This is a genomic window from Rhodococcus sp. NS-SX18, from assembly GCF_057367935.1.
The window spans coordinates 913,139-1,141,179 of record NZ_CM170633.1; the positions used below are offsets into that span (position 1 = coordinate 913,139).

Below are 228,041 nucleotides of genomic sequence, written 5' to 3' on the forward strand. Positions count from 1 at the left end.
GTACGGTTCGCCGTCGGCGGCGGCTGCGCGGTGTACGCCCGTGGTGGCCCGGCGTCCGACCACGACGTGGACCTGTTCGTCCGCCCGCACGATGTGGACGCCGCGCGGGAGGCGCTCGTCGCCGCCGGCATGCGTCCCGTCGACCCGCCCGAGAACTGGCTGAGCAAGGTCTACGAGGGTGATCACCTCGTGGACCTGATCTTCCGGCCCAACGACCGGGACGTCGACGATTCGATGCTCGCCCGCGCACAGTGGATGCGCATCGGTCCGACCGCGGCGCCGGTGATCAGCGGCACCGACCTGATGAGCGACAAGCTCAACGTGCTCGACGCCCACCGCTGCGACTTCGCGCCGTTGCTGCGTATCGCCCGCGCCCTGCGCGAGCAGGTGGACTGGGGGCAGGTGGCCACCGCGACGGCCGCATCGCCGTACGCCCGCGCCTTCCTCGGCCTGCTCGCCGATCTGGGCATCATCGAACCCGACCCGGAGGCCCGACGATGAGTCACGAACACCCGGAGCACCCGCAGTACGTGGTGGCGCACCTGCACCGCGCCCTGGCCGAGGACCCCCGTACCGCCGAACAGGGCGTGCGCGTCACGATCCGCGGCACCGACGTCCGCCTGACCGGCGAGGTCGCCAGCGCCGCGCGTCGTGACGCGCTGACCGTGGTGGTGCAGGAACAGTTGCCGGGCGTCACCGTCCACAACGACGTGCACGTGGTCGACTCGCGCGACCCCGGAACTTCGGTGGAGGAACTGCGATGAGGATTGCTGCCGTCGGAGACGTACACCTGGCCGAGGACGCCCGCGGGCATCTGCGGCCCGCTCTCGAACACCTGCACGAGCACGCCGATGTGCTGCTGCTCGCCGGCGACCTCACTCGGCACGGCACCGTCGACGAGGCGCGCGTCGTCGCCGACGAGTTCGGCGATCTTGCGGTGCCCGTCGTCGGTGTGCTCGGCAACCACGACTACCACAGCGACGCCGAGGACGAGATCACCGAGCTGCTCCGCGACCGGGGCATCGTCGTGCTCGAGGGGGAGTCGGTCGTCCTCGACGTCGACGGGGCCCGGCTCGGCGTGGCGGGAACCAAGGGGTTCGGCGGGGGTTTCGCGGGCAAGTGCGCGAGCGCGTTCGGTGAGCCGGAGATGAAGCAGTTCGCCGGGCACACCGTGGAACTGGCCGACAGGTTCCGTGGCGCCGTCGCCGAGCTCGACGGTGCCGACGTCCGCGTGGCGCTGCTGCACTATTCGCCGATCAGCGACACCCTGCGCGGCGAGCCCGCCGAGATCTATCCGTTCCTCGGGTCGTATCTGCTGGGCGAGCCGATCGACGAGTTCCACCTCGATCTCGCGGTGCACGGGCACGCACACGCGGGGTGCGAGCGCGGCACGACCCCGGGCGGTGTGCGGGTCCGCAACGTCGCACAGCCGGTCATCCGCACCGCGTACGCGGTGTATCGGTTCGAGAACTGATCGCGCCCGGCCGCGCCGCGGGGCGACCCGGCCGGGCGCGGGGTTCTCAGGAGTCGGCCGTGGTCTTCAGGACGAGTTTGCCGGTGTTGGCACCGTCGAACAGCATGTTGAGTGTGCGTCCGAATGCCTCGACGCCGCCGGTCTCGACCTGTTCACGGGTCACCAGTTCGCCGCGGCGGATCCATTCCGACACGGCAGCCATGCCCTCGGGGAAGCGGTCGAGGTAGTCGAAGACGATGAACCCGGTCATGGATGCCCGGTTCACGAGCAGGGACAGGTAGCGGGACGGGCCCGGCTGCGGGTCGGTCGCGTTGTAGCCGGAGATGGCCCCGCACAACACGACTCGCGCGTGCTTGCGCAGCACGGCCAGCGCCGAGTCGAGCGTCTCCCCGCCGACGTTGTCGAAGTAGATGTCGATCCCGTCCGGTGCGGCGGCGTGCAGCGCCCGGCCCACGGATCCGGCCTTGTAGTCGATGGCGGCGTCGAATCCCAGCTCGTCGGTGAGCCACGCGCACTTCTCGGGTCCGCCGGCGATGCCGATGACGCGGCATCCGCTCAGTTTCGCGATCTGCCCGGCGATGCTGCCGACGGCCCCGGCGGCGCCCGACACGAGCACGGTGTCGCCGGGCTTCATCCGCCCCACGTCGACGAGCCCGAAATATGCCGTCATGCCGGGGAATCCGAGTGCACCCAGCCACACCGGCGGCGGCGCGAGGGACTCGTCGACCGCGACGACGCCGCTGCCGTCGGAGACGGCGTAGTCGCACACGCCGAAGTGCCCGGAGACGAGCTGTCCTTCCTTGTAGCCGTCGTGGCGGGATTCGTGTACCCGCCCGACGGCGTGGGCGCGCATGACCTCACCGATCCCGACCGGCGGGACGTACGACCGGACGTCGTTCAGCCATCCGCGCATGGCGGGGTCGAGGGAGACGTACTCGACGCGGACGGTGAACTCGCCGTCGGCCGGCTGCGGGACCGGGGCGCTGGTGACCTCCCATGTGGAGTCGTCGGGGCGGCCGACCGGTCGTCGTGCCAGTCGGACCTGCCTGTTCACGGACGCCATACGTCTTCCTTTCGATTGCAGAAAAGCCCTGCTGCGGTGCGGTGATTCGGATGTGCGGCGGTCGTCCCGGTCAGTTGAATTCGACGCCGGATTCAACTATACACGGTGGGTGACCGGGATCACCCCGTCGCCGCCGGATGCCCCGAGAACGGAAGGTCGACTTAACGCCTCTCCTTCCCTGAAGGCAGGAGATTCCCGGCTCAGACCGCAACCGCACCACCACCCGGAGGGAGGTGATCCGCTTGACTCACGTCGTCGACACCGGTGTGGCCACGCTCCGCCACAGCCAGAATCACTCTGGCAGCGTTCCGGTCCCGGCACGCGGTATGCCCGCACGCCCAGCACCGGAAGACACGTTCCCCGAGTCCGAGGCGTTGCTTGGCTCTCGCGAAACACCTCGAACACGTCATGGTCGTGTACGCGGGCCGCACCGACACCACCTTCCGGCCGGCCCGCCTGCCCTGCTCGAGCAACTCCCGTTTCACCGTCGCGATCGCGGCATCGGCGGCCGTGCGCGCCATCGTCGACCTCGACAGGAACCGGGGTCGGAAATCCTCCACCGCGACCAGATGATGCGCCTCGACCACGGCCCTGGCCCAGATCCGGCCGTCGTGCCGGTTCTGCCGGGCCGCCTTCTTCTGCACCTTCGCGGCCCGGGTACGGGCCCGGCGATAGCCCCTCGAGGGTGGGTGCCCCTTCCCCCGGCGGCGCCGCGCCATCGTCCGCTGCGCTCTCGCCACCTCCGCCGCACACCGTTTCCGGTGCCCGTGCTGCGGCAGATCGAAACGCTCCTCGGTGGCCGTCGCGGTGCGGGCCACGCCCCAGTCGATCCCGACCGCGCTGCCCGGGTCGGCGGCCGGGATCGGCTCGGCCTCGCAGGTCACCACGAACGAGGCATACCAGTGCCCCAGGCAATCGCGGGTGATGCGCACACTCGACGGCTCCGACGGCAACGCCCGCGACCACACCACCGGGATACTCACACCTTTGGGCAGCACCAACCGGCCGTCCCGGAGCCGGAACCCGCGGCGGGTGTACTCGAGCGACGGCAGGGTCTTCCTCCGCGCCTTGAACCGCGGCCGGCCCCGGCCCGGGGCCGTGCACGACGCGTCGAGCGCCTGCGCGTAGGTGCGCAGCATCTGCTGCTGGGCGACCTGGGAGCCGTCCCGCAACCACGACGAGCGGGCCCGCGCCTCGGTCAACTGCTTGGCCAGCTTCCCGAACGTCGGCCGGCGACCGGCCTTGTGTTGGTGCACCGCCTCGTTCCACAGGAACCGGCAGCGATGCCACTCCTGCATCAGTGCATGTTCGGCGGTGGTGCCCGGCCGCAACCGGTAGTTGTAGCGCACCACCTCGATCCCCATGCCCGGCACGCTAACCGACCCCACCGACAGGTGTGCCCGACCCCACCACTCCCCCCGAAAGGAGGACGGCGCTTCCTCTCCCTCGTGAACGAGGCAGTATCCGCGCCGCACATCAGATGACACGCGAGTTCGACACGGTCCCCACCGACTCCGACGCCCTCGAGGCCGCGCTCACCGGGATCCGGCGGGTGCAGGAAGCGCACTGGCCGCCGGAGGTGCCGCAGACGGTGGAGTACCCGATCGACGAGCGCGCGCTCGTGGACTACCTGCGGCACTGGGCGCACGTGCGCCCGCATGCCCCCGCGATCGAGTTCTACGGTCGCACGGTCGGTTACGCCGAGTACGACGACCTCTCCGACCGGTTCGCCGGCTGGCTGCTCGCCCGAGGCGCCCGGGCCGGCGACCGGGTCGGTGTCCACCTCGGCAACTGTCCGCAGTTCCACGTCGCGATGCTCGGCATCCTCAAGATCGGCGCCGTCCACGTACCCGTGAACCCGATGCTGCGCGAACACGAACTCGCCCACGAGCTCGCCGACGCCGGCGTCACGATCCTGCTCACGCAGCCCGAACTGCTCCCGCTGGTGGAGGTGGTCCGACCGCGCACGCCGGTGCGCCACGTCGCCGTCACTGCCCTCGGCGACATGCTCACCGGTACGAGGCCGGGGGAGGTGCCGCCACCCTTCCCGGTCACCGATTCCGCCGCCGGCGACTGGGCGAGCATCCTCGACAGTCCCCGCGCACCCGCCGTCGCGACGGACCCGGACGCGCTCGCCGCGCTGAACTACACCGGCGGCACCACCGGCATGCCGAAGGGCTGCGAGCACACCCAGTGGCACATGGTCTACACCGCGGCTGCGGCCACCGTCGGCGGCGGCCGGCGGGTGGGGGAGACCACCGTGGTGCTCAACTACCTGCCCATGTTCTGGATCGCCGGTGAGGTCTTCGGCATCCTCAACCCTCTCGTCAACGGCGGCTCCGTGGTGCTGATGACCCGATGGGACGCGGACGCCGCGCTGGCTCTCGTCGAGCGGCACGGCGTCACCAGCACGGTCGGCACCGTCGACAACTATGTCGAACTCATGGACGCGCCCGGCTTCGACGGGAACCGCGCCGCCACGCTCGACAACGCCATGGCGGTGTCGTTCGTGCTGAAGCTCGACCCGGCGATCCGCCGGCGATGGCGCGACGCGACCGGTCACACCCTGCGGGAGGCGAGCTACGGCATGACCGAGACGAACACCGCCGACACCTTCACTCTCGGTTTCCAGGACGGCGACTTCGACCTCGCGAGCGAGCCGGTGTTCTGTGGCCTGCCCGTGCCGGGCACCGACATCCTGATTGTCGACGAGGCGGGTGCCCCGGTGCCGCTCGGTGAGACCGGGCAGATCGTCGTGCGCAGCCCCTCGGTGACCACCGGGTACTACCGCAACGCCGAGGCTACCGCGGACGCGTTCCAGGGCGACTGGCTGCGCACCGGCGACGTCGGCCGGTTCGACGAGCGCGGTGCGCTGCACTATCTCGCCCGCAACAAGGAGATGATCAAGACCAACGGGATGAGCGTCTTCCCCGCCGAGGTCGAGGCGCTGCTGCGCATGCACCCGGGGGTCGCGACGGTCGCGGTGGTCCCCAGGTCCGATCCGGACAGAGGGCAGGTCGCGTTCGCGTTCGTCCAGCCGGTCCCCGGCGCGACCGTCACGGCCGGCGAACTCACGGCGTGGGCGCGCGAGAACATGGCGGGTTACAAGGTGCCGATCGTCGAACTCGTCGAGGCGATGCCCATGACGGCCACCGGCAAGATCCGCAAAGGCGATCTGTTTGCGCGGGCGGAGGGGAGTCACTAGGGAGCGGGGTTCCGGGCCGGCGGGTGACGCACCCCAACCGGCTGCAATGATTGGTAGGCTAACCAAACCAAGGGTAGCCTGAGCTATCTTCTTGTGCGATCGATCCCATCCGCGGCTGCGGCCCCCGAGCACGGAAGAGCGACCATGACCGACCGCTCCTGCAACGACAGCGGTGACTCGCCGTCGCCGGACGGCGAACCACCGGAACTCCTCGACCTCGTCGGGATCGGATTCGGACCCGCCAATCTCGCATTGGCGATCGCCGTCGAAGAGCACAATGCCGAAGCCCCGCACGACCCCGTGCGGGCCCGGTTCTTCGACCGGCAGCCCGCGTTCGCCTGGCATCCCGGAATGCTCCTCGAGGGCTCGACCATGCAGATCGCCTTCCCGAAGGACCTGGTCACCTTCCGCAACCCCACGAGCCCCTACACCTTCTTCGCCTACCTGCACGACCGGGGCCGGCTCGTCGACTTCGTCAACCACCAGACGTTCTTCCCCACCCGGCACGAGTTCCAGGACTACCTGCAGTGGGCGGCCGCCCGCGTCGACGCCGACGTGCGGTACGGCACCGAGGTCGTCGCCGTCGAGGCCGTACGCGACCCGGCGGGCATCGCCGACCGCCTCGCCGTCCACGCCGCCGACGGCACCGTCGTACACGCCCGCAACATCGTCGTCGGCGTGGGGTTGCGGCCCCGCATCCCCCCGTGGGCCACCGAGAGCGTGCGGTGCTTCCACAACCACCGGTTCCTGTTCCATCTGGCCGAGATGCCCGCGCCCGTGCACCAGCGGTTCGTCGTCGTCGGTGCCGGCCAGAGCGCTGCCGAGGTGGTGCAGTACCTGCACGACCACTATCCGCAGGCCGAGGTGCACAACGTGTTCGCCCGCTTCGGCTACAGCCCCGCCGACGACAGCCCGTTCGCCAACCGCATCTTCGATCCGGCCACGGTCGACGAACTGCACGCCGCACCCGAGGCGGAGCGGGAGCGACTGCTGGCCCTGCACCGCAGCACCAACTACTCCGTCGTCGACCCCGACCTCATCGCGGCGCTGTACGCGGCCGAGTACCGCGAGCGCGTCGGCGGCCGGCGTCGGCTGTTCATGCGGCGCGCGTCCGAGGTCGGCGCCGTCACCGAGACGGCCACCGGAATCGAGGTGGACGTGCGCAGCACACTCGACGGGCTCACCGACACCCTGACGTGCGACGCCGTGGTCCTCGCCACCGGATTCGACGCCGCCCCGCTGCCACCGCTGCTCGGCGCTCTCGCTCCCGAGTCGTCGCCGCTGCGCACGGTCGACCGGGACTACCGCCTGCCCACCGCGGGCGACGTCCGGGCGGGGATCTATCTCCAGGGCGGCACCGAGAAGACCCACGGGCTGACGGCCTCGCTGCTGTCGAACGTGGCGATCCGGTCCGGGGAGATCCTCGGATCCGTCCTCGAGCAGCGCGACGGAAAACTACCAGCGGGTCATGACCGGGCCCCGGACCTTGCTAGGGTACGGGAGCAGCACACCTATGCGACAAGTGAGGCGAGATGAGCACGAATCCTTTTGACGACGAAGACGGCCGCTTCTACGTCCTCATGAACGACGAGGAGCAGTACTCGCTGTGGCCGACTTTCTCCGAGGTGCCGCAGGGGTGGCGCGTGGTGTTCGGGGAGGAGTCGCGTGCAGCGTGCGTCGAGTACGTGGAGAAGAACTGGACCGACATGCGGCCGAAGAGCCTGCGTGACGCCATGGAAGCCGACGAGAAGGCGCGCAACGCCGGCGCCTGACCGTCCGAGGTAACGCGTGGACGAGAGTCACGCCGCGGGTGCGCCACCCGCGGGGTGACTCTCGTGGCGTTTCGACGCCCGGTACGGACGGACCAACCGGACGCGCCGCAACTGCGGCCGGCGCAGCGATCCCGCCCGCAGCACGCTGCGCGGATGCCGGACCGTGCGGGCCAGCCATTCGCCGAGCGTCACCCCCGCCGCCAGCGCACACCCGATGCCGAACGCCGAGAACAGCGCGGTCAGTCCGAGCAGCAGTTCGCTGCCGATCACCGCATACAGGCCCCGGTACAACGACAGGCCCGGCAGCAGCGGGGTGATACCGGCGACCGCCACCACCAACGGTGGGGTCAGCGCCCGTCGCGCCATCAGGCCACCGGCGAAACCGACCACCGTCGCGGCCGTCGCCGACGAGATGATCGGGCCCACCGCGAACTCCATCGACATCAGGAACACGAGGCTGCCTGCCGCACCGCCGAGCGCGGCAGCCGTCAGCGCCCGCCGCTCGGCGTAGCACGCCAGCGCATAGAACAGCGCCGACGCCGCACCGGCGAGAACCTTCACCGGCAGAGCGGTCGCCGTGGGCAGCGCATCGTTGCTGATCACCGGTAACTCCGCGCCCAGCGCCTCCATCACCTTCAGCGCCGTCGCCACGCCGGCGATGATCCCGCCCGTCATCATCACCAGTTCGAAGAACCGCGCCGACGCGGTGATCGGCGCTCCGGTGATCGCGTCCTGCACCGAACCGACCAGCGACAAGCCCGACAGCAGCACCGTCACGCCGGCCGCGATGATCAGGCCCGGCGGCACGTCGACACCCAACGGCTCGCGCAGGTTGAACAACAGGATCGCGGGCGTCGCGGCGATGATGCCGCCGACGACGTGCTGGAAGAAGAACGGCAGGCCCATGCCGTTGAGGACACGGTTCGTCCGGTCGATGACCGCTGTCGACGCGAACGCCATCGCCGCCACGAGCACGCCACCACCGAGCAGCACCGAGATCGACGCGGCCATTGCCGCCCACGCGAACGTCGCCATCCAGCGGTGGTACGGGTGCGGCGCCGTCGTGATCGCCAGCAGATCCTCGCGGGCCTGCGCCGGCGAGATCGCCTCCCGCCGGATGCGCCGGGTCAACCGGTCCACCGCGGCCAGCCGCGTGAAGTCCATCGACCGGTACTGCACGACGCGCATCGTGCTCGCCGGCGGCATCGTCGGCCCCCGGTACGCCGAGAGGACGATCGAGTTGTAGGTCACGTCGACGTCGCACTGGGCCAGGCCGTACGTCGCGGCGACGAAACGCACCTGCTCGGAGGTGTCGATCGCACCGGTGCCCGCGGCCAGCATCACCTCGCCGACGCGGACGGCGACGTCGAGCGCCTCGGCGACCGTCGCGTCATCGGTCAGGTCGATCGGCTGCAGCGGCGCCGGCGCCTCGGTGATGGTGTCCAGTGTCGCCCGGCGGTCGAGGACGAGCTTTCCGAAGGCGGTTGCCATCGTTCCCACCGCTGTGCGCTCCCAACTCTGTCGTCGTCGATGTCGGCCGTCCCGGCCACCAATCCACCGTAACGAACCGGGGGGTGGCATGCCCGGCCCGGTGTCTCGGTATGATTGGCGCGCTCGACTGCCTCCTTAGCTCAGTGGTAGAGCACTCGCCTTGTAAGCGAGCGGTCGTCAGTTCAATCCTGACAGGGGGCTCCACCAGCGGCGCCGGGGCATCCGCGCCGTTCCCGGTCGGACGCGACAGCAATTGCATCCGCATCCGACTGCGGGGCGCGCGGATCCGCTCAGGTCTCGCTGTCCGGGTGGATCGGTGAGGCGCGCAACCCGGTCTCGTCGCTCTCGTCCGCGGCGACCTCGAACACCTGCAACGGCGTGTTCGGGGGAGGGGCGTCCTCGGTTCGATCGGGCACCGCTGTCGCAGAGACGGCAGGCGACGACTCGATCCGGCGGCGGATCTCCGCGAGCAGGGCGTCGGTCGGCACCCGGGTCAGATCGGGTCCGGCACCGGATTCCGGCATCTCCGTCACGGTGATCACCCCCGGAGCTCGTGACGACGTGTCGACCGATTCTCTCAGAGCGCCCGACGGTGGATCACCGGTTTGCGGAGGCGTTGCGCATCGCGCGCCGGGCCTGCTCCTCGGTGAAGTTCGGCGTCACGCGCAGTTCCTCGAGGGGGACCTCGCGTGCGGCGCTGCGGACCTCGACGCGCACGGGATCGCCGGTCGTGTCGTCGGTGAGGCCGAGAGGAGCGCCGCGCTCGCCCTGGAGGTACTTGTCGCCCCACTGCTTCAGCGCGAGAACCACGGGGAGCAGGTCGCGGCCCTTCTCGGTGAGTACGTACTCGTACCGCGTCCGCTGCCCGGGTTCCTTGTAAGGCCGACGCTCGAACAGGCCCTCGGCGGTCAGTTCGCGCAGCCGGGCAGCCGCGACAGCCTCGGTGATCCCGACGCGGCGGGTGAAGTCGTCGAACCGCCTGGTGCCGTAGTAGGCCTCGCGCAGGATCAGCATCGCCGAGCGGGTTCCCACCATGTCCATCGCCTTGGCGATCGAGCACTGGGTGGTCTGCCAGGCATCGCGATCGGCGAGAAAACCGTCCAACCGGGCCGCATCCATACGCCCATCCTAAGTGACTTGCTCGCGGCATAGTCAGGCCCGGCGGCCTGTCGTCGGCACTGAGGCCGTCGGCTACCTGCGCGACGGACGTCAGTGAGGCACCTCACAGGGTGCAACCGTGGAACTGTGGGTAACACCTACCATGTACCGCTCGATGATCTTGGTGACGCCCTCGTCGTGCACCCTGCGGCACTGGGCGTCGTTCGTCTCCGTCCCCCGCGGAGACGAAGGATCGTCACACGACACATTGGAGGTAGGAATGGTTCTCGGTTCCCTCGCTGCAACGCTGTTCACTCTGCTCGCCGGTCTCGGCATTCTGCTCTGATCCATCACGCCTCGGGCGCTCCCACCTCGGGGTGGGAGCGCCCGAGGCGTTCCTGGGGTCCGAAGCCGAAGACAGGTGATGCGGCACCGACCGGTATTCCGGCTCGCCCCTCACCTACCGTTGTTGCCGTTGCCGTTGCCGTTGCCGTTGCCGTTGCCGTTGCCGTTGCCGCCACCGCCGTTGCCGTTGTTGCGACCCGGGTTGCCGTTGCTGTTACCTGGATCCTCGTTGCTGCTCCCGCTGCCGGACTTCGGCGCGACCGACGGCACGAGCGGAGCCGGCGCGGGGACGGTGGTGAAGGCGGGGGCCGGGTTCGCATCGGTGGTGACAGGTGAACTGGGGTCGCCGACCGGCATCGGGGAGGTGACGGGAACGCTGCTCGTCCCCGGCGTGGCGATCGACGGTGTATCACTGCCCCGGCCCCAGGCCAGCAGGAGCAGAGCGGCGACAGCGACGGCCACGACACCGAGAGTGAGCAGGATCCGGCGGCGACCGGAGTCGGGAGTGGGGACCGTGTCGAGCATTGCACGAGTCGTGACAGGCGAGGGCGGACCGGCAACGGGGAAAGCCGAGGTCGGCGCGTGGATCACCTCGGTCACCGGATCGCCGGGACGGCGGTCGAGCAGTGCGGCGAGCATGTCCCGGGCACTGGTGAAGCGTTGTCCGGGATCGCGTGCCATCGCCCGCTCGATCACGGCCACGAGTCCGGGGTCGGCATCCGGTCGCACCGCGGCCAGCGGGGGCGGCGGCCCTTGGGTGATCGCGCGCGCCAGCGCCAGCAGGTTGTCGTAGTCGTAGGGCTTGCGCCCAGTCAGCGCCTCGTACCCCACGGCCCCGACGGCATACAGATCGTCGTGCGGGCTCGCCGGTGCGCCGGCGAGCCGATCGGGACTCAGGTAGGCGACGGTTCCGACGAGTTCGCCGGTGCGGGTGTAGTCCTCGCCGGCGCTCTTGGCGATGCCGAAATCGGTCACCTTCACCGCTCCGGCCTCGGTGAAGAGGATATTGGCCGGCTTGATGTCACGGTGGAGGATCCCGGCCTCGTGCGCTGCGGCGACGGCGGCTGTCACGTCGCTCAGGATGGTCCGCACTCGGTCCTGTGGCATCGGGCCGAGAGCGATCTCGTCGGCGAGGGTGTTGCCCGGCAAGCGTTCCATCACGATGTAGGGCACGCCGGCGTCCTCACCGCTGTCGTGTACCGCGACGATGCGCGGATCGGTGAGCGTTGCCGCCGCCCGTGCCTCGGCCTCGAAGCGTCGGCGCACGTCGGGCCGGCCGAACTCGCTGCGCAGCACCTTCACCGCGACGGGTCGCCGAAGCCGGGTGTCCCATCCGTCTCTGATCTCGCCCATCCCGCCGCAGCCCAGGATGCCGCGCAACTCGTAGCGGCCGGCGAGCAGTTCGGGGACGGTCATGCCTCCGACGTTAGTGCGGTGCCGGCGGTGGTACCGGGTGAGCGACAGCCGTCCGGGCCGCGTGACGTCGCGGGCGTCCGCAACCGATCAGCTGGCGGCGGCACACCCAGCCGCTGCCGCGTCCCGCAACTCGTCGACGGATACGCCCGCAACCGCCGCCGCGGCGGCCGTCCCACCGAACAGGGTGCCGACCAGCCCGTGCGACGGCCGAACACCCGCACCGGCGTGGAACAAGCCCTCGACCGGCCCCGTCGCGCCGAGCCGGGTGAACGTCTGGGTCGGGGTGAACGCCGGGCCGTACGACACGCCGCCGGTGCAGTGCATGAAGCGTTCGGCGGTGACGGGTGTCCCCGTCTCCTCGTGGACTATGGAATCGGCCAGGCCGGGGACCGTGCGCTCGGCAGAGTGCACCAGCCGGTCGCGAAGCTGACGTCGTCTCGCGTCGTAGCGCGGGGTCGAACCGCTTCCCGGCGCGATACCCCACCAGGAGTGCTGTGCGGGTGCCGGGCCGATCAGCTGGACATTGGTCTGTCCGGGTGCGCACAGCCGGGGGTTGTCCGGATCGGCGAGGCTCGCGATCCACAGCCCGGAGGACGTGGCCGGGGGAAGCTCGCCCGCCCGGAGCGCGGCGTACTCGGCATCGAAGTCGTCCGTGTCGGTGACGAGACGGGTCGCGTTCGGATAGCCCTCGGCGGCGAGGTCCCGGTCCAGGATCAGGTAGACGACGGCGAGCGGCAGGGCCAGCTCGTAGCTCCGCACCCGCCGGAGGAGCCGAGGTGGCACACGATCAGGCGGCAGCAGCGACAGGTAGGTCTGCTGGATGTCCACCGCCGACACGACTGCGGGAGCGAGAATCTCGCGTCCGGGCCCCGGTACGGTGTCGAGCGAGGCGTCCTGTACGCGTACGCCACGAACCTTGTTGCCGCCGAGAAGGATACGGCTCACCTCCGTGCCGAGCAGCACGTCGCCACCGTGGCGGCGCACCACCTCTGCGAGACCCTCCGAGACGACCCGCGATCCGCCTTGCGGGTACGACAGGCCCTCGAGGTAGGAGTGGATCATCCGGGCTGCCACCGGCAGCGACAGCCGCGACGGCGCCACGGCCAGACTGCCGATCGTCCAACCGAGCAGTGCGGTGGTGAGTTGCGGAGAGGCGTGCAGATGACGCAGGTAGCCGCCGGCGGTCGTGCGGCCGTGACGGAGCAGACCGCGCAGCCGCCACGGCAGCTGCGGCAGCTCCCGCAGGTGCGGCCGCTCCGCGATCCGTTCCAGCTCCTCGGTGAGCAGTTCGACGGTGGTGAGGAATTCGTCGATCGTTCGTCGCTCGGCCGGAAATGCTTCGTACAGAGTGTTTTGGAAAGCCTCCATACCCTTCGGGACCGCCAGTTCGCGATCCCCGTTCAGCAGCCGGAACATCCCCGCGGGATCGAACTCCCGGAAGCTCACGTCCACACCCAGCGGTCCCAGTGCATGCCGCACCGGCGCCTCGGAGGTGTAGTGCAGTCCGATGTCGAATTCGTAGCCGCCGTGGGTGAATGCGGACATGTGACCGCCCGGCTGCGTGCGGGCATCGGCCACCAGCGCCCGGCGTCCCGTCGCCGCCAGATACGCTGCAGTCGTGAGCCCGCCGGGGCCGGCCCCGACGACGACCACGTCGTAGTCGTTACGTTCTTCCATGCTGACCTCCGATGTGCGGACATCGCCGGCTCGGGGTGTTGTTCAGTGAGACCGGATCTCCCGGGTGGACGGGTGACCCACCCGGACGAAGGTGACGAACGCGGCGACGATCCCGATGACGCTGCCCACGATTCCCAGCCCCAGGACGATGCGCGTCACGAGCGGCCAGTCGAACGAGGCCTCGCCGAAGTCGAACGGGAACACCTGCCAGATCTTCAGCAGCGCCAGCAGGGCGACCGTCGTGGTGACCGCGTCTCCCAGCGCCTTGAACCACACGGGATCCCACATCAGGTACAGGAGATTGGCGACCAGGCTGACCAGGATCGAGGCGTTGACCAAGCCGATGACGGAGCGGGTGTCCTCGGTGAGGAACGGCACGGCCTCCCAGCCCGGCCACACGTTCGCGGCATACAGCACCACCGCGTTGAGGAGCACCGCGACGAGATACCCGAATCGCCGGGCGGCGACCGGGGAGCGCGGGCGGGCCGGTGTCATGGCGACCTCCCCTCGGTCGGAACCGTCTTCCACGCTAATCCCGGCGTCGGGGTCCGCATCAGGGGAGAAAGTCACCGTTCGGCCGATGAGTTTGCCGCCGCTCGGTGGTCGGAACAGGTACGGCATCGTTCGCAGTGAGGAGTCAGCACCATGTTGGACCGTTCCTTTTCCAGTTTCGCCGTCGACGACGTGGCGGCGGCCGCGAAGTTCTACGGCGACGTACTCGGCATCTCCGTGTCGGAGGAGCACGGGATGCTGCACCTGCACCTCGACGGCGGACGCGACACGTTGATCTATCCGAAGGAGGACCACACTCCGGCCACCTACACGATCCTCGACTTTCCCGTTCGCGACCTCGAGAAGGTGGTGGACGAACTCGCCGCTCGCGGTGTCCGGTTCGAGCGCTACGAGGGGGTCGACGACAGGGGCATCTTCCGTCGGGTCGGCCCGCCGATCGCGTGGTTCCGGGACCCGGCGGGCAACATCCTCGCCGTCCTCGAGACGGACGAGTCTCCGGACGAGGAACGGGTTCGTGCGCTGATCGAGGAGCACACCGCGGCTCGTAACGCCAAGGACGTCGATCGGCTCGCCGCGTGCTACGTCCCCGGTGCGACGGTGTTCGACCTGGCACCGCCGCTGCGCAAGACCGCTCCCGCTCCGCAGGTCTGGGCATCGTGGTTCGCGGGGTTCGACGGCCCTCTCGACTGTGAGGTGAAGGACCTGCACGTCGAGACGGCCGGCGACGTCGCGTTCTGTCACGCACTGTCGCGGCTGGGAGCGACCCAGCACGGAGGGCCGCGCTTCGATCTGTGGTTCCGCGTCACGTTCGGTCTACGCCGCGTCGAGGGGTCGTGGCGGATTGCCCACGAGCACGAGTCCACTCCGTTCCATATGGACGGCACGTTCCGGGCCGTCACGGATCTGCAGGAGTGAGGGGATCAGTCCGGCGCGCGCAGTTCGTGCCTGCCGCTGTTGGCCGAGCCACCCGAGCCGCTGCGCAGCCACCGGCCGGGCAGCTTGCCCGCGAGATCGCCCAGCGGGCCCACCGCCTCGCGGAGGAGTTCGGCGGTCTCCTGCAGCACGTCGATGCTGGTGCTCATCCGATGGATCGTGGGGGTCAGTTGCACCAGCGTCTCGGACAGCGACACGATCTGATCGAGCGGACCGCCCTTGGCGAGCAGGCGTTCGAGGGCGCCCTGTTCGGCGAGGAGGGTGTCGAGCACCCCGCCCTGCTCGAGGGCCCGCTCGACCAGGCCACCGGGCTGGAGGGCGACGTCGACGATCCCTCCGGGAGCCGTGAGCCGTTCGACGGGTCCGCTCTCGGCGAGCAGACGCTCGAGTGGGCCGCTGGGGGCGGTGAGCCGATCGAGGAGGCCGCCGCTCGACAGCAGGCGGTCCAGGGCTCCGTCCTCGGCGAGGACCTTCTCGAGCGGACCACCGGGCGCGGTCACCCGGTCGAGGGCACCGCCGGGTTCGAGGAGCCGGTCGAGGGGGCCGCCGGGGGCGGTGAGCCGGTCTACCGGTCCGCCGGGAGCGAGGAGGCGGTCCAGCGGTCCGCCGGGACGCAGCGCCTGGCCGAGCGGACGGTCGTCGGCGGCCAGCACGGAGACCTGTTGCAGCAGGCCGAGCGGTCCCCGTGGGCTCGCGACGCCGACCGCGTTCAGCCCCGCGTACGTCTGGGGGGAGACCGCCAGCCGGACGGTCCCGATGACGCCTTCGGCGACGCCGAGGGCCGAGTCCGCCGCAGCGAAGCCGAGACGGACGGGGAACGCGAGCGCGGACGCCAGACTCATGCCTGTCACTGTAACCGGCGCAACAGTGCGGCTCGGCGGGACGAGCCGCCGCGGGTCCTCAGGAAACGCGGCGCGCGCCCACCCGGGCGTACACCTCGGTGCAGTCGCAGCGCTGAGCGAGTTCGGAGCAGTCGATCACCAGCACGTGCCGCACCCGGGAGGTGTCGAAGCAGTCGGGATCGGTGCAGTCCACGGTAGTCGTCGCGTGCACGACGAGGGTGCCGTGACAGTGGTCGAGATCGGATCGGCACGCCCGGCACGTCATGGGCGGGACCTCCTTCGCGGTGGCTGTCTTCGTCCCGTCATAGCATCACGCGCCGACAACATGGTGGACGTGCGGGGCGTGTCCGGCCGGATCAGCGCCTCCGACGGCGGGCGAGGACGGCGACGGCCAGCACCCCGGCGACCACTCCGACCCCGGCCGCGATCCACCAGCCGCGTGCGTTCCCGGACCCGGGCACCGTCACCGCGACGGGTTCGGAGGTCGCGCCCGCCGCGCCGGGCGCGCCGGAGTAGACCGCGGTGATCGTGTGGCTTCCGGCGCCGGAGAGGCGATGCTCGACGGTGGCGCGGCCGTCGACGACCGCCACCGGCGGACCCAGGTCGGTGCCGCCGTCCCGGAACAGCACCGTGCCGCCCTCGACGTCCGGCGTCACCGTCGCCGTGAGGGTGACGACCGTGCCGTCGTCGACCACCTCCGGGGCATCGACGGTGACCGTCGCGGGTACCTCGGCGACGTCGGAGATCGTGATGACCGCGAGCGGACCGGCGCCGGCGTTGAGGGGCCCGGTCATCGTGTCCCGCGGCGAGCAGCGTGTCGGTCCCCACTGGGTGGAGCCGAGGAACGTGGCCTGGGTGAGCGAGGTGTTGTAGTTGGCGTCGTCGTCGACCAGGCCCGCGGCGCCTGCGGTGCGGAGCATCGGCGTGATCACGCCCGCGTCGCCCGCGATCATGGTCACCTCCACCGCGGGGAGCCGGAACCAGCTGTCGCCGACGGGGCTGGGGGTGCCGTTGAGCTGCAATTGCGTCTTGGGCGCCCGGATCCCGGCCTCGCCCTCGGTGCCGGATGTGGGGCTGTTGCCGATGACCTCGTTGTTCCCGGACAGGCGCAGGATCGTGCCCGCAGGGTCGGGGACGCCGTCCTCGTTCACCCGCAGCACGCCGGGCGGCACGTTGTCCAGGTTGAAGGCGGTTCCGGGCACGACCGTCGCGTCGACGAACGTCGCGTTGGCGGGGATCGCGAAGTCGTTCTTCAGTCGGGAGACGCTGCGGGTGGTGGCGCCGCGGCTCGAGTCCGGATACGCGACGGGGGCCGTCTGGATGCGGTAGCTGAACCGCTCACCCGGACGGACCCGGGCGGGCGCGTCCACCGTCGCGGACGATCCGAGCAGCTCGTCGACGTCGATCACCGACCGCACCCGGCACGCGATCCCGAACGAGACCTCGACCTCCTCCGCGGCCGCGGGCGGGCAGGCCACGGCCAGGGACACGGCGACGGCGGCGGCCGACGCCGCCCCGCGGTGCACCCACCTCGGCGACACGGACGGCTCCTCACGATGCGGACACGTCCATGATCCCTGATCGCCGCACCCCGACGGTCCGGATTCGGCAGGGCCGGCCGTACAGGAAGTTCCCAGGTTTCTCGCAGCGACATGCCAGGGGTCTCCGGGAGAATCGGCGCCGTGACCGACAAGACCCCCGAGGCCCGGATCCTGATCGTCGACGACGAGCCGAACATCGTCGAACTGCTCGCGGTGAGCCTGAAATTCCAGGGTTTCGAGGTCGAGACGGCGAGCAACGGCGCCGAGGGGCTCGACCGGGCCCGGGCGTTCCGGCCGGACGCGGTGATCCTGGACGTCATGATGCCCGGGATGGACGGGTTCGGGATGCTGCGCCGGCTCCGGGCCGACGGTTCGGCCGCGCCGGTGTTGTTCCTGACGGCGAAGACCGCCGTGGAGGACAAGGTGTCCGGCCTGACCCTGGGCGCGGACGACTACGTCACCAAGCCGTTCAGCCTCGAGGAGGTCATCGCCCGGCTGCGGGTGATCCTGCGACGGGCCGGAAAGGTCTCCGCGGACGAACGCTCGGCCCGCATCACCTTCGCCGACATCGAACTCGACGACGACACCCACGAGGTGTGGAAGGCCGGCCGGCCGGTGTCGCTCTCACCCACCGAGTTCACCCTGCTGCGGTATTTCATGGTCAATGCGGGCACGGTTCTCAGCAAGCCGCGGATCCTCGACCACGTGTGGAGCTACGACTTCGGCGGGGAGGTCGGCGTCGTGGAGTCGTACGTCTCCTATCTGCGGCGCAAGGTCGACACCGGCGACACCCCGTTGATCCACACCCTGCGCGGGGTCGGATACGTCATGCGGGAACACCGGGAGTGAGCCGCATACGGCCGCTGCCGCTGCGGCTGACGCTGGTCGCGGCGCTGGTGGCGTTGTCGGGGCTGGGACTGCTGGCGTCCGGGGTGGCGGTGACGTCCGCCTTGCAGAGTTCGCTGCTCGCCCGGACCGATCAGGACCTGCACACCGCGGCTCGGACGTGGGCCAAGCCGCCCGGCGCCGGCCGCGACCTACCGCCGCCGGATGCCCCGAGTTCGAACCGGCCGCCGAGCCCGTTCTATGTGCGGGTCGTCGGCCCCGACGGGTCGGAGCGGTTCGTCGTCAACGACGAGTCCACGTCGCCGGCGCTGCCCGGTGAGCCGGTGTGGGAGCCGCAGACCGTGGGTTCCGCCGACGGGTCCGACGTGCGCTGGCGGGTGGTGTCGACCCAGAGCGCCGGGGGCATCGTGACCACCGTCGGTGTCACCCTGGTCTCGATCGAGGACACCGTCGATCGGCTCGTCGTGCTGCAGATCGGTATCGGCGCCGCGGTGCTGTTCGTGCTCGGGGTGGCCGGGTACTTCGTGGTGCGGCGCAGTCTGCGTCCGCTGAAGGAGGTCGAACACACCGCGGCGGCGATCGCGGGCGGGGATCTGCACCGGCGGGTTCCCGAGCGGGACCCGCGCACCGAGGTCGGGCGGCTGTCGGTGGCGCTGAACGGCATGCTCGGCCAGATCCAGGAAGCCTTCGCGGCGACGGCGGCGTCGGAGGAATCCGCCCGCAGATCCGAGGAGAAGATGCGCCGGTTCGTCGCCGACGCCGGCCACGAGTTGCGCACCCCGCTCACCACGATCCGCGGGTTCGCCGAGCTCTACCGTCAGGGCGCGAGCAGTGACACCGCAATGCTGATGGGCCGCATCGAGAGCGAGTCCCGGCGGATGGGCCTGCTGGTGGAGGATCTGCTCGTGCTGGCCCGCCTCGACGCCCAGCGGCCGCTCGAGCAGAACCCGGTCGACCTGCTCGCGCTGGCCGCCGATGCTGTGCACGATGCGCGGGCCGTCGCGCCGGAGCGGACTGTGGAGCTCGAGGTGTTCGACGGTCCCGGAACCCCGGAGGTGCTCGGCGACGACGCGCGGCTGCGGCAGGTGCTGGGGAATCTCGTCACCAATGCCCTCACCCACACCCCGGCCGGCGCGCACGTCACCGTCCGGGTCGGCACCGCCGGACCCGACGCGGTGCTCGAGGTCGTCGACACCGGCCCCGGCCTGAACGAGGCGGACCGCGCCCGGGTCTTCGAGCGCTTCTACCGCGCCGACGCGTCGCGTGCCCGTTCGTCGGGCGGCAGCGGTCTCGGGTTGTCGATCGTCGCGGCGCTGGTGACGGCCCACGGCGGCCGGGTGGAGGTGGATTCCGCGCCGGGCGCCGGGTCGACGTTCCGGGTGCTGATCCCGCGGATCCCGGTGGAGTGACGGTCCGTCCCTGAGCTACGGTGACGTAACTGACTTTCGAGTAAGGAGACGTCGTGGGACTGTCGGGGACGGCGCAGCGCGCCTTGCGCAACGCCTGGGCGCTGTTCGTCGGCGACGGAATCGAACCGCGGCACGCCACCGCGTCCGTCGTCGTCGCCGACGGACCGCACCGTACCCTGCGCCGCTACGGTGAGTCCGACGCGGGTGCCCCCGTCCTGCTCGTGCCGCCGCTCGCCGCGCCCGCGCGCTGCTACGACCTGCGGCCCGGGCAGAGTCTCGTGCAGCATCTCGTCGAGGCCGGCCGCAACGTCCACGTCCTCGACTTCGGCACCATGGACCGCTCCGACCGGCATCTCGGTTTCGAACACTGGGTCGACGACATCGTGCCCGAGGCGATCGCGCGGGTCGCCGAACTGTGCGGCGGTCGCGACGTCGACCTGGCCGCCTGGAGCCTCGGCGGAACCCTGTGCCTGCTCACCGCGGCCGCCCATCCCGGGCTGCCGATTCGCTCGATCACCGCGTTCGGCACGCCGATCGACTACGAGCGCATCCCCTTCCTCGGGCCGGCCCGGCACCTCGGCCGCATCGTGGGCGAGCCCGCCCTCACGGCCGTGACCCATCTGCTCGGGGGCGTGCCCGCCCCGCTGGTGCAGCTCGGTTACCGGGCCACCGCCCTCGAACGCGAACTGACCCGGCCGTGGTTCGTCGCCCGCAACCTCGCCGACGCCGGCACCCTCGCCCGGATGGAGGCGATCGACCGGTTCCAGGCCGACATGCCCGGCTACCCGGGCCGGCTGTTCCATCAGATGGCGATGCGCCTCACGGTCGCGAACGAACTCGCGACGGGCCGGGTCCGGTTCGAGGACCGGACGATCGACCTCGCCGACGTCACCGTGCCCGTGCTCGCACTCGCCGGCAGCGACGACGTGCTCGCACCCGTCCCGGCCGTCGAGGCGATCGGCCGGGTGCTGCCCGGATCGCCCCACGTGCGATTCGAGGTCGTGCCCGGCAGCCACCTCGGACTGCTCGCCGGCCTTGCCGCCCGCGGCACGTCGTGGGCGCATTTCACCGAGTTCCTCGACGACCCGGCGGCACCGGTGCCGCCGGGGACCGCAGGGTCAGGCGGGGACGTGGTCCGCGTGCCCGAGTTCCCGTAGCGCGGCCTTCAGCTTCGCCTGGGCCTCGTCGAGCGACTCCGGCGACGGGTCCTTCTCGGCCTTGCTGATGTCGAAGTCACCGAGGTCGTACGCGGGGAAGACGTGCAGGTGCAGGTGCGGCACCTCGAGACCGGCGACGAGCAGTCCCGCGCGCGGCGCGCCGAACGCCGAGCACACCGCCCGGCCCATGATGCGGGCGACGTTGTGGACCTTGTCCCACAGCTCGTCGTCGACGTTCTGCCAGTGATCCACCTCCTGCCGCGGCACCACGAGCACGTGGCCCTGGTTCACGGGGTTGATGGTCAGGAAGACGACGACGTCGTCGTCCTGCCACACGAACCGGCCCGGCAGGTCGCCGGCGATGATCATGCTGAACACGGAAGCCATACCGGGGAGAATAGGCGGACCGCCGCAGCCGGCGCCTCTCGTATCCTCGTCGCATGCCGTCGCCGCCGCCATCCCGGACGGGACCGCTGCGCGCGCTCGTCACCGACCTGATCGACCGGCACCTGCGCACCGTCGCGGCGGGGGAGCGCCGCGTGGTCGGGCTCTGCGGCCCACCTGGCGCCGGCAAGAGCACCGCCGCCGACCTGCTCGTCGACCTCCTGCGCGACGCCGGCATCGCCGCCGCCGCCGCTCCGATGGACGGCTTCCACCTGTCCGGCCACCGGCTCGACGCCCACGGCACCCGATCCCGCAAAGGCGCGCCCGAGACGTTCGACGTCGGCGGATTCGCGGCCCTGCTGCGCCGGATCCGCGACGACCGCACGGAGACCGTTCACGCACCCGAGTACTCGCGCCGCCTCCACGAACCGATCGCCGCGTTCCACGAGATCACCCCCGAGACCCGCGTCGTCGTCACCGAGGGCAACTACCTGCTCCTCGCGGACGGCGGATGGGAGCGCATCCGCCCGCTGCTCGACCTCGTCGTCTACCTCGACGCACCCGACGACGAGCTCGAGTCCCGCCTCGCCCGGCGCCACCGGGCCACCGGATCGACCGCCGCCGAGGCCGCCGAGTGGGTACGCACGGTCGACCTGCCCAACGCGCGCACCGTCGCGCAGACCCGTGATCGCGCCGACCTGGTGTGGTGCCCGGTCGAGGGAACGGGACGGGACGCGGGAGCAGCCCGGTAGCACCGGGCGGTCCCGTCGTCCGTCCCGGCCGTGGGGCGCCGATGCGTCGGTCCGTGGCCCCGGACCGGTCCCGTAACCTGTCCTGCGTGCGCGTACTCGTTATCGGCTCCGGTGCCCGTGAACATGCCCTCGTCCTGGCCCTGACCCGCGATCCCGGCGTGACGGCCGTGCTGGCAGCGCCCGGCAATGCCGGCATCGGCCGGATCGCCGAACAGCTTCCGGTCGACGCCGCGTCCGCCGAGGACGTCGTCGCGCTCGCGAAGGCACAGGACGTCGACCTCGTGGTGATCGGCCCGGAGGTGCCGCTGGTCCTCGGTGTCGCCGACGCCGTGCGCGCCGCGGGCATCGCCTGCTTCGGTCCGTCCGCGGCGGCCGCCCGCATCGAGGGCTCGAAGGCGTTCGCCAAGGACGTCATGAAGACCGCCGGGGTCCGCACCGCGCACAGCGAGGTCGTCGACAATCCCGCCGATCTCGACGAGAAGCTCGACCGCTTCGGCCCCACCTGGGTGGTCAAGGACGACGGGCTCGCCGCCGGCAAGGGCGTCGTCGTCACCACCGACCGGGCCGCCGCCCGCGACCACGCCGCGGAGATCCTCGAGAACGGGCACCCCGTGCTGCTCGAATCGTTCCTCGACGGCCCGGAGGTCTCGCTGTTCTGTCTCGTCGACGGCGAGACCGTCGTGCCGCTGCTGCCTGCACAGGACCACAAGCGCGTCGGCGACGGCGACACCGGCCCCAACACCGGCGGCATGGGGGCCTACACGCCGCTGCCGTGGCTGCCGCAGGGCATGGTCGACACGATCGTCGCGGACGTCGTGGAGCCCGTCGCTGCCGAGATGGTCCGCCGCGGATGCGGTTTCACGGGCTTGCTGTACGCCGGCCTGGCCATCGGCAAGGACGGCCCGGCCGTCGTCGAATTCAACTGCCGCTTCGGTGATCCCGAGACCCAGGCCGTGCTCGCCCTGCTCGAGTCGCCGCTCGGCGAGGTGCTGAACGCGGTCGCGACCGGCACCCTGGCCGAGCTGCCCCCGCTGCGCTGGCGCGACGGCGCCGCCGTCACCGTGGTGCTGGCGGCCGAGTACTACCCGGCCAGCCCCCGCACCGGCGACGTGGTCACCGGCGCCGACGCGCAGGGAGTGCTGCACGCCGGCACCAGGATCGCCGACGGCGCGGTCGTCTCGGCCGGCGGGCGTGTCCTCAGCGTCGTCGGCACGGGCGCCGACCTGTCCGCCGCCCGCGACGAGGCGTATGCCACGCTCGCCGGCATCAAGCTGCCGGGTGGGCACTTCCGCAAGGACATCGGTCTCGCCGCCGTCGAGGGACGCATCGCGATCCCGTCCTAGGGACGCATCCGCGCGGTGCCCGGACACGGGCGCGCTCTGTTCGGCGCGCGGGTGTCCGTCGAACGAGCTGACGTCGCGACGGTGGGTCGGTGCACGCCCACCGGCGGACATCCGGCGAGCGCGAGCGGCTAACGTCTGAGGTCGTGCGCTTCGAATCCCGACGATCCCGGATCCAGACCTTCCACGTCATGGACGTGTGGAAGGCGGCCACCGAGCGGCAGCGCAGCCACGGCGACGTGCTGAGCCTGGCGGCAGGTCAGCCGTCCACGCCGGCACCCGCCCCGGTGCTGCGCGCCACCCGTCGTGCCCTCGACGACGAGCTGCTCGGCTACACCGAGACGTTCGGGATCCTGCCGCTGCGCGAGGCGATCGCCGGCTACCACCGCGACCGCTACAGCGTCGACGTCGGCGCCGACGACGTGGTCGTCACGACCGGATCCTCCGGGGCGTTCACCCTGCTGTTCCTGGCTGCCTTCGACGTCGGCGACACGGTCGTCGTCGCCCGGCCCGGCTACCCCGCCTACCGCAACACCCTCGCCGCCCTCGGTTGCCGGGTGGTCGAGCTGGACTGCGGACCGCACACCCGTTACCAGCCGACCGTCGAGATGCTCGAGGCCCTCGACGGTCCGATCGCCGGACTCGTCGTCGCCAGCCCCGCCAACCCCACCGGCACCATGATCGAGCCGGCCGAGCTGGCCGCGCTCGCTCGCTGGTGCGACGACCACGACGCGCTGCTCATCTCCGACGAGATCTACCACGGCATCGAGTTCGGAACGCACGGTGCACCCGCCACGAGCTGCGCGTGGGAGACCTCCCGCGACGCCGTGGTGATCGGCTCCGTGTCGAAGTACTTCTCGATGACCGGGTGGCGGCTCGGCTGGATGCTCGTACCGGAGGGACTGCGCCCGCCGTTGCAGCGCCTGGCCTCCAACATGACAGTGTGCCCGCCGGCGATCTCCCAGTACGCGGCCGTCGATGCGTTCGGTGCGGAGGCCCGGGCCGAGCTCGACGGACACGTCACGCGGTACGCGGCCAACCGCGAGCTGCTGCTCCGGGGCCTACCGGAGCTGGATGTCACCGAGCTCGCACCCGCCGACGGTGCCTTCTACGTCTACGCCGACATCGACCACCTGCTCCCGGACGGCGAGAACTCCACCCGCTGGTGTGCTCGGCTGCTGCAGGAGACCGGGGTGGCGCTCGCGCCGGGCGTCGACTTCGACACAGTGCACGGCGATCGGACCGTCCGGCTGTCCTTCGCCGGGGCCACCGCGGACGTGCAGGAGGCGCTGGAACGGCTGCGCACCTGGCTACCCGGATCGTGACGAAACCCGACAGATTGGTCCTACCTGCGAGTATTCGGGCCGTTTCCCTCAGGCGTGACCACGGGGACTGGCACCATGACAAGGGTGTCGATCGCAGCCACCCCCAAGGGCGAACGGCGCCGCCAGGCGCTCGTCGCGGCGGCGGCCGACCTGATCCTCGAGGGCGGGATCGATGCCGTCAGGCACCGCGCCGTCGCGCACCGGGCCGGACTTCCGCTCGCCTCCACCACGTACTACTTCCATTCCCTCGACGACCTCGTCGCGAGCGCGGTCCAGCACAACGGCCGGCGTGAACTCGACGTCATGCGCTCGCGCGTGCAGTGCGTCCCCCCGAGCGACCGCGGACCCGAGTCCACCGCGGACCTGATCGTCGACCTGCTTGTCGGGCCCGGCGGGGTGGGCGAGATCGAACGCGAGCGTCTCATCGCCCGCTACGAGCGGTGCGTCGCCACCGCCCGCCACCCCGAGCTGCGCGACGTCCAGCAGGAGCTGCGCGCGCAGATCGAGCAGCTGCTCACAGACCTGCTGCAACGGTGCGGACGGTCGGTGCACGAGCCGCAGCTGCGGCGGCTCGTCGCGGTCGTCGACGGTGCCGTGCTCGGCGCGCTCGGCGATCTCGACCCCGATCCGCGGGCCCTCGCGCGGTGCATCCTGCCCGGCGTCCTGGAGGGGGTGGCACCGCCTGCCGAACAGGAGGCGTGACGGGGCGCCGTAAACTGACGTCCTGTGAGTCGCATCCCGAACGTCCTTGCCACCCGTTACGCCAGCCCGGACCTGACAGCGCTGTGGTCGCCGGAGCACAAGATCGTGCTCGAGCGCCAGCTGTGGCTGGCGGTCCTGCGGGCGCAGGCGGAGCTCGGTATCGACGTTCCGCAGGAGGCGCTCGCCGACTACGAGCGCGTGCTCGAGCAGGTCGACCTCGAGTCCATCGCGGCGCGTGAGCGCGTCACCCGCCACGACGTGAAGGCCCGTATCGAGGAGTTCAACGCACTCGCCGGCCACGAACACGTGCACAAGGGCATGACCAGCCGCGACCTCACCGAGAACGTCGAGCAGCTGCAGATCCTGCGCTCGCTCGAGCACGTGCACGCCCACGGTGTCGCGATCGCCGCGCGGCTGGCCGAACGCGCCGCCGAGTACTCGCCGCTGGTGATGGCGGGCCGGTCGCACAACGTCGCGGCGCAGGCCACCACGCTCGGCAAGCGGTTCGCGTCCGCCGCCGACGAGCTGCTCATCGCGCTCACCCGGTTGCGCGAGCTGATCGCCCGGTATCCGCTGCGCGGCATCAAGGGCCCCATGGGCACCGCGCAGGACATGCTCGACCTGCTCGGCGGGGACGCCGACAAGCTCGCGCGCCTCGAGACGAAGGTCGCCGAGCACCTCGGCTTCGCGAACGTGCTCACCAGCGTCGGCCAGGTCTATCCGCGCTCGCTGGACCACGACGTGCTCTCCGCGCTCGTGCAGGTCGCGGCCGGGCCGTCGTCGTTCGCCCACACCATCCGCCTGATGGCCGGGCACGAACTCGTCACCGAAGGCTTCCAGCCGGGCCAGGTCGGCTCGTCCGCGATGCCGCACAAGATGAACACCCGTTCCTGCGAGCGGGTCAACGGCCTGCAGGTGGTGCTGCGCGGGTACGCGTCGATGGCCGCCGAGCTCGCCGGCGCGCAGTGGAACGAGGGCGACGTGTTCTGCTCGGTCGTGCGGCGCGTCGCACTGCCCGACGCGTTCTTCGCCCTCGACGGCCTGATGGAGACGTTCCTGACCGTCCTCGCCGAGTTCGGTGCCTACCCGGCGGTGATCGAGAAGGAACTCAACCGCTACCTGCCGTTCCTGGCGACCACGAAGGTGCTGATGGCGTCGGTGCGCGCGGGCGTGGGCCGCGAGACGGCGCACGAGGTCATCAAGGAGCATGCGGTCGCCGTGGCACTGGCGATGCGCGAGCAGGGCCGCGAGCCGGACCTGCTGGACCGGCTGGCCGCCGACGAGCGGCTGCCACTGGATCGAGCGGCTCTCGACGCCGCGCTGGCCGACCGGTCGGCGTTCGTCGGTGCCGCACAGGCGCAGGTCGCCACCGTCGTTGCGGCGGTGCAGGACCTCGTCGAGCAGTACCCGGACGCCGCGAAGTACGCGCCGGCGCCGATCCTGTAGGGATCGTCCGGGAAAGGGCTGCCGGGGGGATTTGTCAGATGGGGGTAGCCGAAATGCAGGGGAGAAGATGTTGGCCGGGAAGCCGGGTAATGCCGTACGGATCCGAGATGCGGTGCGGACGCGAGCCGCGCTGCTCGACGCCGCGACGGAGGTGTTCCTCCGCGACGGGTACGCCGCGGCGGCGACCGAGGAGATCGTCGCCGTCGCGGGCGTGACCCGCGGGGCGCTCTACCATCACTTCGCGAACAAGCGGGATCTGTTCCGCGGTGTCGTGGAGCGGATGCAGGTGGAGACCGAGGAGACGCTCGCGGCGATCGAGGGCAGCGATCCGTGGGAATCGTTCACCGCCGCGGTGCTGGCCTCGCTCGACGTCGTGTACGACCCGGCGATCCGGCGACTGCTGCTCATCGAGGCTCCCGCGGTGCTGGGCTGGGCGGAGGTCCGGGAGGGGCACCGCAAGAACACCATCATGATCACCGAGCGCGCGCTGCGGGCCATCGCGCGGCGCAGCGGCGAGCCGGCCCCGCAGTCGTCGGCGCTGGCGCACATGATCGTCGCGGCCGTCGAGGAGGCCATGCTCTACCTCGCCCACAGCGACGACCCGGTCCGGGAACGACCGGAGGTGCAGGCGCAGTTGCTGCAGCTCCTCGAAGGCGTCCGGCGGCCGGCCCCCGTTCAGGAGAGTGCGTGAGCGACTGCGTGTTCTGCGCGATCGTCGCCGGCGCCGCGCCGGCGAGCATCGTGTTGGACGAGCCGGATGTGCTGGCGTTCATGGATATTCGTCCGTTCACGCCGGGGCACCTGCTGGTGATCCCCAAGCGCCATGCATCCGGCCTCGCGCACCTCGCTCCGCAGGACGGCGCGCAGGTGTTCGACGCGGGCCGGCGCATCGCGACCGCGCTGCGGGCGAGTTCGCTTCCCATCGACGGGGTCAACCTCTTCCTGGCCGACGGCGTCGCCGCCGGCCAGGAAGTGTTCCACGTGCACCTGCACGTCGTTCCGCGTCGTCGCGGCGACGGCTTCGGTCTGCGGGCCGTGCCACGCACCCCGAACCGCACCGTGCTCGACGGCACCGCCGAGACCGTGCGGGCAGCGCTGGCCGAGGCCGGGGGCAGCGCCGGCTGAGACCGGATCCTCCGGACTCACCCGGCCAGATCGTCCGGGCCCACTTCGTCGTCACGCCATGCCGATGCGCTGATCCCCTGGCTCGACCGCAGCCACAGGATGCCGACGGCGAGGGCCAGGACGAGCGAGCCGACGAGGACGAGCGCGCGGGCGGACGAACGCCCGCGCGCGCCGAGCAGGATCTCCGGAGAAGGGGAGGAATCGGTCACCGCACCATCCTGCCTCATCCCTGATGCGGCGGACATGTGCGCGACGGGCGACCCGGCACGCAACTGCATTGCCCTCGTCCCCCGGGCGCGGGAGACTGTCCGGGGACGGTGACCCGGGGAGTCGCTCGTCGGCCTGCCGCACACGATCGGCTACGCGCGCGGTCCGGTGCCGCATCGCCGGTAACCAGCCGCACCACCCGAGAGGAGACGACCGTGTCCGCTCGAATGTCCCTGCACCCGGGGATTCACGGATATGCGCGCGGCGACTTCACGGCCGTGCGGCAGGCGTTCGCCGAGAACTTCTCCCGCCGTAGGGAGTTGGGTGCCGCCTGCTGCGTCTACTACCGCGGCGAGAAGGTGGTCGATCTGTGGGGCGGAGTACGGGACAAGGCGACCGGCGCACCGTGGGAGCGGGACACCATGGCACTGGTCTTCTCCGCTACGAAGGGGATGGCCGCCGTGACCGTCGCGCTGGCCCATTCCCGCGGCTGGCTCGATTTCGACGAGCGCGTCTGCACCTACTGGCCCGAGTTCGCGCAGAACGGCAAGGAACGGATCACCGTCCGCCAACTGCTGGCCCACCAGGCGGGACTGTTCGGCTTCGACGAACCGGTGGATGCCGGGGTCATCGCCGATCCGGACCGGCTGGCCGCGATCATGGCCCGCCAGAGGCCGGAGTGGGAGCCGGGGGAGCGGCAGGCCTACCACGCGATCAGCCTCGGCTTCTATCAGGGGGAACTCGTTCGCCGGGTCGACCCGCAGCATCGCACGCTGGGGCAGGTCTTCCAGGACGAGATCGCGACGCCGCTGGGTCTGGAGTTCTACATCCGCCTCCCGGCATCCGTTCCCGACACCCGACTGGCCCCGCTCGTGATGCGGAATCCCTTCCTGAACATCGCCGAGTTGTCGCCGCGACTGTTTCCGGCGTTCCTGAACAAGCGGTCGGTGTTCTACCGCTCGTTGGTCGCCAATCCGGGAACGCTCGTGGCACTGGACCCGGACACGATCTACGCGCGCGATCTGGAGGCGCCGTCCGGCGGAGGCGTGGGCACGGCACGCGCCCTGGCGCACACCTACGGTGTCCTGGCCACCGGCGGTGCCGAACTCGGGATGCGCCCGGACACGCTGCACGAACTGACGGCCCCGCCGGTGCCGCCCCGACACGGATTCCACGACGCGTGCGTGCTCGGGGACATCCGGTTCTCCCTCGGTTTCATGCGCCCGAGTCCGGACTGGTCTTTCGGTGGGCCCCGGTCGTTCGGCGCGCCCGGTGCCGGCGGCTCCTTCGGCTACGCCGATCCGGACGCCGGGATCGGCTACGGGTACGTCTGCAACCGTATGGGCAAGTCTCGAAACGATCCGCGCGACGTCGCCTTACGTGCCGCGATGACCAGCGCCGTCGGGTCGACCTGATCCGGACGGTTGCGTACCAGGCGCCTCGGTCGAAAGAGCCTTCCGGAAAGGGGTTTCGGAGTCAGGCCTTCGCCATCGCGGTGGGATGCGGTTCGGTGTCGACACCGGGTATCCCGCGCCCGCGCAGGGACGCGCCGGCCGTCTCGGCCACGAAGTACAACGCGACGAGACCGACGACGCACGCGCCCATCATGTAGAAGGCGGGGACGAGGTCGTTCCCGGTCCGCTCCACCAGCCACTCGTTGACCGCCGGGGCGGTCCCGCCGAACAGCGACGTCGAGACGTTGTAGGCGATCGCGAAGCCGGCGAAGCGCACGTGGGTCGGGAACATGGCCGGGAAGGTCGCCGAGATGGTCGACAGCTGCAGCACGTACAGCAGGCCGAGGACCGTGAAGGCGACGATCGCCCAGGCGAAGCTCACGGCCATGAGCATGTACATCGGGATCGCGAGCAACAGCAGCCCGCCCATCGAGATCAGCCACATCGGCTTGCGGCCGATCCGGTCGGACAGCGAGCCCGCGAACGGGATGACCGCCATCATGGCGAGCTGCCCGATGACGACGAGGGACAGCGAGGCGGTGCTCGACAGACCGATGCGGTTCTCGAGGTAGGTCGGCATGTAGCTCAGCAGGGTGTAGTTGCAGACGTTGAGCGCGACGACCAGACCCATGAGCGTCACGATCGGCTTCCAGTACTGCGAGAGCAGGCTCCTGAACTGCGTGCCGGTGTCCTGCTCGACCTCCCCCTCGGCCTCGAGTTCGCGGAACACCGGGGTGTCCTCGAGCTTCGACCGCAGGTACAGCCCGACGAGGGCGAGGGGTCCGGCGACGAAGAACGGCAGGCGCCAGCCCCATGTGCTCATGAACGCGTCGGTGGAGACCAGATCGATGGACAGCACGATGAGCGCGCCGAACGAGAAGCCGGCGAGGGTGCCGAACTCGAGGAAGCTGCCGAAGAACCCGCGCTTACGGTCGGGGGAGTACTCGGCCATGAAGGTCGCCGCGCCGCCGTACTCGCCGCCGGTGGAGAAGCCCTGGATCATGCGGAGCAGCACCAGCAGCAGCGGTGCCCAGAAGCCGATGGAGGCGTACGAGGGAATGGCGCCGAGCAGGACGGTCGCAGTGCCCATCAGGATGATCGTCAGCGCGAGCACCTGGCGGCGTCCGAGCCGGTCGCCGAGGGGGCCCCACACCAGCCCGCCGAGCGGACGTACGAGGAAGGACACGGCGAAGACACCCAGGGTGAGCAGCGTGGCCGATTCCAGGTCGCCGGGGAAGAACGAGTCGGCGATGTAGGTGGCGGTGTAGGCGTAGACGCCGTAGTCGAACCACTCGGTGAAGTTGCCCATGGCCGAGGCGCTGATCGCGCGCCGCAGATGACCGGGTCGGACCTCGGATTGCACGTCGGTATCGCCGGTGGGTCTCAAGACACATCCCTTCGTTCGGACAACCGTTCCGGCGTACCCAATGGGCGGCCGTCCGATTCGTTCGATGTGCACTGAGAGGTAGTTCGTTACCCTTCCGTAATTTTTCTCCTGCGGGTTCCCGCATGGTGGGAGCGTGGATCCGTCGATCGGCGCCCAGGGCTCGCGTGCCTAGTGTTGATCGAGGGCGCCGGCGCGCAGCGCGGCGGCATTGATGCGGGTCAGCACGTCGTGCAATTCCTCGAGCTCGGCGAGGCTCACCCCGAGCCGGCGCACCACCGTTTCGGGCACCGCTTCCGCCCGATTCCGCAGTGCACGTCCCGCGTCGGTGAGGTCGACGACCAGTTGACGCTCGTCCTGGGGGCTTCGGGTGCGGGTGATCAGACCGAGCGACTCGAGCCGCTTGAGAAGCGGGGACAGGGTGGGCGAGTCCAGTTGGAGGGCCCGGCCGATCTCCTTCACCGACATCGGCGCGTCCCCCCACAGTGCCAGCATCACCAGGTACTGCGGGTGGGTCAGGCCGAGCGGCTCGAGCACCGGCCGGTACACCGAGAGCACCGCGCGGTTGGTGACGGACAGGGCGAAGCAGACCTGACGGTCGAGGGCGAGGGGGTCGGCCGTTGCCCTCGACGACCCGGCTTCGGTCCCGGCCGAGGGGGGGCGGGCCTCCGTGCTCATGGCCTCGATGCTACCCAACCGGGCACCTGCCGACGACGGTCGCCGGGCGGGCCGGAAAGCGCCGCCGCACCGTGTCGTATGCCGCTGCCCGATGCCGGGCCGGGATGGAGTCCCCGCGAGGTGGCATCGCCCCATGGGTGATGCCTCCGAAACGACTGTCGGGCAGTCGATTACCGGACGAACGGGTATCAGTTTCCTCGGTGTGTGAATCAGATTGCATCACAATGTAATTCGACCTCTGCGGAGGCGTGCCGTGGGGGGCGTCCGGGCCGACGGGCACCGCTTCGGCGGATACGCGGCGCAGAAGGCGCACCGTCGCTCATCCGGCTCGGTTCGCCTTCCATGTCCGGTAGCGATCCGGCAGGCACACCGCGCACGGGCGGTAGCCGGCTGCGACGGCGTCGCATTCGCCGGCGAAGAAGACCCGGTCCTGGACGTAGCCGCCGCGCGCGATTGCCCGCCGTGCCGCGCGGCAGTCGAGTCGTCCGTAGATCCGGCCGCGGCGGTGTCCGCCCAGGGTGCCGGGGGCTGCGCTGAGGTAGGGATGTCCGTCGCTCCCGACGAGCGTGTAGTAGGTCACCGTGCGTCGTGCAGGACGAGGCCGAGGGTGTGACGGACGCCGGCGCGCACGGTGCTGACCCCGTGCCGGACGGGGGAGCGGGTCCAGCCGCGCGTGGATCGGGTGGGCCGGTCGCGGGTGGTGAAGATCAAGGCGTGACCCTGCTGCAGCACCGTGACCGTGCCCCGGGACTGGGCCCGGGCGCGTTGTTCGACGAGCAGGAACTCGCCGCCGAGGTGGTCGTGGCCGGGTCGGTCGAGGCCGATCACCACCTGCAGCGGGAACACCAGGTCGCCGTAGAGATCGCGGTGCAGGGCGTTCCAGTCGCCGGCGGTGTAGCGGAGCAGGATCGGCGTCGGCCGGGTCTGGCCCGCGGCGTGGCAGGCGTCGAGCCAGTCGCCGAACTCGTCGGGCCACGGCGCCGGATCGCCGAGCCGCTGCGCCCAGTCCCGTGCGACGGGCAGCAGCCGGTGGTAGAACGCCGCGCGCAGCCGGGTGATGCCCTCGGGTACGGGATCGCCGAAGTAGCGGTAGGTGCCCTTGCCGAAGCGGTGCCGCTCCATGTCGATCGTGCTGCGGAAGCGGCGTTCGTCGTCCCACATCGCGGCGATACGTCCGCACTCGTCCGCGGTGAGCAGCGGCCCGGTCTGCGCGCACCCCGTCGCGTCGAGCTCGGCGACGAGCGCCGGCCAGTCCTGAGCCTCGACCCGCGCGGTGAGCGAGTCGGTCCGAGCGGTCATGGTTTCTCCTCCCGCGGGGCAGTCCCATCCCGTAGACGCCTGCCGGGCGGAGAACGTGAGATCCGAGCGGGAGGTTCTCGCGGCGAACGGGAGGATGTCGGCGACGCCACTCGCGCGATGCCGCAACAAGCTCCCGCTCGTCGCGGCAGTCACCCGTCGGCGAGCTTCGTGAGCAGGCGGGCGAGTTCGGTGCGTTCGGGGCCGTCGAGGTGGGCGAAGAACTCGGTGGCCTCGGCGTCGCGCGCGGCATCGAGTTCGGCGGTGACGCGGCGGCCCTCGTCGGTGAGGTGGACGCACACGGCGCGACGGTCGGCGGGGTCGGCTACGCGGCGGGTCAGTCCGCGGGTCTCGAGCCGGTCGATCACCTCGGTCGCCGAGCGCGGCGCGATGCGCAGGGCCTTGGCGACGTCGCCGAGGCGCAGCGGCTCGGGAGAATGTCCGACGACGTGCAGCGCGCGGTGCTCGTGCGGGGACAGGTCCCACGGACCGAGGGTGGCGTGCCAGCGGCGGCGCAGCGTGCGGGTGGCGGTCATCAGCAGGTCGCGCAGCGCCGGGTCGGTGGGGACGTCGGACATGATGCGGATCATACCTCACTTGACGGTTGCCTCTTAGTGAGGCAACCTCAATAAGTACGTTTCCTGCCTCACGAAGGAGGTGATGGGCATGATGCAGCCTCCGCCGGGCGGCGGGCCGGGGCCGATGCGCCCCGCCAAGCCCGACCCCCGCGACCGCGCCCAGCTCGAGGAGTCGCCCGTGAGCGTGCGCCGCATCGGCGCGCTCTTCGCGCCCTACCGCTGGCAGGTCGCGCTCGTCGTCGCGCTCATCGTGGTGTCGTCGGTGATCACGCTCGCCAACCCGTTCCTCGTCCGCACCCTCATCGATCACGCGATCCCCGACCAGGACGTGCCGCTGCTGTTCGGTGCGGTCGGCGCGATGCTCGCCGTCACCGTCGTCGCCTCGATTCTCGGCGTGGTGCAGACATGGATCTCCACCACGGTGGGCCAGCACGTCATGCACGACCTGCGCACCCGCGTGTTCGACCATCTGCAGCGGCAGTCCCTCGGCTTCTTCACCCGTACCCGCGGCGGGGAGATCCAGTCCCGGCTGACCAACGACATCGGCGGCATGCAGAACGTCGTCACCTCCACGGCGACCTCGATCGCCTCCAATGTCACCACCGTCGTCGGCACGGCCGTCGCGATGGCGGTGCTCAGCTGGCGGCTGTCGCTGCTGTCCCTGCTGGTGCTGCCGCCGGCGATCTGGCTCACCCGCAAGGTCGCCCTGATGCGCCGCGAGATCACCACCGTGCGCCAGCGCCGGCTCGCCGACATGCAGACCCAGATCGAGGAGAGCCTCTCGCTCAGCGGCGTCCTGCTCGGCAAGACCCTCGGCACCGGGCCGGCCATGTCGGAGCGCTTCGCCCGCACCTCCACCGAACTCGCCGACCTCGAGGTGCGCTCCCAGTTGTCCGGGCGCTGGCGCATGGCCACGATGAACATCGTCTTCGCCGCCATCCCCGCCCTGCTCTACCTCGTCGCCGGCCTGCCCGCGACGTCGGGCGGGATGACCATAGGCACCCTCGTCGCGTTCACCGGTCTGCAGGCCACCCTGTTCCGGCCGCTGATGAGCCTGCTCGACGTGGGTGTCTCCGTCACCGGGTCGCTGGCGCTGTTCAGCCGCATCTTCGAGTACCTCGACCTCTCCGTCGAGATCGGCGAACCCACGAAACCGGTGCACCTGGACCTCGAACGCGTCGCCGGTGCCGTGCGGTTCGACGACGTCCGCTTCCGGTACGACGGCGCCGACCGGGACGCGCTCGCCGGCGTCACCCTCGACGTGCCTGCGGGTTCACACGTCGCGCTCGTCGGCGAGACCGGTTCGGGGAAGACAACTCTCGGGTCGCTCGTCGCACGACTGTACGACCCCACGTCGGGGCGGGTGACGATCGACGGCGTCGACGTACGCGACCTGCCGCTCGCCGACATCGCGAGCCTGGTCGGTGTCGTCTCCCAGGAGACGTACCTGCTGCACGCCACGGTCCGGGAGAACCTGCGGCATGCCAAGCCCGACGCGACCGACGCCGAGATCGAGCAGGCCGCGCGCGCCGCGCACATCCACGACCTGCTGTGCTCGCTGCCGGACGGCTACGACACCGTCGTCGGGGCGCGCGGGCACCGCTTCTCCGGCGGCGAGAAGCAGCGCCTCGCCATCGCCCGCACCCTGCTGCGCGACCCGCGCATCCTGGTGCTGGACGAGGCGACCAGCGCCCTCGACAACGAGACCGAACGCGCGGTGCAGGCCGCCCTGGACGCGGCCCGCCGCGATCGCACGACCCTCACCGTCGCACACCGCCTCTCGACCGTCCGCGACGCCGACACCATCGTCGTCCTCGACCACGGACGCATCGTGGAACAAGGCAGCCACGACGAACTGCTCGCCCGCGACGGCAGATACGCCGCGCTCGCGGCCCGCACCCGACCGCTGGAAGTCGGCGTGTGACCGCCGCTCACCCGGACACGGAGAGGGCGCCGGTCCGCAGGCGCCGCACCGCATCCGCCGTCGGCACCACAGCAGCGCATCGCGCCGCAAGGTACTGCAGCGCCTCGGTGTGCTCCCGCCGGGAGAAGTCCGCGACCCCGTCCGCGACAACGAAGACCTGCACGTCCTGCATGAAGCCGTCCAGCGCGGTGCTCAGGCACCCGATGTGGGCGTAGACGCCGGTCACGACGAGCTGGTCCCGGCCCCACACGCGCATCCGCTCCCGCAGGTCGGTGCGGATGAACGCGCTGTAGCGCCACTTGGTGAGCTGCACGTCGTCCTCGCGCGGCGCCAGTTCGGCGACGACGGACGTCAGAGCCGGGTCGTCGGCCAGGCCAGGGCCCCAGAAGTCGGTGAGCAGTGCGCGCTCGGCCGGATCCTGATCGCCCGGCTGGGCGGTGTAGACGACGGGAATGCCCGCCTCGTACGCCGACCGCCGGATCGCATCGATGTTCGGCACCACCGTTGCCAGCGGATCCGCCGTGCGGTCGAACGCGCGGACGAAGTACTCCTGCATGTCGTGCACGAGCAGCACCGCCCGCCGCGGGTCGATCGTCCAGTCGACGGTGTTCTCCGGCAGGTCCGTGGGCAGCGGATAGGAGACGGACTTCGGCAGGGCCATCACAGGATTCGCTTTCTGTCGGGGGGATCAGTGCTGCAGGGTCGCGGCGAGCGCGCGGCGCAGCTCGGCGCGGCTGGTCTTGCCCACCCCGGTGACGGGGAAGGCGTCGACGAGGACCACCTTGTCGGGGATCTTGTACGCGGCCAGTCCCCGTTCCCGCAGGAACGCCTTCAGCGCCGGGGTCTTCGGCGCTGTCCCGTCCGCGACGACGAACACGCACGTGCGCTCCCCGAGGTAGGCGTCGGGCACGGCCACCACCGCGGCGTCCAGGACACCCGGGTGGGCGAGCAGGTGGTTCTCCACCTCTTCGGCGGCGATCTTCTCGCCACCCCGATTGATCTGGTCCTTCGCGCGGCCCTCGACGACGACGTAGCCGTCCTCGGTCAGGCGCACGAGGTCGCCGGTGCGGTAGAACCCGTCGGGGGTGAACGCCGTCGCATTGTGCTCGGGTGCGGCGTAGTAGCCGCGGATCGTGTACGGGCCGCGGGTGAGCAGATGGCCCGTCGCACCGGGGGCGACGGGCCGATCCTCGTCGTCGACGATCCGGATCTCGTCGTGCGGGCTGACGGGACGGCCCTGCGTACCGACGACGGTGGCGTCGGGGTCGTCGAGCCGGGTGTAGTTGACCAGGCCCTCCGCCATCCCGAACACCTGCTGCAGGGTGCAGCCGAGTTCGGGCCGCACCCGCGCGGCCGCTTCGGCGCCGAACTTCGCGCCGCCGACCTGCAGGACCTGCAGCGACGACAAGTCCCGCCCGGTGCGGGCCCGCGCCGACAGCCACGCCAGTGCGAGCGGGGGCACGAGCGACGCCATGGTGATCCGCTCTTGCTCGATCAGCTCGAAGGCGGTGTCGGGGCTCGGGTCCGGCGCCAGCACGATCGTGCCGCCGGCGTGCAGGACCCCGAGGATCCCGGGTGAGCTCATCGGAAAGTTGTGTGCCGCCGGCAGAACCACGAGCATCCGGGTGCCGGCGTCGACGCCGCAGATGCGGGCCGACTCGCGCACGGAGTACAGGTAGTCGGTGTGGGTGCGCGGGATCAGCTTCGGGGTTCCGGTCGTCCCACCCGAGAGCTGCAGGAACGCGACGGATTCCGGGTCGACGTCGGCGCGCGCGTCCGGCTCGTGCCCGCGCAGCGCATCGAGCGGAGTGAACTCCTGCGCGTCGCCGGCGACGACCACGACGGGTGGCCGGTCGAGATCCGCGCACACCTGCCGGGCCAGACCCCGGTAGTCGAATCCGCCGTGCTCGCCGGCGATCACGTATGCGGCGGCGTCGGTGAACCGGCAGAAGTACCCGATCTCGGCGCTGCGGTGCGCGGGCAATGCGAACACCGGCAGCGCACCGAGACGGAACACCGCGAAGACCACCTCGGTGTACTCGACGATGTTGGGCAGCTGCACCAGGACCCGGTCGCCGCGCTGCACCCCGGTCGCCGCGAGGCCCGCGGCGATCCGGTCCGCCGTATCGGACAACTCGCGGTAGGTGATCCGTCGTTCGGAGCCGTGGGTGTCGCGGCCGACGATCGCGATGCGCCCGCCGTGGCGGTCGGCCCGTGCGGACAGGAACCGGACGAACGTCTCGTCCGTCCAGTAGCCTGCGGCGCGATAGAGTTCCGCGAACTCCCGCGGGTAACCGGCGGTGGCGGCCAGGGGAGTCCGGGTGGCGGCGATCGTCACGGGGGTCCTTTCGGGTCAGGCGCGCAGCGTGGCGCCGCCGTCGACGTACAGGGTCTGCATGGTGATGTGGCGGGCGCGGTCGGAGAGCAGGAACTCGACGGCGTCGGCGATGTCGGCGGGCTCGGCGATGCGGCCCAGGGGAATACCCACCTTGAACGAGGCGGCGTCCCCGTCGATCGCGGTGCGGGCACCCGCGTCGTCGGCCGGATCCGGCCACAGGGACCGCTGCATCGCAGTGTCCGTGGAACCGGGCGCGACGACGTTGGCGCGCACCCCGAACCGGGCCAGCTCGAGACCGAGCACCCGGACGATCATGTGGGCGGCGGACTTCGACGCCCCGTAGGCGCCCATCCCGAGGCGGGGCACGCCCGCCGAGTTCGAACCGACCGTGACGATCGCGCCGTGCCGGCGTTCGCGCATCCCGCGGCCGACGACGCGCAGCACGTTGACCAGGCCGGTGACGTTGACGTCGAACATCTTCCGCCATTCGGCGGGTTCGCAGTCGAGCACCGATCCGGTGGTGAACACACCCGCGACGTGGGCCAGCGCGTCGACCGGTCCGTGCTCGGCTTCGATGTGCGCGACCGTCTCGGCGACGGCGACCGCATCGCACACGTCGAGACCGTGCACGGGGGCGCGCACGTCGAGCAGCGCGGCGGTCTCGGCCAGGCCGTCGAGATCCCGGTCGGCGAGGACGACGCGGTGCCCGGCCTTGGCGAGGGTGCGGGCGGTGGCGCGGCCGATGCCGTGGGCGGCGCCGACGACGAGGGTGACGGGCCGGCTCATCGCCGTACCCCGAGCGCGTCGAGCACCGTGCCGAACTTCGTTGTGGTCTCGGCGAGTTCGTCGGCCGGATCCGACCCGGCGACGATGCCGCCGCCGGCATGGGTGGTGAGCGTGGTGCCGTCGGCGTCGAGGACGGCGCAGCGGATCGTCACCATCCATTCGCCGTCACCGTCCCGGTCGGCCCAGCCCACGGCACCGGCGTAGAAGCCGCGGTCGCCCTCCAGCTCGCGGATCAGTGCCCGGGCCGCAGCGGTCGGCGTGCCGCAGATCGCGGGGGTCGGATGCACGGCCAGAGCCAGGTCGAGCGCGGTGACCGACCGGTCCCGCAACCGGCCCGAGATCGGGGTGCCCAGGTGCCAGAGCTGCCGGGTGCTCGTCAGCGTCGGCGTACGGGGGATGTCGAGGTCGCTGCACAGCGGGTCGAGACTCGCGCGCAGAGCCTCGACGACATGGGCGTGCTCGGCGAGGTTCTTCTCCGATGCGGCGAGACGTTGCGCGGTGCGCCCGTCCACCTCGGGGTCCGGATGCCGGGGTGCGGACCCGGCCAGCGGATGACAGGTGACGAGATCGCCGCGGCGGCGGACGAGTACCTCGGGACTGGCGCCGACGAGATGCCGGCCGGTCCACGCGCCGCCGGCGGCGGTGAGGTCGACGGCGAAACCGTTGCCGGCGGGATCGTTTCCGGCCAGCCGGGCGAGCAGCGACATCGGTGCCACGGGTGCGTCCGCCCGCAGGAGCAGTGCCCGGGCCAGCACCACCTTCGCCAGGTCGTCGGCCGGATCGCGCAGCTGCCGCAACGCCGTCGCCACCCGGTCGAGGTGTTCGTCCTCGGCGGGCATCGTCGCGGCGATCCGCACCGGCGCGAGCGGGACGGCGCCGTCCCCGAGGGGGTCGGGCTCGTGCCGCAGCGTGACGGGTGCCGTGAGCGCGGCGCGGTGATCGGGGGCGAACGGCAGGGCGCCCACGACGGCCGCCACCGAGCCGGCGCGCAGCGCGGCTGCGGCCTCGTCGGCCGAGTCGAACCGGACGTCGACGCCGTCCGCTACGACGGTGCCGTGCGGACGCGACAGCACGAACGGGGCGGCGGCCGTGACCTGCCGCGAGGCGGCGGTATCGACCTGCCGCGAGGCGGCGGTGCCGCGGGCGGCGACCGGTGCTTGCATGTGCACAGACCTCTCGTAGCGGTGACAGGGACGGTCGTGGTGCCGCGCACCCGACCCAGCAGAACATATACGGTTAGCCTAACCTTTGGTATCGTCACGTTTCGCGCCGGACCGACCTCACGGCTCGTGATGCGATACGGCACAGTCGAATTCGACCGTAGAAAGGGGATCGATCGTGCCCACGTCCGGCCTGTCGACCTCGGAGTTTCCGCTGACGCGGGCCCAGTCCGGCGTGTGGTTCGCCCAGCAGCTCGACCCCGCGAACCCCGTCTTCAACACCGCGGAATGCGTCGAACTCCGCGGCGAGGTCGACGTGGCTGCCGTGACGCGCGCGGTCCGGGAGACCGTCGCCGAGGCCGAGGTGCTGACCGCGGCCTTCGTCGCGCAGGCCGACGGGTCGGTCGTCATCCGTCCCGGCGCGCACGAGCCGCCGGACCCCGCCGTGGTCGATCTGCGCGGCGAACCCGACCCGGAAGCGGCCGCGCGGCGCTGGATGCGCGAGGACCACACGCGCGTACTCGACCCCGCGCGGGAACTCTGCCTGCGGGCCGCCGTGCTCCGGCTCGACGACCGGCACGCGATTCTCTACCTGTGCATCCACCACCTGGTGATCGATGCCTACGGCTTCGGACTGCTCACCCGGCGCATCGCCGAGCGCTACACCGCCGACGTGCTCGGACGCCCGGTGCCGCCGGCGAGGTTCGCCCCGCTCGCCCCCGTCGTCGCCGAGGAGGCCGCCTACCGCGCGTCCGCGGACTTCGCCGCCGACCGGGACTTCTGGGCCGGGTACCTCGACGGCGCCGAGGACGCCGTGGCCCTCGCCGACGGTCCCGGCGGGATCGCCGTCCGCTGCCGGGGTCTGCGTCTGACCCTGACCGTCGAACAGCAGCAGGGACTCTCGCGGCTCGGCAAGGCCATCGGGGCGAGCTGGGGCGACGTCGTCACCGCCGCTGTCGCCGCGTACCTGCGGGCCGCGACCGGACGCGGCGACGTGATCGTGGGATTTCCGGTGATGAACCGGCTGGGCAGCGCCGCGGCGACCGTACCGATGTCCGCAGTCAACGTCGTACCGCTGCGCCTGCGTCCCGACCCCGCCCGCACCCTCGCCGACCTCGTCGGCGATGTGCGCACCGCGGTGGCGGACTGCCGCCCGCACCACCGCTACCGCGGGGAGGACATCCAGAACGACCTCCGGCTGCCCGCCGGCTCCCGGGGCGTCGTCGGGCCCTCCGTCAACGTCAAACCGTTCGGCGACAGGCTGCGTTTCGCGGACCTGCACGCCGCGGTGCACTCCGTGGCCCGGGGCCCGCTGCAGGACTTCATGGTCACCGTGCGGCCGCTCGACCACACCGGTGGCCTCGAGATCTGGGTGGACGCGGACGCCGACGCCTACACCGCCAGCGACCTCGAGCGGCACGCCCGCCGGCTCGAACTGCTCCTCACGCAGGTCGCCGCGCTCACCGACCCGCACCGGCCGCTGGCCCGGCTGCAGATCCTCGACCCCGGCGAGCGCCGCCGCCTCCTCGTCGAGCGCAGCGGCGACGACCTGCCGGTGCCTGCGGGCCTCACCCTGCCGGACCTGCTGGCCGCCCAGGTGACCCGCGACCCGGACGCACCCGCGGTGCGCGATGCGGCCACCGCCCTGACCTTCGGTGAACTGGCCGCGCGCTCGCGCCGCCTCGCCCGTCATCTCCTGAGCCTCGGGCTCGGCCCGCGGCGGCGCGTCGCCGTCGCGCTGCCGCGCCGCGCCGACACGCTGGTTGCGCTGTTCGCCGTCCTCGAGGCAGGTGCGACGGGTGTCCCGCTGGACCCCGACCATCCGGCCGAGCGGCTCGCGCACGTGCTCGCCGAGACCGCACCCGGTGTCGTGCTCACCGGCGGCGACGGCGCCGCACGGATCGCCGAGATCGCCTGCACCGCGGGCCTGTCCGACCTGGTGGACCTCGACGGGCTGGACCTGTCCGGCTACGACGCCGAGCCGCTGACCCGTGCCGACCGCGGCCACCGGCTGCACGAGCTCGACGTCGCCTACATCATCTACACCTCCGGTTCGACCGGCCGGCCCAAGGGCGTGGAGGTCCCGCACCGCGGCGCCGTCAACCTTTTCCACAGCCACCGCGAACGCGTCTTCTCCCGGGCCCGCGCCGAGGCCGGCCGCGACCGCCTGCGGGTCGGGCACGCCTGGTCGTTCGCGTTCGACGCCTCGTGGGGCCCGCACCTGTGGCTGCTCGACGGGCACGAGCTGAGCATCGTCGACGAGGTCACCCAGCGTGACCCGCACCGGCTCGCCGAACGCGCCCGCAGCGAGGGGTGGCACTTCGTCGAACTGTCGCCCGCGCAACTCGAGCAGATCGTGGAGGCCGACCTGCTGCCCGACGTGCCGACCCTCGGGTTCGGCGGCGACGCCGTCACCGACACCCTGTGGCGACGCCTGCGCGACCGCGACCGCGCCGCGTTCAACTTCTACGGCCCCACGGAGGGCACCGTCGACGTCCTCGTCGCCGAGGTGGGGGACGCGGCGGAACCCGTGATCGGCCGGCCGGTGGCGAACCTGCGGGCCTACGTGCTCGACGCCGCGCTCGAGCCCGTCCCGGAGGGGGTGGACGGCGAACTGTACGTCGCCGGCCCCGGCGTGGTGCGCGGCTACCTCGGCGCGCCCGGCGCGACCGCGGCACGGTTCGTGGCGAACCCGTTCGGCGACAACGAAAGCCGCATGTACCGCACCGGCGACGTGGTGCGGTGGACCGCGGACGGCCACCTCGTCTACCGCGGCCGCCGGGACGACCAGGTCAAGATCCGCGGCTTCCGCGTCGAACTCGGCGAGGTCGAGGCGGCTCTGCAGGAACTGCCCGGCGTCGCGCGGGCCGTCGCCGTGGCGCGTCCCGACCCCACCGGCACCGCGCGGCTCGTCGCCTACCTGGTGGGCGGTGACGGTGACGCGGCGGCGGCCCGCGAGCGCGTGGCGCGGCGGCTGCCGGCGCACACGGTGCCGTCGGCGTTCGTGTTCCTCGACGCGTTGCCGCTCACCTCCAACGGGAAGGTGGACCGCACGTCGTTGCCGGAACCGGACTTCGGGGCCCTCGTCGGCGGCCGCGCGGCCGCCACCGAACGCGAACGCGTGCTGTGCGCCGTGTTCGCGGACGTCCTGGGCCTCGACACCGTCGGCGTCGACGACGACTTCTTCCTCCTCGGCGGTCACTCCCTCGCGGCGGCCAAGCTGATCGCGAAGGTCCGCGACGCGCTCGGCGTGGAACTGCCGATCCGCACCGTCTTCGACCACCCGACCGTCGAGGCCCTCGCCGCGCAGTGCCCGGACGGTGCTGCGGCCCTGCGGATCCCGCTACGTCCGGTCGAACGCGGCGAGCACGCGCCGCTGTCGGCGGGGCAGCAGCGGCTGTGGTTCCAGTTCCGGCTCGAGGGTCCGAGCCCGACCTACAACGTGCCGCTGACGCTGCGCCTGCGCGGCGTCCCCGATCCGGTGGCGCTGCGCGACGCGGTGCGCGCGGTACTCGACCGGCACGAGGTCCTGCGCACCGTGCTCGAGGACCACGACGGCGTCGGCCGGCAGCGCGTGCTCACCGCACCCGGCGTGCCGTTCACCGCCCGCACCGTCGCGGCGGCCGACCTGGACGCGGCGGTGGTGGCCGAGGCGCGGCACGCGTTCGACCTCGAACGCGAGATCCCGATCAGGGTAGCGCTTTTCGACGGCGGATCCGCGGAGGCTGTGCTGCTGGTGCTCGTGCACCACGTCGCCGCCGACGAGTTGTCCGCCCCCATCCTGCTGCGCGAGCTCAACGCCGCCTACGCCGCCGCGGCCGCCGGAAGCACCTGGACGCCGTCGCCGCTGCCGGTGCAGTATGCCGACTTCGCCGTGTGGCATCGCGAGATCCTCGGCGGAGCAGACGGACTCGCGGATCGACAGCTGGACTACTGGCGCGCCCGGCTGGACGGGATGCCCGAGGAACTCGCCCTGCCCACCGACCGGCCGCGCGGCACGACGGCCACGTTCGCGGGCGGCACGGTCGAACGGACGGTCCCGTCGCACGTGGCCGATGCGCTGCGGGCCGTCGCGCGCGGTGCGGGCGCAACGATGTTCATGCTCGTGCACACCGCGGTCGCTGTCGCCCTCGCGCGCAGCGGCGCGGGGGAGGACCTCCCGATCGGCTCGCCCACCGCGGGCCGCCCCGCCGCCGAACTGGACGGCCTCGTCGGGTTCTTCGTCAACATGGTGGTGCTGCGGACGGACCTGTCCGGCGATCCCACGCTCGCCGAACTGCTCGCCCGGGTCCGCAGCACCGACCTCGACGCCTACGCGAATCAGGACGTGCCGTTCGACCGGCTTGTCGAGGCCCTGAACCCGGCCCGCAGCGTCGGCCGGCACCCGCTGTTCCAGGTGCTCGTGCAGCACCGCACCCCGCCGGTCGTCGACGCCTTCGCAGACCTGGAACCGCGGGTGTCCACCGTCGACACCGGCGCCGCCCTGTTCGACCTGACCTTCGACGTTGTCGAGGACGCGGGCGACGGCCTGCGGGTTCGGGTGGAGTACGCGCGGGACCTGTTCGACGCGGCCACCGCCGACGCGCTCGCGGGGCGCGTGGTGCGTGCCTTCGAGGCGCTCGCGACGGATCCGCGGACCCGGCTGTCCGCGCTCGACCTGCTCGCCGACGACGAACGCGACCGTCTTCGCTCCGGCAGCCCGTACGTATGTATGGACGAGATCGAAGACGTCGGCGCGGACACCCTGGGTGAGCTGTTCACCCGCCAGGCGCGGCGCACCCCGACCGCGACCGCGCTGGTCACCGCCACCGGGACGCTCACCTTCGGGGAACTGCACGCCCGTACCAGTCGGCTCGCGCGGCACCTGATCCGCCGCGGTGTGGGACCCGAGACGGTGGTCGGGCTGATGCTGCCGCGCGGCACCGACGCGATAGTTGCAGCCCTCGCGGTGTGGCAGGCCGGCGGCGCCTACGTGCCGGTCGATCCCGGGTACCCGGCCGAACGCATCGAGCACATGCTCGCCGACTCCCGGCCCGTCCTCGTCCTCGACGAGGCCGCGCTCGCCGCGGTGGACCCGACGCTCCCGGACACCTCGCTCGAGCCGGGCGAGCGTCCCGGCGCCGTCTCCGGCGACGGAGCCGCCTACGTCGTCTACACCTCCGGTTCGACCGGCCTCCCCAAGGGCGTCGTGGTGCCGCACCGCGGCGTCGTGAACCTGGTCGCGACCCAGCGGCGCCGGACCGTCGGCCGTGCGGAGGACCGGCCGCTGCGGGTGCTGCTGACCTACGCGCTGTCGTTCGACTCCTCGATCGATCCGTTGCTGTCCATGCTGGCCGGGCACGCGCTGTACCTGCCGGACGCCGACCTGCTCGCCGACGCCGCCGCCACCGTGGACTACGTGCGAGCCCACCGCATCGACGCCGTCGACTGCGTACCGCTGCTCATGACCGAACTGCTCGCCGCCGGCCTGTGCGATCCCGCGGCACCGCACCGGCCGGGCCTGCTCGCCGTCGGCGGGGAGGCCGTGTCCGCGGACCTGTGGTCGACGCTCGGGTCGATCGACGGGGTGCGGGCGCTGAACATGTACGGCCCCACCGAATGCACGGTCGACGCCACCGTCGCCGAGATCGGCGGAGCGCGCCCGCACCTCGGGGCGCCGATCGACGGCGCCCGGGTGTACGTGCTCGACGAGCGCCTGCGCCTCGTGCCGACGGGTGTGGCCGGGGAGTTGTACGTCGGCGGGCCCGGTGTGACCCGCGGCTACCTGAACCGCCCCGGGCCGAGTGCGGCCCGCTACGTGGCCGATCCGTTCGGTGCCTCCGGAATCCGCCTCTACCGCACCGGCGATCGGGTGCGGTGGCTCGACGTCGGTGGCGACCGCCCGGTCCTCGAATACCTCGGCCGCAGCGACGATCAGGTCAAGATCCGCGGGTTCCGCATCGAGCTCGGCGAGATCGAGACCGTGCTGTCGACGCACCCGTCGGTCGCGGGCTGCGTGGTCGTGGCCCGGGAGGACGAGCCGGGCCGGCGCCGGCTCGTCGGCTATGTCGTCGGCGGCGTACCCGACCCGGAGGCGTTGCGGCAGCACGCGTCCCGCCGCCTGCCCGAGCACATGGTGCCGGCCGCGATCGTGGTGCTCGACGCGTTCCCGATCACCCCGAACGGCAAGGTCGATCGGCGGGCGCTGCCCGCTCCGGTCTTCGCACCCGCCGGTGCATCCCGCGCCCCGGCGAACGACCTCGAGCGGCGCCTGTGCGCGGTGGTGGCCGAGGTGCTGCACCTGGACGCCGTCGGTCTGGACGACGACTTCTTCTCCCTCGGTGGCGATTCCATCGTCTCGATCCAGCTCGTGTCGCGTGCTCGCGCGGCGGGACTGCGGTTCGCCGCGCGCGACGTGTTCGAACACCGCACCCCGGCGGGCCTGGCCCGGGTCGTTCAGGTCGACCCGGTGGCGGAGGCGACGGATCGAACCGCGGCCCTGGGTCTCGTGCCCGCGACCCCGATCGTGCACGACCTACTCGACCGCGGGGGCCCCTACCGGAGATTCGCCCAGTCCCGGCTGCTGATCGCGCCCGCCGGGCTCGAACTCGCCACCCTGGTCGGCGCGGTGGGCCGGATGCTCGCGGCACACGACGCGCTGCGTGCCGTCTTCGATCCGGCCGCACGGGCCTTCGACATCCCTCCGGTGGAGGCGGTCGATCCCGCCACGCTCGTCGCCCGGGTGGACGTCCGTGGCCTCGACGAGCGGGCGCGCTCGTCGGTGCTGTCCGAGAAAACCGACGTCGCCTGCGCCGCCCTCGATCCCGAGACCGGCGCGATGCTGCGGGTGGTCTTCTTCGACGCCGGACCGGACCGTCCGGGCCGGATCCTGGTGGTGATACACCACCTGGTGGTCGACGGGGTTTCGTGGCGCATCCTGGTCCCGGACCTGGCCGCCGCCTGCGAGGGCACCGGACCGGACGGCGGGGGAACGCCGCTGCGGGTGTGGGCGCGGGGGCTGCTGGAGCAGGTTCCGGCGCGACGCGGCGAACTGGCATTGTGGCGCCGCGCCCTCGAACCGGCCGGATGCGTGCGAATCGCCGGACGGGGTGTGGATCCGGCGCGTGACACGCTGGCGACGGTCTCGCGGGTACAGGTGCAGGTTCCGGCGTCGGTGACCGAGGCGCTGCTGACGACGGTGCCGGAGCGTTTCCGCGCCGGGGTCGACGACGTGCTGCTCACCGCCCTGGCGCTGACGGTGGGCCGGGCGTGCGGCGGTGGGGCGGTCCCGGTGGACCGGGAGGGGCACGGACGCGAGGAGCAGGTGGTGCCCGGCGTCGATCTGTCCCGCACCGTCGGCTGGTTCACCACTCTGTATCCGGTCCGTCTCGACGTGTCGGGGGTGGACCTCGCCGAGGCATTCGCCGGTGGGGACGCCGCCGGCGCGGCGCTCAAACTGGTCAAGGAGCAACTGCGGGATATCCCGGACAGCGGAATCGGATTCGGCATGCTCCGGCACCTCGATCCCGAGTCCCGGACCGAACTCGGGGCCGCGCCGGCACCGGAGATCGGGTTCAACTATCTCGGCCGGCTGACCCTCGGTGAGGGGGCCGGCGCGCCGTGGATGGCCGCTCCGGAGGCCGACGTGCTCGGTGGCTCCACCGACGACGCGATACCGGTGAGCCACGCGATCGAGGTCGGTGCCGTCACCGAGGAGACGCCGGCCGGACCGGTGCTCCGCGCGACGTGGGGCTACGCCACCGGCGTCGTGCCGGCGTCCGTCGTCGCCGAGTTGGCGCATGGCTGGGTCGCGGCACTGTGTGCGCTCGCCGACCACGCCGCGCGCGACGACGCGGGCGGCTTCACGCCCTCCGATCTGACGCTGAGCGACCTCGACCAGTCCGAGATCGACGAGTTCGCCCTGGAGTGCGGATGAGTTTCACCGCCCTGGGCAATGAAGCACGCGGCATCACTGATTCGGGCCGTCCACCGCCGGGTGACGACGTGCTCTTCGATCGCCCGCCGGTGGACAGCAGATGCGCTGGAGCGCGAGTTCTGTATCCGAGTCCCGACTCGGCAGCGTGGCCGGTCTCTCGGCGTCGAATCCTGCCCGCGGATCGGTCCACGCCACGGCCGAGATGTGGAACGCACGACGGGGACCCTCCCGGCGGAGTGCCGCTGCGCGGCCGGATCGGCGGTGCTGGGGCGGCGGGGCAAGGGATCGACTCGCATCTTGCCGCCCCAGCACAGGCGCCACTCGAAGGGTCTATGCAAGGAACCCGCTCATGGGGCAGTGATCACTTCGCCGAGGGCTGGGCTTCGTAGGTGACCCAGTTCGTTCGTGTGGCGAGGGTGTTGTAGCGCGCCTGGGCTCGGTGGTTGTCCTCGGCGGTCACCCACTGCACCACGGCGCGGCCCTCGGCTGCGGCCATCTCGGTGAGACACTCGATCAGTGCACGTCCGACACCCCGGCCCCGGGCCGCGGGGTCGGTGAACAGGTCGTCGAGGAAGAGACCGGTGGTGCCGGTGTAGGGCGAGGAGAAACGACGGTGGTGTGCGAACCCGAGGATCTCGCCGTGCGCCTCCGCGACGAGCGCCTTGCATTCGTGTCGGGGATCCATGAACCATCCCCATGCGCGGGAGACGACGTCCTCTGACTCGGGCAGCTTGTAGAACGTGCGGTATTCACGGAAGAGGACGCGCCAGCGAGTCTCGTCGGCGGGGGCGAGCGGTCGGACCGTCGTAGGGGTGGTCGTTGCCAATTCGGTTGCTCCTGTATGTGTTCGAAGATCTCGGGTCGAGCGGTACCAGTGCGTAGTGTCCGCGGGCCCTGCGCCTGCGAAGTTCGATGCGGGATGCGCTGCGCCCAGCGAGCGGCAGCGTTCGAGCAGTGCTGCGCGGAAATACGAGCGGTGGTGGCCCGTCACCGGCAGGCGGCGATGAGCTCCTCGAGTCGGGTGGTTTCGGGTTCATCGAGGGGAAGCAGGGGCCGGCGCGGCGTTCCCGCCTCGACGCCGACGCTGCGCAGGCCCGCCTTGATCGTGGCCGGAAGCCCGCGGCTGACGATCATGTCGAGGAGCGGACGGAGCCTGTCGAAGAGTTCGGCCGCCTCGTCCTCCCGGCCCGTGGTGATCGCGCGGTGGAACTCGATGATCCGGTGCGGGATCAGGCACGGTGCCGCCGTGCACCAGCCTGCGGCCCCCGCCTGAAAGGCCCTCTGCGCCAGCGGGTTGCTGCCGTTGAAGAACGCAAGTGTGTTGCCGCTGAGTTCGTTCAGGCGGTGCATGCGCGCAATGTCGCCGGTGGACTCCTTGACCATCGTGATGTTCTCGACGGTGGTGACGAGGTCGAACAGGAACTCGGCGGTCATGTCGATGCCGGTGGTAGCTGGGTTGTTGTAGACCATCACCGGGATTCCGATCGATTCGGCGAGGGTGGTGAAGTGCAGCCGGACCTCTTCCTCGGTGAGGCGCCAGTACGAGGTGGGCAGCGCCATCACGGCCGTGGCGCCGAGGCGTTCGGCGATCTGCGCGCGACGGATCGTGCCGGCAGTGGTCAGGTCCGAGACTCCGACGACCGTCGGCACCCGGCCGTCGGTGTGCTGGATGGTTTCGGTTGCGACGGTGATCCACTCGTTGTGGTCGAGGTAGGCGCTCTCTCCGGTGCTCCCGAGAGGCGCGATCGCGTCGACGCCTGCATCGATCATGCGGTCCAGCAGCAGGTGCAGGATGTCCACGTTGATCGTGTCGGGGTCTCGGTTGTCGAACGGTGTGACGGGGTATGCAACGATTCCGCTGATTGTGGTCAAGGTGCACTCCAAGAGGGATTCGGATGGTGGGTGGCCGGGTCAGTGGCAGTCGATCGCGTCCGGGTGGGAGCGCAGGGCCTTGCGTGCGTAGTAGCCGAAGTTGGCGTCGCTGCGGCGTGGGGTGAGGGTCCAGTCATGGGCCTCCCGCGCCAGCCGTGGAGGAAGAGGCTTGATCTCGCCGGCCGCCATCGCGAGCAGTTGCAAGCGAGCCGCCCGTTCGATCAGGTGCGCCAGCGAGCACGCCTCTTCGATGGTTGATCCGACGACGAGTTGGCCGTGGTGGGCGAGCAGGATCGCGCGCTTGTCCCCGAGCGCGGCAGAGATGATTTCGCCCTCCTCGTTGCCGACGGGAACTCCCGGCCAGTCCGGCAGGAACGCACAGTCGTCGTAGAGCGGGGCGACGTCCATCTGCGAGACCTGCAGGGGGATCTCGAGCATGGACAATGCCGCCGCGTGCAGCGGATGCGTGTGGACGATGCAGTTCACATCCGGCCGTGCCCGGTAGATCCAGCTGTGGAACCGGTTGGCCGGGTTCGCCATGCCGCTGCCTTCGAGCACCTGAAGGTCCTCGTCGACGAGGAGCAGGTTGCTTTCGGTGATCTCGTCGAAGCCGAGACCGAGCCGCTGTGTGAGGAAGGTCCCCGGTGCCTCGCCGCGCGCGGAGATCTGGCCCGCCAGACCGGAGTCGTGTCCGGCATCGAACAGAGCCCGGCAGGTCAGGGCGATCTTCTGTCGGTCCGTCCACTCAGCCGCCGCGACCTCGGTGCGCATGGTCTTCTTGGCGGTCTCCATCAACTCGGCTTTGCCGAGATTCATCGTTGTCGCCATCCTCGGGGCTCCTTTCAACAGGGACAAGTAGATGACACATAGAGCACTATAAGACACAAAGTGTCCTATAGTGCAACCTGGTGATGTGGTCGGTAGGGTGGGCGTGTGCGGGGACGCCTGTCTTCGCGGGCGCAACCGAGAGGGAGGTGTGGACACGATGGCGGCGCTACTGCGGTCGCATCGACGCCGGGCGGGGTTGACCTTGGAGGCCCTCGCCGAGGGCACCGGGCTGACCAAGAGCTACCTGTCGAAGGTCGAGCGAGGGATCAGTACACCGTCGATCGCGGTGGCGCTGAAGATCGCGCGGGCCCTGGACGCCGATGTCAGTCAGCTGTTCTCCGACAGCCCCGACAACAGCATGATGACGGTCGAACGGCGAGGTGAGCGCGCGCAGGTCGACGAGCGCGACGGGAGTGCGGTCTACGACGCCGTCGCCACCCGCATGATCGGTAAATCTATGCAGCCGTTCATTGTTCACCCGACGACGCAACCCGGATCCGACTACATGGAGCACCCGGGTGAAGAGTTCATCTTCGTCAAAGAGGGGGCTGTCGAGGTGAGCATCCCCGATCAGGTGATCACCCTGGACGAGGGGGACAGCCTCTACTTCGACGCGAATACCCCCCATCGCGTCCGATCGGTGTCGCCGTCACGCGCCGTGCTGATTGTGGTCGTCCACGACCGGGACGGCGAAAGTGCCGACGCCGCGCCGGCGTCGAAGTCCGCGCAGCGTTGCGCGCCCACAACGTCGACGTCCGGCAACTGAACGCCGCCTCTCCCGACGGTGTCCCGGGTCGAACGGCCGGCACGCCGGCCCTGAGCTGCTCGACGACCTCGACGGCACAGTCCACGACGTGCACGACTGTTGCCGTCGGGAAATGCGTCACCGGCGCTCTCGTCGGAGTGTGTCAGGTCGATCTCGGACAGTTGCCGAAGTGGCACCGGCATGACTGTGGACAACGCGATTTCCGGGCGAGGATCGCTCTCCTGTTGCGGCACTTCATCATTCGCCTACCTGCTCGGCGGATTCCGCCGATGTCCCCCGTTCGGGGCGGTGAGCCCGTCCAGCAGGCCGGAGAACCCGCACGCAGCAGGATCGTTCAGGTGGTCGAGGGGTGACGTGATCCTCTCGGCCTCGTCGAAATGAGGGGTCTCGGGAATCTGGGGATACGAGCCCTTCGGTGAGCCCGTCGCGCAGATGTAGTCCGGAGGGAGGCGACCCGGCCGGTCAGGCTCCCATCAGGGCCAGACAGCTACCGATGCTCATCGCGCCGTCGTGCCAGGATCGGGCGGTGCCGCCCTGCCGTCGGGTGCCGCACGGCGTTCACCTCCGACCGCGCCCCATGAATGCTTCCGGGAACCTCACCCGGCCAGCCCGGGATCGGCAGAACGACTCCGTGATCTGTTCTCGGGCCGGACTCGCAGCATCAGTTGATCGTGAGGTTTCTCGAAGTACGGAAGTGCCCGGCAGCCCGCACGGTCATGATCAGTCCTATCAGGGCCAGTCCTGCTGCTCGACTACCGCGATCGTGGAGCCTGTTCGAACACACCCGCTCGAGCTCACTCTGCGGAATCGGACGAGACTGCCCTGCGAGCTCGTCCGATCCGGCAACCGTGACTCTCAGTTCGTCGGCGGGCACCGGATTGATGACGGATCCGCAGACAACCCTTCGCGGCCCGACGCTGTCGACCGGGACCGAGAAGGTCGCAAGCAGCGCCCATCCGATCATGGCTAGCGCCATGACGACCAGCACTGCGCAGCTCGAGCCGAACAAGATCGCGTATCGACCGCGTCGACGCCGCTTCCACCAGAGATAGGAAACCGCCGATCCTGCGCCGAGATACATCAGCCATGCCCACCAGCCGAAGAGGACGAGCAATGCGTATGCGAACAAGAGCGTGATGATCCAGAAGGCCGCAGTCAGCCACTTGGTACGCGATCTCGCGCGTTGCCGGTTCCTGAGCGCCACCGAATCATTCTCCCGGGCGTGTGCTGACAACCAGCGGAGATTCGGTACCCGGCGAGTCTGTACCCCGGGGACGCCCCTTGGAGATTGCGTCATCGAACCTTGGCACCTGACTCCCGGTTCGTAACGCAGCAGTTCGGAAACCGAAAAGACAGACTGAGCCCACAGACTGAGCCCTGGGAACGTGTGAGTCAGAGAACAGGGAGTCACGCCTGCCGGCCTGGGGGCGCACCGATGCTGTGCCGGCCGGAGCGGTGGTATGAGGCGGGGCGCCGTCGCGGAGGGGCGGTGCGTGTGCGGCTGAGGTGGTGGCGATGTGGTGGCGACGCGGTGGGCGGGGGAGCCGGCGGCTCGGACCGACGCGACGTGTGTAGAGGGGCGCCGTGGTCCGGGGACGTAGCGCTTGGCGCGCAGAGTAGGTTCGGTTAGCCTAACCAACTGAGCCCGGGCGGATGCCCGGCGAACAGACATGTGGGAGTGAGCGATGCGGGTTGAGGGACTGGGCCGGGTGCGCCACGCCGCGGCGATCGGCGCGGCGGCGATGCTGGCGATCGGCCTCGCGGGATGCGGCAGCGACACCGACACCGGTGAGGAGTCCAGCGCGAGCACCACGCGCACGTTCGAGGCGCAAAACGGGTCGGTCGAGATCCCGGCCGATCCGCAGCGCATCGTCGCCTGCGGGTACGCGGTCCTACCGCTGCTCCAGGCCGAGGCGAACCTGGCTGCGGCCTGCGAATGGACCCGCGAGCTCGACAACATGGACGCCGAGACCGCGGCCGCGTACGAGGCCCTGCCCAAGGTGGCGCCGGACGGCGCCGTGAGCGAACTCGACTACGAGGCCGTGGCCGCCGCCGCGCCCGACCTGATCATCATGGGCGTGCCCGCGCGGGTGCAGTCGCAGCTCGACACGGCCAAACTCGAGGCCCTCGCTCCGGTGGTCTTCCTCGGCCTGACCGATCCCGGTGACTGGCGCGTGCTCGGCGAGCAGTACGCCGACGCCGCCGGCGTCTCCGAGGAGTACGGCGAGTACAAGGAGCAGTACGAGGCGCGTGCCGCCGAGATCGCCGGCAAGTACCGCGGCACCCTCGGGAACCTGACCTTCGCCGGGGTCTGCAACGTGTGCGGTACCGAGCCGGGTGAGTTCTACCGCGAGTACGCCTCCTCGTACACCACCAACCTCTTCCAGGACCTCGACCTGCAGTTCCCCGGTCAGCCCGCCGACCCCGAGGCCGTGCACGGCGAGTACCTCTCCGTCGAGGAGATCGGCCGGAACCTCGGGGACGTCGACGTTATCGTCTACGGCGTCGAAGCCGACGGTTCCGTCTCGCCCGAGCTGCAGGAGCTGATGGCCTCCCCGCTGTGGCAGGCCCTGCCCGCCGTGCAGGCCGGTAACCTGGTCCCGGTCCGGCACTCCCACGCCGCGACCTACGAGACCGCGCTGCTCGCACTCGATTCCATCGATCAGGCACTCGCCGCGTTGCCCGCGAACCAGCAGCAGTAGCCCTCCCGGCACCCACGGCCCCCGCGTCCGGCGACCCGGGGGCCGTGCTCGTCGCACACCCGCTCCGTTAGGCAGACATGACCCGCACCTCCGCGCTCGAAGACATCGTTCCCCTCTCGCCGCTGCAGCAGGGCCTGCTCTACCTCAGCACCGTCGCCGCGCCCGACGACGCCGCCCTTGCCGCCGGAGCCGTCGAACCGGACGCCTACACCGTGCAGTCCGTGCTGCACCTGACCGGGCGGGTGGACGAGGACGGACTGCGTGCCTCCGCGCAGGCGCTGCTGGAACGGCATCCCGCGCTGCGCACGTGTTTCCGTCCCCGCAAGGACGGCCGCACCGCCGGACTCGTCGTACGTGGCATCGAAGCCCCCTGGCGCAGCGTCGATCTCACCGGACTTCCGGTCGACGAGTCCGAGCGGCGTCTCGCGGCTCTGCTCACCGAGGACTTGCGGGACTGGTTCGACCTCACCCGGCCGCCGCTGATCCGCTGGCTGTTCGTGCGGTTCGGGTCCGATGACGTGCGGCTGGTGCTCACCGCCCACCACATCGTCGTCGACGGCTGGTCCACCCCGATCCTGGTGCGCGAACTCCTCGAGATCTACGCCGCCGGCGGCACCGCCGCCGGGCTGGCCCCGGTACGGCCCTACCGCGACTACCTCGCCTGGCTCGACCGGCAGGACCACGACGCCGCCCGCGCGCTGTGGCGCGAATCCCTCGACGGGCTCACCGAACCGAGCCTCGTCGCCCCACCCGGCGCCACCCGCGCCACCACACCCTCCGCCGCGCTCGCCGTCGACGTGCCGGCCGGGCTGCACGACCGGCTCACCGGCCTCGCCCGCGACGCCGGGGTGACCCTCAACACCGTCCTGCAGACCGGCTGGGCGCTGCTCCTGTCCGGACTTCTCGGCCGCGACGACATCGTCTTCGGCGCCACCGTCTCCGGACGACCGCCGGAACTGACCGGCGTCGAATCCATGGTCGGCCTGTTCATCAACACCGTGCCCGTGCGGGTACGGCTCGATCCCCGCGCCACCGTCACCGAGCTGCTGCGACAGGTGCAGCTCGCACAGTCCCGCACCGTCGACCACCAGTACCTCGGCCTCGCCGAGGTCCAGCGCGAGACCGGCCTCGGGGAGTTGTTCGACACCCTCACCGTCTTCGAGAGCTACCCCGTCGACCGGGACGCACTCGACCGGGCCCAGCGCGCGGGCGGGGTCACGATCGCCGCCGTCGAGGGCCGCGACGCCACCAACTATCCGCTCGTGCTCACCGCGGGCGTCGCCGAGACCCTCGTCATGACCCTCGACTATCGGCCCGGTGTGTTCACCGCGGACGACGCCGCCGCCCTCGCCGGCCGTCTCGTCCACATCCTCGGCGCCCTCGCTGCTGGACCGGACCGCCCGGCCGCCGGGCTGGACGTGCTCACCGGCGCCGAGCGCGGCCGCGTCCTCGGGACGTGGTCCGTCGCACCGGCCGCGCCCTCGGACGGCACCGTCGCGGGACTGCCCGACTCCGCGGAGCCCGACACCCCCGCGGTGGTGTGCGGTGCCGACCGGCGCACCTTCGCGGAACTCGAAGCGAACTCGGCGCGGCTCGCGCGGCTGCTGATCGAGCTCGGTGTCGGACCCGATGTGCTCGTGGGCCTCGCGCTGCCGCGCTCTGCCGTGACCGTCGAGGCCCTCCTCGCGGTGCTCGCCGCAGGCGGTGCGTATCTGCCGCTCGACCCGTCGTACCCTGCGGAGCGGCTCGCCCACATGGTCGTCGACGCCCGTCCGAGCGTCGTGCTCACCACCGGCGCCGTCGCCGCAGAGCTCGGAGCGTGCCTCACCGGTGCGCACGTCGTTGTGCTGGATGATCCGGACGTGCAGGCCCGGCTCGCCGCGCTGCCCGCCGCCGCGGTCACCGACGCCGACCGTCGCCGGCCGATCCGCCCCGGTCACACCGCGTACGTCGTCTACACCTCCGGCTCCACCGGCCTCCCCAAGGGCGTCGCAGTCACCCACGCCAATCTCGCCGATCTCGTTGCCGCGCAACGGGAGACGATCATGCGGTCGGCGTCCGGCACATGGCGGGTGCTGCTCACCTACCCGTTCGCGTTCGACTCGGCCGTCGCCGCCCTGACCTGGCTGCTGTCCGGGCACACCCTGCACGTGCTGCCCGACGAGCACCGCACCGACACCGCATTCGTCGTCGACTACGTGCGCACCCACCGCATCGACCACGTCGACTGCGTGCCCGTGCTGATGAGCGGACTGCTCGATGCCGGACTGCTCGACGGCGACGACCACCGGCCCGCCAAGGTGACCGTCGGCGGCGAGGCCGTCGGGTCGGCGCTGTGGCAGCGGCTCGGTGCCGCGGACGGCGTCGAGGCCTACAACTGCTACGGCCCCACCGAATGCACCGTCGACGCCGCATACACCCGCATCGGCGGCGACACCGTCACCATCGGCGGCCCGACCCCCGGCACCCGGCTGTACGTGCTGGACCGGTGGCTGCGACCGGCACCGCCCGGTGTGGCCGGGGAACTGTACGTCGCCGGCGGCGGTCTCGCCCGCGGCTACCTGGGACAGCCCGGCCGGACGGGGGAGCGGTTCGTCGCCGATCCGTTCACCGGGGAGCGGATGTACCGCACCGGTGACATAGTTCGGTGGCTGCCGGACCCGGTCGACCCGGACTCGGTCGACCCGGACCCGGTCGACACTGTTCGGTGGCTACCGGACCCGGTCGACGCCGAGCGGGGCGCCCTCGAATACGTGGGCCGCGCCGACGACCAGGTCAAGATCCGCGGTTTCCGGGTCGAACTCGGCGAGGTCGAGGCCGCGCTGGGTGCCGTGCCGGGGGTGCATGCCGCCGTCGTCGTCGCCCATACCGACGCTCGCGACGTGCGCCGCCTGGTCGGCTACGTCACCGGCACGGCGGACCCCGGGGCCGTGCGCGCTGCCGTCGCCGCCCGGCTGCCCGACTACCTGGTGCCCGCCGCGATCCTGCCGCTGCCGGTACTGCCGACCACCGCGAACGGAAAGGTCGATCGAAAGGCCCTGCCGGAGCCGGACTTCGGCGCCCTCGCCGGATCCGGTGCGCCCCGCACCGATACGGAGGCGACGCTGTGCTCCGCGTTCGCGGAGGTCCTCGGCCTCGACCGCGTCGGCGTCGACGACGACTTCTTCACCCTCGGCGGAGATTCCATCGTCTCGATCCAGTTGGTGTCCCGCGCACGTGCCGCCGACGTGCGGATCACCGCCCGTCAGGTGTTCGAACTGCGCACCGTCGCCGCGCTCGCCGCCGCCTGCGAGTCCGACACGGTCGCCGCACAGCCGTCGCGGCCCGTCGTCGCAGCCACCGGCCCGGTCCCGCTCACCCCGATCGTGCGCGAAACTCTCGACCACGGAGGGGATCTGCGGCGCCTCGCGCAATCCCGCCTGCTCGTCGCTCCGGTCGGACTCACCGAAGCGCACCTCGTTGCCGCCGTCGGCGCGCTGCTGCACACCCACCCCATACTGCGCTCCCGTCTCACCACTGCCGGGGAGGATGCGGAATGGGTTGTCCCCGAGCATGTTCCGGATCCCGAGACCGCGGTGCGCCGCATCGACGCGACAGGCCTCGGCGGCCCACGGTGGCATGCGCTGTTCGAGGCGGAGCGTGACCGCGCCCTGGCGGAACTCGACCCCGCGGACGGACGGATGATCCGGGTGCTGTTCCTCGACGCCGGCCCCGGCGCCGCGGGACGGGTGTTCGTCGTCGTGCACCACCTCGTCGTCGACGGCGTGTCGTGGCGGATCCTCGTCCCCGACCTCGCGGCCGCCGTTGATCAGGCGCGGCGCGGCATCGCACCGGAACTCGATGCGGCCGGCACCTCCTTCCGGGACTGGGCGCTCGGGCTCACGGCGGCCGCCACGTCCGACGGTGTCGCACGGTCCCTGCCGCGCTGGCAGCAGATCGCCGGCAGCGCCGAGCCGCGACTCGGTGCCCGCCCGCTGGATCCGGCACGCGACACCGTCGCCACCGCCCGGTCGCGTGAGGTGCGGGTCCCCGCGGCGGTCACCGAGAAGGTGCTCACCACCGTGCCTGCCGCGTACCGGGCGGGCGTCGCGGATGTGCTGCTCACCGCCCTCGCGCTGGCCGTGACGTCGGTGCGCGGCGGCGACCGGCTGCGCGTGCACCTCGAAGGTCACGGCCGCGCCGAACACGTCGTGCCGGGCGCCGACCTGTCCCGCACCGTCGGCTGGTTCACCACCCTGTACCCCGCCGTGCTCGACGTCTCCGGCATCGACCCGCACGAGGCCCTCGCCGGAACTGCCGCAACCGGGACCGCGCTCGCGCAGGTCAAGGAGTCGCTGCGTGCCTTGCCCGACGACGGCATCGGATTCGGGCTGCTGCGCCGGCTCGCTCCCGAGGGAACGCGGAACTTCCCCGGATACCGTTCTCCCGATGTGATGTTCAACTACCTCGGCCGGATGACGCTGGGGGAGAACATCGGTCAGGCGTGGTCCACCGCGCCGGAGACAGGCGCGCTCGGCGGGGCCGTCGATCCCGGCACCCCGCTCGACCACGTCCTCGACGTCAACGCCGTCACCGAGGACGGCCCGGCCGGACCCGAGCTCGTCTGTGAATTCACGGCGGCGGAGGTCCTCGACGAGGAAACCCTCACCCTTGTCGCCCGTCGCTGGGTGGCGGCCCTCGCCGCGCTGGCCCGGCACGCCGACGACCCCGGTGCCGGCGGTCCCACCCCGTCGGATCTGACCTACCGTGGACTGACCGTTCCCGAACTGGCCTCGCTCACCACCGAACTCGGCCCGATCGACGACGTCGTGCCGCTGACGCCGTTGCAGCGCGGCATGTTCTTCCTCGCCGGTCTCGACGGCGGCGCCGGAACGGACGTGTACTCGATGCAGACCGTCCTCGATCTGCACGGTGATCTCGACCGGGACACTTTGCGCCGCAGCGCCGCCGCGCTGCTGGACCGGCACGCGATTCTGCGGACCGGGTTCCGAACCACCGCGGCGGGCGACCCGATCGGCGTCGTCCTCCGGGACCCCGGCCTGCAGTGGACGCACATCGACCTCACACCCGCCTCCGGCCCCACCCCCGACCCCGTGGCCGTGGCCGTGGCCGAATGTCACATCGCGTCGGTTGGATCGACACGATGTGACATTCGGTCGGCGGAGGAGCGCAGCGACGAGCTCGTCGCTGCGGACCGCGCCACGCGGTTCGACGTCGCGGCCGCGCCGCTGGTGCGGTTCACGCTCGTGCGTCTCGCGCCGGACCTGCACCGGTTGATCTTCGCCGCGCACCACCTGCTGCTCGACGGGTGGTCGTCGCCGCTGCTCGTGCAGGAACTGTTCACCCTGTACGGGGCGGGGGCCGATCCGGCGGCGCTGCCCACGGTCCGGCCGTTCACCGACTATCTCGCCTGGCTGGGCGCCCGCGACACCGACGACGGACTGCGCCGCTGGACCGAGGCGCTCGCCGGGGTCGAGGAACCCACGCTGCTCACCCCCGCCGGCTCGTCGCTCGACGCCACGCTGCCCGTCGAACTCCCCGTGCCGGTACCGGCCGGACTGGCTGCGGGACTGCAGCGCCGCTGCCGCGAGCTCGGCGTCACCGTGAACACCGCGGTGCAGACCGCATGGGCGGTCCTTCTCGGCGCCCGGCTCGACCGCACGGACGTGACCTTCGGTGCCGTCGTCTCCGGCCGCGTCCCGGACGTGCCCGGCATCGAGACGATGATCGGCCTGTTCATCAACACCGTGCCCGTGCGCGTCGCGCTGCGCCCCGGCGAGCCCACCGACGATCTGCTCCGCCGCGTCCAGGACGAGCAGAACCGGCTCCTCGATCACCAGTACGTCGGACTCGCCGACATCCAGCGCGCCGTCGGCGTCGGAGAACTCTTCGACACCCTCGTCGTGTTCGAGAGCTACCCGATCGACACCGACGCCCTCGCCCGGGCGCAGCGTTCCGGCGGCCTCGACGTCACCGACGTCCGCGGCCACGACGCCACCAACTTCCCGCTTGTGCTCGTCGCCGGACTCGACGACGAGCTCGCCCTCACCCTCGAATACCAGCGGGCGCTGTTCACCGCCGACGACGCCGAGGGGATCGGCCGCCGGCTCGTGCACCTCCTCGAGCAGTTCGCCGGCGACCGCCCGCGGCGCGTCGCACAGCTCGACATCCTCGGTCCGGCCGAACGGGAACGGTGGCACGAGCTCTCGTCGACCGCTCCGGCACCGTCGAGCGGGCACGCCACCGTGCCCGACCTGCTCGCGGCGCAGATCGCCCGCACCCCGGACGCGATGGCCGTGGTGTGCGGGAACGAGCGCCTGACCTTCGCCGAGCTCGGCGCCGCCGCGGGGCGGCTGGCACGGCGGCTGATCGACGCAGGCGTCGGACCCGAGACACTGGTGGGTCTGGCCCTGCCCCGCTCGGCCGAGACGATGGTCGCGATCTGTGCCGTGCACGCCGCCGGCGGCGCCTACGTGCCGATGGACCCGTCGTATCCGGCCGAGCGCCTCGCCCACATGGTCGGCGACTCCCGGCCGCGGGTCGTGGTCACCGGCGGAGCCGTCGCGCACACGCTGCGACCGGTGCTCGGTGCAGTGCTGGTGCTCGATCTCGACGACGAGGCGGTCCGTGCCGACCTCGCGGTCCGTCCGGCCGCCCCCGTCACCGATCGCGAGCGAACCGCACCGCTGCGGCCCGAGCATCCGGTGTACGTCATCTACACCTCCGGCTCCACCGGACTTCCGAAGGGTGTGGCGGTCACGCACGCGAACCTGCTCGGCCTGTTCGACAGCCACCGCGCCGACCTGTACGTACCCACCGTGGCGGCGGCGGGCCGGCCGAGCGTGGGGGTCGGGCACGCGTGGTCGTTCGGGTTCGACGCCTCCTGGCAGCCGATGCTGTGGCTGCTCGACGGGCACGCCGTGCACGTGTTCGACGAGGACACCGTGCGTGACCCCGAGGCGATGGCCGGATACGTCGCCGAACACGCCCTCGACTTCCTCGAGGTCACCCCGTCGTTCCTCGACCGGATGGTCGCTGCCGGGCTGTTCGACGGCGAGCACCGCCCCGCCACGGTCGGATTCGGCGGTGAGGCCGTCAACCCGGCGCTGTGGCGGCGGCTGCGGGAACTGACCGACGGACGTGCGTTCAACCTCTACGGGCCCACCGAGTGCACCGTCGATTCGCTCGTCGGGCAGGTCACCGACGCCGAGACCCCGTGCCTGGGCCGGGCCGTACACGGCGCCGCCGCCTACGTTCTCGACCGGATGCTGCGCCCCGTGCCGGTCGGCGCCGCGGGTGAGCTGTACGTCGCCGGATCCGGCGTCGCCCGGGGGTACCTCGGCCGTCCCGACCTGACCGGCACCCGCTTCCTGCCCGACCCGTTCGGTCCGCCCGGCACCCGCATGTACCGCACCGGCGACGTCGTGCGCCGGGTCCCGGCCGGCGACGGCCGGGTCACCCTCGAGTTCCTCGGCCGTGGCGACGACCAGGTCAAGATCCGCGGTTTCCGGGTCGAGCTCGGCGAGGTCGAGGCGGCGCTGACCGCGGTGCGCGGGGTGCGCGACGCCGTCGCCGTCGCCCACACCGACGACCGCGGCGTGTGCCGGCTCGTCGGCTACGTCGTACCCGACGGCGACGTCGACCCCACCGTCGTGCGGGCCGTCCTCGCCGAGCGGGTCCCGGACTACCTGGTGCCGGCCGCGGTGCTCGTGCTGGCCGCGTTCCCCGTCACCGCCAACGGCAAGGTGGACCGGAAAGCGCTGCCGGAGCCGGACTTCGGTGCACTGGCCGGCTCGGGTGAGCCGCGCACCGAGCGGGAGGCCGCGCTGGCGGACGTCGCCGCCGAGGTGCTCGGCGTGGACCGGGTCGGCATCGACGACGACTTCTTCGCCCTGGGCGGCGACTCGATCGTCGCCATCCAGCTGGTCTCCCGCGCCCGGGCTGCCGAGATCCGGCTGACGGCCCGTCAGGTGTTCGAGCTGCGCACCGTCGCGGCCCTGGCCGGGGTCGACGAACCGGACGTCCCGGCGCCGGCGATGGCCGCGACGGGTGACGTGCCGATCACCCCGATCGTGTGGGAGGCCCTCGCCCAGGGTGGCGACCTCGCGCGGTTCTCGCAGGCCCGGCTGCTCGTCGCACCCGTCGGTCTCACCGCCGACGTGCTCGGAACGGCCGTCGCGGCGCTGCTCGGCACTCATCCGATGCTGCGGTCCCGGTTCGTCGTCGCCGACGGCGTGCCACGCTGGACCGTTCCCGAGGACGCACCCGGCATCGAGACACTGGTGCGACGGGTCGACGTCACCGGCCTCGAGGACGAACGGTGGTCGGACCGTTTCGCCACCGAGCGCGAAACAGCGTACGGGGCACTCGATCCGGAAGCCGGCGTGATGATGCAGGTGATCTGGTTCGACTTCGGGCCGGACCGCCCCGGCCGCGTGTTCGTCGCCGTGCACCATCTGGTGATCGACGGCGTGTCGTGGCGCATCCTCGTCCCGGATCTGGCAGACGCCGTCGAACAGGCCGCACGCGGCGAGACCGTCGCGCTGACGCCGCCCGGCACGTCGTTCCGGGCGTGGGCGACCGGACTCGCCGAGGCCGCGCGTTCCGAGCGGGTCAGGACCTCGCTGCCCGCATGGCAACCCGCGGTCGATGCGGTCGAACCACCGCTCGGCGCTCGGCCGCTCGACCCGGTCCGCGACACGGTCGCGGCGCTGCGCTCGACGCACGTGCGGGTCCCCGTGCCCGTCACCGAGGACGTCCTCGCCTCCGGGGCGGTGAACGAGGCCCTGCTCGCGGCGCTTGCCGTGGCGGTGGCCTCGGTCCGTGGCGGCGACGTCGTGCGCGTCGAACTCGAAGGCCACGGACGCGAGGAGCAGATCGTGCCCGGGTCCGACGTCGCGCGCACCGTCGGATGGTTCACCTCGATGTTCCCGGTGGCGTTGAGTCTGACCGGCGTCGACCCCGAGGACGCCCTGGCCGGAGCGGCTGCCGCGCATGCGGTCCGCACACGCGTCGCGGAAGCGCTGAAAGCGCTGCCCGACAACGGGATCGGATTCGGGCTGCTGCACCGTCTCGCCCCGGACCCTGCCTTCGGCGACTATCGACGACCGCAGGTGGTGTTCAACTACCTCGGCCGGATGACGCTGGGGGAGGACACCGGCGCCCCGTGGTCCGGCGCGCCCGAGGCCGTCGCGCTCGGCGGTTCCGTCGACCCGGCCACCCCGGTCGACCACGTCCTGCATGTCGACGCCGTCGTCGAGGACACCGCGGAAGGCCCCGTGCTCGACTGCGAATTCGCCGCGCCCGCCGAGGTGCTCGACGAGCACACCGTCGACCTCGTGGCCCGGCGCTGGGTCCAGGCCCTGACCGCCGCCGCCCGCATCCCCGAACCCGTTGCCACCGAAAAGGAGTGACCTCATGTCAGCACAGTCCGGCATCCTGGCCCGCGAGACGATCCGCATCGATATCGCGCGGCTTCTCGAGATCGAGGCAGACGAACTGGATCCCGCAGTCAGCCTCGTCGATCAGGGCCTCGACTCGGTGCGCCTGATGGCGCTCGTGGAACAGTGGCGCGGCGCCGGCGCGGACGTCGACTTCGTCTCCCTGGCCACCGCACCGCAGCTCGAGGCGTGGTACGACCTGCTCACCTCGCGGTGACCCGGCCGTGGCCCTGATCGACAAGCTGGTCCTCGACCTCGACCCGCTGCGCACCAGCCGCGAATTCCGCTACATCTTCACGGCCCGGGTCGTGTCGCTGTTCGGACTCGGCTTCCTCGTCGTCGCCGTGCCCCTGCAGGTGTATCGGCTCACCGGATCCACCGCGCAGGTCGCCGCGGTCTCGGCGGTGCTCGGCGTGACCACGTTCGCCGCCACCTTCGCCGGCGGGGTGCTCGCCGATCGCTACGACCGGCGGCGGGTCATCGCGCTCGCGCGCGGCACGGCGGGTGTGGCGTTCGCGGTGCTCGCGGTCAACGCGTTCCTGCCCGATCCGAGGATGTGGGTCGTCTACGTGGCGGCGGTGATCGACGGGGTGTGCGGGGGCATCTCCGCGACGGCGCTCATGGCCGTCACGCCCAGCCTGCTGCCCCGGGAGAAGATGGCCGCCGCCGGTGCCCTCATGGCGCTGACCGGCGACCTGGGCGCGATGATCGGGCCGGCGCTCGGCGGCGTCGTCATCGCCACCGGGGGAGTCGGGGTGGCCTACGCGCTGGCCGCGTTCACCACCGCGATCACGACCTTCTGTATCACCCGGCTGCCGGCGCTGCCGCCGACCCACGTCGCCGACGAGTCGCCACTGCGTTCGGTGGTGAGCGGCTTCCGCTACGCGGCGTCGAACCGCGTCCTCGGCGGCGTGCTCGTCTGCGGGTTCGTGACGATGATGCTCGCCGGCTGGTCGGTGCTCGTCCCCGAGTACGCGACCGAGGTGCTCGGCGCGGGACCGTCGGTGGTGGGACTGCTCTACACCGCCCCGGCAGTCGGCGCGGTGATCGGCTCCCTCACCAGCGGCTGGACCGGCCGTCTCCGCCGGTCCGGACAGGCGGTCTTCGTGCTCATGGCCCTCTCCGCCGCGGGACTCGCCGGGGCGGGCCTCACCGCGACCGTCGCGGTGGCGCTGATCGGTCTGGCCGCGCACGGCTTCGGCGATGCGCTCACCGACATCGTCCGGTACGCGACGGTCCAGAAGCACACCTCCGACGAGTACAGGGGCCGCATCGCGGCGGTGTGGGCGGCGCAGGTCACCGCCGGCGCCTCCGTCGGCGCGGTGGTCGCCGGTGCGGTGGCGACGTCGGTGCCGATCTCTGCGGCGCTGCCTGCGTACGGCGCCGTCGGGCTGGTGGTCACCGCGCTGCTGTGGACCACACTGCGGACGCTGCGCCGGCTCGACGAGGGCAGTAGCCTCGAGCGGGTCGTCTGAGTCCGTCCGGTCCGTGCCGCGATGAGTTCGGCGGAGCCGGCCGGTCTGTATCCGGGACAGCACACCCGTCCGCGCGGACGGGGGAGGCCGAAGAGGAGTGGATGTCATGGGCAAGGTCACCGTCACCGAGTTCGTCTCTGCGGACGGCATCATGGAGAACCCCGCGTGGACGTTCCCGTACTGGAACGACACGATCGCCGCGTTCAAGGACGCCGAACTGAACGAGGCGGACGCGTTGCTCCTCGGCCGCACCACCTACCAGGAGTTCGCCGCGGTCTGGCCCGACCACCCCGGGGAGGACGATGCTTCCAAGGCCCAGATGAACGACATTCCCAAACACGTCGCCACGACCACGCTCACCGAACTGGAGTGGAACGCGAGCCGCATCGAGGGCGACGTCGCGCAGGGGATCCGCGCACTCAAGGCCGAGAAGAACCTGCTGGTCATGGGGAGCGGCAGCCTCGTCGAGTTCCTGCGCGGTCAGGGACTCGTCGACGAGTACCGGCTCGCCGTCTACCCCGTGCTGGTCGGCTCGGGCCGGCGCCTGTTCGACCCCGTCGAGGCGCAGGCGACCCTCGAGCTCCGCGACTGCAAGGTCCTCGACAACGGCGTCCTGCTGCTCGTCTACGACGTTGTGTCCGACACCGTTGCCGTTCCGGATTTCGACTGACGGCGTACCCGCAGCCGAGGCCCGGCTCGAGCCGTTGTTTCGAGGCTCGGAGGCGGGGAACCCGACAGCATGTCCGTCAACGAGCCGTTCATGCCGTTCAAGAGCGCATCCGGGGAAGAGATCGACGCTGCGGATCCGGGGCAGGGCGCCCCGGGAACCGACTCCGCGCCGCCCACCACTGCCGAGGACGCCCGGGCCGTGGATTCCGAACGCGGCGAACAGAATGATCGGCACTCCGAGTCCCCGTTCCGCACTCCCACGCCCCCGCGCGACGGATGACGACCGACGCTGCGCGGGCGCGGGACTACGACACCTGGTTCGACACCCCGTGGGGCGCCCACGCCTGGGCCGTGGAGCGGGACGCGGTCGACGAGATCCTCCCCGAGGTGGCCGGCCGGAGCGTGATCGAAGTCGGCTGCGGGACCGGGCGCCTCGTGAGTCATCTCGCCCACCGTGGTGCCCGCGTGCTCGGTGTGGACCTCTCGGCGGGCATGCTGTCCGTCGCGGCCGGCCGGGCACCCGTCCGGCTCGTGCGCGCCGATGCCACTCGCCTGCCCGTGCCGGATGCCGTTGCCGACGCCGCCGTGACGATCGCGGCCCTCGAATTCACCGACGCCGCGGCGGTGCTCGCCGAGATGGCCCGCATCACTCGCCCGGGCGGGCGCATCGTCGCGCTCGCCCTCAATCCGACCAGTCCGTGGGGGTGGATCGATCGGCCCACCGGCCGAGCGCCGTACTCGGCCGCGCGCTTCGTCTCTCGGCGAGAGCTGCGCCGCCTGGGCGTTCGACACGGCCGGGCCCGGGTGCGAGGCCGGTTGTTCACCGCGGCGCGGTTCGGGTATCGGCTCGAACCGGTTGCGGCCCTGGTGGGTCGGATCCTCCCCTGGTTCGGTGCCGTCCAGGTGCTGGTCGTCGACCGGGCACACTGAGAGACGGTCGGGGTGGCGAAGGCCGGGATTTGTGCAACTCGGGGGTTGCAGCGTGGGGTAAAAGGTGCAACTCTGGAGTTGCACAAATCCTATCCCCGGACTGGAGGCGATCATGGACCCGCTCGACATCACCCGCACCATCGACATCGCGGCCCCGGCCACCAAGGTGTGGGCCGCACTGACCGAACCCGAGCTCATCGCGCAATGGTTCGGCGACAGAATCGAATTCGACGCAACACCCGGCGGCACGGGCGCGTTCGGCTGGACGGGGCATGACGACGGTCCCTTCCGGGTACTGATCGAGCACGTGGACGAGCCGAAGACACTCGTCTACCGCTGGGCGCGCGACGCGAACGTGGACCCGGTGCCGGGCAACTCCACGGTGGTGCGGTTCGACCTCGCGGAGATCGAGGGCGGCACCCGGCTGACCCTGGTGGAGACCGGCTTCGAGGAACTCGTCGATCCGCAGTCGGCCCACGACGGCAACGTCGACGGCTGGCGCGCCGAACTCGGCGACTTGGTGGAGTTCCTGGAATCCCGGTGAACGACGTGGCGAAGGGAGTTCCGGCGGTGCTCGCGGTACTGGCCGACGAAACCCGCTGGAACATCCTCACCGCGATCGGCGCCGAGGACCTGTCCGCGAGTGCGCTCGCGGAGCGGCTGCCGGTCAGCCGTCAGGCGATCGCGAAGCACCTGACCGTGCTGGCCGATGCCGGGCTCGTGGAGTCGTTCCGGATCGGGCGGGAGATCCGCTACCGGGCGGTCGGAGCCCGGCTCGGCGAACTGGCCGGCGAACTGGACTCGATCGGACGGCAGTGGGACCGTCGCCTCGAGGCGATAAAGCGCATCGCCGAGCGGCCCGACTGACCGCACGAGTGGGCCGCGCGGTGCCGTCGAGGGGGTGCCCATCGGCACCCTCGGGGTGGTGGTACCGATCGCCGCCGACGCCGACCCTGTAGTGGTCCGCGGAGGAATCTGCTTCCTCCGGTCGAGTACCACTGGAGGGCAGGTCGATTCATGGCGTCGAACGGTGAACGCGGGATCCGGCGACGAGTCCTGCAGTGGGTGACCGCAACGGGAGCGGCGACGGCCCTGACGGTGGGCGGGTTCTCGTCTCCGGTCGTCGCGACCGGCTTCGCTTCGACGACCGGTGAGATCCCGCCCGGCCTCGAACCGTTCTACACCCAGCAGGTCCGGTGGGAATCGTGCGACGGATACAGCACCGACGGATCGGACCTGGTCGGAGCCGGGCTCGAGTGCGCGCGGGTCACCGTGCCCATCGACTACGACAACCCCGAGGGCGACACGGCGCAGATCGCCCTGTCCCGCTCACGGGCGACGGGAGAGAAGATCGGATCGCTGCTCGTCAACCCGGGTGGGCCGGGGGCCTCCGGGCTCGGGACGGCCGTCGTCGCCGCCGGCACCGAACTCGCCGAGCGGTTCGACGTCGTCGGATTCGATCCGCGCGGAATCGGGGCGTCGACACCGCAGATCGACTGCCTGACACCCGGGGAGACCGACGCGTGGCGGCAGGATCCCGTGGTGGACATGACCGCCGAGGGCATTGCCCGGGCCGAACAGAAGAGCCGGGAGTACGCGGCACGCTGCGCCGAACGCACCGGCGCCGACGTGCTGGCACACGTGGGCACCCGCGACGTGGTGCGGGACATGGACGTCATCCGGGCCGCGCTCGGCGACGCCGGTTTGAACTACCTCGGATACTCGTACGGGACCCGGCTCGGCTCGGCCTATGCGGAGGCGTTCCCCGGCAACGTGCGCGCGATGGTGCTCGACGGGGCGCTCGATCCACAGCAGGACCCCGTCGAGGAGGCGGTGCGGCAGGCCGCCGGCTTCCAGCAGGCATTCGACGCGTTCGCCGAGAACTGCGCGACCGGCGAGGACTGCCCCCTCGGTGCCGATCCCGCGGCCGCGGTCGAGCGGTTCCGCTCGCTGGTCGATCCCCTGATCGACCGTCCCGCGGCCACGGACGATCCGCGGGGACTGAGCTATCCGAACGCGATCACCGGTGTCATCGCCACCCTGTACTCGCCGCAGGGCTGGGAGTACCTGCGGACCGGACTCACCGAACTGGAGCAGGGCCGGGGCGACACGCTGCTGCTGCTGGCCGACATGTACGAGGGCCGGTTCGCCGACGGCTCGTACTCGAACTCCAGCGAGGCGATGGCAGCGGTGCGGTGCGTCGACGACGTCGCCGTGACCGACCCGGCGGTCGCCGGCGAACTCGACACCCGGTCCCGCGAAGCGGCACCGTTCCTCGACGACGGCCGCGGCACCGGCAACGCGCCGCTCGGTGCGTGCGCCTTCTGGCCGGTGCCGCCGTCGGGGGATCGGCACGCCGTGGACGCCGACGGCCTGCCCCCGATCGTCGTCGTCTCTACCACCGAGGATCCGGCCACGCCGTACCAAGCGGGTGTGGACCTGGCGAAGCAACTGGATGCGGTGCTCGTCACGTACCGCGGGACCCAGCACGGGGTGGTGCTGAGCGGCCAGTGGTGCATCGACCTTCCCGTCGCGCGCTACCTCGTCGATCTTGCTGTGCCGGAGGGAGATACGACATGTTGAGTGGGGCCGGATCCGATCCCTCGGGACGGACGGTCAGGGGGTGCGCCGGGGCAGCGACCATGCCGCTCCGGCGCGGTCGCTGCGCCCCGTACCCACGCTCGTCGTCGTGGCTGCGAGTCGTCTCCGGGCCGCGTCCCCGGCCGACCTGGCAGACTCGATCGGGAAGGCGACGAGGAGACAGACGGTGACGGAAACGGTGGACGGCGCTCACGACGTGCAGCTGAGGCAACCAGGACTCGAGTCGGCGCAGCTCCAGCTGGACCCACCGCAGATCGCGCTCCAACGGGAGTTCCGCCGTGTCCTGATGGTCTACAAGTTCGGGATCGACGAGATGATGACCAAGATCAACATCCTGCGGGAGGAGTTCGGCTTCACCCACGACCACAACCCGATCGAGCACGTCAAGTCGCGGCTGAAGACTCCCGAATCGGTCGTCGAGAAGGCCGTCCGCAAGAACCTGCCGCTCACCCTCGACGCGATCCGCGAGAACATCTACGACATCGCCGGCATCCGCATCACCTGCAGCTTCGTCTCCGACGTCTACCGGATCTTCGACCTGATCACCGGGCAGCACGACATCCGGGTCGTCCAGGTCAAGGACTACATCGCGCGCCCGAAGCCCAACGGATACCGGAGCCTGCACGCGATCGTCGAGGTCCCCGTCTTCATGTCCGACCGCGTGCAGCCGGTGTTCGTCGAACTGCAGATCCGCACCGTCGCGATGGACTTCTGGGCCAGCCTCGAACACAAGATCTTCTACAAGTACGACAAGGCGGTGCCCGCCGGACTGCTCGACGAGCTGCGGGCGGCGGCCGCGACCGCCCGCGACCTCGACGTCCGGATGGAGGCCCTGCACGACCAGGTGCACGGGCCCGACGCGTCGCCCTGACCGCCCGCCTCAGACGTCGTGCTCGGTGAAGTCCCGGTCGTGGTCGGTGGTACGGCCGTACCCGGTCTCGGTCATGCCGCGGCGCCAGTAGCCGATGACGAGGGTGGACCTGCGGTCGAAACCGGCCTCGTCGCGCAGGTAGCTGCGCATCCGCAGCACGGTCTTCGATTCGGCCGATACCCACGCGAATCGCTTCAGTTCGCCGGCGGGGATCGGCACGGCGGTCGCCGCGTCGGCCAGGTGCGTGGTGGTGCCCGCGGCGGCGCCGTCGCGGTGCACCCAGCGGATGTCGATGTCGGCGGGGGAGCGCAGGTCCTGGTGCTCGCCCTCGTCGGCGACCTCGACGACGGCGGTGCCCCGGGCGCCCTCGGGGAGGCGTTCGAGCATGCGGCCGATCGCGGGCAGCGCCGTCTCGTCGCCGACGATCAGGTACCAGTCGGCCGGGGGTGCGACGATCCCGCCGCCGCCGGCCGCCGCGATGCGATCGCCGGGACGGGCCCGCTCCACCCAGGCACCGGCCAGGCCCTCGTCGCCGTGCCGGACGAAGTCGATGTCCATCTCGGCGGCCGCGGGGTCGAGTCGCCGCACGGTGTAGGTGCGGACCTGCGCCTTGAGCGTGGGGTCGGGCCACTCGAGGCGCCGGCCGCCGGTGTTGACCGGCAGGTCGAGGTCTCCGTTCTCCCGCGGGAAGATCAGCTTGATGTTGGGCACCCGGGTCGGGTCGCTCGCGTAGACCTCGACGCCGCGGCCGGCGAACGTGACGCGGCGCATGCGGGGGGTGATGTCCTCGACCTTCGCGACTTCGATGACGCTGGGCAGCAGCCCGTCTTCGTTCGACATGCCTCACACCTTAGGTGAGCCTTTCCAACCTAAGTGGGGTCGGGTGGTTCCGCAGGCCGGTTCGGCATCGTGGCAGCCGTCACGGCCAGGGCCACCGCGGCCACGAGAAGGGCGACGAACACCGGCGCCACCGCGTCGGCGAGCCGTTCCGGCCCGAGAGGTCCCGATCCGGCCGCACCATGTGCGGCCAGCGCCGAATTCGCCAGTGCCCCGAACACCGCGACCCCGACGGCGCTGCCGATCGATCGGGCGAACGAGTACGCCCCGGTCACCACACCACGCTCGGCCCACGTCACGCTCGACTGCGCCGAGATCAGCGCCGGGCTCGCGATCAGGCCCATTCCGAGGCCGACGAGTACGCAACACCCCGCGACCTGCCACACCGGGGACCGCTCGTCGAGCAACGTCAGCAGACCGGTGCCGGCCAGCACCGGGACGGACCCGATCATCGCGGTGTTGCGGAATCCGATCCGCAGGTAGAACCAGCCGGAGCGCGCCGCCGCGAGTGGCCACCCGATCGTCATCGTCGACAGGGTGAATCCCGCCACGAGGGCCGTGGTGCCCAGCGACCCCTGCACGAACGCGGGCACGTAGGAGGTCAGGCCCAGCACCACGGCGCCGACGAGGGCCGCGACCGCGCTGCTGGTCAGCACCACCCGGCGGGCGAACACCCACGGCGGCAGGATCGGCTCCGCCGCGCGCCGCTCCACCCACACGAACAGCAGCAACAGCGTCACGCCGGCCGCGAACACCCCGGCGCTCGGCGCCGACACCCACGCCCAGGCCTGTCCGCCCTCGAGCAGGCCCAGGATCAGCAGTCCCGAGCCTGCGGCGAGCGTCGCGGCACCGGCCCGGTCCACCGGCCGCCGCGGCCCGGACGGCCGTGACTCGGTGAACGCCTTCAGCAGCACCGCCACGGCCAGCGCACACAGCGGCAGGTTGATCCAGAAGATCCACCGCCATGACACGTAGTCGGAGAAGACCCCGCCCACGGCGGGGCCGACGATCGCCGACATGCCCCACACGCTCGCGAGGTAGCCCTGGGCCTTCGCGCGCTCGGCGACGGTGTAGATGTCGCCGGCGATGGTCTGCGCCATCGGCAGCACGGCCCCCGCACCCAGCCCCTGTACCGCGCGGAACGCGATCAGTGCCGGCATGCTCCATGCCAGCGCACACAGCGCCGAACCCAGGGCGAACAGCGCGATGCCGAACACCAGCACGGGTCTGCGCCCGTACACGTCCGACAGCTTGCCGTAGACCGGCACGAGCACGGCCTGGGTGAGCAGATAGCTCGAGAACAGCCACGGGAACTGCGTGAAGCCGCCGAGGTCCGCGACGATGGTCGGGACGGCGGTGGCCAGGACGGTGCTCTCGAGTGCGACGAGCGCGGTGGCGAGCATCAAGGCCGCGAGAATCGGTCCGCGTTCCGAGCGCAGACCCACGTCGATCCGGGGTGCCGCCGACATCACGCTCCTGTTCGGGGTGGGGTTCCGGTCACGATCATTGTCATAGTGAACGATCCCGGGATCGGGCGGGGGTGCCGTGCAGGTCCGGGCGGCGCACTAGGGTGGCACCGTGCGTCCATCACTCGAGTCCTACCCCCACCTCGCCGGCGGCAAGGTCCGGGACCTGTATGTCATAGACGACGAGCACCTGCTCCTCGTGGCCAGCGACCGGATCTCGGCATACGATCACGTGCTCGACACCCCGATTCCCGACAAGGGCCGGGTGCTCACCGCGATGAGCGTGTTCTTCTTCAACCTGCTCGAGGTGAACCATCACCTCGCCGCTGAGCCCGACGACGACCGCATCCCCGCCGAGGTCCTCGGTCGCGCCCTCGTCGTCAAACGGCTGAAGATGGTGCCGATCGAGTGCGTCGCCCGCGGTTACCTCACCGGATCGGGCCTGATCGACTACCGGCAGACCGGCGCGGTGTGCGGCGTCCCGCTGCCAGACGGCCTCGTGGAGGCCAGCCGCCTGCCGGATCCGATCTTCACTCCGGCGAGCAAGGCCGAGATCGGCGACCACGACGAGAACATCACCTTCGACGAGGTCGTCGACAAGGTCGGCCAGGATCTCGCCGTGAAGCTGCGCGAGGACACTCTCGACATCTACGGCCGCGCCGCGATGTACGCGGCGGACAAGGGCATCCTGCTGGCCGACACGAAGTTCGAGTTCGGTCTCGACGACGGTGGCAACCTCGTCCTCGCCGACGAGGTGCTCACCCCGGATTCGTCGCGGTACTGGCCCGCCGAGGGCTACGAGCCCGGCAAGGTGCAGCCCAGCTTCGACAAGCAGTTCGTCCGCAACTGGCTGACGAGCCCCGAGTCCGGTTGGGACCGTGCCTCCGACACCCCGCCGCCGCCACTGCCGCAGCACATCGTCGATGCCACCCGTGAGCGGTACATCGAAGCCTACGAACGGATCTCGGGTCTGTCGTTCTCCGACTGGCTGGGGCCGAGCGCATGACCGCGCCGATCGCCAAGCGGGTCCCGTCCGAGCGGGTTCATCACGGACACACGTTCGTCGACGAGTACGAGTGGCTCCGCGACAAGGAGAACCCCGAGGTAGTCGCGCACCTCGAGGCCGAGAACGCGTGGACCGAGAAGCAGACCGCGCACCTGGCACCCCTGCGGGAGAAGATCTTCGAGGAGATCAAGTCCCGCACGCAGGAAACCGACATGTCGGTACCCACCCGCATGGGGGACTGGTGGTACTACGCCCGGACCGTCGAGGGCAAGCAGTACAGCATCCAGTGCCGCTGCCCGGTCTCCGACCCCGACGACTGGAACCCGCCGGAGCTGGCACCGGGTGTGGAACTGCCGGGCGAGCAGGTGCTGCTCGACGGCAACGTCGAGGCCGCCGGGCACGAGTTCTTCTCCCTCGGTGCGTTCTCGATCAGCCACGACGGGACGCTGCTCGCCTACTCGGTCGACGTCGTCGGCGACGAGCGCTACACGCTGCGATTCAAGAACCTCGGCACCGGTGAGCTGCTCGCCGACGAGGTCCCCGGGACCGCACCCGGCGCGACGTGGGCGATCGACAACAGCCACATCTTCTACCTCACCGTGGACGAGTCCTGGCGGCCGGACACCGTGTGGCGGCACCGTCTGGGAACGTCGCACACCGAGGACGTCGAGGTCTTCCACGAGTCCGACGAACGGTTCTGGGTGTCGGTGGGCACCACCCGCAGCGAGAAGTACCTGATGATCTGGGTGGGATCGAAGATCACCACCGAGGGCTGGGTGCTCGAATCCGCGGATCCCACCGGCGAATTCCGCGTGCTGCTGCCGCGGCGCGAGGGTGTCGAGTACGGCGCCGAGCATGCCGTCGTCGGCGGCGAGGACCGGTTCCTGGTCATGCACAACGACGTCGTCGAGATGGTGGACGACGCGACGGGTGCGGTCACGCGCGAGAAGGCGGAGAACTTCGTTCTCGCCGAGGCGCCCGTGGACGATCCGTCTGCCCTGCGCACCCTCATCGGGCACCGACACGACGTGCGCCTCGAGGACGTCGATGCGTTCGCCGGGCACCTCGTGCTCGGCTACCGGCGGGAAGCGCTGACCCGGCTCGCGGTGTGGCCGCTGACCGCCGACGGCTACGGCGAGCTGACCGAACTCGAGTTCGACGAGGAACTGTTCGCGGTGGGTCCGGGCGCGAACCCGGAATGGCACCAGCCGATGCTGCGGCTCGGGTTCACGTCGTTCATCACGCCCAGCCGCGTCTACGACTACGTCGTCGACTCCGGAGAGCTGTTGCTGCGCAAGGCCCAGCCGGTGCTCGGTGACTTCGATCCGTCGGACTACGAGCAGCGCCGGGACTGGGCGGTGGCCGAGGACGGCACGCGCATCCCGCTGTCGATCGTGGCCCGCAAGGGTACGCCCGCGAACGCGCCGGCGCTGCTCTACGGGTACGGGTCGTACGAGGCCAGCATCGACCCCGGCTTCTCGGTGGCGCGGCTGTCGCTCCTCGAGCGGGGCATGGTCTTCGCGGTGGCCCATGTGCGGGGCGGTGGCGAGATGGGCCGGCACTGGTACGAAAACGGCAAGACGCTGGCGAAGAAGAACACCTTCACCGACTTCGTCGCCTGCGCCCGGCACCTGATCGACACCGGTGTGACCCGGCCGGACCGCCTCGTCGCCGACGGCGGCAGCGCGGGCGGACTGCTCATGGGTGCAGTGGCGAATCTCGCACCGGAGTTGTTCGCCGGAATCCTCGCGAACGTGCCGTTCGTCGACCCGCTCACGTCGATCCTGGACCCGTCGCTGCCGCTGACGGTGATCGAGTGGGACGAGTGGGGCAACCCCCTCGACAACCCCGAGGTGTACGAGTACATGCGCTCGTACAGCCCGTACGAGAACGTCGAGGCGAAGGACTACCCGGCGATCCTCGCGATCACCAGCCTCAACGACACCCGGGTGCTCTACGTCGAACCGGCCAAGTGGGTGGCCAAGCTGCGCGCCACGAAGACCGGCGACTCGCCGCTGCTGCTCAAGACGGAGATGAGCGCCGGTCACGGCGGCGTGTCCGGTCGCTACGAGAAGTGGCGCGAGGTGGCCTTCGAGTTCGCGTGGGTCCTCGAGACGTCGGGCGCATACCGTCCCTGAAAGGTGTTGTGGCCGACTGCCTGGTGGCCGAATGTCACATCGCGTCGATGACATCGACGCGATGTGACATTCGGTCCCACAGGCCGCCCGCTCAGCGCGGGGCGTAGCGGATCTGCGGCCGGCCGGCGCGGCCGTACTCGGTGTGCCGGGCGGCGACGCCGTCGTCGGCCAGGCGTTCGAGGTACCGCCACGCCGTCACCCGCGACACGCCCACCGCGCTGCCCACCTCCGCGGCCGTGAGCGGCCCCGGCGCTTCCCTCAGGCACCGGGCGACCGCATCGAGGGTGTGCGGCGCGACGCCCTTCGGGGACGAGGCGCGCGGATCGGAGGTCCGCAGCGCCGCCATCGCCCGGTCGATGTCGTGCTGGCCGGCGGCCGCGCCGGACGCGCCCAGCGCCTTGCGGTAGGCCAGGTAGTGGTCGAGTTTGTCGCTCAGGGCAGCGAAGGTGAACGGCTTGAGCAGGTAGAGCACGATACCCCGGGCGACGGCGGTGCGGACGACCTCGAGGTCGCGCGCGGAGGTCACAGCGATGATGTCCGGGCTCGGCCGGGTCCCGCTCAACGCCGCGGCGACGTCGAGGCCGCTCATGTCGGGCAGTCCGATGTCCAGCAGCACCAGATCCACGGGCTCTCCTGCCTTCGCGGCCTCGGCGACGGCACGCAGCGCGTTCCGGCCGGTGTCGGCGACGGCGACCACCGTGAACTGCGGCAGACGATCGACGTACGCGCGGTGGGCGTCGGCGATGCGGGACTCGTCCTCCACGACGAGGACGCGAATCACTGTGCGCTGCCTGCGTGCTCGGTTTGCAAGGGGATCTCGGCGACGACCATCGAGCCCAGCGACGGCTCGGTCCGCAGGGTGCCGCCGTGGCGCGCCACCACCTGCGCGACCAGTGCCAGTCCCAGTCCGTGGTGGTCTGCCTTCGTGGAGTAGCCCCGCGTCATCGCGCGGGCGAGGACCTCCGGCGACATGCCCGGTCCGCTGTCCGCAACTTCGACGATCATGTTCGAATCATCCTGTCGTATCGTCACTTCCACCCACGGTTCGTCGACGGCCCGGGCGGCGTCGATGGCGTTGTCCACCAGGTTGCCGACGAGTGTCACCAGATCGCGGGTGCCGAGGGGGGTCGAGCCCAGTGCGGTGTCGTCGGTGACGGTCAATTCGACGCCGCGTTCGGCGGCGTCGTTGATCTTCCCCAGCAGCAGGGCGACGAGTGCCGGTTCCTGCACCGACGCGGTGAGCCGGTCGATGAGCTGCTGCGACAGGCGCAGTTCCTCCGTCGCGAACGCGACCGCCTCCTCGGGACGTCCCAGTTCGACCATCGTGACGATGGTGTGCAGCCGGTTCGCCGACTCGTGCGCCTGCGCGCGCAGCGCGTCGGCGAAACCGCGAACCGAGTCCAGTTCGCCCAGCACCGTACGTAGTTCGGTGCGATCCCGCAACGTCGTCACCGTGGCGATCCGCCGGCCCTCCCACTGCACCGGGCTCCGGTCGACGACCAGGACGCGGTCCTCGGTGAGGAGTACGTCGCCGCGGGCGTCCGCGTCCGGGCCGGTCACGCGCAGCGCCTCGGGCAGATCGTCCGTCGTGACCGGGCCGTCGCCGAGACCGAGCAGGCGCCGCGCCTCGTCGTTGACGACCTCCACGCGTGCGGGCTCGTCGGTGCCGATCACGATCAGGCCCTCCCCGATCGCGTGGAGGACCGCGTCGTGGTGCTCGTAGAGCCGGCGCAACTCGTCCGGCGCGAGTCCGAGGGTCTGGCGGCGCAGGCGCCGGCTGACGAGCACGGCGCCGCCGGTCGCGACGGCCAGAGCTGCGGCCGACAGACCGAGCAGAGCGGGCAGACCGCGGGCGAACTGGTCGGCGACCCTCGCGCGGGTGACGCCGACGGCGACGAGGCCGACGACCTGTCCGTCGTCGACGATCGGCGCCACGGCCCGGATGGACGGGCCCAGCGAGCCGGCATAGGTCTCGGTGAAGACGGTGCCGGCGAGCGCCGGTTCGATGTTGCCGCTGAACGGCAGACCGATCATCGCAGGGTCGGTGTGGGTGTACCGGGTCCGGTCGGGCGCCATCACGACGATGAAATCGGTGCCCGTCGCCTCCCTGATGCGTTCGGTGCGCGGTTGCAGCACCGCCGTCGGGTCCGGTGTGCGCAACGCCGCCGCCGTCGAGTCGGACCCGGCCAGGGATTCGGCGATTGCGACGACGGTGCGGCGGGTGGCGTCGTCGCTGTCGCGGCGCTCGTCGATCCCGACGAGGACGGTGCCGGCGCCGATGACCAGGGCGAGCACGGCCAGCTGCAGTACCAGCAGCTGACGCGCGACGCTCATCGACGGCCGGTGCGCGGTCGGCGGCACGGGCGTACTCCTTCCGGATGCCGGTGGGTCCGCCTCGTGAGCGCGACATCACCTGAACGAAATGAACGCAATCTTCACCGGGTGAGGCTGCGACACCACCATTTCTATCAGGAACGTGACCGCGATCACGAAGCCCCCGAAACGCCCATCCGAGAGGATCCGCCATGAGCACGTCACCAGACTCCCGGGCACCCGGCGCCACGCCACCGGCCAAGCGCAGAGACCGCACGCACTGGCTCTACGTCGGTGTCATCGTGGCAGTGGTGGCCGGCGTCCTCGTCGGCTGGCTCGCCCCGGACGTCGGCAAGTCGTTCGGTGTCCTCGGCACGATGTTCGTCGACCTCATCAAGATGATGATCGGCCCGGTCATCTTCTGCACAATCGTCCTCGGCATCGGCTCGGTGCGGGCCGCCGCCAGCGTCGGCAAGGTCGGCGGCCTGGCGATGGTGTACTTCCTCGGCATGTCCACCGTCGCGCTGGGCATCGGCCTGGTGGTGGGCAACCTGCTCGATCCGGGCAGCGGCCTGAACCTGTCCCCGGAGACCGCCGGCGCCGGCGCCGCGCTGGCCGACAAGGCCCACGCCACGGGCGGGACCATGGACTTCATCGCGTCGATCATCCCCACGTCGCTGCTGTCGGCGCTCACCGAGGGCAGCGTGCTGCAGACCCTGTTCGTCGCTCTGTTGGTCGGCTTCGCGCTGCAGTCCCTCGGCAAGACCGGCGAGCCGGTCCTGCGCGGTATCGGCTACGTGCAGAAGCTCGTGTTCAAGATCCTGTCGATGATCCTGTGGCTCGCTCCGATCGGTGCCTTCGGCGCCATCGCCAACGTGGTCGGGCAGACCGGTCTCGGCGCGGTCGTCCAGCTCGGCACCCTGATGATCGGGTTCTACCTCACCTGCGTGCTGTTCGTGTTCGGTGTGCTCGGCTCCCTGCTGCGGATGGTGTCCGGGGTGTCGATCTTCAAGCTGGTCAAGTACCTGGCCCGCGAGTACCTGCTGATCTTCGCGACGTCCTCGTCCGAGTCCGCGCTGCCGCGGCTCATCGCGAAGATGGAGCATGTCGGGGTCGAGCGCACCACCGTCGGTGTCGTCGTGCCCACCGGGTACTCGTTCAACCTGGACGGCACCGCCATCTACCTGACGATGGCCTCGCTGTTCATCGCCGACGCGCTCGGTTCGCCGCTGTCGCTGGCCGAGCAGCTCTCCCTGCTGGTGTTCATGATCGTCGCGTCGAAGGGCGCGGCCGGGGTGAGCGGGGCGGGCCTGGCCACGCTCGCCGGCGGCCTGCAGAGCCACCGTCCGGAGCTGCTCGACGGCGTCGGCCTCATCGTCGGCATCGACCGGTTCATGTCCGAGGCGCGCGCAGTCACCAACTTCTCCGGCAACGCCGTCGCCACCCTGCTGGTGGGAACGTGGACCGGAACCGTCGACCGCGGTCGCGTCCGCGACGTCCTCGCCGGCCGCATCCCGTTCGACGAGGAGACCATGGTCGACGACCACGGCCCGGCCGCCGCGCAGCCTGCCGTCGTGGTCGAGAAGGAGGAAGCGAAGGTCCTGGCGCGCGCCTGACGGGTCCCGCTCGCGGAACCCCTTGTGGCCGAATGTCACACCGGTTCGATCTGATCGAACCGGTGTGACATTCGGCCATACACGCACGCGTGTCAGGCCGGCCGGAACAGGGCCGCGACGTGTGCACCGACCCGTTCGACGAGGTGATCGAAGAAGGCCTGCGGGTCCGTGGCGACGACGATCTCGGCGTTCGGCGGGCGGCCCCACATGCCGGACCAGTCGGCGACGGTGGTGCCGCGGGTGAGCCGGCCGTCGAGTTCGACGTCGACCGTCGCCGGGCGGGTGGTGAAGGGCACCGTTCCGAGGGCGACCGCCGCCGCGAACGGATCGTGGACGTGTGCCAGGAAGCCCTGACCCTGGTCGCGGTGGAATTCCATGTAGAAGCGCAGCGCATCGGACAGGTGCCGCACGATCGGGTTGGACTCCTGCGAGCGCAGACCGCGCGGATCGTCCGGCGAGAGGATCTCGGCCGGGACGCTTCCCGCGGTCTCGGCGAGACGTCGCAGGTGTTCGGGCCGCATAGCAATCGACTCGGTGGTGTCGAGGGAGCACACGATCGGCCGGCGGTCGGGCGGCACGGCGGAGAACGCGTCGAACACCGCCTTCGCGGCCTCCGGATCCACCGCGACGTTCCATTCCGAGGTGGGGGTGGTGTTGCCCGGGTAGTTGAACGCCCCGCCCATCACGACCAGACGGCGCAGCCGGTGGGGGAGTTGCGGGTCGAGCCGGACGGCCAGCGCCAGGTTGGTGAGCGGACCGGTGACGAGGCCGACGAGTTCGCCGGGGTGCGCGCGGGTCAGTTCCACCCACGCCTCGGCGGCACTGCGGCCCGAGGGACCGTGACCGGGGGTGGGCAGGTCGGCGTAACCGACGCCGAGCGGGCCGTGCGTGTCCTCGGTGGTCATCAGCGGCGCGACGAGCGGGGCCTCCGATCCGACGGCGACCTCGATGTCCGGTCTGCCGCACACCTGCAGCCACGCCAGGTTGTTCGCGGTCACCTGCGCGACGGGCACGTTCCCCGCGGTGGAGAGCACCGCGGCGATCTCCGCTTCCGGACTCGCCAGCAGGTAGAGCAATGCGAGCGCATCGTCGATACCGGTGTCGACGTCGGCGACGAGACGGATGGGTTCGGGCACCCGCCCATCCTGCAGCACGTGCCCGCGGTCCGGAACGGCCGGTGCCGCGGACTGCCGCTCACGCGGGCGGTGTCGTGTCGACCAGGCCCTCGGGGAGCCGGCGGAACATCTCGGCCAGCTGAGGCAGGAAGTCGCGGAAGCCGCTGGTCTTGCGCCAGAACATGCCGATGTGGCGACGCGGGACGGGATCGGCGAACCGCAGCAGCCGGATCTCCGGGGGCTGCGCGACCGGGGTGGTGACGGCCAGGCGCGGCAGCAGGGTCACCCCCACCCCTGCGATCACCATCTGCCGCAGGGTCTCGAGGCTCGTCGCCCGGAAGCCGTTGCGTTCGGCGGCTCCGGTCAGCCGGCACACCTCGAGGGCCTGGTCCCGCAGGCAGTGACCGTCCTCGAGCAGCAGCAGGCTCTCGTCCGCGATCACCGACAGCGGGGCAGGTTCGGGGGTGGCAGCCAGGGGATGGGAGGCCGGGACGGCGAGCACGAAGTCCTCGGAGAACAGGTACTCCTGGTGCAGGTGGTCGTCGTCGATCGGCAGTGCGAGCACACAGACGTCGAGGTCGCCGCGGCGGAGCCGCTCGAGCAGGTCCTCGGTCTTCTCCTCGATCAACAGCAGTTCGAGATCGGGGAACCTCGCCCGTACCGACGGCACGACGTGCGGGAGCAGGTACGGGGCGAGGGTCGGGAACAGGCCGATGCGGAGCGTGCCCGACTCCGGGTCGGAGAACTGCCGGGCGATCTCGCGGATGTTCGCGGTCTCGCTCAGAATGATCCGGGCGCGCTCCACGATCTGCGTGCCCGCGCCGGTCAGGGTGATCTGACGCGGGCTCCGCTCGACGAGTTCGACGCCGAGTTCCTGCTCGAGCTTGCGGATCTGGGTCGACAGCGTCGGCTGGCTGACGAAGCAGGCCTCCGCCGCCCGGCCGAAGTGGCGATGGTGCGCCACTGCGGCCAGGTACTCGAGATCACGCAGATTCACGACGGACGAACTACCGGACGGTCGCGGCGACCGAGTCCTCGGCCGGGGCGCTGGTACGGATGAGATGGTCGAACGCGCCGAGCGCCGCCGTCGCGCCGGCACCGGCGGCGACGACGATCTGCTTGTACGGCACCGTCGTGCAGTCGCCGGCCGCGAACACACCCGGCACCGAGGTCTGGCCGCGGTCGTCGATCACGATCTCACCGCGCGGCGACAACTCGACCGTGCCGGCGAGCCACTCGGTGTTGGGCAGCAGGCCGATCTGGACGAAGACGCCCTCGAGCTCGAGCGTGTGCGACGTCTCGGTGGTGCGGTCCAGGTAGGTCAGGCCGGTGACCTTGTTTCCGTCGCCGAGGACTTCGGTGGTCGCCGCGCTGACGACGATGTCGACGTTGGGCAGACTGCGCAGTTTGCGCTGCAGCACCTCGTCGGCGCGCAGCACGGAGTCGAACTCGACGAGCGTGACGTGCGCGACGACGCCGGCGAGATCGATCGCGGCCTCGACGCCGGAGTTGCCGCCGCCGATCACGGCGACGCGCTTGCCCTTGAACAGCGGTCCGTCGCAGTGCGGGCAGTAGGTCACGCCCTTGTTGCGGTACTCGGTCTCGCCGGGCACGTTCATCGAGCGCCACCGCGCGCCGGTGGACAGGATCACGGTACGGGCGAGCAGGGAGGCGCCGCTGTCCAGTTCGACCTCGACGAGGCCGCCCTCGGTGGTCGCGGGCACGAGCTTCGCGGCGCGCTGCAGGTTCATGACGTCGACGTCGTACTGACGGACGTGATTGTCGAGCGCGGCGCCGAACTGGGGACCCTCGGTGTAGGGCACGGAGACGAAGTTCTCGATCGCCATGGTGTCGAGCACCTGGCCGCCGAAGCGCTCGGCAGCGAGACCGGTTCGAATTCCCTTGCGGGCGGCGTAGATCGAGGCGGCCGCGCCGGCCGGTCCGCCGCCGACGACGAGTACGTCGAACGGGTCCTTCTCGGCGATCGCGGCGGCCGCGCGGTCTGCGGCGCCGGTGTCGAGCTTGCCGACGATCTGCTCGAGGCTCATGCGGCCCGAGTCGAACAGCTCACCGTTGAGGTACACCGTCGGTACGGCCATCACCTGGCGCCCGTCGACCTCGTCCTGGAACAGGGCACCGTCGATGGCGACGTGCTTGATGCGCGGATTGAGCACGCACATCAGGTTCAGGGCCTGCACGACGTCCGGGCAGTTCTGGCAGGAGAGCGAGAAGTAGGTCTCGAAGTGCAGTTCGCCGTCCAGGTCGCGGACCTGCTGCTGCAGTTCCTCCGGCTCCTTCGACGGGTAACCGCCGACCTGGAGGAGGGCGAGTGCGAGGGAGGTGAACTCGTGACCGAGCGGGATGCCGGCGAAGCGGACCTCGATGTCGGTGCCGACCCGGTGGATGGCGAAGGAGGGGCGCCGGGCGTCGTCGTCGCGGCGCTCGTGGGTGATCTTGTCCGACATCGCCGCGATCTCGTCGAGGAGGGCGGCGAGTTCGGCGGACTTGGGTCCGTCGTCGAGGGAGGACACGAGCTCGATCGGCAGGGTCAGCCGCTCGAGGAGGGACTTCAGTTGGCCGGCGAGCGAGGCTTCGAGCATGGGTATCTACTCCATCGACGGGTGGGAAGCGGTGATCGGAAGGCGCACGGCGCCGGGTGGTTCGGCGCTCCGGGAGCGCGGGGCCCGATGTGGGCCGGGCCCCGCGCCGCAGGAATGTCGGATCCGGAGGTGTCAGATCTTGCCGACGAGGTCCAGCGACGGGGCGAGGGTCTCGGCGCCCTCTTCCCACTTCGCCGGGCAGACCTCGCCCGGGTGCGACCGCACGTACTGGGCGGCCTTGACCTTGCGGACGAGCTCGGCGGCGTTGCGGCCGATGCCCTCGGCGGTGACCTCCATGAACTGGACGATGCCGTCGGGATCGACGAGGAAGGTGCCGCGGTCGGCCAGGCCCTCGTTCTCGCGCAGCACCTCGAAGTCGGTGCTGATCTGCAGGGTCGGGTCGCCGATCATGGCGTACTTGATCTTGCCGATGGTCTCGGAGGAGTCGTGCCACGCCTTGTGCGTGAAGTGAGTGTCGGTGGAGACCGAGAAGACCTCGACGCCGAGCTTCTGCAGCTCCTCGTAGTGGTCGGCAAGGTCACCGAGCTCCGTCGGGCAGACGAAGGTGAAGTCGGCCGGGTAGAAGAAGAAGATCGCCCACTTGCCCTTGATGTCCTCGTCGGAGACGGAGATGAAACCACCCTCCTGGTAGGCGGTCGCGGAGAAGGGCTTGATCTGCTTGTTGATCAGGGCCACGTTGAACCTCTGTTCGGTCGATGGGGAATCTGACCTTTCGAACACTAACGAGTTTCGATAGATAAGGCCAATCGGTCGAGCCCATTCCATTGATAGCCTGCATCTATCGACCCGATCGACCCGGAGAAACCCCCAGCTGGGCGACGGAACCGCCGTCGACGCGCAGACGCGGTGCGCGACAGGAAGTGACCGATATCACGGCTGGTGGGGGGCGGTATCGGTGACGCGGAAAACCGGGTAGCGCGGGGCCACGGCCGCGAGCTCCGCCGGGGTGGGTTCACCGGTCAGGCCGAAGTACATGTCCGCCTCCCGAGCGATCTTCCGGTGGCCGGGCTGCCGCCCGCCCCGCAGTAGATAGGCGCGGACGATGTCGGCACGGGCGGGGACCGGTATCTCGGCCAGGGTGACCGCCCGGCGTCGGCGACCGCGAGCCAGCACCGCGCGCCCGCCGGCAGCCCGCACGTTGCGGGCCCATTGGGACTGCCCGGCCAGCGACAGCAGGTACTGCTCGCCGTCGTGGTCCAGCAGCACCAGGTTGGTCCGACGCACGACACCGGAGCGGCGGCCGGGGACCTCGAGCGTCACGACACTCCGCGGACTGAGTCGCAGCCGGGTCAGCGCGTGGCCGAGCCACTGCAGCCGCGCGTACAGCGGCGGTGGGGGCCGATACCGGCCCGCTCCGCCGTAGCGGGGCGCGGCCACGGCGGTCCGGAGCCTGCGCAACCGGCCGGCCCGGGGGCGGTCGAGCTGCCGGGCCAGGTGGTGCAGCGCCCCGGTCGTCCCGGTGGTCAGCGGCAGCCCGTGCCCGGGGGCGAGTATCCGCGGCTCCAGTGCCGCCAGGGCAGCGACGGACCGCACGGCCGCCGGCCAGTTCCAGGTGGTGTACCGGGGTGGCCCGGCCGGCCGCTGCCGGCCGGTCAGCACCCCGGTGACCGAGTTCAGGTCCACGGTCGCCGCGGCGTCCCCGGTGATCAGCACGCCGTCGCTGCGCCGCAGGTAGGCCACGTGCCCAGGGGTGTGCCCGGGGGTATGAACCCATTGCCAGTCCGGCAGTCCCGGCACCACGCCCCCCGGCTCCAGCGGGCGCACGACGTCGGTGATGTCGCCTGCCTGCTCGATCCGCGCCCGAGTCCGCCGGGGCAGCAGTCGCATCAGTGGGGCCACCAGCCACCGGTCCAGCGGCATCGGATACTCCTGCCGGTAGCGGCCTGCAGCCATCGGCAGCTCCGCGGGGTGCACATACACCGGCGCTCGCCAGGTCCGGGCCAGCGCTCCGGCCGCCCCGCAGTGGTCCGGGTGGATGTGGGTCAGCACGATCGCCGCCGGTTTCGTGCCCCGGCCGAACAACGACTCTGCTGCCGCGGTGACGGCCTCGGCGCTGCCGGCCCAGGCCGCGTCCACCAGTACCCACGGCGTTCCCGACCCGAGCAGGTAGACGTTGGGGGCGACGGCAGTCCGCCCGGCCCGGAGCAGGTGGACGCCGGGGGCGATCCGGTGCGGTCCGGTGCGAGTGGTCATCGGGTGCTCCTGCTGTGCTGATCGCCGACGATCCCGAGTCGGTCGCGTGCTGCCAGGCCCCGAGCCGGTCGCGAGCCCGGGCGGTCGGCAGCGCACGATCACCCCGCCGAAGGGCGGGCGATCCCGACCACCCTTCGGTTCTCTGTCCGGCAGCGCCGTGAACCGATATCCGGTCAGTGTATTCAACCTGCTCGATGTCGATCGACTTCCGCCGGCACACGCTGCCGCCGGAGGCGCGTGCCGGATAGTCGGGCTCCGGGAGGTTGTGCCGATCCACGCTCCGCGCGACCATCGTTCGATGACCGGCCATGTCGAGGTCCGGGCGTACGCCGAGTTGAACGACTTCGTTGCGCCCGAGTCACGGGGCGTCGCGGTGCGGCGACCGTTCCGGAGCCACCAGACGGTCAAGGACGTCGTCGAGGCGATGGGCATACCCCACACCGAGATCGACCTGATCGTGGTCGACGGGGAGCCGGTGGACTTCGCGTACCGCCCGCGGCCGGGTGCCCGCATCGCGGTCTATCCGCTGTTCGAAGCGCTCGACATCGAACCGATCACCCGGCTGCGCCCGGTTCCGCTGCGTGACCCCCGCTTCGTGGTCGACGTGAACCTGGGTCGCCTGGCACGCCTGCTCCGGTTGCTCGGGTTCGACGTGCTCTGGACGTCCGACATGGACGATGCGGAACTGGCGCGGATCGGGAGTGCCCATCAGCGGATCCTGCTGACCCGCGACCGTGGACTGCTCGAGCGCCGGGAGATCACCCACGGGTTGTTCGTGCACGCCGACCGTCCGCTCGAGCAGATCGTCGAGGTCGTGCGCCGACTCGATCTCGGGGCACGGTTCGCTCCGTTCACCCGGTGCCTGCGCTGCAACGGCAGACTCGTCGCGGTGCCCAAGGAGGAGGTGCTCGAGCAGCTAGAGCCGCTCACTCGCCGCTTCTACGACGACTTCTCCCGCTGCACGGAGTGCGGCCGGATCTACTGGGCGGGCTCGCACCACCGGAAACTGGTTGCTCTCGTGCGGGAGATCGGTGCGGAGATCTGACGCGCTCAGATGCGCAGACCGACCTCGACGATCGCCTGGGCGACGGCGCGCACCGGCGCCTGATGGCGGCGCGCGTAGGAGCGGATCAGTTCGAACGCCGCGGCCGGGGTGACGCCGCGGGCCTGCGCGGTGATGCCCTTGGCCTGCTCGACGACGACGCGGGTGTCGAGCGCGGTCTGCAGTTGCGCCGAGAGCTGTTCCTGCTGGCGCAGCTTGTCGGAGTTGACGATGTAACCGGTGGCCATGTCGGCGAACACCTGCGCGGCGGCGAGTTCGTCGTCGGCCCATTCCCGGGGTTGGCGGCAGTAGAGGTCCAGGGCACCGACCTTGACCTCGCCGAGTTGCATCGGGACGCCGGCGACGGCGGCGATCCCGAGCAGCCGTGCCTCGGCGGCGAATTCCGGCCACAGGTCGTCGCGGCCGCGGACATCGGCGACGGCGACGGTCTCGCCGTGGTTGAACGCGTGGGCGCACGGTCCGGCGTCGAATCGCTCCTGGCACCGTTCCATCGCCTCGATCCGGTCGCCGGCGGCGGTGACGAACCGGAGCCGGCCGTCGACGTGCAGAGTCACTCCGGCCCCCGTCAGTTCGAGCACGGAGGTCACCTTGCGCACGACTGCGTCGAGGGCGGCGTCGACCTCGTACGGGGTCAGCAGGCGCTGCGCGAACTTCGACAGTGCAGCGACGAATTCCTCGTGCCGGTAGGCCATCACCACCCCCTGGGCCGCGCGGACGTATCCCGTCGTACTTCAAGTGTTCCCCGAAACGCCGCGATGATGCCGCGAAAGTCCGGATCCGGACCGCTGCACGTTCCCGAGTGGCGCCGAGCGCCTGGGTCCCTAGGATTCGATCACGCGATCCGGGCGCCGCGGACGCGAGCGACGGAGAAGGAGGCTGTGCGATGACCGAGGAAGCCGGCACTCGGGACGTCCCCGACACCGAGGCGGGAGCCGAGTTCCGGTCCAGCTACCGCCACGGCTTCCTGCGGGTCGCGGCCTGCGCGACGCCGACGGCGATCGTCGACCCGGCGGCGAACGCGGCGACGGTGCTTCGGGCCGCCCGGGTCTGCCACGACGACGGGGTCGGGCTCGCCGTGTTTCCCGAACTGACCCTGACCGGGTACTCGGTCGAGGACCTGTCGATGCAGGACACGGTGCTGGAGGCGGCCGAGCGGGCACTGGCGGAGATCGTCGCCGGGTCGGCGGGCCTGCTGCCCGTCCTGCTGGTGGGCCTGCCGTTGCGGCACCGGCACCGGATCTACAACGTGGCGGCGGTCGTGCACCGCGGGCGGATCCTGGGGGTCGCCCCCAAGTCGTATCTGCCGACGTATCGGGAGTTCTACGAGCGCCGGCAGATCGCGCCGGGCGACGACGTGCGCGGCACGGTCCGGATCGCCGGTCACGAGGTCCCCTTCGGTCCCGACCTGCTGTTCGAAGCCACCGATGTTCCCGGTCTGGTGCTGCACGTGGAGATCTGCGAGGACATGTGGGTTCCGATCCCACCCGGCGCGGAGGCCGCCCTGGCCGGCGCCACGGTGCTGGCGAACCTGTCGGGCAGCCCGATCACCGTCGGCCGCGCCGAGGACCGGCATCTGCTGGCTCGTTCGGCGTCGTCGCGCTGCCTGGCCGCCTACGTGTACTGCGCGGCGGGAGCGGGGGAGTCCACCACCGACCTGTCCTGGGACGGGCAGGCAATGGTGTACGAGAACGGGATGCTGCTCGCCGAGACCGAGCGGTTCCCGCGCGCCGAACGGCACGCGGTGGCCGACGTCGATCTCGAACTGCTGCGCAACGAGCGCACCCGCATGGGCACCTTCGACGACAACCGGCGTCGCCACGCGGACCGGCTCGACGCGTTCCGCCGCATCGCGTTCACCCTCGCGCCTCCACTCACCGACATCGGGCTGCGACGCCGGGTCGAGCGCTACCCCTTCGTGCCGTCCGATCCGGCTCGCCTCGAGCACGATTGCTACGAGGCCTACAACATCCAGGTCGCGGGGCTCGAGCAGCGCCTGCGCGCGTTGAGTGGTCCGAAGTCCGGCGGCCCGAAGGTCGTGATCGGCGTGTCCGGCGGACTCGATTCCACGCACGCGCTCATCGTCGCTGTCAAGGCGATGGACCGGCTCGGCCGTCCGCGCGAGGATGTGCTCGCCTTCACCCTCCCGGGGTTCGCGACGAGCGACCGGACCCGGGAGAACGCGCGCAGGCTGTGCCACGCGCTCGGGGTGACGCTCGAGGAAATCGACATCACCCGTGCCGCACACGTGATGCTCGAGGACCTGGGGCACCCGTTCGCGCGCGGGGAGCAGGTCTACGACATCACGTTCGAGAACATCCAGGCCGGGCTGCGCACCGACTATCTGTTCCGGGCCGCGAACCAGCGCGGTGGACTGGTGCTCGGGACGGGGGACCTGTCGGAGATCGCGCTGGGCTGGTCGACGTACGGCGTCGGGGACCAGATGTCGCACTACAACGTCAACGCCGGGGTGCCGAAGACCCTCGTCCAGCATCTGATCCGCTGGGTCGTCTCCTCCGGACAGTTCGACGACGGCGAGCCGGCCGGCAATGCGGTCGGCGCCGTTCTCGAGGCCGTCCTGGGCACCGAGATCAGTCCCGAACTGGTCCCGGTCGGGGAGGGGGAGACACCGCAGAGCACCCAGGTCACGATCGGTCCGTACGACCTGCACGACTTCTTCCTGTTCCAGGTGCTGCGTTTCGGGTTCCGGCCGTCGAAGATCGCCTATCTGGCGTGGCAGGCCTGGCACGAGACCGGTGCCGGGGACTGGCCGTCCGGCCATCCCGCGCATGCCCGCCGCGCGTACGACCTGCCCGAGATCCGGCGGTGGCTCGGCGTGTTCGTCCAGCGGTTCTTCGCCTTCAGTCAGTTCAAACGGTCCGCGATGCCGAACGGACCGAAAGTTGCTGCCGGTGGCTCGCTCTCACCGCGCGGGGACTGGCGCGCGCCCTCGGACGCGTCCGCGCGCATCTGGCTCGACGAACTCGAACGGGAGGTGCCACACGACTGCTCAGGTGCCGAGGAGGCCGGTCAGCGGTGAGTCGGCTCGCCGCCCGTGCATCGCTGCCGAGATGCCGTCGAGGATGTGCTCGAGGACGGCCGCCGACGTGGCGAAGTTGATGCGCACGAACGCTTCTGCCGAAGGTCCGAAGGGTCTGCCGCCGTCGACCAGCACCCGGCCGAGGTCCCGGATCCGGCGGACCGGATCGTCGACGGCCGCAGCCGAGACATCGACCCAGGTGAGGTAGGTGCCCTCCGGCCGATGGTGGCGGGCTTCCGGCAGGTGCTCGCGCAGCGCGGCGTCGACCCGCCGGCGGTTGCGGTCGAGCACCCGGAGCAGGGTGTCCTGCCAGTCCTGGCCGTGTCGCCATGCGGCCAGGGTGCCGAGCACCGCAGGGGTCGAGACGGTGCCGTACAGGTCGGGCGGTTCTCGGTCCCGCACGGCGAGCAGTTGCTTCGACCCGTAGTGCGCGACGGCACAGCGCAGTCCGGCGATGTTGAATGCCTTGCCGGCCGAGGTGAGGGTGATCGTTCGAGTCCCCGCGTCCGGACTGATCGACGCGAACGGGATATGCCGGTGGGGCGCGTAGATCAGCTCCGCATGGATCTCGTCGCTGACCACGAGCAGGTCGAACTCGGCGGCAAGTTCGGCGATGCGGGTGAGTTCGGGACGGGTGTGGACGCGTCCGGTCGGGTTGTGAGGGTCGACCAGGACGAGCACTTTCGGGCGCTCGGCGACGAGCGAGGCCCTGAGCGTGTCGAAGTCGAGCCGCCACCCCTCCTGGGTGTCGACGAACGGGAATTCGACGGTCCTGCGGCCCATTGTCGCGATCGTGGCCAGGAAAGGCGGGTAGTTCGGGGTCTGGATGACGACGCCGTCGCCACGCTCGGTGTGCAGGTGCAGGATCAACTGCAGTGCCTGGATGAGATCGGTCTGCTCCCGTACGTCGGCGGGGTCGACGGTCCATCCGTACCGGGACTGCATCCGCCGGGCGAACTCCGCGCGGAGCGGGGTGCCGCCGGCCCAGTCGGGGTAGCCGAGTTCGCCCGACCGGGCCGCGTCGCACAGCGCGTTCCCGATCACGGGGGCGATCGGGAAGTCCATGTCGGCCACCCAGGCCGGGAGGGCGCCGGCGCGGACGGCGCGTGCCCACTTGACGCCGGTCCGGCGAGCGAGATCGCCGATATCGAGGTCGTCGAATCCGGGATGACGGCCCTCCGGCGTGGGTGACGCTTCGGTCATCGGTGAGCCCCGGGCCGAAGACGCCTGCGATGCGGCGATCCCCGTCCGGTCGGCGTCGTTCGTCGTCGGGTGGCCGAACGGTCCATGCAGTGAGTGTGCCCGCCCCGCGGACCGGACGGGGTCGAACCCGGCATCCGATCCGGTGCCGTTGCTCCGTCACACCAGGCGGTGGCGAGGGTGCTGTCGCGTCGGCCGGTCGTTCAGCCACGACGTAAGGTGCGGCCGTCGGGCAGGGTTCGGCCGCTCAGCAGCGCCACCAGGCGTCCGCTGTCGGCCCGCACCACCTCGCCACTGCCCCAGGCCCAGTCGGTGTTGTCGGCTTCGAGCCGGACCTCGGTCAGGTCGACACCGAACAGCGCGCCGTTCGCGGCGGTGAGCTGGTCGAGGACGGCTACCACGGCCTCGGTCGGCGCCACCGTCGGCCGATCGAGCGCGACCGTGACGTCGAGGGAGTGGATCACTGCGTGGCTGAGTGCACCGGCCGCCCCGCCGCCCGGCGGCTGCCACGAGTGCAGCAGCGGTGACCGGAGTTGGGCCAGGTGCTCGGAGACCGGCAGGACGGCGTCGCGGGCGGCCACGGTGTCCGACAGCACGGTGAAGTCGCCGCCCGCCGCCGCCATCTCGGCTCCGAACTGCCCGGGTGTGAGCCGTGCCGGCATGGTCACGTGGGCGACCACGTGGCGAACCTGCCACTTCTCGCAGAGCGAGGGTGCGTCCCAGGTCTCCGCGGGGACGGAGGCGAGCAGGTCGGCCAAGCCGCCGTACGTCGGCGCTACCCCGGATTGCAGGTTCACAGTCGGTTCCCTTTCAGTCGGTGGGGCAAGGTGATCGTCGAATTCGTGCTGCGAGAGTTGAGACTCCGCGGGCCGGACGAACTCATCGGGGGAACGGGGGCGTGCTCAGGCGAGGACGTTGTCGTGCAGGTAGTTCGCCAGCTGGGTGCGGGAGCGGACACCGAGTTTTCGGTACAGCCGTCCCAGATGCATTTCGATGGTCTTGACGCTGAGGAAGAGCTCCTCGGCGATCTCCCGGTTGGTGCCGCCGTGCGCGGCGAGCCGGGCCACCTGCAGTTCCTGCGGGGTGAGCCGGTGCCCGGCAGCGGGTGCGGACCCGTCGACCGGCCGGCCGACGGCGCCGAGTTCCGTCGCGGCCTGCGCGGCCCACGTACGGGCACCGATGTGCCGGAACGCGACGAATGCCGCCTCCAGGTGTTCGCGTGCATCGCGCCGACGCCCGGCGCGGCGCAACCGCTCGCCGAAGCACAGGGCGGTCCGGGCGGTGTCGAACGGGGAGGGTGAGCGTGCGTGCAGGTGCAGGGCCCGGGTGAACCACGCATTGCATTCCGCGTCGTCGCCGATCAGGGCCCGCGCCCGGCAGACGAGAGCCCCGAGCGCGTCGGGCAGTCCGAGGTCCGGGAGCAGGCGCAGCTGTTCGCGGACCGCGTCCGGGATCTCTCGTCCCGTCCGGACGTACGCTTCGATCAGGTCGGCGGACGACGCCCGGGTGAGAAGGAGGTCGTCCGCGCCGCCAAAGGGCCGACGGTTCGCCTCCTGCAGAAGAGAGAGGGCGCGGTCGGGCCGATTCAGGCTCAGTTCCAGCAGCCCGAGCGCATCCAGGGCGTCGCGGTGCATCTCGCCCGGGCCGATCCGCTCGCGGATCCGCAACGACTGGGCGGCGTGCGTCCGGCAGGCCTGTTCGTCACCGAGCTGCGCCTCGAGTTCCGCCAGGCATCCGAGGGCCGCGCACAGCACGAGCAGCTCACCCGTTCGGGCGGCCAGTTCGACGGCCTCGGTGGCCGCGCGACGACCGGAGTGCAGACGTCCGAGGCGACTGTCGGTCAGCGCCGTGACGTACAGGGCCAGGGGCAACTGACCCCAGGCGCCTTCGGCTCGGAGCCGGTGCACCAGCGGCTCGAGCACCCGCCGCGGGTCGCCGTCCTCCCCGTGCCAGGCCACGGCGCCCAGCTCCGCCAGCAGAACCCATTCGACGTCGGCGTCGGCACCCGACCGCGCCAGCGCCTCGGCATCCTGCAGCCAGCGCACCCCGTCGGAGGTGTTGCCGGACATCGACAGCGCGCTGCCGATCACGAACGTGCCGAGCAGTGCCGTGTCCGTGTCCCGGGGTGGCGCGGCTCGGATCGCCCGGCGGGCGAGCCGCAGCGCCCCTTCCGGCTCGCCGCAGACGAGCGCTCCCTCCGCCGCCAGGGCCAGCAGGTGCGCACCGCGCGCCGGACCGAGGTCGGCGGCACTCGTCTCCCATAGTCGGCGTGCGACACACGCTGCGCCCGTGTGCAGTTCGACCCGTCCACGGATGCTCGCGCCCACGGCACGCAGCTCCGGATCGGTGGTGTGATCCTCGGATCGGTCCAGCAGTCGCAGCGCCGTCGTGCTGCGACCCGCGCGCCGGGCCGCGTCGGCTGCGGCGCACAGGCGCCGGGCCGTGCCCGGCTCGTCGGCGGAGAACGCGGCGGCCTGTTCCATGACGACCGCGACGGCTGCGCATCCGCGGCGTTCCGACGTCAGCCGCGCGGACTGTTCGAGTTCCCGGGCGGTGTCCTCGTCCGGGGCGAGGGTGGCCTCGGTCAGGTGCCACGCACGACGATCCTGCCGAGCCGGATCGGTGAGCCGGTCGGCCACCGCGCGGTGCAGCGCTCGCCGTCGTGTCGGGGACAGATCGCAGACCGCGGCGCTCCGGATCAGCGGATGGGGAAAGGACAACCGGCCGCCCCCGAACGAGGCCAGCCCGGCGTCCTCGAGTGCCGCCAGGGCACGACGGTCGATCCCCAGGTCGGTCAGGACGGCGGACACCACCGGCAACCCGTCGTCGGCGGCCACGGCCGCGACCTGGAGGGCGTGGCGCGTCGCACCGTCCAGCGCGGCGATACGGGTGCCGAAGATGCCGGTCGCGGCGGTTCCGGCGCGGACCGGGAGGCGCAGTGGCCGGGTTCCGGCGAGTTCGTCGGCCGAAAGAGTGCCGGCCAGTTCCACGAGTGCCGACGGGTTGCCGCCCACCTGCGCGGCCGCCGCCGACACCACGTCGTCCGGGAGCCGCCGCCCCAGGACCGCGGCCAGCAGCTGCCCGGCCGCGACGTCGTCGAGTCCTCGCACCACCGACGTCTCGAGGCCGGCCGGACCCCGCGGTTCGCGGGTGGCGACAAGTATCCCGATCCGCTCGGTGCGCAGCCGCCGAGCGACGAAGACGACGGCGTCCAGAGTCGGCCGGTCCAGCCACTGCGCATCGTCGACGAGCACCAGCAGCGGCGTGCTGCAGGCGGCTGCCGTCAGCGTCCGCAAGAACTCGGCGCCCACCGCGAAGCGGTCCTCCGGGTCGGGGATCTCACGCTCGGCGGAGCCGCGCAGCGCCCGGGGTGCCGGCGCCGCGTGGGCCGGCATCACCGTCAGCAGCCGTTCGAGTGCCGCGAGGGGGAAGGACGTTTCGGCCTCCGCGCCCGAGACCGCCGGCACCCGGAGTCCGCCGGAATGATCGCGGGCGTAGTCGAGGAGAGCGGTCTTGCCGATGCCCGCTTCGCCGCTCAGGACCAGCGCACCACCCGCTCCCTGCCGGAGGGCGGCAAGCAGCCGATCGATGCGTGCGCATTCCGGTCCCCGCCCGAGCAGCACAGATTCACCGTAGCCCCGGGCCGGGGCCGGAACCCCTCTTCTCAACCGAAATGGAAGCACCGGACGCCCGGCTCCACCGAAACGAGACCCGTCGGTACGGGGCGGGGAGGTCCGCGGCACGCTCGTTCGCGTCCCCTGATACGTAGGCCCTGATACGTGGGCCCTGATACCGGGCGTGATGCCCGGCTGAGGGGTAGGCGCGCAGTAGGGTCACTGCGGTAACGGGGAGCGCTGTGACATGAAGTGAGGGGCCCATGTCGGTGTCCGAGATGATGTCGCCGGGAACTCGTGCCTTCTGGGACCGGAGTTTCGCCGGGCGGTTGTCGTTGTTCGAGGCGCTGCGTGCCCGGCCGGCGATCGAGTTCCACGCCGAAGTCACGGGTCCGGGTTTCTGGTCGGTGGTCGGCTACGACGACGTGGTCGCGGTGAGCCGTACCCCGGAGCTGTTCTCCTCGGCACAAGGTTTCACCATCGACGACGTCCCAGCCGAGATCCGCGAGTTCGCGATGTCGATGATCGCGATGGACGATCCCCGCCACCGGAGCCTGCGCTCGATCGTGCAATCGGCGTTCACCGCGGCCTCGGTCCGCTCGATCACCGACCGTATCCGCGGGCATGCCCGCCGGATCGCCGCCGATCTGCCGCGGGGGGAGGTGTTCGACTTCGTCGACCGAGTCGCCGGCCGGTTGCCGGTGCAGGTGATCTGCGAATTGCTCGGCATCCCCGACCCGGATCGGCCGCGGATCGTCGACCTGGCGGGCGAGGTGATCCTCGGGGGCGGGGAGGACTTCGCGACCGCGCCCGGGGGTGCACTGGGACTGGCCCAGATCTACGGATACGCCCTGGATCTGGGGGAGAGGCGCAGGACCGAGCCGGGTAAGGACCTGACCTCGACGTTGATGACCACCGTCGTCGACGGACAGTCCCTGACCCCGTCCGAGTTCGGCTCGTTCGTCATCTTGCTGCTCACCGCCGGTTTCGACACCACCCGGCAAGCGCTGGCATGGGCGCTGCACCTGCTCAGCACGCACCCCGACCAGCTGCGGCTGCTACGCACCGAATTCGCCGCCCGCATCGACGGCGCGATCGACGAGGTGATCCGGTACGCCTCCCCGGTGCCGTACATGCGCCGCACCGCCACCGTCGACACCGAACTCGGCGGCGCCCGCATCCGGGCGGGGGAGAAGGTGGTGATGTGGTACCTGTCCGCCAACCACGATGCCACCGTGTTCACGGACCCGGACCGGTTCGACATCACCCGCCCGAACGCCGGCAGACATCTCGGGTTCGGCGCCAGGGACATCCACCACTGCCTCGGTGCCCATCTCGCCCGCACCGAGTTGCGGGTGATGCTCGAGGAACTGCTCTCCGCCCACCCAGGGATCCGCGCGGTCGGCGAGCCCGAACTGCTGTTGTCGGCGTTCGTCAGCGGCCTCGGCTCCCTGCCGGCACGCGTGTGAGACCGGCCCGGATCCGGTCCGCCGCGCCAGGTGCCCTCCCGCCTGCACCCAGGTTCCGGCGTCAGGCGGCCCGCGCTCGCCGCTGTCGGCGCGTCGTTGCGGTTCCGAGGTGGGGCGGCCGGCCTTGCGCCCGGCAGTACCTGACGGCACCACAGTTCGGATGTCACCTGTTCCCATCAGTCCCGACCACCTTCGGCGTGGTTTCGGCCGGCGGTGGCTGGTTACGCATCGTCCAGCGCGTGGGCGTGATCCGCCGCAAAACGTGCCCGGCCCCTGGACGGCTGTGGTCGTTTCTCGTCCTCGCTCTTGTTCGTGTGGTGCGGCGTTTCCTCGTCCTCGTCTTTTCCGTGCTCCGGTTCCTCGCCGACAGTGGAGTCCGCAGTGTGCTGCGGGTGAGTATGCCCGCGACGGCCGATCCTCTTCACCCCCGCGGCCAGGTGCCCGCCGCCGGCGACGACGTTCGCGCCGCGCGACCGGAGGCGGTCGCGGAGCGAACCGACGTGCTCGCCGGTGGCCTCGACCGTGGCGGCCGCCGTGTCGAGTAGCTCGTCCCGAACCGAGTCGCCGAGTTTCGTGATCTCCGGTGACGAGGCGAGGAACTCGGCTCCTTCTGCGAGCAGATCCTGAGGCCCACTGGGGGACCGCCCGCCCGCTCGGGCGATCTTCACGGCCAACTTCAACTGGCGCGTGCGTCCCAGCAGGTATCCGGCGCCGACCGCAGCGGCAACCTCGACTCTGGTTTTGGTTTTCGCGATTTTCATGATCGAACCCACTTGCTGTGTGTCGTCGCCGCGCACTGCCTCGGACGTCGGAGCATGTGGGCGTAGGACGCGTCGGTGCGCGCGGGCATATACCCCTGATTACCCCGCGTCCCAGGTCAGCAATCACGAACTCCATCGGAAGCCCCGCAACGCCTCAGTAGAGAAGGAACCGTGCAGGACACCGCTGTTCGATCCGATCCCGGATCGGGACAGCGGCCGTGAAGCCGGAGTGAGACCGCGTCGGGCGACGAGGCGCGGGAGCTGTACCGGACGACGCTCACCGAGCTCGGCGTCGCTGGGGAGGTGTGCAGGGGGCTCGAACGAGGTGGCATCGAGCGGAGCGGGGGTCCGGCACCGAGACGTCGGGACGTGGCGACATGTCGCCGGGATGCAGGGTTTTCCCCGTCGCCGCCGCCGAGTTCGTCGGCAATTCTGATACACAGCCGATCCATCTCCGTGCCGTCGGCGCACACCGGTCGCGGCACGAGGCGCAAGGAGAAACATGATGAGCAGGAATACGTTTCGTGCGGCAGTAGCAGCGACCGCCATGGCCCCCATGATCGCCCTCGGTACCGGAGCCGCGACCGCGGCACCGGCCGTGCCCACCGCACCCGCCCCCGTCGCCGAGTTCGTGCAGCCGGCGGTGCTGGGTCCGCTCGGTGTCGTCTGTGTTCCGTTGATCTTCGTTCCGGTCGTCGGAGTGCCCCTGTTCGTGGTCTGCCTCGTCTGACCCCGGAGCGACGTCCCGTTGCGGCGACCCGGCCGGGCCGCCGCAACGGGACGGGCGTGCCTACCGAGATGCGCAGCCGGTATCCCGGTAGCTCCTCCCCGACTGTCGTGTACCGAGACGGCCGCTGGGTATCCGGTGGATCGCCGGCCTCGGCGCGGCGCCCGACACCGACCACGGGAGGAAACGAACAGTGACCGACTTCGGCTACACCATGCTCTGCGAGCAGTCCCGGCCCGACCACCTCGTCCGCGACGTGCAGATGGCGGAGCAGGCCGGCTTCGATTTCTCGGTGATCAGCGACCACTACAACCCGTGGCTGGAGGAACAGGGACATTCCGGATACGCGTGGTCCGTCCTCGGCGCCGCGGCGCAGGCCACCGAGCGGATCCCGCTGATGACCTACGTGACCTGCCCGATCCTGCGCTACCACCCGGCGGTGGTGGCGCAGAAGACAGCGACGATGCAGATCCTGTCCGGGGGCCGCTTCCGCCTCGGACTGGGTGCGGGGGAGAACCTCAACGAGCACGTCGTCGGCAAGGGCTGGCCCGCCGTCGGCACCCGGCACGAGATGCTGGCCGAGGCCGTGGAGATCATCTCGGCACTGTTCGACGGGGGGAACGTGAACTTCCGCGGCGACTACTTCGACGTCGAGTCCGCTCACCTGTACGACCTGCCCGAGGACAGGGTGCCGATCGGGATCGCCGTCTCCGGTCCGCGGTCGTGCTCCCTCGCCGGGGAGAAGGCCGACCTCATGGTCGCCACCGAACCCGAGCCGGACCTGACCCGGATGTTCGACGAAGCGGGGGGAGCGGGCAAACCACGAGTCGGGCAGATCGCCGTCTCCTACGACACCGACCGGGACGCGGCTGTGCAGCGGGCACACGAGCAGTTCCGATGGTTCGGCCTCGGCTGGAAGGTCAACCCGGATCTGCCCGCACCGTCCTCGTTCGCGGCCGCGACCCAGTTCGTGACGCCCGAACAGGTCGGGGCGCAACTGCCGTGCGGCGACGACATCGACGAGTACGTCGACAAGGTCCGGCCGTTCGTCGAGGCGGGGTTCACCGAGGTCGCCCTCGTCCAGATCGGCGGTGACCGGCAGGAACCGTTCATCCGGTGGGCCGAACGGGAACTGCTGCCGGCGCTGCGGAGTCTGCTGCCGGGCTCGTGAAACGCGGGCGGCTCCCACCGCGATGGTCTCGGTAGAAGTCAGTTTTCGCTGACGCCGCAGACCTCGGATCCGTGTGGTCCCGAGACCGCAACCGACGGTCGTCCGGCGTCGAAGGGTGCCGAGATGAACGTCGAAACGCGCGTAGCCGGACTGCGTCAGTGGCGCACCGATCGTCTCGAGGACCTCGTGGCCGAGCTCGAACGCACAACCGATCCGGCCCTGCCGTGTTCGGCCCGCGACGTCGCGCGTACCGAGCTGGCGTCGCGCCGGGAGGGTGGAACGGTGGACTGGGTGTGCCGGGTCAGGACCCAGCCCAGGTCCGGCAGTCGTTCGGCGCTGCTGACCCTGGCGTTGCCCATCAGGCTGTCGGAGCCGGAGGTGCGTCACGCGGCCCTCGCCCGTGCCCGCGAACTGTTCGGGTCCGACGTCGTCGTCGACAGCGTGCAGTTCGGCAACTGAGGAAGTTCCCCGGAACGCTCAGGGACCGAGCCGCACCGCCGAGATCAGACCGGAGACGGTGGCGGCGGTACCGACCGCGACGAAGCCGGTGACCATGGTGGCGACGGCCCCCGCGGAGACCACGGTGCCGAGCACGCTACCCAGCCGCGGACGCAGGCCGGGCATCGTGCGGGCCGGGGCCGGGTCGTCGAGGCGTATCGGGTGGGGCGCCGTCGCGGGCGGCAGAGCGAAGAGAGGATCGGTTCGGTGGGCGAAGTTCTCGGACATCAGTGTCTCCCCGTCCGTCGTTGACACTTTGTGCGTCCAGTGTCGCGGCGGTGGGTCTCCGGCAGATGGCCGCATTTTGAACTCTGGGTTTCGTGGAGCAGGCCTGCACGCGCCCGGACGCCGGCCACCGCCCCCTGCGCGGTGACCGGCCGCCGGTCCGCATCCCCACTCGACGTTCCGGCGCGTTCCCCTCCGAGGAGGGGCCGGGAGCGACGGCTCCGGCTGCACGAGAGTGCGGCCTGTCCGACAGCCTCCCTCGTGTGCAACGCATCGGAGCCTGCCGCGGTGCCGGAGTGAGGGCCCGCGAACGGGGTGAAACCGGGGGTGAATTTCGAGCACCCGGCTCGGACGACAGGACGGCGCCTCGGACGCCGTCCCGGGGACCCGGGCATTCGGGACCGGCCCTGCGATCCGTGCCGATCCTCGACATGCATAATGACCGCAGCGTTGCTGACGCCCATGCAGGGAAAGTCCGGTCCGAGTCCGGCGCTGACCCGCAACGGTAGACCGTCCACCCGACGGTGAGCCCGATCGCCTGCATGGACGTGCGCGACTCCGGTATTTCGTCGTGGTCTACGAGATGGAGTCCAGCAGGGTAGTCGGTGACCTCTGTCCGGGGCCGCTGCCGTGCCGGAGTCTGCCTCGTGCCACCTGAGCAGAGCACGAGGTCCCATGCCCGTCGACTTCCGCCGTCCCGCCCGCGATGCCGCGGCGGCTCTCGCCGTCCTCACCGTCGCCACCGCGGCCCTGACAGGCTGTTCGCGTGGTGCCGACACCGGCGCCGGCCCGTCCGCCGCGGCCTTCGACGAACCGGTCTCGATCACCAATTGCGGTCGCACCGCCACCTACGACGCGCCTCCGCAGCGGATCGTGTCGATGAACGACCACGTCACCGAAACCCTGATCCAGATGGGTGTGGGGGACCGCATCGTCGGCATGGGGTACGGCGAGAAGGACGACCCGCTCCCCGAGACGGCCGAGCAGTTCCGGGCGATCCCGTCGCTGGCCGCCGAGTACCCGACGTACGAGCAGATCCGCGACCTCGAACCGGACCTGGTCGTCGGCGGGATGCGCAGCGCATTCGACGACAAGACCGGCCGGGGTCGGGACGCGCTCGAGCAGGCGGGTATCCACACGTTTCTGTTCTCCGAGTACTGCGGTGCCGGGTTCTCCGATATCGCCTTGCTGGAGAACGACTTCGCCCAGCTCGGCGCTCTGCTCGGTGCCGAGGAGCAGGCCGCGGAACTGACCGAGTCGATCACCACCGAACTCGACGCGGTACGTGCCCGGCTGGAGCAGGCCGGCGTCGCACCCGTGCGCACCTTCTTCTACGACTCCGGCGAAGCCGAGCCGCTCTCGGTCGGTGGCGTGGGCATCGGCAACCTCATCGCCGACTACGCCGGCGCCGACAACATCACCGCCGAAGGCCCGAAGCCGTACTTCACCACCGGCTGGGAGATCGTCGGTGAGCGTGCGCCCGAGGCGATCGTCGTACTCGACTACGGCGCGACCAGCGCGCAGGACAAGATCGCCTATCTGAAGAACCAGCCGATCGTGGCCACCACGCCCGCCGTGCGTAACGACCGTTTCGTCGTCGTGCCGCTCGACGACTTCTTCGAGAGTTCGCGCATGGTCGACTCGGTCGCGACGATCGCCCGCGGACTGCACCCGGCCGCGTTCCCGGACGCGCAATGACCTCCGCCGGCACCCTGACCGGCCCCTCGTCGCCGCACGCGCCGGCCCCGGCGGTCCGGGAGAGTGCCGGGGGCGCGCCACATCGTTCACTGTGGCTGATCCTGCCGCCGCTGCTCGCCGCGCTCGTGCTGGCGCTGGCGGGCGCCGTGTCGCTGGGCACGGTGAACATCCCCTTCGGCGACGTGTGGGCGATCGTCGTGCACCGCCTCGCACCGGGAACCTTCACGCCGTGGTGGACCGCGGCGCGGGAAGCGATCGTCGTCGACTCCCGCCTGCCCCGAGCGTTGACGGCCGCCGTCGTCGGTGCCGCGCTCGCGATCGCCGGCGTGGTGGCGCAGGCGGTGACCCGCAATCCGCTCGCAGATCCCTACCTGCTGGGCGTGTCCTCCGGTGCCGGGTTCGGGGTGGTGCTGGTGACGGTCCTGGGTGTCGGTGGCGGCGCACTCGGTGCCTTCACCCTGCCGTTCGCGGCCTTCCTGGGAGCCCTGGTCCCGCTGGCCGGTGCGGTCGCGGTCAGTGTGCGCGCCCACGCCGTCACCGCGATCGTCCTCGTCGGCGTGGCGATGTCGATGGTGTTCTCCGCGGCGACCACCTTCACCCTGCTGGTCCTCGGCGACGACCATCAGCTTGGCACCGTGATGCGCTGGCTGGCAGGAGGATTCGGGGATGCGACCTGGTCGATGCTGACCGTGCCCGCACTGGTCCTGCTCGTCGTCGGCGGCGGCGTCCTGCTGTGCGGCCGCCAGCTGAACCTGCTGCTCGTCGGCGACGACGGGGCGACCGCGCTGGGACTGGACGTGCGGCGGTTCCGCATCCTGATCCTGCTCGCGGTCTCGCTGCTCACCGCCGCGGCAGTGGCGGTCTCGGGGACCGTCGGCTTCATCGGACTGCTGATCCCGCACGTCGCCGGTCACCTCGTCGGCCGCAACAGCGTCCGGTCGATCCCCGTGGCGGCGGTGGCCGGAGCACTCGCGCTGGTCCTGGCCGACGTCGTCGCCCGCTCGGTCAGCAGCTCGACCGAACTACCGGTGGGGGTCGTCACCGGCCTGCTCGGGGCACCCGCCTTCCTCGTCATGCTGTGGCGCAGCTACGGGCGGGCCCTGTGACCCGCCTGCGCGCCACCGGGGTCCGTGCCCGGCTGGGCGAACGCATCGTTCTCGACGGGGTGGACCTCGACGTGGCGGCGGGCCGGGTACTCGCCCTCGTCGGACCCAACGGCAGCGGCAAGACGACCCTGCTGCGTGCCTGTTACCGCGCGGTGCCGGTCGGGGCCGGCGCGATCACCGTCGACGACCGGGACGTCACCGACATCAAGCGCCGCTCCCTCGCCCGTCTCGTCGGGGTCGGCGTCCAGGAACCGGTCGCGCTCGGCGGGACGACCGTCCGCGAATCGGTGCGGCTGGGACGCACCGCCCGACGCGGCTGGCTCGAGCCGTTCGGCGACGACGACCGGGCGGTCGTCGAGGACGTGCTCGGCCGGCTCGGGCTGCTGCACCTCGCCGACCGCGACGTACTCGCCCTGTCCGGGGGAGAGCGCCAACGCGTCTCCATCGCCCGGGCCCTGGCCCAGCAACCCCGGGTGCTGCTGCTCGACGAGCCGACCAATCACCTGGACCTGCGTCACCAGCTGGCCGTGCTGGAGCTACTGCGCAGCCTCGCCTCGGACGGGCTCGCCGTCCTGGTGACGCTGCACGACCTGCGGCTGGCGACCGAATACTGCGACCGCATGGCGGTGCTGGACCACGGGTCGGTGGTCGCCGAAGGAACTCCGGAGGACGTGCTGCGACCTGCACTGCTCGCGGAGGTCTTCGGTGTCCGCGGCCGGGTGGGTGTGGACCGCGACGGCCGGCGCACCCTCGACGTCCGGGGGCCGGCCGATGCCTGACAGCCACCCCGACGCCGTGGCGCGTGCCTACGCCGCGTCCCGGGCGCTGCTCGGCGACTTCGCGCACACCGTCGACCTCGGGCCCGTCGTCGTTCCGGGTGCGGTCACGACCGATCCGCACTGGCTGGCCGAACGGGTCCGCGACACCGGGCGCAGATGGAACTGCCCCGACCCCCGGGTCGCCGGCACGCTCTGGTGGTACTCGGCCAGTTCGACACTCGTGGCCGGACCCGTCGCGATGCTCCTGGCCACCGGCAGCGCCCCCGACCCCGACCCGGCCCGGTGGCGCTGCACGCTGCGGCCGGACGGCTACCTCGGCGCGGTACGGTCCTCGCACCTGCTGACCGGGGCCGAGGCCTTCGCGCGTGCTCTCGGGCCGGCGCTGTCGGCGATCGTCTCGCCGCTGGCGGGGGTGTCGGGTGCCTCGGAGCGGGCGCTGTGGGCCGTCGCGTCCGACTCGATCGCCAATCGCGCTCTCGACGCCGGGCGTGCCGCCCACCGCGCCGAGGACGGATGCGCCCTTGCCGCCGTGCTGTCCGTACCGCCGCTGATGCCACCGCGTTTCGTCGACGTGGGGCCGACCGGGACCGTGACGGCGGCGCCAGGCTCGCCGGAATCGGGACGGCGTTTCGTGCGACGCAGCTCCTGCTGCCTGATCTATTGCGCGACCGACAGCGACAAGTGCACGAGCTGTCCGCGTCGGGCACCGGCCGACCGCGACGCGGCGTTGCGGCGGTACGTCGCCGCACGGACGTGAGGCGGATCAGGTCGTCGCGAGCGCGATCAGCGCGATCAGCGCCGGCGCGCACTGCGCCGCGGCACCCACGAGCCCGGCACCGCGGGGCCGGCTCATGGCCAGACGGTCCGAGACGAACAGGGCGATCCCGGCGAGGAACATGAACGAACACGTGTAGAGCACGAGTGCGCGTCCGACCGTGTCCTCGCCGGCCCGCCACAGGGCCACCCCCATCAGCGCGCCGGCGCCGAGAAACAGGTTGTAGAAGCCGACGTTGAACGCCCACATCCGCACCGCCGCGACGTCGCCGGAGGGAATGCGGAACACGTCCTCGTGGACCGACGGCCGCCGGAACAGCAGCGTCTCCCACACGAACGCGAGCAGGTGCACGGCCGCGGCCGCCGACGCGGCGATCTGGGCGAGGGTGATCATGGTGCACCCCCCTCCGCCGCGAGCGCGACCCCGTACCTCTCGGTGACCGCTCGGAGAGCGCGGGCGGACTCGTCCGGCGCCTGCGCGGGGTCGAGGCCGTCGAGTGCGCCGAAGAAGCCGCTCATCGACGTCCCGGCCGCGATCAGCAGGAAGGTCGCGGTGTCGGTCAGGACGGTGAAGGAGTTCATCGTTCCCGGCGCGACCGTGATCGTGTCCCCGCCCGCGAGTTCGTGGACGTCCGTTCCGGAACGGACCAGGATCCGGCCCCCCAGAACGTGATACGACTTGGCCCACGGTTCGGCGTGCATGGGCACCGGCACGGTGCGCGGCGCCTCGACGAGGAAGAGTTCGTACGCCCCGCCGGCGTGTGCGCCGGTGGACAGGGCCGTGACGGTGGCGTCGGGCAGGGTGAGACGACGGCCCTCGCCCATCCTGCAGAGTTCGGTGTTGTCGGTCATGTCTGTCACGTTAGGAAGCGCCCGGACGGTGGCCCATCCCCGGAAACGGGGATGGGTGGTAGCCCCGCCGTCAGCGCATACTGGGGTCATGCTCGAGATCCGGGCGGAGAAGGTGGGCCGGGAGGTCGTGGCGCTCGCCGCTGCCGGCGCCGACGTGACCCAGGTGCACGAGCGTGCCATCGAACTCGTCGGCCGGACGGTGCGCAGCGACCTGACGTGCTGGGCGATGATCGATCCCCGGTCCCTGACGATCGGCTCCATGACCAGCGGCCCCGACCGGATTCCGCCGGAGTACGAGCCGCTGCTCGCCGAGAGCGAGTACCGCGGGCACGACCCCGGCACCTTCGCCGAACTGTTCCGCACCGGCCGCACGGCGACCCGGGGATCGGATCTGCCCCCGGACGAGGTTGCTCACTGTCTTCGCCATGCCGAGGTGTGGCGTCCGCTCGGAGTGGACCACGAACTGCGCGTGATCTTCCGGATCGGGGAGTTGTGCTGGGGCGCAGCCGGGTTCGTTCGGTCCGCCGTGGACTTCACCGATGCGGAGGTCGAGTTCCTCACGCAGGTGGCGCCGGCGGTGGCGGTTGCGACCCGCGCCGCCGTGTGCGCCACCGCCCCCTCGAACCGGGGCGACCCGGGTCCGGCGGTGGTCCTGACCGGGGCCGGAGGTGAGCCGCTCGCGCTCACGGCGGCCGCCCGCGACTGGGAGGAGCGATTCGACGAGATCGCACCGGGACGGCTGGCCGTCATGGTGCGCGCCGCCGCGTTCGGCGCGCGTTCGAGTAGGTCGGGTGTGTTCCGAACGCGGATCCGCGACACCACCGGCGGGTGGATCCTGCTGCGTGCCACCGCGCTGCTCGGCGGTGACGAACCGCAGACCGTGGTCACGATCGAGCCTGCAACCGGCGGCGAACTCGCCGAATTGCTGCTCGCCGCCTATGCCCTCACCGCCCGGGAACGGGACGTGTGCCTCGAGGTGATGGCCGGGTACTCGACCGCCGAGATCGCGGGCCGTCGCGGCATCACCCCGAACACCGTCCACGATCACCTCAAGGCGATCTACACGAAGACCGGCGTGCGCAGTCGGGCCGAACTCAGCGCCCTCCTGCGGTCCGAACGGGACCTGCGCCGAGCCGCGCTTGCCGGGCCGGAGTGAGCACACCGGTCGAGCGCATCTGCCAAGATCAGGTATGCCCCTGACCCGGCGGATCCTGCCCGTGCTGTGCGCACTCGGCCTCCTGACTGCCTGCACGGCCACCGACGACGCGGCACCCGGCCCGTCCGGATCGGCGGACAACGTGGCCGCGTCGGGGACCGCCTCGCCGGCCGATCCCGCGCAGGCCGAGGCCGTGGACCGGATCGTGCGCGACACCATGGCGGAGTCGCACCTGAAGGCGGCGATCGTGCGCGTCACCGTCGACGGCAGGGAGATCCTCACCCGCGCCTACGGCGAATCCACCACGGGCGTGTCGGCGACGACCGACATGCACTTCCGTAACGGCGCGGTGGCCATCTCCTACGTCGCCACGCTGCTGCTGCAGCTCGTCGACGAGGGGAAGGTCCGTCTCGACGACACAGTCTCGACGTGGCTGCCCGACATCCCGCATTCGGACCGGGTCACCCTCGGTCAGCTCGCCCAGATGACCTCCGGCTACGCCGACTACGTGCAGAATCCCGAACTGTCGGACGCGATCTACCGGAACCCGTTCCGGAGCTGGACACCCGAGGAACTGGTCGACCTCGGCACGTCCCAGCCCCTCTTCTACGAGCCCGGCACCAACTGGAACTACGCGCACACCAACTACGTGATCCTCGGCCTGGCCCTCGAGAAGATCACCGGCCGGCCGGTGGCGGAACTGCTGCAGGAAAAGGTGCTCGACCCGCTCGGACTGGACGGCACGACGCCGTCGCAGACGCCTGCGATCCCGGAACCGGTGCTGCATGCGTTCAGCTCGGAACGCCGGCAGGCGCTCGGGATCCCTGCCACGACCCCGTTCTACGAGGAATCCACGTTCTGGGATCCCTCCTGGACGATCACTGACGGGGCCGTCCAGACCACCGACATCCACGACCTGCACGACACCGCGGTCGCCGTCGGCACCGGCACGCTGCTTTCACCGGAGTCGTACCGGGCGATGGTGTCGACCGACCTGCGCGGCCGGACCACCGCGCTTCCCGGTTGCCCCACGTGCTTCCCGCAGTCCGAGGGCTACACCTACGGACTCGGGGTGGTGATCACCGGCAACTGGCTGATGCAGAACCCGCTGTTCGGTGGGTACGCCGCGGTCGAGGCATACCTGCCGTCGCAGAAGATCGCCGTCGCCGTCGCCGTCACCTACGAGCCGGCGGCCTTCGGCGACGCCGGTGCGTACTCGAACGAGGCCGACACGATCTTCCGGCGGATCGGTGCGCAGCTCGCCCCGGGCGACGCGCCCCCGCCGCGGCCCATCCGGTGACATGCCCGCCCACGCTCACCCGGTGACACCCCCCGTCCACCCGGTCACAGCAGCCCCGACAGCCGGGCCGAGCCGTCGACGAGGAACCGCACGAGCGCCGCGTCGTCCGGGGTGACCCGCGACGCCGATCCCTGCAGGTAGAGGCCGCCGACGACGAACGCCGACCGGTCCCGGATCGGCGCCGCCAGCGCGGCCCGCCCGATCCGGCACTCCTCACCCTCGTACGCGTAACCCGCGACAGCGACGGCGCGCAGTTCCTCGGCGAGAACACCGGGGTCGCAGATCGTGTGGTCGGTCAGGCGCCGCAGCCGCGGATCGGGACGCACGTGCGGATGGTGCGCGAGCATCAGCTTGCCGAGGGCGTTGGCATGCAGGTTCTTTGCCAGCGCACCGACAGCGACGATCTCGTGGTCGGGATCCTTGTCCACGAACCGCAGCCGCCCGGCCGCGAACGACGCGACATGCACCCCGAAGCGGGTGCGGGTCCGCAGCTCCTCCACGGCGTCGTGCAGCGTCGGCGACGGGCTCGTCTCGACGGCCGCCCGCGCCAGTTCCGCGGTGCGACGGCCCAGCGCGAAGCCGGACAGGTCCGGCACACGGACGAGGAACCCGTCGGCCACGAGCAGGTTGAGCATGCGGTACGCGGTGGTCGGCGGCACCCCCGCGAACCTGGCGATCTCCTTCGCGGACGTGCCGGGGCCGAGCTGCGCGACCGCCTCGAGCATTCCCAGTGCCTTCTGCACCGCGCTCGGCTGCTGCCCGCTGAAGTGCGAGTCGTCCGCGTGCACGGACATGTGCGCCGTCAAGCCGGGTCCCCGTCGCGGGAATGCGGGACGTCCGGAAGTATGCGCGGACGCCCGTCCGCACCGATCACGAGAGTCCCCGCCCCGGGGAGGATGTCCCCGGTCTCGACCGAGTCGAACGCCCCGATCGTCGCCAGGCTGCCCGGCCGGACCCACCGCAGGACGTACTGCCACACCGTGCCGGACACCACGACCGCCGCGAGTGCCGCGGGCACGATCCACACGCCGTGCGCGGTGCCGTCGACGGCGATGTAGCCGAGCAGGCCGACCCCCAGGACCGACACGAACACCGCGGCCGCCCGCGTCACCACGGTGTGCTCGCCGATGCGGTGCAGGAACCGCAACGACGCGACGGCCACCAGCGTGTAGGCGATGACGAGGCCGATCTCCACGACACCGTCGAACGACCCCGAATCCGCCTCCGCGAGGGACGCATACAGGCATGCGCCGGTGAGGCCCGCGGCAGTGAAGGCGAGCACGCCCACATGCGGGGTGCGGAACCGGTCGTGGACGCGGGCGAGGGTGCTCGGCAGCACCCGCTCGACGCCCATCGAATACAGCAGCCGCGAACCGGCCTGCGTGCAGCCCAGGGTCGACGCCAGCCACGAGCACGTCATACCCGCCTGCACGGCGAGCACCACGCCGACGCTCGCGCCGGACGCCGTGCCGTCGAAGTACGCGCCGACGACGACGGCGGCGTGACCGGACAACGCGGCCCAGGCTGAGAACACGAACAGCACACCGACGACGACGGGAGAGATCAGCACGGTGCGCGTGACGGTCACCAACGGCCGCTTGGCCTCCGGACCGAAGAACGCGGCGCTCTCGAAGCCGGCCATCGACAGCACGGTGAGCATCGCGAGGAACGGCATGATGCTCAGCGGGGCGTCCGGCAGTTCGGTGGTGGCCGGGCCCGCACCGGCCGGGGTGCCCACCATGAGCGCCACGATGAGCACGAGCGAACACGTCTCGACGAGGAGGATCGCGCGCGTCGCGAACCGCACCCCACGCACGGTGATCACCGCGACGGCGAGCGCCACGAGACCGATGGTGACCGACCACGGCGCGGCGCCGGACACGTGCACACCGAGCAGGTCGGCAATGCGGAGCAGGCTCTGCGCGGCCTGCGACATCACCGAGATCGAGATGCCGAGATAGCCCACCAGCAGGGCCGCGCCCGTGGTGAGGGTCGCGCGGATACTCAGGCCCTGGAACACGAAGCTGTAGAGCGAGCCGGCCGCGGCGAGCCGCCGCGTGAACTGCGTGATGCACAGCGCCACCGACACCACCACGGCGGTGGTCCCCGCGATCGCGAGCAGACCGCCCACTCCCGGGCGGTGGGTCACCATCCACAGCGCGATGAACACCATCCCGGTGGCCGGCGCGATCGTCGACAGGGACTGGCCGAGCAGATCGATCGGGGTGAGCTGCCGGCGGCCGAGGGCACGCAGCGGTGAGTACACCGGATCCCGGCGAGTTCCGGCATCCCGTGAGCGGGCAATCGCGGCCCGGAGTGCGGTTGTCACGATCGTCGTGTCCCGTCTGTGCGTCCGTGCGGCCGGCGGTGCCGGCACCCGGGCGGTGAACCGCCTCCGGGCGAGGGACAACGTAGCGCCGCGGTGTTACGCGACGGTTTCCTCTGCGAACGACATGTGGACGGCAAGTGGGAATCCGCTCGGGACAGCGCTGTGGCCCGAGCCACCCCACGGCCCGGGTGCCCGGCGAACAGGTCCTCCGAGAGGTCGAGAAACCACGCCCACCTGCAGCGTTCGCATGGGGCGCGCCGCGACGCCCGGTTCCACTCGCGGTACCCCCGGACGTTTCCCCGACGACCCGTTCGCGACGCATCCGGTGCGCACGATTGAGCGGCACGATCATTCGACTGCGAAGGGGACGACCATGATGTGGGCGGTGGTAGCGGCGCTCGTCGGCGGGACGTTGTTGCTCGCGGGGGTGCCGAAGGCCGGCGATCACGAGGGGCTGCTGCGCGTCGTCCGCGGTTACCGGTTGCTGCCGTCCGGGATCGAGCGGGTGGTCGCGCGGGTGCTGCCGGCCACGGAGATCGCGGTAGGTGCCCTGCTGGTGCTCGGCGTCGCCGGCCGCGTCGCCGCGGCCGCCGCGTCGGTGCTGTTCCTCGGCTTCTTCGTCGGCCTCACCGTGAACCTCGCCCGGGGTCGGCGCGAGCTCGACTGCGGCTGTTTCGCGTTCGGTGACCGCGATGCGGCGCCGCGTATCGGCTGGTTCCACTCCGTGCGGGCCGGCGGGTTCGCCGCCTTGTCGATCGCGCTGGCCCTCACCGGACCGCCGGAGATCGGCGTGCTCGAACAGGCGGCGGCACTCGCGCTCGCGGCGCTCGTCCTCGTCGCCGGACTCGCGGTGGCGCAGTTGCGCGCCGTGGTCCACGTCGGGCGCCGGTCCGTCGACGAACACCTGACCCAGGCGTCCGCCGAACTGCGTGCGGTCGCCACCGCGTCGCGCTACGGCGCCTGAGAATCCCTCTCCCGAAACCCTTCCCGAGACAGGACCGATAGATGGACACCATTCTTCTCGTTGCGGTCACCGTGCTGACAGTGGCGGTCGCCGTGCTGTTCCTGATGGTGCTCGCGCTGGCCCGCGAGATCGGCCGGGTGCAGGTCCGGCTCGGCCCCCTGGGGGCCCGCATGATGGACACCGGCCCGAAGATCGAGCAGGCGGGTCCGTCCTTCCGCGGCCTCACCGACCACGTCGGACGCACCGTCGGCATCGGCGGGCACCGGGACCGGCCGCAGCTGCTGCTGTTCACGGCGCCCACCTGCTCCACCTGCAAGAGTCTGCTGCCCGGCGTCCGCGCGATGGCCAAGGCGGAGAGGGACCTCGACATCGTAATCGTCTCCGACGGCACATCCGAGGAGCACCGGCAGTTCCTCGCCGGCAGCAACATCGGCACCGAACTGAGCTACGTGGACGGCCGCGACGTCGGCATCGCCTACCAGGTCGGCACCACGCCCTACGGGGTGATCCTCGACGAGCACGGCAAGATCCGCGCCAAGGGCCTGTGCAACCACATGGCCCAGGTCGAGAGTCTGCTCAACGCCCTCGAGACCGGCACCCCGTCGCTGCAGCACCTGCACGAACAGGCCAAGGCCCGCGCCGCCGCGAGCGCCTGAATCCCCCCGGACGAACGGAGAGATGCATTGGACGAGATGTACGAGAACCGGTACCCGGTCGACAAGGAGACCGTCGAGGAGCAGGCCGCCTGGATGGCCGGCAAGGGCGGTTCGTTCATGAGCCGGACCGGACGCCGGATGTCGGAGCAGGTGTCGCGCCGCTCGATGATCAGCCGTCTCGGCCGCTGGACGATGGGCGTGTCGGGAGTGGCGCTCATCAGCTCGCTTCCGGTGACCCGCACCGCATTCGCGCAGGAGCCCGCACCCGATCCCGGTCCGGAACCGCTCGTGCCCGTCTACGACGGCAAGGATCCGGCCGAGTGCGAGTACTGGCGCTGGTGCAACATGGACGGCACCTCCTGCGCGGCCTGCAACGGCGGCGGAGTGACCACGTGCGCGCCGGGCAGCAGGCCGGGTGCCGAATTCTGGGTGGGCTGCTGCACCAACCCCGACACCGGAAAGACCTACCTGATCGCCTATTACGACTGCTGCGGCGCCCCGTCGTGCTCCAACGCGTTCTGCGGCGAGCCGGACATGCAGGCCGTCATGTACAACCCGGTTTCGGGCAGTTACGACCAGGAGATCATCTGGTGCGTCTCCGACGAATCCCAGTCGTACACCTGCACCATGGCCCCCATCATCGGCGAGGACTGCCAGGCCCGTCCCGCCGAGCGCCCGAAGGTCGGTGCCGGATCATGACATCGCGTTCCCGCCACCTCGTGCGTCCCGCCGCAGCCGCCGTGCCCCTCGCGCTGCTCGTCACCCTCGCCGGCTGCGGCTCGTCCGGCGACGACCCGAACACCGCCGGCGACGTCACCTATCCCACCGTCGAATTCACCACCCCCGGGGAAGGCATCGCCCTCGGCCACGACGACCAGGAGATCGGCGACACCATCCCCGAACCTCTGCACGTCTCCGAGATCGAGCCCATCGGGCGCGACGAACTCGTCGCCGTGGCAGGCGGATTCGGAAAGCTGGAGCTCGGCGTCAACGTCCTCGACCCGAAGACGGGTGTCGCCGGCAGCCGCATCGTCGTCGGGCCCGGCATCTGGGACCCGGTGATCCACGGCTTCGTCGGCGAGACCCCCTCGGACCCGGCCGTTCTCGCCGCCGAAGTGTGGCGTCCCCGCGGCTCGCGGGGCGCCGCCGACTTCACCGTCAGCACCTACTCCGGAAACCTGCTCGAGCCCGACGAAGCGCTGCTGCCCGACGTCGCGCGCGTGCACTCGCGGCCGGGTTCCAACGCGGTCACCTCCGACGGGCGGTACTTCGTCACCTGGGACGACGGGCTCTACGGCGTCCGCGTCGTCGACCTCGAGACGAAGCAGCAGAGCGGAGCCGTGCAGATCGTCGGCTGCGGACCGTTCACCTGGACCGTGGACCACGAGATCTACAGCGTGTGCGAGGAGACCGGTGAACTCGTCCGGATCTCCGTCGGCGACGACGGCGTGCCCGCCGAGACCGCCCGGGCGAAAGTGTTGCCGGACGATTTCGTCAGCGCCCGGAAGGTCGGGTGGGCCGCCGAGGCGCGCAAAGCCCTGCTGGTCGGGGAGAACGGCGACGTGTACGTCTTCGACGTCTCGAACGGACTGCCGCAGGACGCGGTGACGCCGATCGGCAACGCCGGCCGGCCCGAGGGCCGGTTCGCGAGCGACGTCATCGACAACACCGGCACCCGGATCGCGATCGCCTACACCGACTCACCGATCCATCCCAGTTCGGCCCGCGGCGGCGACCTGGCCCGCATCGAACTGTCCGACGCCGCGAGTCTCGCACCGATCCGGACGCTGAGCCTGCCGGACCTGGGACTGGCCGACATCGCGAGTATGGCGTTCTCCGTGGACGGCGCTACGTTCTACGTCCTCGGCGGCAACCCGGAGGGGCAGGGGGAGGCGGCGCAGCGCATCGTCGGGTTCGACGCCGCGACCGGGCAGCAGGTTTCCTCGGCGGAGATCAGCGGCAACGTCGAGGATTTCACCGACCTGCTCACCCCCGAGGTGATCGGATGAGACCACCCGGCACCGTGCTGGGCCGGCGCAGATTCCTGGCCCTCGGCTCCCTCGGGGCCGGGGCGCTGGGGCTGAGCGCGCTCGGGTTCGGGGCCGCCGGCTGCGCCACCGCATCGTCCGGTACGCAACCGGCCGGCGCCGCCGCGACGAACCGATCGGCGGCCGATCTCGACTACATTTTGCCGGCCGACCCGGAGGTCGCCGCCGCCGAGGCCGCCCGCGGTTGGAACGGCGCCGTGGCGTCGTTCGCACTGGCCGCCGGCGTCGCCACCCTCGACCTGGGTGGGCGTCTCGTCGACACCTGGACGTACGGCGGGCGGGCCGTCGCCCCGGAACTGCGGGTTCGCCGGGGCGACCGGCTCGACGCCACGGTGCGCAACGACCTGCATGCCGACACCACCGTCCACTGGCACGGCATCCGGATCCGCAACGACATGGACGGTGCTGCGCCCGTCACCCAGGCGGCGATCGCGCCCGGCACGACGTTCGACTACAGCTTCGTCGTCCCGGACCCCGGCACCCACTGGTACCACTCTCACAGCGGGCTGCAGGCCGATCGCGGGCTGTTCGGGGCCCTCGTCGTGGAGGATCCCGACGACCGCACCGGCGCCGACGCCGACGCCGTGCTGGTCCTCGACGACTGGGTCGACGGTCTCGGCACCACACCCGACGCGGTGCTCACGGCGCTCAACCCCGCAATCTCCGGTGGGCACGGCGGCCACGGCGGTGGCGCGGCACCCGGGCCGCAGCCTCCCGGCGACCTGTACGTCGCCCGGCAGCTGGTGAGCGCCGGGCACGGCGACTCCGCGGCGCTCGGTGGGATGACCCAGCACATCGCGTATCCGCTGCACCTGATCAACGGCCGGCCCCCGAACGATCCCGCCCCGGTCGTCGCCGCGGCGGGGCAGCGCGTGCGGCTGCGGATCGTCAACGCGGCGGCCGAGACCCCGTACCGGTTCGCGGTGGCCGGGCACGAACTCACGATCGTCGCGGCGGACGGCTTCGACGTGCAGCCCACCGTCGCCGACACGATCGTCGTCGGCATGGCGCAACGCTACGACGTTCTCGTCACCGTCCGGTCGGGCGTGTGGCCGATCGTCGCGAAGGTCGAAGGGCGGCCAGGGTATGCCTCGACGGTGCTGCGCACCCCGGACGCGGTGCCGATGGCCGACGCCGACGTGGGCGGCGCGATCCCCGAACTCGACGGCCGGCTCGTCGCGGAGAGCGTGTTGCGGCCCGTCGAGGCCGTGCGGCTCGATCCACGCGAACCCGATCGGGATTACCGGATCGAGCTGATCCAGGCCGGGGACCGCTACGTGTGGGGCATGGCCGGGGTCGATGCCGGCCGCCTGATCATGAAACAGGGTGAGCGCGTCCGGATCACGATGAAGAACTCGTCGACAATGTGGCACCCGATGCACACGCACGGGCACACCTTCGCGATCGGCGCCTACGGCGGGCTGCGCCGCGACACCGTGAACGTGCTGCCCGGCACCGAACTCGCGATCGAATTCGACGCCGACAATCCGGGTGAATGGATGTTCCACTGCCACAACGCCTACCACTTCGAAGCCGGTATGACCGCGAACTTGCGGTATATCCGATGAGAGGAATCCTGATGCGAAAGTCCGCCGTTCTGCTCGCCGGCCTGCTGACCGCGGTGAGCCTGTCCGCCTGCGGCGCCGCTGGAGGTTCGGCCGAGCCCGCCGTCGTCGTGGAGGTGAAGAACATGGCCTACAACCCGGAGTCGGTGACGATCGAGAAGGGCCAGACCGTCGAGTGGCGCTTCGACGACGGCGGACTGCCGCACGACGTGGTGGGGGAGGGCCCCCTCGAGGGTCGGCTGAAGAGCGAGCTCCTCACCGAGGGAACGTATTCCTACACCTTCGACGACGCCGGCACCTTCACGTATCACTGCACGCCGCACCCGATGATGGTCGGCACCGTGATCGTCCGGGAATGAGCCGGCAGCCGGGGTGGGCTGCGGCCCTGCTGCTTCCGCTCGTCGCGGCCTGCGGCCCGTCCGATCGACCCCCGGACGCGGTGGTGGTCGTCAGCAATGTCCACTTCGCTCCGCCCGACGTGACCGTGCCGGCCGGTGGCACCGTCGAATGGCGGTTCGAGGACGGCGGGGTGCTGCACCAGGTCGTATCGGAGGGGTGGTTCGACAGCGGGATCACCGCGGAGGGTACGTACTCCCGCACATTCGACGAACCGGGCACCTACCCGTACACCTGCTCGGTCCACCGGTACATGACCGGAACCGTCACCGTCACCGAATCCTGAACCAGCCGTCCATATCCGGAGAACACCGATCCCTTGGAGGAAGTCATGACCGCAGTACTCGCGCACGAGCCGCTGACGACGGACGTGCCGGACATCCGTCCCACCCTGCAGAAGGCCGTGCCGTCGCGCACTCGCGCGGTGCTGATCGCCGCCGCCGGCGTCGCCGGTGCCGGGGCCGCGGCGCTGCTCACCCCGGCCGGGCCCGCCGCGACGACCGCCGCGGTCGTGGGTGCCGGAGCCGTCACCGCCCTGGCCGCGAACTGGTCGACGTGCGGCATGTCGGTCGCCGGCGTCGTCGCCGCCCCGAAGCAGCCCGGCCGTCCGGGTTCGTCGACCCCGGTGCGCCGGCTCGGCTGGCACGCACTCGGTTCGATCGCGACCGGTGCCCCCACCGGCGCGCTCGTAGGGGCGCTCGGTGCCCTCGTCGCCGGGGCGGTCCCGGTGACGTGGGCGCTCCTCGCGTGGGGCGCCGTCGCACTGGCGTACGGCCTGCACGAGCTGGGCCTGGTGACGCTGCCGACGCCGATGCGCCGCAGACAGCTGCCGCGGCACCTGCGCCGGTCGATGGCACCGTGGAAGGTCTCGCTGCTCTTCGGCGCCCTCATCGGGCCGGGTTTCGTGATCTTCATCCGGTCGAGCGCGTACTACCTGCTGGTGCTCGGCGTCGCCGCGGTCGGCTCACCCGTCCTCGGCGCCGCGCTGTTCACGCTCGTCTCGCTCGGCCGGTGCATGCCGAGCCTCCTGGCAATCGTGCACACCCGCGGGGGCGGGTCGATGCCGGGCTTCCTGTCGGCGATGTGCGTGGTCGACCGCCGGGTGCAGACGCTGACCGGCGCCGCGCTCGTGGCCCTCGGCGCATTCGCGGTCGTCGCCGCACTGTGACGTGCCTGCTCGCGGCGACCCCGGGGTGCACTACCGCCCCCGGGGCCGTCGCGACTAACGTCGGGCGGCATGACGACTTCTCTGCAGAACATCGGCATCAACACCCTCGGCGGGGTGCCGACCTCCCTCGCCGAGTTCGACGGTCGCGCGGTCCTCGTGGTCAACGTCGCCTCCAAGTGCGGCCTCACCCCGCAGTACACCGCGCTCGAGAAGCTCGCCGTCGAGTACGCCGACCGGGGCCTGACCGTCGTCGGCGTGCCCTGCAACCAGTTCATGGGCCAGGAACCGGGCACCGCCGAGGAGATCCAGACCTTCTGCTCCACCAACTACGGCGTCACGTTCCCGCTGATGGAGAAGATCGACGTCAACGGCGAGAGCCGGCACCCCCTCTACACCGAACTCACCCGGCACCCCGACGCGAACGGCGAGGCCGGCGACGTGCAGTGGAACTTCGAGAAGTTCCTCGTCGCACCCGACGGAAACGTCGTCGCCCGGTTCCGGCCCCGCACCGAGCCCGACGCCCCCGAAGTGATCGCCGCCATCGAAGCCGCGCTGCCCCGCTGACTGCGATGACCGACACCATCGATGCGCGGGCGGCGCTGTACGAGGTGATCCGTGCCCGCCGTGACGTCCGCGCGGAGTTCACCGGCGAACGCGTCGACGAGCAGGTCCTGTGGCGGGTTCTGGGGGCGGCGCATGCCGCACCCAGCGTCGGCAACACCCAGCCGTGGGACTTCGTCGTGGTCCGCGACCCGCAGCGGCTCGCCGAATTCGCCGACCACGTCGCCGGGTGCCGTCGCGCGTTCGCGGACTCGCTGCCGGAGGAACGGCGGCGCACGTTCGATCCCATCAAGGTCGAAGGCATCGTCGAGTCCGGCACCGGGATCGTGGTCACCTACGACCCGTCGCGCGGCGGGCGGAACATCCTCGGCCGACACACGATCGACGACGTGGGCGTGTTCTCGGCGGTGTTGTCGATCCAGAACCTGTGGCTCGCGGCCACCGTCGAAGGACTCGGCGTCGGCTGGGTGTCGTTCTACGACGAGGCGTTCCTCGCCGACTTCGTCGGAGCCCGGCCCCCCGTGCGGCCGATCGCGTGGCTGTGCGTCGGTCCCGTGACCCGGTTGCAGGAGGTGCCCGACCTGGAGCGGTTCGGATGGCGGACCGGCCGGCCCCTCGCCGACGCCGTGCATGCCGAAACCCTTCAGGTGCGCGACGCCTGACGTTCACCCGGCCCTGTCACCGTGGAGCCATGAGCGGCCAGCTGATCGTGTCGGTGTCGGGCATCAGGGACGAGACCCGCCCGGCGGTGGACGCCTTCGCCCGGGAGATGGACGCCCGCGGCGTGCCTCTGTCGTTGCTCGTCGCCCCGCGCCTCAAGGATCACTACCGGCTCGCACGTGATCCGCACACCCAGGAGTGGCTGCTCGAGCGTCGCGAGGGCGGCGACGCCATCGTGCTGCACGGCTACGACCAGGCCGCGACCAAGCGGCGGCGCGCCGAGTTCGCGGTCCTGCCCGAACACGAGGCGCGGCTGCGGCTGCTCGCCGCCGACCGGGTGCTCGAGGAGACGGGACTGCGGACCCGGCTGTTCGCGCCGCCGCGCTGGCTCGCCTCGCCGGGGGCCGTCGCGGCGCTGCCCGCCACCGGGTTCCGGCTGATGGCCGGCGTCGCCGGGATCCACGATCTGTACCGCGACACCGTCACCCACGCGCGGGTGTTCGGCATCGGGGAAGGTGCCAAGGCCGAACCGTGGTGGTGCCGGGCGATGGTGATCGGCGCCGGCCGGGTCGCCCGTCGCGGCGGGCTGCTGCGGCTGTCGATCTCGGGCAAGCAGCTCGACCGTCCCGGACCGCGGCAGGCGATGCTCGACGCGGTCGACCTCGCCCTGCATCTCGAGGCGCAGCCCTCCGTCTACCGCTGGCCGCAGCGCGCACGCACACTCGGTGCCGCCTGACCCCGGAGATCTTCCCACGCTAACCTACTCTGCAGTAGGTTAGCGGGCATGGACGCAGACGTGATCGTGGTGGGCGCCGGTCTGGCCGGACTCGTCGCCACAGCCGAACTCCTCGACGCCGGGCGCACCGTCGTGCTGGTCGACCAGGAGAACTCGCACAACATTGGGGGACAGGCCTTCTGGTCGTTCGGCGGGCTGTTCTTCGTGGATTCCCCCGAACAGCGCCGGCTCGGCATCCGCGACTCGTACGACCTGGCCCTGCAGGACTGGATGGGCAGTGCCGCGTTCGACCGGGAGGACGAGGACTACTGGCCGCGCCGCTGGGCGCAGGCCTACGTCGAGTTCGCGGCCGGAGAGAAGCACGCGTGGCTGAAGGAACGTGGGCTGAAGCTGTTCCCCATGGTCGGCTGGGCCGAGCGCGGCGGCTACGACGCCGGCGGTCACGGCAACTCCGTGCCCCGCTTCCACATCACGTGGGGAACCGGACCGGGACTCGTCGAGATCTTCGCCCGGAAGGTGCTCGACGGCGTCGACCGTGGCCGGGTGGTCCTGCGGAACCGGCACCGCGTCGACGACCTCGTCGTCACCGGCGGTGCCGTCACCGGGGTGCGCGGAACCGTGCTCGAACCGTCGTCGGCCGCGCGGGGGGTGGCGTCGTCGCGCGTGGCGACCGGCGAGTTCGAATTCTCGGCCGGCGCGGTGATCGTCACGTCGGGTGGCATCGGCGGCAACTACGACCTGGTGAAGAAGAACTGGCCGAAGCGGCTGGGAGACCCGCCGAAGCACATGCTCACCGGGGTGCCGGCGCACGTCGACGGGCGGATGCTCGAGATCACCGAGCGTGCCGGGGGGCGCATCGTCAACCGCGACCGGATGTGGCACTACACCGAGGGCATCACCAACTACGACCCCGTCTGGCCCAATCACGGCATCCGCATCCTGCCCGGCCCGTCGTCGCTGTGGCTCGACGCGACCGGCAAGCGACTTCCGGTGCCGCTGTTTCCGGGCTTCGACACCCTCGGTACCCTCGAGCACATCGTGCGCAGCGGGCACGACCACACCTGGTTCGTGCTCGACCAGAAGATCATCGAGAAGGAGTTCGCGCTCTCCGGTCAGGAACAGAATCCGGACCTGACCGGCCGCGACATCCGCAAGGTGCTGCAGCGGGTCAAGCCCGGCGCGCCGGCACCGGTGGAGGCGTTCAAGCAGCGCGGCGTCGACTTCGTCGTCCGCGACACCCTCGCCGAACTGGTGGCAGGGATGAACGAGCTCACTCCGGACGCACCGCTGGACTATGCGACGGTCCGGCAGGTCGTCGAGGCCCGGGACCGCGAGATCGCCAACAAGTACACCAAGGATCTGCAGGTCGCGGCGATGCGCGCGGCCCGCGCCTACGTGCCGGACCGGATCACCCGCATCGCGGCCCCGCACCGATTGCTCGACCCCAAGGCCGGTCCGCTGATCGCGGTGAAGCTGCACCTGCTGACCCGCAAGACGCTGGGTGGGCTCGAGACCGACCTGTCGGGCCGGGTCCTGACGACCGGCGGATCGGTGTTCGAGGGCTTGTTCGCGGCAGGAGAGGTCGCCGGGTTCGGCGGCGGCGGAGTGCACGGCTACCGCTCGCTCGAGGGCACCTTCCTCGGCGGCTGCATCTTCTCCGGCCGCGCCGCCGGTCGCGCCGCGAGCCGCTGACGCGGCCGGTGTGTCTTTCGGGCGGCTACCGCAGCCCGAAAGACACACCGGCGGTTACGCCTCCACCGAATCCTCGGCGGGCAGCACCCGGAACTCGGTGCCCTCCGGCGCCATCTCCGAGTAGCGGCCGTAGAAGATGCCGGTGGCCTGGTCCGCGACGATGCCTTGGTGGATCGGCACGGCCACCCGTGGGTTGACCGCGCGCAGGTAGTCCACCGACTCCCAGATCTTCAACCACGGCGCCGCGGCGGGCAGCGCGAGCACGTCGACCTTCTCGTGCGGGATGTACAGCGAATCGCCCGGATGCAGCAGCCGCGCCGGGTTCTCGTCGTCGCCGAGCAGATAGGCGGTGTTGTCGACGACCGGTAGTTCCGGATGGATGACGGCGTGCCGGCCGCCCGTGCCGCGCACCCGTACGTCGCCGACGGTGAACGCGTCGCCCGGGTGCACGGCCCGCCAGCTTCCACCCAGCTGCGCGGCGGTCTGCGGGTCCGCGAACAGGGCGGCCCCCGGGTTGGCCTCCACCAGGGCCGGCAGCCGCGCCGGGTCGGCGTGGTCCGGGTGCTGATGGGTGACCAGGATCGCGTCGAGCCCGGTGATGCCCTCGAAGCCGTGCGAGAAGTTGCCCGGGTCGAACAGGATCGTCGCGCCGAGATGTTCCACGAGCAGGCAGGAATGTCCGAAGTGGGTCAGTCGCATAGACCCGAGTATGGACCGTCGGGCGCGGCTGTGCGCCGAGCGGAGTTGTCGTCCTGTCGGCCTACGGACATGAGCGGTACATTCGCTCGGCCCGCGAGCGCGTCAGCGCACTTCTTCGGATCCGCTCGCCACCTGCTGTGCGAGCGACCGGCCCCACTGCTCGGCGCGGTCCTCCTCGCCGGGCTCGAGTGCCGACTGCTTGTCGACGAGGAAGCTCTCCGGATCGGCGACGAGCTCGAACCCGTGCTTGCGCAGCTTCCTGGCGATGCCCTTGCCGGCGCGGCCGGTGAGCACGGCCGCCAGGTCGATGCGGGTGTCGAACGCTGCGGCCCTACCACCGCCGGACGGCAGCGAATCGAGCCACTCGCGGACGCCCTCGCTCTCGGCGTCGGGTTCGAGCGTCAGTCCGCTGTCGGGTTTCTCGGCCTGTTCCGCCGCGCCGTGGCGTGTCGACTCGCGGCTCATGCCGTGCGCGTGTGTGGGGCCGCCGACCACCACCAGGTCGTACCCGGACAGGTTCTCCTCGTGCGCCTGGGTGACGGGGACCGTGCGCACCGCGTCTGCCGGTCCCAGTCCGCGCGCGACGGCTTCCGCTACGTGCCGGGTGTTCCCGAACATCGACTCGTAGACAACCAGTGCTCGCATGCCGCACCTCCTCGGCCGGATGTCGAAGTCCGTCCACCTCAGAATAGGAGACATGGGACCGGGCGAATATGCCTTTCCTGCCGAGATCGGCGATACATTCGCTCGGTGGCCTGCGACGGTGGGCCGGCGGCCGTGGCACGACGAGGGGAGCAGGGTATGACGGATACGGTGCAGACCGGCGCGGGCGCGGTCCGGGGGACGGTCACCGACGGGGTGTGGGCGTTTCTCGGCATCCCGTACGCGGCGGCCCCGGTGGGGCCGGCGCGGTTCGCCGCCCCGGCACCGGCGCCCCGGTGGGAGGGGGTGCGTGACGCCACCGCGCCCGGTCCCACCTGTCCGCAGTCGCCGTACGCCGCACCGGCGGCCGCGTTGCTCGGCAACGTCATCGAACCCGGCGACGAGTGCCTGAACCTGTCGGTGTGGACCCCGGATCCGGGTGCCTCGGCACTGCCGGTGATGGTGTGGATCCACGGCGGCGCATTCACCCGTGGATCGAACCGGATCGAGAGCTACGACGGGCGTGCCTTCGCGCGCGACGGGGTGGTGCTGGTGTCGGTGAACTACCGGCTCGGGATCCCCGGATTCCTGTCGCTCGACGGCGCGCCGGACAACCGAGGCCTGCTCGACCAGATCGCCGCGCTGCGCTGGGTGCAGGACAACATCCGGGCGTTCGGCGGCAACCCCGACAACGTGACCGTGTTCGGCGAATCGGCCGGCGGCATGAGCGTGGCCGCATTGCTCGCCTCGCCCGCCGCGACGGGCCTGTTCCACCGCGCCGTCGTGCAGAGCGGCAATGCCACCGCAGCCGCGGACGTCGAGGACGCGCGCCGGGTGACGGCCGTCCTCGCCGGCAATCTGGGGGTGCCGGCCACCGCCGCGGCGTTCGGTGCCCTCGACCCCGGCCGCCTGCAGTCCGCGCAGGACGACCTCGGCCTCGAACTGGCGCAGAATCCGGACCCGGCCCGATGGGGCGCGTCGGTGGTACAGCGCGGACTGGGGGTGATGAGCCTGTTCCCCACGATCGACGGGGAGGTGCTCACGTCGCTGCCGATCGACGCGCTCGCCGCCGGAGCAGGCACGGATGTGCCGGTGCTGGCCGGAACGACCACCGACGAGTTCCGGTTCTTCCTGGTGCCGACCGGCATCGCCGCGGCGATCACCGCGGACACCCTGCCGTTCGTCCTGCACCGGTACGGGATCGATCCCGCGACCGCCGATCTCTACGCCGGCCACCGTCCCGGAGCCACTCCCGGGGACGTGCTCGCAGCGATCCTCACCGACTACGCGTTCCGGTCGGGCACCGTCGCCCTCGCCGACGCGATCGTCCGCGGCGGTGGAACGGCCCGGCTGTACGAGTTCGCCTGGCCGAGCCCGGTCCAGGACCTGCGGGCGTGCCATGCGCTCGAGATCGCGTTCGTCTTCGACCGTCTCGACGTCGCCCACCGGCTCACCGGAGACCGGCCCCCGCAGTCGCTCGCCGACGAGATGCACCGCGCCTGGGTGCAATTCGCGACCACCGGAGATCCGGGGTGGGCGCCGGTCGGTGCCTCGCGACCGGTCCGGGTGTTCGGGGGCGAGGGCGATCCGGTGGTGACGGATCCACGGTCCGACGAGCTGGCGTGCTGGATCGGCTGACGTCCCCGCCCGGATCCGGATGACGGTGCGTCCCGCGTCCGGCCGGCCGCCCCCCGCCCGTGGCCGAATGTCACATCGGTTCGGTCAGATCGACGCGATGTGACATTCGGCCGCCCGCCCCCGTCTCCGGGTGCCGACCGTCGAGTGTCCGTTACCGCTCGGTGCCGGCGACGAGCTGCTCGACACGCTCGTGGAAGATCCGCCAGCGACGCTCGTTCTCGTGCGTGAGGACGGCGCTGTGTGCGGCGAGATCCGAGGCATGGTCGAGCATTTCCGCGGCCGAGAAGAGATAGCGCGGAGCGACACGGTCCGCTGCGAGGTCCGCACGCAGCGCGGCGGGGGCGAAGTCCACCCGCTCGAGGATCGCGACCGACCGGTCGAGGTGGCGGGCGACGAGTTCGGTCGTCGACGCGCACTGCCAGTCGTGGGAGACGATCCGGTGCCGTTCGGCGAGCAGATCCGCCAGCGCCGGGTATGCGAGCAGTGCCGCGAGCATGTCCCAGGCCGCCGCCATGGCGGACGCGAGCCACTGCCCGGTCGTCCGGCTCGCCTCGGCGAGTGCGCGGAGGTCGGCCTTCAACCGGGTGATCTCCGCGGGTTCGCCGCCGCCCTCCATGAACAGGATGCCGAGCGTCTCGGTGGCGCGGTCGTCGTTGAGGTCGGGTGCCCCGGCGAACGGGCTCGGCGACGTGTCGTCGGCCGGGGCGACCACCGACCATCGTTCGGCGAGGGCCTTCAGGGCACGGGAGCTGCGCTGGAGCCGGATCACGTCGTGGTAGGGCGATTCGGAATAGAACTTCTCGTGCTCGCGGTGGAAGCGGGCGAGGTTGCGCACCGTGAGCAGCAGCGGGTCCGGCTCGGCCTGCATGCGTCGAGCGTGACACAGCGCGACGCGGCGCCGCCGGGGAATCGACGACTCCCGGCAGCGCCGCGTCGGCCTCGCCGCTCAGTGCGGGCTGAACCGCCGCAACCGCAGGCTGTTGCTCACCACGAATACCGAGCTGAACGCCATCGCCGCCCCCGCGATCAGCGGGTTGAGCAGCCCGAGCGCCGCGAGTGGCAGGGCCGCGACGTTGTAGGCGAACGCCCAGAACAGGTTGCCCTTGATGGTGCGCAAGGTCGCGCGGGCGAGCCGGATCGCGTCGGGAGCAGCCCGCAGGTCCCCACGCACGAGGGTCAGGTCCGAGGCCTCGATCGCGACGTCGGTGCCGGTGCCCATCGCCAGTCCGAGGTCGGCCTGGGCGAGGGCGGCCGCGTCGTTGACGCCGTCGCCGATCATGGCGACGACCCGGCCTTCGTCCTGCAGCCTCGCGACCACCTCGACCTTGTCGGCGGGCAGGACCTCGGCGATGACCTCGTCGATGCCGACCTGCTTCGCGACGGTCTCGGCGGCGCTGCGGTTGTCGCCGGTGAGCAGCACCGGCCGCAGACCGAGTTCGCGCAGTTCCGCGATCGCCGCGGCCGAGGTGTCCTTGATCGTGTCGGAGACGACGACGATCGCCCGGATGCGCCCGTCCCAGGCGATCCACACCGGTGTGCGGCCCTCGGCTTCGGCGGCCCAGGCGCTCCGTCGCAGCGGTTCGGGCGCGGTCAGCGACCACTCGTCGCGCAGCCAGGACAGCCGGCCCGCGAGCACGGCGTGACCGTCGACGACCCCGGAAACGCCCCGCCCACCGTGGTTTTCGAAGTTCTCCACGGGTAGGAGAGCGCCGGCGGCCGCGGCCCGCTCGGCGACGGCGCGCGCGATGGGGTGCTCGGAAGCGTGCTCGAGCGCCCCGGCCAGGCGCAGCGCCTCGCTGTCGTCCTCACCGTCGGCGGTGTGCACGGCCGCGACGGCCATGCGGCCGGTGGTGACGGTGCCCGTCTTGTCGAGCACGACGGTGTCGACGCGGCGGGTCGATTCGAGGATCTGCGGTCCCTTGATGAGGATGCCGAGCTGGGCGCCGCGACCGGTGCCGACGAGCAGAGCGGTCGGGGTCGCGAGACCCAGCGCGCAGGGGCACGCGATGATCAGCACCGCGACGGCTGCGGTGAACGCCGCTGTCACCGAGTTGCCGGTGAGCAGCCATGCCGCGAGGGTGAGCAGCGCCAGTCCGATGACGATCGGGACGAACACCGCCGACACCCGGTCGGCGAGCCGTTGCACCTCGGCCTTGCCGTTCTGCGCCTCGGTCACCAGGCGTGCCATCTGGGCGAGCTGGGTGTCGGCGCCGACGCGGGTCGCGCGGACGACGAGGCGGCCCCCGGCGTTGACGGTGGCTCCGACGACGGGGTCGCCGGGCCCGACCTCGACCGGCACGGGTTCGCCGGTGAGCATCGACGCGTCGACTGCCGACGTGCCCGAGACGACGACGCCGTCGGTGGCGATCTTCTCACCGGGCCGCACGACGAACCGGTCGCCGACGGCGAGTCGGCCGATCGGGATCCGGGTTTCGAGGTCACCGTCGCGGAGCACGGCGACGTCCTTGGCGCCCATGTCGAGCAGTGCCCGCAGCGCCGCGCCCGACTGCCGCTTGGCGCGGGCCTCGAAGTAGCGTCCCGCCAGGATGAAGGTGGTGACCGCGGCGGCGACCTCGAGGTAGATGTGCGGCTCGGAGCTGCCCGTGGGCAGCAGATCGAACGACATGCGCATGCCGGTCATGCCGGCGTGGGTGAAGAACAGTGCCCACAGCGACCAGAGGTACGCGGCCGTGACGCCGACGGAGATGAGGGTGTCCATCGTGGCGGCGCCGTGCCGGGCATTGGTCCAAGCTGCGCGGTGGAAGGGCAGCGCCCCCCATACGACGACGGGGGAGGCGAGAGTCAGGGTGAGCCACTGCCAGTTGTCGAACTGCAGTGCCGGAATCATCGACAGCAGCACCACCGGCACGGTGAGGACCGCGGAGACGGTCAGGCGCTGCCGCCAGGCCGCCGCCTCGTCCGGTTCGGGGGCGGCCTCGGTGGTCTCCTCGTCCCGCGCCGGGGCGGGGAGGGCGGCGGTGTAGCCGGTCGCCTCGACGGTTGCGACGAGGTCGTCGGGGGCGACCCCCTCCGCGTAGGCGACCTTGGCCTTCTCGGTCGCATAGTTCACGCTGGCGGTCACCCCGTCCATGCGATTGAGCTTCTTCTCGATGCGCGCCGCACAGGAAGCGCAGGTCATGCCGCCGATCGAGAGTTCTACCTCGTGCACCATCTCACCCGTGGTCATGAGCGGGTCCCTTCTCGAGTCGACGGGTCACTGCGGGGCGAGGCGGTAGTCGCCGGCCTCGTCGAGGGCGGTGGCGACGGCGCCGGCGTCGAGGCCGTCGACGCTGGTCACGGTGACGGTGGAGACACCGCCCGCGACGAGTTCGACGTGGACGTCCTCGACACCGGGCAGGGCGCGCAGTTCCTCGGTGACGGCTCCGGCGCAGTGGCCGCAGGTCATGCCGACGACGGGGAAGGCCTGGGTGTTCATTCGGGGGTCCTCACTGCTCGGTCCGGTGGGGTGGTCGGCGCAGCGGCAGCCGCCGGCCGTGTCGGTCAGGGGCAGGAGCCAGGTCATCGCGATCCTCCTCTGGTCGTGTGTCTCCTTTATACCCCCTAGGGGTATGTATGCGCCAGGGGGGGTCGGTCCGTTCCACGGAATCCCGGGCACTCGTGTGCACCACCCCTGTGCGGCGAGACCACGAAGCTCGTGCCGGCCCGTTCTATCCTGAGAAGCTCCGACAGGACCGACGGCAACATGTGAGGCAACGAGGTGGACGACGCAACTTCGGCCCGCACCCTGTTCCCGGGGCCGGATCCGACCGCGACCGCCCACCGCGATGCCGACTGGGCGGCGACCCAGCTGGGGCCGATCGACACCTGGCCACCCGAACTGACTGCGGCCGTGCGGACCGTCGTCCCGTCCCGGGTACCCATGCTGCTGTGCTGGGGGCCGGACCTCGTTCAGATCTTCAACGACGCCTTCCGGCCCCTCCTCGGCGAGAAGTTCCCCGCGGCGGTTGCCCAACCGGTCGCCGAGTGCTGGGCCGAGGTGTGGGACTCCCTCGCTCCCCTGTTCGCACAGGCTCGGCGCGGCCGGTCGACCCTCTCGGAGCGGATGGAACTGTCGATCCGTCGTTTCGGATACATCGAGGAGACCTACTGGACGTATTCCTACAGTCCGGTCCGCGCCGCCGACGGCACCGTCGCCGGGATCTTCGTCGCCACCACCGACGTCACCGAGCAGGTGCTCGCCGAGCGCCGGACCGCCGTCCTGCGCGAACTCGGCCAGCTCGCAATGACGGAGACGGACACCGCCCACGACGCCTGCCGGGCCGCCCTCGGCCTGCTCGCCGGCCACGGGGAGGATCTGCCGTTCGGCAGTGCCCACCTGTGCTGCGACGAGAAGATGGCGACGGTTGCCGAGTTCGGCACCGTTCCCGGCGCCGCGTCGGACCTGTCGGAGGTGATCGCCCGGGTCGCCGAGTCCGGCAAGGCCGAGACCGTCGCGGATCTCGGTCCCGACGGCGACACCGCGGTGGTCCTGCCGCTCCCGGTCTCCGCTGGTGGCCGGCCCGGCTCCCTCGTGCTCGGCATCAGCCGGTTCCGCGAGCTCAACGAGCAGTACCGGGTGTTCCTGGACATGGTCGCGGTGCGCGTGTCCACGGCCCTGTCCGATGCGCAGGCCTACGAGGCCGAACGCCGGCGAGCGGCCGAACTCGCCGAGCTCGACGCCGCCAAGAGCCGGTTCTTCGAGAATGTCAGCCACGAGTTCCGCACCCCGCTGACGCTGCTCCTCGGCCCGCTGCAGACCCTGCTCGACGAGCACACCGCCGCGTTGCCTCCCGCCCAGGTCGCCGCCGTGGCCGCGGCGCGACGGGCCGCCCTGCGTCTGCAGCGGCTCGTCGACATGCTCCTCGACGTCGCCCGGGGGGACGCCGGTCGGCTCGCCGCCCACAGCGAGCCCACCGACATCGTCGCGGTCACGCGCGACGGTGCCGAGCTGTTCCGGGACACGGCGGACCGCGCGGGGCTCGCGCTCGAGGTCGACGTCGACGATGTGCCGAGCCGGTACGTGGCCATCGACCGCGCGATGTGGACACACATCGTGCTGAACCTGTTGTCCAACGCGATCAAGTTCACCCAGGCGGGGTCGGTCTCGGTGACCCTGCGGGGTGACGGGGCGAACCTCGTGCTGCGTGTCGCCGACACGGGCACGGGCATCGCGGAGGCCGAGCGCGGCAGGATCTTCGACCGCTTCTACCAGGTCGGCGACCGGTCCGGCCGCAGCCGCGAAGGGTCGGGCATCGGGCTGTCCCTCGTCGCGCAGTTCGTCGCCGCACTGGGCGGTTCGGTCTCCGTCGACGACGTCGCTCCGCACGGGTCGGTGTTCACGGTGACGGTGCCCGCGGTGCCGAGTGCCCAGCCGCCGCCCGGTGCCGCGGACGACGTCGTCGCCTCGGCCGGCGCGGCGTACCTGGGGGAGGTCGAGGCGTGGCGGCCCGTCGCGGTGCCCGCGGCCGGACCGCGCGAGGGACAACCGTCCATCCTCCTCGTCGAGGACAACGCGGACATGCGTGACCATCTCGCCGGCCTGCTCACCGCCCAGGGCTGGCACGTCGACGTCACGGCCGACGCCGAGTCCGCGCTCGAGCGAATCCGGTCCGAGCTTCCCGACCTGCTCCTCACCGACGTCATGCTGCCGGGGCGGAGCGGGTTGTCGCTGCTGCAGGCCGTGCGCGACGACGAACGGCTGGCGCGGCTTCCGGTGATCCTGCTCACGGCCCGGGCCGGATCGGAGTCCGCCGTCGAGGGGCTGCGGGCCGGTGCCGACGACTACGTGGTCAAGCCGTTCCATCCCAGCGAGCTCACGGCGCGGGTCCGGGTGCACCTGGAGATGTCGCGGCTACGGGAGGAGTTGCTCGCCGCGAGTGCGCACGAGGCCGCCTCGCTCCGGATCGCTTTGGATACCCGGAGTGTCACGAGCCGCGCCGTCGGCCTGCTCATGGCCGCGCACCGGGTCGACGCGGACACCGCGTTCGCCCAGCTGTCGGCGATGTCCCAAGCGACGAACGTGAAGGTCCGTACCCTCGCGGCCGAGATCGTCGAGAACTTCACGGCGTCGCTCGCCGAGCAGCAGCCGCCGCGGCCGTGACGGCCCTGCCGGCGTGCGGCCCTGCCGATTCCGGGCCGCCCGGAGACGGCCGGTAAACTGCGGGACGTCCGGTGTCCGTCCCCGGGCGCCAGCACTACTACCGAGGAGCAGCACGTGGCTCGTGTCGTCGTCGAAGTCATGCCCAAGGCCGAGATTCTCGATCCGCAGGGCCAGGCCATTGTCGGGGCGCTGTCGCGACTGGGCTTCGCGGGCGTGTCCGACGTCCGTCAGGGAAAGCGCTTCGAGCTCGAGGTCGACGGCAGCGTCGGCGACGCCGAGGTCGAGAAGATCGCCGAGGCGCTGCTCGCCAACACGGTCATCGAGGACTGGACCGTGCGCCGGATCGACGGTGACGCATGAGTGCACGCGTCGGGGTCATCACCTTCCCGGGCACGCTCGACGACATCGATGCGGCCCGCGCCGTCGAACTCGCCGGCGGTGAGGCGGTCAGCCTCTGGCACGGCGACGCCGACCTGGGGGGAGTCGACGCGGTGATCGTGCCGGGTGGCTTCTCCTACGGCGACTACCTGCGCTGCGGCGCCATCGCGCGATTCGCCCCGGTCATGGGCAAGGTCGTCGAGGCCGCTCGGGGCGGTATGCCGGTGCTCGGCATCTGCAACGGCTTCCAGGTGCTGTGCGAGGCCGGTCTGCTGCCGGGTGCCCTCACCCGCAACGAGGGCCTGCACTTCATCTGCCGCGACCAGTGGCTGAGGGTGGAGTCGAACGACACCGCGTGGACCACCCGTTACGAGGCCGGTGCCGAGATCCTGGTGCCGCTCAAGTCGGGTGAGGGCCGGTTCCAGGCCTCGGAGAAGGTGCTGGACGAACTCGAGGGTGAGGGCCGCGTGGTGTTCCGCTACGCCGGCGACAACCCGAACGGCTCACAGCGCGGCATCGCGGGCATCTCGTCGGCGAACGGCCGCGTCGTCGGTCTGATGCCGCACCCCGAGCACGCCACCGAAGCGCTCACGGGCCCCAGCGACGACGGGCTCGGCATGTTCTACAGCGTTCTCGACGCGGTCGTCTCCGCCTGACCTCCGTTCGCAGGCAGGGTCAGGTCGAAGCGGGCACCCCGCCCCGGCCCGTCGCTCGCGGCCGTGAGATCGCCGCCGTGGGCGCGGGCGAGGCTGCGCGCGATGGTCAGACCCAGGCCGCTGCCGCCGGGGCTGCGGGCCGGATCGACCCGATGGAACCGTTCGAACACCGCGTCGAGCTGATCCGCGGGTATGCCGCCGCCCGTGTCGCGCACCCGCACCCGTACGGTCGCCCGGTCCGCTCGCTCGCCCGTGACGACCACCCGGCCCCCGGCCGGCGTGTGCCGTAGGGCGTTCTCGAGCAGGTTCGTCAGGATCTGTGCGACGCGCTGCGGATCGAACCGGACCGGCGGCAGCGACTCGGGCAGTTCCGCCTCGAGTCCGACCTGCTTGTCGGCGAACCGCGGGGCCGCGGCCGACACCGACGCCGCCACCGTCGCGGCGAGGTCGCCCTCCTCGGGGTGCAGGTCGAGTGCGTGCTCGTCCGCGGCGGAGAGATCGGACAGGTCCGACACGAGACGCCGCAACCGGTCGAGCTGATGGTGCATCACCTGCCACGAGGTGGCGTCGGCAGGCAGCACGTCGTCCTCGATGCCCTCCAGATAGGCCTCGAGCGTCGCGACGGGGGTGCGCAGTTCGTGGGCGAGGTCGTCGAGGAGCCGGCGGCGGGAGAGCTCGGTGGTGTACAGGCGGCCCGCCATGTCGGCGAAGGCATTCTCGAGCCGGGCGAAGTCCGCATCGCCGGACCGGGTGATCGGCGCGTCGTAGCGGCCGCGGGCGACGTGGCCCGTGGCCTCGACCAGCCGGCTCACCGGCGCGGTGATGCGGCGCATCAGGACGACGGACGTGATCGCCGCGGCCCCGAGCGCGACGGCCGCACCGGCGGCGAGCGCGACGGCCCCGGCCTGGGCGAACGCCTCCTCGGTGTGCAGGCGCACCTGCGCGTCCTCCACTCCCGCGTGAGCGAGGTGGTAGTGGAACAGCGGGGCCGCCACCAGCGTCGCGACCACGGTGAGCGTCGCCGCCCCGACGAACAGCACGAGCAACTGCGCGATCAGCAGCCGCCCCCGCAGTCCCAGCCGGTTCACCCCGTGGCCTCCATCGCGTATCCGACCCCGCGCACCGTACGGACGAATCGGGGGGCGGCGGCGTCGTCACCGAGCTTGCGGCGCAGCGCCCGGATGTGGACGTCGACGATGTGCTCGTCGCCGAACCAGTTCGGGCCCCACACCTCGTCGATGATCTGCCGCCGCGACAGCGCCGCCGACGGTCGGTCCGAAAGTGCCAGCAGCACATCGAATTCCGTACGCGTCAGTGCGACGGGTGCGTCGTCGACCGAGACGGTGCGCGACACCGGATCGACGACGAGCCCGCCGATGCGCCGCGGTGCCTCCGCCGCGGTGCCGCTCCGGGGACGGCGCAGCATGGCCCGTACTCGGGCGACGAGTTCCCTCGGCCCGAAAGGCTTCACGACGTAGTCGTCGGCGCCGACCGACAAGCCGATCACCTTGTCCACCTCGTCGCCCCGGGCGGTGAGCATGAGCACGTACGCGTCGGAGAACGTCCGCAGTTGCCGGCACACCTCGATCCCGTCGAAACCCGGGAGCATCAGGTCGAGCACCACGAGCACCGGATCCGTTCGCCGGGCGAGCGCGACGGCCGTCGGCCCGTCGTGGGCGAGTGCGACCTCGAAGCCCTCCCGTTCGAGGTAGCTGGCCACCACCTTCGCCAGGGCTGCTTCGTCGTCGACTACGAGGATGCGCGGACCGGAGGTGTGCACGCGGCCAGGGTACCCAGCGCTCACCGCCGCCCGTCCCTGGTCGCGGGCCGGATGGGCTACCCGCCGGCCGTGCCCGGCGATCGAGGAACTGCCTCGCGTGCCGAGCCGGCCGGTCATCGCCGCGTCCGTCGCGGTGATCGCGCGTCCAGTTCGTCGCGCAACGCTCGGTAGGTCTTGAGGTCGATCTCGCCGGAGGCGAGGCGCCGATCGAGGATCCGGCGGGCGTCGTCGCCGGGATCCGGTGGTGCCGCCGCCCGGACCACCGCCCATACCACCACCGCGGCGAGCACCAGCCAGAACAGACCCATCGCGAGGGCCGCGGCCCAGCCCGCGCCGCCGTACCAACCCATCATCGCGCACCTCCTGTGACGAGTGTGCGCGCCGCCGCATGTAGGCGGGCCTCGCGGCCGATGAAGTTTCGATGAAGGACCGGCCGGGTCGGGGCTGCGGCGCCGGACCCGGCCGGTGCGGCGAGTACGTTCGAATCATGTTGTGGAACAAGAGAGTAGTAGCGGCAGCGGCGGCGGTGCCGCTGGCCCTGGTGATCGCGGCATGTGGCAGCGACGAGCCGCAGCAACAGGCGGGGACGTCGGCTCCGGGCACGTCCCAGACCTCGGCTCCGGCCGCGCAGGCGCAGTTCACCGATGCGGACGTCGAGTTCCTGCAGGAGATGTATCCCCACCACGCGCAAGCCGTGCAGATGGCCCAGGCGGTGCCCGAGCGCAGCGAGGATCCGCAACTGATCGACCTCGCCGCCCGTATCGAGGCCGCCCAGGCTCCCGAGATGGAGCAGATGGAGTCGCTGCTCGCCGAATGGGGGCAGGAGGCGCCGGACGAGGACGGAATGGGGCACGGCGGCATGGGGATGCCTGGCGGCATGCCGGGAATGATGTCCGACGACGAGTGGGACTCCATGATGGGGGCCCGCGGCATGGACTTCGACCGCATGTGGCTGACCATGATGATCGTCCACCACGAGGGTGCGATCGAGATGTCGCAGACCGAACTGGCCGAGGGCGTGAACCCGGAGGCGCGGCAGCTCGCCGAGTCGATCATCGCGGCTCAGCAGGCGGAGATCGACGAGATGCGCGCCATGCTCGAGCGGTAGTCCCGTCACCGTGACCGAATCGTGACCACCCCACCCCTTTCATTGATACCCCCAGGGGGTATCAATGAAAGGGCCCACGGAATCGGAAACGGATCGAGGCGAAAGCCATGACACAGCTCGCACACCACGGACACGCGGCCCACACCGCGCCACCCGGAGGGCAGGACACCGGTCGCGTCCGGGACCGGCACGCCGGCCACGGGCCGCACGGTGAGGTCTTCCGGCGCAGATTCTGGGTGAGCCTGGTCCTCGCGGTTCCGATCGTGGTCTTCAGCGCCATGTTCGCCGATCTGCTCGGCTACACGCTGCCCGACGCCGCGTGGGTCGGATGGGTCTCGCCCGCCCTGGGCACGGTCGTCTTCGTCTACGGCGGCAGTCCCTTCCTCGTCGGAGGGTGGCACGAGCTGCGCGATCGCCGGCCCGGAATGATGCTGCTCATCGCCATGGCCGTCAGCGTCGCGTTCGCCGCCTCCTGGGTGACCACCCTCGGACTGGGCGGATTCGACCTCGACTTCTGGTGGGAACTGGCGCTGCTGATCGTGATCATGCTGCTCGGGCACTGGCTAGAGATGCGGGCGCTGGGCTCGGCGTCGCGCGCACTCGACGCCCTGGCCGCGATGCTGCCCGACACCGCCGAGAAGGTGACCGCGGACGGCGTGGTGCCGGTCCCGCTCGGCGACCTCGCCGTCGGCGACGTCGCACTCGTGCGGGCCGGTGCGCGCGTCCCGGCCGACGGCAGGGTCGTCGACGGCCGTGCCGAAGTGGACGAGTCGATGATCACCGGCGAGTCCCGCGCCGTGCCCCGCGCCGTCGGCGACACCGTCGTCGCCGGCACCATCGCCACCGACAGCGCGCTGCGCGTACGCGTCACCGCGGTGGGGGAGGACACCGCCCTCGCCGGCATCCAGCGCATGGTCGCCGACGCACAGGCTTCGTCCTCGCGAGCCCAGGCGCTCGCGGACCGGGCCGCCGCCTTCCTCTTCTACTTCGCCACCGTCGCCGGCGTCCTCACCTTTGCCGTGTGGACGCTGCTCGGCAACGTCGACGAGGCCGTCGTCCGTACCGTCACGGTCCTGGTCATCGCGTGCCCGCACGCGCTGGGCCTGGCCATCCCGCTCGTCATCGCCATCTCGACCGAGCGCGCCGCCCGCGCCGGCGTACTCGTCAAGGACCGGCTGTCGCTCGAGCGGATGCGCGGCGTAGACGTCGTCCTGTTCGACAAGACCGGGACCCTCACCCAGGGTCGGCACGTCGTCACCGACGTCGTCGCCACCGCCGGCACCACCGAGGACGACCTGCTGGCGTTGGCCGCCGCCGTCGAATCCGACAGCGAGCACCCCGTCGCCCGCGCCGTCGTTGCCGCCGCCGGCGGTCGGGCCACGTTGCCGGCGAAGGACTTCCGCTCCCTGCCCGGACGCGGGGTGCGAGCGGTGGTGGACGGCGCGACCGTGTTCGTCGGCGGTCCGGCCGTCCTCGCGGACCTGCGGGCGCACGTTCCTGCCGACGTCGAGGCCGCGACCGGACCCTGGGTCGCACGCGGGGCGTCGGTGCTGCACGTCGTGCGCGACGGCGCGGTGCTCGGAGCCGTCGCGCTCGAGGACGCGGTACGCGAGGAGTCGCGGCAGGCGATCGACGCCCTGCACGCCCGCGGAGTGAAGGTCGCCATGATCACCGGGGATGCGCTCCAGGTGGCCGACGCCGTCGCCGCCGACCTCGGTATCGACGAGGTGTTCGCGAACGTGCTACCCGAACACAAGGACGCGAAGGTCGCCGAGCTGCAGGCCCGCGGGCACCGCGTCGCGATGGTCGGCGACGGCGTCAACGACGCGCCGGCGCTGGCACGGGCCGACGTCGGCATCGCCATCGGCGCCGGCACCGACGTCGCCGTCGAGTCGGCCGGGGTGGTCCTGGCCGCCGACGACCCGCGCGCCGTGCTGTCGGTCATCGCCCTGTCGCAGGCGAGCTTCCGCAAGATGTGGCAGAACCTGGTCTGGGCCACCGGGTACAACATCGTCGCGGTGCCTCTCGCGGCCGGTGTGCTGGCCTTCGCCGGGGTGGTGCTGCCGCCGGCGGTCGCCGCGGTGCTCATGTCGGTGTCCACGATCGTCGTGGCGCTGAACGCGCAGTTGCTGCGCCGGTTGGACCTGGATCCGGCGAAGGTCGCAGCCGGGAGTCGACCCGATCGTCGTCCGACGTGACGAGAGAACATGACGAGAAAAGGACCCCGTCGCCGTCCCGATCGGCGGCGGGGTCCCTTCTTCTCCGATCCGGAGCGGCCCCCAACCGGCTCCGGCGGGCACTGCCGAATCCCCCGATCGGCCGTGCCGGGCACCACTATGCCGCATGTCGCGGTCGTTGTCTCGAGTAGCATTACGCATCTTTGCCGGGGCCGTCCCGGCCACCGCTCGGCCGGGCGGAACCTGCCCTCAGCCCAGCGGTTCGCCGCGAATTCCGCCTTTCCCGGGTACGGGAGCGCCGCGGCGTGTCACGCTCGAACCATGAAGACCCGGACTGCTGTGGTGGCGGCGGTCGCCGCCCTTTTCCTCCTCACCTCCTGCGGATCCGACGACGAGACGTCGGCGCCCGCGAGCACCACCCGCCCGGCCGGCAGCGTCGCCTCCAGCGTCGTCGAACGTGCCGTCGACGCGGCGAAGCTGGGGACGTTCGTCGCGACGTTCCGGACGGGATACCCGAACCTGGCCGACGGCAGGGACGATGCCTCCATCGAGGCGATCGTCACCGAGACCTGTCCCTTGATCGACGACGGTGCGAGCGACGAGGAGATCCGCGACAACGTCGCCGAACTGTCCGCCAACGGCGAGGTCACCCCCACCGATCAGCAGGTGGACCGCATCACCCAACTCGTTCGCGCCGCCTGCTGACGGCGACCCCGGTGCCGTTGCGGCACAACCTTGTCGGGCCCGTCCGCTACCGTCCCGGCCATGACACTGAGCATCGGCATGATCACCGTCGACAGCGCCGACCCCGGTCCGCTCGCCACGTGGTGGGCCGAACAGACCGGCGGCCGGATCGAACAGGACAACGAGGGCTGGTTCTTCGTCGTCGGAATGCCCGGCACTGCACAGAAACTCGGGTTCCAGAAGGTTCCGGATCCGACACCGGGCAAGAACCGGATCCACCTGGACCTGGTCGCGCCCGACCTCGACACCGAGGTGAGCCGGCTGGTCGAGGCGGGCGCGAGCGAGGTACACCGCCAGGACATGGGCGGGTTCCGGTGGGTCACGCTCACCGACCCGGACGGCAACCAGTTCTGCGTGGCGAGCAACTCCTGAGGTTCTCCGGTAGAGCGGTGGCGTGTCACCTTTCTCGTGGCGGCACGACCATCGAGGCGGCATGCTCGCGCAGGTACTCGCGCAGGTAGGGCATGGTGAAGTCGAGCCGGCCGTAGCCGGCGGGTTCGACGAGTTCGGCGTTGATCAACCGGAGCCGGTACTGGCTGGCGTAGGTGCCGTTCACGCCGAGGCGTCGCGCGACGTCGCCGATCCGGCTGGGACCGTCGTCGACCGCCATGGCGACGAGGAAGCTGCGGTCGATCTGCGACAGATCGGCCAGGCTCGGCTCGAGCACGAGCGAGCCGATCCGCCGGCGGGCCGCCGCGATGCCGTCGGCGACGTCCTCGGCGGTGATGCGTTCCCGGTCCGGATGGCGGCGCCACACGTTGTGGCCCACCAACTGGATCAGGAAGGGGTATCCGCCGGTGGCGGCCGCGGCCGTGCGGCACTGCTCGTCCCCGATCGAGCGTCCCGACTCCTCGACGGGGACGCGGATCGCCTCGGCGACGTCGTCGAGGGACACGGGGCCGAGGACGTGCCGGTCGGCGCGGCGCAGGAACGTGACGACGTCGTCGCTCAGCAGGTCGCTCACCGCGGCCGGGAGCCCGGCGCCGACGAACGCCAGCTCCCGCTCCTCCCGGAACGCGTGCTGGACGACGGCACCGAGCTCGCGCAGGTCGCCACTGCGCCGGCGGTGCATCTCGTCCACGCTGATCAGCAGCCCGGTGCCGTGGTCGGCCAGGATGCCGGTCAGCTCCTCGAGCTGCCGGCGTAAGCCGGCCTCGGGCCGATCGTCCGCGACGTCGGTCCAGCTCACCGAGACCCCGGCGACGGACCCGCCGGACAGCCGGCGCCGGGCCGGTGGGTCGCGGTGCTCGTGCAGCAGCAGGGGCAGATGCTCGCGGGTGAGCCGGTCGACGAGCCCGGGGGTGGCGGTCTCGGAGATCACCAGCCAGCCCCGGCGGCGGGCCTGCTCCTCGGCCTGGTTGAGCATCACCGTCTTCCCGACTCCGCGTGCGCCGGTGTAGAGGGTCGCGCGTCCGGGCGCGCCCGGACCGTCGTCGAGGGAGGCGCCGAAGTCCTCCACCAGGTCGCCGCGCCCGACGAGCAGGGGCGGCGTCACCCCGAACGACGGTCTGAACGGGTTCCGCACCGGGCCAGCCTAGCTGGAGTTTTAGCTCCTTTTAGTTCTTTTGGTGCTTTTAGCGGTGTATAGCGGTGCGGGCGGTGCGAGGATGCACCCATGCCTACGACCACCCCCGCCGACGCCCAGGGCCTGTGCAACTTCGTGGATCTGTCGCCGTCGCCGTTCCACGTGTGCGCCACCGTCGCCGCCGCTCTCACCGACGCCGGCTTCACACAGCTCACCGAGACCGAGGTGTGGCCGAACGAGCCTGGCCGCTACTACCTGCTGCGGGGCGGTTCGCTGATCGCGTGGAGCACCGAAGGCGCCGACGGCGACCCCGCCCGCCCGTTCCGGATCGTCGGCGGCCACACCGACAGCCCCAACCTGCGGGTCAAGCAGCACCCGGATCTCGCCTCGGCGGGCTGGCAGCTGGTCGGCCTCGAACCGTACGGGGGAGCCTGGCTGAACTCGTGGCTGGACCGCGATCTCGGCATCTCCGGCCGGCTCACCGTGCGGACCGGCAGCGGGGCCGAGGACGTCCTCGTGCGCGTCGACCGGCCGATCCTGCGGGTCCCGCAACTCGCCATCCACCTGTCGGAGGACCGCAAGGGCGTACAACTGGATCCGCAGCGCCACGTCAATGCCGTGTGGGGAGTGGGCACCGCGCCGCGGTCCTTCCTCGCCTTCCTCGCGGAGGCCGTCGAGGTCGAGGCCGATGCGATCCTGGGCTGGGAGCTGATGACCCACGATCTCACCCCGTCCACCCTGATCGGGGCGGATGCGGACCTGCTCAGCGCGCCGCGCCTGGACAACCAGGGCACGTGCTACGCCGGGACCGCGGCGCTGCTCGCGGCCGTCGGGCACGTCGCCGAGAACGGTGGTCCGGTGCCGTTGCTCGCGCTGTTCGACCACGAGGAGGTCGGCAGCATGTCCGACCGTGGGGCGTTCTCCGACCTGCTGAACACCGTGCTCGAACGGGTCGTGCTGGCCCGCGGCGGCGGCCGCGAGGACTACCTCCGGACGATGGCCGGCTCGGTGGTGGCCTCCGGCGACATGGCTCATGCCACCCACCCGAACTACCCCGACCGCCACGAGCCTGCCCACCGCATCGCGGTGAACGGCGGCCCCGTGCTCAAGGTCAACCAGAACCTGCGCTACGCCACCGACGCCGCCGGTGCCGCTGCCTTCGCGCTCGCCTGCGAGCAGGCCGGAGTGCCGTTGCAGCGCTACGTGCATCGCGCCGACCTGCCGTGCGGTTCGACGATCGGCCCCATCACCGCCTCCCGGACCGGACTGACGACCGTCGACGTCGGGGCCCCGCAGCTCGCAATGCACTCGGCGCGCGAACTGATGGGAACGAAGGACGTCACCGCATACGCCCGCGCGCTCGAGGCGTTCCTCACTCCGCCCAACTGACCGGCACGGTGCGGCATCCGGTGCCAGACTGAGGGGACAACACGCCCGAGCGCGAACGGTGGTGATCCTGTGACCGGCCCGTCGTTCCCCGACCATCTGCTGACCCTCGCCGAATGGGCGGAACTGCCCGAGTACGAACAGTTCCACGTCGAGGTCTGCGAGGGGGTCCTGTCGGCGTCGCCGCGGCCCGGGTACCTGCACCAGCACGTCGCGTTCGGACTGGTCGCCCAGCTCGCCGATCAGCTGCCGAAGGAACTCGCCGTACTCGGCGACGTGGAGGTGCTGCTCACCGAGACCCCGCTGACGGTGCGCTGCCCGGACGGCATCGTCGTCGACCGGACGCTGGTGGACGACGATCCGGACCGTGCGACGGCGGCCGACGTCCGGCTGGTGGTGGAGGTCATGGCCGAGGGCACCGTCCGCACCGATCGGGTCACCAAGTTCTCCGAGTACGCCGAGGCCCGTATCCCCGTGTACTGGATGATCGACCTCGTCGAGCCCGCGACGCTCGGGGTGTTCGTGCTCGACGACGGGTGGTACCGCTACGACGGGGAGTACACGGGGAAGGTGACGCTCCAGGCCGCGGGGCACCGGGTGAGCGTGGACCTCGACGCCTTGACGGCGGTGCGGCCGCCGCAGCGGTCCGCACCGGTGGACGGCGCCGGGCGTGCGCCCGGATAGACTGGCCGCGGCAGCGCGCGCCCGGCCTGCCGTTTCGATCCCAGAGTGAAGGGACCCGACGCCCAGTGTCACCGCAGGTGGATACCGTCACCCACGCCGCCGAAACCCCCGAAGTCGCCCAGCCCTTCCGCGAGCTGGGACTGAAGGACGACGAATACGCCCGCATCCGGGAGATCCTGGGCCGTCGTCCCACGGATGCCGAGCTGGCCATGTACTCGGTGATGTGGTCCGAGCACTGCTCCTACAAGTCCTCCAAGGTGCACCTGCGGTACTTCGGGGAGACCACCACCGACGAGATGCGGGCCTCGATGCTCGCGGGCATCGGTGAGAACGCCGGCGTCGTCGACATCGGCGACGGCTGGGCGGTCACCTTCAAGGTCGAGTCCCACAACCATCCGTCCTACGTCGAGCCGTACCAGGGCGCCGCGACGGGTGTCGGCGGCATCGTCCGCGACATCATGGCGATGGGCGCGCGTCCGATCGCGGTCATGGACCAGCTGCGCTTCGGCGCCGCGGACGCGCCCGACACCCGGCGCGTCGTCGACGGCGTGGTCCGCGGTATCGGTGGTTACGGCAACTCCCTCGGCCTGCCCAACGTCGGCGGCGAAACCGTCTTCGACGCCTCCTATGCCGGCAACCCGCTCGTCAATGCGCTGTGTGCCGGAGCGATGCGCAAGGAGGACCTGCACCTGGCGTTCGCGTCCGGCACGGGCAACAAGATCATCCTGTTCGGCGCGCGCACGGGCCTCGACGGCATCGGCGGCGTGTCCGTCCTGGCGTCGGAGACCTTCGAGGGTGACGAATCCGGTTCCGGACACGAAGCCGAAGGCGAAGCTGGCCCCTCGAAGTCCCGGAAGAAGCTGCCGGCGGTGCAGGTGGGGGATCCGTTCACCGAGAAGGTGCTCATCGAGTGCTGCCTCGACCTCTACCGCGAGAAGCTCGTCGTCGGCATCCAGGACCTCGGCGGCGCCGGCCTCGCCTGCGCGACCTCCGAGCTGGCCGCCGCCGGCGACGGCGGCATGCACGTCGCGCTCGAGCGGGTCCCGATGCGCGCGACCGGCATGACCCCCGCCGAGGTGCTCTCGAGCGAGTCCCAGGAGCGCATGTGCGCCGTCGTCGCGCCCGAGAACGTCGACGAGTTCATGGCTGTGTGCAAGAAGTGGGACGTGCTGGCCACCGTCATCGGCGAGGTCACCGACGGGGACCGGCTCGAGATCACCTGGCACGGTGAGACCGTCGTCGACGTGCCGCCGCGCACCGTCGCGCACGAGGGCCCGGTGTACCACCGCCCGGTGCAGCGCCCGGACTCGCAGGACGCGCTCGTCGCGGACACCACCGCGGGGCTGAAGCGGCCGCAGACGCCCGACGAGCTGAAGTCGACCCTGCTGAAGATGATCGGCTCGCCGCAGCTGTGCAGCCGCAAGTGGATCACCGAGCAGTACGACCGCTACGTGCGGGGCAACACGGTGCTCGCCGAGCACGCGGACGCGGGCGTGATCCGCGTCGACGAGCAGACCGGCCGCGGGATCGCGCTGGCCACCGACGCCTCGGGCCGATACACCCAGCTCGACCCGTACGCCGGGGCGCAGCTCGCCCTCGCCGAGGCCTACCGCAACGTCGCCGTCACCGGTGCCACCCCGAAGGCCGTGTCCAACTGCCTGAACTTCGGTTCGCCCGAGGATCCGGGTGTGATGTGGCAGTTCCAGCAGGCCGTGCGCGGTCTCGCGGACGGGTGCGCCCAGCTCGGCATTCCCGTCACCGGCGGCAACGTCAGCTTCTACAACCAGACCGGGGCCACCCCGATCCTGCCGACCCCGGTCGTCGCCGTGCTCGGCGTGATCGACGACGTGCACCGGCGCATCCCCACCGGTCTCGGCCTCGAGCCGGGCGAGACGCTCATCCTGCTGGGGGAGACCCGCGACGAGTTCGACGGTTCGATCTGGGCGCAGGTCGAGCACGATCACCTCGGTGGCGTGCCGCCGAAGGTCGACCTCGAGCGGGAGCGGCTGCTCGCCGAGATCCTCACTGCTGCCTCGCGCGACGGCCTGGTCTCCGCCGCCCACGACCTGTCCGAGGGTGGTCTCGCGCAGGCGGTCGTCGAGGCCGCGCTGGCCGGCGAGACCGGCTGCCGGATCCTGCTGCCGGAGGACGCGGATCCGTTCGTGACCCTGTTCTCCGAGTCCGCAGGCCGGGTGCTGGTGGCGGTGCCGCGCACCGAGGAGACCCGCTTCACCGGCATGTGCACGGCGCGCAACATGCCGTGGGTACGGATCGGGGTCGTCGACGAGGGCTCCGACTCCGTCGAGGTGCAGGGTCTGTTCTCGGTCCCGACGGCCGAACTGCGCGAGGTCTACGAGGGCACACTTCCGGCACTGTTCGGGTGAGCGATGGTCGGTTCCCAGGTCGATCGGCTGGCGTCGATAGAGGCCCGGCAGGGCCGGATCATCGACGCGGTCACCGAATTCGGTGACCGTCACCCCCACACCGCCCAGGTGTGGGGGGCGCTGAGCCTGGATTTCACCGGCATAGCCTTCGCGGGCCTGTTCTTCTGCTGGTCGCTGACTCCGTCGCTGCTGCCTCGGGACTGGTTGTTCCAGGGCCTCATCGGCGGCATCAACGTCGCCATCGGCTACGGGGTGGGATGTGCCGTCGGCTGGGTCGGCGGCCGGCTGCTGGCGAGGCGGCCGTGGTGGCCGCCGCCGTTGCCCGTGCTGCGGGCGATCAAGGTGGCGGTGCCGGTCGCCGCCGTGCTCGCGTCGCTGGTGGCGCTCGTGTTCGCGTCGCGGCAGCAACGTCAGCTGGCCGCGCTGATGAACGCCGAGGGCACCACGACCAGCGGGTATCTGCGGACCCTGCTGCTCGCCGCCGCCGTCGCGCTCACCCTGATCGCCACCTGGCGCGGACTGCGTGAACTCGCGGGGATCGTCGCGTGGCAGCTGGTGCGGCGCCTGCGCATGCCGCCCGGGGCGGCGCGCTCGCTCGGGGCGCTGCTGGTGGTGCTGGTGGTGTTCATGCTCATCGACGGCGTGCTGGCCCGGGGCGCCTACGCGGGGCTCAACTGGGTGTTCGGCATCCAGAACGACGAGACCCGGCCGGGAGTCACGCAGCCGCTCGTGCCTGAGAAGTCCGGGAGCCCCGAGTCGTTCGCGGCGTGGGACACGCTCGGCTACCAGGGGCGCGACTTCGTCGGCCGAGGTCTCGACGCCGCCGAGCTGACCGCGATCAACGGTGCCCCGGCCCGGGAACCGATCCGGGTCTACTCCGGATTCGAGACCGCCGACACCCCCGAGGCGCGTGCCGACGTCGTGATCGACGAGCTCGAACGCACCGACGCGTTCGACCGCGAGGTGCTCGTGATCATCCCGACCACCGGAACGGGGTGGGTCAATCCGACTGCGGCGATGATGATGGAACTCGTCCACAACGGCGACGTCGCCCTCGTCGCGTGGCAGTACTCGTACATGCCGAGCTGGATCTCCTTCCTCGCCGATCGTGAGAAGGCCGCGGCCGCGGGCGACATGCTGATCGACCGGGTCTACAACCGGTGGCTCGCCCAGTCCGCCGAGCATCGGCCGAAGCTGTACGTGTACGGGGAGAGCCTCGGAACTCAGTCGGGGGAGGGCGCTTTCGACACGGTCGCCGCGATCCGTGACACCGTCGACGGCGTCCTGTGGGTCGGCCCGCCCAACTCGAACCGCCTGTGGCGCCAGCTCGTCGACCGCCGCGATCCGGGCACGACCGAGGTCGAACCGGTGTACGCGGACGGCCTGGTGGTGCGCTTCGCCGACGACCGCGAGTCGATCGGGGAACCCGACACCCCGTGGCTGTTCCCCCGGATCCTGTACCTGCAGCACGCGTCCGATCCGGTGGTGTGGTGGTCCCCGGACCTGATCTTCAGCCGGCCGGACTGGCTGTCCGAACCGCCCGGCCCCGACCGGCTTCCGCAGATGCGCTGGTTCCCGTTCGTGACCTTCTGGCAGGTCTCGGCGGACCTGACCAACGCCGCCGGGGTGCCCGACGGGCACGGTCACAACTACGGCACCACGGTGCTCGACGGCTGGATCGCGGTCACTGCGCCCGCCGGCTGGACCGAAGCCGACACCGAGCGGGTGCGGTTCGCGCTGACCGTCATCGACGATCTGCAGGGACCGGAGAAGTGAGCCGGCCGGGACGGATTCACCGCCGGCCGTGGCTCGGCCCGGCGGTCGCCGCGGCGGTCGTGGGCTGGGGCGCGGTGCTTCCGGCCACCCGGCTCGGGCCGCGCGGGCGCGCCGTGCTGTCGGCGACCGTCGGCACGGCCGCGGTGTTCGCGGCCCGGGCCGCGGGCGTCGAGCGGGGGATGCTGGGACTGGATCCGCGGCATCTCGTGTCCGGCGCGCGGTGGGGTCTGGCCGCCGCCGCCGTCCCGCTGGCCGCCTACGGAGTCATGCTCGCCGTCCCGTCGCTGCGGGTCCGGCTCGTCGACGAAGCCCGCGCCGAACGCGAGGACTTCTACGAATGGGTGGGGCTGCACATTCCGTTCGGCACCGTCGCCGCCGAGGAACTGCTGTTCCGCAGCGTCCTCGCGGCGCTGCTCGGTCCGGGCACGGCCGCGTCCGGTCTGCACGCGGCGGCGTTCGGGCTGTGGCATGTGCAGCCCGCGCGGGACGCCGGTCACCACGTGCTCGGCACCGTGCTCGTCACCGGACTCTCGGCGATGGTCTTCGACCGGCTGCGCCGCCACAGCGGCAGCGTCCTCGCACCCGCCCTGCTGCACCTGGCGCTCAACGTCGGCGGGGCCGTGGCGGTGCGGCTGGCGGGGCTGCCCTCCGAAGAGGACGACGCCGCCCGGCGTAGCTAGGCTGGCTCGCCGTGGCACCGCGCAAACCCCTCGACCCCGCCGAGCTCCGCGCCGCCGTCCTGCGAGTCGTTCCGTGGCTGCGGGACGAGACGGTCGATGCACCGGCCCGCGCCGACCTCGCGACGGCGGTGCGCCTGACCGCTCGCGCTCTGGAGCAGGCGGCGCCCGGATCCAGCGTCGAGGTGCGGGTGCCGCCGTTCGTGGCGGTGCAGTGCATCGAGGGGCCCCGCCACACCCGGGGGACCCCGCCCAACGTCGTCGAAACCGGCCCGCGGACGTGGCTGCGGCTGGTCACGGGTCTCGTCGATTTCGCCGACGCCGCCGCCGCGGGATCGCTGGACGCGTCCGGTAGCCGTGCGGGGGAGATCGCGCACTGGATGCCGCTGCTGCGGTTGTGAGCCGGAACGGCTGCGCACGACGGAGGAGGCCCCGGTGACGGTCGGAGCGGGGCACCGTCGGCCGACCCGTAGAATGGCCTTGCCTCTCTTTTGTCCAGCCCCCAGGGAGCACCCCGGTGACCAGTGCCGATCTGTCGGTTCACACACGTAATCTCCTCGCAGCCGAGGAACCCGAGAACGAACCCCGTGAGGAGTGCGGAGTCTTCGGAGTCTGGGCTCCGGGCGAGGATGTGTCCAAGCTCACGTACTACGGCCTCTATGCGTTGCAGCACCGGGGGCAGGAGGCGGCCGGTATCGCCGTCGCCGACGGCTCCCAGGTGCTGGTGTTCAAGGATCTCGGGCTGGTGAGCCAGGTCTTCGACGAGCAGACCCTCGCCGCCATGTCCGGCCACATCGCGATCGGGCACTGTCGCTACTCCACCACCGGGTCGACCACCTGGGAGAACGCCCAGCCGATCTTCCGCACGACCGCGGCCGGCACCGGCGTCGCTCTCGGCCACAACGGCAATCTGGTCAACACCGCCGAACTCGCCCAGCGCGCCCGGGAGCTGGGCCTCGGCGACGATCGGCGGGCGGTCACGGCCACCACCGACTCCGACATCGTCGGCGCGCTGCTCGCGCACGCCGCTGCCGACAGCACGGTCGAGCAGGCGGCCCTCGAGTTGCTGCCGACCCTGCGCGGCGCCTTCTGCCTGACCTTCATGGACGAGCACACGCTCTACGCGGCGCGCGACCCGTGGGGAATCCGGCCGCTGTGCCTGGGCCGCCTGGACCGCGGCTGGGTCGTGGCCAGCGAGACCGCCGCGCTCGACATCGTCGGCGCGTCCTTCGTGCGCGACATCGAGCCCGGCGAGCTGCTCGCCATCGACGCCGACGGCGTCCGCTCGAGCCGCTTCGCCAACCCGGAGCCCAAGGGCTGCGTGTTCGAGTACGTCTACCTCGCTCGTCCGGACTCGACGATCGCGGGCCGCTCGGTGCATGCCACCCGCGTCGAGATCGGCCGGCGACTGGCCAAGGAACACCCGGTCGACGCGGACCTGGTCATTCCGGTGCCGGAGTCGGGCACTCCCGCCGCCGTCGGCTACGCCCAGGGCTCGGGAATCCCCTACGGCCAGGGCCTGATGAAGAACGCCTATGTGGGCCGCACCTTCATCCAGCCGAGCCAGACCATCCGCCAGCTCGGCATCCGGCTCAAGCTCAATCCGCTGCGCGAGGTCATCCGTGGCAAGCGACTCGTCGTGGTCGACGACTCGATCGTGCGTGGCAACACCCAGCGGGCCCTGATCCGGATGCTCCGCGAGGCCGGTGCGCTCGAGATCCACGTGCGGATCGCGTCGCCGCCGGTGAAGTGGCCGTGCTTCTACGGCATCGACTTCGCATCCCCGGCCGAGCTGATCGCCAACGGCGGCGGCACCCGCGACGTCTCCGAGCGGACCGGGCACGACTTCGACGAGATGGTGGAGATGGTGCGCCGCTCGGTCGGCGCGGACTCCCTCGGCTACATCTCGATCGACGGGATGATCGGCGCCACCGAGCAGCCCGCCTCGCGCCTGTGCGCCGCATGCTTCGACGGGCACTACCCGATCGCGCTGCCGAAGGAGCACGCCGTCGGGAAGAACGTGCTCGAAGGGATGCTCGGCGGGGCTGCGGGGGCCACGCCGGTGCTCGACAACGACAACGCGGACGCCCTGAGCCGTCCCTAGACCCGTCCGCCGTCGCAAGGACGGCGGCCCCGGTTTCGCGTCGTCGCGCGTCGGCGGTCCGGCCCGGTCGGGTACCTTGAGGTGCGCGATCGGCGGGCTTCGGCGTGCGTCCGCGCGTCCGGCAGCGATGCCGATACACCTGTTCACCACAACTCGAGGCTGGAGCCGACAACCCATGACCGAGGACACAACCCCCGGAGCTTCCTACGCAGCGGCGGGCGTGGACATCGAGGCCGGCGATCGAGCCGTCGAACTGTTCGCGCCGCACGCGAAGAAGGCGACCCGCCCGGAGGTGCTCGGCGGCCTCGGCGGATTCGCGGGGCTGTTCGCGCTCAAGGGCGACTACAAGGAACCGCTGCTCGCGGCGTCCACCGACGGGGTCGGTACCAAACTGGCGGTGGCGCAGGCTCTCGACAAGCACGACACCGTCGGCCTCGACCTCGTGGCGATGGTCGTCGACGACTTGGTGGTCTGCGGCGCCGAGCCGCTCTTCCTGCAGGACTACATCGCGGTCGGTCGCGTGGTGCCCGAGCGGGTGGCCGAGATCGTCGGCGGCATCGCGGCGGGCTGCGTCCAGGCCGGCTGCGCCCTGCTCGGCGGCGAGACCGCCGAGCATCCCGGCGTGATGGCCGACGGGGACTACGACCTGTCCGCCACGGGCGTCGGCGTCGTCGAGGCCGACAGGCTGCTCGGGCCCGACCGGGTGCGCCCGGGCGACGTGGTGATCGCCATGGGTTCGTCGGGGCTGCACTCGAACGGATATTCGCTGGCGCGCAAGGTCCTTCTCGACATCGGCAAGATGAGCCTGACGGCGCACGTCGACGAGTTCAGCCGCAGCCTCGGCGAGGAACTGCTCGAGCCGACCCGGATCTACGCGAAGGACTGCCTCGCGCTCGCCGCCGAAACCGAGGTCCGCACGTTCTGCCACGTCACCGGCGGAGGGCTCGCAGGCAACCTGGCCCGGGTGATGCCGAAGGGACTCGTCGCCGAACTCGACCGGACCACGTGGAGCCCGGCCCCGGTGTTCGGGCTCATCGCCCAGCGCGGCCGCGTCGAGCGGACCGAGATGGAGAAGACCTTCAACATGGGCGTCGGCATGGTCGCGATCGTCGCGCCCGAGGACGTCGACCGGGCCCTCGCGGTGCTCACCGCGCGCCACATCGACTGCTGGACGCTCGGCACCGTGCGCAAGTCTCAGGACCAGGACGACGTGCGGGCCGTGCTGGTGGGCGACCACCCGCGGTTCTGAGCCGGCGGCGGTCGGCCGATACCGGAAACGGATCCGACACCGGACACGCATCGCACCGATACGCGCAGCGCCCGGGCCGTGCAGGACGGCCCGGGCGCTGCGCGTCGTGGTGACGAAGTTTTCCGCATCGCCTCACCTGCCGGCCGGGTTTCGCAGCGGTGTGCGAGATCCGGACGGCGAGGAGGGTGCCAGCGAAGGGGGGAGTCGGTGGTCCGACTCCCCCCTCCTGTGCGTGAGGCTCGGGTCAGCGACGCCAGTCGTCGTCGTAGTCGTCGTCCCAGGGGGAACGACCGTCCGGTCCGGAACGCTGGTCTGCGAAGACCTCGTCCCGGTGCGAGTTGGGTGTACCGCCAGACAATTCCCGCTGGAGGCTCTCGAAGTCGGTGGCCGGTGAGCTGTACTTGAGCTCCCGTGCAACCTTGGTCTGCTTTGCCTTAGCCCGGCCGCGGCCCATGGCTAACCCCCTCGCGCCTTGACGGGGCGGCCTGGGGAATTTGGCGGCCCCGGTTAATTGAGTATTTTCCTGGCCACCACTCTAGCGTGGAAAAGTCGGTTCCGCCTCCACACACCGGGTGGCAGCGGTGTCCGATTGGTCTCACCCGCAGGCGACCTGGGCAAATGCGGTCACGAGGGAGCGTTCAGAGCACTCCGGGGATAGCCCGGACCGTGCCGACCCGGATGCCACCGCCGAGCACCGGCTGCGACGCGAGCTCCGCGTGCTCCTCGGACCACGTCACCCCGAGGTGGTGCAGCAGGGCGGCGGTGAGGGGAAGACGGGCCCGCTCGTGGCCGTCGTCGATCTTCAGTGCGAACGCGGTGCCGTCCGGCAGGGCACCCGCGTGCACGCCGTCCGCCCCGGCCTTGCACAGCAGTCCCGGCACCGCGGGCATCAGCCGGGCGTCGTCCTTGCCGGTGCCCGAGACGAGGTGCGGATGACTCCGGATCGCATCGGCCACGGCCCGTTCCGGCGTCCCGGCCCCGGCAGTCGCGAGCCGCGAATAGGCCCGGGCGAGATTGAACAGGGGCAGCGGCACGATCGGCAGGCCGCACCCGTCGATGCCGAGATCGGTGTCCTCGACGTCGCCCGCGAGTTCGAGGATCGTCTCGGTCACGGCCTGCTGCAGCGGATGGGCGGAGTCGAGGTAGCCCGGCTCGTCCGAACCGGCGCGGACGGGCCAGCCGTTCGCGGCGCACGCCGCGAGCATCGCGGCGTGCTTGCCGGAGCAGTTCATGTACACCGTCCGCCGAGGGTGACCGGCGACGACGATCGTCGCCCGGGCCGGTTCGCTGCCGGGCAGGTCCGGCGGGCACTGCAGGTCGTCCTCGGTGAATCCGTGCGCGGCGAGCAGTGCCTCCACCAGCCGGACGTGCCCAGCCTCGCCCTCGTGCGAGGCCGTCGCGATCGCCAGTTCCTCCGTCGAGCGCGGCACGAAACCCTGCCGCAGCAGCGCCACCGCCTGCAGCGGCTTGTTCGACGACCGCGGATAGATCGGCGTGTGGATCTCGCCCAGTGCGAGCCGCACCTCACCGTCCGGGTCGAGCACGACCAGCGAGCCGCGGTGCACGCATTCGCGGAACCCCGATCGCACCACTTCCACGAGTTCGACGCTCAATACTCCACCTGCACCTCTCGTCCGGCGACTCGTCTGCGAGCCTTGTCGGCGACACTAGGGGACAGGTCGTCCTGCTGCGCGAGCATCTCCGCGATCCGCGCCGGGTCCCGGCCGGTGAACAGATCCCGCACGGTCACTCCGTGCTCGGGTACGTGCACGACGAAGATCCCGTCGCCCGCCTCCACCGGGCCCTCGGCGAGCACCTTCAGATAGGCCCCGGTGTCGCCGCGCGCGGCGAACCGCCGCACCCAGCCCGGTTCCTGCGCCCACACCCCGAACGTCCCGCACGGCGTGCGCGGCCCGGTGACCTCGAGGAGCAGACCGCCCGCGCCGATCCGCCAGCGCTCGCCGATCACCGCATCCGACGTGGCGATCTTGTTCACACGCAGGTTCTCGCCGAACCACCCCGCGGGCAGTTCACGGCCGAGCTCGTCGGCCCAGCGACGTGCCTCGTCCTCGGCGTACGCGTAGACCGCCTTGTGGCGACCGCCGTGATGGTCGGTGTCGCACTGCCGGTCGCCGGCCAGTCCGAGGGGCCGGACCTGCACGGGTCCGGCCACGGGACGCTTGTCGATGGCCGTGTGCGGGACACGGCGGGTGCCGCTGTCGCGGACGGTGTGCACCACGCAGACCGCCTCGACCCGACCGGTCGGCGGGTTCGGGTGGCTCACCGCCCCCGGAGCCGTTCCACGGCGAGCCGGCCGGCCTGCACGGTGGCGTCGTCGGGGACCGAGTCCGGATCGATCGCCGCGGCACAGGGCCCGGCGACGAGGGCCGTGCCGACGGGCACGTTCCGCTTGATCAGAGCCAGCGCGACGGGGCCGAGCTCGAAGTGGTCGACCACGGTGCCCAGCCGCCCGACGGCGCGGCCGTCGGCGGTCACCGGGTCGCCGGGTTCGGGCCGGCCCTCGGCGGAGCCGTCGAGGTGCAGCAGGACGAGATGCCGGGGCGGCTTGCCGAGATTGTGCACCCGCGCGACGGTCTCCTGCCCCCGGTAGCAGCCCTTGTCGAGATGGACGGCGCCGTGCTCGGCCGGGCCGCCGATCCAGCGGGCCTCGTGCGGGATGGTGCGCTCGTCGGTGTCGAGACCGATCCGCGGGCGCAGCGCGACGACGCGCAGCGCCTCGAACGCCCAGGTTCCTGCCGGGCGGGCCCCGGCGTCGACCAGGGCCGTGAACACGTCGGTGAGCTGCTCGCGGGGGACGAGCAGGTCCCAGGCGTCGTCGGTGGGCCAGGGCATGCGCCGGACGAGCCCGCCGCCGGGCAGGGCGACCGCGGCGTAGCCGTCGGCGGGCAGGGCGTCGATGCCCAGCGCGGCCAGGACGGGGGCATCGCCGGCGTGCGGACCGAGCAGGCTCAGCACGGCCATCTCGTTGCCGTCCCGCGGCTCGGCCTTGGACCAGAACACCATTCTGGTGAGGAACGTCAGCAGGTCCGGCCCGCGCTGCGGTTCGGTGTCGATCCAGGTGACGCCGTTCAGGTCGGTCTGTACGAAGTGGTGCTCGACGCGGCCCTGCGCATCGAGGCTGAGGTTCTCCGCCGAGGCGCCGTCGGGCAGCTGCGCGACGTGCTGGCTGGAGATGGTGTGGAGCCAGCTCAGGCGTTCCTCGCCGGAAATCGCGACGACGAATCGGGTCGAGCGGTCGACGACGGCCACACCGGTGAGGGCGGCGCGCTGTTCGCCGAACGGATCGCCGTAGTGCCAGGGCAGTCCCGTGTCCGGGGTGCCGGCCGGCGCGGGAACGGCACCGGGACGAGCGAGAAGTGGGCTGTCGGTCACGAAGGGAGTGTCGGCCACGACACCCAGTCTAGGAGCGCGGGTCTGTGCCCGGCGGAATGGATAGGGTGTGCGCATGGCTGAGCGGGTGCTGGTGACGCTGGACGGCGAGGTTCGGGACGCGGATGTGCCGCTGCTGCACGCGGACGACATCGGGGTGCTGCGGGGCGACGGGGTGTTCGAGACGCTCCTCGTGCGCGGCGGGCGGGCGCGGACCGTCGAGCAGCACCTGAGCCGGCTCGTGTCCTCCGCCGCGGCGGCGGGGCTGCCGGCGCCCGAGCGCGAGGACTGGCGGCTGGCGATCGACGTCGCGGTCGACCAGTGGGGCGCGGAGCGGGAGGGGGCGTTGCGCCTGGTGTACACCCGCGGCCGGGAGGGCGGCAGCGAGCCGACCGCGTTCCTGTTGCTGACCCCGGTGGCCGAACGGGTGTACAAGGCCCGCGCGGACGGCGTGTCCGTGGTGACGCTCGAACGCGGTTACTCGGTGGATCTCGCGTCGAAGGCGCCGTGGCAGCTGCTCGGGGCCAAGACCCTGTCCTACGCGACGAACATGGCGGCGCTGCGGCATGCCGAGTCTCTGGGCGCCGACGATGTGATCTACATCAGCAGCGAGGGTTTCGTGTTGGAAGGGCCACGTTCGTCGGTGCTCGTCGCGCGCGGGCGCACGCTGATCACCCCGCCGCCGGAGCAGGGAATCCTGCCCGGCACCACCCAGCAGGCGCTGTTCGACGTCGCGGGCGACCACAACTTCGTGGTGCGGTACGAGCCGGTCCGTCCTGCGGATCTCGTTGTGGCAGATGGTGTCTGGCTGGTCTCGAGCGTCGCACTGGCGGCGCGGGTGCACACCCTGGACGGGCACGATCTGTCCCGGCGGTCCCTGGTCGGCGAGGTCGAGGCCCTGGTGGACGCCGCGGTCGAGTGAGGGCCGGATCCCCCGTCGCGGAGCACGCGATCGCGGGGATGTGTCGGTCGACACCGTCGACGGTCCTGTCCACCTCTACTACTGTGGGTAGTAACAAGGTCGCCGACGCGTGCGGCGGATGGTCCCTTGTGCACAGAGTCCGAGGCCCCGAGCCCGCGCCCCGGACTCGGAGCCTGTCCCTGGGCGTCACCTCGGAGTAGCCATGGATGTGTTGGACCTGTCCCGGTGGCAGTTCGGCATCACCACCGTCTATCACTTCATCCTCGTCCCGCTGACCATCGGTCTCGCCCCGCTCATCGCGATCATGCAGACCATGTGGGTGGTCACGAAGAAGGACCACTGGTACCGCCTGACGAAGTTCTTCGGCAAGCTCTTCCTCATCAACTTCGCCCTCGGCGTGGCCACCGGCATCGTCCAGGAATTCCAGTTCGGCATGAACTGGAGCGAATACTCCCGCTTCGTCGGGGACGTCTTCGGCGCCCCGCTGGCGCTCGAGGGCCTGGTGGCGTTCTTCCTCGAATCGACCTTCCTCGGCCTGTGGATCTTCGGCTGGGGGCGGCTGCCGAAACTGGTCCACCTGGCGACGATCTGGCTGGTCGCGATCGGCGTGAACGCCTCCGCGTACTTCATCATCTCGGCCAACTCGTTCATGCAGCACCCCGTCGGCGCGACGTACAACCCCGAGACCGGGCGTGCCGAGCTGACGAGCATCTGGGAACTGCTGACCAACAACACCGCGCTCGCAGCATTCCCGCACACCGTCGCCGGGGCGTTCCTCACCGCCGGCACGTTCGTCGCGGGCATCGCCGGCTGGTGGATGGTGCGCAACATGCGCCGCGCCGCGCAGGCCGAGCCGGTCGAAGCCGACCGGCTCGAAGGCGAGGCCCGCGGCATGTTCCGGCCCGCCGCCCGGCTCGGCATGCTCGTGATGATTGTCTCCGGTGTCGCGCTCTTCGTCAGCGGCGACATCCAGGCGAAGCTCATGTTCGAACAGCAGCCGATGAAGATGGCGTCCGCGGAGTCGTTGTGCCACACCGAGACCGACCCCAAGTTCTCGGTCCTGACGATCGGTACGCACAACAACTGCGACGGTGTCATCCATGTCCTCGAGGTGCCGTACGTGCTGCCGTACCTTGCGCAGGGCGAGTTCACCGACGTCACCCTGCAGGGCGTCGAAGACCTGCAGGACCAGTACGAGCAGCAGTTCGGCCCCGGCAACTACCGCCCCAACCTGTTCGTCACCTACTGGTCGTTCCGCGCCATGATCGGCCTGGCCGCCGGGTCGGCCGCGCTGGCCGTCGCCGGGCTGTGGGTGACCCGCCGCGGCCGCGTCCCCGATCAGAAGTGGTTCGGGCGGCTGAGCATCCTCGCCATTCCCACGCCGTTCCTGGCCAACAGCGCCGGCTGGATCTTCACCGAGATGGGCCGCCAGCCGTGGGTCGTGCACCCCAATCCGACCGGCGTGGACATGATCCGGCTCACCGTCGACCAGGGCGTGTCGAACAACTCGGCCGGCATGGTGATCGCCTCGCTGGTGGCGTTCACCGTCGTCTACGGCGCGCTCGGCGTCGTGTGGTTCTGGCTGATCCGGCGGTACACCATCGAGGGCCCGCTGCCGCACGACGCCCACCCGCCGGGTGAGCACGACGACGAACCCGACGACACCGGCCGGCCCAAGCAGCTGTCCTTCGCGTACTAGGAGATCGGTCATGGGACTTCAAGAGGTCTGGTTCGTCCTGATCGCGGTGCTGTTCACCGGGTACTTCGTGCTCGAGGGCTTCGACTTCGGTGTCGGCATGCTGATGCCGGTGCTCGGACGTGGCCGCACCGAGACGGCCGATACCCGCCGGCGGGTGCTGCTCAACACCATCGGGCCGGTGTGGGACGGCAACGAGGTGTGGTTGCTGACCGCGGGCGGCGCGATGTTCGCCGCGTTCCCCGAGTGGTACGCCACCCTGTTCTCCGGGTTCTACCTGCCGCTGCTGCTGATCCTGCTCGGTCTCATCGTCCGGGTCGTGGCGATCGAGTACCGCGGCAAGATCGACGACCCCACCTGGCGGCGGCGCTGCGACTGGGGCATCGTCTTCGGCTCCTGGGTGCCGGCCGTGTTGTGGGGCGTGGCGTTCGCGAACATCGTCCGCGGCGTCGCGATCGACGAGAACAAGCAGTACATCGGCGGCTTCTTCGACCTGCTGAACCCGTACGCCCTGCTCGGTGGTGCCACCACCGCACTCGTGTTCGCGCTGCACGGCGCGGTCTTCATCGCCCTGAAGTCCGCCGACGAGGTGCGCGAGGACGCCGTGACCCTCGCCGCCCGTCTTGCCGTTCCGGCGGTCGTCGTGGCCGGCGCCTTCGTGCTGTGGACGCAACTCGCCTACGGCAAGACCTGGACGTGGCTCCTCGTCGGCGCCGCGGCGGCCGCGCTGCTCGCCGTCGTCGCTCTCACGCGCGCGGAACGCGAAGGGTGGGCCTTCGTGTTCACCACCGTCGCCATCGTCGGCACCGTCGTCCTGCTGTTCGGTTCGCTGTTCCCGAACGTCATGCCGTCCACACTCGGCGACACCCTGTCGCTGACGATCGAGAACGCGTCGTCGAGTCCGTACACACTGAAGGTCATGACATGGGCGGCGGTGATCGTCACGCCGGTGGTCCTGATCTACCAGGGCTGGACGTACTGGGTGTTCCGTCAGCGCATCTCCACCAAGCACATCCCGAAGTCCATCGGCCTGTCGCTCGGGGCGAAATGACCGCGCCCGCCGACGCCGCGGTGCGTCCGTTCGGCTCCGTTCCCGGAGCGGCGGATGTGCCCCGGCGTCGCGGGCCGATCGACCCGCGGCTGTGGCGCTACTCCGCCACAGCACGCGGCTATCTGGCGCTCGCCCTCGTCACGGCCGCGATCGACGTCGCGATGATCGTCGTGTCCGCACTCGCGATCGGCGCGGTCCTCGCGGGGGTGCTCACCACCGGCACCACGGAACTCGGGGAATGGCGGACCGAATTGCTGGTCCTGGCCGGGGCCGTCACCGTGCGCACCCTGGTCACGTGGGTGCAGTCCCGGTTCGCGCACCGTTCGGCGAGCCGGGTCGTCGCCGAACTCGAGCACGAGGTGCTCGCGGCGGCGACCCGGTTGCCGCCGCGGGAACTCGAACCACGCCGCGACGAGATCGCCACGGTGCTCACCCGCGGGCTCGGTGGGCTGTCGGAGTACCTCACCGGATACGTGCCGGCACTGCTGCTCGCCGTCACACTCACCCCGATCACCGTGGTGGTCATCGCGTTCCAGGACCTCACCTCGGCGATCATCGTCGTCGTGACACTGCCGCTCATCCCGGCGTTCATGATCCTCATCGGACTGCTGACCAAGGGCCGGGCCGACCGCACGCTGCGGACCATGACGACGCTCTCGGCTCAACTGCTCGACCTGATCGCCGGTCTGCCCACGCTGCGTGCACTCGGCCGGGAACAGGGCCCGGCGCAGAAGGTACGCGAGCTCGGCGACGACCACCGACGCACCACCATGTCGGCGCTGCGCGTGGCGTTCCTGTCCGGGACGGTGCTCGAATGGCTCGCCACCCTGTCCGTCGCGCTGATCGCGGTCGGGATCGGTCTGCGCCTCGTCTACGGGGACATGGCACTCGAGGCGGGCATCGTCGCGCTGATCCTCGCCCCCGAGGCGTACCTGCCGCTGCGTACGGTGGGCGCGAAGTTCCACGCCGCCGAGGACGGCAAGGCGGCCGCCGAACGCGCCTTCGCGATCCTCGACCGTGCGTCTGCCGCCCCGTCGGACACCGCCGGTGCCGGATTCGATGCGACCTCGGCCGAACTGACGTTGTCGGGTCTGAGTGTCGCGAGCCGCGACGGATACGCCCCGTACCGGCTCGATGCCGTGTGCCGGCCGGGTGCCGTGACCGTGCTGACCGGGGCGAACGGTTCCGGCAAGTCGACGGCCCTGCTCGCCGTCCTCGGTCTCGCGGAGCCGGCGGAAGGGCGCGTCGAGGCCGGTGGCCGTCCCGTGACGGCCGACGACGCGTGGTGGGAGCAGGTGGCATGGCTGCCCCAGCGGCCCGTGCTGCTGCCCGGCACGCTGGCGGACAACTTGCGCCTCACCGGCGTGGACCCCACCACCGACGGGCTCGAAGATATTTGTGCGGCAACAGGATTCGACGAAGTGCTCGATGCGTTACCCAGCGGCTGGGACACCGTCGTCGGCGCCGAGGGCAGCGGACTGTCGCTCGGGCAGCGGCAACGGCTCGCCCTCGTCCGCACCCTTGCCGCGGACCGGTCCGTGCTGCTGCTGGACGAGCCCACCGCCCACCTCGACGACGCAACCGAGGCCACGGTTCTGGCGACGGTGCGGGAACTGGCGCGTCGCGGACGCACCGTGGTGATCGTGGCGCACCGCCCCAGCATCCTGGCGATCGCCGACTCCGTCGTCCCGGTCGTCTCCGACTCCGTCGTCCCGGTCGTCTCCGACTCGGTCGTCCCAGTCGTCTCCCACTGCGACCCGGCCTCCGGCACGGGGGAGCGGTGATGAACGACCTGCGCCGCGCCATGGCGCTGCTCGAACTGCGCCCCGGGCGGGTCGTCGCCGCCGTCGCCGCCGGCGTCGCCACCCTGGGCAGTGCCCTCGCGCTCGCCGGCCTGTCGGCCTGGCTGATCATCCGGGCGTGGCAGATGCCCCCGGTTCTCGACCTGACGGTCGCCGTCGTCGCCGTCCGGGCCCTGGGCATCTCCCGCGGGCTGTTCCGCTACCTCGAGCGAATCGCGAGCCACGACACCGCCCTGCGGGGAACCACCGCCGCCCGCACCCGGGTCTACCGGCGCCTCGCCGACGGCGACCCGGTGGCCTCCGCCGGCCTGCGCCGCGGGGACCTGCTCGCCCGCACCGGGGCCGACGTCGACGCCCTCGGGGACGTGGTGGTGCGGGCGCTGGTGCCCATCGCCGTCGCCGTGGTCCTCGGACTCGCCGCCGTCGGCTGGCTCGCGCTGATCTCCCCACCCGCCGCGGCGATCCTCGCCGTCGCGTTGCTCGTCACCGGCCTCGCGGCGCCCTGGGTGTCCGCCCGTGCCGCGGCCCGCGCCGAAGCCGACAGTGCCGCCGCCCGCCTCCGGTTCTCCCGCGACGCGGTCACCGCACTCGACCACGCCGCAGAACTGCGGGTAGCGGGCCTGCTCCCGCAGGCCGTCGGCCGGGCCCGCCGCGCCGGTGTGGACGCGGTGCGGGCCACCGACCGCGCGGCCGTCCCCGCGGCGTACGCGGAAGCCGCCGTCCCGCTCTCCGTCGGTGCGAGCGTTCTCGGGGCGTTGTTCGTCGGCATCACGCTCTTCGCCGACGGGGGTGCGAGTCCGATGTCCCTCGGGATCCTCGTGCTGCTGCCCCTGTCCGCGTTCGAAGCCACCGCGGCGCTGCCCGGCGCTGCCGTCACCCTCACCCGCGCCCGGATCGCGGCCCACCGCATCGTCGACCTGCTCGACCGTGCCGATCGGCCGGTGCCGCACGGCGCCCGGCCCGTCGCAGAACCGTGCCACCTGCGTGCCGCCGACCTGCGCAGCGGCTGGCCCGGTGGCCCCGACTCCGGGCCTCTCACGCTCGACCTGCCACCCGGCGCGCGCGTCGCCGTCGTCGGGAGCAGCGGCAGCGGCAAGACCAGCACGCTGATGACCCTCGCGGGGCTGCTCGAGCCCGTCGCCGGGACGGTCACCCTCGACGGTGTGCCGCTCGCTGAACTCGAGCCGGCAGCCCTGCGGCGGACGGTGGGATTCTTCGCCGAGGACGCCCACCTGTTCGAGACGTCCGTACTCGAGAACCTGCGGGTGGCCCGCGGCGACCTCACCGAGGCCGAGGCGCTGGACGTGCTCGGCGACGTCGGGCTGGGGGAGTGGGTGGCCGGCCTGCCCGAAGGGCTGCACAGCACGCTCGTCGGCGGTGCGCGCGCCGTCTCCGGCGGCCAGCGGCGCCGGTTGCTGCTCGCTCGGGCCCTGGTGTCCCCCGCACGGGTGCTGCTGCTCGACGAACCCACCGAGCACCTCGACGCCGCGGACAGCGCACAGCTGCAACGACTGCTGCTGGACCGGGACGCCGGCTTCGTCGCATCCGAGCGCACCGTCGTCGTGGTCACCCACCAGCTGCCCGGCGACACGGCGGCCGACCTCGTCGTTCGCCTGAGGAAAAATTCGTTGCCCGCGGTCTGAGCGGCGCGTACTTTCGGGCGTACACGAGAAAGGAGGTGGTCTGAATTGAAGTATCGGACACGTGAGGTGGCTGCGCGCTAGCCGCTGTCATCGACGACGGGATTGTCGACCGCGCAGCGGCCGGCGAATACCACGCAGTCACCCGGCCCCCGAGCCATCCGGTCCGTCCGACCGGAATCCGCCGACCAGGCGTCCGCGGAGCACGGCTCGGGGGCCGTTTGCGTGTCCGGCACGGTGTGTGAACGCGCAGTTCGGGGTACCCCTGTTCGCGGTAGGCGTCGCGTACACCTCGCCACCGGAACGAAAGGGTGTCCTCATGCTCGAGCGAGCCCACGGCCTGTTGCGACTTCGTACGTCGCCCGGGGTGTTCTTCGTCTCGGCGCTGATCGCCCTCGTGTTCGTCGTCGTGACGATCGCGTTCACCACGGCTGTCGACAACCTGTTCAGCTCCGTCTCGGGCTGGATCATGACGAACCTGGGCTGGTTCTACATCCTGGGGGTGTCCACCTTCCTGGTCTTCCTGGTCGGCCTCGCGTTCACGCACTACGGCCGGGTGCGGCTCGGCGGCGACGACGACCGGCCCGAACACTCCACCCCGGCGTGGTTCGGAATGCTGTTCGCCGCCGGCATCGGCACGATCCTGATGTTCTGGGGCGTGGCCGAACCGATCTCCCATTTCGCGAACCCGCCGATGCAGGACGTCGAACCGGGGTCCGCGGCCGCCGCCACCGAGGCCATCGGCTTCACGCTCTACCACTTCGGGTTGCACACCTGGACGATCTTCGCGCTCCCCGGCCTGTGCTTCGGGTACTTCATCTACAAGCGGAAGCTGCCACCCCGGGTCAGTTCCATCTTCGCCCCGATTCTCGGTGGCCGGATCTACGGTCCGATCGGCAAGACCATCGACGTGATCGCGATCGTGGGCACCGTGTTCGGCGTGGCCACGTCGGTGGGGCTGGGGACTCTACAGGTCAACGCGGGTCTGGCCGAGCTGTTCGGCCTCCCCGAGAACGGTCTCGTCCAGATCGTCCTGATCGCGGTGGTCACCGTGGCGGCGGGAACCTCGGTGGCGCTCGGTCTCGATCGCGGCATCAAGCGGCTGTCGAACCTCAACATCGGCATGGCCGTCGCCCTGCTGGCCTTCGTCCTCGTCACCGGACCCAGCCTGTTCCTGCTCAAGGGCATGATCGAGTCCGTCGGCATCTACGGGAGCATGCTGCCGCGGCTCGCGTTCTGGAACGACACGTTCGGCGACACCGGCTGGCAGAACACCTGGACCGTCTTCTACTGGGCGTGGACCATCACGTGGGCGCCGTTCGTCGGGATCTTCATCGCCCGCATCTCGCGTGGCCGCACCATCCGTGAGTTCGTCGCCGGTGTGCTCGGACTGCCGGTGCTGTTCTCGGTGATCTGGTTCAGCGTGTTCGGAATGGCCTCGTTCGACATCGAGCTGAACGGCTCGGGTGGTCTCGCCGACCGGGTCGTCGGCGACGGCGACATCCCCGGCGCCCTGTTCGAGTTCCTCGGCAACTTCCCGTGGGCCGGCGTCATGTCGTTCTTCGCCGTGGTGATCGTGGTGATCTTCTTCATCACCTCGGTCGACTCCGCCGCGATGGTCCTGGACATGATGGCCGCCGGCAACGAGGGACGGGTGCCGCTGCACCAGCGCCTGTTCTGGGCGGTCCTGATGGGGCTCGTCGCCGCGACCATGCTCGTGGCCACCGGGAAGGACGGTCTCGACGCGCTGCAGCAGGTCATCACGGTGATCGGATTGCCGTTCTTCGTGATCGGCTTCGTGATGATGTACAGCCTCGTCAGGGGGATCCGCGACGACCTCGGGGAGCGGGCCGAACCGGTGACCCGGCAGTGGAGCCGGGTGCGCACCGCCGAGGAACTCGAGGCCGCCGAGCAGCGGCCCGCTCCGGAGCCCGTCGTGATCACCCGGGCCGTGCCGGATCCGGACGACGAGCCCGGCAACGGTGCGCATTCCCCGGCGCGGGGATCAACCCGGGAAGATCAACCGATGTAGCGAGCGAGCCGCGCGGACATGTGCGGCTGCAGGTCCCCGTCCGCGGTGACCCGTTCCTCGACGTAGGCGAGGTCGCCGCCCTCGACGATGCCGTACAGGCGCTTGGCGCCGCCGACCACCTCGCCGGACTGGCTGCGGATCACCACGTCGGTCGCCAGTTCCCAGGACGACTGGGTCAGAGCAGTGCCGTAGTACAGCTCGACGACGCCGGAGCTGTGGTTCAGGAGCAGCTCGAGGGTTTCCGGATCCTCGCTGCCGGGCGCGCCGGTGCCGGCGACCCGCCAGAAGCCGCTCTCCCGGCGATCCGGACCGCTGTAGGCGCCCTCCTCGTCGAGGCGCCACGAACGGGCCTCCCACACGAGGTAGTTGCCGCCGTCGTGGGTGACCACGATCTGCTGGCCGAAGCGGTAATCGCCGGTGCGGGGGTCGTTACCCTCGCCTTCACCCCGCCACACACCCACCATGGGCAGCAGCGCCAGCAGCTCCGGATGCATGTCCGGGCCGAGGCGCAGATTCGCGGTGTCCTCGGGGACGGGCAGGCCGCTCAGGATCGGGACGTTCTTGTCGGCAGTCGCCTTCGCCCGTTCGAGGGCATCGGCGACGGCCTTGTCGCCGCTACCGCGGACGACTTCCCGTTCCTCACCGGACTCGGCACTCACGGCTGATCGGTCACCAGACGGTAGAGGACGTACACCGCGAACCACGTGATGAGCACGGCCGCCAGGACAAGGAGAGCTTCGAAGAAGATGACCACGGCCATATCCTAGACGGCGTCCCGAAAGCGCGGAAACCGACGTCCCCTCCGGGCGCGCGACGCGGCGCGCGGGATAGTACCGTGCACGGGGCCGGGCGGGCCCTTTCGCCCGGAAAGCCCGATTCGGAGGTCGTGTGCGCTCCATCCGTCTGCTGCTGCCGGTCGCCGCGGTCCTCGTGGCCCTGTCCCTGACCCCGCCCGACGCGGCCGCCGTCCCCGGGGCGGGGTCGAACAGCGGTTCGTCCGGGTCCGCCGTCCATCCCGACAACTACGCACTCGAGTGCCCCGACCTGCTGATCGTGGCGGTCTCCGGCGCCACCGACTCCGAGGCCGACCGCGACCCTGTGGTCGAGGAGTCGCGTCAGCTGTGGTCGAACTGGGTCGGCAACGTGACGGTCCCCGCCGGTGAGGCCACCGCGGACCGCCCGGGCACGATCGGCTGGATGTACGTCCCGTACCCGGCCACCTACGGTCTCGGCCTGTTCGAGGACGTGCCCACCTATCAGGATTCGGTGGCGGCGGGTGTCGCGTCCACCAACCGCATCCTCGACGAACGTAAGAGCGCGTGCGGGGAGCGCACCCGGTTCGCGCTCGTCGGATACAGCGTCGGCGCCGAGGTGATCGAACGGGTGACCCGCGAACTCGGGCACCGGCCCGACGACGCCCATGTCGCACCGGACGACATCGCCGGGGTGGTCCTCGTCGGTGACCCCTACCGTCCCGCGGGTGCCGACTCGCTCGGCGGGGCCGGTCCGCGCGGCGGCGGATTCATGTCCTCCGAGCCCGCCGACTACGGGGCGCTGGCCGACCGGGTGGTGTACTCGTGCCGGCGCTACGACGTGGCGTGCGACGCTCCCGAGGACATCGCGGTCCTCGAACTGGCCCTCGGCATGCTCGGGCAGATGCGGTTCACCCTGACGAACCCGATGCAGACCGTCGACGACCTGGGACGCACGGTGGCGGTGACGGCGGCCCGCGCCGCCGCGCACATCGTCACCCGGGACGACTGGTGGCAGTCCGACGAATCCCTCCTCGACGTGCTGCGCAAGGTCGTCGACAAGACCTACCCGGTGGATCCGAGCGCCGACGTGAGCCCCGAACGGCTGCGGGAGATCCGCGACTGGGCCGTCGGGCCGGGCCGGCCGATCGTGCTGGAGAAGTTGCGCGCCGAGGGGGCCGGTTTCGCCGACGACAACAGCGGCATCGTCGACCTGTTCGTCGAGCCGTACATCCTGCTGGGCTTCGTCCAGCACATCGGCTACTGGAACACGAACCCGCACGATCCCTGGTACTCCGACAGTGAGCGGATCGTCGACTGGATCGTCGCGCTCGCCGAAGCCGAACGGGCGAGCGGACAACCGCAGAACTGACGAACGACGGCGGGGCCCGTTCCCACGAAGGGAACGGGCCCCGCCGGATCGGTCCTACTTCGCGACCGTGACCTCGACGTGGTGGACGCCGGGGGCCGTCGGGCTCACGACGACGTCACCGTTGCCGCGGCCGGACAGCGCACGGACCTTCCAGTCGCCGGGCGCGGCGAAGAACCGGAAGTCACCGGTGCCGGAGGCGACGACCTCGGCGGTGAACTCACCGGTGCCGTCGAGCAGGCGCACGAAGGCGCCGCCGACCGGCTGGCCGTCGGTGTCGACGACACGGCCGGTCAGAACCGTCTCCTTCTCGACGTCCACGCCGGCGGGCAGGGTCTGGGACTGAACGGGTGCACCACACATGGTCAGCGAACCTCCAACTCGATCGGGGCTCCGACGAGCGAGCCGTATTCGACCCAGCTGCCGTCGTAGTTCTTGACGTTCTTCTTGCCGAGGATTTCTTGCAGGACGAACCAGGTGTGGCTCGAGCGCTCACCGATCCGGCAGTAGGCGATGGTCTCGCGGCTGTCGTCGAACCCCTTGGCCCGGTAGAGGGCCTCGAGGTCGTCGTCCGCCTTGAAGGTGCCGTCCTCGTTGGCGGTGGTGCTCCACGGGATGTTGATCGCACCCGGGACGTGGCCGCGCTGCTGGGCCTGCTCCTGCGGCAGGTGCGCCGGGGCGAGGATCCTGCCGGAGAACTCGTCGGGGGAGCGGACGTCGATGATGTTCTTGGTGCCGATCGCGTCGATCACCTCGTCGCGGAAGGCGCGGATCGAGTAGTCCGGCTCCTGCGCCTTGTACTCGGTGGCCGGGCGGGTGACCTCGTCCTTGGACAGCGGGCGCCCGTCGAGCTCCCACTTCTTGCGGCCGCCGTCGAGGAGCTTGACGTCCCGGTGCCCGTAGAACTTGAAGTACCAGTACGCGTAGGCGGCGAACCAGTTGTTGTTGCCGCCGTAGAGCACGACGGTGTCGTCGTCGGCGACGCCCTTCGCGGACAACAGGGCGGAGAACTGCTCCCGGTTCAGGAAGTCGCGACGGACCCCGTCCTGCAGGTCCTTGCGCCAGTCGAGCTTGATCGCACCTTCGATGTGCCCACCGTCGTAGGCGGCGGTGTCCTCGTCGACCTCGATGAACACGGTCTTCGGTGCGTGGAGGTTCTGCTCTGCCCAGTCTGCTGAGACCAGGACGTCGGAGCGAGCCATGGAGTTTCCTTTCGGTGCTGTGACACTCTCGCGTCGAGTGGAACGGTGCGGAGGGAAATGGTCAGGCGGCGACGGTCCGGAACCGGGCCACGAGCGGATAGATCCGGCAACCGAGGCACACCCCGAACGCGGCGTTGAGTAGCGCGGCGAACAGCGCGAAGCCGGTGGCGACCAGCCCGGTCAGGTCGGCGCCGAGGAGGAAACCGAAGGTCCCCACGGCGGCGAACACGAACCCCACGAGCTGCGCGAACCGCAACGGGGCGACGGGTTCGGTCTCGGTGGGCGCGCCCGACCGGGGCGCGACGAACCGCGCGAAGAGCAGGCCGTAGGGGCTGCGGCGCGGCCCCAGGGCCGCGCCGGCCGCGAACACCACGGTCTGGACGGCGAGCAGTACGCCGGCCACCGTGGTCGAGACCGACGCGACGACCAGGACGACGACGAGAACGGCGGTGGTGATCCACGCCGCGAACCGGGGGCCGCGGACGTCTAGCTGCGGGCTCCGGCGGGTGGTGGCGGTGGTGGTAGTGGACATGGGTGGTACTCCTGCTGGGAGGGGACGCGTGAGGGCGGACCGGCGCGGTGACAACCGCGGGGACCACACCGGGGAGGGCGGCGGATGCCGCGGAGACGGTCGGACGTCTCGGCCGGGGTGATCAGCAGCAGGTACAGCAGAAGCCGCCGAGGCGGCACAGATCGACTGTGCGGCGTCGGGTGAGCATGAGCTCTCGGCGGGTCGACACGGCAGGCAGCTTAGTCGACGTCTCGGCGGATCGGGCCCGCGGGGGTGCGCAGCGGCACCAGCGCGGCCCGCAGGTCGGCCGCGGCCGGCACCCCCGACACCCGGTACCTCTCGGTGCCGGCGGCGTCGAACAGGAACGTCGTCGGCAACGACAGCACACCGAGTTCCCTTGCCAGCTGCGGGTTCTCGTCGATGTCCAGTTCGAGGTCGCGGGGTGCGGGCAACCCGTCGCCGGTGGCTGCGAGGTCGGCGACCACCTGAGCGACGACCCGGCGCACCGCGGCGCACGGTCCACACCAGTCCGCGGAGAAGTGCAGCACCACCGGCGCATCGCCGGTGCCCACCCCCACCGCGGCCAGGAGGGGATCCGGCCCCGACGCCGGGGCCGGGGCCGGATCGACGACGCGGACCTTGCCTTCGCGGGCCCGCAGGACGGTCCCGATGATCAGGGCGGCAGCCACCACCACCAGCAGGACGACGACAGCGGTCACAGGCGCTGCACCTCCTCGAGATCGATCGTGGTCTGGTGCGCCTCACCCTCGATCACAATCGTCGAGCCGCGGGCCTCGACCGCGGTCGGGCGCACTCCGAACGGCAGGTTCTGGGGTTCGATCGTGGTGGTGAACAGACCCAGCACCGTCGGCTTCAGCAGATCCGGGACGGTGAAGTCCGCCTGTCCCTCCGGGCCGAAGTACAGGTCCGACGCCACGATGCGCACCGTGTCGCCCTCGAGCAGCAGGTTCGCCTGCACACTGACCTCCGCGGAGACCGGGCCGACCGGAACCGTGCCGGTGAGGACGACCCCGCCCGCGGTGGTGCGACCGGAGCCACCGGACCCGCCCGTGCCGTCGGACTTGTCGGCCGGGGGAGCGGACACCTGCAGGTCGGGAATGCCGTAAAGCTGACCGAGCTCGGTCGCGTCGATCATCACGCGCCCGTACAGCAGATCCACCGGCACCGTGCGGATCGAGCCGTCGAGCAGTTCGCCCGCGTCCGCGTGAGCACCGATCAGGTTGGCCTCGATCGTGATGTCACCGAGCGTCCCACTGGGCACACCCTGCGCCCGGATCTCGACGTTCTCGTAGTGGCCGGACCGGGCCTGGGTCAGGAACGGGAACCCGTGGATGGTCACCGCCGGATCCGCCGTCAGCGCACCACCCTCCCGCAGCGCCCGTGAGACCCGGTACTCGGACCACGCCGCGGCGCCGAAATCGATCAGGAGCGCGACTCCGACGAGCGTCACGAGAGCGAGGATGAGTTTGCGCACCGCACCATTGTGACGGACGGCTCGCACCGCTTCCCGAGCGCGGTTGCCCGGTGAACGCCCTCGTGGCGCTAATCTGTAGCGCGTCGTTCACACGAGTTTCGCGCAGCGCGCGAAGAATGGAGGCACGGTGGAGCTGTTGCTGCTGACCTCCGATCCCGACCCGGAGGCGGTCCTGCCTTCGCTGTCGCTGCTCGCGCACTCGGTGCGTCCGGCGCCGACCGAGGTGTCGTCGCTCCTCGAGGCGGGCTCCGCGGACATCGCGATCGTCGATGCTCGCACCGACCTGGCTGCGGCCCGCGGCCTGTGCCGGTTGCTGGGCAGCACCGGATCGGCGATCCCGGTCGTCGCCGTGCTCACCGAGGGGGGCCTGGTGGCGGTGAACCCGGAGTGGGGGCTGGACGACATCCTGCTCACCACCACCGGACCGGCCGAGCTGGACGCGCGCCTGCGACTGCTGGTCGGCCGGTCCGGCGGTGCGGCCGGCCCCGAGAACAGCGGCAAGATCACACTCGGGGAGCTCTCGATCGACGAGGGCACCTACACCGCCCGGCTGCGCGGCCGTCCCCTCGACTTGACGTACAAGGAGTTCGAGCTCCTCAAGTACCTCGCACAGCACGCCGGCCGGGTGTTCACCCGCGCGCAGCTGCTGCAGGAAGTGTGGGGTTACGACTTCTTCGGTGGTACCCGCACCGTCGACGTGCACGTGCGGCGCCTGCGCGCCAAGCTCGGTCCCGAATACGAGTCCCTGATCGGGACGGTCCGCAACGTCGGCTACAAGGCGGTGCGTCCCACCACCAAGACCGGGAAGGGCGGCTCCGCCAGCGTCGAATTCGAGGACGTCGAGTTCGCCGACTAGGCTCGCCGTCGTGGAATTCGTCAGTCGACTGTCCGCCGAGCAGGCCGCCGAGGTGCGAGCGCTCGTCGCCCGCGCGCACGCCGCCGACGGAACGGCCCCGGTGTCCGAGCAGGTGCTGCACTCTCTCACCGGCGACGGTGACGAGCAGCACCTGGTGGCCACCGAGGACGCCGCGATCGTCGGCTACGCCAACCTGGTCCCCGGCCACGGGGAGCACCCGGCCATGGCGGAGGTGGTCGTCGATCCGCCCCACCGCCGGCACGGTGTGGGGTCGCGGCTCGTCGCCGCCGCACTCGAGACCGGAGGTGCCGGCACCCGGGTGTGGGCGCACGGCAACCTCGAGGCCGCCCGGGCGCTCGCGGCGCGGCTCGGTCTGACGCCGGTCCGCGAACTCCTGCAGCTGCGGCGCCCCCTGGGGGAGCCCGAACTGCCGGCCCTGCAGGTCCCCGACGGTCTGCTCCTGCGGACGTACCGGGGATCCGAGGACGATGCGGAACTGCTGCGGGTCAACGCGGCTGCGTTCGCCTGGCATCCCGAGCAGGGCCGGTGGACGGAGCGCGACGTCGCGCAGCGCCGCAGCGAGTCCTGGTTCGACCCGGAGGGGGTGTTCCTCGCCTTCGACGAGCAGGATCCGGACCGGCTCCTCGGCTTCCACTGGACGAAGGTGCACGCCGCCACGGCGGACCAGCCGGCGATCGGCGAGGTGTACGTGGTCGGTATCGATCCCGGCGCTCAGGGGCGCGGTCTCGGCCGGCTGCTCACCCTCGCCGGGTTGCGGTACCTGCAGGAGCGCGGCCTCGGCGCGGTGCTGCTGTACGTCGAAGGTGACAACACCGCCGCCCTGCACACCTACGGCCGGCTCGGGTTCGAGCGATTCCACGTCGACCTCGCCTACGTCGGCGCGTGAACGCAGCACGTACCGCGCGCGCCCGTCCCGTCGTCGTGTGACGTCGACCATACGGACTGCAGGTGTACTTTTCGCGTTCACGCCGCGTTCACCTTCGGGCGTCCAACCGTCAACCCGTCCTCATTAACTTTCCATTACGGGCCGCAGCATGCCGGTCCGGCGCCGGGATCGCCCCGCGCCTGATGCCGCCGCCCGTGTCGCGGGCGTGCGAGTTCCGGAGGAGAACGAGTGAACCTCAAGCGCAATGGCGCCCTGCTCGGTGTGGTGGCTGCAGGTGCCCTCACCCTGGCCGCATGCGGCAGTGACAACAACGCCGCCTCGACGGACGTGGACGCGTCCGCCTCGGCTGCGACGTGTGAGGGCAAGGAGACGCTGTCCGCCGCCGGGTCGTCCGCGCAGAAGAACGCGATGGACCAGTTCGTGTCCACCTACATCGCGGTCTGCCAGGAGAAGGGCAAGAACGTCAACGTCGCCTACAACCCGTCGGGTTCCGGTGACGGACGCACCCAGTTCATCGCGAACCAGATCGACTTCGCCGGCTCCGACTCCGCCATCAAGGCCGAGCAGGCCGCCCAGGCCGCCGAGCGGTGCGCCGGCAACCCCGCATGGAACCTGCCGCTGGTCTTCGGTCCGGTCGCCATCGCGTACAACGTCGACGGCGTCGACAATCTCGTGCTGAACGGCGAGACCGTCGCCAAGATCTTCAACGGCACCATCAAGCAGTGGAACGATCCGGCCATCGCCGCCCTCAACGAGGGTGTGAGCCTTCCGGATTCGACCATCACCCCGATCGTGCGCTCCGACTCGTCGGGCACCACCGACAACTTCCAGAAGTACCTCGAGGCCGCCTCGAACGGTGCCTGGACCACCGGAGCCGGCTCCGACTTCACCGGCGGTATCGGCGAAGGCGCCAAGGGATCCGCCGGTGTCGCCCAGGCCGTCGCCAGCGCGCCCGGCTCGATCACCTACGTCGAGAAGTCCTTCGCCGACCAGAACGGCCTGACCATGGCTCGGATCGACAACGGATCCGGCGCGGTGGAGCTGACCGACGAGTCCGCCGGCAAGGCCATCGAGGCCGCGACGTTCGCGCCCACCGGTGAAGGCGATCTGACGCTCGACCTGAGCTCGATCTTCGGGACGACGCAGGAGGGTGCCTACCCGATCATGCTCGCCACCTACGAGATCGTGTGCTCGGCCGGCTACGACGCCGACACCTCGGCTGCCGTGAAGTCGTTCCTCGTCAGCGCCGCCAACGAAGGCCAGGAGGGTCTCGCCGAGCAGGGCTACGTGCCGCTGCCCGAGTCCTTCAAGGCGAGGCTCACCGAGTCGATCAACGCCATCGCCTAGCCGATGAGCGCCGCGGACCGTACCGTCAATCACGAGCAGAGAGAGATCGCGAGCGCAGATGAGTGACGCGCCCACCAAATCCGCACCTCGCACTCCCGGGTCCGGCGACGACGCCGGGCCCGGGGCGGGCGGTCCGCACGGCAACATCCCGGAGGCCACGATTACCACCCCAGCGCGCGGCGACAGCAAACCGCTGACCAGACCGGGCGACCGGATCTTCAGTTCGCTGGCCTCCGGGTCCGCTGTCCTCATCTCGCTGATCATCGCGGCCATCGGGGTGTTCCTCGTCTGGCGCGCGGTGCCGGCGCTGCAGCGCAACACCGTCAACTTCCTCACCAGCCGCGAATGGGTCACTCAGGACATCGCCGAGATGTCGTTCGGTGTCCTCGACCTGTTCCAGGTGACCGTGCTGGTGTCGTTCTTCGCGCTGGTCCTCGCGATGCCGGTCGCCCTCGGCATCGCGATCTTCCTCACCTCGTACTGTCCCGCGCGCCTGAAGAAGCCCCTGGCCTACGTCATCGATCTGCTCGCCGCCGTGCCGTCCATCGTCTACGGCCTGTGGGGCCTGCTCGTCCTGGCCCCGGCGATCCGCCCGCTGGCGACGTGGCTCAACGAAAGTCTGGGCTGGTTCCCGCTGTTCGCCTCCGGTTCGGGCTCGATTCTCGGTGGCGGCACGATCTTCACCGCGGGCATCGTGCTCGCCGTGATGATCCTGCCGACCATCGCCGCGGTGAGCCGGGAGGTGTTCGTGCAGACGCCGACTCCCCACATCGAGGCGGCGCTCGCCCTCGGCGCCACCCGCTGGGAGGTCGTCAGGACCACGGTCATCCCGTTCGGCAAGTCGGGCTACATCAGCGGTTCGATGCTCGGTCTCGGTCGCGCCCTCGGTGAGACCATGGCGCTGTACCTGATCCTGCGGACCACGTCGCAGCCGTTCTCGTGGTCGCTGTTCGACGGCGGCGCCACCATCGCCTCGAAGATCGCCCTGGGATACGCCGAGTTCAACAACGACATCCAGGCCGGTGCCTACATCGCCGCGGGTCTGGTGCTCTTCGTGCTGACCTTCGTGGTCAACGCCGCGGCGCGTGCGGTTGTCGCAGGAAAGAAGGACTGAAGCCATGACGACCACACTCCTCGAGACGCCGGTCAAGGGCCCCACCTTCCGGGGCGTCGGCGCCCGCCGGCGCGCCTCGGATCTCACCGCCACCGTTCTGGTCACCGTGTCGGTGCTGGTCGCGCTCGTGCCGCTGGCATGGGTGCTGATCACCGTGATCGCCAAGGGTATTCCCGCCCTGACGAGCGCCACCTGGTTCACGAACTCCCTGAGCGGGTTGTCCGCGTCCGCGATGGGCGGCGGCATCTACCACGCCCTCGTCGGAACCCTGCTGCAGGGCTTGGTGTGCGCGGTCATCTCCATCCCGATCGGCATCTTCGTGGCGATCTACCTCGTGGAGTACGGCGCCGGCACGCGACTGGGCAGGATCACCACCTTCATGGTGGACATCCTCAGCGGCGTCCCCTCCATCGTCGCCGCACTGTTCATCTACGCCCTGTGGATCGCCACGTTCGGATTCCCGAAGTCCGCCTTCGCGGTGTCCCTGGCGCTGGTCCTGCTCATGGTTCCCGTGGTGGTGCGCAGCACCGAGGAGATGCTGCGGATCGTGCCGCAGGACCTGCGCGAGGCCTCCTACGCCCTCGGCGTGCCCAAGTGGAAGACCATCGCGCGCATCGTGATCCCGACCGCGCTGCCGGGCATCATCACCGGCGTCATGCTGGCCCTGGCACGCGTCATGGGCGAGACCGCGCCGTTGCTGATCCTCGTGGGCTACGCGCCGTTCATCAACTTCAACCTGTTCGGCGGCGAGATGGGCAGCCTGCCCGGCGTCATGGTGGCGGAGATGAACAACCCGACCGACGCGGGCACGATGCGGATCTGGGGCGCTGCCCTCACGCTCATCCTCGTCATCGCGATCCTCAACATCGTCGCCAAGGTGATCGGCCACTACTCCCAGGTGCGGACCAAGTAGGCCTCCTCATGCACACACCCTCCGATTTCGATACACCAGTAGGGAGCCGGTAATGGCCAAGCGTCTGGACCTCAAGGACGTCAACATCTTCTACGGCAAGTTCCACGCCGTCGCCGACGTGACGCTGGCCGTGCCGCCGCGCAACGTCACCGCGTTCATCGGACCGTCGGGCTGCGGCAAGTCCACCGTGTTGCGCTCGCTCAACCGCATGCACGAGGTGACCCCCGGTGCCCGCGTCGAGGGCTCCGTGCTGCTCGACGGCGAGGACATCTACGACTCGTCCGTCGACCCGGTCGGCGTCCGCAAGACGATCGGCATGGTGTTCCAGCGCCCCAACCCGTTCCCCACCATGTCGATCCGCGACAACGTCGTCGCCGGCCTCAAACTGCAGGGCGTGCGCGACAAGAACAAGCTCGACGAGATCGCCGAGCGATCGCTGCGCGGCGCGAACCTGTGGAACGAGGTCAAGGACCGTCTCGACAAGCCCGGCGGCGGCCTGTCCGGTGGTCAGCAGCAGCGCCTGTGCATCGCCCGCGCCATTGCGGTGCAGCCCGAGGTGTTGCTGATGGACGAGCCGTGCTCCGCTCTCGACCCGATCTCCACCCTCGCCATCGAGGATCTGATCGCCGAGCTGAAGCAGGACTACACCATCGTGATCGTCACGCACAACATGCAGCAGGCGGCGCGCGTGAGTGATCAGACCGCGTTCTTCAACCTCGAGGCCACCGGCAGGCCGGGCCGGCTCGTCGAGATCGACGACACCGAGAAGATCTTCTCCAACCCCACCCAGAAGGCCACGGAGGACTACATCTCCGGTCGCTTCGGCTGAGTGCGACCGCGACCTCGGCACCGCGCATACGACGACAGGCCCCGCCCTCCGAGGGCGGGGCCTGTCGTCGTATGCGTCACTGGTCCTGCGGATACACCGTGAGCTTGTCGACGCGTTCGCGCATCGCCCGGAAGTCCTCGTCGGTGGGGAGCTTTCCGGTGACCAGGAAGATCACGCGACGGCCCACTTCGACGGCGTGGTCGGCGAACCGCTCGTAGAACCGTCCCAGCAGTGTCACGTCCACCGCCGCGGCCACGCCGTGCTTCCACTCCCGGTCCATCAGCACCGTGAACAGGTGACGATGGAGATCGTCCATCGCCTCGTCCTCCTGGTGCAGCCGGGCCGCCCGCTCGGGATCGCGCGTCTCGAGGATCTCCTTGGTCGCCGCCCCGAGCGAGACCGCGATCCGGCCCATCTCGGCAAAGTAGCCGTTGACCTCTTCGGGCAGAACGTGATTGGGGTGCCGGCGCCGCGTCGCCTTGGCGACGTGCAGGGCCAGCGCGCCCATCCGGTCGATGTCGGCGACGATCTGGATGCCGCTGACCACGGAACGCAGGTCGCCGGCCACCGGCGCCTGGAGGGCGAGCAGCGAGAAAGCCTTCTCCTCGCACTGCGTGCTCAGGTCCGTGATCTTGTCGTGCTCACCGATCACGGTCTCGGCGAGCGCGAGATCCGCCTGGAGCAGGGCCTGGGTGGCCCGCTCCATCGCAAGGCCCGCAAGGCCCGCCATCTCTCCGAGGAGATCGGCGAGCTCGGTCATCTGTTCGTGGTATACGACGCGCATAATGACACAGACTACGGCGCACACAAAGCCGGTTCACGAGCAGCGGGTGAACGAGGGGTGAATGACCGGGCTGCTCACGCGCAGGAATCGTCGCCCGCGTTGGTGATCGACAGGTCGACCGGCAGTTCGTTCTCCTCGGCAGCCTGGATCGGCACCGTCGGCAGGACCGACCCCGCCTCGGTCGGAGCGGTGATGCTGTCGACGAATCCGGTGCCGAGGACGAGTTCCACGATGCCGCCGAGGTCCGCGGATTCCTGCAGTACAGCCCCCGGCACCGCGGATGCCAGAGTCAACGCCTCGGCTTCCTGCCCGGGCGCGAAGCGCACGACGGTCTCCTTGCTCGTGCCGGAGTAGTTGCCGACGCTGTAGATCGGGAAACCGTAGGCGCCGAGTTCTTCCGCGGTCCGGGCCGCGAGGCCGGACGCGCCGGACGCGTTGGATACCTGCACCGACACCGTCGACGGATCCACTGCGGTCTGTGCGGGCAGGGCCGCCGCCGGCGGGGGCGCAGACGATTCCGGCTCGGGAGCGTTCCGCTTCTCCCCGGGGAGCGGGTCGTCGTCGATGATCGCGCGGAAGATCGCCTCGATGTCGTCGAGACGCGGGATCTCGTTGCCCCACTCGTTGGTTCCGGCCGTGGGCACGGTGAGGAAGGTGACGGCGCCGGCTTCGACCCGTTGCAGCGAGCGACCGAGCCGGACGAGCGACTCGGTGTCGACGTTCTCGACGAACGTGGCTCGGGTGAACGCGTTGATGAACCCGTTCAGTTTGCCCGGGTCGAACAGGACCTTGTTCGACATCGCCGAGCGCAGCAGCGACGACAGGAACTTCTGCTGCCGGGTGATACGTCCGTAGTCGCCGTTTCCTTCCGACTCGACTTTTCGTGCCCGCACGTAGTCCAGCGCCTGCCGGCCGCCGAGGGTGTGGGTGCCCGCGGTCTCGATGAGGGTGCCGAGTTCCCCGTCGACCAGGGGGGTGGGGGTGCACACCTCGACGCCCCCGACCTCGTCGACCATGCTCTCGAAGCCGGCGAAGTCGATTCCGACGAAGTGTCCGATCTTCAGGCCGGAGAGCTTCTGGATCACCTTCACCAGGCACTTGGGCCCGCCCAGCGCGTAGGTGGCGTTGAGCTTGTCGCCCTCGGCGGAGGGAAACGTCTCCGACGTGTACTCGCCGGTGGTGCTGTCCCAGCCCCGGCACACGGGCCGTGTCACGTCCAGGTCGCGCGGGAAGGAGACGGCGACGACGCGACTGCGGTCGGCGGGGATGTTGACGAGGATGACGGTGTCGGCGCGAGCGCCCTCGGCTTCGGCTTCGGTGCCGGCACCGATCTCGCCGCTCGCGCCGGCGCGGGTGTCGGTGCCGATGATCAGGTAGGTCTCGTCGCCGGTCTGTCCGCCGGGGTCGACGATGTCGGTGGATTCGGTGTCCAGCGCCGCGATCTGGGCGAACCCTGCCTCGGTGGACCGCACGTAGCCCCACACCAGGCCGCTGCCGACGAAGGTCAGCACGGACAGCAGGGCCAGGACGGTGCGGCCCGCCGTCGCGAGGCGTCGGCGTTTGCGTCGTTTGCTCAGAGCCAGTCTGCTCGGGCCGTTGTCCCCGACCGCCTGGGGCAGCGCGACCGGTTGGTCGGGCTCGTCGTTCCGTCCGTCGGCGCGGTCGTCGCGCGGGGGCTCGGGCGGCGGGCTGTCCGGCGGGGCGGAGCCGACGGCCGGGATCTTCTCGGTGGGGTCGTCGTCGACGGGCGGTGGCTGCGGCGGACGGACGGGTTGCGGGTTCGGCGCGGCCGGTTCGGGTTCGGGGCGGCGGACGGGGTTGCCGTCGCGCCCCACCTTGTTCATCAGCGCCGCGACGGTGACCTGGTCGGGGTTCTCGCCCGGAGTGGCCGAGCGGCGGGGACGGCCGGTTTCGGCATCGCGGGCCGTGGGCGGCGGTCCGGCGTCGCCGGGTAGATCCACCGGGCGCCGGCGTGCCCGGCCGGTTCGTGAGCTGCGATACCCGGAGTCGGCGATAGGACGTTCCCACGGAGCGCGACTGTCGGGCAGGCCCGAATCGTGCTCCTCACCCACCGATTCCCTCGCCTCTCCGCGGATGTCCCGCTTTCGTACGCACCCGCCACCACGGCGATCCCGTCATGATACTGGCGGCCTCGATCCGGATCGACGTGTCCGCCGAACAAGAGTCCGGTACGGTCCGGTTCATCCGGTTCGCACTGCCGAGTCGACGTCAGCCGCCCGAGTGCATGACGTCGGCACCTGCCGGCACCATGCAGTCCTCGGGGTCGTCGAGCCAGCCGTCCGGCAGTGCGACGGTACCGGGGGAGCCCTGGCGGCCGCGAGGGCCCTCCGCGTCCTTGGGGAAGGGCACCGTCGGGTCGAGGCGGCCGAGCAACTCGTCGAGTTCGGCGAGGCCGGACACGCGCGCCAGGGCGTTGCGCACGTCGGAGCCGGCCGGGAAGCCGCGCAGATACCAGGCGATGTGCTTGCGGATCTCGCGCATGCCGCGGTCCTCGCCGTGGTGGTCGGCGAGCAGTTCGGCGTGCCGGCGCATGATGCTCGCCACCTCGCCGAGGTTCGGCGGGGAGGGCATGGGGGTGCCGTTCAGGGCGGCGCTGAGCTCGGCGAACAGCCAGGGCCGGCCGAGGCATCCGCGGCCGACGACGACGCCGTCGCAGCCGGTCTGCTCCATCATCTTCTGGGCGTCCTCGGCTGCGAAGATGTCGCCGTTGCCCAGGACCGGTACGTCGGTGACGTGCTCCTTGAGCCGCGCGATCTCGTTCCAGTCCGCCTCACCCGAGTACCGCTGGGCGGCGGTGCGGGCGTGCAACGCGACGGCGGCGGCACCCTCGCCGGCAGCGATCCGGCCGGCGTCGAGGTGGGTGTGGTGGTCGGCGTCGATACCGATGCGGAACTTCACGGTCACCGGGATGTCGGTGCCTTCGGTCGCGCGGACGGCGGCCGCGACGATGTTGCCGAACAGCCGTCGCTTGTACGGCAGGGCAGAGCCGCCGCCCTTGCGGGTGACCTTCGGCACGGGGCAGCCGAAGTTCATGTCGATGTGATCGGCGAGGTTCTCGTCGACGATCATCTTCGCGGCCTGGTAGGTGACGTCCGGGTCGACTGTGTACAGCTGCAACGACCGGGGCGTCTCGGTGGGGCCGAACGTCGTCATGTGCATGGTGACGGGATGACGTTCGACGAGTGCCCGGGCGGTGACCATTTCGCACACGTACAGCCCCGACGTGCTTCCCGAGCGTTCGAGTTCGAGCTCGCGGCACAGAGTGCGGAAGGCGACGTTGGTGATTCCCGCCATCGGCGCGAGCACGACCGGGCTGTTCAACTCGAGCGAGCCGATGCGAAGGGATGACATGAAGAACCTCGAAGACGGCGTGAAGAAGAAGTGCGTACAACTGTGCCCGGCGCCGAATCCGGCACCGGGCACAGGATAGCTGTTCGGGGACGCTGCCCCCGAATCACGCAGCGGCGAGGATCAGGATGCGGCTTCGGTGCGCTCGCGACGGGCGGCGTCGCGGGCGAGGGACCGATCGCGCATCTCCTCGAACTTGACCGCCTGCTTCTCGAGCTCCTCGAGGAAGGTGCCGAGCTCGTCGAGGATGCGGGCGCCCTCGGCGCCGAAGTCCTCACGCTCGAAGATGCGCCACTTGCGGAGCACCGGCATGACCACCTCGTCGAGGTGCTGACGCAGGTCGTAGATGCCGTGCTTGGCCATCAGCACGCCGTTGCGGCGGAAGTTGGGCATGCCGGCGCCCGGCATCTGGAAGTTCTTCAGCACGTCGGTGATCGCCGCAAGGGTCTGATCCGGAGCCACATCGAGAGCCGCCTCGCAGATGTTGCGGTAGAAGATCATGTGCAGGTTCTCGTCGGCGGCGATGCGCTGGAGCATCTTGTCGGCGATCGAGTCGTGGCACGCCCGGCCGGTGTTGCGGTGTGAAACGCGGGTGGCCAGCTCCTGGAAGGTGACGTACGACACCGAGTGCAGCATCCCGACCTCGTTGGGCGAGGCGAACCCGTTGGTCATGTGCTCCATGCGGGCATTCTCGAGAGCGACGGGGTCGACGCCGCGGGTGACGACGAGGTAATCGCGCATCACGATGCCGTGGCGGTTCTCCTCGGCGGTCCAGCGGCCCACCCACGTGCCCCACGCGCCGTCGCGGGAGAAGCTCTCGGCGATCTCGCGGTGGTAGGAGGGCAGGTTGTCCTCGGTGAGCAGATTGGTGATCATCGCGGCCTTGGCGACCTCGTCGAGCTTCGACTGCTCGGGCTCCCAGTCCACGCCGCCCATCGCGGCGAAGTTGCGTCCCTCGTCCCAGGGCACGTAGTCGTGGGGGTGCCAGTCCTTGGCCATCGAAAGGTGGCGGTTGACGTTCGCCTCGGCGACGGGCTCCAGCTCGCGCAGAAGCTCCAGCTGAGTCAGAACTCGCGTCATTCCGTATACCTCTCTACAACTCTGCGTATCACGAACGAATTACAGGCTACGGCACCGTAGGTTCGGTGCCTGCATGTCTGTGACGTACTCCAAATTCGGCCGACCAGGGCCTGACCGCCGATGGGACCCTTCACAGGCGGTGACGTCGTTATCCTACCGGGTGGACTCGGCACCCCGGCGCGACGCGCGGGAATGAGCCCGTGTCCCGTCCGGAACCTCAGCGCTTGCCGCCACCGAGGAGTCCGCCGAGCAGATCGCCCAGGCCGCCGCCGTTGCCGCCCAGGACGCTGCCGAGAACTCCGCCGAGGCCGCCGGAAGCACCCCCGCTTCCCGTGCCGCCCGACGCGCTGCGCAGGAGCCCGCCGAGCAGATCACTCAGGCCACCCGGCTCGCCGGACTTCCCGGCCTGTCGGGCCAGGTACGTCAGCACGATCGGAGCGAGGATGGGCAGCAGCCGCGCGACCAGGTCGCTGCCGCCCGCGCCGTCGGCGCGGCCCAGCGTCTGCACGACCCGGTCCTTGTTGTCGCCGAACACGTTCGACACGATCCGGTCGCCGTCCGCGGTGTCCACATCGGTCACGTTCACCCCGCCCTCGAGCAGGGGCGAGTCGCGGTGCTGGTCGAGCGCCGACAGCAGGGACGTGGCGCCGTCCGGATCCCGGGTATTCGCCTCGAGGCCGCCGACGAGCGTGGGCAGTGCGGCCCGCACCGCGGTGGCCGCCGTCTGCTCGTCCACGCCGAGTCGACGAGCGATCTGGTCGACCGGGATCTGCGAGAGGAGTTCGTCGAGTGAGGACATGGGCACCGAGGGTAGTCACCGTCGTCGCCCCGGTCGCGGTTCCACGTCGGCGTTTCGGCTACGCGGACGTCCGCCGCCCCGCGATCACCGCGCACAGCAGCGCGACCCCCAACCCGCTGAGGAGCAGCACGAACCCGGTCTGGTTCGTCAGTGCGGTCGCGTGGTTCGCCCGCACGTAGTCGTCGAACTGTTGGTGGACCCGCACCGCGAAGGCGCCGGTCGCGACGAGACCGAGTACCACCCCGGCCCAGCCCGCGACCGCCGAATCGAACAGGGCGGCCAGGAGCAGCAGGACGGCGGCGAGGACGAGCGGTGCCGCGAGTGTCTGATGGACCGGAAGGTCGGCTGCGCCGAGAGCGGAGACGTCGCCGGCCGAGATCCCGTCGCGCAGGTCGGTCAACGGGATCTCGGTAGGCCGGGCCCCGGCCAGCACCGGTAGGAACGAGCCGATACCCAGGGCGACGGCAGACAGGAACAGGCCGAGGTCCACGAAGCTGCGCACGCCACTCCCATCGATCGCCGGATCGGTTTCGTGAGCGATGACACCCTAACCACAGTTCGGGTGCGGTAGCAGCGCGGAACCGGCGATTCGGACGCCGTGTCGGGTGCGCGGGTCCGTAATCTGAGGTGACGGCACACCGGACCCGGAAGGGGAACTACGTGATGGCGGGCAACGAGACGGCACAGCGGTCGGGACTTCCCCCGTGGGCGAAGAAGGCCTTGTGGAGCGTCGCCGCCGTGCTCGCACTGGTGGTCGCGTACTTCGCGCTGGCGGCGTTCGTCCCTCGATGGTGGGCACAGCGGGTCGCCGGGCTGGCCGACGCGGGCTTCGCCCGCGGGACGGCCTGGGGCCTGCTGTTCGGCATGGTGTGCACCTTCGTGCCGTTGGCCCTGTTCGCCGCGGTGTGGCGGATCCGGACGTGGCGACGTCATCGCGTCCTGCAGGTGGTGTTCGTCGTCGCCGCCGTGGTGGTGGCGATCCCCAACTTGATGACGTTGAGCATCGTGCTGGGCAGCGGGAACGCGGCCCATGCGGGGGAGCGGATCCTCGACGTCGATGCCCCCGGATTCCGGGGCGCGACGCTCGTCGGCGCCGTCGTCGGAGTGGTCCTGTTCCTCGTGTTCGCCGCGCTGAGCTTCATGTACCGCAAACGCGGCCGCGATCTCGAGCGCGAGCGGGCCCGGGACGAGCCGGAGTTGCGAAGCGACCGTCCGGGCAGGGTGGCCGGCGCGCCGGACTAGCCGGCGGCGACGAGGTGCGGCGAGACGCCGGCCGGTGGCCGGGAGTGTCCGTTCCTGCCGGTGGCCCGGGAGTGTCGCAGTGCCCCCACCAGGGCTCGAACCTGGGACCTGCGGATTAAAAGTCCGTAGCTCTACCAACTGAGCTATAGGGGCGTGGGCGCACAGTCTAACTGCATTGCGCCGGTCAACAGTATCGGACGGGCGTGCCGCTCGAAGGCTCGGGTGCGCACCCCCTGCGGCGCACCCGAGCCGGGTAAAAGCATACCACTTGGTGTGTTCCGTGCGAAGGCGGGAAATGCCTGGCTGCGCGCGTGCCGGTCGGGCGGCGGCTACAGTGGCGATCGGGGGGGACCGCCGGTCACGTTCGGAGGCACGAACCCCCAATGTCACGTCAGCAAGAGCGGGCGCGGCGCACCCGCGCGGCCATTGTCGAATCCGCGGCGATCGAATTCGCCCGGCGCGGATACGGCGCCGCCTCGGTCAATGCGATCCTCGAGCACTCCGGGGCCACCAAGGGCGCGATGTACTTCCACTTCGATTCGAAGGAGGAACTCGCCCGGGCGGTGCTCGCGGAGGGCCTCGAACGTTATCGGGTGATCACCGAGCGGTGGTTGAACGCGCCGGGGCTCGATCCCTTCGAGCGGTTGCACGGCCTCGTCGGAGATCTCGCCGACGCACTGCAGAGCGACGTCATCATCCGGGCGGAGTTCAAACTCGTGACCGAACCCGAGTTCGACGCCGAGGCCAAGCTGCGCGGCAGCTCGGTGTGGGGAGCCGCCGGCCGCCGGCTGGCCGTCGAGGCGCGGGACCTCGGGCTGTTCCGCGCCGGAGTCGACCTCGAACGGTTCCTGGGTGTGCTCGGGGCGTGCCTGGCCGGCCAGCGCTACTTCCACGATCTCACCGCCGAGGACGTCGATGTGCGAGCCCGGTTCGCGGAATGCCTGGACGTGTGCCTCGAGGCGACGGCCGCGCCGGAGTGGCTCGAGCGGCGGCGTGGTGGGCCGGAGTCGCGCGTGGAAGGTGAACAATCGGCGTGACCTGCTGATTTGTGAATCCGGAAACCGGTGTCCTAAGCTATCCAAGCTCCCAACGGAACGCGAACCCGTTGAGGGTGCGGGTCGGAGTAATCCGGCGGGCCCCCTTCGTCTAGCGGCCTAGGACGCCGCCCTTTCAAGGCGGTAGCGCGGGTTCGAATCCCGTAGGGGGTACGCTTGCGGGAGCAGTATCACCGCATGCAGTACTGTTCGACCACAAGTGAAGAGCATGGCCCTGTGGCGCAGTTGGTTAGCGCGCCGCCCTGTCACGGCGGAGGTCGCGGGTTCGAGTCCCGTCAGGGTCGCAGAGTTGGCAATTGGCATTCGGTTCGGGTGCCGTCCGGCCAGGTAGCTCAGTTGGTACGAGCGTCCGCCTGAAAAGCGGAAGGTCGCCGGTTCGATCCCGGCCCTGGCCACCACACAACTTCATACGGTAGGCCCACCGCCCGGCGGTGGGTTTTCTGTGGAAATCCCCTTCCGGGGATGCACACGGCCCTGTGGCGCAGTTGGTTAGCGCGCCGCCCTGTCACGGCGGAGGTCGCGGGTTCGAGTCCCGTCAGGGTCGCTTCACGGCGAAGGCCCGGTCCCGAAACGGACCGGGCCTTCGTGTTGTCCGGTGCAGCCGCGCCCATCGGCGCGGATCGGTTCCCGCCGTCCTGTCTTCCGGCGGGTCTTCGACGGCGGAACATGTCCCCACGCTGTACGTTCAGTTTGCACCGGACCCGGTGCGGATCCGGCGCTGATCCGCAGGGCAGAGCCGGGTCGGGTGTCGGGCGAGAACATGTTCTAGAGTGAGTTCGATCTTCCGGACGGACGCACTCCGGTGACACGACGAACGAGGTGATCTGTGCGAGTAGCTCTGCTGTCGTACCGCAGCAAGCCGCACTGCGGTGGTCAGGGCGTGTACGTTCGACATCTCAGCCGCGAACTCGCGGCACTCGGTCACGACGTCGAGGTGTTCTCCGGTCAGCCGTACCCCGAGCTCGACGACGGGGTCACCCTGGTGAAGGTCCCGAGCCTCGACCTCTATCGCGACGACGACCCGTTCCGCTTTCCGCACCCGCGGGAAATCCGCGACACGATCGACCTTCTCGAACTGGGCACGATGTGGACGGCGGGGTTCCCGGAGCCGTTGACCTTCAGCCTGCGCGTGGCCCGGCTGCTGCGCGACCGGGCCGGGGAATTCGACGTCGTGCACGACAACCAGTGTCTCGGCTACGGCTTGCTCCGGATCGCGGACGCGGGCCTGCCGCTCGTCGCGACCATCCACCATCCGATCACCCGCGACCGGGAGCTGGACCTCGCGAGCGCCCCGACGCTGCGCCGCAAGATCACGTTGCGCCGGTGGTACGGATTCCTGCGCATGCAGGCCCGGGTGGCGCGACGCATCCCGACCCTGCTCACTGTCTCGAAATCCTCCGAGGACGACATCCGTACCGCGTTCGACATCCCCGACGGGCGCTTGCGCACGATCCCGCTGGGGGTGGACACGGAGGTCTTCGCCCCGCCGGCGACCGAACGCGTGGCCGGCCGCATCGTGTGCGTGGCCAGCGCGGACGCACCGCTCAAGGGCGTCGCCAATCTGCTCGAGGCGGTGGCGAAGCTCCGTACCGAGCGGCAGGTCGAGCTGGTGCTCGTCACCAAGCTCGCCGCGGGCGGCGTCACCGAGAAGCTGATCGAGCAACTCGCCATCGGGGACTCGGTGCGCACCGTCTCCGGGATCGACGACGGCGAACTGGCCGAACTGCTCGGTTCGGCGCAGGTGGCTGCCGTTCCGTCGCTCTACGAAGGGTTCTCGCTGCCCGCAGTCGAGGCCATGGCCTGTGCCACGCCGCTGGTGGCGAGCCGGGCCGGCGCGATTCCCGAGGTGGTCGGCGATGCGGGCATCCTCGTGCCACCGGGCGACAGCGAACAGCTGGCTGCGGCGCTGGCACGGGTTCTCGACGATCCCGCCGAACGGGCCCGGCTGGGGTCGGTGGCGCGGGCCCGGGTGCTCGAGCGATTCAGCTGGGCGGCCGTGGCAGCCCGGACCGCCCAGGCCTACCGGGATACCGTTGCAGCCCAGGCAGGAAGGACCGAAGTCTGATGCTGACAGTCGATTTCGACCGGCTGGGGATCGAACCCGGCGACCGTGCCATCGACATCGGCGCGGGCGCCGGACGGCACTCGTTCGAGCTCTACCGCCGGGGCCTCGACGTGGTGGCGTTCGACCGCAGCGCGGAGGACATGAAGGCCGTCGGCGACATGTTCGCGGCGATGGAACTCGAGGGCCAGGTACCCGAGGGAGCACTGGCCCGGGCCGAGGTGGGCGACGCCCTCGCCCTGCCCTACGACGACGAGACCTTCGACGTGGTGCTGATCTCCGAGGTGCTCGAGCACGTGCCCGAGGACGACCGCGCCATCGCCGAATTCGTGCGGATACTCAAGCCCGGCGGCGTCGCGGCCGTCACCGTCCCGCGGTGGTTGCCGGAGAAGGTCTGCTGGGCGCTGTCCGACGCGTATCACGAGGTCGAGGGCGGCCATGTCCGGATCTACAAGGCCGACGAGCTGGCAGCGAAACTGACCGCCGCCGGCCTGACGGTGCGCGGCCGGGACCACGCCCACGCCCTGCACTCGCCGTACTGGTGGCTCAAGTGTGCCGTCGGCGTCGACAACGACGACAACCCCCTGACGAAGGCATATCACCGGCTCCTCGTGTGGGACCTGATGCAGGGGCCGTGGCTGACCCGCACCGCAGAGTCGTTGCTGAACCCGGTGCTCGGCAAGAGCGTCGTGTTCTACCTCGAGAAGCCGACGGTTCCCGTTGTCGGCCGCTGACTTCCGCCCCGGCGGGGCACGGCGGGTGGTTCCGGCCGTGCCCGGGGTGCTGTCGGAGGAACAGTGCCTGCAGACCGCCCGTGCGATCGCCGACATGCAGGAGCCCTCCGGAGCTGTCCCGTGGTTCCCCGGCGGTCACACCGACCCCTGGGACCACATCGAGTCCGCGATGGCGCTCACCGCCGCGGGGCTGCTCGAGGAGGCGGAGGCCGCCTTCGACTGGTCCCGTCGGACCCAGCGCCCGGACGGCTCGTGGCCCATGCAGTTCCGCGGGGACGTCGTCGAGAACCATGACGCCGACACGAACTTCACCGCGTACATCGCTGTGGGGGTGTGGCACCACTACCTCGTCACGGGCGACACCGACCATGTGGTGCGCTTGTGGCCGACGGTGCGGGCAGCCCTCGACCATGTGCTCGAGCTGCAGACGCCCGGCGGCGAGATCTACTGGGCGCGCGGTGAACACGGCACGGCCGACGAAGCCCTGCTGACGGGGTGCTCGAGCATCCACCACAGTCTGCAGTGCGGGCTGCGTCTGTCGGAGGTGGTCGGGGACCCGCATCCGGACTGGGAGGTCGCGTGGTACCGGCTCGGCCACGTGCTGCGACGGCATCCGGAGGCGTTCACGCCCAAGCCGGAGTATTCGATGGACTGGTACTACCCGATCCTCGGCGGGGCGGTGCGCGGTGCGCCGGCCCGGCAACGGATCAGGGAGCGCTGGGACGATTTCGTGGTCGGCGACATCGGCATCCGCTGTGTCGACCACCGGCCGTGGGTGACGGGTGCCGAGACGTGCGAACTCGTGCTCGCTCTGGACGCGATCGGTGAGACCACGACGGCCCGGAATCTGCTGGCCGCCATGCAGCACCTCCGCGACCCGGACGGATCGTACTGGACCGGAATGGTCTTCACGGACGGCAAGCGCTGGCCCGTGGAGAAGAGCTCCTGGACCAGCGCCGCGGTCGTCCTCGCCGCCGACGCGCTCTCCCGCAGCACCGCGGGCAACGGCGTGTTCCGCGACGCCACCGCACCCGCCGGTTGGGTCGCGGCGGAGAGCTGTCACGAGGACTGCCGGGTGACGGTCTGAGCCGTCAGCCCGGCAGCACTCCGGCGGTGCCGGACGTGCGTTCGAGCACGCGCAGCGAACCGGTCACCGACACCTCGGTGAACTCGCCGCTCCCGAGTGCGCGCAGGTAGACCTCGTACGGGGGGCGACCGCCGTCCTTCGGGTCGGGGAACACGTCGTGGATGATCAGGGCGCCACCGACACGCACCCACGGCGCCCAGCCCGCGTAGTCCGCCTGCGCCGCCTCGCTGCTGTGACCACCGTCGACGAACACGAACGACACGGGCGTCCGCCAGAACTCCGCGACCTGGCCGGATCGTCCCAGCACCGCCACGACGTGGGATTCGAGGTCCGCGTCGGCCAGGGTGTGGCGGAACCGTCCCACCGTGTCGAGACGCCCGGTGTGCGGGTCGACGAGGGCCGGATCGTGGTACTCCCACCCGGGCTGGTGCTCCTCGGACCCGTGATGATGGTCGATCGTGACGATGGTTCCCCGGGTGGCCTTCGCGGCGGCACCGAGATAGACGGTCGAGCGTCCGCAGTAGGTGCCGATCTCGACGCCGACCCCGTCACCGAGGTACCGCACTGCGGCGTCGTGCAGGGCCGTGCCCTCGTCGATCGGCATGAAACCCGGTGTCGCCTCGGCCAGCTCGATCGTCTCCCGGGGCAGGGTGGTGCGGGGCATGATGATCTGTCTCCGTTCGCTGCGGTCCACGGTGTGCTCGGAAGCGGTACGTATTGGAAACACAGTACCCACCACCGGTTCCGGCGCGACACCCGACGAGCCGCCGAGGCAGGTCAGGCGCCGTAACCGCCGTCGACGGCGAGCATCTGCCCGGACACGAAGTCCGCCCGGTCCGAGGCGAGGAAGGCGACGGCCTCGGCGACGTCGTGGGCGTCGCCGAAGCATCGCAGCGGAATGTTGTTCCGCGCGACCGACAGTGCGTGCTCGTCGAGGTCCCCGGACCCGATCAGCCGGGCGGCCGTGCCGTCGGTGAGCATGCCGGGTCCCACCGCGTTGACCCGCACCCCGAATCGGCCCTCCTCGACCGCCAGCGCCCGCACGAGGGCCTCGACCGCACCCTTCGGTCCGGCCGACAGGCCGTCCCGGACCGGGAACCTGCGGGTCGCCGCCGTCGTCACGGCGACGATGTTGCCCCGCGACTCCCGCAGCCGGGGCAGTGCCGCGTGGACGAGGTTGAAGAACGCGCCCGCGTCGCCCACGAGCTGGTCCCGGAACTGTGCGGGGGTCACCCGGCTCAGGTGCACCATCGGCACGTGCGGTCCCGCCGCGTGGACGAGAGTGTGCAGCGCACCGAAGGTTGCGACGGCCGCGTCCACGACCCCGGCGGCCGCGGCGCTGTCGCTCAACTCCACCTGCAGTGGCAGCACCGTCGCGCCGAGTGCACGCAGTTCCGTCTCCAGATCTGCAGCGGCCGCGTCGTTGCGGTGGAACGTGAAGGCGACGTCGCTGCCGCGCTCGGCCAGCATCCGGCACACCGCCCGGCCGATCCCGCCGGTGCCGCCTGCCACGAGGGCCGCGCCCGGCCGGTCCGCGAAGTCCTGCACTGCTCACTCCCTTGCGCCGCACCGGCGGCAGCTCATTTCGCCGCCTTGCGGCGCCGGGCGAGCACGCCGCCGATCATCGAGTCGAGCTTGGTGCCGAGTGGCCACCCGACGTAATGGCACAGGAAAAGGGCGATCTCCTGCAGTTGCCGTTCGTCGAGTTCCTCGTTGTGGAGTGCCGCCCCGACCTGGATCTCGGCCACGTCGATCAGCCCCTGCGCGGTGAGCGCGCCGAGCAGCAGCAGCCGTCGGTCGCGGATGCTGAGTCCGGGCCGGGACCAGATGTCGGCGAAGAGGTGGTCTGCGGTGACGGCGAAATGGTCGCCGGGTCCGTCCTGCATCTCCCAGCCGTACACCTGCGACATCATGTCCAGGCCACGGCGGCGGCGGTCGTCGGTCATGCGGGCTCCTTCCGTCCTGCGTCCTCGCCTGGACCCACCCCGAGACCCGGACCGAGGTCGCCCAGCGCGCGCGCCGCGAGGGGCAGGTCGACGCCGAGCCGGGCGCCGAGACCCAGGGCCAGCGACAGGTCCTTCTCACCGAGGGCGCGCACGTGGTCGAGAATCGGGAACCAGAAGTCGTCCGGCGGGATCGGTGCGGTGGTGTCCCGGAGCATGATCGCCCCGGCGCCCCCGCTGATCGCGTCGGTGTGGCGGACCACCTTCCCGAGCGCGGTGATGTCCAGTCCGGCCGCCTCGGCGAGGCGCTGTGCCTCCGCGGCCGCGGTGAACGACACGAAGTGCAGCAGGTTCCGGGCCAGCTTCATCCGGGTGCCCGCGCCGACCGGACCGGCGTGCACGACGAGGTCGGAGAACCACGAGAACGGCTCGCGCACCGTGTGGAACGCCGCGTCGGAGGCGCCGACCATCACCGCGAGCCGGCCCTGCTCGGCGCCCGGTGCCCCGCCGCTGACGGGAGCATCGACGAGTTCGATTCCGTGCTCGGCGCATTCGGCGGCGAGGTCCACGGCGGTGGTGTCGGCGACGGTCGAGTGGACCGCGACGACCGTGCCGGGCCGCGCGGCGCCGAGCAGCCCCGCCACGACTGTGCGGACCTGGGCGTCGTCGACGACGGTGATGCAGACGATGTCGCATTCGCGCGCGAGGTCAGCGGGGTCGTCGGCGGCTCGCGCGCCGGCCGCGGTGAACGGCGCGACGGCCTCGGGTCGAGTGTCGAGAACGGTGAGCCCACCCGGCCGGTCCAGCAGTCGCTTCGCCATCGGCGCCCCCATGTTGCCGAGGCCGATGCAGCCGAGCCGGGTCACGAGCGGATCACCTGGCCGCCGTCGACATTGAAGATCTGTCCGGTGATCCAGTCCGCCTCGTCGGAGAGCAGGAACAGGCACATGCCCACCAGGTCCTCGGGCGTGCCCATACGTTTCAGCGGCAGCCTGGAAACCATTTCCGTCACCATGCTTTTCGGAGTGACAGTGCGGGTGGCCTCGGTGTCGATCGGTCCCGGGGCGATCGCGTTGACACGGATGCTCGACCCGCCGAGTTCGGCGGCCAGTTGCTGGGTGAGGCCGTTGACGCCGACCTTGGCCAGGCCGTAGAAGCCCGAATACACCCAGGCGGCGGTCGACGACTGGTTGACGATCGAGCCGCCCCTCTCCGTCATGTGCGGCCACACCGCGCGGGTGACGTTCAGCACGCCGTCCATGTTCACGCTCATGAACTTCTTGTAGTAGTCCCACGGAACCGTCAGCAGCAGATCGAGTTTCATGCCACCGTAGATGGCGGCATTGTTGACGACGTGGTCGATGCCGCCGAACGTCTCGACCGTGAACTCGGCGAGATCGACGGCCGAACCGGGATCGGACACGTCGACGCGCGAGAAGGCGGCGGTCCCGCCGTCGGCGACGATCTGCTCGGCCACGTGCTCGCCGCGCTCGGTGTCGATGTCCGCCACGACGACCGAAGCACCTTCGGCGGCAAGAGCCTTGGCGTACGCCTCACCGATGCCCTGGGCCGATCCGGTGACGATCGCGGTGCGGTCGACGAAACATCTTGCGTTGCGGTTCATGTCGGTAGCCTCTCTACCGTGCCGCCGGTTCGGCGACGAGCTTGGTCTCCAGATACTCCTCGAAGCCGGCCACACCCATCTCGCGGCCGGTTCCGGACTGCTTGTAGCCGCCGAACGGGGCGTCGGCGGCGTACCAGATCCCGCCGTTTACGCTCAGGGTGCCGGTGCGGACCCGCTCGACGACTCTGCGGATCCGGTCCTCGTCGGTGCCCCAGACGGCTCCGGACAGGCCGTAGGGGGAGTCGTTCGCGATGCGGATCGCTTCGTCGTCGCCGTCGTAGGGGAGGATCACGAGGACCGGCCCGAAGATCTCCTCCCGGGCGACCCGTGCGTCGTTGCCCACCCCGGCGATCAGTGCGGGTTCGACGAAGAAGCCGCGTTCGTGCTCGGCGGGGCGGCCGCCGCCGGCGACGATCGTCCCGCCCTCCTCGACGGCGAGCCGCAGATAGCCCTCGACCCGTGCGCGCTGGCGCTCGGAGATCAGCGGACCGCACACCGTGCCGGGGTCGTCCGGGTCGCCGGGCCGGATGCCGCGCAGCGCGTCGGCGGTGACGCGGATCGCCTCCTCGTAGCGGTCACGGGGGACGAGCAGACGGGTCGTGATGGCGCAGCCCTGTCCGGCATGGGTACACACGGTGAAGGCGGCCATCGAGCATGCGGCGCCGAGATCGGCGTCGTCGAGCACGATGAATGCCGACTTGCCGCCGAGTTCGAGGAACACCCTCTTCACGGTGTTCGAGGCGGCGCGCATCACCGACCGGCCGGTAGCGGTGGATCCGGTGAACGACACGAGATCCACCCGCGGGTCGGTGGCGAGCAGGGCGCCGAGGGCATGGTCGCTCGAGGTCACGATGTTCACGACCCCCGGTGGAATGTCGGTCTCTTCGGCGAGGATCCGGCCCACGACCGCGGCGCACCACGGGGTGTCGGGCGCGGGTTTGAGCACCACGGTGTTGCCGGCGGCGAGCGCAGGCCCGAGCTTGGCGAAGTTGATCTGGTGCGGGAAGTTCCACGGGGTGATCGCCCCGACGACACCGGCCGCCTCACGGAGCACGTAGCGGTGGGTGGGGATACCCATCGGCGCAGCGTTGCCGAGATCCTGGCGCCACGCGTAGTTCTCGGCCAGATCGGCGAAGTACCCGAGGTCGCCGACAGGTCCCTCGAGATGGGCCCCGGTGGTGAGGAACCGGGGGGCGCCGGCCTCGGCGATGGTGATCGCCCGCAGTTCCTCGAGGTGACCGCGCAGAGCATCGCGGAGCTGACGCAGGCAGCGGGCGCGGAAGGGGTGGTCGCGGGACCAGCCGGTGGTGTCGAAGGCGCGACGGGCTGCCTCGAGCGCGGCGTCCGTGTCGGCGGCGGTGCCGTCGGCGGCGGTGCCGAGCACCTCCTCCGTCGCCGGGTTCACGACGTCGAACGTGCCTCCCGAACCGGGAACGAGTTTGCCGTCGACGAGCAGGGCCGAGCTGCCGGTCGGAATCAGGGACATCGGTGCTTCCGTTCGTCGGGGCGGCGTGGCTGGGCGGTATCGGAACGGGTCCGGAGGAGCGCCGGGTGCCGGCGGCGGCACGATGTGATGCCCCTCATTTTCTGGACAGCTGTCTGGACTATAGTTCGGCCCGTGGGGTGGCGCAATGCTGCCGACCGGCGCGGCGGCGACGGCACGCGTGAACGGGCCCCGGGAAGGTCTGCGGATTCCCCGACGACGGCGGACTCAGGATCGCGCGGAGGCGGCGCGAGCGGCGGCCAGCGCGCCCGCGACCACGTTTTCGTAGATGCGGTCGAGGTCGAGTTCGTCGCCGAGGAAGCCGCTGCGCACGATCACGGCGAACCCGTGCATCGCGGTGAACAGGCTCACCGCGGCCTCGAGGGTGTCCTCTTCCGGCACCCCGCACGAGGCGAGCATCGAGCGGAGGGCCGAATTCGCGTCGAGAGCCGCCGCGAGCAGGGCGCTGCGGTTGCTCGGCTCCGCCGTCAGCGCCTGGTAACGGTGCGGATGCTCGGCGGCCCACGCCCGGTGCGCATCGATGAGGGCGCGCAGGCCCTCGGGTCCGCTGCGGCCCATTGCCACCTCGCGGAGCCGGGCACCGAGATCGGTCATCGTCCGCACCTGGATCTCACCGCGGACGTCGTCGAGTCCGCGGACGTGGTTGTAGAGCGAGGCGGTGACGATGCCGAGACGGCCGGCGAGCGTGCTCATAGTCAGCTGCTCCCAGCCGGACTCGTCCACCACCGCCAGAGCCGCGTCGATCACCTTTTCGCGGCTGAGATTTCGGCGGCGAACCGGCCTCTTCCCTTCGGTCCCCATGCGCACATCCTACGGGTCTTCCATTTCTGACGAATGTGTGTAGTTTCTGAACGACGGTCATTCGTAAACACGTGCGAGGTGGTCCCGTGACGGCATCACGTATCGACCTGAAGAACCCCGACCTCTACACCGAAGGCGTCCCGCACTCCTTCTTCGACGAGCTGCGGCGCAGCTGTCCGGTCTACCGGCAGGACGAGGAGGACGGACCCGGCTACTGGGCAGTGACGCGGCATGCGGACGTCATCGCGGTCTCGCGCGACAGTGCCACGTTCTCGTCGGCGCTCGGCACGACGCAGATCGACGAGTTCGACGAGGAGACCCGCCTCAAACAGGCGGCGATGCTCGTCAACCTCGATCCGCCCGAGCACACCCGATTGCGCCGGCTTGTCAGCCGCGGATTCACGCCCCGGATGGTCCGGACGCTCGAGGGGCACATCCGCGAGATCTGCAACCGCGTCGTCGACGATCTGATCGAGCGGGGCCGCGACGGTGCGGTCGTCGACTTCGTACCGGTGGCCGCCGCTCCGCTTCCGCTCGAGGTGATCGCCGCCCTGCTCGGTGCACCCCGGGAGGACGTCGGCAGGCTCTGCGACTGGTCCGACCGGATGATCGGGTTCGACGACCCGGAGTACGGCAACACCCGGGCCGACGGCGAACTCGCCGCGGCAGAGATCTTCCTGTACGCCGACGAGATCGCCGCGGCGCGCAGGATGGAGCCGCGCGACGACATCGTCACCAGGCTCGTCCAGCCGGACGAGAACGGCGACACGCTGTCCGCGATGGAGTTCGACATGTTCTTCGTGCTGCTGGTGGTGGCCGGGAACGAGACGACGCGCAACGCCACCGCCGGCGGCATGCAGGCGTTCGTCGACCATCCGGAGCAGTGGCGCCGCCTGCAGGCCGAACCGGAACTCGCCGCCGGCGCGGTCGAGGAGATTCTCCGCTGGGTCACTCCCGTGCTGGGATTCCGGCGCACCCCGACGTGCCCGGCGAGGATCGGTGACCAGCCCGTGGGAGCGGGGGACAAGGTGATCGTGTACTACCCGAGCGCGAACCGGGACGAGGACGTCTTCGACGACCCGCACGTCTTCGACATCGGGCGCAGCCACAATCCGCACGTGGCGTTCGGGGGCACCGGCGTGCACTTCTGCCTCGGTGCCCACCTGGCACGACTGGAGTTGCGCATCCTGTTCGAGACCCTGGCGCGCCGGATCGAGCGCGTCGAGCCCGCGGGGCCGGTCCGGCGGTTGCGCTCGAACTTCGTCAACGGCATCAAATCCATGCCCGTGCGGGTGTATCCGAGGGGTTGACCGGTATCCCGAGACCGTTGCCTCGGACAGGCGACCGTAGTAATGTCCAGACACGTGTCCAGAAATGTGAATCTCGAATCCACTCGCCGCCGTCTCACCGAGAAGCAGGCCGACACCGTGGATCGCCTGACGCGCGCTGCCGTCGAGGTCCTGCGGGAAGAGGGGTTCGCAGGACTGACCGTCCGCAGCGTCGCCGCCCGGGCCGGTGTCGCACCCGCGACCGCATACACCTACTTCTCGTCCAAGGAACACCTTGTCGCAGAAGTGTTCTGGCGTCGGCTCGCCGCCTCGCCCGAACCCGAGGCGGCCACGACCGACCGTGTCGCCCGGGTGGTCGCGGTGTTGCGCAACGTCGCGCTGATGATGGCCGACGAGCCCGAACTCGCCGGTGCGGTCACCAGCGCACTGCTCGGCCGCGATCCGGACGTCGAACACCTGCGCACCCGCATCGGCCTCGACATCCGGGCGCGGCTCGCGACGGCCCTCGGCCCCGACGCCGATCCCGACGAGATCGAGGCGCTGGAAATGCTCTACGCCGGCGCCCTCGTCCGCGCGGGAATGGGATACGAAACCTACGAGAAGATTGCCGATCGGCTGGAGACCTCCGCCGCACTGCTATTGGAGTAGCGCATGACTCAGGCTTCGCTCGAACCGCTCCTGTTCGATCCCTACGACTACGGCTTCCACGAGGACCCGTACCCGCTCTACCGGCGTCTGCGCGAGGAAGCGCCGCTCTACCGCAACGACGACCTCGGCTTCTGGGCCCTGTCCCGCCACTCCGACGTCGTCGCGGCCTTCCGCGACCACACCCGACTCTCCAGCGCCAACGGCGTCTCCCTCGATCCGTCGGCCTACGGACCTCACGCCCACAAGGTGATGTCGTTCCTCGCGATGGACGACCCGCGCCACATGCGTATGCGCCGGCTCGTCTCCGAGGGATTCACCCCCCGCCGGGTCGCCGAGCTGCGCGGCCGCATCCTCGAACTGACTCTCGGATACCTCGAAACATCGCTGGAGAAGGCCGAATTCGATTGGATCGCGGACCTCGCCGGCAAACTCCCGATGGATGTCGTCTCCGAACTGATGGGTGTGCCCGAGGCCGACCGCGCCGAACTGCGCCGGCTGGCGGACCTGGTGGTGCACCGGGAGCAGGGCGTGCTGGACGTGCCCGTCGCAGCGATAGAGGCCTCGCTCGAACTCGTCGGCTACTACGCGGATCTGCTGGCGCACCGCCGCACCCACCGAGCCGAGGATCTCACCTCGGCCCTCCTCGACGCCGAGATCGACGGAGACCGCCTCGCCGACGACGAGATCATCGGCTTCATGTTCCTGATGGTCGTCGCGGGCAACGAGACCACGACCAAACTCCTCGGCAACGCGCTGTACTGGGGAGCGAAGAACAAGAACGAGCTGGCCGGCGTCCTCGCCAATCCGGACACCGTCACCGGCTGGGTGGAGGAGACACTGCGCTACGACACCTCCAGCCAGATCGTCGCGCGAACCGCCACCACCGACATCGGACTCCACGGCGGCGCTATCCGTGCGGGCGACAAGGTGCTGCTGCTCATCGGTTCCGCCAATCGCGACGCCGAGGTGTTCGCCGATCCCGACACGTTCCGCATCGGCCGCGACAGCGCCTCCAAGATCGCCAGTTTCGGTCGCGGCGTGCACTTCTGCCTCGGTGCCCACCTCGCGCGTCTCGAGGCGAACATCGCGCTCGCACAGTTCGCCGCGCGCGTTGCCGACTACGACGTCGACTTCGACCGATGCGAGCGCGTCCACTCCACCAACGTCCGAGGCTTCGCGGCCCTTCCCGTAGAGGTGGCCCGACGACATGCCTAGATTCGAGCCCAATCCGCCGCGCCGGCCCTCGATCGTCAGCGGCGCCTCCTCCGGCATCGGCGCGGCCACCGCGTTCGCGCTGGCCGCCGTGGGTCACCCCGTCGCCCTCGGCGCCCGGCGCGTCGAACAGTGCGAGGCCCTCGCGGAGAAGATCCGCGGCGAAGGCGGCGAGGCCTTCGCACACGTCCTCGACGTGTCGTCCACCGACTCGGTCGACGAGTTCGTCACCGCCGCCGAGAACGCCCTGGGCCCCGCCGAGATCGTCCTGTCCGGCGCCGGCGACATGGACTTCCGGCTCGTGCACGAGATGAGTCCGGACCGGTTCGAGTTCCAGGTGAACGTCCATCTCGTGGGTACACAACGTCTCGTCCATCGCGTGCTGCCGGGAATGATCGAACGGCGCCGCGGCGACTTCGTGGTTATCGGGTCGGACTGCGCCGATGTCGCACGGCCCCGCATGGGCGCCTACGTCGCCGCCAAGACCGGTCTCGAGGCGCTCGTGCGCCAGATGCGGATGGAACTCGAGGGCACCGGGGTGCGCGCCTCGGTGGTGCGTCCGGGCCCGACGCAGACCGGGATGGGGCTCGACGCCCCCGCCGAGGTCATCGAACCGTTGCTCGCCGACTGGACCAGGTGGGGCTTCGCGCGGCACGCGTACTTCCTCCGCGCCTCCGAGATCGCGAACGCCGTCGTCGCCGTCGTCTCGGCCCCGCGCGGCACCCACCTGGTGCTCACCGAGGTGCAGCCGGAAGCGCCTCTGCGGGAGGACTCCCGGGGAAAGGACCCCGCATGACCACGATCATCACACCTACGCGCGTTTCGGGAGGCGAGCACGAACACGGCCACCTCGAGGAGCTGCGCACCGACCCCATCGGTCTGCTGAAGCGCGTCCGCGAGGAGTGCGGCGACGTCGGCGTCTTCCGGCTCGCTGACCGCAACGTCGTGCTGCTCTCCGGAGCGCGAGCCAACGAGTTCTTCTTCCGCTCCGCCGACGAGGACCTCGACCAGCAGGCCGCGTACCCGTTCATGAAGCCGGTCTTCGGCCAGGGTGTGGTCTTCGACGCCAGTCCCGAGCGCCGCAAGGAGATGCTGCACAACTCCGCACTGCGCGGCGAACAGATGAAGGGCCACGCGGCCACGATCGAGCGCGAGGTCCGGGACATCGTCGCGGGATGGGGCGACGAGGGGGAGATCGACCTGCTGGAGTTCTTCGCGGAGCTGACGATCTACACGTCCTCGGCCTGCCTGATCGGCAAGAAGTTCCGCGACCAGCTCGACAGCCGGTTCGCGCGCCTGTACCACGACCTGGAGAAGGGCACCGACGCGCTCGCCTTCGTCGACCCCTACGCGCCCATCGAGAGCTTCCGTCGCCGCGACGAGGCACGTCGCGGGCTGGTCGCCCTCGTCGAGGAGATCATGGTCGACCGCATCGCGAACCCGCCCAGGGGCAAGGAGGATCGCGACATGCTCGACGTCCTCGTCTCGATCGAGGACGAGGACGGTGTCAAGCGGTTCAGCGCGGACGAGATCACCGGCATCTTCATCTCGATGATGTTCGCCGGTCACCACACCACGTCGGGAACGGCGGCCTGGGCACTGATCGAGTTGCTGCGCAACCCGCAGTACCTGCGCGGGGTCACCGACGAACTCGACGTCCTCTATGCCGACGGTGAGGGCGTGAGTTTCCATGCCCTGCGGCAGATCCCGCTGCTCGAGGCGGTCCTGAAGGAGACGTTGCGGCTGCACCCGCCGCTGATCCTGCTGCTGCGCGTCGCGCGCGGCGACTTCGAGGTCGAGGGGTACCGGATCGAGGCGGGCGATCTCGTCGGCGCCACCCCGGCGATCTCCAACCGCATCCCGGAAGATTTTCCGGAGCCCGATTCGTTCGATCCGGGCCGCTACATCGATCCACGGCAGGAAGACATCGTCAACCGCTGGACCTGGATCCCGTTCGGGGCGGGCCGGCACCGATGCGTGGGAGCGGCGTTCGCCCTCATGCAGCTCAAGGCGATCTTCTCGGTCCTGCTGCGGGACTACGAATTCGAAATGTCCCAGCCGTCCGGAACCTACCGCAACGACCATTCCAAGATGGTGGTGCAGCTCGCGCAGCCGTGTGCGGTGCGCTACCGCCGCCGGATGTGAGGACACGCGCCGTGAAAGTGGAAGCAGACCTCGACCTGTGCCAGGGGCATGCGATGTGCTCGCTGGAAGCACCGGACGTCTTCGACGTTCCCAGGCACGGCACGGTCCGGATCCTGATGGACGACATACCCGAGAACCTGCGCGGCGACGTCGAATCCGCCGTACGGTACTGCCCCACCCGAGCCCTCCGCATCGTCGAGGACCGATCCCGAGGAGACACGTCATGGCACCGTTCGACCGAGCAGAACTCGACGAGATGATCGAACGCTGGATCGGAGCCAACAAGAGGGCCGAGGCGGCCGGCGACTGGAAGCCCCTGGCCGAGATGTACACCGAGGACGCGACCTACGGTTGGAACTACGGTCCCGAGAACGACTTCATGGCCGTCGGGAGGGAGGAGATCCGCGAACTCGCCCTCGGCCAGGAGATGGCCGGCCTCGAGGGATGGCAGTACCCCTACCAGCGGTTCGTCGTGGACGAGCGGACCGGCGACGTCATCGGCTTCTGGAAGCAGGTCGCCGACGCTACCCGCGACGACGGGTCGCACTACGAGGTGTACGGCTTCGGCGGCAGCTGGTTCCGCTACGGCGGGGACTTCCGGTGGTCCTGGCAGCGGGATTTCTTCGACTTCGGCAACGTCTCCCACCTGTTCCTGGAGATGATCACCGCCGGCACCCTGTCGGACGGCATGAACAAGCGGATCGAACGGTCGACGTCGACGAAGCGCCTGCCCGGCTGGTATCCGGCCGGGCAGGCGCCGGTGCCGCTGTGGTGAGCCCGGTGAACGTCCGCGACTCGTTCGCCGCGCTCACCCGGTCGGACCTCGCCGTCCTCGTCCCCGAACTGCTGCTGTGCGGCCAGCTCGTCGACCGGTCCGGGATGGCGCATCTGATCTCGGCGTTCGGACGGCAGGGGATGGCCGAGGTGGCCGTCGAGGAGTGGCAGGCGTCGAGCCCGTGGTACACCCGGCGCATGCAGCGCGCCCTGCGGTACGAGGGCGATGGCGTCGAGACGATCTTCAAGGGGCTGCAACTCGACATCGGTGCGCCGCCGCAGTTCATGGACTTCCGGTTCCGCGTCGACGACCACGACCACGGCGAGTTCCGGCTCGACCACTGCGGCGCGCTCATGGACGTCGAACCCCTGGGCGAGGCGTACGTGACGGCCATGTGCCACGACATCGAGGACCCCACCTTCGACGCGACCGCTCTTGCCACCAATCCGCACGCGCAGGTGCGGCCGATCCACCGGCCCCCGCGTCGGCCGGCCGACCACCACCCGCACTGCGCGTGGACGGTGACGATCGACCCGTCGCACGTGCCGCCGGAGACCGCACCGCACACCGAGGCGATCGGCCGTACCGCAGCCGCTGCGGTGGAACTGAGCACGATCGACCCTGCGGACGAGGGACGCGGCGACTACTCCGGACCCCTGCTCTCCGACCTGCGGTTCGCGGACTTCTCGCACTCGGCGCTCGTGCGGATCGCGGAGGAGGTGTGCCTGCAGCAGCATCTGCTCACGCTGGGCTTCCTTCTCGGCGTGCGCAAACGCACCGACGAGGACACCGCGCTGTCCCTCGCCCGCAAACAGTTGACCGGCATCGCCGGACTGGCCGCCGAGCGGCTACGCGACGCCCTCGGCCTGCCGCGCGACTTCGAAGGACTGGCGACGGTGCTCTCGATCCATCCGGTGTTCGCGCCGAGGCAGTACGTCGAGCGCGACATCCGGTGGGAGCCCGGCAGGCTGCACCTGCGCCTCGCGCGGTCCGGGGGTGCCCGCGCGGACGGATCGTGGCCGACCCTGATCGACGGACACCACCTCGGGCCACTGCAGGCGCTGGTGCGTGGCGTCGACCCGCACTTCACCGCGCGCGTGGTGTCCGAGGACGCCCACGCGCTCATCGTCGAGGTGGTCCGCGACGCCGAACCCGCGAACGAGTGCGGCGAGGTCGCGATCACCCGTTTCAGCACCGGCGCGACCTTCGCGTTCGCCGACCGGGGAATCCCTCTGCCGCTCACCGTCGTCTGAACGTCTTGCCCGTCCCTTTCCGCCCCGGCCCGCCCCGGCCTGTCCCGCCCCGCCCCGGCCCGGCCCGGCCGAATGTCACATCGGTTCGATCGAATCGAACCGATGTGACATTCGGCCACACAACCGGGTGTGGGGACGGTCAGTTCGCGGCGGCTGCGATGCCGGCGCGGCGGCCGAAGAAACTGCTGTCCCCGAGCGACGTGCCGCTCGCGTAGCCCCCCGCGCAGACGCCGGAGGTGCAGCGGCCCGCGGCGTACAGGCCCGGGATCGGTTCGCCGGAGACGTGCAGGACCTCCGAGTTCACGGTGGTGTGCAGGCCGCCGAGGGTGAAGCCCGCGGTGCAGTTGCGCAGGTCCAGTGCTGCGACCGGGGTCCCGATCGGTCTGACCCACTCGGGCTTCTTCCCGAGGACGGGGTCGGTGCCGGCCGCGGCGTGCCGGTTGTACACCTCGACGGTGGCCTGCAGAGTGCCCTCCGGCAGGCCCATGTCGGATTCGAGTTCGGCGACCGTCTCCGCCGCCCATTTCGGCGGGAACCGGAAGTACGGGGTGGAACTCGTTGTGGCGCATCCTTCCTCGTAGGACGCCTCGTCGATGACGAGGTACGCCTGATTGTCGTTGCGCAGCAGGGTGAGCTGGCCGGCGCGTCCCGGGTAGGTGTCCTCGGGGACGTACCGCTGGCCGTGGCCGTTGACGAGGATGCCGCGCGCCATCAATTGCGGATCGGCGAAGAACGCCACCTCGGTTGCGCCCATGTGCGCGAGGTCGGCTCCGAGGGCCTGGGCCATGCGGATGGAGCAGCCGTCGTGCTCCTCGATCGCGGCGGCCGGCCGGCCGATGAGCTGCGGGGCGAACGAAGTGACCATGGCGTCGTTGTACGCGAAGCTGCCGGTGGTGAGTACGACGCCGCGACGGGCCCGCACGAAGACCTCGTCGCCGAACTTCTTCGCGGCGATCCCGACGACCCGATCCGCGTCGTCGACGATCAACCGCTGCACCCGGATGTCGAACACCGGTGTCACCCCGAGGGATTCGGCCACCTCCGCGAGCGGTTTCATCAGCATGTACCCGCCGCCCTGCTCGCCGGTGCGCTTGTTGCTCATCTGCGGCACGTGGCCGCGCGGAGCGGGCGTGGCGATCTCGTTGAAGGGAGCGGAGTTCTCACCGCCCGAGTACATCAGGCCCTCGTCGCCGGGGATCTCCCAGCCGGGCTCGCCCCAGAACGCCGACTTGAACACCACTCCGTTGTCGGTGAGCCAGCGGTAGTGCTCGACGCTGCCGTCGCAGTAGTCCGAAATCTTGGCCTCGTCGGCGCCGGGACCGAGGGCGGCGAGCATGAACGTCTTCATGTTCTCGGGGGTGTCCTCGAATCCGAGCTCGCGCTGGAGCGGTGTCCCGCCGCCCAGGTAGACGATGCCGCCGGACAGGGCCGCGGCACCGCCCCAGCCGCCGGTGCGTTCGAGGATCAGCACGTCGGCGCCGGCGCGGGCGGCCTCGATGGCGGCCGAGACCCCGGCGATGCCGTAGCCGGCGACGACGACGTCGGCCTCGTGGTCCCAGGCGGTGATCTCGGCGGCGCGCAGTGGGCGGAAGGCGGCAGTGGTCATGGAAGTGTTCCTTCTCTGTCGTGGACCGTCAGCGGGTCGATTCCAGCGTGGCGGCGAGCTTGTCGAGGTAGGCGAGGATCTCGTCCTCGGAGCGGTCGGGCAGGCCGAACATCACTTCGGTCACGCCGAGGTCGCGCCACTGCTGGAGCCTGGCGGGGTCGGGCCGGCCGGCCAGCACGACGATCTCCGGGGCGCCGTCGCGGCCGGCTTCGGCCCAGGTGGTTCGCAACCGTTCGACGCTGTCGTCGATGTCGCGCTCGATCGGGGTCGTGATCCAGCCGTCGGCGGAGCGCGCGATCCACGCGAAGGTGCGGTCGGTGCCGCCCGCGCCGATCAGCACCGGTGGGCGGGGCTGCTGGATCGGCTTGGGCCAGGCCCAGCTCGGACCGAACGAGACGAACTGGCCGTCGTAGGCTGCTTCGTCCTCGTTCCACAGGGCCTGCATCGCCTCGAGGTACTCGCGCAGCGCGGTGCGCCGCTTCCCGGGCGGTACACCGTGGTCGGCGAGTTCCTCGGCGTTCCAGCCGAATCCGGCCCCGAGGACGACGCGTCCGCCGGACAGGTGATCGAGCGTCGCGACGGTCTTGGCCAGCGTGATGGGGTCGTGCTCGAGGGGCAGGGCGACCGAGGTGCCGAGCCGGATGGTCGAGGTGACGGCTGCGGCCAGCCCGAGCGCGACCCATGGGTCCAGGGTCCGGCGATACCGGTCGTCGGGCAGCGTCTCGTTGCCGGTGCCGGGATGCGCGGATTCGCGGCGCACGGGGATGTGGGTGTGCTCGGGGACGTAGAACGCGTCGAAGCCGCGTTCCTCGGCTGCTCGGGCGGCCCGCTCCGGCCGGATGCCGCGATCGCTCGTGAACAGGGTGATGCCGTGACGCACGGACGCTGCCTCCCTACTGGTCGAGTCCAGGCAACTGTAACGCGTTCTAGTGCGTGGTGGAACTCGTTCCAGACAGCTGTCCATTCTTTCCGGACGGGTCCGGGCGCCACGTGAAGGGGAGCGCACTACGCTGGCGGACAGGCGTACGAAAGGTGAAGGCGATGGCGGAGGCGAGCGCAGGATCGCGGTCCAAGGTGCGGTCCGCGTCGTTTCTGGGCGCGGACCTGAAGCCGGCCCAGCGTGCCCGCTACCTGAGGATCATCGAGACGGCGAAGGAGCTGGCCTCGGAGGGCGGTTACGACGCGGTCCAGATGCGCGCTGTCGCGGAGCGCTCGGGTGTGGCCCTGGGCACCGTGTACCGCTACTTCCCGTCCAAGAACCACCTGCTGGTGGTGGCGATGGTGCTGCTGTTCGAAGACCTGAGCAACAGGTTCGGCGAGACCGAGATCCCCGGCGACTCGGCTCACGAGCGGATCATGTCCGTCCTGCACGGTTACATCGGCCGGCTCGAGAGCGACCACAACCTCTACGACGCGCTCGTGCGGGCGGCAATGTTCGCGGACGCGTCGTCCTCGGCCGAACTCGACCGGCTCGGAGCGATCATCACCGGGATGTACGCCCGCGCGGCGGGGGTCGAGGTGGTCAGCGAGCAGCTGCTCAACGCGGTGCATGTGATCGCCGATGTGTGGATGTCGAACCTGGTGAGCTGGGCGGCCGGGCGAGCCACCGCGGACCAGGTGATGGCACACATGGACAGCGTGGTCCGGCTCGTGTTCGACCGGCTGGAGAAGCTGCAGGCGATCGGCTGACGCGATCGCCTGCGTCCGGGGCGTGCACGCACGCCCCGGACGCGACGGATCAGGCCGAGACCTCCACGATGCCCACGGTCGGCAGGAAGAAGCACGACGTCTCGCCGTTCTGCACCGTGCCGAACACCGCGGCCAGGACGGTTCCCGAGCCGGTGGCGACCGGTGCCGCGCGGACCCCACCGAGCGGGATCGCGCCGGCGAAGAAGTTCTGCACCGCGGTGGCGACGAGGGGCTTGGCGAACTCGGGCACGCCGCCGGGGACGGCGAGCGCCGCGGCCTCGGCGATGGTGCCCATGGGCACGAACCCGCCCTGGAAGGTGTTGACGTTGAACCACGCGACCTGCATGCCGGTGGTGTTCTCGCCGTCCTTCTCCACGCCCATGGGCACGAAGGCGAACAGGGTCTCCCCGGGGTCGACGGCGTTCACAGGCCCGACCATCGGGATGTTCAGGTTCGGCCACGGGCCGGGAGCGGCCCCGGCGACGGCGGGGGCGATGCCGAGCGGCAGGCTGCCGCCCTCGGTGCAGAAGGGCGCGCCGGTGGGGTAGAGGAACGGTTCGATGCCCAGGCCGCGCAGGAACTCCACCGCGTCCTCGTAGGCGGAGAGCGGCGAGCCCTCGGCGACGTCGGTGGCGCCCCCGCGCGCGGAGCCGATGGCCTCGGCCGCGGCGACGGCGACGGTGTCGGCGCCCGGCTGGGCCCGGAGCGTCTCGAGGGCGCCGACGAGCGGATCGGGTGCCGGCGCAGCAGCGACGACGGGGTCCGCGGGGGGTTCGGCGGCCGCGACGGCGGGCAGCGCCAGAGCAGCGGCCACGGTGAGGGAGGCTGCGGCGGTGAGCCGGCGCAGCCCGCGCCGGGTGGTCCTGGTGGTCATGCTTCGCTCCTGTACGTGGTCGGAACCGGAACACCGTCCGCCCCGGAGTCGTGCGACGGCTCCGGGGCGGAGACCCGCGAGTCACGTGTTACGTGTGTGACTCATGGTGTTGGTGGGATCAAGCAGACCACAGGAAGAACAGACCGGCCAGTCCGGCGCGGCGTGGTGTTATGCAAACGAAACGAGTCGTGTCCGGTTCGAGACCGGACATTTCAGTCGTGTGGGCGTTCGGCCGCCGCCAGCCCCGAGGTCTCGTCCGGATTCCGGCGCAGATGCATCAGGCTGGCGGCGAGACCGCCCCACACCAACCCGAGTGCGACGACCATCATCGCGATCGCAGATCCACTCACAGTCTTTCTCCCGCTTCTGTCGATTCGGTGTGCGCCAGCTCGGCGTCCGTCAAGCCCCACGGGGCGAACGACAGCCCCACCGCGATCACGATCACGAGGATCTGCACACCCCACCCGAAGGTGGTGACGAGCGCGTCGGGCAGGTCGTTGTAGCCCTCGTCGATCCGGTCCACGATCTCGCTGATCAGCATGTACCCGAGCACGACCGGGGTGAGGACGCCGGCGAAGATCCGCCAGAGCAGGCCGACCTTGAACGACGACACCGAGTTCAGGTGATCCTGCAGCTCGGGCAGCCGGCGCAGGCCCCATGCGAGCACGACGAGCGTGGCGAGCGCGACGCCGACGATGCCGAACTGGTTGGCGAAGCGGTCGACGACGTCGAGGGTGTTCAGACCGGTGGTGGTCGGGAACAGCAGCAGCGACGTGATCGTCGCGACGCCACCGACGAGCAGGACCGCCGGCACGCGGGTGAGGCCGGTCTTGTCCTCGACCGCCGACACGCACACCTGGATGATGCTGATCAGCGACGTGAAGCCCGCGAAGACGAGCGAGCCGAAGAACAGCAGGCCGAACAACGAACCGCCGGGCATCTGCGAGACGATCGTGGGGAACGCGATGAAGGCCAGCCCGATCCCGCCGCTCACCACCTCGTCCACCGCCACACCCTGCGCCTGCGCCATGAAGCCCAGCGCCGAGAACACCCCGATGCCGGCGAGGATCTCGAAGCTCGAGTTGGAGAAGCCGACGACGAGACCGGAGCCCGTGAGGTTGGTCCGGTGCTTGAGGTACGACGAGTAGGTGACCATGATGCCGAAGGCGACGGACAGCGAGAAGAAGATCTGCGCGTACGCGGCGATCCACACCCCGGTGTCCGTGAGCGCCGACCAGTCGGGCCGGAAGAATGCGTCGAGACCGGTGGCGGCGCCGTCGAGGGTCAGGGCCCGCACCACCATGCCGGCGAACAGCACCAGCAGCAGCGGTACGAAGAACCGGTTTGCCGCACCGATGCCGCGCTGCACCCCCAGCGCCAGGATGACGAGCACCACGAGCCAGATCCCGAGCAGCGGCCACGCCACGCCCGGGACGAAGTCGAGGCCGAACGTGGCGTCGGCGTCCATCTGCAGGAAGTCCTGCAGGAAGAAGGCCTCGGCGTCGTCACCCCACGCCCGGGTCGCCGAGAAGAACGTGTAGCGCAGCGCCCACGCGATGATCACCGCGTAGTAGACGCCGATGACGAAGCAGATGCCCACCTGCCACCAGCCCAGGCTCTCGGTCGCGCGCTTGAGGCGGTGGAACGCCAGCGGCGGCGACCCGCGGAACTTGTGCCCGATCGCGTAGTCGACGAACAGCAATGGAATACCTGCGGTCAGCAGGGCCACCAGATACGGCACGATGAATGCGCCGCCGCCGTTCTCGTACGCGATGTACGGAAAGCGCCAGATGTTGCCCAGTCCGACCGCCGAGCCGATGGCGGCGAGGATGAACACCGACCGGCCGGACCAGACCTCTCTCTTGCGCACCGCTGCGTCCTCAGTCACTGACGTACCTTTCCTCGGTTTCAGACTGTCGACGCTAGCGCCCGCGGGCCTGCTCCGTGGGTGATCCGGGCGGACGGCCGCGGCGTGTCGGAGCGGGCTCAGTCCTGCCACAGTTTGTCGAGTTCCGGGCCCGGTTCCTCGTCCGGCGGGGCGCCGCGGTAGCGCAGGGCGAAGATCACCCAGCCGATGGCGGCGATCATCAGGAAGCTCACGAGCCGGTACACGACGACCGCGGACAGGGCCTGCGCGCCGGTCATTCCGCTGGCCGTCAGCGCGGGCACGAGAACGGCGTCCATCACGCCGAGCCCGGCCGGCAGGAGTGGGATCGCGCGGCTGGCGGCGGTACCCGCGGCGTATGCGACGGCGATGCCGGCCAAGCTGGGCTTGCCGCCGATCGCGTATGCGGCGAAAGCGAGGCACGCGCCGTCGCACAGCCAGTTGAACAGCGACCAGCCGAACGCCCGGGCGGCGTGAGCGCGGTCGAGCTGCACCGCCCGCAACTGGGCCACGATTCGCTTCCACGCCCGGGTGCCGGCGTGGGCGGGTTTCTTGCGTAGGCGGTTCACCCCGCGCAGCGCGATGACGCCGATCGACTCGAACGCGTCGGGCCTGCTGGCCGCGTACTGCACGAGCACGACGAACGCCGCGAACCCCCCGAGGGAGAAGACGAGCGAGAACGGGTTGGTGGTGGCGCCCACGAGCAGCGCGCCCACGAGGCCGAGCAGTGCCAGGCCCGCCGCCTGCAACAGACCGGCCATCACGAGCTGCCAGGTGGAGACGACGGGGCTGGCGCCCCACTTGCGCACCTGCCGGTACGTGAAGGTGGTGGCCACCACCGGGCCGCCCGGCAGGGTCACGCTCATCGAGTTCGCGGCGTACGCCACCGACAGGGACTGGCGCTGCGTCACCGTCACCCCGGCCGCGGACAGCAGGGTGCGCTGCACCCGCGCGAAGCTCGACATCTCGGTCAGTGCCGCCAGGACGGCCGCACCGACCCACCACCAGTGCAGGTCCGAGAGGTTGCCGACGCTGGTCTTCAGCTCCGGCCAGACGAGGACGACCTCGACGGTGAGGACGACGACGAGCACGAATCCGAGCGGCCACTTGAGGTGCCGCCGCCGGGTCGGCGACATTCCGCCGTTGCCGTTGCCGTTGCCGTTGCCGTTGCCGTGGCCCGAGGTGCGGTCGTGCTCTCCCACGGACGCGTCCCCGTTCTCGCCCGCATCGGTCATACGGGCCAATTCGCCAGCGTCTTCCGGTACAGGTCCTCCACCTCCGCGACCCGCGCACCGAGCTCGTCGAGCGTCCAGTCGCTGACGTCGATGGGATCGAGAACCACCACGTCGACGGTTCCGGGCCGCAGCACCGTGGAGTGCTTCCACAGCACCTCCCCGGCGTTGCGGATCACCACCGGCACGATCGGTACGCCCGCCTGCATGGCGATGTGGAACGCGCCCTTCTTGAACCGGCCGATCTCCGGGGTCAGTGACCGGGTGCCCTCCGGCGCGATGATCACCGAGGTGCCCTCGCGCAGTGTGTCGACCACCGGACCGAGTGCCGCCTTCGCCTGCTCGGTGTTGGCCCGGTCCACGAACGCGGCCCCGACGAAGCGGAGCACCAGACCGAACAGCGGGTCGCTGGCCATCTCCTTCTTCGTGACGCCGGTGAAGCTGTGCCGCAGCACCCGCGCCATGATCACCGGATCGAGCTGGCTCTGGTGGTTGAAGATGAAGACCGCGGGACGCTGGGCCCAGGCGTTGGCCTCGTTCCGGATGTCCACGTCGATCCCGGCGAGGGCCAGCGGGACCTCACCGGCCAGGGTGGCGATCGAGTCCAGCGCCACCTTCTTGTTGCGGTTGAGCAGGCCGAGGCCGACACCGGTCCACACCGAGCCGAACAGTCCGCCGTACGCGGCGAGGGTGCGGACCACCTCCTTGGTACCCGGAGTTCCGCGCGGCTTGAATCGCAGGATCGGCCACCCCAGTTCGGTGGCGGTCCGCTCGAGATTCCGGTCCGGGTTGGTCGGCGTCGGATTGCCCATCGTGGCGAGGAAGTCGGCGTCCTCGCCCCCGTTGGAATACGTGTAGCTCTGCTCGCGATCGATGCTGTTCGCCTCCGCGAAGGCCAGGACGGCCTGCGCTTTGCCGCTGCGCCACAACGACTTCCCGTCCACGCGCCCTGTGAGTACCCCGTCGCGCACCTCGAGCGGACTGAACAGGACGTGCTCGACGCCGAGCGCATCCGCCGTCGCCTGGATCTGGTAGCGCGACGCCGAGGACGCGATCACCACGGTGTGCCCCGCCGCCTGGTGCGCCCGGATCAGCTGCCACGCCTCGGGGTAGATGTGGCCGGCGATCGTGGACGCGAACAACCGGCGCCCGATCTCGTACAGTTCTTCCTCGGTGTGCCCGCCCCACGCTTTGAATGCCACCGCGACGAACCGCTCGAAGTCCGCCTCGGTGTCGTGGCCGCGCAAACCGTTGAGCATGGTGGCGGCGAGTTCGGCGGCGCCGACCTTCCCGGCGAGCAACCGGTCGCGGAAGAAGTGCAGACCGGAGAAGCCGTGGACGATCGTGCCGTCGAAATCGAAGAATGCCGCGATCTCCGGGCCCTTCGGCCCGGTTCGCACCCGCTCGAGCGCTTCCTCGAGGATCACCGCTCCGCCTTTCTGTTGGATACGTCGAGAGACTCGGCGAGCCGGACCCGCTCACCGACCGCCAGCAGCTGCGCCGCGAACTCCTCCCGTCCCTGCCGGATCTCGTCGCCCCCACGTTCCAGCAGCCCGCGGTTTGCGGCAAGCTGCAGCGCCGTCGTGAACAGTTCGGACGAGACCGATTCGGGCCCGAACAGCCGGCCCTGCAGCAGCATCTGCCGGCCGACCGCGACGCACTCGTCCAGGAACGTCTTGCGGTCGACCTGCAGGGCCGGGTCGCGCCGGGCGAGCCGTTCGGCGACGACGAGCTGCGCGTCGAAGAAGGACCGCAGCGCGCGGTGCGCCATGAAGAACCCGGTTTCGAGCAGGGCGGCCAGCGCCAGCTCCACGTCCGGCAGGGCGTCGCGCCAGGAGGGCATCAGCAGGGCGAGCTCGTCGCGCATGTCGGCCTCGAACTTGTCCCGGTCGGGGAAGAAGAACTCGAACTTGAGCAGGTCGCGCACCGCCTTGGCCTCCTCCCACGCCGCCCGCACCGGGTCGAGGCCCGGATTGGCATGCGCGTGGAGGACGGCCAGCTCCATCAGGGCGCGGTTGACGAACCAGTGCACGCCGCTGTTGCGGTAGAACGCGGCGACCAGGTGTTGCCCGGGCTGGATCGAGTAGACCGGCTCGTCCCCACCGGCGTACGTGGTGACCACGCCGGCATCGCTCAGCGCGGATAGGACGCTCTCCAGGCCGCCCTCGATGTCGAGGACGCCGAGTTCGCCCTGCGGTATCCCGCGGGCGTCGATGTACCGGCGTACCGGCGCAATCACCGCGCGCACCTCGTCCAGGGTCAGCGCCCGGTCCCGGACGCCGAGCAGAGCGAGAGTGACCAGGCAGTTCACGGTGACCGGGGTGTGGCAGTTGATGCCCACGGCCACCTCGAACGCAACCTTCTGCAGCGCCTTGCGGCTGCGCTCGGTGTGTTCGGCCTCGTCTGCGGCGGGTTCCCCGGACAGGTCGGGGTCCCCGCTCGCGGTGAGCTGTGAGCGCATCGACAGGGGTTCCCCGAACCGCACGTACACGTTGCCCGCGCGGCGGCGCTGGTTGCGCGCGTACTTCGCCAGCCAGGTCAGGCCCTCGGGCTTCTTCTGGGCGCCGGTCTGTTCGGCGGCGACGGCCGCGACCTCGGCGAGCCCCTCGTAGGTGATGGACACCGGCACGAGCATCGCGTCCTCGACTCGGCCGCCCCGGATCGCGTTGGCGACGTAGTTGAGCAGGCCGTAGCGGGGCGAGCGGAGTTTGCCGGTGCGGGTGCGGCCCCCCTCGAAGTACCACTCCAGGTTGAACCGCTTCGTCAGCAGATACGCGAAGTACTCCTCCAGCGCCGCCTTGTAGACGGCGTCGTCACCGAAGCTGCGACGGATGAAGACGGTGCCGGTCCGCCGGGCGATCGGACCGATCGGCCAGAACGTCAGGTTGGCGCCACCCATCAGGTGGTTGCGCGGGAAGTCGTTCCGGGCCAGCACGTCGCCGAGCACGAAGGCGTCCGCGTAGGACCGGTGCGACGGCAGGAACACCAGCGGGTAGCGCCGGTTGAGTTCGCGCAGGCTGCGCAGCCCGGTCTCGTCGGCGCGCACCGTCCACGCGGCGGAGTGCAGGGGGCGCATCATTTCGGTGAACAGGTCCGTCACCAGCCGGGACTGGACCGCGACGAGTTCTCCGAGGGCGGAGGTCGCGCGGATACGGACCTCCTCGGGCGCGATGTTGTGCTCGGTGCTGATCGCGTCGAGCCGGCGCCGGAACGACGCCGAGTCCATGATCTGCTCGGCCACCAGCTTCGGCACCTTGTACCGGTCGCCGATGACGGCCCGCTCGGCGCGATCGAGACCGACCACCGCGCGGTGGGTCACGAACCGGGCGAACGACTCGGGTGCCGGATCGCCGTCCTCGGCGAGGTGCCGGGCCCGCAACTCGCTCAGCCGCGCCGGCTCGGCGAGGACGATCCGGAACCGATCGGGGGAACGCCCGACAAGCCACTTCTGCAGGAACCGGTTCGGATTGCGCGGGTTGGTCAGCGCCACGATGTCGGAGAGCCGGACCCGTCGCTCGCCGTCGCGGGCCTCCGGCAACCACACCACTCCCACGGGCAGCACCAGGGGATCGTCGTCCCGGCCGACGAGATCCTGCGCGAGGCGACCCGGGTCGAGTTCCATCTCCTCGACCGGTCCGTCGGCTCGGTACTCCGCCGGCACCTCGGCCGACCGCAGCCAGTTCGAGATCAGCCTGCGCTCGATCGGCGTCGTCGTCTCGGCGACGACCACCGTCGATCGTCTCCCGGATTCCGAGCCCCGCCCGTTCGTGCCCATGTCACCCCATCTCCGGATCGCCCGAGTGAAACGTACCGCGTATCCGCCGCGCGTTCCGGCGCAACCACAGGAGAGACCTCGGCACCGAGAGACCTTCGGCACTTCTGCCGGCGCGCGATCCGGTCCACCCTGAGGCAAGGTGGGCAACGTACCGAAGTTCGACAGGCTTCATCGGGGAGGAACTCCGTGACCGGCACCGACCGATCCGAACCGGCGTACGCGGCGATCCGGGAGACCCACACCTCCGTGGTGTTCTTCGTCGGGGGCCGCGTGCACAAGCTCAAGAAGCCGCTCGATCTCGGGTTCCTCGACAACCGGACCCGGCAGGCGCGGGAGCGGGCCTGCCACCGTGAGGTCGAACTCAACCGGCGTCTCGCCCCCGACGTCTACCTCGGCGTCGCCGACGTGCACGGGCCCGACGGACTGGTGTGTGAGCACCTTGTCGAGATGCGCCGGTTGCCCGACGACCGTCGCCTCGCCGCCCTGGTGCAGCGCGGCGAACCCGTCGCCGCGGTCGTCACCGCCGTCGCGCGGCAGGTCGCCGCCCTGCACGCCGCGTCGCCGCGCGATCCGGCGATCGACCGGTGTGCCACGGCGCAGTTCCTCGACGGACTGTGGCGGGAGAGCCTGGATCACCTCGACCGGCTGCCCGTCGGGGCGGAGGCGGAGGACCTGCTCACCGCCATCCGGGACATGGCCGGCCGCTATCTCGCCGGCCGCGAGCGGCTGCTCGACGAGCGGATCGCCGCCGGGCGCGCCGTCGACGGGCACGGGGATCTGCTCGCCGACGACATCTTCTGCCTCGACGACGGCCCCCGGATCATCGACTGTCTCGAGTTCGACGACCGGTTGCGCTACGGCGACGCCGCCCTCGACATCGCCTTCCTTGCGATGGATCTCGAGCGGCTCGGCGGCGAGGCGGCGGCGCGGCAACTGCTGCCCGCCTACGCCGAGTTCTCCGCCGACGCGTTCCCGTCGTCGCTGATGCACCACTACATCGCGTACCGTGCCGTGGTCCGGGCGAAGGTCGCCGCGCTGCGGCACGAGCAGGGCGACGAGCACTCCCGCGGCAGCGCCCTCGCGCTGCTGGACCAGACCCGGCGCAACCTCGACCGGGGCCGCGTCCGGCTCGTCGTCGTCGGCGGTCTGTCCGCCACCGGCAAGACGACCGTGGCACACCTCGCGGGACAGCACCTGGGCGCGACTGTGCTGCGCAGCGATGTGATCCGCAAGGAATTGGCCGGCCTCGCCCCGACCGCCGACGCCACCGCCGCCGTCGGCGCCGGCCTCTACAGCGCCGCCCACACCGACGAGACCTACGACGAGCTGCTGCGCCGCGCCGCCGTCGCACTCGGTCACGGCGAGTCGGTCGTGCTGGACGCGACATGGCTCACTGAGGCCCGGCGGGAGGCGGCGCGAGCGGTCGCGGCCGCGACGACCGTCGACCTCGTCGAGATCGAGTGCCGAGCGGACCCCGCGGTGCTGGTCCGCCGCATCGTGGCCCGGCGGGAGCGGGGCGGCGACGCGTCGGATGCCACACCCGCGGTCCTGGACGACCAGCTCCACGTGCGCGACGAATGGCCCACGGCGCGCGTCGTGGACACGAGCGGGGACGTCCTCCCCGACCAGGCGTGGCTCGAACGGGAACTCGGCCCGGCGCCGTGGTGAGGACAGGCTCGCATTGCTACCGCAACGGGTGGAATCGCCCTAGCCTGAGGGCATGTCGACCGATCCCTCGCTCAGTCACGCCGACGTCGAACCGCATTCCGGCGGCATCTCGGCGAAACTGAACTGGTTGCGCGCCGGTGTGATGGGCGCGAACGACGGCATCGTCTCCACGGCCGGTCTCGTCGTCGGTGTGGCTGCCGCCACCACCGACGAATCGGCCATTCTCACAGCGGGTTTCGCCGGGCTCGCGGCGGGTGCGGTGTCGATGGCCCTGGGGGAGTACGTGTCGGTCAGCGCGCAGCGGGACACCGAGCGGGCGCTGCTGCACAAGGAACGTCGCGAACTCGAGGAGATGCCGGACGCCGAGCTCGAGGAGCTGACCGCACTGCTCGAAGGCAAGGGGATGTCGCGGCCGACGGCACGCACCGCGGCGAAGGAGATGACCGAGCGTGACGCGCTGTCCGCGCACGCCGAGGTCGAACTCGGTATCGACCCCGGGGCGCTGGCGAATCCGTGGGCCGCGGCGTTCTCGTCGGCGGTCGCGTTCACCGTCGGCGCACTCGTGCCGCTGCTCGTGATCGTGCTGCCGCCGGCGGACCTGCGGGTTCCGGTCACCTTCGTGTCGGTGCTCGTGGCGCTGGCCCTGACGGGGTCGGTCAGTGCATGGCTCGGTGGGGCGCGGCGCGGGCGGGCGATGTCCCGCGTGGTGATCGGTGGTGCGCTCGCGATGATCGTGACGTACGCGGTGGGTCTGGCGTTCGGGACCGCGACGGCCTGAGCCGGTGCCGCCTCGCGAAGCGCGGCACCGGACGGTCGTCACTTCTTGCGGCTGATCATGATCGGGCAGGGTGCGTTGTGCAGCAGATTCTGGCTCACCGACCCGAGCAGCGCCCCGGTGAACTGGCTGCGACCGTGGCTGCCCACCACAACGAGCTGCGCGTCCTCGAGCTGCCGCAGGATCACCTTGGCGACGGGACCCCGGTCCACGACGCGGCGGACCTCCACGTCGGGGAATTTCTCGTGCCAGCCGGCGAGAGTCTCGGCGAGGACCGCGGATTCGGACTCGCCCACCGCCTCCCAGTCCACCAGCGTCGCGACCGTGCCGACGCCGAGTGCCGCGTCGCCGATCCACGAGTGCACCGCGACCAGCGGTACACCGAACAGGGCGGCGTACTCGAAGGCGTGCCCGACCGCCGCCGTCGACAGCTCACTGCCGTCGACGCCGACGACGATGGGGCGGGAGTCCGGCAGCGGACGTTCGTTGTCGCCGCGCCACACCACCACCGGGCACGGGGCGTGATTGGCCACGCGCAGCACGGTCGAGCCGAGCAGGAAGTTCTCCACGGCGTTGGCGCCGGTGGCGCCCATCACCACGAGCCGGGCGTCCTCGGCGGCCTCGAGCAGGGAGTTGGCGGCGGGACCCGGCCCCATGAAGCCCTTCACCTCGAGATCCGGATGGTCGGAGCGGATCACGTCGGTGACGTTCGACAGGATCGCCTCGCCGTCCTCGCGGAGCTGGTCGACCATCTGCGACTGGATGAGCACCGCGGCCTCGCTGTAGAAGATCCCTTCACTGGGCAGTGAGTGCACCAGGTGCAGGGGCGCTCGCAGACGCGCGGCGAGGGCGGCCGCCCACCGGGCCGCACTCGTGGCGACGGCGGAACCGTCCACACCCGCTACGACGGCATTCCGGTTGGCAATTGTGCTCATTCGTTCTCCTTCTCGGTGCGTTCTCCGCGCTCGGGGCGCGTGTCGAGTGTTTCACGGAACCAGGACCGCCGCGCCGCCGAAACGGCCCGCGGACAGGTCCTCGAGCGCGTGATCGGCCCGGTCGAGCCCGTACGCGGTGGTGGTGACGTGCAGGTGGTGTTCGTTCGCGAAGCCGAGGAACTCGTGAGCGTCGGAGCGGGTGTTGGCCGTGACGCTGCGCACCTGCCGTTCGCGGAACAGATGCTGCTGATAGTTCAGCGGCGGCACGTCGCTGAGGTGGATGCCGGCGACGGCGAGCGTGCCGCCGGCGTCCAGCGCGGCGAGCGCGGTGGGCACCAGTTCCCCGGCGGGGGCGAACAGGATCGCCGAATTCAGGGGCTCGGGCGGCGCGTCGTACGCGCCTTGTGCCGAGGCCGCGCCGAGGTCCAGAGCGAGCCGACGGGCGGTCTCGCCACGGGTCATGACGTGCACGCGGGCGCCCCGGGCGAGGGCGACCTGCGCGGCGAGATGGGCGCTGCCGCCGAAGCCGTACAGACCGAGCACGCCGCCGTCCGGGACCTCGGCACGCAGTAGTGCCCGATAACCGATGATGCCGGCGCACAGCAGCGGGGCGAGTTCCGCGTCCGAATAGCCGGACGGCAGGGGAAGGGCGAAAGCTGCAGGTACGGTGGCATATTCGGCATATCCGCCGTCCTCGTCCCAGCCCGTGTAGGTGGAATGCGGGCACAGGTTCTCGTCCCCGCGCAGGCAGTACCGGCACCGGCCGCACGTACTGCGCAGCCACGGAATGCCCACCCGGTCACCGATCCGATGCGTGCCGACGTCGCCGCCGACGACCTCGCCGACGACCTCGTGGCCGGGGACGACGTGCGGCCGGTGCACCGGCAGATCTCCCTCGCTCACGTGCAGGTCGGTCCGGCACACCCCGCAGGCGAGGACACGCACCAGCAGTTCCCCGGACGCCGGTTCGGGTATCGGTTCCCGGACCGGCCGCAGCGGATGTTCCGCCGCGGGCCGCGGCCGGTCGACACGCCACGCTCGCATCTGTCCGGGGGTCACGGGTGTCTCCTTCCGTCGTCCGGGCTCAGCATGCCTCTTCCCGATGGTGGTCGGCCAGGGGAGAAGGACCCGGACGGGAGGGGGTCACTTCCACAGCGGCTTCGCTGCTCGGCGCGCCCGCTTCCACGCGCGTTCGAGCTGCGCGACCTGCTCTTCCCCGGATTCGAGCTCGCGCTGGTAGACGATCCCGAGGCCGAAGCTGGACTCGGCGGTGTGGTCCTGCTCGGACACCATGTCGAGCAGGTGCTCGCGCGCGACCACCGAGTCCTGGAACTCACCGAGCAGGTCCTGGAAGTCGTCGAAGTGATCGAGGGCGCGTTCGGCGCGCTTGCGGTGCAGCGGCCGCAGCACCTCGATGGCGTAGCGCATCCGCTTGGCGCCCTTGCGGGCCCGGTGGACGAGTTCGTCCCGTTCGGCGTGCGTGGCTGCCTCCCCGGCATGGCGCACCCGGCGCGAGACCTTCTTCGCGAGCCGCGCCAGCGCACGGTCGAGGTCCTTCGGGCGAACCTGCCGTCGCTCTCGGCCGGGGCCGGACCCGACCGTCCCCGCCGCGAGGCCGTCGATCAGCGCGTCGAGCGCCTCCAGCAGGGCCGCGTAGCGGTCCGAGTCGAGGGCGGCGACGGCCTCGAGCCGGGCCGCGTCCGACCGGGCGGAGAAGTACTCGTCGACTCGGGCGCGGATGGCCTCACGCTGCGCCACCACCGGCACCTCCTCGATCCGGCCCACGATGCGTTCCCACTGCACCTCCAGGTCCCGTGAAGGACTGAGTTTCCTTCCCGTCCAACGTAGTTCTTCGACCAGGCCGTCGTCGATCGCGAACGTTCCCGCATACGTCTGCAGGGCGCTGCGGATCCGGCGCAGGGCCTTGCGCATGCTGTGGACGGCGTCCGGGGCGTCCCGTCGTACGCCGATCTCGGCGAGCTCGAGGGTGCGCAGCTCGCCGCGCAGGTAGTCGCGCAGGTGCCCGGCCGGACCGGGAACCTGCTCCTCGGCCGGCAGCAGATCGGCCAGCGCCCGATGCAACTTGGACGGACTGGGGGCCCGCTCGATTCCGGCTGCGGTCAGCCGCTCCTCGACGGCGTCGAGCAACTCGGTTCCGCCCGACGCGAGCTCGACCTCGATCTCGCGCCATCGCTGCGGTTCGCTGCCCTCCTCCCGCGTCGCGGTGACGTCGTCGACGACGATTTCCGCGAGGCCCCGTCCCTCCTCGTCGATCAGGCGGTGGCGCCACCGCTGCGTGTCCAGCACGGCCGCGAGTACGACGGGACGCGCACGGCGCACTCCGCGCAACAGGGCGAGCAATTCGGCCGGGGGCCGGTCGGTGTCGTCGCCCAGCGGGAAGCGCACCTCCGTCCTGGTGTCCGTGCCGGCGGGGAGTTTCGTGTGCCAGCCGGCGTCGTGCCCTCCCTCACGGCGGCGCAGGGTGATCCCGGCGCGCAGCAATCGCAGGTCGCCGGTGTCGTAGTACCGCGCGGACAGCTGCTGCAGTTCGGGTTCGGGGTGACCGTCGACGCCGGGCAGACCCGACAGGTCCGGCAACTGCTGCCCGTCCCCGGCCGTGTACTTGCGTTCCGATTCCTGAACCGCGTCGATCCTGGGTGGCATGGCCATGCGATTCGACTCCTGTTCCGGCAGGTGCCCTGGGTGTCCTCCGCGCGTCGGCGGCGTCCGTCAGACCACTCTGCCACCCGGTCGACCCCCTGCGCCTGTCGTCGACGATTGCCGCAGCGCCGCACGTCGCCGCGGGGGTGTGTGCGCGGGTCCTTCGACTCTGGCCGACCGCGTGCCCGGCGGGCGATCATCGAATAACCTGGGCCGGGGAGGACGCAGATGAGGATTTTGGTCACGGCGGCGAGCAGACACGGCTCGACCACGGAGATCGCCACGGCTCTCGCGGCCGCCCTGCGCGACAAGGGGGCGCGCGTCGACGTCGTCGCCCCCGAGCAGGTCGACGCCGTGGACGGCTACGACGCGGTGGTCCTCGGCAGTGCCGTCTACCTCGGGCACTGGCTGCACCCCGCGAAGTCTTTCGTCGACCGGCACGCCGCCGCCCTCCGCGAGCGCGCGGTCTTCCTGTTCTCCTCGGGCCCGATCGGCGACCAGGACCGGCCCGTGAACAGGCCGTACGATGCCTCCCACGCGTCGGAACGCACCGGCGCGCGGGAGCACCGGATGTTCGCCGGGAAGCTGGATCCGGAGGTCCTCGGCGCCGGCGAACGCGTGGTCGCCCGCATGACCGGAGGGCGCACAGGGGACTTCCGGGACTGGGACGCGATCGGAACCTGGGCTGCGCAGATCGTCGAGTCCGTGGAGCGGCAGGCGGTCGAATCGAGCGGCTGGGGGAGAGACAGCGATGGTTACTGAGATCCGCCCGGACGCCGCGACGATCCGCGATGCGGTCGAGTCGGCGTGCCGGGCGCCGTCTCTGCACAACAGCCAGCCGTGGCGCTGGGAGTGGACGGGCGGACGACTCGAACTGTATGCCGTGGCCGAGCGGATGCTCGGCCACACCGATCCCAGTGGCCGGCAGCTGGTCCTCGGTTGCGGGGCGGCGCTGCACCACGCCCGCGTGGCGCTGTCCGCCGCGTCGTGGATCCCCACGGTGACCCGGCTTCCGGACCCGTCGCGGCCGGACCTGCTGGCCGTGCTCGACTTCGACCGGCCGCACACGGTCGACGCCCGTGACGCGGCCCTCGCCCTCGCGATCGAGGCCCGGCACACCGACCGGCGGCCGTTCGCGGCGCCCACGACCCTGCGCGAGAGCCTGGTGGACCTGGAGAACGCCGCCCGGCGGGAGGGCGCATCGCTGTCGATCCTCGACGCCGGGGCTCGTTCGGACCTCGCCCGGGCGTCGGAGCTGAGTGCGGCGATCCGCGAAGGCGACGACGCCTACCGGCAGGAGCTGGCCTGGTGGACCGGACGCGCGGATCCCGGCGACACCGGCGTTCCGGCATCCGCGCTGCTCGACGAGGAGGCCGCCGGGGACGTCGACGTTGCGCGCCGATTCCCCACGGGCGCAGGGAGTTTGGACACGGTGCAGCCGAAGGTGGACGCGTCGGCGCTGGCGGTGCTCAGCACCCGGAGCGACGAGCGGATCGACTGGCTGCGAGCCGGGGAGGCGATGTCTGCGGTGCTGCTCGAAGCCACCGCGGCACACCTGGCGACGTGCCCGCTCACCCACGTGACGGAAATCGAGGCCAGCCGGGGCATCGTGCGCACGGCGACGGCACGGACCGGGGAGGTCGCAGGATTCCCCCAGGTGGTGATCCGGCTGGGGGCGCGCAGCGCCCGCGGGCTGCCCACCACGTCGCGGCGTCCGGTCGACGAGGTCTTCGTCGACCGGAGCGGAGGGGACGGATAGTCCCGGCCGGACGGGTGGGTCAGTCGGACGGGTTGCGGTACATCTCGGCGAGTTCCCGGGCGCGATCTCCCGGCGACCAGTCCACGTCGCGACCTTCCAGCTGGGCTTCGAGGACCTCGAATCCGGCGTGCCAGTCGGCACCGTGTGCGTAGGCCGAGTCCTCGTCCTCGACGGTGTGCGTGAGCGTCAGCCAGCAGCCGCCGGAACCGTCCGGTACCAGCTCCCAGTGCAGCACCTCGGCGTCCCACATGTATTCGAGGATGCGTCCGGGGTGCACGGCGATGACGGTGCCCGTGGCGGTGTGGTCGGCGGGCAGCCCGAGGCGCTCGGCCTGCTGCTCGGTGGCATGGAAGACGAGTTGGGCACCGGGGGTCAGATCCAGCTCCACTCGGGCCGGGAACCAGGCGCGCAGGTACTCGGGGTCGGTGATGACCCGCCATACGCGGTCCGGGGGATGGGCGAAGGCATGCTGGAAGCGCAGGGCGACGCGGCCGTCGTAGGTGCGCGAAACGATGCCGTTATCCATGGGGTCCTCCAAGACGTGAGCCCGCGCGATCAGCGGGGTCCTGGTGTGCTGTGCCTCCATGCTGCCAGGTTTCGTGCGCTGACGAAGCGGGTCCGTCGACCTGTGTACGGATCGTCGAACTCCACCGCGCGGGCCAGCAGCTGCAGTGGACTCGAATAGTCTTGGGGCGCAACATCGTATGCGGTCGGATAGAGGTTGTCGCCGAGGATCGGCAGACCGAGGGAATTCATGTGGACGCGCAGCTGGTGCGTCTTGCCGGTGCGTGGCAGCAGGCGGTAACGGCCCAGCCCGGCGTCCGTTCCGAGCAGTTCGACCCGGCTGAGAGCATTGATCTCGCCCGGCACCTCGCGCGCCTGCAGCACACCCCGTTCCTTGACGATCCGGCTGCGCACCTCCCGCGGAAACCGCATACCGGGCGCATGCCGGGCCACGGCCTCGTACTCCTTGTCCACCCGCCGGGCGTCGAAGAGCGACTGGTAGGCCCGGCGGGCGCCGGCGTGGACGGTGAACACCAGCACGCCCGCCGTCAGCCTGTCGAGCCGGTGCGCCGGACTCAGTTCCGGCAGGTCGAGTTCGCGGCGCAACCGCACCAGTGCGGTCTCGGCCACCCACGACCCGCGCGGCGTCGTGGCCAGGAAGTGCGGCTTGTCCACCACCAGGAGGTGCTCGTCACGGTGCAGCACGTCGATCTCGAACGGCACTCGCTCCTCGACCGGCGGATCGCGGTACAGGTACACGAATCGGCCCGCTGCGTACGGGGTGTCTTCGGTGATCGTCGTGCCCGCACCGTCGACGACCTCACCGGCTGCGATCTTCTCGCGCACGCGGGCGACGTCCGCGGGGAACCGCGCCGACAGGAACTCCGCCACCGTCGCCCAGGAGCCGCCGTCGGGCAGGCGCAGGCGGGTCGGATTCAGGCCGTCGCGGACGGGTAGCGGAGCGCGGCGCACCCCCGCACGGTAACTGTTTCCGTCAACCGTCCGCGCAGCGGCCGGGGTATGGCGACACTGGTGTCGGAACAACCGGGTGGGACGAGACGAGGAGCGGGCAATGGACGATGCGCCGATCGTGGTCGGTATCGACGGATCGGCGCCCGCGCGCGCCGCGCTGCAGTGGGCGGCCGCCGAGGCCGCCGCCACGGACGTGCCGCTGCTGCTCGTCTCGAGCGCGAACGCCGGTGGGATCGGCGCCTCGTCGCCGTTCGTCGACGAACTGCGTTTCACGGCCCGACGTAACCTGGCCTCCGCCACCGAGTCCGTGCAGCGGGAGCACCCGGACCTGTCCGTCCGCACCGAACAGTCGAGCCTGGTGGCCGCGCAGGCGCTGCTCGGGCACTCCAGCCGGGCGCGGATGCTCGTCCTCGGCCGGCGTGGGCTCGGCGAATTCACCGGCGGTCTGGTCGGATCGGTGACCTCGGCGGTGGTCGCGCATGCGCGCTGCCCCGTCGCGGTGATCCCGGGCCCCGACGAGGCCGGACGCGGGGCGAACGGTCCCGTCGTGGTCGGCGTCGACGGTTCGCGGGCGAGCCTGCACGCCCTCGACGTCGCTTTCGAGGCCGCCGACCGCTACGGGGTGCCGCTGGTGGCGGTGCACGCCTGGTCGGATCGTGACCTCGTCGACGTCGTGGCCGGCACGCCCGGAGCGACGTGGGACGACGTCGGCCGGCAGGAGAGCGTCGTGCTCGCCGAGTCCCTCGCCGGGCGCGCGCAGGACTATCCGAACGTCGAGGTGGAACGGGTCGTGGTGCGGGACCGGCCCGTGCGCCACCTGCTCGAGCGGGCGGAGAACGCCCGATTGCTGGTCGTCGGCAGCCGCGGCCGCGGCGGCTTCGAGGGCATGCTGCTCGGCTCGACCAGCCGGGCACTGCTGCACACGACGCCGTGCCCGCTGCTCGTCGTCCGGCGCAGTTAGCGACTACTCCGGCCGGGTCTGCTCGTCCGGCGGGGGAGTGCGACGGATGGGCAGGCCGAGAGCGCTGCGATCGCAGGCCCGCACCAGGTCGGTCGCCGTGACGATGCCGACGAGGCGGTCTCCCGACACGACGGCCACGAGGTCGAGCCCCGGCCGCAGCAGCACCCGGCTCGCGACCTCGGCGAGCGAGGCGTCGGCCGGTACGCGCGCCGACGCGGGCAGCGGCCGGGCCCGGTCCGCGACGGTGACCACCGTGCGTTCGCCCTCGGGGACGGGCGTCAGGTCGGACAGCGACACCACGCCGGTGGGCCGGTTCGCGTCGTCGACCACGGGGAACACCCGGTGGTGCGTACCGCGGGCCGCGACGGCGAGGAGCTGCGCCACGCTCGCACGCCCCGGCGCGGTCACCGGCGACGCCGTCATGACGTCACCCACCCGGGTGTCGCCGAGCTGGTGCCTCAGCGAGGCGTTCGCCAGCTCGGCGTTGGCTGCGGTCCGCAGGAACCACCCGAGCAGCATCATCCACAGGCCGCCCGCGCTGCCGAGGGCGAGTGTCTCGGCGGCGCCGAGCAGGATCAGCGCCAGCCCCACCGCACGGCCGGAGCGTGCGGCGCCGCTCGCGGCGGCGAGCCGGTCGCCGGTGCGGCGCCACAACACCGCCCGCACGACGCGCCCACCGTCCAGCGGCGCACCGGGCAGCAGGTTGAACACGGCGAGCACCAGGTTGGTCGCGCCGAGCCAGCCGATCGTCGCGGTCACCAGCGCCGGGACGGGCGGACCGAGGAACGAGGCCGCCGCCAGCGCCACGACGCCGATCACGACGCTCGTGAGCGGTCCGGCCAGCGCGATCCGCAGATCGGCCTTCGGGTTCGGCGGTTCGTCGCGCAGTTCGGACACCCCGCCGAGCAGCCACAGGGTGATGCCGTCCACTCCGACTCCGTAGCGGCCGGCCACCACCGAGTGCGCGAGCTCGTGGGCGAGCAGCGATACCAGCAGGCCCAGGGCCGCGGCGACGCCCGCGATCCAGAACTGTGTGGCGCTCGGACCGCTGATCCGCGCGGGCAGGATCGTCGCGGCCAGCAGCCACGACAGCAGCCCGAGGGTCGCGAGCAGCGACCAGTGGGCTCGGATCTCTATCCCCGCGACCCGGCCGAGCCGGACCGATCCGCGCAGCATCGTCAGACCCCCGGTCGGCAGATCATGGTCGGGCACGGCGCGTGGTGCAGCAGCGCCTGACTGGTCGAGCCAAGGAGCAGGCCGCCGAGCAGGCCCCGGCCGTGGCTGCCGACGACGCTCAGCTGAGCCTGTTCCGCCAGTCTCAGCAGCAGGTGCCGGGCGCCGATCTGCTCGACGATCTCGGTGACCGGCACGTCCGGGTACCGTTCCCGCTGCCCGGCGAGACATTCGGACAGCAACGCCGTCTCCTCGACCTCGACGACCGCCCAGTCGATCAGTTCCAGCGCCGCGGTGCGGTTCGCGACCTCGCCGGCGCCCCACGCGTGGGCGGCGAGGACGCCCACCCCGAGCGCCGCCGCCAGGTCGAACGCAGCGGTGACCAGTGGGCCGGCGTCCGCGCTGCCGTCGATGCCGACCAGCACCGGCCGGCGGTCCGTGCCCGGTTCGGGTGCCGGATCGCCCCGCCAGAGGACGACTGGACACGTGGACCGGTGGGCGACGCGCAGCGCGATGGAACCGGTGAGCAGCGACCCGAGCGCACCCGTGCCGGTGGCGCCGAGCACCAGTATCCGGCTGCGGTCGCCGTGTTCGAGCAGCGCCAGATCGGGCGGGCCCGGATGGACGGTTGTGACCACCTCGAGATGCGGGTGCTGCCGGCGCAGCTCGGCCGCGGTGTCGTCGAGCAGTTCGCGACCCGACTCGGCGAGGCGCTGGGTGTATTGGGCTCGCGCGCGCAGCGCGGCGTCACTGAAATAGTTCCGGGGGCCGGGCAGCGCGTGGACGAGCTGGAGGTCGGTGCCGAGCCGTTCGGCGACGGCCGCGGCCCAGGTGGCGGCGTGTTTCGCGGCGTCCGAGCCGTCGATTCCGACCGTGACGGGCGGCTTGCCGAGGTCGCTGCTCATTGCGCCTGCCTTTCGGTTCGGCTTTGCTCCATAACGATTATGTGCAAGCCTCGTACGGGCCGACGTGGACCTCTACCGTGTTGTTGCGTAACTGTCGGGGCCCCAGTTGTTGTTGATACAGATGTGCTGATGGAGCCTGGTGTGACTAATACTTCCAGAACCAAGGCCGGACCTCGGGGGGTTCGGACCCTCGTCCGATTCCTGATCGCGGCGCTGGTGCTACCGCTCGCCGTGGCCTTCGCCGGCGCAGGAACCGCGTCGGCGGACCCGTACTCCCGCCTGCGGGAGCACTGGGTGCCCGCGCCCGGCGGTGTCGGCCAGATCAAGGTCCGCATCTGGCTGGCGAACAACGGCAGCAACAAGGCCATGTACCTGCTCGACGGTCTGCGCGCCACCAACGACGTGAGCGGGTGGGAGCACGAGACGAACGCCGCGTGGCTGTCCGACCACGGCGTCAATGTCGTGATGCCGGTGGGCGGTCAGTCCAGCTTCTACACGGACTGGTATGCGCCGAGCAACCTCAACGGTCAGCGCTACACCTACAAGTGGGAGTCCTTCCTCACCGAGAATCTGCCGGACTTCCTTGCCGGCACGTACGGCATCGACCGGTCCAGCAACGCCGTCGTGGGCCTGTCGATGGGCGGCAACGCGGCGCTGATCCTCGCGGCCTATCACCGGGACCAGTTCCGGTTCGCCGGCTCCATGTCCGGTTACCTGAACCTGTCCGCGCCGGGCATGCGTGAGGCGATCCGCCTGGCGATGCTCGACTCCGGTGGTTACAACGCAGACTCGATGTGGGGCCCGCCGTGGAACTCGGCGTGGCTGCGCAACGATCCGTTCGTCGCCGCGCCCAGCATGCGGGGGCTGCCGATGTGGATCTCCGCGGGCAGCGGCCTGCCCGGCCAGCACGATCGGCCGAACTCCGCGATCGGCGTGTTCAACACGGGCAACGCGATGGGACTCGAGGCGCTCGCCCTGGCACAGAACCGCGCGTTCCAGGTGCGGTTGGCGACGTTGGGCATCAACTCCGCCCACTTCGACTTCCCGGCCGCCGGTACCCACACGTGGGGCTACTGGCAGGACCAGCTGTGGGCGATGCTGCCCATGATGAAGTCCTCCATCGGTGCCTGAACGGTTCTCCCCGCCGGCACCGGGCGCCCTGCAGGGCCGCACCTTCGTGGTGACCGGGGCGAACAGTGGCCTCGGTGAGGCCACTGCCCGGGCGCTCGGCGCCGCCGGTGCCGACGTGGTGCTCGCGTGCCGGAACGTCGCCCGGGGTGAGGCGGTCGCGGCGGAGATCGGTTCCCGCGCGCAGGTGCGACGGCTCGATCTCGCCGACCTGGCGTCGGTGCGGGAGTTCGCGGCGGGCATCGAAACCGTCGACGTGCTCGTCAACAACGCGGGCGTGATGGCCGTGCCGCTGAGCCGCACGGCGGACGGTTTCGAGATGCAGATGGGCACCAACCACCTCGGGCACTTCGCGCTGACCGGACTGCTGCTCGATCGGCTCACCGATCGGGTGGTGACGGTCTCGAGCGTGAGTCACCGGTTCGGCCGCATCCACCTCGACGACCTGAACTGGGAGCGCCGGCGGCACTACAGCCGTTCCCTGGCGTACGCGGAGTCCAAGCTGGCGAACCTGATGTTCAGCCTCGAACTCGGCCGGCGGCTGGCGGCCGCCGGCTCGCCGCTGCGGGCCGTGGCCGCGCACCCGGGCTACGCGGCCACCGAGGTCGGCACGCACACCGGGACGTGGTTCGACCAGTTGTTCCGACTCGGGAAGAAGGTGCTCGAACGCACCGCGGCCGAGGGCGCCGAATCCGTGGTGGTGGCCGCCACCGATCCGGACGTGACCGGCGGTTACATCGGCCCGGACCGCTTCTTCGAGTTGTACGGGCCACCGACCGTGGCCGCCTACAGCCGGCAAGCCGCGGATCCGGAGGCGGCCCAGCGGCTGTGGGAGCTGTCGGAGCAGCTCACGGGCGTGCGGTTCGACCTGTAGCGAACGGCGCCGGCCGGGGCACCGCTCCGGGGCGCGGTTTCTTCCCCCGCATGCTCCGCTCACCGTAGGGTGGCCGACATGACGGCTTGGACCACACGCGACATCCCGAAGCAGGACGGCCGCACCTTCGTGGTGACCGGGGCGAACAGCGGGCTGGGCGCGGTGGCCGCCCGCGCCCTCGGGGCGGCGGGAGCGCGGGTGGTGCTGGCGTGCCGGAACGTGGCAGCAGGCGAAGCCGTCGCCCGGGAGATCGGGACCGCCGCGCAGGTCCGGCGCCTCGATCTGGCCGACCTGGCATCGGTGCGTGAATTCGCCGCGGGTGTCGACGAGGTCGATGTGCTGGTCAACAACGCCGGTGTGATGGCGGTGCCGCTGCGTCGTACTGCCGACGGATTCGAGATGCAGATCGGAACCAACCATCTCGGCCACTTCGCCCTCACCGACCTGCTCCTCGAACGCGTCACCGACCGGGTGGTGACGATGTCGAGCATCATGCACCGGATCGGTCGCATCGATCTCGAGGACCTGAACTGGGAGTACCGCCGCTACGACCGGTGGCTGGCGTACGGGCAGTCGAAACTGGCCAACCTGCTGTTCACCCAGGAGCTGCAGCGCAGGCTTGCCGAGCGGCAGTCCCCGGTCGTGGCGGTGGCCGCCCACCCGGGGTACTCGTCGACGAACCTGCAGTCGCACACCGAGTCGATCCAGGACCTGTTCCTGGGCGTGGCGAACAGGCTGGTGGGGCAGTCCGCCCAGACCGGCGCGCTACCGCTGCTGTATGCCGCCACCGCGCCCGGCGTCGAGCCCGGCGGGTACTACGGTCCGGGCGGACTGTTCGAGATGCGGGGGAGTCCCGAGCGTGTCGAGTCCAATTCGCGCTCGCACGACGAGGCCGTAGCCCGTGGACTCTGGGAGTTGTCGGCGAAGCTGTGCGCGCCGGCCGGATAGCGGCAGCGAGTCAGTCCGAGACGCGCCGGATGTAGAGCAGCCGGTCGCCGGTTACGACCGTCTCCACCTCGGGGGACCCGACCCGCAGCAGGCGGCCGTTGCGTTCGACGCCCAGGACGATATCCGGCAGGTGCCGCGGTGAGCCGCCGACCTCGTCGGCTTCGACTTCGCGTTCGGCGATTGCGAAGCCTTCCTCCGGAGTGAGCAGATCCTCGATCATCTCCACGACATTCGGGGTGAGCGTGGCGGCTCCGAGCAGCCGGCCCGCGGTTTCGGAGGAGATGACCACGGTGTCGGCGCCGGACTGACGGAGCAGGTGCGTGTTCTCCGACTCGCGGATGGCCACGACGATCTTGGCCGTGGGGGCAAGTTCGCGAGCGGTGAGGGTGACGAGCACCGCGGCGTCGTCGCGGTTGGCGGCGACGACGATCGAGTCGCAGTGCGGCACCCCGGCCAGGCGCAGCACATCGGACTTGGTCGCCGAGCCCTGCACGGTGACCAGGCCCCGGCCGTTGGCGGCGTCGAGCACCACCGGGTCGGTGTCCACGACGACGATGTCCGAGGGCGCGGCGCCGTCGCCGAGCATGGCATCGACTGCGGTGCGGCCCTTGGTGCCGTAACCGACGACCACAGTGTGGCTGCGCACCCGGTGTCTCCAGCGTTGGATGCGGAAGGTCTGGCGGGAACTTTCGGTCAGGGCGGAGAGGGTGGTGCCGACCAGGACGATCAGGAAGAAGATCCGCAGCGGGGTGATGACCAGGACGTTGACCAGGCGGGCCTGGGGTGTGAGGGGAGTGATGTCGCCGTAGCCGGTGGTCGAGAGCGACACCGTCGCGTAGTAGATGCAGTCCAGCAGCGACAGCTCGTTGTCCTGGGTGTCGGAGTAGCCGTCGCGGTCCAGGTAGACGACGAGCACCACCAGCGCCAGGGCGATCAGGGCGTATCCGATCCGGCGCACGATCGCGCGGCCCGGACTGGTCTGCAACTGCGGCACCCGCAGGATGCCCACCAGTGCGAAATCGGGTCGCTCGGTCAAGTTGTCGGAACGGCTGAATCGCGCCCGGAGTGTGCTACCGGGCACGGCCGGCGCCGTTCGGTGCCGCGGCCCGGCCGGGGTCCGGGATCGCCTGGTGCGCTGTCGGAGACATCGTCAGCAGCCTACGTCGTTCCGATGCCGTCAGGTCAGTTCGCTGAAGCGCTCGGTGTTGCGGACCTGGCCGGAGACGATGATGGTGTCGTCCGGTGCCAGCACGGTGTCGGCGGTGGCGTAGGTGAAGCCTTCGCCGGGGCGCTTGATCGCCACGACGGTGACACCGAAGTCGGTGCGGACGGCGGTGTCGCCGAGGCGCCGGCCGATCGCGAATGCGGGCGGGGTGGTCTTGACCATCGCGAAACCGTCGTCGAATTCGATGTAGTCCATCATCCGGCCGCGGACCAGGTGGGCCACGCGCTTGCCCATGTCGTGTTCGGGCCGGACGACGTGGTGCACCCCGATCTGGGTGAGGATCTTCGCGTGCGCGTTGCTGATCGCTTTGGCCCATATGTTGGGCACGCCCAGGTTGATCAAGGCGGAGGCGGTGAGCAGGCTGGCCTCGAGGTCGGAACCGATGCCCACGACGGCGCGCCCGTACTCGTGCACCGACAGTTGCCGCAGCGATTCTTCGTCGGTGGTGTCGGCGACCACGGCATGGGTCAGGCGGTGCGCGACCTTCTGCACCACGGTATCGCTGGCATCGATGCCGAGGACCTCGGTGCCCTGGCTCATCAGCTCGAGCGCGAGCGACTTGCCGAACCGCCCGAGCCCGAGCACGACCACCACGTCGGAGGTAGCTTTCCTAGCCAATGAAGGGCCTTTCTTCCGGAAGTTCGTACCGTCGGCCGCGTTCACGGGCGGCGAGGGCGCTGACGAGGGTGATCGAGCCGATCCGGCCCAGATACATCAACCCCACCAGGATGAGCTGACCCCAGACCGGCAGTTGCGCCGTGATCCCGGTCGACAGCCCGACCGTGGCGAACGCGGAGGTGACCTCGAACAGCAGGACGTCGAGACCGAACGAGGTCCCCGCCAACAGGGCGATGGTCGGCACCATCACCAGGGCGACACCGATCAGGGCCACCGACAGCGCCTGACGCTGCACCCGGGTGTCGATGCGCCGGTCGAACACGGTCACCGAACGTTCACCGCGGACCTCGGCCGCGATGACGAACAACAGCAGCACGAAGGTGGTCACCTTGATGCCGCCGGCGGTGCCGCCGCTGCCGCCTCCGATGAACATCAGCACGTCCGTCACCAGGAGGGTGGCGGGGTCCATCTGGCCGTAGTCGACGCTGTTGAACCCCGCGGTGCGGGGCATGGCGCCCTGGAACGCGGCGACGAGCACCTTCTGGCCGAAGTCGTAGTGCTGCAGCGTGCGGGTCCATTCGAGCACCAGCACCAGCACCGGTCCCACCACCAGCAGGACCGCGGTGACGGTCAGGGTCAGCCGGGTGTGCAGGCTCCAGCGGTGGCTGCGGCCGCGCAGGTGCCGGGTCACTTCGAACAGGACCGGGAACCCGATGCCGCCCAGGACGACCGCGACCATGAGCGGCACACAGATCCAGGGATCGTCGGCGAAGCCGATGATGTTGTCGCTGTAGAGGGCGAACCCGGCGTTGTTGAACGCCGAGACGGAGTGGAACACCCCCAGCCACACCGCACGCAGGGGTGGTTCCTCGTAGCCGAGCGCGAACCGCGCTGCCAGCGCCCCCGCGGTGACCGCTTCGATGAGCACGCTCATCCGCACGACGCCGACGACGACCGAGCGGACGTCGCCGAGTCCGGACGCACGCACCTCGGCGGCGGTGTTCAGCCGGGCCTTGAGGCCGATGCGGTTCGCGAGCAGCAGGCCCACGAGCGAGGCCATGGTCATGATCCCGAACCCGCCGGCCTGGATCAGGGCGAGGATGACGCCCTGACCGAAGCCGGACCAGTGGGTGGGTGTGTCGACGACGATCAGCCCGGTCAGGCACATCGCCGAGGTCGCGGTGAACAGGGCGTCGACGACGGAGGCCGCGGCGTCGGGCTGGCGCGCCGCGGGTGTGAGGAGCACGGCCGTGCCGACGGCGATCGCTGCGGCGAAGCTCAGCGCCACGACCCGCACCGGGGTCAGCGTCGCCCGCGTCGCCAGCCGCCGCAGCAGCAGGGACGGTGCATATGCGCCGGCGGGTGTTCTCACCCGGAGGAGACTAGCCCCGCCTCGGGCCGCCGGGGAACCGGATGGCGATGACCGGAATACGGACTCCCGCCGTCTCCTCGTGCCACCGACCGGCGACGGACGTCACCGGTCCCGGGATCGGCGGGGCGCCGGCTCGCGTTCGTCCTGATCCCCGGCGAGCAGACCACGGACCCGTTCGCCCGCGGAGTCCAGGGCACCTCTCGTCTTGTGCGCGGCGGCCTTCTCCGTGAGTTTGCCGGCCGGGCCGCCGACGATGTCCGTCAGGCCTTTCGGCTCGGTGGTGGAGATCTCGAGCCTGTTGACCGCCTCGGCGAAACGCAGGTAGGTGTCCACGCTCGCCACCACCACCCGGGCGTCGATCGTGATGATCTCGATGCCCACGAGCGAGACGCGGACGAATGCGTCGATGACGAGGCCCTTGTCGAGGATGGTGTCGATGACGTCGGCGAGGCCGGACGAGTTCGGCCTCGCCATCGTGCCGCCGCCTCCGCCTCCGGATTGGATGGTCATGATCCGCGCTCCTTGCCTGTTGTTCGACAATTCGCGTGCCGCCGGCCGCGCGGGGGAGGGCTCTCGTGGGGCGGTGCGCGTGCAAGGGCTATAGCCGCACGCTCCCGAGTCGAAACCCGCCCGTCGCCGGCAATTCGGCCGGAATTGACCGAAACAAATACCGTTCGACCGGTTTTTTGGTATGGTCGTCGCAGGCCGGGATCCGGCAGCGGAGAGCCCGGGCCTCGGGGTCTCCGCGTCGTCCGGGATTGGACGAGGGGTAGTCCGGGACGACGCGGAGACGTCCCCACCTCCGGTGCGTCACGTGTGCCTCCGCGCGGAGATGGCCGGGTTACCGCACACGCGCGACGTTTCGGTACCACGATGGGGGCATGCAGGTGATGAGCCTTCCCGAGGCGCTGTTCGTGCTGCTCGAAACTCCGTCGCGTCCACTGCACCTCGGGGCTCTCGTCTTGTTCGAACCCCCGCCGGACGCCGGGGACGATCATGCCCGCCGCATGTACGAGGACCTGCTCACCCACGACGAGGTGGCGGACCCGCTGCGGCGGCGCCCGGTCCGGACCCTGCGCGGGGCCGGCTACCCGTTGTGGTCGCGTCCCGAGGACGTCGACCTGGGATTCCACGTGCGCCACACCGCCGTTCCCGGCTCGGGTTCGATGAGCGACCTGCTGGCCCTCGTCTCCCGGCTCCACGGGTCCCCGCTCGACCCGCTCCGCCCGATGTGGGAGGTGTACGTCATCGAAGGACTCGACGACGGGCGCACCGCGATGTACGCGAAGATCCACCTGTCCCTCGCCGACGGTCCGGCCGGCCTGCGCCTGCTGCACCGGAGCATGTCCACCGACCCCGAGGCCCGCGACTGTCCTGCGCCGTGGAGTCCGGAGGTGGTCGCCCCCCGGGCTCGGCTGTCTGCACTGCCCACGTCGTGGCTGCGCGCCGGATTGCGCGCGGGCACGGAAGTATTCGCGATGACCCCGGAGATCGGCAGGCTCGTCACGGACGGCGTGCGCCGGCACCGGGTGGCGCTGCCCTGGCAGACACCGCCCACGATCTTCAACGTCGCGGTGGGCCGGGGCCGGACCTTTGCGGCGCGTTCCTGGCCCATCGAACGGCTCCACGCGGTTGCGACGGCGGCCGGCACCACGATCGACGCCGTCGTGCTCACGATGTGCGCCGGCGGCTTGCGCGCCTATTTGTCCGAGCGGTACGCGCTCCCGGAGTCACCGCTGACCGCGATGCTTCCGGTGCCGATGAACCTCGGTGGGGCCGCGGTCGGCCCCGGCGGTCGTGAACCCGGCGTGGGAGCGATGGTGATCGGCCTGGCCACCGTCGAACCCGATCCTGCGGTGCGGCTCGCCCGGATCGCCGACTCGCTCGTCCACGCCGACCGGGTGGTCACCGCGCTCAGCGGCACCCAGTTTCTGATGCTCAGCGCGCTGTCGCTGAGCCCGCTCGCGCTCGAGCCGGTGCGGCGGTTCGTCGACGAGATCCCGCCGCCGTTCAACGTGCTGATCTCGTACCTGCCCGGCCCTTCGCGCATCCGCTACTGGAACGGTGCCCGGATGACCGGCATCTACCCCGTGCCTGCGGTGCTGAACGGTCAGGCGCTGAGCATCACCCTCACGGGGTACGACGGCCGGCTCGATCTCGGGGTGGTCGGCGACCGTCATGCCGTGCCCGCCCTCGACGGGCTGGTCGGACTCCTCGAGGGTGCGCTCAGCGAACTGGAGAGCGCTGTGGGTACCCGGCCGCGGTGAAGCCGGCCGGCTCGACAGGGTGCCCGCCCCTGCCGATCTGCCCGAGCAGGTCCA

General features: G+C 70.7%; 209 protein-coding genes and 6 tRNA genes (2 of these 215 running past the window's edge). 117 read left to right on the forward strand and 98 right to left on the reverse strand.

The window, feature by feature from the left end:
* The 3 genes in view from AC2IPW_RS04225 to AC2IPW_RS04235 are tightly spaced (each overlapping or abutting the next) and all read left to right on the forward strand, a layout consistent with a single transcriptional unit that may run on beyond the window.
* Positions 1-501, forward strand: partial view of a nucleotidyltransferase family protein gene (locus AC2IPW_RS04225; protein ID WP_029539981.1) — the 3' portion only. 132 nt of this gene lie to the left of the window's left edge; 501 of the gene's 633 nt are visible here — the last part of the coding sequence; the start codon falls outside the window, past its left edge; its stop codon occupies positions 499-501.
* Positions 498-764, forward strand: coding sequence for a BON domain-containing protein (locus AC2IPW_RS04230; RefSeq protein ID WP_486376357.1), 267 nt, complete (start codon positions 498-500; stop codon positions 762-764). Before AC2IPW_RS04225 ends, AC2IPW_RS04230 begins: the two co-directional genes overlap by 4 nt.
* The gene (locus tag AC2IPW_RS04235) at positions 761-1,474 is read left to right on the forward strand and encodes a metallophosphoesterase family protein (protein ID WP_048773319.1); all 714 of its coding nucleotides are present in this window, start codon (positions 761-763) and stop codon (positions 1,472-1,474) included. The genes AC2IPW_RS04230 and AC2IPW_RS04235 overlap by 4 nt, the downstream gene beginning before the upstream one ends.
* Before the next feature lie 46 nt (positions 1,475-1,520).
* Here the strand turns inward: AC2IPW_RS04235 and AC2IPW_RS04240 are convergent, their stop codons facing one another.
* Positions 1,521-2,537: an NADP-dependent oxidoreductase gene (locus tag AC2IPW_RS04240; RefSeq protein WP_017682257.1), complete on the reverse strand. Its 1,017-nt coding sequence runs from the start codon at positions 2,535-2,537 to the stop codon at positions 1,521-1,523.
* 200 nt (positions 2,538-2,737) lie between these two features.
* Positions 2,738-3,901 (reverse strand): RNA-guided endonuclease InsQ/TnpB family protein, encoded by a 1,164-nt coding sequence (locus AC2IPW_RS04245; RefSeq protein WP_486376358.1) that lies wholly within the window; start codon positions 3,899-3,901, stop codon positions 2,738-2,740.
* 116 nt (positions 3,902-4,017) lie between these two features.
* Here AC2IPW_RS04245 and AC2IPW_RS04250 point away from each other — a divergent pair, with 116 nt between their 5' ends.
* The 3 genes from AC2IPW_RS04250 (at position 4,018) to AC2IPW_RS04260 (ending at position 7,514) form a co-directional block, all read left to right on the forward strand.
* Positions 4,018-5,742 carry an AMP-binding protein gene (locus AC2IPW_RS04250; protein ID WP_450121292.1) on the forward strand — a complete coding sequence of 575 codons (1,725 nt, stop codon included), beginning with the start codon at positions 4,018-4,020 and terminating at the stop codon, positions 5,740-5,742.
* A 144-nt stretch (positions 5,743-5,886) separates the two neighbouring features.
* Positions 5,887-7,278, forward strand: coding sequence for a lysine N(6)-hydroxylase/L-ornithine N(5)-oxygenase family protein (locus tag AC2IPW_RS04255; RefSeq protein ID WP_486376359.1), 1,392 nt, complete (start codon positions 5,887-5,889; stop codon positions 7,276-7,278).
* Positions 7,275-7,514 carry an MbtH family protein gene (locus AC2IPW_RS04260; protein WP_003936798.1) on the forward strand — a complete coding sequence of 80 codons (240 nt, stop codon included), beginning with the start codon at positions 7,275-7,277 and terminating at the stop codon, positions 7,512-7,514. Before AC2IPW_RS04255 ends, AC2IPW_RS04260 begins: the two co-directional genes overlap by 4 nt.
* 27 nt (positions 7,515-7,541) lie before the next feature.
* Here the strand turns inward: AC2IPW_RS04260 and AC2IPW_RS04265 are convergent, their stop codons facing one another.
* A complete protein-coding gene (locus AC2IPW_RS04265) occupies positions 7,542-9,014 on the reverse strand; it encodes a threonine/serine exporter family protein (protein WP_416062732.1) in 1,473 nt (490 codons plus the stop codon).
* A gap of 120 nt (positions 9,015-9,134) precedes the next feature.
* Here AC2IPW_RS04265 and AC2IPW_RS04270 point away from each other — a divergent pair.
* A tRNA-Thr gene (locus tag AC2IPW_RS04270) sits at positions 9,135-9,209 on the forward strand.
* Between the two features lie 86 nt (positions 9,210-9,295).
* On the opposite strand, the gene AC2IPW_RS04275 is transcribed toward AC2IPW_RS04270, so the two are convergent.
* Positions 9,296-9,529: a hypothetical protein gene (locus AC2IPW_RS04275; RefSeq protein ID WP_486376969.1), complete on the reverse strand. Its 234-nt coding sequence runs from the start codon at positions 9,527-9,529 to the stop codon at positions 9,296-9,298.
* Between the two features lie 73 nt (positions 9,530-9,602).
* A complete protein-coding gene (locus AC2IPW_RS04280; protein WP_054373857.1) occupies positions 9,603-10,124 on the reverse strand; it encodes a winged helix-turn-helix transcriptional regulator in 522 nt (173 codons plus the stop codon).
* 154 nt (positions 10,125-10,278) lie between these two features.
* Between AC2IPW_RS04280 and AC2IPW_RS04285 the strand changes: the two genes are divergently transcribed.
* Complete coding sequence (locus AC2IPW_RS04285; RefSeq protein ID WP_416062734.1) at positions 10,279-10,449, forward strand: hypothetical protein; 171 nt, start codon at positions 10,279-10,281, stop codon at positions 10,447-10,449.
* 110 nt (positions 10,450-10,559) lie between these two features.
* On the opposite strand, the gene AC2IPW_RS04290 is transcribed toward AC2IPW_RS04285, so the two are convergent.
* The 3 genes from AC2IPW_RS04290 to AC2IPW_RS04300 all read right to left on the reverse strand — a co-directional run bounded on the left by AC2IPW_RS04290 (position 10,560) and on the right by AC2IPW_RS04300 (position 14,036).
* Positions 10,560-11,864: a serine/threonine-protein kinase gene (locus AC2IPW_RS04290; protein ID WP_486376360.1), complete on the reverse strand. Its 1,305-nt coding sequence runs from the start codon at positions 11,862-11,864 to the stop codon at positions 10,560-10,562.
* Between the two features lie 87 nt (positions 11,865-11,951).
* Entirely contained in the window at positions 11,952-13,541 is a 1,590-nt protein-coding gene (locus AC2IPW_RS04295; protein WP_486376361.1) for a phytoene desaturase family protein, read from the reverse strand.
* A 42-nt stretch (positions 13,542-13,583) separates the two neighbouring features.
* A complete protein-coding gene (locus AC2IPW_RS04300; protein WP_486376362.1) occupies positions 13,584-14,036 on the reverse strand; it encodes a hypothetical protein in 453 nt (150 codons plus the stop codon).
* Positions 14,037-14,186: 150 nt separating this feature from the next.
* On the opposite strand from AC2IPW_RS04300, the gene AC2IPW_RS04305 reads away from it, so the two are divergent.
* Entirely contained in the window at positions 14,187-14,969 is a 783-nt protein-coding gene (locus AC2IPW_RS04305) for a nuclear transport factor 2 family protein (protein ID WP_416062738.1), read from the forward strand.
* Positions 14,970-14,974: 5 nt separating this feature from the next.
* Here AC2IPW_RS04305 and AC2IPW_RS04310 read toward each other — a convergent pair whose 3' ends face one another.
* The 3 genes from AC2IPW_RS04310 to AC2IPW_RS04320 all read right to left on the reverse strand — a co-directional run bounded on the left by AC2IPW_RS04310 (position 14,975) and on the right by AC2IPW_RS04320 (position 17,370).
* Positions 14,975-15,829, reverse strand: coding sequence for a hypothetical protein (locus tag AC2IPW_RS04310; RefSeq protein ID WP_003936789.1), 855 nt, complete (start codon positions 15,827-15,829; stop codon positions 14,975-14,977).
* 58 nt (positions 15,830-15,887) lie between these two features.
* Positions 15,888-16,094 carry a hypothetical protein gene (locus tag AC2IPW_RS04315; RefSeq protein ID WP_054373845.1) on the reverse strand — a complete coding sequence of 69 codons (207 nt, stop codon included), beginning with the start codon at positions 16,092-16,094 and terminating at the stop codon, positions 15,888-15,890.
* A gap of 91 nt (positions 16,095-16,185) precedes the next feature.
* Entirely contained in the window at positions 16,186-17,370 is a 1,185-nt protein-coding gene (locus AC2IPW_RS04320) for an Ig-like domain-containing protein (RefSeq protein ID WP_486376363.1), read from the reverse strand.
* A gap of 111 nt (positions 17,371-17,481) precedes the next feature.
* Between AC2IPW_RS04320 and AC2IPW_RS04325 the strand changes: the two genes are divergently transcribed.
* The 3 genes from AC2IPW_RS04325 to AC2IPW_RS04335 are packed head-to-tail and all read left to right on the forward strand — an operon-like array spanning position 17,482 to position 20,782.
* Positions 17,482-18,219 carry a response regulator transcription factor gene (locus AC2IPW_RS04325; RefSeq protein ID WP_416062740.1) on the forward strand — a complete coding sequence of 246 codons (738 nt, stop codon included), beginning with the start codon at positions 17,482-17,484 and terminating at the stop codon, positions 18,217-18,219.
* Complete coding sequence (locus AC2IPW_RS04330) at positions 18,216-19,625, forward strand: sensor histidine kinase (RefSeq protein ID WP_416062741.1); 1,410 nt, start codon at positions 18,216-18,218, stop codon at positions 19,623-19,625. The genes AC2IPW_RS04325 and AC2IPW_RS04330 overlap by 4 nt, the downstream gene beginning before the upstream one ends.
* Before the next feature lie 53 nt (positions 19,626-19,678).
* Positions 19,679-20,782, forward strand: a complete 1,104-nt coding sequence (locus AC2IPW_RS04335; protein ID WP_486376364.1) for an alpha/beta fold hydrolase — start codon at positions 19,679-19,681, stop codon at positions 20,780-20,782.
* Here the strand turns inward: AC2IPW_RS04335 and AC2IPW_RS04340 are convergent.
* Positions 20,744-21,169 (reverse strand): HIT family protein, encoded by a 426-nt coding sequence (locus AC2IPW_RS04340; protein WP_003936783.1) that lies wholly within the window; start codon positions 21,167-21,169, stop codon positions 20,744-20,746. The two genes, AC2IPW_RS04335 and AC2IPW_RS04340, sit on opposite strands and share 39 nt — an antisense overlap.
* Positions 21,170-21,222: 53 nt before the next feature.
* Here AC2IPW_RS04340 and AC2IPW_RS04345 point away from each other — a divergent pair, with 53 nt between their 5' ends.
* The 7 genes from AC2IPW_RS04345 to AC2IPW_RS04375 all read left to right on the forward strand — a co-directional run bounded on the left by AC2IPW_RS04345 (position 21,223) and on the right by AC2IPW_RS04375 (position 27,856).
* Positions 21,223-21,918 carry a nucleoside/nucleotide kinase family protein gene (locus AC2IPW_RS04345; RefSeq protein WP_486376365.1) on the forward strand — a complete coding sequence of 232 codons (696 nt, stop codon included), beginning with the start codon at positions 21,223-21,225 and terminating at the stop codon, positions 21,916-21,918.
* An 86-nt stretch (positions 21,919-22,004) separates the two neighbouring features.
* Complete coding sequence (gene purD / locus AC2IPW_RS04350) at positions 22,005-23,261, forward strand: phosphoribosylamine--glycine ligase (protein WP_003936781.1); 1,257 nt, start codon at positions 22,005-22,007, stop codon at positions 23,259-23,261.
* 143 nt (positions 23,262-23,404) lie between these two features.
* Entirely contained in the window at positions 23,405-24,583 is a 1,179-nt protein-coding gene (locus tag AC2IPW_RS04355; protein ID WP_486376366.1) for a pyridoxal phosphate-dependent aminotransferase, read from the forward strand.
* 84 nt (positions 24,584-24,667) lie between these two features.
* The gene (locus tag AC2IPW_RS04360) at positions 24,668-25,285 is read left to right on the forward strand and encodes a TetR/AcrR family transcriptional regulator (RefSeq protein WP_017680584.1); all 618 of its coding nucleotides are present in this window, start codon (positions 24,668-24,670) and stop codon (positions 25,283-25,285) included.
* A gap of 24 nt (positions 25,286-25,309) precedes the next feature.
* Positions 25,310-26,731, forward strand: coding sequence for an adenylosuccinate lyase (purB, locus tag AC2IPW_RS04365; RefSeq protein ID WP_003936778.1), 1,422 nt, complete (start codon positions 25,310-25,312; stop codon positions 26,729-26,731).
* Positions 26,732-26,843: 112 nt separating this feature from the next.
* Positions 26,844-27,422 (forward strand): TetR/AcrR family transcriptional regulator, encoded by a 579-nt coding sequence (locus tag AC2IPW_RS04370; RefSeq protein WP_003936777.1) that lies wholly within the window; start codon positions 26,844-26,846, stop codon positions 27,420-27,422.
* Positions 27,419-27,856 carry an HIT family protein gene (locus AC2IPW_RS04375; RefSeq protein ID WP_486376367.1) on the forward strand — a complete coding sequence of 146 codons (438 nt, stop codon included), beginning with the start codon at positions 27,419-27,421 and terminating at the stop codon, positions 27,854-27,856. Before AC2IPW_RS04370 ends, AC2IPW_RS04375 begins: the two co-directional genes overlap by 4 nt.
* A 17-nt stretch (positions 27,857-27,873) precedes the next feature.
* Here the strand turns inward: AC2IPW_RS04375 and AC2IPW_RS04380 are convergent, their stop codons facing one another.
* The gene (locus AC2IPW_RS04380) at positions 27,874-28,065 is read right to left on the reverse strand and encodes a hypothetical protein (protein WP_003936775.1); all 192 of its coding nucleotides are present in this window, start codon (positions 28,063-28,065) and stop codon (positions 27,874-27,876) included.
* Between the two features lie 213 nt (positions 28,066-28,278).
* Between AC2IPW_RS04380 and AC2IPW_RS04385 the strand changes: the two genes are divergently transcribed.
* Entirely contained in the window at positions 28,279-29,478 is a 1,200-nt protein-coding gene (locus AC2IPW_RS04385; protein ID WP_486376368.1) for a serine hydrolase domain-containing protein, read from the forward strand.
* A 61-nt stretch (positions 29,479-29,539) separates the two neighbouring features.
* Here AC2IPW_RS04385 and AC2IPW_RS04390 read toward each other — a convergent pair whose 3' ends face one another.
* The 5 genes from AC2IPW_RS04390 to AC2IPW_RS04410 form a co-directional block, all read right to left on the reverse strand.
* A complete protein-coding gene (locus tag AC2IPW_RS04390; RefSeq protein ID WP_235157332.1) occupies positions 29,540-30,826 on the reverse strand; it encodes an MFS transporter in 1,287 nt (428 codons plus the stop codon).
* Between the two features lie 246 nt (positions 30,827-31,072).
* Complete coding sequence (locus AC2IPW_RS04395) at positions 31,073-31,579, reverse strand: MarR family winged helix-turn-helix transcriptional regulator (protein ID WP_450121303.1); 507 nt, start codon at positions 31,577-31,579, stop codon at positions 31,073-31,075.
* 319 nt (positions 31,580-31,898) lie between these two features.
* Positions 31,899-32,159, reverse strand: a complete 261-nt coding sequence (locus AC2IPW_RS04400; protein WP_102031090.1) for an Ada metal-binding domain-containing protein — start codon at positions 32,157-32,159, stop codon at positions 31,899-31,901.
* Positions 32,156-32,878 (reverse strand): 2OG-Fe(II) oxygenase, encoded by a 723-nt coding sequence (locus AC2IPW_RS04405; RefSeq protein ID WP_040273956.1) that lies wholly within the window; start codon positions 32,876-32,878, stop codon positions 32,156-32,158. The genes AC2IPW_RS04400 and AC2IPW_RS04405 overlap by 4 nt, the downstream gene beginning before the upstream one ends.
* 149 nt (positions 32,879-33,027) lie before the next feature.
* Positions 33,028-33,465 (reverse strand): MarR family winged helix-turn-helix transcriptional regulator, encoded by a 438-nt coding sequence (locus AC2IPW_RS04410; protein WP_486376369.1) that lies wholly within the window; start codon positions 33,463-33,465, stop codon positions 33,028-33,030.
* Between the two features lie 76 nt (positions 33,466-33,541).
* Between AC2IPW_RS04410 and AC2IPW_RS04415 the strand changes: the two genes are divergently transcribed.
* Positions 33,542-35,377 carry an ABC transporter ATP-binding protein gene (locus AC2IPW_RS04415; protein WP_486376370.1) on the forward strand — a complete coding sequence of 612 codons (1,836 nt, stop codon included), beginning with the start codon at positions 33,542-33,544 and terminating at the stop codon, positions 35,375-35,377.
* A 7-nt stretch (positions 35,378-35,384) separates the two neighbouring features.
* Here AC2IPW_RS04415 and AC2IPW_RS04420 read toward each other — a convergent pair whose 3' ends face one another.
* Genes AC2IPW_RS04420 through AC2IPW_RS04435 form a run of 4 tightly spaced genes read right to left on the reverse strand, consistent with a single transcriptional unit; the run spans position 35,385 to position 39,664 of the window.
* Positions 35,385-36,038: an isochorismatase family protein gene (locus AC2IPW_RS04420; RefSeq protein WP_289377523.1), complete on the reverse strand. Its 654-nt coding sequence runs from the start codon at positions 36,036-36,038 to the stop codon at positions 35,385-35,387.
* Positions 36,039-36,065: 27 nt separating this feature from the next.
* A complete protein-coding gene (locus AC2IPW_RS04425; protein WP_486376371.1) occupies positions 36,066-37,715 on the reverse strand; it encodes a (2,3-dihydroxybenzoyl)adenylate synthase in 1,650 nt (549 codons plus the stop codon).
* Between the two features lie 15 nt (positions 37,716-37,730).
* Entirely contained in the window at positions 37,731-38,501 is a 771-nt protein-coding gene (locus AC2IPW_RS04430) for a 2,3-dihydro-2,3-dihydroxybenzoate dehydrogenase (RefSeq protein WP_486376372.1), read from the reverse strand.
* On the reverse strand, positions 38,498-39,664 hold the full coding sequence (locus tag AC2IPW_RS04435) for an isochorismate synthase (protein ID WP_486376373.1): 1,167 nt from the start codon (positions 39,662-39,664) through the stop codon (positions 38,498-38,500). Before AC2IPW_RS04435 ends, AC2IPW_RS04430 begins: the two co-directional genes overlap by 4 nt.
* Before the next feature lie 175 nt (positions 39,665-39,839).
* On the opposite strand from AC2IPW_RS04435, the gene AC2IPW_RS04440 reads away from it, so the two are divergent.
* Entirely contained in the window at positions 39,840-47,576 is a 7,737-nt protein-coding gene (locus AC2IPW_RS04440) for an amino acid adenylation domain-containing protein (RefSeq protein WP_486376374.1), read from the forward strand.
* 361 nt (positions 47,577-47,937) lie between these two features.
* On the opposite strand, the gene AC2IPW_RS04445 is transcribed toward AC2IPW_RS04440, so the two are convergent.
* The 3 genes from AC2IPW_RS04445 to AC2IPW_RS04455 form a co-directional block, all read right to left on the reverse strand.
* A complete protein-coding gene (locus tag AC2IPW_RS04445; RefSeq protein ID WP_486376375.1) occupies positions 47,938-48,402 on the reverse strand; it encodes a GNAT family N-acetyltransferase in 465 nt (154 codons plus the stop codon).
* Between the two features lie 161 nt (positions 48,403-48,563).
* Positions 48,564-49,448: a dihydrodipicolinate synthase family protein gene (locus AC2IPW_RS04450; protein WP_486376376.1), complete on the reverse strand. Its 885-nt coding sequence runs from the start codon at positions 49,446-49,448 to the stop codon at positions 48,564-48,566.
* 39 nt (positions 49,449-49,487) lie between these two features.
* Positions 49,488-50,276 carry an aldolase gene (locus AC2IPW_RS04455; RefSeq protein WP_210062589.1) on the reverse strand — a complete coding sequence of 263 codons (789 nt, stop codon included), beginning with the start codon at positions 50,274-50,276 and terminating at the stop codon, positions 49,488-49,490.
* Between the two features lie 157 nt (positions 50,277-50,433).
* Between AC2IPW_RS04455 and AC2IPW_RS04460 the strand changes: the two genes are divergently transcribed.
* Positions 50,434-51,042, forward strand: coding sequence for a helix-turn-helix domain-containing protein (locus AC2IPW_RS04460; RefSeq protein WP_486376970.1), 609 nt, complete (start codon positions 50,434-50,436; stop codon positions 51,040-51,042).
* 661 nt (positions 51,043-51,703) lie between these two features.
* On the opposite strand, the gene AC2IPW_RS04465 is transcribed toward AC2IPW_RS04460, so the two are convergent.
* Entirely contained in the window at positions 51,704-52,246 is a 543-nt protein-coding gene (locus AC2IPW_RS04465) for a hypothetical protein (RefSeq protein ID WP_486376377.1), read from the reverse strand.
* Positions 52,247-52,727: 481 nt separating this feature from the next.
* On the opposite strand from AC2IPW_RS04465, the gene AC2IPW_RS04470 reads away from it, so the two are divergent.
* The 11 genes from AC2IPW_RS04470 to AC2IPW_RS04520 all read left to right on the forward strand — a co-directional run bounded on the left by AC2IPW_RS04470 (position 52,728) and on the right by AC2IPW_RS04520 (position 69,730).
* On the forward strand, positions 52,728-53,744 hold the full coding sequence (locus tag AC2IPW_RS04470; protein ID WP_371383427.1) for an ABC transporter substrate-binding protein: 1,017 nt from the start codon (positions 52,728-52,730) through the stop codon (positions 53,742-53,744).
* Between the two features lie 77 nt (positions 53,745-53,821).
* Positions 53,822-63,157, forward strand: coding sequence for an amino acid adenylation domain-containing protein (locus AC2IPW_RS04475; protein WP_486376378.1), 9,336 nt, complete (start codon positions 53,822-53,824; stop codon positions 63,155-63,157).
* Positions 63,158-63,161: 4 nt separating this feature from the next.
* Positions 63,162-63,401 carry a phosphopantetheine-binding protein gene (locus tag AC2IPW_RS04480; protein ID WP_486376379.1) on the forward strand — a complete coding sequence of 80 codons (240 nt, stop codon included), beginning with the start codon at positions 63,162-63,164 and terminating at the stop codon, positions 63,399-63,401.
* Positions 63,402-63,408: 7 nt separating this feature from the next.
* On the forward strand, positions 63,409-64,659 hold the full coding sequence (gene entS / locus AC2IPW_RS04485; RefSeq protein ID WP_486376380.1) for an enterobactin transporter EntS: 1,251 nt from the start codon (positions 63,409-63,411) through the stop codon (positions 64,657-64,659).
* 106 nt (positions 64,660-64,765) lie between these two features.
* Positions 64,766-65,329, forward strand: coding sequence for a dihydrofolate reductase family protein (locus AC2IPW_RS04490; protein ID WP_003936746.1), 564 nt, complete (start codon positions 64,766-64,768; stop codon positions 65,327-65,329).
* A 69-nt stretch (positions 65,330-65,398) separates the two neighbouring features.
* Complete coding sequence (locus tag AC2IPW_RS04495; RefSeq protein WP_003936745.1) at positions 65,399-65,608, forward strand: hypothetical protein; 210 nt, start codon at positions 65,399-65,401, stop codon at positions 65,606-65,608.
* On the forward strand, positions 65,605-66,258 hold the full coding sequence (locus AC2IPW_RS04500; protein ID WP_486376381.1) for a class I SAM-dependent methyltransferase: 654 nt from the start codon (positions 65,605-65,607) through the stop codon (positions 66,256-66,258). Before AC2IPW_RS04495 ends, AC2IPW_RS04500 begins: the two co-directional genes overlap by 4 nt.
* Before the next feature lie 112 nt (positions 66,259-66,370).
* Positions 66,371-66,802: an SRPBCC family protein gene (locus AC2IPW_RS04505; protein WP_486376382.1), complete on the forward strand. Its 432-nt coding sequence runs from the start codon at positions 66,371-66,373 to the stop codon at positions 66,800-66,802.
* Positions 66,799-67,125 carry an ArsR/SmtB family transcription factor gene (locus tag AC2IPW_RS04510; protein ID WP_003936742.1) on the forward strand — a complete coding sequence of 109 codons (327 nt, stop codon included), beginning with the start codon at positions 66,799-66,801 and terminating at the stop codon, positions 67,123-67,125. The genes AC2IPW_RS04505 and AC2IPW_RS04510 overlap by 4 nt, the downstream gene beginning before the upstream one ends.
* Before the next feature lie 150 nt (positions 67,126-67,275).
* Positions 67,276-68,841, forward strand: a complete 1,566-nt coding sequence (locus tag AC2IPW_RS04515) for an alpha/beta hydrolase (protein ID WP_486376383.1) — start codon at positions 67,276-67,278, stop codon at positions 68,839-68,841.
* A gap of 184 nt (positions 68,842-69,025) precedes the next feature.
* The gene (locus tag AC2IPW_RS04520; RefSeq protein ID WP_003936740.1) at positions 69,026-69,730 is read left to right on the forward strand and encodes a GTP pyrophosphokinase; all 705 of its coding nucleotides are present in this window, start codon (positions 69,026-69,028) and stop codon (positions 69,728-69,730) included.
* A gap of 9 nt (positions 69,731-69,739) precedes the next feature.
* Here the strand turns inward: AC2IPW_RS04520 and AC2IPW_RS04525 are convergent, their stop codons facing one another.
* Together AC2IPW_RS04525 and AC2IPW_RS04530 are read right to left on the reverse strand one after the other, a co-directional pair.
* The gene (locus AC2IPW_RS04525) at positions 69,740-70,570 is read right to left on the reverse strand and encodes a siderophore-interacting protein (RefSeq protein WP_486376384.1); all 831 of its coding nucleotides are present in this window, start codon (positions 70,568-70,570) and stop codon (positions 69,740-69,742) included.
* A 29-nt stretch (positions 70,571-70,599) separates the two neighbouring features.
* Positions 70,600-72,036: an MDR family MFS transporter gene (locus tag AC2IPW_RS04530; protein WP_486376385.1), complete on the reverse strand. Its 1,437-nt coding sequence runs from the start codon at positions 72,034-72,036 to the stop codon at positions 70,600-70,602.
* A 109-nt stretch (positions 72,037-72,145) separates the two neighbouring features.
* Here AC2IPW_RS04530 and AC2IPW_RS04535 point away from each other — a divergent pair, with 109 nt between their 5' ends.
* On the forward strand, positions 72,146-73,039 hold the full coding sequence (locus AC2IPW_RS04535; protein ID WP_289380694.1) for a phosphoribosylaminoimidazolesuccinocarboxamide synthase: 894 nt from the start codon (positions 72,146-72,148) through the stop codon (positions 73,037-73,039).
* Positions 73,036-75,177 (forward strand): S9 family peptidase, encoded by a 2,142-nt coding sequence (locus AC2IPW_RS04540; RefSeq protein ID WP_416062759.1) that lies wholly within the window; start codon positions 73,036-73,038, stop codon positions 75,175-75,177. Before AC2IPW_RS04535 ends, AC2IPW_RS04540 begins: the two co-directional genes overlap by 4 nt.
* Before the next feature lie 91 nt (positions 75,178-75,268).
* Here the strand turns inward: AC2IPW_RS04540 and AC2IPW_RS04545 are convergent, their stop codons facing one another.
* Both AC2IPW_RS04545 and AC2IPW_RS04550 read right to left on the reverse strand, forming a co-directional pair.
* The gene (locus tag AC2IPW_RS04545; RefSeq protein WP_416062760.1) at positions 75,269-75,958 is read right to left on the reverse strand and encodes a response regulator; all 690 of its coding nucleotides are present in this window, start codon (positions 75,956-75,958) and stop codon (positions 75,269-75,271) included.
* Entirely contained in the window at positions 75,955-77,511 is a 1,557-nt protein-coding gene (locus AC2IPW_RS04550) for a sensor histidine kinase (protein WP_416063613.1), read from the reverse strand. The genes AC2IPW_RS04545 and AC2IPW_RS04550 overlap by 4 nt, the downstream gene beginning before the upstream one ends.
* Before the next feature lie 191 nt (positions 77,512-77,702).
* Between AC2IPW_RS04550 and AC2IPW_RS04555 the strand changes: the two genes are divergently transcribed.
* On the forward strand, positions 77,703-79,106 hold the full coding sequence (locus tag AC2IPW_RS04555) for a cation:dicarboxylate symporter family transporter (RefSeq protein WP_486376386.1): 1,404 nt from the start codon (positions 77,703-77,705) through the stop codon (positions 79,104-79,106).
* A gap of 92 nt (positions 79,107-79,198) precedes the next feature.
* Here the strand turns inward: AC2IPW_RS04555 and AC2IPW_RS04560 are convergent, their stop codons facing one another.
* The 5 genes from AC2IPW_RS04560 to AC2IPW_RS04580 form a co-directional block, all read right to left on the reverse strand.
* On the reverse strand, positions 79,199-80,242 hold the full coding sequence (locus AC2IPW_RS04560; protein WP_486376387.1) for a nucleoside hydrolase: 1,044 nt from the start codon (positions 80,240-80,242) through the stop codon (positions 79,199-79,201).
* A gap of 58 nt (positions 80,243-80,300) precedes the next feature.
* Positions 80,301-81,218 (reverse strand): LysR substrate-binding domain-containing protein, encoded by a 918-nt coding sequence (locus AC2IPW_RS04565; protein ID WP_003936731.1) that lies wholly within the window; start codon positions 81,216-81,218, stop codon positions 80,301-80,303.
* Between the two features lie 10 nt (positions 81,219-81,228).
* Positions 81,229-82,821 carry an alkyl hydroperoxide reductase subunit F gene (gene ahpF / locus AC2IPW_RS04570; protein ID WP_486376388.1) on the reverse strand — a complete coding sequence of 531 codons (1,593 nt, stop codon included), beginning with the start codon at positions 82,819-82,821 and terminating at the stop codon, positions 81,229-81,231.
* A 132-nt stretch (positions 82,822-82,953) separates the two neighbouring features.
* Positions 82,954-83,517 carry an alkyl hydroperoxide reductase subunit C gene (gene ahpC, locus AC2IPW_RS04575; RefSeq protein ID WP_003936729.1) on the reverse strand — a complete coding sequence of 188 codons (564 nt, stop codon included), beginning with the start codon at positions 83,515-83,517 and terminating at the stop codon, positions 82,954-82,956.
* 195 nt (positions 83,518-83,712) lie between these two features.
* Positions 83,713-85,035 carry an MBL fold metallo-hydrolase gene (locus AC2IPW_RS04580; RefSeq protein ID WP_486376389.1) on the reverse strand — a complete coding sequence of 441 codons (1,323 nt, stop codon included), beginning with the start codon at positions 85,033-85,035 and terminating at the stop codon, positions 83,713-83,715.
* A 298-nt stretch (positions 85,036-85,333) separates the two neighbouring features.
* Between AC2IPW_RS04580 and AC2IPW_RS04585 the strand changes: the two genes are divergently transcribed.
* A complete protein-coding gene (locus AC2IPW_RS04585) occupies positions 85,334-86,080 on the forward strand; it encodes a Mut7-C RNAse domain-containing protein (protein WP_416062765.1) in 747 nt (248 codons plus the stop codon).
* A gap of 5 nt (positions 86,081-86,085) precedes the next feature.
* Here the strand turns inward: AC2IPW_RS04585 and AC2IPW_RS04590 are convergent, their stop codons facing one another.
* Positions 86,086-86,790 carry an ANTAR domain-containing protein gene (locus tag AC2IPW_RS04590; RefSeq protein ID WP_416062766.1) on the reverse strand — a complete coding sequence of 235 codons (705 nt, stop codon included), beginning with the start codon at positions 86,788-86,790 and terminating at the stop codon, positions 86,086-86,088.
* A 191-nt stretch (positions 86,791-86,981) separates the two neighbouring features.
* On the opposite strand from AC2IPW_RS04590, the gene AC2IPW_RS04595 reads away from it, so the two are divergent.
* On the forward strand, positions 86,982-89,135 hold the full coding sequence (locus tag AC2IPW_RS04595; protein ID WP_416062767.1) for an NAD(+) synthase: 2,154 nt from the start codon (positions 86,982-86,984) through the stop codon (positions 89,133-89,135).
* On the opposite strand, the gene AC2IPW_RS04600 is transcribed toward AC2IPW_RS04595, so the two are convergent.
* The 3 genes from AC2IPW_RS04600 to AC2IPW_RS04610 all read right to left on the reverse strand — a co-directional run bounded on the left by AC2IPW_RS04600 (position 89,106) and on the right by AC2IPW_RS04610 (position 93,958).
* Positions 89,106-90,338 (reverse strand): MalY/PatB family protein, encoded by a 1,233-nt coding sequence (locus tag AC2IPW_RS04600; protein ID WP_486376390.1) that lies wholly within the window; start codon positions 90,336-90,338, stop codon positions 89,106-89,108. The genes AC2IPW_RS04595 and AC2IPW_RS04600 overlap by 30 nt on opposite strands.
* A gap of 200 nt (positions 90,339-90,538) precedes the next feature.
* Positions 90,539-91,132: a maleylpyruvate isomerase family mycothiol-dependent enzyme gene (locus AC2IPW_RS04605; RefSeq protein ID WP_416062769.1), complete on the reverse strand. Its 594-nt coding sequence runs from the start codon at positions 91,130-91,132 to the stop codon at positions 90,539-90,541.
* Between the two features lie 105 nt (positions 91,133-91,237).
* Entirely contained in the window at positions 91,238-93,958 is a 2,721-nt protein-coding gene (locus AC2IPW_RS04610; protein WP_416062770.1) for a LuxR C-terminal-related transcriptional regulator, read from the reverse strand.
* Positions 93,959-94,212: 254 nt separating this feature from the next.
* Here AC2IPW_RS04610 and AC2IPW_RS04615 point away from each other — a divergent pair, with 254 nt between their 5' ends.
* Positions 94,213-95,418: a cytochrome P450 gene (locus AC2IPW_RS04615; RefSeq protein WP_486376391.1), complete on the forward strand. Its 1,206-nt coding sequence runs from the start codon at positions 94,213-94,215 to the stop codon at positions 95,416-95,418.
* A 221-nt stretch (positions 95,419-95,639) separates the two neighbouring features.
* Here AC2IPW_RS04615 and AC2IPW_RS04620 read toward each other — a convergent pair whose 3' ends face one another.
* Positions 95,640-96,191 carry a hypothetical protein gene (locus tag AC2IPW_RS04620; protein WP_289380683.1) on the reverse strand — a complete coding sequence of 184 codons (552 nt, stop codon included), beginning with the start codon at positions 96,189-96,191 and terminating at the stop codon, positions 95,640-95,642.
* A 490-nt stretch (positions 96,192-96,681) separates the two neighbouring features.
* On the opposite strand from AC2IPW_RS04620, the gene AC2IPW_RS04625 reads away from it, so the two are divergent.
* The 3 genes from AC2IPW_RS04625 (at position 96,682) to AC2IPW_RS04635 (ending at position 98,536) form a co-directional block, all read left to right on the forward strand.
* A complete protein-coding gene (locus AC2IPW_RS04625) occupies positions 96,682-96,909 on the forward strand; it encodes a hypothetical protein (RefSeq protein ID WP_152975314.1) in 228 nt (75 codons plus the stop codon).
* Positions 96,910-97,099: 190 nt separating this feature from the next.
* Entirely contained in the window at positions 97,100-98,077 is a 978-nt protein-coding gene (locus AC2IPW_RS04630) for an LLM class F420-dependent oxidoreductase (RefSeq protein WP_486376392.1), read from the forward strand.
* Positions 98,078-98,200: 123 nt separating this feature from the next.
* Positions 98,201-98,536 (forward strand): hypothetical protein, encoded by a 336-nt coding sequence (locus tag AC2IPW_RS04635; RefSeq protein ID WP_003936717.1) that lies wholly within the window; start codon positions 98,201-98,203, stop codon positions 98,534-98,536.
* Positions 98,537-98,554: 18 nt separating this feature from the next.
* Here AC2IPW_RS04635 and AC2IPW_RS04640 read toward each other — a convergent pair whose 3' ends face one another.
* On the reverse strand, positions 98,555-98,803 hold the full coding sequence (locus AC2IPW_RS04640) for a hypothetical protein (protein WP_289380684.1): 249 nt from the start codon (positions 98,801-98,803) through the stop codon (positions 98,555-98,557).
* A 672-nt stretch (positions 98,804-99,475) separates the two neighbouring features.
* Between AC2IPW_RS04640 and AC2IPW_RS04645 the strand changes: the two genes are divergently transcribed.
* The 4 genes from AC2IPW_RS04645 to AC2IPW_RS04660 are packed head-to-tail and all read left to right on the forward strand — an operon-like array spanning position 99,476 to position 103,140.
* Positions 99,476-100,498 (forward strand): ABC transporter substrate-binding protein, encoded by a 1,023-nt coding sequence (locus AC2IPW_RS04645; RefSeq protein WP_486376393.1) that lies wholly within the window; start codon positions 99,476-99,478, stop codon positions 100,496-100,498.
* Positions 100,495-101,604 carry a FecCD family ABC transporter permease gene (locus AC2IPW_RS04650; protein WP_003936714.1) on the forward strand — a complete coding sequence of 370 codons (1,110 nt, stop codon included), beginning with the start codon at positions 100,495-100,497 and terminating at the stop codon, positions 101,602-101,604. Before AC2IPW_RS04645 ends, AC2IPW_RS04650 begins: the two co-directional genes overlap by 4 nt.
* Entirely contained in the window at positions 101,601-102,383 is a 783-nt protein-coding gene (locus tag AC2IPW_RS04655) for an ABC transporter ATP-binding protein (RefSeq protein WP_003936713.1), read from the forward strand. The genes AC2IPW_RS04650 and AC2IPW_RS04655 overlap by 4 nt, the downstream gene beginning before the upstream one ends.
* Positions 102,310-103,140 carry a hypothetical protein gene (locus tag AC2IPW_RS04660; RefSeq protein WP_003936712.1) on the forward strand — a complete coding sequence of 277 codons (831 nt, stop codon included), beginning with the start codon at positions 102,310-102,312 and terminating at the stop codon, positions 103,138-103,140. Before AC2IPW_RS04655 ends, AC2IPW_RS04660 begins: the two co-directional genes overlap by 74 nt.
* Before the next feature lie 6 nt (positions 103,141-103,146).
* On the opposite strand, the gene AC2IPW_RS04665 is transcribed toward AC2IPW_RS04660, so the two are convergent.
* Entirely contained in the window at positions 103,147-103,551 is a 405-nt protein-coding gene (locus AC2IPW_RS04665) for a DUF1304 domain-containing protein (protein ID WP_054371071.1), read from the reverse strand.
* Positions 103,548-104,009 carry a cupin domain-containing protein gene (locus AC2IPW_RS04670; protein WP_003936710.1) on the reverse strand — a complete coding sequence of 154 codons (462 nt, stop codon included), beginning with the start codon at positions 104,007-104,009 and terminating at the stop codon, positions 103,548-103,550. The genes AC2IPW_RS04665 and AC2IPW_RS04670 overlap by 4 nt, the downstream gene beginning before the upstream one ends.
* Before the next feature lie 88 nt (positions 104,010-104,097).
* Between AC2IPW_RS04670 and AC2IPW_RS04675 the strand changes: the two genes are divergently transcribed.
* Together AC2IPW_RS04675 and AC2IPW_RS04680 are read left to right on the forward strand one after the other, a co-directional pair.
* Complete coding sequence (locus AC2IPW_RS04675) at positions 104,098-105,165, forward strand: helix-turn-helix transcriptional regulator (RefSeq protein WP_486376394.1); 1,068 nt, start codon at positions 104,098-104,100, stop codon at positions 105,163-105,165.
* 34 nt (positions 105,166-105,199) lie between these two features.
* Positions 105,200-106,465 carry a serine hydrolase domain-containing protein gene (locus AC2IPW_RS04680; protein WP_486376395.1) on the forward strand — a complete coding sequence of 422 codons (1,266 nt, stop codon included), beginning with the start codon at positions 105,200-105,202 and terminating at the stop codon, positions 106,463-106,465.
* A 44-nt stretch (positions 106,466-106,509) separates the two neighbouring features.
* On the opposite strand, the gene AC2IPW_RS04685 is transcribed toward AC2IPW_RS04680, so the two are convergent.
* Together AC2IPW_RS04685 and AC2IPW_RS04690 are read right to left on the reverse strand one after the other, a co-directional pair.
* The gene (locus AC2IPW_RS04685) at positions 106,510-107,259 is read right to left on the reverse strand and encodes an IclR family transcriptional regulator (protein ID WP_416063614.1); all 750 of its coding nucleotides are present in this window, start codon (positions 107,257-107,259) and stop codon (positions 106,510-106,512) included.
* Between the two features lie 8 nt (positions 107,260-107,267).
* Positions 107,268-108,731, reverse strand: coding sequence for an APC family permease (locus AC2IPW_RS04690; protein WP_486376971.1), 1,464 nt, complete (start codon positions 108,729-108,731; stop codon positions 107,268-107,270).
* A gap of 436 nt (positions 108,732-109,167) precedes the next feature.
* Here AC2IPW_RS04690 and AC2IPW_RS04695 point away from each other — a divergent pair, with 436 nt between their 5' ends.
* The 12 genes from AC2IPW_RS04695 (at position 109,168) to AC2IPW_RS04750 (ending at position 119,240) form a co-directional block, all read left to right on the forward strand.
* The gene (locus AC2IPW_RS04695; RefSeq protein ID WP_416062779.1) at positions 109,168-109,758 is read left to right on the forward strand and encodes a MauE/DoxX family redox-associated membrane protein; all 591 of its coding nucleotides are present in this window, start codon (positions 109,168-109,170) and stop codon (positions 109,756-109,758) included.
* Between the two features lie 41 nt (positions 109,759-109,799).
* Positions 109,800-110,414 carry a redoxin domain-containing protein gene (locus AC2IPW_RS04700; RefSeq protein ID WP_003936704.1) on the forward strand — a complete coding sequence of 205 codons (615 nt, stop codon included), beginning with the start codon at positions 109,800-109,802 and terminating at the stop codon, positions 110,412-110,414.
* 36 nt (positions 110,415-110,450) lie between these two features.
* Positions 110,451-111,113 (forward strand): methylamine dehydrogenase light chain, encoded by a 663-nt coding sequence (locus tag AC2IPW_RS04705; RefSeq protein ID WP_416063616.1) that lies wholly within the window; start codon positions 110,451-110,453, stop codon positions 111,111-111,113.
* Positions 111,110-112,423 (forward strand): hypothetical protein, encoded by a 1,314-nt coding sequence (locus AC2IPW_RS04710; protein ID WP_486376396.1) that lies wholly within the window; start codon positions 111,110-111,112, stop codon positions 112,421-112,423. The genes AC2IPW_RS04705 and AC2IPW_RS04710 overlap by 4 nt, the downstream gene beginning before the upstream one ends.
* Positions 112,420-114,030, forward strand: coding sequence for a multicopper oxidase family protein (locus AC2IPW_RS04715; RefSeq protein ID WP_486376397.1), 1,611 nt, complete (start codon positions 112,420-112,422; stop codon positions 114,028-114,030). Before AC2IPW_RS04710 ends, AC2IPW_RS04715 begins: the two co-directional genes overlap by 4 nt.
* Positions 114,031-114,041: 11 nt before the next feature.
* The gene (locus AC2IPW_RS04720; protein WP_003936700.1) at positions 114,042-114,386 is read left to right on the forward strand and encodes a plastocyanin/azurin family copper-binding protein; all 345 of its coding nucleotides are present in this window, start codon (positions 114,042-114,044) and stop codon (positions 114,384-114,386) included.
* Positions 114,383-114,709, forward strand: a complete 327-nt coding sequence (locus AC2IPW_RS04725) for a cupredoxin domain-containing protein (protein ID WP_371382952.1) — start codon at positions 114,383-114,385, stop codon at positions 114,707-114,709. The genes AC2IPW_RS04720 and AC2IPW_RS04725 overlap by 4 nt, the downstream gene beginning before the upstream one ends.
* A 45-nt stretch (positions 114,710-114,754) precedes the next feature.
* On the forward strand, positions 114,755-115,591 hold the full coding sequence (locus tag AC2IPW_RS04730) for a methylamine utilization protein (protein ID WP_371382951.1): 837 nt from the start codon (positions 114,755-114,757) through the stop codon (positions 115,589-115,591).
* A gap of 69 nt (positions 115,592-115,660) precedes the next feature.
* On the forward strand, positions 115,661-116,155 hold the full coding sequence (locus AC2IPW_RS04735; protein ID WP_003936557.1) for a glutathione peroxidase: 495 nt from the start codon (positions 115,661-115,663) through the stop codon (positions 116,153-116,155).
* A 5-nt stretch (positions 116,156-116,160) separates the two neighbouring features.
* Positions 116,161-116,814: a 5,6-dimethylbenzimidazole synthase gene (gene bluB / locus AC2IPW_RS04740; protein WP_003936556.1), complete on the forward strand. Its 654-nt coding sequence runs from the start codon at positions 116,161-116,163 to the stop codon at positions 116,812-116,814.
* A 29-nt stretch (positions 116,815-116,843) separates the two neighbouring features.
* Positions 116,844-117,548 carry a DUF2334 domain-containing protein gene (locus AC2IPW_RS04745; RefSeq protein WP_289378189.1) on the forward strand — a complete coding sequence of 235 codons (705 nt, stop codon included), beginning with the start codon at positions 116,844-116,846 and terminating at the stop codon, positions 117,546-117,548.
* Positions 117,549-117,596: 48 nt separating this feature from the next.
* Positions 117,597-119,240, forward strand: coding sequence for an FAD-binding dehydrogenase (locus tag AC2IPW_RS04750; RefSeq protein WP_003936554.1), 1,644 nt, complete (start codon positions 117,597-117,599; stop codon positions 119,238-119,240).
* A 54-nt stretch (positions 119,241-119,294) separates the two neighbouring features.
* Here the strand turns inward: AC2IPW_RS04750 and AC2IPW_RS04755 are convergent, their stop codons facing one another.
* Together AC2IPW_RS04755 and AC2IPW_RS04760 are read right to left on the reverse strand one after the other, a co-directional pair.
* Positions 119,295-119,939, reverse strand: a complete 645-nt coding sequence (locus tag AC2IPW_RS04755; protein ID WP_003936553.1) for an MBL fold metallo-hydrolase — start codon at positions 119,937-119,939, stop codon at positions 119,295-119,297.
* A gap of 102 nt (positions 119,940-120,041) precedes the next feature.
* Entirely contained in the window at positions 120,042-120,584 is a 543-nt protein-coding gene (locus tag AC2IPW_RS04760) for a flavodoxin family protein (RefSeq protein WP_003936552.1), read from the reverse strand.
* A 156-nt stretch (positions 120,585-120,740) separates the two neighbouring features.
* Here AC2IPW_RS04760 and AC2IPW_RS04765 point away from each other — a divergent pair, with 156 nt between their 5' ends.
* The gene (locus tag AC2IPW_RS04765) at positions 120,741-122,219 is read left to right on the forward strand and encodes a carboxylesterase/lipase family protein (protein ID WP_003936551.1); all 1,479 of its coding nucleotides are present in this window, start codon (positions 120,741-120,743) and stop codon (positions 122,217-122,219) included.
* Between the two features lie 151 nt (positions 122,220-122,370).
* On the opposite strand, the gene AC2IPW_RS04770 is transcribed toward AC2IPW_RS04765, so the two are convergent.
* The 3 genes from AC2IPW_RS04770 to AC2IPW_RS04780 all read right to left on the reverse strand — a co-directional run bounded on the left by AC2IPW_RS04770 (position 122,371) and on the right by AC2IPW_RS04780 (position 125,742).
* Positions 122,371-123,087, reverse strand: a complete 717-nt coding sequence (locus AC2IPW_RS04770; protein WP_450119604.1) for a hypothetical protein — start codon at positions 123,085-123,087, stop codon at positions 122,371-122,373.
* A 78-nt stretch (positions 123,088-123,165) separates the two neighbouring features.
* Positions 123,166-125,406 (reverse strand): heavy metal translocating P-type ATPase, encoded by a 2,241-nt coding sequence (locus tag AC2IPW_RS04775; protein WP_486376398.1) that lies wholly within the window; start codon positions 125,404-125,406, stop codon positions 123,166-123,168.
* A 27-nt stretch (positions 125,407-125,433) separates the two neighbouring features.
* Positions 125,434-125,742 (reverse strand): heavy-metal-associated domain-containing protein, encoded by a 309-nt coding sequence (locus AC2IPW_RS04780; protein ID WP_003936548.1) that lies wholly within the window; start codon positions 125,740-125,742, stop codon positions 125,434-125,436.
* Between the two features lie 195 nt (positions 125,743-125,937).
* Between AC2IPW_RS04780 and AC2IPW_RS04785 the strand changes: the two genes are divergently transcribed.
* From AC2IPW_RS04785 to purQ, 3 genes are all read left to right on the forward strand, one after another.
* Positions 125,938-128,319 (forward strand): response regulator, encoded by a 2,382-nt coding sequence (locus AC2IPW_RS04785; protein WP_486376399.1) that lies wholly within the window; start codon positions 125,938-125,940, stop codon positions 128,317-128,319.
* A gap of 114 nt (positions 128,320-128,433) precedes the next feature.
* Positions 128,434-128,679 carry a phosphoribosylformylglycinamidine synthase subunit PurS gene (purS, locus tag AC2IPW_RS04790; protein ID WP_003936546.1) on the forward strand — a complete coding sequence of 82 codons (246 nt, stop codon included), beginning with the start codon at positions 128,434-128,436 and terminating at the stop codon, positions 128,677-128,679.
* Positions 128,676-129,353 (forward strand): phosphoribosylformylglycinamidine synthase subunit PurQ, encoded by a 678-nt coding sequence (gene purQ / locus AC2IPW_RS04795; RefSeq protein WP_486376400.1) that lies wholly within the window; start codon positions 128,676-128,678, stop codon positions 129,351-129,353. Before purS ends, purQ begins: the two co-directional genes overlap by 4 nt.
* On the opposite strand, the gene AC2IPW_RS04800 is transcribed toward purQ, so the two are convergent.
* The 3 genes from AC2IPW_RS04800 to AC2IPW_RS04810 are packed head-to-tail and all read right to left on the reverse strand — an operon-like array spanning position 129,320 to position 131,486.
* On the reverse strand, positions 129,320-130,441 hold the full coding sequence (locus tag AC2IPW_RS04800; protein ID WP_486376401.1) for a sensor histidine kinase: 1,122 nt from the start codon (positions 130,439-130,441) through the stop codon (positions 129,320-129,322). The two genes, purQ and AC2IPW_RS04800, sit on opposite strands and share 34 nt — an antisense overlap.
* Positions 130,438-131,250 carry a response regulator gene (locus AC2IPW_RS04805; protein ID WP_486376402.1) on the reverse strand — a complete coding sequence of 271 codons (813 nt, stop codon included), beginning with the start codon at positions 131,248-131,250 and terminating at the stop codon, positions 130,438-130,440. The genes AC2IPW_RS04800 and AC2IPW_RS04805 overlap by 4 nt, the downstream gene beginning before the upstream one ends.
* Positions 131,247-131,486 carry an SHOCT domain-containing protein gene (locus tag AC2IPW_RS04810; RefSeq protein WP_486376403.1) on the reverse strand — a complete coding sequence of 80 codons (240 nt, stop codon included), beginning with the start codon at positions 131,484-131,486 and terminating at the stop codon, positions 131,247-131,249. Before AC2IPW_RS04810 ends, AC2IPW_RS04805 begins: the two co-directional genes overlap by 4 nt.
* 134 nt (positions 131,487-131,620) lie before the next feature.
* On the opposite strand from AC2IPW_RS04810, the gene AC2IPW_RS04815 reads away from it, so the two are divergent.
* The 4 genes from AC2IPW_RS04815 to AC2IPW_RS04830 all read left to right on the forward strand — a co-directional run bounded on the left by AC2IPW_RS04815 (position 131,621) and on the right by AC2IPW_RS04830 (position 135,534).
* On the forward strand, positions 131,621-132,241 hold the full coding sequence (locus AC2IPW_RS04815) for a DUF305 domain-containing protein (protein WP_486376404.1): 621 nt from the start codon (positions 131,621-131,623) through the stop codon (positions 132,239-132,241).
* Between the two features lie 107 nt (positions 132,242-132,348).
* Complete coding sequence (locus AC2IPW_RS04820; protein WP_450119598.1) at positions 132,349-134,439, forward strand: copper-translocating P-type ATPase; 2,091 nt, start codon at positions 132,349-132,351, stop codon at positions 134,437-134,439.
* Between the two features lie 318 nt (positions 134,440-134,757).
* Entirely contained in the window at positions 134,758-135,123 is a 366-nt protein-coding gene (locus AC2IPW_RS04825; RefSeq protein WP_289378198.1) for a hypothetical protein, read from the forward strand.
* 60 nt (positions 135,124-135,183) lie between these two features.
* Positions 135,184-135,534 carry a VOC family protein gene (locus AC2IPW_RS04830; protein WP_003936538.1) on the forward strand — a complete coding sequence of 117 codons (351 nt, stop codon included), beginning with the start codon at positions 135,184-135,186 and terminating at the stop codon, positions 135,532-135,534.
* A 25-nt stretch (positions 135,535-135,559) separates the two neighbouring features.
* Here the strand turns inward: AC2IPW_RS04830 and AC2IPW_RS04835 are convergent, their stop codons facing one another.
* Entirely contained in the window at positions 135,560-136,687 is a 1,128-nt protein-coding gene (locus AC2IPW_RS04835) for an ATP-binding protein (RefSeq protein WP_416062794.1), read from the reverse strand.
* A gap of 90 nt (positions 136,688-136,777) precedes the next feature.
* Between AC2IPW_RS04835 and AC2IPW_RS04840 the strand changes: the two genes are divergently transcribed.
* From AC2IPW_RS04840 to purM, 8 genes are all read left to right on the forward strand, one after another.
* On the forward strand, positions 136,778-138,076 hold the full coding sequence (locus AC2IPW_RS04840; protein ID WP_486376405.1) for a M18 family aminopeptidase: 1,299 nt from the start codon (positions 136,778-136,780) through the stop codon (positions 138,074-138,076).
* Between the two features lie 69 nt (positions 138,077-138,145).
* Positions 138,146-138,757, forward strand: a complete 612-nt coding sequence (locus AC2IPW_RS04845; RefSeq protein ID WP_416062796.1) for a Uma2 family endonuclease — start codon at positions 138,146-138,148, stop codon at positions 138,755-138,757.
* 65 nt (positions 138,758-138,822) lie between these two features.
* A complete protein-coding gene (gene purL, locus AC2IPW_RS04850; RefSeq protein WP_416062797.1) occupies positions 138,823-141,141 on the forward strand; it encodes a phosphoribosylformylglycinamidine synthase subunit PurL in 2,319 nt (772 codons plus the stop codon).
* A 3-nt stretch (positions 141,142-141,144) separates the two neighbouring features.
* Positions 141,145-142,917: an alpha/beta hydrolase gene (locus AC2IPW_RS04855; RefSeq protein ID WP_416062798.1), complete on the forward strand. Its 1,773-nt coding sequence runs from the start codon at positions 141,145-141,147 to the stop codon at positions 142,915-142,917.
* Positions 142,914-143,597 (forward strand): CPBP family intramembrane glutamic endopeptidase, encoded by a 684-nt coding sequence (locus AC2IPW_RS04860; RefSeq protein WP_003936532.1) that lies wholly within the window; start codon positions 142,914-142,916, stop codon positions 143,595-143,597. The genes AC2IPW_RS04855 and AC2IPW_RS04860 overlap by 4 nt, the downstream gene beginning before the upstream one ends.
* Positions 143,598-143,608: 11 nt before the next feature.
* Positions 143,609-143,995, forward strand: a complete 387-nt coding sequence (locus AC2IPW_RS04865) for a sterol carrier family protein (protein ID WP_450119593.1) — start codon at positions 143,609-143,611, stop codon at positions 143,993-143,995.
* Positions 143,996-144,111: 116 nt separating this feature from the next.
* Positions 144,112-145,698 carry an amidophosphoribosyltransferase gene (purF, locus tag AC2IPW_RS04870; RefSeq protein WP_003936530.1) on the forward strand — a complete coding sequence of 529 codons (1,587 nt, stop codon included), beginning with the start codon at positions 144,112-144,114 and terminating at the stop codon, positions 145,696-145,698.
* A gap of 175 nt (positions 145,699-145,873) precedes the next feature.
* The gene (purM, locus tag AC2IPW_RS04875) at positions 145,874-146,947 is read left to right on the forward strand and encodes a phosphoribosylformylglycinamidine cyclo-ligase (protein ID WP_026137732.1); all 1,074 of its coding nucleotides are present in this window, start codon (positions 145,874-145,876) and stop codon (positions 146,945-146,947) included.
* Positions 146,948-147,191: 244 nt separating this feature from the next.
* On the opposite strand, the gene AC2IPW_RS04880 is transcribed toward purM, so the two are convergent.
* From AC2IPW_RS04880 to ygfZ, 4 genes are all read right to left on the reverse strand, one after another.
* Positions 147,192-147,401, reverse strand: coding sequence for a DUF3073 domain-containing protein (locus AC2IPW_RS04880; protein ID WP_003936528.1), 210 nt, complete (start codon positions 147,399-147,401; stop codon positions 147,192-147,194).
* Between the two features lie 184 nt (positions 147,402-147,585).
* On the reverse strand, positions 147,586-148,560 hold the full coding sequence (locus AC2IPW_RS04885) for an asparaginase (protein WP_003936527.1): 975 nt from the start codon (positions 148,558-148,560) through the stop codon (positions 147,586-147,588).
* Complete coding sequence (locus AC2IPW_RS04890; RefSeq protein ID WP_486376406.1) at positions 148,557-149,231, reverse strand: MOSC domain-containing protein; 675 nt, start codon at positions 149,229-149,231, stop codon at positions 148,557-148,559. The genes AC2IPW_RS04885 and AC2IPW_RS04890 overlap by 4 nt, the downstream gene beginning before the upstream one ends.
* Complete coding sequence (ygfZ, locus tag AC2IPW_RS04895) at positions 149,228-150,358, reverse strand: CAF17-like 4Fe-4S cluster assembly/insertion protein YgfZ (RefSeq protein ID WP_003936525.1); 1,131 nt, start codon at positions 150,356-150,358, stop codon at positions 149,228-149,230. Before ygfZ ends, AC2IPW_RS04890 begins: the two co-directional genes overlap by 4 nt.
* A 55-nt stretch (positions 150,359-150,413) precedes the next feature.
* Here ygfZ and AC2IPW_RS04900 point away from each other — a divergent pair, with 55 nt between their 5' ends.
* The 6 genes from AC2IPW_RS04900 to AC2IPW_RS04925 all read left to right on the forward strand — a co-directional run bounded on the left by AC2IPW_RS04900 (position 150,414) and on the right by AC2IPW_RS04925 (position 159,480).
* Positions 150,414-151,259 carry an aminodeoxychorismate lyase gene (locus AC2IPW_RS04900; protein ID WP_486376407.1) on the forward strand — a complete coding sequence of 282 codons (846 nt, stop codon included), beginning with the start codon at positions 150,414-150,416 and terminating at the stop codon, positions 151,257-151,259.
* Between the two features lie 202 nt (positions 151,260-151,461).
* Positions 151,462-152,958, forward strand: coding sequence for a cytochrome ubiquinol oxidase subunit I (locus AC2IPW_RS04905; RefSeq protein ID WP_003936523.1), 1,497 nt, complete (start codon positions 151,462-151,464; stop codon positions 152,956-152,958).
* Positions 152,959-152,968: 10 nt separating this feature from the next.
* Positions 152,969-154,006 carry a cytochrome d ubiquinol oxidase subunit II gene (gene cydB / locus AC2IPW_RS04910; protein WP_289378170.1) on the forward strand — a complete coding sequence of 346 codons (1,038 nt, stop codon included), beginning with the start codon at positions 152,969-152,971 and terminating at the stop codon, positions 154,004-154,006.
* Positions 154,003-155,790 (forward strand): thiol reductant ABC exporter subunit CydD, encoded by a 1,788-nt coding sequence (gene cydD / locus AC2IPW_RS04915; RefSeq protein WP_486376408.1) that lies wholly within the window; start codon positions 154,003-154,005, stop codon positions 155,788-155,790. The genes cydB and cydD overlap by 4 nt, the downstream gene beginning before the upstream one ends.
* Positions 155,790-157,451 (forward strand): thiol reductant ABC exporter subunit CydC, encoded by a 1,662-nt coding sequence (gene cydC, locus AC2IPW_RS04920; protein WP_486376409.1) that lies wholly within the window; start codon positions 155,790-155,792, stop codon positions 157,449-157,451. The genes cydD and cydC overlap by 1 nt, the downstream gene beginning before the upstream one ends.
* A 316-nt stretch (positions 157,452-157,767) precedes the next feature.
* Positions 157,768-159,480 (forward strand): BCCT family transporter, encoded by a 1,713-nt coding sequence (locus AC2IPW_RS04925; RefSeq protein WP_486376410.1) that lies wholly within the window; start codon positions 157,768-157,770, stop codon positions 159,478-159,480.
* Here the strand turns inward: AC2IPW_RS04925 and AC2IPW_RS04930 are convergent.
* Complete coding sequence (locus tag AC2IPW_RS04930; protein WP_003936518.1) at positions 159,468-160,139, reverse strand: heme-binding beta-barrel domain-containing protein; 672 nt, start codon at positions 160,137-160,139, stop codon at positions 159,468-159,470. The genes AC2IPW_RS04925 and AC2IPW_RS04930 overlap by 13 nt on opposite strands.
* A gap of 229 nt (positions 160,140-160,368) precedes the next feature.
* On the opposite strand from AC2IPW_RS04930, the gene AC2IPW_RS04935 reads away from it, so the two are divergent.
* Positions 160,369-161,604: a cutinase family protein gene (locus AC2IPW_RS04935; RefSeq protein WP_486376411.1), complete on the forward strand. Its 1,236-nt coding sequence runs from the start codon at positions 160,369-160,371 to the stop codon at positions 161,602-161,604.
* Between the two features lie 54 nt (positions 161,605-161,658).
* Here AC2IPW_RS04935 and AC2IPW_RS04940 read toward each other — a convergent pair whose 3' ends face one another.
* The 5 genes from AC2IPW_RS04940 to AC2IPW_RS04960 all read right to left on the reverse strand — a co-directional run bounded on the left by AC2IPW_RS04940 (position 161,659) and on the right by AC2IPW_RS04960 (position 164,809).
* Positions 161,659-161,964: a DUF1416 domain-containing protein gene (locus AC2IPW_RS04940; protein ID WP_003936515.1), complete on the reverse strand. Its 306-nt coding sequence runs from the start codon at positions 161,962-161,964 to the stop codon at positions 161,659-161,661.
* A gap of 2 nt (positions 161,965-161,966) precedes the next feature.
* Entirely contained in the window at positions 161,967-162,803 is an 837-nt protein-coding gene (locus tag AC2IPW_RS04945) for a sulfurtransferase (protein WP_003936514.1), read from the reverse strand.
* 61 nt (positions 162,804-162,864) lie between these two features.
* Positions 162,865-163,335 carry a DUF4395 domain-containing protein gene (locus AC2IPW_RS04950; RefSeq protein WP_486376412.1) on the reverse strand — a complete coding sequence of 157 codons (471 nt, stop codon included), beginning with the start codon at positions 163,333-163,335 and terminating at the stop codon, positions 162,865-162,867.
* Positions 163,336-163,553: 218 nt separating this feature from the next.
* Positions 163,554-164,033, reverse strand: coding sequence for a thioredoxin family protein (locus AC2IPW_RS04955; RefSeq protein ID WP_371382930.1), 480 nt, complete (start codon positions 164,031-164,033; stop codon positions 163,554-163,556).
* The gene (locus tag AC2IPW_RS04960; RefSeq protein WP_003936511.1) at positions 164,030-164,809 is read right to left on the reverse strand and encodes an LmeA family phospholipid-binding protein; all 780 of its coding nucleotides are present in this window, start codon (positions 164,807-164,809) and stop codon (positions 164,030-164,032) included. The genes AC2IPW_RS04955 and AC2IPW_RS04960 overlap by 4 nt, the downstream gene beginning before the upstream one ends.
* Positions 164,810-164,936: 127 nt before the next feature.
* Here AC2IPW_RS04960 and AC2IPW_RS04965 point away from each other — a divergent pair, with 127 nt between their 5' ends.
* The 6 genes from AC2IPW_RS04965 (at position 164,937) to pstB (ending at position 170,775) form a co-directional block, all read left to right on the forward strand.
* Positions 164,937-165,665, forward strand: a complete 729-nt coding sequence (locus AC2IPW_RS04965; protein ID WP_054371123.1) for a winged helix-turn-helix transcriptional regulator — start codon at positions 164,937-164,939, stop codon at positions 165,663-165,665.
* A gap of 10 nt (positions 165,666-165,675) precedes the next feature.
* Positions 165,676-166,572: a mycothiol synthase gene (mshD, locus tag AC2IPW_RS04970; RefSeq protein WP_486376413.1), complete on the forward strand. Its 897-nt coding sequence runs from the start codon at positions 165,676-165,678 to the stop codon at positions 166,570-166,572.
* Positions 166,573-166,800: 228 nt separating this feature from the next.
* Positions 166,801-167,919 carry a phosphate ABC transporter substrate-binding protein PstS gene (gene pstS, locus AC2IPW_RS04975; RefSeq protein WP_486376414.1) on the forward strand — a complete coding sequence of 373 codons (1,119 nt, stop codon included), beginning with the start codon at positions 166,801-166,803 and terminating at the stop codon, positions 167,917-167,919.
* Between the two features lie 58 nt (positions 167,920-167,977).
* The gene (gene pstC, locus AC2IPW_RS04980; protein ID WP_003936507.1) at positions 167,978-169,033 is read left to right on the forward strand and encodes a phosphate ABC transporter permease subunit PstC; all 1,056 of its coding nucleotides are present in this window, start codon (positions 167,978-167,980) and stop codon (positions 169,031-169,033) included.
* Between the two features lie 4 nt (positions 169,034-169,037).
* Entirely contained in the window at positions 169,038-169,946 is a 909-nt protein-coding gene (pstA, locus tag AC2IPW_RS04985) for a phosphate ABC transporter permease PstA (protein ID WP_003936506.1), read from the forward strand.
* Between the two features lie 52 nt (positions 169,947-169,998).
* Complete coding sequence (gene pstB, locus AC2IPW_RS04990; RefSeq protein WP_003936505.1) at positions 169,999-170,775, forward strand: phosphate ABC transporter ATP-binding protein PstB; 777 nt, start codon at positions 169,999-170,001, stop codon at positions 170,773-170,775.
* Positions 170,776-170,851: 76 nt separating this feature from the next.
* Here pstB and phoU read toward each other — a convergent pair whose 3' ends face one another.
* The 6 genes from phoU to AC2IPW_RS05020 all read right to left on the reverse strand — a co-directional run bounded on the left by phoU (position 170,852) and on the right by AC2IPW_RS05020 (position 177,309).
* On the reverse strand, positions 170,852-171,559 hold the full coding sequence (phoU, locus tag AC2IPW_RS04995) for a phosphate signaling complex protein PhoU (RefSeq protein WP_040782189.1): 708 nt from the start codon (positions 171,557-171,559) through the stop codon (positions 170,852-170,854).
* Positions 171,560-171,633: 74 nt separating this feature from the next.
* Entirely contained in the window at positions 171,634-173,631 is a 1,998-nt protein-coding gene (locus tag AC2IPW_RS05000) for an LCP family protein (RefSeq protein WP_486376415.1), read from the reverse strand.
* A gap of 157 nt (positions 173,632-173,788) precedes the next feature.
* Complete coding sequence (dusB, locus tag AC2IPW_RS05005) at positions 173,789-174,931, reverse strand: tRNA dihydrouridine synthase DusB (protein WP_486376416.1); 1,143 nt, start codon at positions 174,929-174,931, stop codon at positions 173,789-173,791.
* A 120-nt stretch (positions 174,932-175,051) separates the two neighbouring features.
* A complete protein-coding gene (locus tag AC2IPW_RS05010; RefSeq protein WP_289378106.1) occupies positions 175,052-176,008 on the reverse strand; it encodes an acyl-ACP desaturase in 957 nt (318 codons plus the stop codon).
* Positions 176,009-176,225: 217 nt separating this feature from the next.
* Entirely contained in the window at positions 176,226-176,807 is a 582-nt protein-coding gene (locus AC2IPW_RS05015) for a DUF937 domain-containing protein (RefSeq protein ID WP_416062812.1), read from the reverse strand.
* A gap of 58 nt (positions 176,808-176,865) precedes the next feature.
* Positions 176,866-177,309, reverse strand: a complete 444-nt coding sequence (locus AC2IPW_RS05020) for a hypothetical protein (RefSeq protein WP_416062813.1) — start codon at positions 177,307-177,309, stop codon at positions 176,866-176,868.
* 161 nt (positions 177,310-177,470) lie between these two features.
* Here AC2IPW_RS05020 and AC2IPW_RS05025 point away from each other — a divergent pair, with 161 nt between their 5' ends.
* The gene (locus AC2IPW_RS05025) at positions 177,471-178,049 is read left to right on the forward strand and encodes a hypothetical protein (protein ID WP_416062814.1); all 579 of its coding nucleotides are present in this window, start codon (positions 177,471-177,473) and stop codon (positions 178,047-178,049) included.
* Positions 178,050-178,129: 80 nt separating this feature from the next.
* Here AC2IPW_RS05025 and AC2IPW_RS05030 read toward each other — a convergent pair.
* A tRNA-Lys gene (locus AC2IPW_RS05030) sits at positions 178,130-178,202 on the reverse strand.
* Between the two features lie 230 nt (positions 178,203-178,432).
* Here AC2IPW_RS05030 and AC2IPW_RS05035 point away from each other — a divergent pair.
* The 8 genes from AC2IPW_RS05035 to AC2IPW_RS05070 all read left to right on the forward strand — a co-directional run bounded on the left by AC2IPW_RS05035 (position 178,433) and on the right by AC2IPW_RS05070 (position 182,987).
* The gene (locus AC2IPW_RS05035) at positions 178,433-179,086 is read left to right on the forward strand and encodes a TetR family transcriptional regulator (RefSeq protein WP_416062815.1); all 654 of its coding nucleotides are present in this window, start codon (positions 178,433-178,435) and stop codon (positions 179,084-179,086) included.
* A gap of 98 nt (positions 179,087-179,184) precedes the next feature.
* Positions 179,185-179,257, forward strand: a tRNA-Glu gene (locus tag AC2IPW_RS05040).
* Positions 179,258-179,314: 57 nt separating this feature from the next.
* Positions 179,315-179,388: transfer RNA gene (locus AC2IPW_RS05045), tRNA-Asp, on the forward strand.
* 37 nt (positions 179,389-179,425) lie between these two features.
* Positions 179,426-179,502 (forward strand) — tRNA-Phe (locus AC2IPW_RS05050).
* 72 nt (positions 179,503-179,574) lie between these two features.
* Positions 179,575-179,648 (forward strand) — tRNA-Asp (locus AC2IPW_RS05055).
* 282 nt (positions 179,649-179,930) lie between these two features.
* On the forward strand, positions 179,931-181,169 hold the full coding sequence (locus AC2IPW_RS05060) for a glycosyltransferase family 4 protein (RefSeq protein ID WP_054371131.1): 1,239 nt from the start codon (positions 179,931-179,933) through the stop codon (positions 181,167-181,169).
* Positions 181,169-181,900 (forward strand): class I SAM-dependent methyltransferase, encoded by a 732-nt coding sequence (locus AC2IPW_RS05065; protein ID WP_003936495.1) that lies wholly within the window; start codon positions 181,169-181,171, stop codon positions 181,898-181,900. The genes AC2IPW_RS05060 and AC2IPW_RS05065 overlap by 1 nt, the downstream gene beginning before the upstream one ends.
* Positions 181,887-182,987: a glucosidase family protein gene (locus AC2IPW_RS05070; protein ID WP_289378113.1), complete on the forward strand. Its 1,101-nt coding sequence runs from the start codon at positions 181,887-181,889 to the stop codon at positions 182,985-182,987. The genes AC2IPW_RS05065 and AC2IPW_RS05070 overlap by 14 nt, the downstream gene beginning before the upstream one ends.
* 4 nt (positions 182,988-182,991) lie before the next feature.
* Here AC2IPW_RS05070 and AC2IPW_RS05075 read toward each other — a convergent pair whose 3' ends face one another.
* The 7 genes from AC2IPW_RS05075 to AC2IPW_RS05105 all read right to left on the reverse strand — a co-directional run bounded on the left by AC2IPW_RS05075 (position 182,992) and on the right by AC2IPW_RS05105 (position 188,859).
* Positions 182,992-183,651, reverse strand: coding sequence for a class I SAM-dependent methyltransferase (locus AC2IPW_RS05075; RefSeq protein WP_486376417.1), 660 nt, complete (start codon positions 183,649-183,651; stop codon positions 182,992-182,994).
* Between the two features lie 113 nt (positions 183,652-183,764).
* Positions 183,765-184,535, reverse strand: a complete 771-nt coding sequence (locus AC2IPW_RS05080) for an SDR family NAD(P)-dependent oxidoreductase (RefSeq protein WP_450121386.1) — start codon at positions 184,533-184,535, stop codon at positions 183,765-183,767.
* A 32-nt stretch (positions 184,536-184,567) separates the two neighbouring features.
* Complete coding sequence (locus AC2IPW_RS05085) at positions 184,568-184,933, reverse strand: carboxymuconolactone decarboxylase family protein (RefSeq protein ID WP_003936491.1); 366 nt, start codon at positions 184,931-184,933, stop codon at positions 184,568-184,570.
* Positions 184,930-185,796 carry an NAD(P)-dependent oxidoreductase gene (locus AC2IPW_RS05090; protein ID WP_486376418.1) on the reverse strand — a complete coding sequence of 289 codons (867 nt, stop codon included), beginning with the start codon at positions 185,794-185,796 and terminating at the stop codon, positions 184,930-184,932. The genes AC2IPW_RS05085 and AC2IPW_RS05090 overlap by 4 nt, the downstream gene beginning before the upstream one ends.
* Positions 185,793-186,554: an SDR family oxidoreductase gene (locus AC2IPW_RS05095; RefSeq protein ID WP_486376419.1), complete on the reverse strand. Its 762-nt coding sequence runs from the start codon at positions 186,552-186,554 to the stop codon at positions 185,793-185,795. The genes AC2IPW_RS05090 and AC2IPW_RS05095 overlap by 4 nt, the downstream gene beginning before the upstream one ends.
* A gap of 13 nt (positions 186,555-186,567) precedes the next feature.
* Positions 186,568-188,040 (reverse strand): aldehyde dehydrogenase, encoded by a 1,473-nt coding sequence (locus AC2IPW_RS05100; RefSeq protein ID WP_450121389.1) that lies wholly within the window; start codon positions 188,038-188,040, stop codon positions 186,568-186,570.
* 225 nt (positions 188,041-188,265) lie between these two features.
* A complete protein-coding gene (locus AC2IPW_RS05105; RefSeq protein WP_371382918.1) occupies positions 188,266-188,859 on the reverse strand; it encodes a TetR/AcrR family transcriptional regulator in 594 nt (197 codons plus the stop codon).
* Positions 188,860-188,945: 86 nt separating this feature from the next.
* Here AC2IPW_RS05105 and AC2IPW_RS05110 point away from each other — a divergent pair, with 86 nt between their 5' ends.
* The 8 genes from AC2IPW_RS05110 to AC2IPW_RS05145 all read left to right on the forward strand — a co-directional run bounded on the left by AC2IPW_RS05110 (position 188,946) and on the right by AC2IPW_RS05145 (position 196,181).
* Positions 188,946-190,169, forward strand: coding sequence for a cytochrome P450 (locus AC2IPW_RS05110; RefSeq protein WP_416062820.1), 1,224 nt, complete (start codon positions 188,946-188,948; stop codon positions 190,167-190,169).
* 66 nt (positions 190,170-190,235) lie between these two features.
* A complete protein-coding gene (locus AC2IPW_RS05115; protein WP_486376972.1) occupies positions 190,236-190,796 on the forward strand; it encodes a TetR/AcrR family transcriptional regulator in 561 nt (186 codons plus the stop codon).
* A 3-nt stretch (positions 190,797-190,799) separates the two neighbouring features.
* Entirely contained in the window at positions 190,800-192,011 is a 1,212-nt protein-coding gene (locus tag AC2IPW_RS05120) for a cytochrome P450 (RefSeq protein ID WP_486376420.1), read from the forward strand.
* Positions 192,004-192,804 (forward strand): SDR family oxidoreductase, encoded by an 801-nt coding sequence (locus AC2IPW_RS05125; RefSeq protein ID WP_289378123.1) that lies wholly within the window; start codon positions 192,004-192,006, stop codon positions 192,802-192,804. Before AC2IPW_RS05120 ends, AC2IPW_RS05125 begins: the two co-directional genes overlap by 8 nt.
* Complete coding sequence (locus tag AC2IPW_RS05130) at positions 192,801-194,153, forward strand: cytochrome P450 (RefSeq protein WP_486376421.1); 1,353 nt, start codon at positions 192,801-192,803, stop codon at positions 194,151-194,153. Before AC2IPW_RS05125 ends, AC2IPW_RS05130 begins: the two co-directional genes overlap by 4 nt.
* An 11-nt stretch (positions 194,154-194,164) precedes the next feature.
* On the forward strand, positions 194,165-194,413 hold the full coding sequence (locus AC2IPW_RS05135; protein ID WP_450121391.1) for a ferredoxin: 249 nt from the start codon (positions 194,165-194,167) through the stop codon (positions 194,411-194,413).
* Positions 194,377-194,928: a Cif family virulence factor gene (locus AC2IPW_RS05140; protein WP_486376422.1), complete on the forward strand. Its 552-nt coding sequence runs from the start codon at positions 194,377-194,379 to the stop codon at positions 194,926-194,928. The genes AC2IPW_RS05135 and AC2IPW_RS05140 overlap by 37 nt, the downstream gene beginning before the upstream one ends.
* On the forward strand, positions 194,922-196,181 hold the full coding sequence (locus AC2IPW_RS05145; RefSeq protein WP_486376423.1) for a hypothetical protein: 1,260 nt from the start codon (positions 194,922-194,924) through the stop codon (positions 196,179-196,181). Before AC2IPW_RS05140 ends, AC2IPW_RS05145 begins: the two co-directional genes overlap by 7 nt.
* A 139-nt stretch (positions 196,182-196,320) precedes the next feature.
* On the opposite strand, the gene AC2IPW_RS05150 is transcribed toward AC2IPW_RS05145, so the two are convergent.
* Both AC2IPW_RS05150 and AC2IPW_RS05155 read right to left on the reverse strand, forming a co-directional pair.
* A complete protein-coding gene (locus AC2IPW_RS05150; RefSeq protein ID WP_486376424.1) occupies positions 196,321-197,787 on the reverse strand; it encodes an FAD-dependent oxidoreductase in 1,467 nt (488 codons plus the stop codon).
* A gap of 28 nt (positions 197,788-197,815) precedes the next feature.
* Positions 197,816-198,667 (reverse strand): LLM class F420-dependent oxidoreductase, encoded by an 852-nt coding sequence (locus AC2IPW_RS05155; RefSeq protein WP_416062827.1) that lies wholly within the window; start codon positions 198,665-198,667, stop codon positions 197,816-197,818.
* A gap of 161 nt (positions 198,668-198,828) precedes the next feature.
* Here AC2IPW_RS05155 and AC2IPW_RS05160 point away from each other — a divergent pair, with 161 nt between their 5' ends.
* On the forward strand, positions 198,829-199,476 hold the full coding sequence (locus tag AC2IPW_RS05160; RefSeq protein WP_003936476.1) for a TetR family transcriptional regulator: 648 nt from the start codon (positions 198,829-198,831) through the stop codon (positions 199,474-199,476).
* A 49-nt stretch (positions 199,477-199,525) separates the two neighbouring features.
* Here AC2IPW_RS05160 and AC2IPW_RS05165 read toward each other — a convergent pair whose 3' ends face one another.
* The 6 genes from AC2IPW_RS05165 to AC2IPW_RS05190 all read right to left on the reverse strand — a co-directional run bounded on the left by AC2IPW_RS05165 (position 199,526) and on the right by AC2IPW_RS05190 (position 207,242).
* Positions 199,526-200,350, reverse strand: a complete 825-nt coding sequence (locus tag AC2IPW_RS05165) for a hypothetical protein (RefSeq protein ID WP_486376425.1) — start codon at positions 200,348-200,350, stop codon at positions 199,526-199,528.
* A 212-nt stretch (positions 200,351-200,562) separates the two neighbouring features.
* Positions 200,563-200,700 (reverse strand): methionine/alanine import family NSS transporter small subunit, encoded by a 138-nt coding sequence (locus AC2IPW_RS05170; RefSeq protein ID WP_416062829.1) that lies wholly within the window; start codon positions 200,698-200,700, stop codon positions 200,563-200,565.
* A complete protein-coding gene (locus tag AC2IPW_RS05175) occupies positions 200,697-202,238 on the reverse strand; it encodes a sodium-dependent transporter (RefSeq protein ID WP_416062830.1) in 1,542 nt (513 codons plus the stop codon). The genes AC2IPW_RS05170 and AC2IPW_RS05175 overlap by 4 nt, the downstream gene beginning before the upstream one ends.
* A 98-nt stretch (positions 202,239-202,336) precedes the next feature.
* Complete coding sequence (locus AC2IPW_RS05180; RefSeq protein ID WP_486376973.1) at positions 202,337-203,470, reverse strand: lysylphosphatidylglycerol synthase transmembrane domain-containing protein; 1,134 nt, start codon at positions 203,468-203,470, stop codon at positions 202,337-202,339.
* Positions 203,467-204,894: an HAD-IB family hydrolase gene (locus tag AC2IPW_RS05185; RefSeq protein ID WP_003936472.1), complete on the reverse strand. Its 1,428-nt coding sequence runs from the start codon at positions 204,892-204,894 to the stop codon at positions 203,467-203,469. The genes AC2IPW_RS05180 and AC2IPW_RS05185 overlap by 4 nt, the downstream gene beginning before the upstream one ends.
* Entirely contained in the window at positions 204,891-207,242 is a 2,352-nt protein-coding gene (locus AC2IPW_RS05190) for a glycerol-3-phosphate 1-O-acyltransferase (protein ID WP_040782181.1), read from the reverse strand. The genes AC2IPW_RS05185 and AC2IPW_RS05190 overlap by 4 nt, the downstream gene beginning before the upstream one ends.
* Positions 207,243-207,428: 186 nt before the next feature.
* On the opposite strand from AC2IPW_RS05190, the gene AC2IPW_RS05195 reads away from it, so the two are divergent.
* Positions 207,429-208,910, forward strand: coding sequence for a bifunctional aminoglycoside phosphotransferase/ATP-binding protein (locus tag AC2IPW_RS05195; protein ID WP_486376426.1), 1,482 nt, complete (start codon positions 207,429-207,431; stop codon positions 208,908-208,910).
* A gap of 52 nt (positions 208,911-208,962) precedes the next feature.
* Entirely contained in the window at positions 208,963-209,688 is a 726-nt protein-coding gene (locus AC2IPW_RS05200) for a VIT1/CCC1 transporter family protein (RefSeq protein ID WP_486376427.1), read from the forward strand.
* Between the two features lie 38 nt (positions 209,689-209,726).
* Here AC2IPW_RS05200 and AC2IPW_RS05205 read toward each other — a convergent pair whose 3' ends face one another.
* The 3 genes from AC2IPW_RS05205 to AC2IPW_RS05215 form a co-directional block, all read right to left on the reverse strand.
* The gene (locus tag AC2IPW_RS05205; protein ID WP_289378136.1) at positions 209,727-210,620 is read right to left on the reverse strand and encodes a universal stress protein; all 894 of its coding nucleotides are present in this window, start codon (positions 210,618-210,620) and stop codon (positions 209,727-209,729) included.
* 51 nt (positions 210,621-210,671) lie between these two features.
* Positions 210,672-211,664, reverse strand: a complete 993-nt coding sequence (locus AC2IPW_RS05210; protein ID WP_054371205.1) for a zinc-binding alcohol dehydrogenase family protein — start codon at positions 211,662-211,664, stop codon at positions 210,672-210,674.
* A 99-nt stretch (positions 211,665-211,763) separates the two neighbouring features.
* Positions 211,764-213,290 carry a CYTH and CHAD domain-containing protein gene (locus AC2IPW_RS05215; RefSeq protein ID WP_289378138.1) on the reverse strand — a complete coding sequence of 509 codons (1,527 nt, stop codon included), beginning with the start codon at positions 213,288-213,290 and terminating at the stop codon, positions 211,764-211,766.
* A 219-nt stretch (positions 213,291-213,509) separates the two neighbouring features.
* Here AC2IPW_RS05215 and AC2IPW_RS05220 point away from each other — a divergent pair, with 219 nt between their 5' ends.
* Together AC2IPW_RS05220 and AC2IPW_RS05225 are read left to right on the forward strand one after the other, a co-directional pair.
* Complete coding sequence (locus AC2IPW_RS05220) at positions 213,510-214,043, forward strand: flavodoxin domain-containing protein (protein ID WP_289378139.1); 534 nt, start codon at positions 213,510-213,512, stop codon at positions 214,041-214,043.
* Positions 214,033-215,040 (forward strand): Acg family FMN-binding oxidoreductase, encoded by a 1,008-nt coding sequence (locus AC2IPW_RS05225; protein ID WP_191902363.1) that lies wholly within the window; start codon positions 214,033-214,035, stop codon positions 215,038-215,040. The genes AC2IPW_RS05220 and AC2IPW_RS05225 overlap by 11 nt, the downstream gene beginning before the upstream one ends.
* Before the next feature lie 19 nt (positions 215,041-215,059).
* On the opposite strand, the gene AC2IPW_RS05230 is transcribed toward AC2IPW_RS05225, so the two are convergent.
* Both AC2IPW_RS05230 and AC2IPW_RS05235 read right to left on the reverse strand, forming a co-directional pair.
* On the reverse strand, positions 215,060-215,566 hold the full coding sequence (locus tag AC2IPW_RS05230; RefSeq protein WP_003936463.1) for an SRPBCC domain-containing protein: 507 nt from the start codon (positions 215,564-215,566) through the stop codon (positions 215,060-215,062).
* A 29-nt stretch (positions 215,567-215,595) separates the two neighbouring features.
* Positions 215,596-216,516, reverse strand: a complete 921-nt coding sequence (locus tag AC2IPW_RS05235) for a pseudouridine synthase (RefSeq protein WP_486376428.1) — start codon at positions 216,514-216,516, stop codon at positions 215,596-215,598.
* Positions 216,517-216,616: 100 nt separating this feature from the next.
* Here AC2IPW_RS05235 and AC2IPW_RS05240 point away from each other — a divergent pair, with 100 nt between their 5' ends.
* The gene (locus AC2IPW_RS05240; RefSeq protein WP_486376429.1) at positions 216,617-217,477 is read left to right on the forward strand and encodes a universal stress protein; all 861 of its coding nucleotides are present in this window, start codon (positions 216,617-216,619) and stop codon (positions 217,475-217,477) included.
* 3 nt (positions 217,478-217,480) lie between these two features.
* Here AC2IPW_RS05240 and AC2IPW_RS05245 read toward each other — a convergent pair whose 3' ends face one another.
* Positions 217,481-218,689: a site-2 protease family protein gene (locus AC2IPW_RS05245; protein ID WP_238586191.1), complete on the reverse strand. Its 1,209-nt coding sequence runs from the start codon at positions 218,687-218,689 to the stop codon at positions 217,481-217,483.
* On the reverse strand, positions 218,656-219,555 hold the full coding sequence (locus AC2IPW_RS05250; protein ID WP_486376430.1) for a universal stress protein: 900 nt from the start codon (positions 219,553-219,555) through the stop codon (positions 218,656-218,658). Before AC2IPW_RS05250 ends, AC2IPW_RS05245 begins: the two co-directional genes overlap by 34 nt.
* Before the next feature lie 129 nt (positions 219,556-219,684).
* Between AC2IPW_RS05250 and AC2IPW_RS05255 the strand changes: the two genes are divergently transcribed.
* From AC2IPW_RS05255 to AC2IPW_RS05265, 3 genes are all read left to right on the forward strand, one after another.
* Entirely contained in the window at positions 219,685-220,686 is a 1,002-nt protein-coding gene (locus AC2IPW_RS05255; RefSeq protein ID WP_289378143.1) for an alpha/beta hydrolase, read from the forward strand.
* Positions 220,679-221,557 carry an oxidoreductase gene (locus AC2IPW_RS05260; protein ID WP_486376431.1) on the forward strand — a complete coding sequence of 293 codons (879 nt, stop codon included), beginning with the start codon at positions 220,679-220,681 and terminating at the stop codon, positions 221,555-221,557. Before AC2IPW_RS05255 ends, AC2IPW_RS05260 begins: the two co-directional genes overlap by 8 nt.
* 78 nt (positions 221,558-221,635) lie before the next feature.
* On the forward strand, positions 221,636-222,505 hold the full coding sequence (locus AC2IPW_RS05265; protein ID WP_054371160.1) for an oxidoreductase: 870 nt from the start codon (positions 221,636-221,638) through the stop codon (positions 222,503-222,505).
* A gap of 10 nt (positions 222,506-222,515) precedes the next feature.
* On the opposite strand, the gene AC2IPW_RS05270 is transcribed toward AC2IPW_RS05265, so the two are convergent.
* The 4 genes from AC2IPW_RS05270 to gvpJ all read right to left on the reverse strand — a co-directional run bounded on the left by AC2IPW_RS05270 (position 222,516) and on the right by gvpJ (position 226,230).
* The gene (locus tag AC2IPW_RS05270; protein ID WP_486376432.1) at positions 222,516-223,586 is read right to left on the reverse strand and encodes a potassium channel family protein; all 1,071 of its coding nucleotides are present in this window, start codon (positions 223,584-223,586) and stop codon (positions 222,516-222,518) included.
* Between the two features lie 96 nt (positions 223,587-223,682).
* A complete protein-coding gene (locus AC2IPW_RS05275) occupies positions 223,683-224,348 on the reverse strand; it encodes a potassium channel family protein (RefSeq protein ID WP_235157274.1) in 666 nt (221 codons plus the stop codon).
* Entirely contained in the window at positions 224,341-225,720 is a 1,380-nt protein-coding gene (locus AC2IPW_RS05280) for a TrkH family potassium uptake protein (RefSeq protein ID WP_486376433.1), read from the reverse strand. Before AC2IPW_RS05280 ends, AC2IPW_RS05275 begins: the two co-directional genes overlap by 8 nt.
* Positions 225,721-225,822: 102 nt before the next feature.
* Positions 225,823-226,230 (reverse strand): gas vesicle protein GvpJ, encoded by a 408-nt coding sequence (gene gvpJ, locus AC2IPW_RS05285; RefSeq protein WP_003936452.1) that lies wholly within the window; start codon positions 226,228-226,230, stop codon positions 225,823-225,825.
* Between the two features lie 371 nt (positions 226,231-226,601).
* On the opposite strand from gvpJ, the gene AC2IPW_RS05290 reads away from it, so the two are divergent.
* The gene (locus tag AC2IPW_RS05290) at positions 226,602-227,987 is read left to right on the forward strand and encodes a wax ester/triacylglycerol synthase family O-acyltransferase (protein WP_003936451.1); all 1,386 of its coding nucleotides are present in this window, start codon (positions 226,602-226,604) and stop codon (positions 227,985-227,987) included.
* Here the strand turns inward: AC2IPW_RS05290 and AC2IPW_RS05295 are convergent.
* Positions 227,947-228,041, reverse strand: partial view of a DEAD/DEAH box helicase gene (locus tag AC2IPW_RS05295; RefSeq protein ID WP_371382897.1) — the 3' portion only. Its footprint extends 2,221 nt past the window's final position; the window shows 95 of its 2,316 coding nt (coding positions 2,222-2,316); the start codon falls outside the window, past its right edge — the gene reads right to left on this strand; its stop codon occupies positions 227,947-227,949. The two genes, AC2IPW_RS05290 and AC2IPW_RS05295, sit on opposite strands and share 41 nt — an antisense overlap.

Bases quoted from the DNA above. Each gene is read 5' to 3' on its own strand.
- AC2IPW_RS04495 (WP_003936745.1), top strand. From the start codon at position 65,399: ATGTCCGTCAACGAGCCGTTCATGCCGTTCAAGAGCGCATCCGGGGAA.
- AC2IPW_RS04645 (WP_486376393.1), top strand. From the start codon at position 99,476: ATGCCCGTCGACTTCCGCCGTCCCGCCCGCGATGCCGCGGCGGCTCTC.
- AC2IPW_RS05250 (WP_486376430.1), bottom strand. From the start codon at position 219,555: ATGAGCAGCGACCTCGGCAAGCCGCCCGTCACGGTCGGAATCGACGGC.
- AC2IPW_RS04260 (WP_003936798.1), top strand. From the start codon at position 7,275: ATGAGCACGAATCCTTTTGACGACGAAGACGGCCGCTTCTACGTCCTC.
- AC2IPW_RS05165 (WP_486376425.1), bottom strand. From the start codon at position 200,350: ATGACCACCAGGACCACCCGGCGCGGGCTGCGCCGGCTCACCGCCGCA.
- AC2IPW_RS04395 (WP_450121303.1), bottom strand. From the start codon at position 31,579: ATGAGCACGGAGGCCCGCCCCCCCTCGGCCGGGACCGAAGCCGGGTCG.
- cydD (WP_486376408.1), top strand. From the start codon at position 154,003: ATGACCGCGCCCGCCGACGCCGCGGTGCGTCCGTTCGGCTCCGTTCCC.
- AC2IPW_RS04770 (WP_450119604.1), bottom strand. From the start codon at position 123,087: ATGCAGGCCGAGCCGGACCCGCTGCTGCTCACGGTGCGCAACCTCGCC.
- AC2IPW_RS04880 (WP_003936528.1), bottom strand. From the start codon at position 147,401: ATGGGCCGCGGCCGGGCTAAGGCAAAGCAGACCAAGGTTGCACGGGAG.
- AC2IPW_RS04410 (WP_486376369.1), bottom strand. From the start codon at position 33,465: ATGATCCGCATCATGTCCGACGTCCCCACCGACCCGGCGCTGCGCGAC.
- AC2IPW_RS04230 (WP_486376357.1), top strand. From the start codon at position 498: ATGAGTCACGAACACCCGGAGCACCCGCAGTACGTGGTGGCGCACCTG.
- AC2IPW_RS05035 (WP_416062815.1), top strand. From the start codon at position 178,433: ATGTCACGTCAGCAAGAGCGGGCGCGGCGCACCCGCGCGGCCATTGTC.
- AC2IPW_RS04680 (WP_486376395.1), top strand. From the start codon at position 105,200: ATGCCCCTGACCCGGCGGATCCTGCCCGTGCTGTGCGCACTCGGCCTC.
- AC2IPW_RS04240 (WP_017682257.1), bottom strand. From the start codon at position 2,537: ATGGCGTCCGTGAACAGGCAGGTCCGACTGGCACGACGACCGGTCGGC.
- AC2IPW_RS04810 (WP_486376403.1), bottom strand. From the start codon at position 131,486: ATGATGGGTTGGTACGGCGGCGCGGGCTGGGCCGCGGCCCTCGCGATG.
- AC2IPW_RS04755 (WP_003936553.1), bottom strand. From the start codon at position 119,939: ATGCGACTGACCCACTTCGGACATTCCTGCCTGCTCGTGGAACATCTC.
- AC2IPW_RS05130 (WP_486376421.1), top strand. From the start codon at position 192,801: ATGACCACGATCATCACACCTACGCGCGTTTCGGGAGGCGAGCACGAA.
- AC2IPW_RS04310 (WP_003936789.1), bottom strand. From the start codon at position 15,829: ATGAGTCTGGCGTCCGCGCTCGCGTTCCCCGTCCGTCTCGGCTTCGCT.
- AC2IPW_RS04775 (WP_486376398.1), bottom strand. From the start codon at position 125,406: ATGACCACGGGTGAGATGGTGCACGAGGTAGAACTCTCGATCGGCGGC.
- purQ (WP_486376400.1), top strand. From the start codon at position 128,676: ATGAGTGCACGCGTCGGGGTCATCACCTTCCCGGGCACGCTCGACGAC.
- AC2IPW_RS04555 (WP_486376386.1), top strand. From the start codon at position 77,703: ATGAGCACGTCACCAGACTCCCGGGCACCCGGCGCCACGCCACCGGCC.
- AC2IPW_RS04580 (WP_486376389.1), bottom strand. From the start codon at position 85,035: ATGACCACTCGCACCGGACCGCACCGGATCGCCCCCGGCGTCCACCTG.
- AC2IPW_RS05225 (WP_191902363.1), top strand. From the start codon at position 214,033: ATGGTTACTGAGATCCGCCCGGACGCCGCGACGATCCGCGATGCGGTC.
- AC2IPW_RS05215 (WP_289378138.1), bottom strand. From the start codon at position 213,290: ATGGCCATGCCACCCAGGATCGACGCGGTTCAGGAATCGGAACGCAAG.
- AC2IPW_RS04290 (WP_486376360.1), bottom strand. From the start codon at position 11,864: ATGACCGTCCCCGAACTGCTCGCCGGCCGCTACGAGTTGCGCGGCATC.
- AC2IPW_RS05200 (WP_486376427.1), top strand. From the start codon at position 208,963: ATGTCGACCGATCCCTCGCTCAGTCACGCCGACGTCGAACCGCATTCC.
- AC2IPW_RS04830 (WP_003936538.1), top strand. From the start codon at position 135,184: ATGACACTGAGCATCGGCATGATCACCGTCGACAGCGCCGACCCCGGT.
- AC2IPW_RS04750 (WP_003936554.1), top strand. From the start codon at position 117,597: ATGGACGCAGACGTGATCGTGGTGGGCGCCGGTCTGGCCGGACTCGTC.
- purM (WP_026137732.1), top strand. From the start codon at position 145,874: ATGACCGAGGACACAACCCCCGGAGCTTCCTACGCAGCGGCGGGCGTG.
- AC2IPW_RS04470 (WP_371383427.1), top strand. From the start codon at position 52,728: ATGCGGGTTGAGGGACTGGGCCGGGTGCGCCACGCCGCGGCGATCGGC.
- AC2IPW_RS05265 (WP_054371160.1), top strand. From the start codon at position 221,636: ATGACGGCTTGGACCACACGCGACATCCCGAAGCAGGACGGCCGCACC.
- AC2IPW_RS04715 (WP_486376397.1), top strand. From the start codon at position 112,420: ATGAGACCACCCGGCACCGTGCTGGGCCGGCGCAGATTCCTGGCCCTC.
- AC2IPW_RS04245 (WP_486376358.1), bottom strand. From the start codon at position 3,901: ATGGGGATCGAGGTGGTGCGCTACAACTACCGGTTGCGGCCGGGCACC.
- AC2IPW_RS04315 (WP_054373845.1), bottom strand. From the start codon at position 16,094: ATGACGTGCCGGGCGTGCCGATCCGATCTCGACCACTGTCACGGCACC.
- AC2IPW_RS04730 (WP_371382951.1), top strand. From the start codon at position 114,755: ATGACCGCAGTACTCGCGCACGAGCCGCTGACGACGGACGTGCCGGAC.
- AC2IPW_RS04280 (WP_054373857.1), bottom strand. From the start codon at position 10,124: ATGGATGCGGCCCGGTTGGACGGTTTTCTCGCCGATCGCGATGCCTGG.
- AC2IPW_RS04590 (WP_416062766.1), bottom strand. From the start codon at position 86,790: ATGGCCTACCGGCACGAGGAATTCGTCGCTGCACTGTCGAAGTTCGCG.
- AC2IPW_RS05230 (WP_003936463.1), bottom strand. From the start codon at position 215,566: ATGGATAACGGCATCGTTTCGCGCACCTACGACGGCCGCGTCGCCCTG.
- AC2IPW_RS04940 (WP_003936515.1), bottom strand. From the start codon at position 161,964: ATGTGTGGTGCACCCGTTCAGTCCCAGACCCTGCCCGCCGGCGTGGAC.
- AC2IPW_RS05125 (WP_289378123.1), top strand. From the start codon at position 192,004: ATGCCTAGATTCGAGCCCAATCCGCCGCGCCGGCCCTCGATCGTCAGC.
- AC2IPW_RS05290 (WP_003936451.1), top strand. From the start codon at position 226,602: ATGCAGGTGATGAGCCTTCCCGAGGCGCTGTTCGTGCTGCTCGAAACT.
- AC2IPW_RS04525 (WP_486376384.1), bottom strand. From the start codon at position 70,570: ATGTCGAACGAAGACGGGCTGCTGCCCAGCGTCATCGAAGTCGCGAAG.
- AC2IPW_RS04945 (WP_003936514.1), bottom strand. From the start codon at position 162,803: ATGGCTCGCTCCGACGTCCTGGTCTCAGCAGACTGGGCAGAGCAGAAC.
- AC2IPW_RS05220 (WP_289378139.1), top strand. From the start codon at position 213,510: ATGAGGATTTTGGTCACGGCGGCGAGCAGACACGGCTCGACCACGGAG.
- AC2IPW_RS04325 (WP_416062740.1), top strand. From the start codon at position 17,482: ATGCCAGGGGTCTCCGGGAGAATCGGCGCCGTGACCGACAAGACCCCC.
- AC2IPW_RS04745 (WP_289378189.1), top strand. From the start codon at position 116,844: ATGAGCGGCCAGCTGATCGTGTCGGTGTCGGGCATCAGGGACGAGACC.
- AC2IPW_RS05010 (WP_289378106.1), bottom strand. From the start codon at position 176,008: ATGACGCGAGTTCTGACTCAGCTGGAGCTTCTGCGCGAGCTGGAGCCC.
- AC2IPW_RS04600 (WP_486376390.1), bottom strand. From the start codon at position 90,338: ATGACCGAAGCGTCACCCACGCCGGAGGGCCGTCATCCCGGATTCGAC.
- AC2IPW_RS04235 (WP_048773319.1), top strand. From the start codon at position 761: ATGAGGATTGCTGCCGTCGGAGACGTACACCTGGCCGAGGACGCCCGC.
- AC2IPW_RS04805 (WP_486376402.1), bottom strand. From the start codon at position 131,250: ATGACCGGCCGGCTCGGCACGCGAGGCAGTTCCTCGATCGCCGGGCAC.
- AC2IPW_RS05150 (WP_486376424.1), bottom strand. From the start codon at position 197,787: ATGACCACTGCCGCCTTCCGCCCACTGCGCGCCGCCGAGATCACCGCC.
- AC2IPW_RS05095 (WP_486376419.1), bottom strand. From the start codon at position 186,554: ATGAACCGCAACGCAAGATGTTTCGTCGACCGCACCGCGATCGTCACC.
- AC2IPW_RS04905 (WP_003936523.1), top strand. From the start codon at position 151,462: ATGGATGTGTTGGACCTGTCCCGGTGGCAGTTCGGCATCACCACCGTC.
- AC2IPW_RS04640 (WP_289380684.1), bottom strand. From the start codon at position 98,803: ATGTCCGAGAACTTCGCCCACCGAACCGATCCTCTCTTCGCTCTGCCG.
- AC2IPW_RS05105 (WP_371382918.1), bottom strand. From the start codon at position 188,859: ATGGGGACCGAAGGGAAGAGGCCGGTTCGCCGCCGAAATCTCAGCCGC.
- AC2IPW_RS04615 (WP_486376391.1), top strand. From the start codon at position 94,213: ATGTCGGTGTCCGAGATGATGTCGCCGGGAACTCGTGCCTTCTGGGAC.
- AC2IPW_RS04475 (WP_486376378.1), top strand. From the start codon at position 53,822: ATGACCCGCACCTCCGCGCTCGAAGACATCGTTCCCCTCTCGCCGCTG.
- AC2IPW_RS04295 (WP_486376361.1), bottom strand. From the start codon at position 13,541: ATGGAAGAACGTAACGACTACGACGTGGTCGTCGTCGGGGCCGGCCCC.
- AC2IPW_RS04725 (WP_371382952.1), top strand. From the start codon at position 114,383: ATGAGCCGGCAGCCGGGGTGGGCTGCGGCCCTGCTGCTTCCGCTCGTC.
- AC2IPW_RS04815 (WP_486376404.1), top strand. From the start codon at position 131,621: ATGTTGTGGAACAAGAGAGTAGTAGCGGCAGCGGCGGCGGTGCCGCTG.
- AC2IPW_RS04540 (WP_416062759.1), top strand. From the start codon at position 73,036: ATGACCGCGCCGATCGCCAAGCGGGTCCCGTCCGAGCGGGTTCATCAC.
- AC2IPW_RS04635 (WP_003936717.1), top strand. From the start codon at position 98,201: ATGAACGTCGAAACGCGCGTAGCCGGACTGCGTCAGTGGCGCACCGAT.
- phoU (WP_040782189.1), bottom strand. From the start codon at position 171,559: ATGCGCGTCGTATACCACGAACAGATGACCGAGCTCGCCGATCTCCTC.
- AC2IPW_RS04685 (WP_416063614.1), bottom strand. From the start codon at position 107,259: ATGTCCGTGCACGCGGACGACTCGCACTTCAGCGGGCAGCAGCCGAGC.
- ahpF (WP_486376388.1), bottom strand. From the start codon at position 82,821: ATGCTCGAAGCCTCGCTCGCCGGCCAACTGAAGTCCCTCCTCGAGCGG.
- pstA (WP_003936506.1), top strand. From the start codon at position 169,038: ATGACGACCACACTCCTCGAGACGCCGGTCAAGGGCCCCACCTTCCGG.
- AC2IPW_RS04710 (WP_486376396.1), top strand. From the start codon at position 111,110: ATGACATCGCGTTCCCGCCACCTCGTGCGTCCCGCCGCAGCCGCCGTG.
- AC2IPW_RS04550 (WP_416063613.1), bottom strand. From the start codon at position 77,511: ATGAGCGTCGCGCGTCAGCTGCTGGTACTGCAGCTGGCCGTGCTCGCC.
- AC2IPW_RS05210 (WP_054371205.1), bottom strand. From the start codon at position 211,664: ATGCGAGCGTGGCGTGTCGACCGGCCGCGGCCCGCGGCGGAACATCCG.
- AC2IPW_RS04275 (WP_486376969.1), bottom strand. From the start codon at position 9,529: ATGCCGGAATCCGGTGCCGGACCCGATCTGACCCGGGTGCCGACCGAC.
- AC2IPW_RS04390 (WP_235157332.1), bottom strand. From the start codon at position 30,826: ATGGGCAACTTCACCGAGTGGTTCGACTACGGCGTCTACGCCTACACC.
- AC2IPW_RS05085 (WP_003936491.1), bottom strand. From the start codon at position 184,933: ATGACCGACGACCGCCGCCGCCGTGGCCTGGACATGATGTCGCAGGTG.
- AC2IPW_RS05075 (WP_486376417.1), bottom strand. From the start codon at position 183,651: ATGCCCCGCACCACCCTGCCCCGGGAGACGATCGAGCTGGCCGAGGCG.
- AC2IPW_RS05205 (WP_289378136.1), bottom strand. From the start codon at position 210,620: ATGAGCACAATTGCCAACCGGAATGCCGTCGTAGCGGGTGTGGACGGT.
- AC2IPW_RS05190 (WP_040782181.1), bottom strand. From the start codon at position 207,242: ATGGGCACGAACGGGCGGGGCTCGGAATCCGGGAGACGATCGACGGTG.
- AC2IPW_RS05015 (WP_416062812.1), bottom strand. From the start codon at position 176,807: ATGTCCTCACTCGACGAACTCCTCTCGCAGATCCCGGTCGACCAGATC.
- AC2IPW_RS04420 (WP_289377523.1), bottom strand. From the start codon at position 36,038: ATGGCCCTGCCGAAGTCCGTCTCCTATCCGCTGCCCACGGACCTGCCG.
- dusB (WP_486376416.1), bottom strand. From the start codon at position 174,931: ATGTCATCCCTTCGCATCGGCTCGCTCGAGTTGAACAGCCCGGTCGTG.
- AC2IPW_RS05120 (WP_486376420.1), top strand. From the start codon at position 190,800: ATGACTCAGGCTTCGCTCGAACCGCTCCTGTTCGATCCCTACGACTAC.
- AC2IPW_RS04455 (WP_210062589.1), bottom strand. From the start codon at position 50,276: ATGGCGACAACGATGAATCTCGGCAAAGCCGAGTTGATGGAGACCGCC.
- cydC (WP_486376409.1), top strand. From the start codon at position 155,790: ATGAACGACCTGCGCCGCGCCATGGCGCTGCTCGAACTGCGCCCCGGG.
- AC2IPW_RS04595 (WP_416062767.1), top strand. From the start codon at position 86,982: ATGACCGAGGAAGCCGGCACTCGGGACGTCCCCGACACCGAGGCGGGA.
- AC2IPW_RS04695 (WP_416062779.1), top strand. From the start codon at position 109,168: ATGATGTGGGCGGTGGTAGCGGCGCTCGTCGGCGGGACGTTGTTGCTC.
- AC2IPW_RS04925 (WP_486376410.1), top strand. From the start codon at position 157,768: ATGCTCGAGCGAGCCCACGGCCTGTTGCGACTTCGTACGTCGCCCGGG.
- AC2IPW_RS04670 (WP_003936710.1), bottom strand. From the start codon at position 104,009: ATGACCGACAACACCGAACTCTGCAGGATGGGCGAGGGCCGTCGTCTC.
- AC2IPW_RS04700 (WP_003936704.1), top strand. From the start codon at position 109,800: ATGGACACCATTCTTCTCGTTGCGGTCACCGTGCTGACAGTGGCGGTC.
- AC2IPW_RS04650 (WP_003936714.1), top strand. From the start codon at position 100,495: ATGACCTCCGCCGGCACCCTGACCGGCCCCTCGTCGCCGCACGCGCCG.
- AC2IPW_RS04855 (WP_416062798.1), top strand. From the start codon at position 141,145: ATGGTCGGTTCCCAGGTCGATCGGCTGGCGTCGATAGAGGCCCGGCAG.
- AC2IPW_RS04585 (WP_416062765.1), top strand. From the start codon at position 85,334: ATGACCGGCCATGTCGAGGTCCGGGCGTACGCCGAGTTGAACGACTTC.
- AC2IPW_RS04345 (WP_486376365.1), top strand. From the start codon at position 21,223: ATGCCGTCGCCGCCGCCATCCCGGACGGGACCGCTGCGCGCGCTCGTC.
- AC2IPW_RS04255 (WP_486376359.1), top strand. From the start codon at position 5,887: ATGACCGACCGCTCCTGCAACGACAGCGGTGACTCGCCGTCGCCGGAC.
- AC2IPW_RS04250 (WP_450121292.1), top strand. From the start codon at position 4,018: ATGACACGCGAGTTCGACACGGTCCCCACCGACTCCGACGCCCTCGAG.
- gvpJ (WP_003936452.1), bottom strand. From the start codon at position 226,230: ATGACCATCCAATCCGGAGGCGGAGGCGGCGGCACGATGGCGAGGCCG.
- AC2IPW_RS04900 (WP_486376407.1), top strand. From the start codon at position 150,414: ATGGCTGAGCGGGTGCTGGTGACGCTGGACGGCGAGGTTCGGGACGCG.
- AC2IPW_RS04305 (WP_416062738.1), top strand. From the start codon at position 14,187: ATGTTGGACCGTTCCTTTTCCAGTTTCGCCGTCGACGACGTGGCGGCG.
- AC2IPW_RS04780 (WP_003936548.1), bottom strand. From the start codon at position 125,742: ATGACCTGGCTCCTGCCCCTGACCGACACGGCCGGCGGCTGCCGCTGC.
- AC2IPW_RS05065 (WP_003936495.1), top strand. From the start codon at position 181,169: ATGCTGACAGTCGATTTCGACCGGCTGGGGATCGAACCCGGCGACCGT.
- AC2IPW_RS04950 (WP_486376412.1), bottom strand. From the start codon at position 163,335: ATGTCCACTACCACCACCGCCACCACCCGCCGGAGCCCGCAGCTAGAC.
- AC2IPW_RS04500 (WP_486376381.1), top strand. From the start codon at position 65,605: ATGACGACCGACGCTGCGCGGGCGCGGGACTACGACACCTGGTTCGAC.
- pstC (WP_003936507.1), top strand. From the start codon at position 167,978: ATGAGTGACGCGCCCACCAAATCCGCACCTCGCACTCCCGGGTCCGGC.
- AC2IPW_RS04515 (WP_486376383.1), top strand. From the start codon at position 67,276: ATGGCGTCGAACGGTGAACGCGGGATCCGGCGACGAGTCCTGCAGTGG.
- AC2IPW_RS05180 (WP_486376973.1), bottom strand. From the start codon at position 203,470: ATGACCGATGCGGGCGAGAACGGGGACGCGTCCGTGGGAGAGCACGAC.
- AC2IPW_RS04480 (WP_486376379.1), top strand. From the start codon at position 63,162: ATGTCAGCACAGTCCGGCATCCTGGCCCGCGAGACGATCCGCATCGAT.
- AC2IPW_RS04415 (WP_486376370.1), top strand. From the start codon at position 33,542: ATGATGCAGCCTCCGCCGGGCGGCGGGCCGGGGCCGATGCGCCCCGCC.
- AC2IPW_RS04460 (WP_486376970.1), top strand. From the start codon at position 50,434: ATGGCGGCGCTACTGCGGTCGCATCGACGCCGGGCGGGGTTGACCTTG.
- AC2IPW_RS04435 (WP_486376373.1), bottom strand. From the start codon at position 39,664: ATGCAAGCACCGGTCGCCGCCCGCGGCACCGCCGCCTCGCGGCAGGTC.
- AC2IPW_RS04285 (WP_416062734.1), top strand. From the start codon at position 10,279: ATGATCTTGGTGACGCCCTCGTCGTGCACCCTGCGGCACTGGGCGTCG.
- AC2IPW_RS04820 (WP_450119598.1), top strand. From the start codon at position 132,349: ATGACACAGCTCGCACACCACGGACACGCGGCCCACACCGCGCCACCC.
- pstB (WP_003936505.1), top strand. From the start codon at position 169,999: ATGGCCAAGCGTCTGGACCTCAAGGACGTCAACATCTTCTACGGCAAG.
- AC2IPW_RS04765 (WP_003936551.1), top strand. From the start codon at position 120,741: ATGACGGATACGGTGCAGACCGGCGCGGGCGCGGTCCGGGGGACGGTC.
- AC2IPW_RS04300 (WP_486376362.1), bottom strand. From the start codon at position 14,036: ATGACACCGGCCCGCCCGCGCTCCCCGGTCGCCGCCCGGCGATTCGGG.
- AC2IPW_RS05140 (WP_486376422.1), top strand. From the start codon at position 194,377: ATGGCACCGTTCGACCGAGCAGAACTCGACGAGATGATCGAACGCTGG.
- AC2IPW_RS04505 (WP_486376382.1), top strand. From the start codon at position 66,371: ATGGACCCGCTCGACATCACCCGCACCATCGACATCGCGGCCCCGGCC.
- AC2IPW_RS05160 (WP_003936476.1), top strand. From the start codon at position 198,829: ATGGCGGAGGCGAGCGCAGGATCGCGGTCCAAGGTGCGGTCCGCGTCG.
- AC2IPW_RS04490 (WP_003936746.1), top strand. From the start codon at position 64,766: ATGGGCAAGGTCACCGTCACCGAGTTCGTCTCTGCGGACGGCATCATG.
- cydB (WP_289378170.1), top strand. From the start codon at position 152,969: ATGGGACTTCAAGAGGTCTGGTTCGTCCTGATCGCGGTGCTGTTCACC.
- AC2IPW_RS04840 (WP_486376405.1), top strand. From the start codon at position 136,778: ATGCCTACGACCACCCCCGCCGACGCCCAGGGCCTGTGCAACTTCGTG.
- AC2IPW_RS04340 (WP_003936783.1), bottom strand. From the start codon at position 21,169: ATGGCTTCCGTGTTCAGCATGATCATCGCCGGCGACCTGCCGGGCCGG.
- AC2IPW_RS05025 (WP_416062814.1), top strand. From the start codon at position 177,471: ATGGCGGGCAACGAGACGGCACAGCGGTCGGGACTTCCCCCGTGGGCG.
- AC2IPW_RS04760 (WP_003936552.1), bottom strand. From the start codon at position 120,584: ATGCGAGCACTGGTTGTCTACGAGTCGATGTTCGGGAACACCCGGCAC.
- AC2IPW_RS04430 (WP_486376372.1), bottom strand. From the start codon at position 38,501: ATGAGCCGGCCCGTCACCCTCGTCGTCGGCGCCGCCCACGGCATCGGC.
- AC2IPW_RS04530 (WP_486376385.1), bottom strand. From the start codon at position 72,036: ATGTCGGCGGCACCCCGGATCGACGTGGGTCTGCGCTCGGAACGCGGA.
- AC2IPW_RS04665 (WP_054371071.1), bottom strand. From the start codon at position 103,551: ATGATCACCCTCGCCCAGATCGCCGCGTCGGCGGCCGCGGCCGTGCAC.
- AC2IPW_RS05100 (WP_450121389.1), bottom strand. From the start codon at position 188,040: ATGTCCCTGATTCCGACCGGCAGCTCGGCCCTGCTCGTCGACGGCAAA.
- AC2IPW_RS04625 (WP_152975314.1), top strand. From the start codon at position 96,682: ATGATGAGCAGGAATACGTTTCGTGCGGCAGTAGCAGCGACCGCCATG.
- AC2IPW_RS04675 (WP_486376394.1), top strand. From the start codon at position 104,098: ATGCTCGAGATCCGGGCGGAGAAGGTGGGCCGGGAGGTCGTGGCGCTC.
- AC2IPW_RS04405 (WP_040273956.1), bottom strand. From the start codon at position 32,878: ATGACCGCTCGGACCGACTCGCTCACCGCGCGGGTCGAGGCTCAGGAC.
- AC2IPW_RS05255 (WP_289378143.1), top strand. From the start codon at position 219,685: ATGGAGCCTGGTGTGACTAATACTTCCAGAACCAAGGCCGGACCTCGG.
- AC2IPW_RS04720 (WP_003936700.1), top strand. From the start codon at position 114,042: ATGCGAAAGTCCGCCGTTCTGCTCGCCGGCCTGCTGACCGCGGTGAGC.
- AC2IPW_RS04735 (WP_003936557.1), top strand. From the start codon at position 115,661: ATGACGACTTCTCTGCAGAACATCGGCATCAACACCCTCGGCGGGGTG.
- AC2IPW_RS05240 (WP_486376429.1), top strand. From the start codon at position 216,617: ATGGACGATGCGCCGATCGTGGTCGGTATCGACGGATCGGCGCCCGCG.
- AC2IPW_RS04705 (WP_416063616.1), top strand. From the start codon at position 110,451: ATGTACGAGAACCGGTACCCGGTCGACAAGGAGACCGTCGAGGAGCAG.
- bluB (WP_003936556.1), top strand. From the start codon at position 116,161: ATGACCGACACCATCGATGCGCGGGCGGCGCTGTACGAGGTGATCCGT.